The organism is Mesorhizobium sp. B3-1-9 (assembly GCF_006439595.1).
GTDB lineage: Bacteria > Pseudomonadota > Alphaproteobacteria > Rhizobiales > Rhizobiaceae > Mesorhizobium.
This window is the reverse complement of sequence record NZ_VFTJ01000008.1, coordinates 1-227,279: the sequence shown is the minus strand read 5'-3', so window position 1 is coordinate 227,279 and position 227,279 is coordinate 1. Positions and strand designations below refer to the sequence as shown.

216 protein-coding genes and 2 pseudogenes (1 of these 218 running past the window's edge) are annotated in these 227,279 nt (G+C 63.4%); 113 read left to right on the top strand and 105 right to left on the bottom strand.

What is annotated here, in order from left to right; genetic code table 11:
• Nucleotides 1-212, bottom strand: the beginning of a protein-coding gene (locus FJW07_RS17190; RefSeq protein ID WP_140857731.1) for a M24 family metallopeptidase. The gene continues 970 nt to the left of window position 1, outside the view; only the first 212 of its 1,182 coding nucleotides appear in the window; the start codon lies at nt 210-212; the stop codon falls past the left edge of the window.
• 231 nt (nt 213-443) lie between these two features.
• Between FJW07_RS17190 and ehuB the strand changes: the two genes are divergently transcribed.
• Genes ehuB through FJW07_RS17165 form a run of 5 tightly spaced genes read left to right on the top strand, consistent with a single transcriptional unit; the run spans nt 444 to nt 4,271 of the window.
• Nucleotides 444-1,307 carry an ectoine/hydroxyectoine ABC transporter substrate-binding protein EhuB gene (gene ehuB / locus FJW07_RS17185; RefSeq protein ID WP_246680788.1) on the top strand — a complete coding sequence of 288 codons (864 nt, stop codon included), beginning with the start codon at nt 444-446 and terminating at the stop codon, nt 1,305-1,307.
• Between the two features lie 57 nt (nt 1,308-1,364).
• On the top strand, nt 1,365-2,093 hold the full coding sequence (gene ehuC / locus FJW07_RS17180; RefSeq protein WP_140857727.1) for an ectoine/hydroxyectoine ABC transporter permease subunit EhuC: 729 nt from the start codon (nt 1,365-1,367) through the stop codon (nt 2,091-2,093).
• Nucleotides 2,090-2,749 (top strand): ectoine/hydroxyectoine ABC transporter permease subunit EhuD, encoded by a 660-nt coding sequence (ehuD, locus tag FJW07_RS17175; protein ID WP_140640513.1) that lies wholly within the window; start codon nt 2,090-2,092, stop codon nt 2,747-2,749. The genes ehuC and ehuD overlap by 4 nt, the downstream gene beginning before the upstream one ends.
• Nucleotides 2,746-3,525 (top strand): ectoine/hydroxyectoine ABC transporter ATP-binding protein EhuA, encoded by a 780-nt coding sequence (ehuA, locus tag FJW07_RS17170; RefSeq protein ID WP_140640511.1) that lies wholly within the window; start codon nt 2,746-2,748, stop codon nt 3,523-3,525. Before ehuD ends, ehuA begins: the two co-directional genes overlap by 4 nt.
• Entirely contained in the window at nt 3,522-4,271 is a 750-nt protein-coding gene (locus FJW07_RS17165) for a GntR family transcriptional regulator (protein WP_140857725.1), read from the top strand. The genes ehuA and FJW07_RS17165 overlap by 4 nt, the downstream gene beginning before the upstream one ends.
• Before the next feature lie 267 nt (nt 4,272-4,538).
• Here FJW07_RS17165 and FJW07_RS32075 read toward each other — a convergent pair.
• Nucleotides 4,539-4,647 (bottom strand): annotated as a pseudogene (locus FJW07_RS32075) (hydroxyproline-2-epimerase); the annotation flags it as partial.
• A 318-nt stretch (nt 4,648-4,965) separates the two neighbouring features.
• On the opposite strand from FJW07_RS32075, the gene FJW07_RS17155 reads away from it, so the two are divergent.
• The 4 genes from FJW07_RS17155 to FJW07_RS17140 all read left to right on the top strand — a co-directional run bounded on the left by FJW07_RS17155 (nt 4,966) and on the right by FJW07_RS17140 (nt 9,510).
• Nucleotides 4,966-5,733 carry an SDR family NAD(P)-dependent oxidoreductase gene (locus tag FJW07_RS17155; RefSeq protein ID WP_140652708.1) on the top strand — a complete coding sequence of 256 codons (768 nt, stop codon included), beginning with the start codon at nt 4,966-4,968 and terminating at the stop codon, nt 5,731-5,733.
• Between the two features lie 61 nt (nt 5,734-5,794).
• Nucleotides 5,795-6,865, top strand: coding sequence for a sugar ABC transporter substrate-binding protein (locus FJW07_RS17150; protein WP_140652710.1), 1,071 nt, complete (start codon nt 5,795-5,797; stop codon nt 6,863-6,865).
• Nucleotides 6,866-6,940: 75 nt separating this feature from the next.
• Nucleotides 6,941-8,479 carry a sugar ABC transporter ATP-binding protein gene (locus FJW07_RS17145; RefSeq protein ID WP_140652712.1) on the top strand — a complete coding sequence of 513 codons (1,539 nt, stop codon included), beginning with the start codon at nt 6,941-6,943 and terminating at the stop codon, nt 8,477-8,479.
• Nucleotides 8,476-9,510, top strand: a complete 1,035-nt coding sequence (locus tag FJW07_RS17140) for an ABC transporter permease (RefSeq protein WP_140652714.1) — start codon at nt 8,476-8,478, stop codon at nt 9,508-9,510. Before FJW07_RS17145 ends, FJW07_RS17140 begins: the two co-directional genes overlap by 4 nt.
• Nucleotides 9,511-9,597: 87 nt before the next feature.
• Here FJW07_RS17140 and FJW07_RS17135 read toward each other — a convergent pair whose 3' ends face one another.
• Complete coding sequence (locus tag FJW07_RS17135) at nt 9,598-10,659, bottom strand: LacI family DNA-binding transcriptional regulator (RefSeq protein ID WP_140640499.1); 1,062 nt, start codon at nt 10,657-10,659, stop codon at nt 9,598-9,600.
• Nucleotides 10,660-10,889: 230 nt separating this feature from the next.
• On the opposite strand from FJW07_RS17135, the gene FJW07_RS17130 reads away from it, so the two are divergent.
• Nucleotides 10,890-11,921, top strand: coding sequence for a mandelate racemase/muconate lactonizing enzyme family protein (locus FJW07_RS17130; RefSeq protein WP_246680787.1), 1,032 nt, complete (start codon nt 10,890-10,892; stop codon nt 11,919-11,921).
• Between the two features lie 95 nt (nt 11,922-12,016).
• Here FJW07_RS17130 and FJW07_RS17125 read toward each other — a convergent pair whose 3' ends face one another.
• The 6 genes from FJW07_RS17125 to FJW07_RS17100 all read right to left on the bottom strand — a co-directional run bounded on the left by FJW07_RS17125 (nt 12,017) and on the right by FJW07_RS17100 (nt 18,625).
• Nucleotides 12,017-13,513: a sugar ABC transporter ATP-binding protein gene (locus tag FJW07_RS17125; protein ID WP_140857721.1), complete on the bottom strand. Its 1,497-nt coding sequence runs from the start codon at nt 13,511-13,513 to the stop codon at nt 12,017-12,019.
• Complete coding sequence (locus tag FJW07_RS17120) at nt 13,510-14,562, bottom strand: ABC transporter permease (protein WP_140640493.1); 1,053 nt, start codon at nt 14,560-14,562, stop codon at nt 13,510-13,512. Before FJW07_RS17120 ends, FJW07_RS17125 begins: the two co-directional genes overlap by 4 nt.
• A gap of 99 nt (nt 14,563-14,661) precedes the next feature.
• The gene (locus FJW07_RS17115; RefSeq protein ID WP_181175572.1) at nt 14,662-15,639 is read right to left on the bottom strand and encodes a sugar ABC transporter substrate-binding protein; all 978 of its coding nucleotides are present in this window, start codon (nt 15,637-15,639) and stop codon (nt 14,662-14,664) included.
• A 191-nt stretch (nt 15,640-15,830) separates the two neighbouring features.
• Entirely contained in the window at nt 15,831-16,970 is a 1,140-nt protein-coding gene (locus FJW07_RS17110; protein WP_140857719.1) for a mandelate racemase/muconate lactonizing enzyme family protein, read from the bottom strand.
• 13 nt (nt 16,971-16,983) lie between these two features.
• A complete protein-coding gene (locus FJW07_RS17105) occupies nt 16,984-17,862 on the bottom strand; it encodes an SMP-30/gluconolactonase/LRE family protein (protein ID WP_181167040.1) in 879 nt (292 codons plus the stop codon).
• 13 nt (nt 17,863-17,875) lie between these two features.
• Nucleotides 17,876-18,625, bottom strand: coding sequence for an SDR family oxidoreductase (locus FJW07_RS17100; protein WP_140652723.1), 750 nt, complete (start codon nt 18,623-18,625; stop codon nt 17,876-17,878).
• 399 nt (nt 18,626-19,024) lie between these two features.
• On the opposite strand from FJW07_RS17100, the gene FJW07_RS17095 reads away from it, so the two are divergent.
• From FJW07_RS17095 to FJW07_RS17065, 7 genes are read left to right on the top strand one after another with little or no spacing between them, the layout of a single operon-like run.
• On the top strand, nt 19,025-20,107 hold the full coding sequence (locus FJW07_RS17095; protein ID WP_281405337.1) for a tartrate dehydrogenase: 1,083 nt from the start codon (nt 19,025-19,027) through the stop codon (nt 20,105-20,107).
• Nucleotides 20,100-20,969 carry an amidohydrolase family protein gene (locus FJW07_RS17090; protein ID WP_181182662.1) on the top strand — a complete coding sequence of 290 codons (870 nt, stop codon included), beginning with the start codon at nt 20,100-20,102 and terminating at the stop codon, nt 20,967-20,969. Before FJW07_RS17095 ends, FJW07_RS17090 begins: the two co-directional genes overlap by 8 nt.
• A gap of 7 nt (nt 20,970-20,976) precedes the next feature.
• Nucleotides 20,977-21,456: a VOC family protein gene (locus FJW07_RS17085; RefSeq protein ID WP_181182661.1), complete on the top strand. Its 480-nt coding sequence runs from the start codon at nt 20,977-20,979 to the stop codon at nt 21,454-21,456.
• Complete coding sequence (locus FJW07_RS17080) at nt 21,453-21,785, top strand: EthD domain-containing protein (protein ID WP_140857713.1); 333 nt, start codon at nt 21,453-21,455, stop codon at nt 21,783-21,785. Before FJW07_RS17085 ends, FJW07_RS17080 begins: the two co-directional genes overlap by 4 nt.
• Before the next feature lie 11 nt (nt 21,786-21,796).
• Nucleotides 21,797-22,564 (top strand): SDR family NAD(P)-dependent oxidoreductase, encoded by a 768-nt coding sequence (locus FJW07_RS17075; protein WP_181167037.1) that lies wholly within the window; start codon nt 21,797-21,799, stop codon nt 22,562-22,564.
• 45 nt (nt 22,565-22,609) lie between these two features.
• A complete protein-coding gene (locus FJW07_RS17070; protein WP_140652730.1) occupies nt 22,610-23,386 on the top strand; it encodes an SDR family oxidoreductase in 777 nt (258 codons plus the stop codon).
• A complete protein-coding gene (locus FJW07_RS17065; protein ID WP_140857709.1) occupies nt 23,383-24,909 on the top strand; it encodes a class I adenylate-forming enzyme family protein in 1,527 nt (508 codons plus the stop codon). Before FJW07_RS17070 ends, FJW07_RS17065 begins: the two co-directional genes overlap by 4 nt.
• Before the next feature lie 22 nt (nt 24,910-24,931).
• Here FJW07_RS17065 and FJW07_RS17060 read toward each other — a convergent pair whose 3' ends face one another.
• The 4 genes from FJW07_RS17060 to ugpC form a co-directional block, all read right to left on the bottom strand.
• Nucleotides 24,932-26,113 (bottom strand): CoA transferase, encoded by a 1,182-nt coding sequence (locus tag FJW07_RS17060; RefSeq protein WP_140857707.1) that lies wholly within the window; start codon nt 26,111-26,113, stop codon nt 24,932-24,934.
• Between the two features lie 60 nt (nt 26,114-26,173).
• Nucleotides 26,174-26,701 carry a MaoC family dehydratase gene (locus tag FJW07_RS17055; protein WP_140784298.1) on the bottom strand — a complete coding sequence of 176 codons (528 nt, stop codon included), beginning with the start codon at nt 26,699-26,701 and terminating at the stop codon, nt 26,174-26,176.
• 1 nt (nt 26,702) lies between these two features.
• A complete protein-coding gene (locus FJW07_RS17050) occupies nt 26,703-26,939 on the bottom strand; it encodes a biotin/lipoyl-containing protein (RefSeq protein WP_140640466.1) in 237 nt (78 codons plus the stop codon).
• Nucleotides 26,940-27,075: 136 nt separating this feature from the next.
• Complete coding sequence (gene ugpC / locus FJW07_RS17045; protein ID WP_140857705.1) at nt 27,076-28,242, bottom strand: sn-glycerol-3-phosphate ABC transporter ATP-binding protein UgpC; 1,167 nt, start codon at nt 28,240-28,242, stop codon at nt 27,076-27,078.
• Nucleotides 28,243-28,494: 252 nt separating this feature from the next.
• Here ugpC and FJW07_RS17040 point away from each other — a divergent pair, with 252 nt between their 5' ends.
• The 7 genes from FJW07_RS17040 to FJW07_RS17010 all read left to right on the top strand — a co-directional run bounded on the left by FJW07_RS17040 (nt 28,495) and on the right by FJW07_RS17010 (nt 35,468).
• Nucleotides 28,495-29,628, top strand: coding sequence for an enolase C-terminal domain-like protein (locus tag FJW07_RS17040; protein WP_140640462.1), 1,134 nt, complete (start codon nt 28,495-28,497; stop codon nt 29,626-29,628).
• A 28-nt stretch (nt 29,629-29,656) separates the two neighbouring features.
• On the top strand, nt 29,657-30,457 hold the full coding sequence (locus tag FJW07_RS17035) for an SDR family oxidoreductase (protein WP_140640460.1): 801 nt from the start codon (nt 29,657-29,659) through the stop codon (nt 30,455-30,457).
• 39 nt (nt 30,458-30,496) lie between these two features.
• A complete protein-coding gene (locus tag FJW07_RS17030; protein WP_140652742.1) occupies nt 30,497-30,970 on the top strand; it encodes a VOC family protein in 474 nt (157 codons plus the stop codon).
• Nucleotides 30,971-31,066: 96 nt separating this feature from the next.
• A complete protein-coding gene (locus tag FJW07_RS17025; protein ID WP_140784302.1) occupies nt 31,067-32,074 on the top strand; it encodes a transketolase C-terminal domain-containing protein in 1,008 nt (335 codons plus the stop codon).
• Entirely contained in the window at nt 32,071-33,105 is a 1,035-nt protein-coding gene (locus FJW07_RS17020; protein ID WP_140640454.1) for a thiamine pyrophosphate-dependent dehydrogenase E1 component subunit alpha, read from the top strand. The genes FJW07_RS17025 and FJW07_RS17020 overlap by 4 nt, the downstream gene beginning before the upstream one ends.
• 138 nt (nt 33,106-33,243) lie before the next feature.
• Nucleotides 33,244-34,254 carry a MaoC family dehydratase gene (locus FJW07_RS17015; protein WP_140857703.1) on the top strand — a complete coding sequence of 337 codons (1,011 nt, stop codon included), beginning with the start codon at nt 33,244-33,246 and terminating at the stop codon, nt 34,252-34,254.
• The gene (locus FJW07_RS17010; RefSeq protein ID WP_140857701.1) at nt 34,251-35,468 is read left to right on the top strand and encodes a CoA transferase; all 1,218 of its coding nucleotides are present in this window, start codon (nt 34,251-34,253) and stop codon (nt 35,466-35,468) included. The genes FJW07_RS17015 and FJW07_RS17010 overlap by 4 nt, the downstream gene beginning before the upstream one ends.
• Before the next feature lie 10 nt (nt 35,469-35,478).
• Here the strand turns inward: FJW07_RS17010 and FJW07_RS17005 are convergent, their stop codons facing one another.
• A complete protein-coding gene (locus FJW07_RS17005) occupies nt 35,479-36,516 on the bottom strand; it encodes a LacI family DNA-binding transcriptional regulator (RefSeq protein ID WP_181182660.1) in 1,038 nt (345 codons plus the stop codon).
• Complete coding sequence (locus FJW07_RS17000) at nt 36,513-37,385, bottom strand: SDR family oxidoreductase (protein WP_210239887.1); 873 nt, start codon at nt 37,383-37,385, stop codon at nt 36,513-36,515. Before FJW07_RS17000 ends, FJW07_RS17005 begins: the two co-directional genes overlap by 4 nt.
• Nucleotides 37,386-37,591: 206 nt before the next feature.
• Between FJW07_RS17000 and FJW07_RS16995 the strand changes: the two genes are divergently transcribed.
• The 5 genes from FJW07_RS16995 to FJW07_RS16975 are packed head-to-tail and all read left to right on the top strand — an operon-like array spanning nt 37,592 to nt 42,534.
• Nucleotides 37,592-39,028, top strand: a complete 1,437-nt coding sequence (locus tag FJW07_RS16995) for an extracellular solute-binding protein (protein WP_140652753.1) — start codon at nt 37,592-37,594, stop codon at nt 39,026-39,028.
• Between the two features lie 32 nt (nt 39,029-39,060).
• A complete protein-coding gene (locus FJW07_RS16990; RefSeq protein WP_140710464.1) occupies nt 39,061-39,978 on the top strand; it encodes a sugar ABC transporter permease in 918 nt (305 codons plus the stop codon).
• The gene (locus tag FJW07_RS16985) at nt 39,975-40,808 is read left to right on the top strand and encodes a carbohydrate ABC transporter permease (RefSeq protein WP_140640440.1); all 834 of its coding nucleotides are present in this window, start codon (nt 39,975-39,977) and stop codon (nt 40,806-40,808) included. The genes FJW07_RS16990 and FJW07_RS16985 overlap by 4 nt, the downstream gene beginning before the upstream one ends.
• Entirely contained in the window at nt 40,805-41,707 is a 903-nt protein-coding gene (locus FJW07_RS16980; RefSeq protein WP_140857697.1) for an SMP-30/gluconolactonase/LRE family protein, read from the top strand. The genes FJW07_RS16985 and FJW07_RS16980 overlap by 4 nt, the downstream gene beginning before the upstream one ends.
• Nucleotides 41,704-42,534: an SDR family oxidoreductase gene (locus FJW07_RS16975; RefSeq protein ID WP_140784309.1), complete on the top strand. Its 831-nt coding sequence runs from the start codon at nt 41,704-41,706 to the stop codon at nt 42,532-42,534. The genes FJW07_RS16980 and FJW07_RS16975 overlap by 4 nt, the downstream gene beginning before the upstream one ends.
• 311 nt (nt 42,535-42,845) lie before the next feature.
• On the opposite strand, the gene FJW07_RS16970 is transcribed toward FJW07_RS16975, so the two are convergent.
• A complete protein-coding gene (locus FJW07_RS16970) occupies nt 42,846-43,802 on the bottom strand; it encodes a LysR family transcriptional regulator (RefSeq protein WP_140857695.1) in 957 nt (318 codons plus the stop codon).
• A gap of 171 nt (nt 43,803-43,973) precedes the next feature.
• Between FJW07_RS16970 and FJW07_RS16965 the strand changes: the two genes are divergently transcribed.
• The 10 genes from FJW07_RS16965 to FJW07_RS16920 all read left to right on the top strand — a co-directional run bounded on the left by FJW07_RS16965 (nt 43,974) and on the right by FJW07_RS16920 (nt 56,894).
• On the top strand, nt 43,974-44,723 hold the full coding sequence (locus tag FJW07_RS16965) for an SDR family NAD(P)-dependent oxidoreductase (protein ID WP_140652761.1): 750 nt from the start codon (nt 43,974-43,976) through the stop codon (nt 44,721-44,723).
• Between the two features lie 39 nt (nt 44,724-44,762).
• Nucleotides 44,763-45,212, top strand: coding sequence for a VOC family protein (locus FJW07_RS16960; RefSeq protein WP_140652762.1), 450 nt, complete (start codon nt 44,763-44,765; stop codon nt 45,210-45,212).
• A 413-nt stretch (nt 45,213-45,625) separates the two neighbouring features.
• Entirely contained in the window at nt 45,626-47,734 is a 2,109-nt protein-coding gene (locus tag FJW07_RS16955) for a dehydrogenase E1 component subunit alpha/beta (RefSeq protein WP_246680783.1), read from the top strand.
• A gap of 32 nt (nt 47,735-47,766) precedes the next feature.
• Nucleotides 47,767-49,089, top strand: a complete 1,323-nt coding sequence (locus FJW07_RS16950; RefSeq protein ID WP_140857693.1) for a pyruvate dehydrogenase complex dihydrolipoamide acetyltransferase — start codon at nt 47,767-47,769, stop codon at nt 49,087-49,089.
• A gap of 39 nt (nt 49,090-49,128) precedes the next feature.
• Complete coding sequence (locus FJW07_RS16945; RefSeq protein ID WP_140652766.1) at nt 49,129-50,163, top strand: ABC transporter permease; 1,035 nt, start codon at nt 49,129-49,131, stop codon at nt 50,161-50,163.
• 59 nt (nt 50,164-50,222) lie between these two features.
• Nucleotides 50,223-51,251: a sugar ABC transporter substrate-binding protein gene (locus tag FJW07_RS16940; protein ID WP_140652768.1), complete on the top strand. Its 1,029-nt coding sequence runs from the start codon at nt 50,223-50,225 to the stop codon at nt 51,249-51,251.
• Nucleotides 51,252-51,318: 67 nt separating this feature from the next.
• Nucleotides 51,319-53,451, top strand: a complete 2,133-nt coding sequence (locus tag FJW07_RS16935; RefSeq protein WP_246680782.1) for an SMP-30/gluconolactonase/LRE family protein — start codon at nt 51,319-51,321, stop codon at nt 53,449-53,451.
• Between the two features lie 28 nt (nt 53,452-53,479).
• On the top strand, nt 53,480-54,595 hold the full coding sequence (locus FJW07_RS16930; protein ID WP_140857691.1) for an SMP-30/gluconolactonase/LRE family protein: 1,116 nt from the start codon (nt 53,480-53,482) through the stop codon (nt 54,593-54,595).
• Nucleotides 54,592-56,109 (top strand): sugar ABC transporter ATP-binding protein, encoded by a 1,518-nt coding sequence (locus tag FJW07_RS16925; RefSeq protein WP_140857689.1) that lies wholly within the window; start codon nt 54,592-54,594, stop codon nt 56,107-56,109. Before FJW07_RS16930 ends, FJW07_RS16925 begins: the two co-directional genes overlap by 4 nt.
• 8 nt (nt 56,110-56,117) lie before the next feature.
• Nucleotides 56,118-56,894: a glucose 1-dehydrogenase gene (locus tag FJW07_RS16920; protein WP_140652774.1), complete on the top strand. Its 777-nt coding sequence runs from the start codon at nt 56,118-56,120 to the stop codon at nt 56,892-56,894.
• 145 nt (nt 56,895-57,039) lie between these two features.
• On the opposite strand, the gene FJW07_RS31765 is transcribed toward FJW07_RS16920, so the two are convergent.
• From FJW07_RS31765 to FJW07_RS16905, 4 genes are read right to left on the bottom strand one after another with little or no spacing between them, the layout of a single operon-like run.
• Nucleotides 57,040-57,213: a hypothetical protein gene (locus FJW07_RS31765; RefSeq protein WP_181167035.1), complete on the bottom strand. Its 174-nt coding sequence runs from the start codon at nt 57,211-57,213 to the stop codon at nt 57,040-57,042.
• A gap of 31 nt (nt 57,214-57,244) precedes the next feature.
• Nucleotides 57,245-58,372 carry a WD40 repeat domain-containing protein gene (locus tag FJW07_RS16915; RefSeq protein WP_140857687.1) on the bottom strand — a complete coding sequence of 376 codons (1,128 nt, stop codon included), beginning with the start codon at nt 58,370-58,372 and terminating at the stop codon, nt 57,245-57,247.
• Complete coding sequence (locus FJW07_RS16910) at nt 58,369-58,710, bottom strand: hypothetical protein (protein WP_140652779.1); 342 nt, start codon at nt 58,708-58,710, stop codon at nt 58,369-58,371. The genes FJW07_RS16915 and FJW07_RS16910 overlap by 4 nt, the downstream gene beginning before the upstream one ends.
• A complete protein-coding gene (locus FJW07_RS16905; RefSeq protein ID WP_140857685.1) occupies nt 58,710-59,165 on the bottom strand; it encodes a hypothetical protein in 456 nt (151 codons plus the stop codon). Before FJW07_RS16905 ends, FJW07_RS16910 begins: the two co-directional genes overlap by 1 nt.
• Nucleotides 59,166-59,741: 576 nt before the next feature.
• On the opposite strand from FJW07_RS16905, the gene FJW07_RS16900 reads away from it, so the two are divergent.
• The 9 genes from FJW07_RS16900 (at nt 59,742) to FJW07_RS31760 (ending at nt 69,038) form a co-directional block, all read left to right on the top strand.
• Nucleotides 59,742-61,415 carry an aromatic/alkene/methane monooxygenase hydroxylase/oxygenase subunit alpha gene (locus FJW07_RS16900; protein ID WP_210239885.1) on the top strand — a complete coding sequence of 558 codons (1,674 nt, stop codon included), beginning with the start codon at nt 59,742-59,744 and terminating at the stop codon, nt 61,413-61,415.
• Between the two features lie 102 nt (nt 61,416-61,517).
• Nucleotides 61,518-62,576 (top strand): 2Fe-2S iron-sulfur cluster binding domain-containing protein, encoded by a 1,059-nt coding sequence (locus tag FJW07_RS16895; RefSeq protein ID WP_140710482.1) that lies wholly within the window; start codon nt 61,518-61,520, stop codon nt 62,574-62,576.
• 52 nt (nt 62,577-62,628) lie between these two features.
• Nucleotides 62,629-63,687: an aromatic/alkene monooxygenase hydroxylase subunit beta gene (locus FJW07_RS16890; RefSeq protein ID WP_140652784.1), complete on the top strand. Its 1,059-nt coding sequence runs from the start codon at nt 62,629-62,631 to the stop codon at nt 63,685-63,687.
• 17 nt (nt 63,688-63,704) lie between these two features.
• Nucleotides 63,705-64,073: an MmoB/DmpM family protein gene (locus FJW07_RS16885; protein ID WP_140535648.1), complete on the top strand. Its 369-nt coding sequence runs from the start codon at nt 63,705-63,707 to the stop codon at nt 64,071-64,073.
• A gap of 93 nt (nt 64,074-64,166) precedes the next feature.
• A complete protein-coding gene (locus FJW07_RS16880; RefSeq protein ID WP_140857681.1) occupies nt 64,167-65,189 on the top strand; it encodes an amidohydrolase family protein in 1,023 nt (340 codons plus the stop codon).
• A 5-nt stretch (nt 65,190-65,194) separates the two neighbouring features.
• The gene (locus FJW07_RS16875; protein WP_140640418.1) at nt 65,195-65,992 is read left to right on the top strand and encodes an iron-sulfur cluster assembly protein; all 798 of its coding nucleotides are present in this window, start codon (nt 65,195-65,197) and stop codon (nt 65,990-65,992) included.
• Nucleotides 65,993-66,170: 178 nt separating this feature from the next.
• Entirely contained in the window at nt 66,171-67,802 is a 1,632-nt protein-coding gene (locus FJW07_RS16870) for a molecular chaperone GroEL (RefSeq protein ID WP_140857679.1), read from the top strand.
• Between the two features lie 30 nt (nt 67,803-67,832).
• Nucleotides 67,833-68,876 carry an NAD(P)-dependent alcohol dehydrogenase gene (locus FJW07_RS16865; RefSeq protein ID WP_140857677.1) on the top strand — a complete coding sequence of 348 codons (1,044 nt, stop codon included), beginning with the start codon at nt 67,833-67,835 and terminating at the stop codon, nt 68,874-68,876.
• Nucleotides 68,877-68,897: 21 nt separating this feature from the next.
• A complete protein-coding gene (locus tag FJW07_RS31760) occupies nt 68,898-69,038 on the top strand; it encodes a hypothetical protein (RefSeq protein ID WP_181182659.1) in 141 nt (46 codons plus the stop codon).
• A gap of 81 nt (nt 69,039-69,119) precedes the next feature.
• Here the strand turns inward: FJW07_RS31760 and FJW07_RS16860 are convergent, their stop codons facing one another.
• The 7 genes from FJW07_RS16860 to FJW07_RS16830 form a co-directional block, all read right to left on the bottom strand.
• On the bottom strand, nt 69,120-71,198 hold the full coding sequence (locus tag FJW07_RS16860) for a sigma-54-dependent Fis family transcriptional regulator (RefSeq protein WP_140857675.1): 2,079 nt from the start codon (nt 71,196-71,198) through the stop codon (nt 69,120-69,122).
• 97 nt (nt 71,199-71,295) lie between these two features.
• A complete protein-coding gene (locus FJW07_RS16855) occupies nt 71,296-71,871 on the bottom strand; it encodes a hypothetical protein (protein WP_246680781.1) in 576 nt (191 codons plus the stop codon).
• A 132-nt stretch (nt 71,872-72,003) separates the two neighbouring features.
• A complete protein-coding gene (locus tag FJW07_RS16850) occupies nt 72,004-72,840 on the bottom strand; it encodes a MaoC family dehydratase N-terminal domain-containing protein (protein WP_140857673.1) in 837 nt (278 codons plus the stop codon).
• A gap of 12 nt (nt 72,841-72,852) precedes the next feature.
• On the bottom strand, nt 72,853-73,983 hold the full coding sequence (locus FJW07_RS16845) for a CaiB/BaiF CoA-transferase family protein (protein ID WP_140857671.1): 1,131 nt from the start codon (nt 73,981-73,983) through the stop codon (nt 72,853-72,855).
• Entirely contained in the window at nt 73,976-74,716 is a 741-nt protein-coding gene (locus FJW07_RS16840) for an NAD(P)H-dependent oxidoreductase (protein WP_140857669.1), read from the bottom strand. The genes FJW07_RS16845 and FJW07_RS16840 overlap by 8 nt, the downstream gene beginning before the upstream one ends.
• A gap of 11 nt (nt 74,717-74,727) precedes the next feature.
• Nucleotides 74,728-75,876 carry an acyl-CoA dehydrogenase family protein gene (locus FJW07_RS16835; RefSeq protein WP_140857667.1) on the bottom strand — a complete coding sequence of 383 codons (1,149 nt, stop codon included), beginning with the start codon at nt 75,874-75,876 and terminating at the stop codon, nt 74,728-74,730.
• A gap of 103 nt (nt 75,877-75,979) precedes the next feature.
• Nucleotides 75,980-76,915 carry a LysR substrate-binding domain-containing protein gene (locus FJW07_RS16830; protein WP_140857665.1) on the bottom strand — a complete coding sequence of 312 codons (936 nt, stop codon included), beginning with the start codon at nt 76,913-76,915 and terminating at the stop codon, nt 75,980-75,982.
• A gap of 101 nt (nt 76,916-77,016) precedes the next feature.
• Between FJW07_RS16830 and FJW07_RS16825 the strand changes: the two genes are divergently transcribed.
• The 5 genes from FJW07_RS16825 to FJW07_RS16805 are packed head-to-tail and all read left to right on the top strand — an operon-like array spanning nt 77,017 to nt 80,959.
• A complete protein-coding gene (locus tag FJW07_RS16825) occupies nt 77,017-77,592 on the top strand; it encodes a thiamine pyrophosphate-binding protein (RefSeq protein WP_140857663.1) in 576 nt (191 codons plus the stop codon).
• 5 nt (nt 77,593-77,597) lie between these two features.
• A complete protein-coding gene (locus FJW07_RS16820; RefSeq protein WP_140857661.1) occupies nt 77,598-78,185 on the top strand; it encodes a thiamine pyrophosphate-dependent enzyme in 588 nt (195 codons plus the stop codon).
• 8 nt (nt 78,186-78,193) lie between these two features.
• On the top strand, nt 78,194-79,672 hold the full coding sequence (locus FJW07_RS16815) for an aldehyde dehydrogenase (protein WP_140857659.1): 1,479 nt from the start codon (nt 78,194-78,196) through the stop codon (nt 79,670-79,672).
• A gap of 53 nt (nt 79,673-79,725) precedes the next feature.
• On the top strand, nt 79,726-80,505 hold the full coding sequence (locus FJW07_RS16810) for an SDR family oxidoreductase (RefSeq protein WP_140784328.1): 780 nt from the start codon (nt 79,726-79,728) through the stop codon (nt 80,503-80,505).
• A 4-nt stretch (nt 80,506-80,509) separates the two neighbouring features.
• On the top strand, nt 80,510-80,959 hold the full coding sequence (locus FJW07_RS16805; RefSeq protein WP_140857657.1) for a VOC family protein: 450 nt from the start codon (nt 80,510-80,512) through the stop codon (nt 80,957-80,959).
• 51 nt (nt 80,960-81,010) lie between these two features.
• On the opposite strand, the gene FJW07_RS16800 is transcribed toward FJW07_RS16805, so the two are convergent.
• Both FJW07_RS16800 and FJW07_RS16795 read right to left on the bottom strand, forming a co-directional pair.
• On the bottom strand, nt 81,011-81,664 hold the full coding sequence (locus FJW07_RS16800; protein WP_140677668.1) for a GntR family transcriptional regulator: 654 nt from the start codon (nt 81,662-81,664) through the stop codon (nt 81,011-81,013).
• A 110-nt stretch (nt 81,665-81,774) separates the two neighbouring features.
• The gene (locus FJW07_RS16795; protein ID WP_140857655.1) at nt 81,775-82,953 is read right to left on the bottom strand and encodes an FAD-binding oxidoreductase; all 1,179 of its coding nucleotides are present in this window, start codon (nt 82,951-82,953) and stop codon (nt 81,775-81,777) included.
• Between the two features lie 196 nt (nt 82,954-83,149).
• Here FJW07_RS16795 and FJW07_RS16790 point away from each other — a divergent pair, with 196 nt between their 5' ends.
• The 5 genes from FJW07_RS16790 to FJW07_RS16770 are packed head-to-tail and all read left to right on the top strand — an operon-like array spanning nt 83,150 to nt 87,375.
• Nucleotides 83,150-84,352 carry a pyridoxal phosphate-dependent aminotransferase gene (locus FJW07_RS16790; RefSeq protein WP_140857653.1) on the top strand — a complete coding sequence of 401 codons (1,203 nt, stop codon included), beginning with the start codon at nt 83,150-83,152 and terminating at the stop codon, nt 84,350-84,352.
• A gap of 6 nt (nt 84,353-84,358) precedes the next feature.
• Entirely contained in the window at nt 84,359-84,808 is a 450-nt protein-coding gene (locus tag FJW07_RS16785; protein ID WP_140784331.1) for a biotin/lipoyl-containing protein, read from the top strand.
• A 5-nt stretch (nt 84,809-84,813) separates the two neighbouring features.
• Nucleotides 84,814-86,181 carry an acetyl-CoA carboxylase biotin carboxylase subunit gene (gene accC / locus FJW07_RS16780; RefSeq protein WP_140857651.1) on the top strand — a complete coding sequence of 456 codons (1,368 nt, stop codon included), beginning with the start codon at nt 84,814-84,816 and terminating at the stop codon, nt 86,179-86,181.
• A complete protein-coding gene (locus FJW07_RS16775) occupies nt 86,178-86,573 on the top strand; it encodes a biotin attachment protein (protein WP_140707883.1) in 396 nt (131 codons plus the stop codon). The genes accC and FJW07_RS16775 overlap by 4 nt, the downstream gene beginning before the upstream one ends.
• A gap of 22 nt (nt 86,574-86,595) precedes the next feature.
• Nucleotides 86,596-87,375: a 5-oxoprolinase subunit PxpA gene (locus FJW07_RS16770; RefSeq protein ID WP_140857649.1), complete on the top strand. Its 780-nt coding sequence runs from the start codon at nt 86,596-86,598 to the stop codon at nt 87,373-87,375.
• Between the two features lie 50 nt (nt 87,376-87,425).
• On the opposite strand, the gene FJW07_RS16765 is transcribed toward FJW07_RS16770, so the two are convergent.
• The 5 genes from FJW07_RS16765 to FJW07_RS16745 form a co-directional block, all read right to left on the bottom strand.
• The gene (locus tag FJW07_RS16765; protein WP_140857647.1) at nt 87,426-88,460 is read right to left on the bottom strand and encodes an Ldh family oxidoreductase; all 1,035 of its coding nucleotides are present in this window, start codon (nt 88,458-88,460) and stop codon (nt 87,426-87,428) included.
• A gap of 41 nt (nt 88,461-88,501) precedes the next feature.
• A complete protein-coding gene (locus FJW07_RS16760) occupies nt 88,502-89,674 on the bottom strand; it encodes an epoxide hydrolase family protein (RefSeq protein ID WP_348640184.1) in 1,173 nt (390 codons plus the stop codon).
• Nucleotides 89,675-89,743: 69 nt separating this feature from the next.
• Nucleotides 89,744-90,724 carry a biotin-dependent carboxyltransferase family protein gene (locus tag FJW07_RS16755; protein WP_140857645.1) on the bottom strand — a complete coding sequence of 327 codons (981 nt, stop codon included), beginning with the start codon at nt 90,722-90,724 and terminating at the stop codon, nt 89,744-89,746.
• Nucleotides 90,721-91,386 (bottom strand): 5-oxoprolinase subunit PxpB, encoded by a 666-nt coding sequence (gene pxpB, locus FJW07_RS16750; protein ID WP_140857643.1) that lies wholly within the window; start codon nt 91,384-91,386, stop codon nt 90,721-90,723. Before pxpB ends, FJW07_RS16755 begins: the two co-directional genes overlap by 4 nt.
• A gap of 6 nt (nt 91,387-91,392) precedes the next feature.
• The gene (locus tag FJW07_RS16745) at nt 91,393-92,169 is read right to left on the bottom strand and encodes an SDR family oxidoreductase (protein WP_181175498.1); all 777 of its coding nucleotides are present in this window, start codon (nt 92,167-92,169) and stop codon (nt 91,393-91,395) included.
• Nucleotides 92,170-92,380: 211 nt separating this feature from the next.
• Between FJW07_RS16745 and FJW07_RS16740 the strand changes: the two genes are divergently transcribed.
• The 6 genes from FJW07_RS16740 to FJW07_RS16715 all read left to right on the top strand — a co-directional run bounded on the left by FJW07_RS16740 (nt 92,381) and on the right by FJW07_RS16715 (nt 97,805).
• Complete coding sequence (locus tag FJW07_RS16740; RefSeq protein ID WP_140857641.1) at nt 92,381-93,016, top strand: RraA family protein; 636 nt, start codon at nt 92,381-92,383, stop codon at nt 93,014-93,016.
• 182 nt (nt 93,017-93,198) lie between these two features.
• Nucleotides 93,199-94,308, top strand: coding sequence for a branched-chain amino acid ABC transporter substrate-binding protein (locus FJW07_RS16735; protein WP_246680779.1), 1,110 nt, complete (start codon nt 93,199-93,201; stop codon nt 94,306-94,308).
• 131 nt (nt 94,309-94,439) lie between these two features.
• Entirely contained in the window at nt 94,440-95,351 is a 912-nt protein-coding gene (locus FJW07_RS16730; RefSeq protein ID WP_140707867.1) for a branched-chain amino acid ABC transporter permease, read from the top strand.
• A 20-nt stretch (nt 95,352-95,371) separates the two neighbouring features.
• On the top strand, nt 95,372-96,310 hold the full coding sequence (locus FJW07_RS16725) for a branched-chain amino acid ABC transporter permease (RefSeq protein ID WP_246680778.1): 939 nt from the start codon (nt 95,372-95,374) through the stop codon (nt 96,308-96,310).
• Nucleotides 96,311-96,312: 2 nt separating this feature from the next.
• Nucleotides 96,313-97,077: an ABC transporter ATP-binding protein gene (locus FJW07_RS16720; protein WP_140857637.1), complete on the top strand. Its 765-nt coding sequence runs from the start codon at nt 96,313-96,315 to the stop codon at nt 97,075-97,077.
• Nucleotides 97,077-97,805 carry an ABC transporter ATP-binding protein gene (locus FJW07_RS16715; RefSeq protein ID WP_140857635.1) on the top strand — a complete coding sequence of 243 codons (729 nt, stop codon included), beginning with the start codon at nt 97,077-97,079 and terminating at the stop codon, nt 97,803-97,805. The genes FJW07_RS16720 and FJW07_RS16715 overlap by 1 nt, the downstream gene beginning before the upstream one ends.
• Before the next feature lie 24 nt (nt 97,806-97,829).
• On the opposite strand, the gene FJW07_RS16710 is transcribed toward FJW07_RS16715, so the two are convergent.
• Nucleotides 97,830-98,705, bottom strand: a complete 876-nt coding sequence (locus tag FJW07_RS16710) for an SMP-30/gluconolactonase/LRE family protein (protein WP_140857633.1) — start codon at nt 98,703-98,705, stop codon at nt 97,830-97,832.
• Between the two features lie 138 nt (nt 98,706-98,843).
• Here FJW07_RS16710 and FJW07_RS16705 point away from each other — a divergent pair, with 138 nt between their 5' ends.
• Nucleotides 98,844-99,626 (top strand): GntR family transcriptional regulator, encoded by a 783-nt coding sequence (locus FJW07_RS16705; protein ID WP_140707857.1) that lies wholly within the window; start codon nt 98,844-98,846, stop codon nt 99,624-99,626.
• A gap of 18 nt (nt 99,627-99,644) precedes the next feature.
• On the opposite strand, the gene FJW07_RS16700 is transcribed toward FJW07_RS16705, so the two are convergent.
• The 3 genes from FJW07_RS16700 to FJW07_RS16690 form a co-directional block, all read right to left on the bottom strand.
• Nucleotides 99,645-100,466, bottom strand: coding sequence for an SDR family oxidoreductase (locus FJW07_RS16700; RefSeq protein ID WP_140857631.1), 822 nt, complete (start codon nt 100,464-100,466; stop codon nt 99,645-99,647).
• 30 nt (nt 100,467-100,496) lie between these two features.
• Nucleotides 100,497-101,801, bottom strand: coding sequence for an amino acid deaminase (locus FJW07_RS16695; protein WP_140857629.1), 1,305 nt, complete (start codon nt 101,799-101,801; stop codon nt 100,497-100,499).
• A 164-nt stretch (nt 101,802-101,965) separates the two neighbouring features.
• Entirely contained in the window at nt 101,966-102,676 is a 711-nt protein-coding gene (locus FJW07_RS16690; protein ID WP_181182658.1) for a LuxR C-terminal-related transcriptional regulator, read from the bottom strand.
• Between the two features lie 234 nt (nt 102,677-102,910).
• Between FJW07_RS16690 and FJW07_RS16685 the strand changes: the two genes are divergently transcribed.
• The 4 genes from FJW07_RS16685 (at nt 102,911) to FJW07_RS16670 (ending at nt 107,060) form a co-directional block, all read left to right on the top strand.
• Nucleotides 102,911-103,999, top strand: coding sequence for a DUF3445 domain-containing protein (locus FJW07_RS16685; protein ID WP_226892189.1), 1,089 nt, complete (start codon nt 102,911-102,913; stop codon nt 103,997-103,999).
• Nucleotides 103,996-104,586, top strand: a complete 591-nt coding sequence (locus FJW07_RS16680) for a dimethylamine monooxygenase subunit DmmA family protein (RefSeq protein ID WP_140784223.1) — start codon at nt 103,996-103,998, stop codon at nt 104,584-104,586. Before FJW07_RS16685 ends, FJW07_RS16680 begins: the two co-directional genes overlap by 4 nt.
• The gene (locus tag FJW07_RS16675) at nt 104,586-105,557 is read left to right on the top strand and encodes a PDR/VanB family oxidoreductase (RefSeq protein WP_140707847.1); all 972 of its coding nucleotides are present in this window, start codon (nt 104,586-104,588) and stop codon (nt 105,555-105,557) included. The genes FJW07_RS16680 and FJW07_RS16675 overlap by 1 nt, the downstream gene beginning before the upstream one ends.
• A gap of 234 nt (nt 105,558-105,791) precedes the next feature.
• Nucleotides 105,792-107,060 carry a four-carbon acid sugar kinase family protein gene (locus FJW07_RS16670; RefSeq protein WP_140857627.1) on the top strand — a complete coding sequence of 423 codons (1,269 nt, stop codon included), beginning with the start codon at nt 105,792-105,794 and terminating at the stop codon, nt 107,058-107,060.
• A 27-nt stretch (nt 107,061-107,087) separates the two neighbouring features.
• Here FJW07_RS16670 and FJW07_RS32370 read toward each other — a convergent pair.
• From FJW07_RS32370 to FJW07_RS16645, 5 genes and pseudogenes are all read right to left on the bottom strand, one after another.
• A pseudogene (locus FJW07_RS32370) lies at nt 107,088-107,945 on the bottom strand (DMT family transporter); the annotation flags it as partial.
• A gap of 132 nt (nt 107,946-108,077) precedes the next feature.
• Complete coding sequence (locus tag FJW07_RS16660) at nt 108,078-109,457, bottom strand: aminotransferase (protein WP_140784220.1); 1,380 nt, start codon at nt 109,455-109,457, stop codon at nt 108,078-108,080.
• A 229-nt stretch (nt 109,458-109,686) separates the two neighbouring features.
• The gene (locus tag FJW07_RS16655; protein ID WP_140707839.1) at nt 109,687-110,847 is read right to left on the bottom strand and encodes an acyl-CoA dehydrogenase family protein; all 1,161 of its coding nucleotides are present in this window, start codon (nt 110,845-110,847) and stop codon (nt 109,687-109,689) included.
• 111 nt (nt 110,848-110,958) lie between these two features.
• Complete coding sequence (locus FJW07_RS16650; RefSeq protein WP_140857623.1) at nt 110,959-112,221, bottom strand: acetoin dehydrogenase dihydrolipoyllysine-residue acetyltransferase subunit; 1,263 nt, start codon at nt 112,219-112,221, stop codon at nt 110,959-110,961.
• Nucleotides 112,222-112,225: 4 nt separating this feature from the next.
• Nucleotides 112,226-113,083, bottom strand: a complete 858-nt coding sequence (locus tag FJW07_RS16645) for an IclR family transcriptional regulator (RefSeq protein ID WP_140784217.1) — start codon at nt 113,081-113,083, stop codon at nt 112,226-112,228.
• Nucleotides 113,084-113,292: 209 nt separating this feature from the next.
• On the opposite strand from FJW07_RS16645, the gene FJW07_RS16640 reads away from it, so the two are divergent.
• The 8 genes from FJW07_RS16640 to FJW07_RS16605 all read left to right on the top strand — a co-directional run bounded on the left by FJW07_RS16640 (nt 113,293) and on the right by FJW07_RS16605 (nt 122,011).
• On the top strand, nt 113,293-114,306 hold the full coding sequence (locus FJW07_RS16640) for an ABC transporter permease (RefSeq protein ID WP_140784216.1): 1,014 nt from the start codon (nt 113,293-113,295) through the stop codon (nt 114,304-114,306).
• Between the two features lie 10 nt (nt 114,307-114,316).
• Nucleotides 114,317-115,165 carry an ABC transporter permease gene (locus FJW07_RS16635; protein WP_140857621.1) on the top strand — a complete coding sequence of 283 codons (849 nt, stop codon included), beginning with the start codon at nt 114,317-114,319 and terminating at the stop codon, nt 115,163-115,165.
• Complete coding sequence (locus tag FJW07_RS16630; protein ID WP_140857619.1) at nt 115,162-116,214, top strand: ABC transporter ATP-binding protein; 1,053 nt, start codon at nt 115,162-115,164, stop codon at nt 116,212-116,214. Before FJW07_RS16635 ends, FJW07_RS16630 begins: the two co-directional genes overlap by 4 nt.
• Nucleotides 116,207-117,241 (top strand): oligopeptide/dipeptide ABC transporter ATP-binding protein, encoded by a 1,035-nt coding sequence (locus FJW07_RS16625; RefSeq protein WP_140857617.1) that lies wholly within the window; start codon nt 116,207-116,209, stop codon nt 117,239-117,241. The genes FJW07_RS16630 and FJW07_RS16625 overlap by 8 nt, the downstream gene beginning before the upstream one ends.
• 38 nt (nt 117,242-117,279) lie before the next feature.
• Nucleotides 117,280-118,533: a CaiB/BaiF CoA-transferase family protein gene (locus FJW07_RS16620; protein ID WP_140828199.1), complete on the top strand. Its 1,254-nt coding sequence runs from the start codon at nt 117,280-117,282 to the stop codon at nt 118,531-118,533.
• 248 nt (nt 118,534-118,781) lie between these two features.
• On the top strand, nt 118,782-120,089 hold the full coding sequence (locus FJW07_RS16615) for an LLM class flavin-dependent oxidoreductase (RefSeq protein WP_140857615.1): 1,308 nt from the start codon (nt 118,782-118,784) through the stop codon (nt 120,087-120,089).
• Between the two features lie 58 nt (nt 120,090-120,147).
• On the top strand, nt 120,148-121,032 hold the full coding sequence (locus FJW07_RS16610) for a transketolase (RefSeq protein WP_140857613.1): 885 nt from the start codon (nt 120,148-120,150) through the stop codon (nt 121,030-121,032).
• 1 nt (nt 121,033) lies between these two features.
• Nucleotides 121,034-122,011: a transketolase C-terminal domain-containing protein gene (locus FJW07_RS16605; protein WP_140857611.1), complete on the top strand. Its 978-nt coding sequence runs from the start codon at nt 121,034-121,036 to the stop codon at nt 122,009-122,011.
• Between the two features lie 64 nt (nt 122,012-122,075).
• Here the strand turns inward: FJW07_RS16605 and FJW07_RS16600 are convergent, their stop codons facing one another.
• The 3 genes from FJW07_RS16600 to FJW07_RS16590 all read right to left on the bottom strand — a co-directional run bounded on the left by FJW07_RS16600 (nt 122,076) and on the right by FJW07_RS16590 (nt 123,833).
• Nucleotides 122,076-122,678 carry a DsbA family protein gene (locus tag FJW07_RS16600; protein WP_181182657.1) on the bottom strand — a complete coding sequence of 201 codons (603 nt, stop codon included), beginning with the start codon at nt 122,676-122,678 and terminating at the stop codon, nt 122,076-122,078.
• Between the two features lie 137 nt (nt 122,679-122,815).
• A complete protein-coding gene (locus FJW07_RS16595; protein WP_140857607.1) occupies nt 122,816-123,154 on the bottom strand; it encodes a hypothetical protein in 339 nt (112 codons plus the stop codon).
• A 166-nt stretch (nt 123,155-123,320) separates the two neighbouring features.
• On the bottom strand, nt 123,321-123,833 hold the full coding sequence (locus FJW07_RS16590) for a flavin reductase family protein (protein ID WP_140828209.1): 513 nt from the start codon (nt 123,831-123,833) through the stop codon (nt 123,321-123,323).
• Between the two features lie 280 nt (nt 123,834-124,113).
• Here FJW07_RS16590 and FJW07_RS16585 point away from each other — a divergent pair, with 280 nt between their 5' ends.
• Nucleotides 124,114-125,082, top strand: a complete 969-nt coding sequence (locus FJW07_RS16585; protein WP_140828211.1) for a LysR substrate-binding domain-containing protein — start codon at nt 124,114-124,116, stop codon at nt 125,080-125,082.
• Between the two features lie 162 nt (nt 125,083-125,244).
• Nucleotides 125,245-125,922: a TetR/AcrR family transcriptional regulator gene (locus FJW07_RS16580; RefSeq protein ID WP_140857605.1), complete on the top strand. Its 678-nt coding sequence runs from the start codon at nt 125,245-125,247 to the stop codon at nt 125,920-125,922.
• Between the two features lie 108 nt (nt 125,923-126,030).
• Here FJW07_RS16580 and FJW07_RS16575 read toward each other — a convergent pair whose 3' ends face one another.
• The gene (locus FJW07_RS16575) at nt 126,031-127,347 is read right to left on the bottom strand and encodes an LLM class flavin-dependent oxidoreductase (RefSeq protein WP_140857603.1); all 1,317 of its coding nucleotides are present in this window, start codon (nt 127,345-127,347) and stop codon (nt 126,031-126,033) included.
• Nucleotides 127,348-127,523: 176 nt separating this feature from the next.
• On the opposite strand from FJW07_RS16575, the gene FJW07_RS16570 reads away from it, so the two are divergent.
• The 3 genes from FJW07_RS16570 to FJW07_RS16560 all read left to right on the top strand — a co-directional run bounded on the left by FJW07_RS16570 (nt 127,524) and on the right by FJW07_RS16560 (nt 130,470).
• Nucleotides 127,524-128,420, top strand: a complete 897-nt coding sequence (locus FJW07_RS16570) for a shikimate dehydrogenase (protein ID WP_140707805.1) — start codon at nt 127,524-127,526, stop codon at nt 128,418-128,420.
• A 62-nt stretch (nt 128,421-128,482) separates the two neighbouring features.
• Nucleotides 128,483-129,820 carry a 3-oxo-tetronate kinase gene (otnK, locus tag FJW07_RS16565; protein ID WP_140784206.1) on the top strand — a complete coding sequence of 446 codons (1,338 nt, stop codon included), beginning with the start codon at nt 128,483-128,485 and terminating at the stop codon, nt 129,818-129,820.
• A complete protein-coding gene (locus tag FJW07_RS16560) occupies nt 129,817-130,470 on the top strand; it encodes a class II aldolase/adducin family protein (RefSeq protein WP_181182655.1) in 654 nt (217 codons plus the stop codon). The genes otnK (FJW07_RS16565) and FJW07_RS16560 overlap by 4 nt, the downstream gene beginning before the upstream one ends.
• 51 nt (nt 130,471-130,521) lie before the next feature.
• On the opposite strand, the gene FJW07_RS16555 is transcribed toward FJW07_RS16560, so the two are convergent.
• The 4 genes from FJW07_RS16555 to FJW07_RS16540 form a co-directional block, all read right to left on the bottom strand.
• Nucleotides 130,522-131,640: an ABC transporter ATP-binding protein gene (locus tag FJW07_RS16555; protein ID WP_140784205.1), complete on the bottom strand. Its 1,119-nt coding sequence runs from the start codon at nt 131,638-131,640 to the stop codon at nt 130,522-130,524.
• A gap of 10 nt (nt 131,641-131,650) precedes the next feature.
• On the bottom strand, nt 131,651-132,235 hold the full coding sequence (locus tag FJW07_RS32070) for an ABC transporter permease subunit (protein ID WP_246680792.1): 585 nt from the start codon (nt 132,233-132,235) through the stop codon (nt 131,651-131,653).
• A 218-nt stretch (nt 132,236-132,453) separates the two neighbouring features.
• A complete protein-coding gene (locus FJW07_RS32065) occupies nt 132,454-133,293 on the bottom strand; it encodes an ABC transporter permease (RefSeq protein ID WP_140784203.1) in 840 nt (279 codons plus the stop codon).
• A gap of 187 nt (nt 133,294-133,480) precedes the next feature.
• On the bottom strand, nt 133,481-134,539 hold the full coding sequence (locus FJW07_RS16540) for an ABC transporter substrate-binding protein (protein ID WP_140784202.1): 1,059 nt from the start codon (nt 134,537-134,539) through the stop codon (nt 133,481-133,483).
• A 293-nt stretch (nt 134,540-134,832) separates the two neighbouring features.
• Between FJW07_RS16540 and FJW07_RS16535 the strand changes: the two genes are divergently transcribed.
• Nucleotides 134,833-136,116, top strand: coding sequence for an aminotransferase class III-fold pyridoxal phosphate-dependent enzyme (locus tag FJW07_RS16535; RefSeq protein WP_140784201.1), 1,284 nt, complete (start codon nt 134,833-134,835; stop codon nt 136,114-136,116).
• 104 nt (nt 136,117-136,220) lie between these two features.
• Nucleotides 136,221-136,814: a malonic semialdehyde reductase gene (locus FJW07_RS16530; protein WP_140707793.1), complete on the top strand. Its 594-nt coding sequence runs from the start codon at nt 136,221-136,223 to the stop codon at nt 136,812-136,814.
• Between the two features lie 109 nt (nt 136,815-136,923).
• Here FJW07_RS16530 and FJW07_RS16525 read toward each other — a convergent pair whose 3' ends face one another.
• The 15 genes from FJW07_RS16525 to otnK (FJW07_RS16455) all read right to left on the bottom strand — a co-directional run bounded on the left by FJW07_RS16525 (nt 136,924) and on the right by otnK (FJW07_RS16455) (nt 155,591).
• A complete protein-coding gene (locus tag FJW07_RS16525) occupies nt 136,924-137,883 on the bottom strand; it encodes an aminotransferase class IV (protein WP_140784200.1) in 960 nt (319 codons plus the stop codon).
• A 226-nt stretch (nt 137,884-138,109) separates the two neighbouring features.
• Complete coding sequence (locus FJW07_RS16520; RefSeq protein WP_226892237.1) at nt 138,110-139,660, bottom strand: ABC transporter substrate-binding protein; 1,551 nt, start codon at nt 139,658-139,660, stop codon at nt 138,110-138,112.
• A gap of 88 nt (nt 139,661-139,748) precedes the next feature.
• Nucleotides 139,749-141,926, bottom strand: coding sequence for an alpha-ketoacid dehydrogenase subunit alpha/beta (locus FJW07_RS16515; protein WP_181182653.1), 2,178 nt, complete (start codon nt 141,924-141,926; stop codon nt 139,749-139,751).
• 21 nt (nt 141,927-141,947) lie between these two features.
• Nucleotides 141,948-143,483, bottom strand: a complete 1,536-nt coding sequence (locus FJW07_RS16510) for a 3-hydroxyacyl-CoA dehydrogenase (RefSeq protein ID WP_281405336.1) — start codon at nt 143,481-143,483, stop codon at nt 141,948-141,950.
• A 1-nt stretch (nt 143,484) separates the two neighbouring features.
• The gene (locus tag FJW07_RS16505) at nt 143,485-144,276 is read right to left on the bottom strand and encodes an enoyl-CoA hydratase-related protein (RefSeq protein WP_140784199.1); all 792 of its coding nucleotides are present in this window, start codon (nt 144,274-144,276) and stop codon (nt 143,485-143,487) included.
• Nucleotides 144,277-144,605: 329 nt separating this feature from the next.
• Entirely contained in the window at nt 144,606-146,273 is a 1,668-nt protein-coding gene (locus FJW07_RS16500; protein ID WP_140857601.1) for a N,N-dimethylformamidase beta subunit family domain-containing protein, read from the bottom strand.
• 37 nt (nt 146,274-146,310) lie between these two features.
• Nucleotides 146,311-147,156: an SMP-30/gluconolactonase/LRE family protein gene (locus FJW07_RS16495; RefSeq protein ID WP_140784197.1), complete on the bottom strand. Its 846-nt coding sequence runs from the start codon at nt 147,154-147,156 to the stop codon at nt 146,311-146,313.
• Nucleotides 147,157-147,182: 26 nt separating this feature from the next.
• A complete protein-coding gene (locus FJW07_RS16490; protein WP_246680777.1) occupies nt 147,183-148,202 on the bottom strand; it encodes an ABC transporter ATP-binding protein in 1,020 nt (339 codons plus the stop codon).
• A 2-nt stretch (nt 148,203-148,204) separates the two neighbouring features.
• Complete coding sequence (locus FJW07_RS16485) at nt 148,205-149,191, bottom strand: ABC transporter ATP-binding protein (RefSeq protein WP_140707781.1); 987 nt, start codon at nt 149,189-149,191, stop codon at nt 148,205-148,207.
• A complete protein-coding gene (locus FJW07_RS16480; protein ID WP_140707779.1) occupies nt 149,188-150,024 on the bottom strand; it encodes an ABC transporter permease in 837 nt (278 codons plus the stop codon). The genes FJW07_RS16485 and FJW07_RS16480 overlap by 4 nt, the downstream gene beginning before the upstream one ends.
• Nucleotides 150,021-151,034 (bottom strand): ABC transporter permease, encoded by a 1,014-nt coding sequence (locus FJW07_RS16475; RefSeq protein WP_140784196.1) that lies wholly within the window; start codon nt 151,032-151,034, stop codon nt 150,021-150,023. Before FJW07_RS16475 ends, FJW07_RS16480 begins: the two co-directional genes overlap by 4 nt.
• Before the next feature lie 30 nt (nt 151,035-151,064).
• Entirely contained in the window at nt 151,065-152,570 is a 1,506-nt protein-coding gene (locus FJW07_RS16470) for an ABC transporter substrate-binding protein (RefSeq protein WP_246680776.1), read from the bottom strand.
• Nucleotides 152,571-152,816: 246 nt separating this feature from the next.
• Nucleotides 152,817-153,527 carry a GntR family transcriptional regulator gene (locus FJW07_RS16465; protein ID WP_140857597.1) on the bottom strand — a complete coding sequence of 237 codons (711 nt, stop codon included), beginning with the start codon at nt 153,525-153,527 and terminating at the stop codon, nt 152,817-152,819.
• 136 nt (nt 153,528-153,663) lie between these two features.
• Complete coding sequence (locus FJW07_RS16460; RefSeq protein ID WP_140707773.1) at nt 153,664-154,308, bottom strand: class II aldolase/adducin family protein; 645 nt, start codon at nt 154,306-154,308, stop codon at nt 153,664-153,666.
• A 5-nt stretch (nt 154,309-154,313) separates the two neighbouring features.
• The gene (gene otnK, locus FJW07_RS16455) at nt 154,314-155,591 is read right to left on the bottom strand and encodes a 3-oxo-tetronate kinase (protein WP_140857595.1); all 1,278 of its coding nucleotides are present in this window, start codon (nt 155,589-155,591) and stop codon (nt 154,314-154,316) included.
• Between the two features lie 109 nt (nt 155,592-155,700).
• Between otnK (FJW07_RS16455) and FJW07_RS16450 the strand changes: the two genes are divergently transcribed.
• A complete protein-coding gene (locus FJW07_RS16450; RefSeq protein WP_210239883.1) occupies nt 155,701-156,933 on the top strand; it encodes an aminotransferase class III-fold pyridoxal phosphate-dependent enzyme in 1,233 nt (410 codons plus the stop codon).
• 6 nt (nt 156,934-156,939) lie between these two features.
• On the opposite strand, the gene FJW07_RS16445 is transcribed toward FJW07_RS16450, so the two are convergent.
• The 3 genes from FJW07_RS16445 to FJW07_RS16435 all read right to left on the bottom strand — a co-directional run bounded on the left by FJW07_RS16445 (nt 156,940) and on the right by FJW07_RS16435 (nt 159,683).
• Nucleotides 156,940-157,617, bottom strand: a complete 678-nt coding sequence (locus FJW07_RS16445; RefSeq protein WP_140707769.1) for a GntR family transcriptional regulator — start codon at nt 157,615-157,617, stop codon at nt 156,940-156,942.
• 204 nt (nt 157,618-157,821) lie between these two features.
• Nucleotides 157,822-158,799 carry a transketolase C-terminal domain-containing protein gene (locus tag FJW07_RS16440; protein WP_140707767.1) on the bottom strand — a complete coding sequence of 326 codons (978 nt, stop codon included), beginning with the start codon at nt 158,797-158,799 and terminating at the stop codon, nt 157,822-157,824.
• Entirely contained in the window at nt 158,796-159,683 is an 888-nt protein-coding gene (locus tag FJW07_RS16435) for a transketolase (protein ID WP_140857593.1), read from the bottom strand. The genes FJW07_RS16440 and FJW07_RS16435 overlap by 4 nt, the downstream gene beginning before the upstream one ends.
• Before the next feature lie 104 nt (nt 159,684-159,787).
• Here FJW07_RS16435 and FJW07_RS16430 point away from each other — a divergent pair, with 104 nt between their 5' ends.
• Nucleotides 159,788-161,155, top strand: coding sequence for an aminotransferase (locus tag FJW07_RS16430; RefSeq protein ID WP_140857591.1), 1,368 nt, complete (start codon nt 159,788-159,790; stop codon nt 161,153-161,155).
• Nucleotides 161,156-161,197: 42 nt separating this feature from the next.
• Nucleotides 161,198-162,631, top strand: coding sequence for an NAD-dependent succinate-semialdehyde dehydrogenase (locus FJW07_RS16425; RefSeq protein WP_140857589.1), 1,434 nt, complete (start codon nt 161,198-161,200; stop codon nt 162,629-162,631).
• Between the two features lie 15 nt (nt 162,632-162,646).
• Here FJW07_RS16425 and FJW07_RS16420 read toward each other — a convergent pair whose 3' ends face one another.
• Both FJW07_RS16420 and FJW07_RS16415 read right to left on the bottom strand, forming a co-directional pair.
• The gene (locus tag FJW07_RS16420; RefSeq protein WP_140857587.1) at nt 162,647-163,327 is read right to left on the bottom strand and encodes a GntR family transcriptional regulator; all 681 of its coding nucleotides are present in this window, start codon (nt 163,325-163,327) and stop codon (nt 162,647-162,649) included.
• 81 nt (nt 163,328-163,408) lie between these two features.
• On the bottom strand, nt 163,409-163,939 hold the full coding sequence (locus FJW07_RS16415) for a VOC family protein (RefSeq protein ID WP_140857585.1): 531 nt from the start codon (nt 163,937-163,939) through the stop codon (nt 163,409-163,411).
• 157 nt (nt 163,940-164,096) lie between these two features.
• On the opposite strand from FJW07_RS16415, the gene FJW07_RS16410 reads away from it, so the two are divergent.
• Nucleotides 164,097-165,017 (top strand): aminotransferase class IV, encoded by a 921-nt coding sequence (locus tag FJW07_RS16410; RefSeq protein ID WP_140857583.1) that lies wholly within the window; start codon nt 164,097-164,099, stop codon nt 165,015-165,017.
• Nucleotides 165,014-165,781 carry an SDR family NAD(P)-dependent oxidoreductase gene (locus FJW07_RS16405; protein ID WP_140857581.1) on the top strand — a complete coding sequence of 256 codons (768 nt, stop codon included), beginning with the start codon at nt 165,014-165,016 and terminating at the stop codon, nt 165,779-165,781. The genes FJW07_RS16410 and FJW07_RS16405 overlap by 4 nt, the downstream gene beginning before the upstream one ends.
• A gap of 3 nt (nt 165,782-165,784) precedes the next feature.
• On the opposite strand, the gene FJW07_RS16400 is transcribed toward FJW07_RS16405, so the two are convergent.
• From FJW07_RS16400 to FJW07_RS16390, 3 genes are all read right to left on the bottom strand, one after another.
• Nucleotides 165,785-167,971, bottom strand: a complete 2,187-nt coding sequence (locus tag FJW07_RS16400) for an alpha-ketoacid dehydrogenase subunit alpha/beta (RefSeq protein WP_140857579.1) — start codon at nt 167,969-167,971, stop codon at nt 165,785-165,787.
• A gap of 183 nt (nt 167,972-168,154) precedes the next feature.
• Nucleotides 168,155-169,276, bottom strand: coding sequence for an NAD(P)/FAD-dependent oxidoreductase (locus FJW07_RS16395; RefSeq protein ID WP_140857577.1), 1,122 nt, complete (start codon nt 169,274-169,276; stop codon nt 168,155-168,157).
• A 2-nt stretch (nt 169,277-169,278) separates the two neighbouring features.
• A complete protein-coding gene (locus FJW07_RS16390; protein WP_140857575.1) occupies nt 169,279-169,968 on the bottom strand; it encodes a GntR family transcriptional regulator in 690 nt (229 codons plus the stop codon).
• Between the two features lie 162 nt (nt 169,969-170,130).
• Between FJW07_RS16390 and FJW07_RS16385 the strand changes: the two genes are divergently transcribed.
• The 8 genes from FJW07_RS16385 (at nt 170,131) to FJW07_RS16350 (ending at nt 181,454) form a co-directional block, all read left to right on the top strand.
• Nucleotides 170,131-171,507, top strand: coding sequence for an aspartate aminotransferase family protein (locus FJW07_RS16385; protein ID WP_140857573.1), 1,377 nt, complete (start codon nt 170,131-170,133; stop codon nt 171,505-171,507).
• A 255-nt stretch (nt 171,508-171,762) separates the two neighbouring features.
• On the top strand, nt 171,763-172,821 hold the full coding sequence (torT, locus tag FJW07_RS16380) for a TMAO reductase system periplasmic protein TorT (RefSeq protein ID WP_140707744.1): 1,059 nt from the start codon (nt 171,763-171,765) through the stop codon (nt 172,819-172,821).
• A 109-nt stretch (nt 172,822-172,930) separates the two neighbouring features.
• Nucleotides 172,931-174,418, top strand: a complete 1,488-nt coding sequence (locus FJW07_RS16375) for a sugar ABC transporter ATP-binding protein (protein ID WP_140857571.1) — start codon at nt 172,931-172,933, stop codon at nt 174,416-174,418.
• On the top strand, nt 174,415-175,440 hold the full coding sequence (locus FJW07_RS16370; RefSeq protein WP_140857569.1) for an ABC transporter permease: 1,026 nt from the start codon (nt 174,415-174,417) through the stop codon (nt 175,438-175,440). Before FJW07_RS16375 ends, FJW07_RS16370 begins: the two co-directional genes overlap by 4 nt.
• Nucleotides 175,437-176,426: an ABC transporter permease gene (locus tag FJW07_RS16365; RefSeq protein WP_226892192.1), complete on the top strand. Its 990-nt coding sequence runs from the start codon at nt 175,437-175,439 to the stop codon at nt 176,424-176,426. Before FJW07_RS16370 ends, FJW07_RS16365 begins: the two co-directional genes overlap by 4 nt.
• A 26-nt stretch (nt 176,427-176,452) precedes the next feature.
• Nucleotides 176,453-178,513, top strand: a complete 2,061-nt coding sequence (locus tag FJW07_RS16360) for a hydantoinase/oxoprolinase family protein (RefSeq protein WP_140857567.1) — start codon at nt 176,453-176,455, stop codon at nt 178,511-178,513.
• A gap of 26 nt (nt 178,514-178,539) precedes the next feature.
• On the top strand, nt 178,540-180,333 hold the full coding sequence (locus tag FJW07_RS16355) for a hydantoinase B/oxoprolinase family protein (RefSeq protein WP_140707738.1): 1,794 nt from the start codon (nt 178,540-178,542) through the stop codon (nt 180,331-180,333).
• Nucleotides 180,334-180,542: 209 nt separating this feature from the next.
• Nucleotides 180,543-181,454: a DMT family transporter gene (locus FJW07_RS16350; RefSeq protein ID WP_140857565.1), complete on the top strand. Its 912-nt coding sequence runs from the start codon at nt 180,543-180,545 to the stop codon at nt 181,452-181,454.
• Between the two features lie 32 nt (nt 181,455-181,486).
• On the opposite strand, the gene FJW07_RS16345 is transcribed toward FJW07_RS16350, so the two are convergent.
• From FJW07_RS16345 to FJW07_RS16330, 4 genes are read right to left on the bottom strand one after another with little or no spacing between them, the layout of a single operon-like run.
• On the bottom strand, nt 181,487-182,188 hold the full coding sequence (locus FJW07_RS16345) for an RraA family protein (RefSeq protein ID WP_140857563.1): 702 nt from the start codon (nt 182,186-182,188) through the stop codon (nt 181,487-181,489).
• Nucleotides 182,188-183,303, bottom strand: coding sequence for a mannonate dehydratase (locus FJW07_RS16340; protein ID WP_140857561.1), 1,116 nt, complete (start codon nt 183,301-183,303; stop codon nt 182,188-182,190). The genes FJW07_RS16345 and FJW07_RS16340 overlap by 1 nt, the downstream gene beginning before the upstream one ends.
• Nucleotides 183,304-183,305: 2 nt before the next feature.
• A complete protein-coding gene (locus tag FJW07_RS16335) occupies nt 183,306-184,091 on the bottom strand; it encodes an SDR family oxidoreductase (protein ID WP_140857559.1) in 786 nt (261 codons plus the stop codon).
• A 17-nt stretch (nt 184,092-184,108) separates the two neighbouring features.
• On the bottom strand, nt 184,109-184,843 hold the full coding sequence (locus tag FJW07_RS16330) for an FCD domain-containing protein (protein ID WP_181182652.1): 735 nt from the start codon (nt 184,841-184,843) through the stop codon (nt 184,109-184,111).
• A 186-nt stretch (nt 184,844-185,029) separates the two neighbouring features.
• Between FJW07_RS16330 and uxuA the strand changes: the two genes are divergently transcribed.
• The 12 genes from uxuA (at nt 185,030) to FJW07_RS16270 (ending at nt 198,663) form a co-directional block, all read left to right on the top strand.
• On the top strand, nt 185,030-186,214 hold the full coding sequence (gene uxuA / locus FJW07_RS16325) for a mannonate dehydratase (protein ID WP_140857558.1): 1,185 nt from the start codon (nt 185,030-185,032) through the stop codon (nt 186,212-186,214).
• A gap of 99 nt (nt 186,215-186,313) precedes the next feature.
• Nucleotides 186,314-187,456 carry an extracellular solute-binding protein gene (locus FJW07_RS16320; protein WP_140857556.1) on the top strand — a complete coding sequence of 381 codons (1,143 nt, stop codon included), beginning with the start codon at nt 186,314-186,316 and terminating at the stop codon, nt 187,454-187,456.
• The gene (locus FJW07_RS16315) at nt 187,456-188,307 is read left to right on the top strand and encodes an IclR family transcriptional regulator (RefSeq protein ID WP_140652839.1); all 852 of its coding nucleotides are present in this window, start codon (nt 187,456-187,458) and stop codon (nt 188,305-188,307) included. The genes FJW07_RS16320 and FJW07_RS16315 overlap by 1 nt, the downstream gene beginning before the upstream one ends.
• 26 nt (nt 188,308-188,333) lie before the next feature.
• The gene (locus FJW07_RS16310; protein ID WP_140640355.1) at nt 188,334-189,365 is read left to right on the top strand and encodes a sugar ABC transporter substrate-binding protein; all 1,032 of its coding nucleotides are present in this window, start codon (nt 188,334-188,336) and stop codon (nt 189,363-189,365) included.
• A gap of 224 nt (nt 189,366-189,589) precedes the next feature.
• A complete protein-coding gene (locus FJW07_RS16305; RefSeq protein ID WP_140857554.1) occupies nt 189,590-190,573 on the top strand; it encodes an ABC transporter permease in 984 nt (327 codons plus the stop codon).
• The gene (locus FJW07_RS16300; protein ID WP_140857552.1) at nt 190,563-192,095 is read left to right on the top strand and encodes a sugar ABC transporter ATP-binding protein; all 1,533 of its coding nucleotides are present in this window, start codon (nt 190,563-190,565) and stop codon (nt 192,093-192,095) included. Before FJW07_RS16305 ends, FJW07_RS16300 begins: the two co-directional genes overlap by 11 nt.
• Nucleotides 192,096-192,158: 63 nt before the next feature.
• The gene (locus FJW07_RS16295; protein ID WP_140857550.1) at nt 192,159-193,154 is read left to right on the top strand and encodes an ABC transporter permease; all 996 of its coding nucleotides are present in this window, start codon (nt 192,159-192,161) and stop codon (nt 193,152-193,154) included.
• Between the two features lies 1 nt (nt 193,155).
• A complete protein-coding gene (locus FJW07_RS16290) occupies nt 193,156-193,941 on the top strand; it encodes an SDR family oxidoreductase (RefSeq protein WP_140857549.1) in 786 nt (261 codons plus the stop codon).
• 19 nt (nt 193,942-193,960) lie between these two features.
• Complete coding sequence (locus tag FJW07_RS16285; RefSeq protein WP_140652851.1) at nt 193,961-195,166, top strand: CaiB/BaiF CoA-transferase family protein; 1,206 nt, start codon at nt 193,961-193,963, stop codon at nt 195,164-195,166.
• A 2-nt stretch (nt 195,167-195,168) separates the two neighbouring features.
• Nucleotides 195,169-195,951 (top strand): enoyl-CoA hydratase/isomerase family protein, encoded by a 783-nt coding sequence (locus FJW07_RS16280; RefSeq protein ID WP_140857547.1) that lies wholly within the window; start codon nt 195,169-195,171, stop codon nt 195,949-195,951.
• A complete protein-coding gene (locus FJW07_RS16275; protein WP_181182651.1) occupies nt 195,948-197,804 on the top strand; it encodes a CoA-transferase in 1,857 nt (618 codons plus the stop codon). The genes FJW07_RS16280 and FJW07_RS16275 overlap by 4 nt, the downstream gene beginning before the upstream one ends.
• 10 nt (nt 197,805-197,814) lie before the next feature.
• Nucleotides 197,815-198,663: an SMP-30/gluconolactonase/LRE family protein gene (locus FJW07_RS16270; protein ID WP_140857546.1), complete on the top strand. Its 849-nt coding sequence runs from the start codon at nt 197,815-197,817 to the stop codon at nt 198,661-198,663.
• Nucleotides 198,664-198,752: 89 nt separating this feature from the next.
• Here the strand turns inward: FJW07_RS16270 and pqqE are convergent, their stop codons facing one another.
• From pqqE to FJW07_RS16230, 8 genes are all read right to left on the bottom strand, one after another.
• The gene (gene pqqE, locus FJW07_RS16265) at nt 198,753-199,865 is read right to left on the bottom strand and encodes a pyrroloquinoline quinone biosynthesis protein PqqE (protein ID WP_140857544.1); all 1,113 of its coding nucleotides are present in this window, start codon (nt 199,863-199,865) and stop codon (nt 198,753-198,755) included.
• Nucleotides 199,862-200,158: a pyrroloquinoline quinone biosynthesis peptide chaperone PqqD gene (gene pqqD, locus FJW07_RS16260; RefSeq protein WP_140652859.1), complete on the bottom strand. Its 297-nt coding sequence runs from the start codon at nt 200,156-200,158 to the stop codon at nt 199,862-199,864. The genes pqqE and pqqD overlap by 4 nt, the downstream gene beginning before the upstream one ends.
• Nucleotides 200,155-200,913, bottom strand: coding sequence for a pyrroloquinoline-quinone synthase PqqC (gene pqqC, locus FJW07_RS16255; protein WP_140857542.1), 759 nt, complete (start codon nt 200,911-200,913; stop codon nt 200,155-200,157). The genes pqqD and pqqC overlap by 4 nt, the downstream gene beginning before the upstream one ends.
• Nucleotides 200,910-201,848, bottom strand: coding sequence for a pyrroloquinoline quinone biosynthesis protein PqqB (gene pqqB, locus FJW07_RS16250; RefSeq protein ID WP_140857810.1), 939 nt, complete (start codon nt 201,846-201,848; stop codon nt 200,910-200,912). The genes pqqC and pqqB overlap by 4 nt, the downstream gene beginning before the upstream one ends.
• Nucleotides 201,849-201,981: 133 nt before the next feature.
• Nucleotides 201,982-202,116 (bottom strand): hypothetical protein, encoded by a 135-nt coding sequence (locus FJW07_RS32280; RefSeq protein ID WP_264296173.1) that lies wholly within the window; start codon nt 202,114-202,116, stop codon nt 201,982-201,984.
• A gap of 150 nt (nt 202,117-202,266) precedes the next feature.
• Nucleotides 202,267-203,169 carry a substrate-binding domain-containing protein gene (locus FJW07_RS16240; RefSeq protein WP_140707703.1) on the bottom strand — a complete coding sequence of 301 codons (903 nt, stop codon included), beginning with the start codon at nt 203,167-203,169 and terminating at the stop codon, nt 202,267-202,269.
• Complete coding sequence (locus FJW07_RS16235) at nt 203,141-203,665, bottom strand: c-type cytochrome, methanol metabolism-related (RefSeq protein WP_140640331.1); 525 nt, start codon at nt 203,663-203,665, stop codon at nt 203,141-203,143. Before FJW07_RS16235 ends, FJW07_RS16240 begins: the two co-directional genes overlap by 29 nt.
• Nucleotides 203,666-203,824: 159 nt before the next feature.
• Complete coding sequence (locus FJW07_RS16230) at nt 203,825-205,726, bottom strand: methanol/ethanol family PQQ-dependent dehydrogenase (protein ID WP_140857540.1); 1,902 nt, start codon at nt 205,724-205,726, stop codon at nt 203,825-203,827.
• Between the two features lie 696 nt (nt 205,727-206,422).
• Here FJW07_RS16230 and FJW07_RS16225 point away from each other — a divergent pair.
• Nucleotides 206,423-206,776 (top strand): hypothetical protein, encoded by a 354-nt coding sequence (locus FJW07_RS16225; RefSeq protein ID WP_140640327.1) that lies wholly within the window; start codon nt 206,423-206,425, stop codon nt 206,774-206,776.
• Nucleotides 206,777-206,832: 56 nt separating this feature from the next.
• On the opposite strand, the gene FJW07_RS16220 is transcribed toward FJW07_RS16225, so the two are convergent.
• The 3 genes from FJW07_RS16220 to FJW07_RS16210 form a co-directional block, all read right to left on the bottom strand.
• Nucleotides 206,833-207,573, bottom strand: coding sequence for an ATP-binding cassette domain-containing protein (locus FJW07_RS16220; protein ID WP_140640833.1), 741 nt, complete (start codon nt 207,571-207,573; stop codon nt 206,833-206,835).
• Entirely contained in the window at nt 207,542-208,288 is a 747-nt protein-coding gene (locus FJW07_RS16215; RefSeq protein WP_140640831.1) for an ABC transporter permease, read from the bottom strand. Before FJW07_RS16215 ends, FJW07_RS16220 begins: the two co-directional genes overlap by 32 nt.
• Before the next feature lie 77 nt (nt 208,289-208,365).
• Nucleotides 208,366-209,358 (bottom strand): ABC transporter substrate-binding protein, encoded by a 993-nt coding sequence (locus FJW07_RS16210; protein ID WP_140857538.1) that lies wholly within the window; start codon nt 209,356-209,358, stop codon nt 208,366-208,368.
• Nucleotides 209,359-209,894: 536 nt separating this feature from the next.
• Here FJW07_RS16210 and FJW07_RS16200 point away from each other — a divergent pair.
• Complete coding sequence (locus tag FJW07_RS16200; RefSeq protein WP_140640321.1) at nt 209,895-210,275, top strand: cytochrome c family protein; 381 nt, start codon at nt 209,895-209,897, stop codon at nt 210,273-210,275.
• A 42-nt stretch (nt 210,276-210,317) separates the two neighbouring features.
• Here the strand turns inward: FJW07_RS16200 and gph are convergent, their stop codons facing one another.
• Genes gph through FJW07_RS16150 form a run of 10 tightly spaced genes read right to left on the bottom strand, consistent with a single transcriptional unit; the run spans nt 210,318 to nt 220,198 of the window.
• A complete protein-coding gene (gene gph, locus FJW07_RS16195; protein WP_140857537.1) occupies nt 210,318-211,016 on the bottom strand; it encodes a phosphoglycolate phosphatase in 699 nt (232 codons plus the stop codon).
• A complete protein-coding gene (locus FJW07_RS16190) occupies nt 211,013-211,570 on the bottom strand; it encodes a thioredoxin family protein (protein ID WP_140857535.1) in 558 nt (185 codons plus the stop codon). The genes gph and FJW07_RS16190 overlap by 4 nt, the downstream gene beginning before the upstream one ends.
• 19 nt (nt 211,571-211,589) lie before the next feature.
• Nucleotides 211,590-212,276 (bottom strand): ribulose-phosphate 3-epimerase, encoded by a 687-nt coding sequence (gene rpe, locus FJW07_RS16185; RefSeq protein ID WP_140677572.1) that lies wholly within the window; start codon nt 212,274-212,276, stop codon nt 211,590-211,592.
• The gene (gene cbbX / locus FJW07_RS16180; RefSeq protein ID WP_140784155.1) at nt 212,273-213,211 is read right to left on the bottom strand and encodes a CbbX protein; all 939 of its coding nucleotides are present in this window, start codon (nt 213,209-213,211) and stop codon (nt 212,273-212,275) included. The genes rpe and cbbX overlap by 4 nt, the downstream gene beginning before the upstream one ends.
• Nucleotides 213,212-213,235: 24 nt before the next feature.
• The gene (locus tag FJW07_RS16175; RefSeq protein WP_140784154.1) at nt 213,236-213,655 is read right to left on the bottom strand and encodes a ribulose bisphosphate carboxylase small subunit; all 420 of its coding nucleotides are present in this window, start codon (nt 213,653-213,655) and stop codon (nt 213,236-213,238) included.
• Nucleotides 213,656-213,666: 11 nt separating this feature from the next.
• Nucleotides 213,667-215,127 carry a form I ribulose bisphosphate carboxylase large subunit gene (locus FJW07_RS16170; protein ID WP_140857533.1) on the bottom strand — a complete coding sequence of 487 codons (1,461 nt, stop codon included), beginning with the start codon at nt 215,125-215,127 and terminating at the stop codon, nt 213,667-213,669.
• A gap of 35 nt (nt 215,128-215,162) precedes the next feature.
• Nucleotides 215,163-216,242 (bottom strand): class II fructose-bisphosphate aldolase, encoded by a 1,080-nt coding sequence (fba, locus tag FJW07_RS16165; RefSeq protein ID WP_140784152.1) that lies wholly within the window; start codon nt 216,240-216,242, stop codon nt 215,163-215,165.
• Nucleotides 216,243-216,253: 11 nt separating this feature from the next.
• Complete coding sequence (gene tkt / locus FJW07_RS16160) at nt 216,254-218,257, bottom strand: transketolase (RefSeq protein ID WP_140857531.1); 2,004 nt, start codon at nt 218,255-218,257, stop codon at nt 216,254-216,256.
• A gap of 10 nt (nt 218,258-218,267) precedes the next feature.
• Nucleotides 218,268-219,140: a phosphoribulokinase gene (locus tag FJW07_RS16155; protein ID WP_140784150.1), complete on the bottom strand. Its 873-nt coding sequence runs from the start codon at nt 219,138-219,140 to the stop codon at nt 218,268-218,270.
• 8 nt (nt 219,141-219,148) lie between these two features.
• A complete protein-coding gene (locus FJW07_RS16150; protein ID WP_140857529.1) occupies nt 219,149-220,198 on the bottom strand; it encodes a class 1 fructose-bisphosphatase in 1,050 nt (349 codons plus the stop codon).
• A 119-nt stretch (nt 220,199-220,317) separates the two neighbouring features.
• Here FJW07_RS16150 and FJW07_RS16145 point away from each other — a divergent pair, with 119 nt between their 5' ends.
• Both FJW07_RS16145 and FJW07_RS16140 read left to right on the top strand, forming a co-directional pair.
• Nucleotides 220,318-221,307, top strand: coding sequence for a LysR family transcriptional regulator (locus tag FJW07_RS16145; RefSeq protein WP_140652888.1), 990 nt, complete (start codon nt 220,318-220,320; stop codon nt 221,305-221,307).
• Nucleotides 221,308-221,522: 215 nt separating this feature from the next.
• Nucleotides 221,523-221,723: a hypothetical protein gene (locus FJW07_RS16140; protein ID WP_140640301.1), complete on the top strand. Its 201-nt coding sequence runs from the start codon at nt 221,523-221,525 to the stop codon at nt 221,721-221,723.
• Nucleotides 221,724-221,740: 17 nt separating this feature from the next.
• Here FJW07_RS16140 and FJW07_RS16135 read toward each other — a convergent pair whose 3' ends face one another.
• The 6 genes from FJW07_RS16135 to FJW07_RS16110 form a co-directional block, all read right to left on the bottom strand.
• The gene (locus tag FJW07_RS16135; protein ID WP_140640299.1) at nt 221,741-222,367 is read right to left on the bottom strand and encodes a hypothetical protein; all 627 of its coding nucleotides are present in this window, start codon (nt 222,365-222,367) and stop codon (nt 221,741-221,743) included.
• A complete protein-coding gene (locus tag FJW07_RS16130) occupies nt 222,367-223,227 on the bottom strand; it encodes an ABC transporter permease (protein WP_181182021.1) in 861 nt (286 codons plus the stop codon). The genes FJW07_RS16135 and FJW07_RS16130 overlap by 1 nt, the downstream gene beginning before the upstream one ends.
• Before the next feature lie 11 nt (nt 223,228-223,238).
• Complete coding sequence (locus FJW07_RS16125; protein WP_181182649.1) at nt 223,239-224,033, bottom strand: ATP-binding cassette domain-containing protein; 795 nt, start codon at nt 224,031-224,033, stop codon at nt 223,239-223,241.
• A 41-nt stretch (nt 224,034-224,074) separates the two neighbouring features.
• Nucleotides 224,075-224,521 (bottom strand): hypothetical protein, encoded by a 447-nt coding sequence (locus tag FJW07_RS16120; protein ID WP_140857527.1) that lies wholly within the window; start codon nt 224,519-224,521, stop codon nt 224,075-224,077.
• Between the two features lie 32 nt (nt 224,522-224,553).
• On the bottom strand, nt 224,554-225,480 hold the full coding sequence (locus FJW07_RS16115; RefSeq protein WP_181182648.1) for a YVTN family beta-propeller repeat protein: 927 nt from the start codon (nt 225,478-225,480) through the stop codon (nt 224,554-224,556).
• Nucleotides 225,481-225,547: 67 nt separating this feature from the next.
• The gene (locus FJW07_RS16110; protein WP_140857806.1) at nt 225,548-226,795 is read right to left on the bottom strand and encodes an ABC transporter substrate-binding protein; all 1,248 of its coding nucleotides are present in this window, start codon (nt 226,793-226,795) and stop codon (nt 225,548-225,550) included.
• Nucleotides 226,796-227,279: the final 484 nt, after the last annotated feature.

The window sequence follows — 227,279 nt, the reverse complement described above, 5'->3', positions numbered from 1 at the left end:
GCCCTGCCGAACCAGATCGGCCGATCTTCCTCCAGATGGACGAGCACGCACTGCGGCACGTAGAAGGACCACCCATCATAGCCGGTCAGCCAGCACATATTTGCCGGGTCCTGACAGATGATGAGATCGAAGCCAGCCTTTTCCATGCGCCGCTTCACGCCTGTCAGGCGCCGTGCATATTCTGCCTTTGTGAAGCTGGCTGAGCCGCTCAAACCCGTTTCCCCTGACCGCCGCGTCAATTCGAGAAAAATAGCATAATTGTGCACAACTATCGGCTATTCGACCGTACACTCGATCCAAATGCGCGGATTTTTCAGGATTCGTACAGCGTGTCTTGCGATATGTCTAGATCAGTTGTATACGTCTTACATGCTCGCTGCGACGGAGGAGAAACGTCGTCCGAGCCAAGGCAATCGTCAAAAAGAAAAGGGGAATGCATGCTCATGTCACAGATATCTCGCCGCACGGTTGTGAAGGTGGCCGCCGGCTTTGCGCTCGCCGCGACCGCATTCACGGCGTTGCCGGCCCATGCGGAGACGACCCTCGAGCGGGCCAAGAAGGACGGCTACATCCGTGTCGGCTTCGCCAACGAGGCGCCGTTTGGTTTTGCGACGCCCGACGGCAAATTGACCGGTGAAGCGCCTGAGGTTGCCAAGGCGGTGCTTGCCAAGATGGGTATTGCGCAGGTCGACGGCGTGCTGACCGAATTCGGCTCGCTCATCCCAGGCCTGAAGGCCGGGCGCTTCGACATCATCGCCGCCGGCATGTTCATCAATCCGAAGCGGTGTGCCGAGATCAATTTCTCCGAACCGTCCTACGGTATCGGCCAGGCCATGTTGGTGACCAAGGGCAATCCGAAGGGCATAAAGGATTATTCGAGCATCAAGGATAATCCGGACCTCAAGCTCGCCGTGATGGCGGGCGCGGTCGAGGGCGGATACGCCAAGGATGCAGGTGTCGCGGCGGGGCAGATCGTCGCCTTGCCCGACCAGTCCAGTCTCGTCGCCGCCGTCCAGGCAGGGCGCGCCGACGCCGCCGCGCTTACCGCATTGTCGATCGCCGATATGGCCAAGAAGGCCGATGGCGTCGAATCGACCAAGCCCTTCGGCGAGGTTGCCGGCAAGTCGGTGAAGGGGCATGGCGGCTTCGGCTTCCGCAAGGAAGACACCGATCTGCAGGAAGCGTTCGATGCCGAACTGAAGAAATTCATCGGTTCGCCGGAACACATTGCGCTGGTCGAACCGCTCGGCTTCGGCAAGGACTATCTGCCCAACAAGACAACCGCGCAGCTCTGCAAGGGCGAATAAGTTCCCAACTGCTGGGCGGTGTGAGAGCGCCGCCCCCTTTTTTCCTCGGAGAAGCAGATGGGTATCCGCACGCTCGTTGGCATGCTGATCGTCTCGCTGGCCCTGATCGCTGTGCTGGCCACGCAGGCAACATACAGCCTGTTCCTGCCGGGACTGCTGCAGGGCGCCGCCCTGACGATCGAGATCGCAGTCCTAGGCAGCCTACTGGCGGTCGTCATGGGCGTGCTCGCCGCGTTGGCACGCATGTATGGTCCGGCGCCGCTCAGATGGCTGGCGACGGTCTATGTCGAGATCTTTCGTGGCACCTCGGCGCTGGTGCAATTGTTCTGGCTGTTTTTCGTGCTGCCGCAATTCGGCGTCACGCTCGACGCATTTCCCGTTGCCGTGCTCGCGCTTGGCCTGAATGTCGGAGCCTACGGATCCGAGTGCGTGCGCGGCGCCATCCAGTCGGTCGCGCGCGGCCAGTGGGAAGCGGGAACGGCGCTCAACATGAGCCGTGCGCAGATGCTGCGCCGGATCATCCTGCCGCAAGCCTTCATCGCCATGATCCCACCCTGGGGCAATTTGTTCATCGAGCTGCTGAAGTCGACCGCGCTGGTGTCGCTGATCACACTGTCCGACCTCGCCTTCAAGGCGCAGCAGATGAACCAGAACACGTTCAAGACCATTCCGATCTTCACGCTGGTGCTGCTGATGTATCTCGCCATGTCGCTCACCGTTTCCATCGGCATGCGGCTTCTCGAAAGGCGAGCCTCGCTCGGCCTGGCACGAGGAAAGGCAGCATGATCTGGGATTGGAGTTTTGCCCTCGAGATCCTGCCGGTGCTGGCCCGCGCCGCCGTCATCTCCATAGAGGCGACGCTGCTTGGTTTCGCCATCGCGGCCTCGCTCGGCCTGATCCTGGCGGTGATCCGCATCGCCGTGCCGTGGACAGGCTGGACGATCTCGGTGCTGGTCGAACTGATCCGCTCGACGCCACTGCTCATCCAGATCTTCTTTGTTTATTTCGTCTTTCCGAAATTCGGCCTTGTGCTCGACGCGTTCACGGCCGGTGTTCTGGCGATTGGCATCCACTATGCCGCCTACTGCTCGGAGGTCTATCGAGCGGGCTTCGACAATATCCATCGAGGCCAATGGGAAGCCTCGATCGCGCTCAATCTCTCGTCCTGGACGACCTTTCGCGACATCATCATTCCGCAGGCCATCCCGCCGATCGTGCCGGCACTCGGCAACTATCTCGTCGCGCTGTTCAAGGAGACGCCGCTGCTTTCGGCCATCGCCGTGCTGGAACTCATGCAGACAGCCAAGATCATCGGCTCCGAGACATTCCGCTACACCGAACCTATCACACTGGTCGGCCTGTTCTTCCTCGCGATGAGCCTGGTTTCGGCCGCGCTTATTCGTGCCCTTGAACGCCTGCTCAACCGGAGGAACGCGCGATGACGGAACAACCGATGGTCCGCTTCGACAATGTTTCCAAACGCTACGGCGCGTTGACTGTTCTCGACGGCCTGAACCTCGAAATCGCGCGCGGCGAGAAGGTTTCCGTCATCGGTCCGTCCGGTTCCGGCAAGACCACCGTGCTGCGCATGCTGATGACGCTGGAGACCATCAATGACGGCGTCATCTGGGTCGAGGGCGAGCCGCTGACCCATATGCAGCAGAATGGAAAGCTGGTGCCTGCCAACCTTGCTCACATCCGCCGCATCCGGGCGAAGATCGGCATGGTCTTCCAGTCCTTCAATCTGTTTCCGCACATGACGGCGATGGCCAACTGCATCGAGGCGCCGATAACCGTGCTTGGCATGAAGCGGGCCGATGCCGAGGCGAGGGCGGCCGAGCTTCTCGACATGGTCGGGTTGTCACAGAAGAAGGACCACTATCCTTCCCAGCTCTCCGGCGGCCAGCAACAGCGTGTCGCCATCGCCAGGGCGTTGGCGATGCGGCCCAAGATCATGCTGTTCGATGAGGTGACCTCCGCGCTCGACCCGGAACTTGTCGGCGAAGTGCTGCAAGTGATAAGGCAAATCGGCCGCGAGCATGATTTGACGATGCTTATGGTCACGCACCAGATGGGCTTCGCCAAGGAATTTTCCGATCGCGTCTGCTTCTTCTACCAGGGCAAGATATGCGAGCAGGGACCGCCAGGCGAGTTGTTCGGTGCCCCTAAGAACGAGCGGACGCGGCAGTTCCTGCACGCTGTCCTGGAGGCTGGATGACGCTGGAGACGGATGCCTCGGCCACCACCGCGATCGTGGACGCGCCACGACCGCTTTCGGCGCGAGAACGGTTCGAGCGTATCTACCGGATCCTGCGTGATCGCATCTGCCTGCTCGACTACCCGCCGGGAAGCCGGCTCTCCGAGGAAGAACTCGCGCAGGAATTCGAGATCAGCCGCACGCCGGTCCGCCGCGTGCTGGCGCGCCTCGAATCCGAGGGTCTGGTTCAATCCGTCCACGGCGTCGGCACCATAGTCACCGATGTCGATATCGAGGAATTGCAGCAGGTCTATCACCTGCGTCTGGAACTGGCGCTTTTGGTCGGCAAGCTTTCGCCGATCCCGCGGACGGCCGCCGACCTGGACCGGATCCGGGCACTGATTGCACGCTGTGATTCCGATATGCTCAATCCGGATCAGCGGGCTTTCCTGCAACTGAACATGGATTTCTTCTCCGAACTGACCGCCATGACAGGGAACCAGCCCCTGCGCGAGATCAGCGAGAGACTGTATTTCCAGGTGGCGCGTGTCGTCCTGAAGATGATGCCACAACTAGGTTTGGTGGAGGAGTTCACGGCCTTCCGGCGCGAAATGGAGGAGGTCCTGGCCGCGGCGGAGATCGGCGACTGGGAGTCGATCGGACACATCAGGCGTGCGCATATCTCAATGAGCTTTCGACGCATGATGCGGCATGGGGGTCATACCAAGGACACGAACAGCGATCGCTTGGTACGGCAAGAAAAATAGTCCGAGCACTCGCCTGCTCAGGCAATTAACGGTTCTTCCTTTGCCGAAGTTCGAAACGAACCAACTGGCGCCTTGATGAACCTTTTGACTTTCGCCAATTTGAAGTTTGCCAGGTTTTTTCCTAGCCATCCCAATCCCTACCCCTGACGTGCTTCCCTGTTTTGTCCGCGTCGTCCACGTTATCCGACCCGAAGCGGACAACAGCAGGCGCTTTGGTCGCAGGAACTTGGAAGTCGCAATTCTTGGTGCCTGCGCCGGCTTCTACATTCATTGGATCTGAAATCCGCGAGCCGAGGGGTCACGGTCGTCGACGGAGATGGTGTTGTGGCCGATGACCCGTGCTGACACTCGGTTTGATGCCCTTGAACGAGCCGATGTCGGGTTCCGTCCTCGATGCGGCCCTCGATATGAACGTGGGATTTTGGGCAGGCAGGCTTAGCCGTCGAAAAAACGGCAAGCCAAGAAGTCCAATATGACGTTTGAATCGACCCACCAATTGGAAACGATATAAGCTCGACAATTCCTATTTCCATACCACAAACTGCTTTATGTTGTGAGTGTTACGAGCAAATCCTTGTATGCAATATCAACGGTGTCATCGTCCTTGACAGGTGTCGTGGAAACGATATTGTTTTGATGCATCGGCGCGACCAACGGCGCATTTTTGCCGTGATCGGCCGGCGGAGGAGCACTGATGAGGGGCCTCAACGGCAAGATTGCCGCAGTGACGGGCGCAGGTTCCGGCATAGGGCAGGCGGCGGCCAAGCGTCTTGCGGAAGAGGGGTGCAAGGTTGCCATACTCGACTGGAACGAGGAGAGCGCAAGGGCAACCGCGCAGCAGATCGCGCAGGCGGGCGGCGAAGCGCTGCCGCTGAAAGCCGACGTGAGCAACGAATCTCAGGTCGAGGCCGCTTTCAAGGCGATCGTCGCCAGGTTTGGCCGCCTCGACATTCTGGTTTCCAATGCCGGGATATTCTCCGGCGAACGCGACGGCAAAGTCGACGGGCTTTCCAAAGCGGTGTGGGACGAGATCGTTGGAGTCAACCTTACTGGCATGTATCTCAGCTGCAAACACGGCGTCGCCGCGATCAAGGCGACGGCCGGAAAGGGTGCGGTGGTGCTGACCGGATCGCCTACCGGCATGTCGGGCTGCACGCCGGCCAATGTCGCCTACGGCTCCAGCAAGGGAGGAGTGCATGGCCTGTCGCGCGTCATGGCTGTCGATCATGCGCCGGAAGGCATCCGGGTGAATGTGGTTGTTCCCGGTTTCACGTTGACCCCGATCGTACGGGAACTTGTTGCCGACCCTAAAGTCTATGAATGGCAGATACAGAACATCCCATTGAAGCGTGGCGCCGAGCCCGAAGAGATCGCAGGCGCTGTGGCGTTCCTGGCTTCCGACGACGCGTCCTATATGACCGGGTCCTTCATGTTCGTCGATGGCGGCCTGACCGCCATCTGACCCGGCTCCATCAAAAGAAGACGTGCAGACCGATAACGATCAAAAGGGAGGAGCAATTCACATGGCAATCACAAGGTTCAAGACGACTTTGCCGCTCGGCGCGCTGGCGCTGGCGCTCAGCGTGTCAGGCGCATTCGCTGAAGACATCACCATCGGCTTCGTCGCTCATGCGCAGGGCGACCCGTTCGTGCAGCAAATCCAGGATGGCGCGCAGGCCGCCGCCAACGATCTCGGCGTCAAGCTGGTGACAGCGCAACAGGCCGGCGGCGCACCGGAAGGGCAGCTGAAGCTGGTGCAGAATTTCGCCAATTCAGGCGCCCAGGGGATAGCGACGTCGGTGCCTGGCGAATCCATGGCCAAGGGTCTTAACGACACCATCTCGAGCGGCGTGCCGATCGTGCAGTTCAACCTGCTGTCGAAGGCGGTGAACGCACCCTATGTCGGTGAAAAATCGGTCGAGAGCGGCCGCGTTCTCGGTCGCATGGTGCTGGACAAGATCGGCGGCGAAAGCGCCAAGGGAACGGTCATCATCGGCAACTGCTTCCCCGGTTTCCCGGTTCTGGAAAATCGCGCCAAGGGTGTCGAGGAATCGCTCGCCAAAGCCTCCGGCATCAAGGTGCTGGGACCTTTCGATGTCAAAGTTTCGGCGGTCGACAACTACAATCATTGGGAACAGCTCTATAGCGCAAATCCTGACGCTGTGGCCTTGATCGGCCTTTGCGCGCCGGACGTGACCAGCCTCGGCAAGCTCAACGCCGCCAATGGCGACAAGTTCGTGGCCGGCGGCTACGATCTGACGGAACTGAACCTCAAGGCCGTCAAGGAAGGCCACGCTTACGTGACCATCGGCCAAAGCGCCTTCGTGCAGGGCTATCTGCCGGTCGCGCTGCTGGTCAATGCGATCAAGGGCGGCAAGAAACTGGATCCAGGCTTCTACAATGCCGGTTCGCAGATCGTGACCGCCGACAAGGTCGACATGGGCAACGGCCTGACGCCGATCTCTTTCGATGAGGCACAGAAGCTGGCGGCCGATCCGAAAGCGACCGCGGCCTATTACAAGGCCTGGACGCAGACGCTCACGGCCGACATGCTGTCGGCGACGCCGAAGCCGATTTCCGCGGAATCCGAATAAGCACCGCACCATTTGAATGAAAGCGGGGTGGCGGAAGCCGCCCCCGATTCTGTCTGGGTCCCTTGCAAAGCACAGATGTCCGACCGGCCCATCATATCCGTGCACAACCTCGCCAAGCATTATGGCGGCGTCATTGCGCTCGACGATATGAGCCTGGCGGTTGAACGCGGCACCATCCACGCCGTGGTCGGTGAGAACGGCGCCGGCAAGTCGACCCTCATGAAGGTGCTGGCCGGTGTCGTCAGACCGGACAGCGGAACCATAGAACTTGACGGCACCACTGTCGCCATCGACGGACCGAACGCCGCACGCCAGCACGGCATTGGCATGGTGTACCAGGAGCTCAGCCTCTTTCCGGAGCGCTCGGTTCTGGCCAATTTGTTCGTCAACCGCGAGCCGGTGCGCCGCGGCCTCATCTCCAACACGGTTATGGAGGAACGATGCCGGCCGCTTCTTGACGAATTGGGGCTTCATGTCGACGTGAGGGCACCGGTCAACCGTCTGAGCATAGGTGAACGGCAGCTTGTCGAACTGTGCCGGGTGCTCCTTGAAAATCCCCGCCTGCTCATCCTGGACGAACCGAATTCGGCTTTGAACCAGCGCGAGACCGAGAAGCTGTTTGCGGTGCTGAAACGCATCCGCGAGCGCGGCATCACCATGATTTACGTTTCGCACCGGCTGGAAGAGGTTTTTTCAATCTGCGACCGCATCACCATAACCCGCAACGGTCGCGATGTGCTGACCGGGGATCGTTCAGCGCTTACCATTCCAGAAGTCATCGAAGGCATGATCGGACGCCAACGCGAGGCGCTGTTTCCGCCTGCTCTGCCTGCCAGAGCCGGAACTGCGAAAGAGATCGCCGTCAGCGGGCTCGGCGGCGGCAGGCTGCGTCAGATCGATTTCACGGCTCGGTCGGGCGAGGTCGTGGGTTTTGCCGGGCTCGAGGGATCCGGCATTTCAGACCTGTTCGATATCCTGTTTGGACTGCGCAGGGCGCGCAGGGGGGAGGTCCGCTTTCCCGACGGCCGTGGACTTCCAAAAAATCCGACGGATGCGGCCCGCCGCAATGTCTGCCTGGTGCCGGCAGACCGCCGCCGCAACGGTCTGATGCTCGACAAGTCGATCCTGTTCAACATTTCCAACATCGTGGTGGGCGCGCGAGACGACGGCCCGTCGTGGTTCTCGCCAAAAGTCGCCCTGGGCCGCGCTGGCCGCCAGATCGAGGCTTTGCGCATCAAAGGCCGACCGCACGCACTGACGAATTCGCTGTCGGGCGGCAACCAGCAGAAGGTCGTGATCGGGAAGTGGCTGGAGATAGGTCCGCAAGTCTTTCTGCTGGACGATCCGACGCGCGGCGTCGATGTCGGCGCCAAGCGAGAAATATACGGCCTCATCCGTCAGATGTCCGCCGATGGCGGCATCGTGCTGTTCAGCTCGACCGAATTGCCTGAACTCATCGGTCTCTGCGACCGCATCGTGGTTGTCTATCAGGGGCGGTTGGCAGCCATTGTTTCCTCGGGCGACATGGACAGCCGTTCCATCCTCCATCTTGTCAACACGGGCGAGATGCCGGGGAGGATTCGAAATCCGCAGCAAGAAACGAACAGGGCATGACCGAAGCCGACCGCACGGAAACAATCGCTCCACGGCCCCAGGACTTTCCGAAGTGGCGCTTTCGTATGCCGGAGGAGATCGGCGTGATCGTCGCGCTTGCCGTCATGATGGCGGTGATCGGCGTTGCCCGGCCGCGTTTCCTCAATCCGATCAACCTGTTTTCGCTGCTCGGCAACACGACGTTTCTTGGCATGCTGGCGATCGGCATGGTGTTTCTGCTGGCGATCCGGGAGATCGACCTTTCGGTCGGCTGGATGTTCAATTTCTCGGCGGTGATTGCAGCGCTTCTGATGGTCGCGGGGTTCGACCCGTGGCTTGCGGCGCTGGCCGGCATCGTGTTCGGGGCCTGTCTCGGGCTCGTCAACGGTCTGATTGCAGTTACGCTGCGTCTGCCGTCGATCATCGTGACGCTTGGCACCTATTCGATGTTCCAGGGGCTGTCGCTGGTGGTCAACCACGGCAGGGCGATCGTACCGTCCGACCAGAGCAGCAGCTTCTTCTGGGTGATTTCCTATAAATTGTTCGGAGTTCTGCCTGTGGCGGCGCTGGTGTTCGTGCTGCTGGCGATTGCAATGCACGTTGTGCTTCACCGCACGCGTTTCGGCTACCGTGTGCAAGCGGTCGGCAGCAATCCGGAAGCCGCCACGCATGCCGGCATACCGACTGCCCGGGTGCGCCTTCAGACCTTGGTGCTGATGGGCGCGATATGCGGGCTATCGGGCACAATGTATCTCGGCTTTCGCGGCGCCATCGATCCGAATGAAGGCAGCGACTTCGTCCTGGTTGTCATTGCCGCCGTCATCATCGGCGGCACGCCGCTGTCTGGCGGGCACGGCACGATCATCGGCGCGGTGATCGGCATGATGATCATCCAGGTCATCTCGAGCGGGTTGATCTTCTTTGGCATCGATGCGACGTGGAGCACCTTCGTTACCGGAGCGGTGACCGTGCTTGCCGTCTCACTCGACCGATTGATCAAATATCATCGAACGCGACGTGCGGAGCTGCGGCGAGAATCCTTGCACGGTTGAGGGTGCCCGGGCACACGCGATTTTCAATTGGCGTTTCGAGGCTGGCGTCGCTCGGGCAGTTCCTTGGCTGAGTGCCCCATGAACGAATTAATCGCTGACCGGCCGGCAAGAGCCGCCGAGAATGAGGTGCGTCGGAAAAGAAATCCGTTGCGCTGGCCGATCGGCCTGGCCGCCCAGCCGTTCAAGAAGAAGCAGTGCTGCCGTACGTCCTATCTCCTCGACCGGGCGGTCGATAAGCGTGATAGGGCCGGGATAAAGCATGGCCACATCGGAGCGGTCGCATCCGATAAGGGAAATATCGTTCGGCACCGAAACGCCTTGCTGCTGGAGGGCACGCAACACGCCGACCAGGATACGATTGCCTGCCGCTATGATGGCTGTCGGGCGTTCGCGCATCTGGAGCAGGGCAGTGGCTTCGCGGAAACCGAAATCAGCCGACAGGCTTTGCGAACGGATCAGATGCTCAGGCACGGCCAGCCCGCTTTTCTGGAACGCCTCGACGAATCCGCGGACGCGCTCGCGTCCTGGCCTTATGTCCTTGCCCGCCGTGATGATGGCGATGCGGCGATGACCGAGCTCGATCAAATAGCCGGTCGCCTGTCTCAAGCCCGTCGCGTGCTCGGTCAGCACCGCGTCGATCTCCAGCGGTATGTCGCGGTCGAGAAGCACGGAAGGCACGCGCAATTCCTTGAGCCGCTTGATGGTGCGCGGATCCTGTTCGTTGTTGATCGTCAGTATCATGCCGTCCGCGCGGCCGTGCTGGAGCATGTCGATGGCCGCGGCTTCGTCCGATGCCCGTCCGTTGGTGCTCATGAGGTAGAGGGAGAAGCCGCGCTCGCGCATCTGCGAGTCGACCGCCTTGAAACAGCTCGCATGCCACGGATTGGCGATATCATCGATGACGAAGCCCACCGTCATCGTGTTGCGGCGGCGCATGTTCTGCGCGCGTGAATCCGGTTGGAAACCAAGGGAATGGATCGCGGCGCGTACCTTGCCGAGGGTTCCCGGCCGCACGGTATCAGGAGCATTCAGGCTGCGTGAAACGGTTCCGACAGAAACGCCGGAGACACGCGCCACGTCCCGAATTGTCGCCGGCTTGTCGATCCCTTTTCTCACCGAGCCCCCGTCAATACCGGTCGAACCAGACAACCATTTAACTGCCCAGTCTTGTTATAGAACTGCATAGTAGCGCGACGGCGACTTTGACGACAAGCGGGAAGCTCGTGCTTTGCGCTTGACCTCCGAAAGCCAAGCCCTTATTTTTGGAAACGTTTCGAAAAACGAGCGTTTCAATGTCAAGCTCCCTCAAAATAGAACGCATAGAATGCATTCCGCTCTGCATGCCGCTGCCACGTACCTTCAGGGGCAGCAACTATTTCATGACACACCGCTGCACAATCATCACGCGCGTCTTCACCTCCGAGGGAATCATCGGCGAGGTCTACAACGGCGATGAGTTCGAAACCCAGGCGGAAGTTGTCAAGATCATCCTGGATGAGATCCAGCCGCTGTTGGTCGGCAAGGATGCCTTCAATATCGAAGGATGCTGGGAAGCGATGCGCAAGCCGAGCTACAATATCCTGCGCGACCGCAAACTCGCCATGTGCGCGCAGGCCTGCGTCGACAGTGCGTTGTGGGACGCTGTCGGCAAGGCGCTCGACACCCCTCTCTACAAGCTGTGGGGCGGCTATCGCGATGCGTTGCCGGTCATTTGCATCGCCGGATACTATGAGGAAAACAAGACTTTGGCGGATTTCGGCCGCGAGATGGAGCAGATACGCGCCGACGGATACGGCGGCTGCAAGTTCAAGGTGGGCGGACGGACGCCGAAGGAAGACGCCGAGCGCGTGCGCACGGCGCGCCAAGCCGCGGGCGACGATTTCGCGCTTCTTGTGGACGCAAACCAAGGTTGGAGCCTGCGCGACGCGGTTGCGTTTTCGCGTTACGTGTCCGACCTCAACATCCGCTGGTTCGAGGAACCGGTCCGCTGGTACAACGACCGGCTCGACCTCGCTGCGGCGCGTAGCCAGACCGGTATTGCGATTGCGGCCGGGCAAAGCGAGATCAGCCGCGCCGGTTGCCGAGACCTGATGATGGCCGGCGCGATCGACGTCTGCAATTTCGATGCGAGCTGGGGTGGCGGGCCGACCGAATGGCGCCGGGTCGCGGCCTTGGCGTCATGCTTCGCGGTGGAGATGGGGCATCACGAGGAGCCGCAGATTTCCGCGCACCTTCTGGCCTCCATATCCAACGGGACGTATTTGGAAACGTTTCATCCGGATCGCGATCCAATGTTCTATGCACTTGTGGCGAACCGGTCGAAATTCGACAACGGCGTCTACAAAGTGCCGCAGGGCGCCGGTTTCGGGCTTGTCCTCGACCAGAAGACGATCGGCAAATATAGACTCTGAGCCCGTTCAGCTCCTGTCGATGACTGAAATGCAGTCGACGTCACCGATCTTGCTGGTAACTCAAGGCCATAGCATTCGACCGTACGTGACAGCCGTCAGGCCGCTGCTTTTTCCTTGCGCCGCTTCTGTTCAAGCTGCGTGATGTCGGTGGCGAGCGTCTCGACGTGCTCATAGTTGCCCACCCTCAGCGGCTCTGTCAGCATGCCCGCGGCGACGACATAGACAAGGTCGGCTGCTTCATAGACTTCCAATACTTCCGTGCAGAAGATGATGACCGTATTGCCTGCATCGGCATAGTCGCGCAGCAGCCTGTAGATCTCGGCCTTGCTGTGAATATCGACGCCGCGGGTCGGCTCTTCCAGAAGCAACAGTTTCGGGGCACAGTGCAGCGCCTGGGCGATCGCGACTTTCTGCTGGTTGCCGCCGGACAGGGAACGGATGCCTTGCGTCGTCGTGCGGGTCTTGACCAGGAAACGACGCACTGCGTCCCTCGCCATGTCGCGCATCTTGCGCTTCTTCAGCGTGAGGCCGAACCCGGCGATTTCCGGATAGCCCAGCCGCACGAGCAAGTTCTCGCCGACGGAAAAATTGCTGTACAGGCTAAGCTGGCGCGTCGCCGGCACATAGGCGGTGCGATGCCGCAAGGCCGAGGCTGATGCCTCGCCCTCGATCTGCATCGTCCCCGTGCATCGCTCCAGCCCTGCAAACGAGCGGATCAGTTCGCGCGAGCCGGATCCTTCGACGCCCATCAGCGCGATGATCTCGCCGGCCCTGCCTTGCATCGATATGGCTCGGAATGCCTTGGGATGGGTCCAGTCGCGGACCGAAAAAAGCGTTTCGACCGTCGGGGAGCCGCTCGGGCGGCGGGCGGCAACAGCGTCGACAATGGCTGCGTCTGTCACCAACTGCCGCGCGATCGCGTCTTCCGTAAGCGCGTCGCCAGAAAGTATCGCCCTAACCTTGCCGTCGCGCACGATCGCCACCCGGGTGCAATGCTCGACGAGATCGCCCAGACGGTGCGTGACGAGAAGCACGATCCTTCCAGTGCCGGCTAGCGCGCGCATCTCTCCGAAAAGCTGGTCCGACTCGTCTGCCGTCAAGGCGGAATTCGGCTCGTCGAAAAGGAAAACACGTGAATCGCGCGCTACCGCGCGGGCGATCTCGGTGCGTTGCTGGGTGGCCAGGGAACAATCGGCCAGTTGTCGGTCCTTCAGCCGACCGATGCCGAGCGCATCCATCACCTTGGCGTCGGCCGAACCGAGGCGCGGACGCGCGGAATTGGTGCCCTCGCGGCCAACCATGACGTTCTCCGCCACGGTCAGGTTGGGAAAGAGCTGCGGTTCCTGGTGCACGACGGCGACGGCATGCCAGTCAACCGAAGGGGACCATGGCCGGCCATCGAAGGTCAGCTTGCCTGCATCAGGCTTCTCCTCGCCGGCGATGATGCGCACCAGCGTGCTCTTTCCCGCGCCGTTCGGCCCGGCGATGCCAAGCACCTCGCCGGGCAAGATATCGAGATCGATGCCGTCGAGCGCGATCGTGCTGCCGTAGCGCTTGGTAATCCCGCGGATGCTGATGCCTTCTGCGTTCATGCTGCGCGGCTCTTGCGCAACTTGGTCAGGAAAAGGTCGAGCGCGACCGCGCCAATCGTCACCGCGCCGAGGAATATCTGTTGCACATGCGGACCGGGAGAGAGCAGGGCGAGCCCGATCTGAAGCTCTGCCAGCAACAACGCGCCGCCCAGGGTGCCGATGATCGTGCCCTTGCCGCCGCTGAGGCTCGCCCCGCCGATGATGACGGCCGCGAAAACCGGAAATGTCTGCGACAGGCCGATATCGGGCTGGCTGGTCTGGATGAAGGAGAAGTCGAGGACGCCCGCGATAGCCGCAAGGATCGAGCACAGAATGAAGGCAAGGATCTTGTAGCGCCTGACCGGCAGGCGGGCGAGTTTACCCGCCTCGGGATTGCCGCCGATCGCCATCAGCCGGAAGCCGAACAGCGAGCGGTGCAAAAGGAAGCCAACGACAATTGCGATGCCGAGCATCCAGAAGATCTCCACCGACAGGCTGTATTTGCCGACGTTTTGGGTGAGCCCGATGAAGAAGTTCAGTTCGCCCTGGTCGACATTGCCTCCCGGCGGCGGATAATTCGGGTTGAACGTGCCGGTGTTGCTGATCCAGAGCGACAGCCCGTAGAGCAGATTGTAACTGCCCAATGTGACGATGAAGGACGGGATTTTCAAACCCGTCACCATGAACCCGTTGAACAGTCCGACCAGGATGCCGACGCCGATTGCGATCGGGATTGCCAGGTAGACCGAAACACCCCACAGGATCCACACGACCGCCAGCGTGTTTGCCGCCAGCCCATACATCGCGCCGAACGACAGGTCGATTTCGCCGACGACGATGACCAGGGTCAGTCCCATCGCCATGATGGCGACGGAACTCATGGCTCTCAGCACCGAGACGGCGAGATTGGGATTGGCGAAGTTCGGATTGATAAAGACGAAGACGAGCGCGACCACGATAACGGCGGCAAACAGGCCGCCAATACGCAACGCCGCATCGATGGTCGCCTTTCCCGCAGCGGAAAATCCTTGGCGCCGCTCGGCTGGCTGCGTGGTTTCGCCTGAATGCATCCGTACCTCAAAGATTTTGTTGCCGCAGCGGCTGCGATATGACCGTGAGCCAGAATCGGACGGACCGCAAGACGCGGGCCCGTCCTGTCGGTGCGGTCGCTATTTTTGCGACATCGTGGTGTCGAGTTCCTTGCGCGCCTGCTCCACGCCGTCCTTCATCACCGCCTTGAGCGTCTGCGTGTTGGGCAGGATGACGCCATTCTTCAGGAATTGCGCGCAGGCCGGCGCACCGAAAGCGGCCTGATCGGGCCAGCGCTGGTCGAGTTGGGCGACCTGGATGCCTTTCTCGATCGCGTCGAGCTGCCCTTTGGACGAATTCCAGCCAATCGTGAAGACCTTTCCTGTCAGGCCAAGGCTCTCGATCGCACGGTCGGCATGTTCGGCGCCGATGTCGACGTTCTCAATGAACTGAACGTCCGGATTGGCTGTCAGAAACGAGCGGAAGACATCGAATGTCTTGCCCGGCTCATAGCTGGTGTTGAGACCATTGGATGCCGACGTCACGAATTTGGCGTCGGGGATCGCGGCTTTGATGCCGTCCTCAAAACCTTTCATGCGGCCCTGCGCCCAGAATTGCGTCGGGTCGCCGCCGGAAACCGCGAAGACCTTGATGTCGGACTTGTTGTTGTCCTTGATCCACTTCAGCACGGTTTCGGCTGCGGTATGGCCTTCCTTGTCCGGAATCTGGGTGAAGTTGGTGAACTCATGCCCGCGCGACGTAACGCCGGCTGTAAAGACCGGAATGCCTTGATCCATCAGCTTGTTGGTGATGGCCGTCATCGCGTCCGAACTGACGGGCTCGATGCCGATGCAGTCGATCTCGCCAGTTGCAAGCTTGGCCTCGATCTGGCTGACCTGCTGGTTCGGGTCATTCTGCACCGGCGCGATCGCCGAACACTCCATCGGATAGATGTCCTTGCCCATCTTGCAGCCCATGTCGAAGCCCGCTTTGTACTGCGGCGAGAACAACGGAATGCCCGAGGCCTGGTAGGAGAAGACGTAATTGATCGACTCGCCTTTCTTGATCTTCTCGGCGATGCGGTCGGCGAGCTTGAAAGTGCCCCAATCCCGCTTCACTTCGAACGGGGCTCCGTCGACCTTTTCGCCTGTTGACGGGATCTGGCTTTCGCTGGCGTTCTGTGCGAACGCGGTCGCTGCGACTGCCAGAGTCGCGCAGCTTGCCGCTGCAAGCAACATATGACGATATGAAATACCCACTTCTTCCTCCCTGTTCTTGATCTCTTGGCGACGAGGCTGCTTTCGCGTCGCTATACCAACCCCAAGACCTTCTCGCTGCGGTAGCCCTCCACAACGTTTTCAATGACTTCGATGCCGAGCCCGGGACCCGTCGGCGGATAGACCCAGCCATCGACGTGTTCAAAGGGTTTGGTGACGAGATCGTGCTGCATCGGATTGCGCAGCGGTTTGAACTCGAACAGCTTGCACGATGGCGAGTTGAACGAAATGGCGAGGCTGGCCGCCGTCACGATGGCCGATGACCAGGCATGGGCATTGGCCTGGCGGCGGTAGAACTCGCAGCGCTCGGTCACCTTCTTGAAGCCGGTGATGCCTTCGGCCCGGCCGGGATCGACGCCGATCACATCCACCGTTCCGGTCGCGATGACCCGCTCGAACTGCTCCAGCGTCCATTCGCGTTCGCCATAAGCGATACGGGTTGTCGTCTTGGAGCGAAGGTTGGCATAGCCCTCGGGATCCCAGGCGCCGAGCGGTTCCTCGATCCAGGCGAGATTGTATTCCTCCATCGCCTTGGCGCGGCGCACCGCATCGGTGACATCCCATTTGATGTTGATGCCGTTGTCGATCATCAGCATCTTGTCGCCGAGCACCTCGCGCATCGCCTTGACGTATGCCACGTCGCGCTTGTGATCATAGCCGAGGTTGGCGTTGCCGCGCTTGCCGAAGCCCGTCTTCAGCCCCTGCAGTCCCGTCGATACCCATTCGGCCGTCTCTTCGGCCATCTCTTCGATGGATTCGTAATGCGCATGGCAAGAGGCGATCGCCGGCAGCCGCTCGTGGACGCAGCCCCCCAGCAGGTCGAGCACGCTGCGGCCCAGCGCCTTGCCCTTCAGATCCCACAATGCGATGTCGATCGCGGCCGTGGCGTAGGAGGCGATGCCGCCATGATAGCCGTACCACCAGGCCTGCTGCTTGTTCTGCCGCCACAGCGCCTCGGTCTGCACCGGATCCTTGCCGATCAGGTTGGGCGCCATGCCTTCGATGATCGCCTTGGCGGCAAAATTCGCTTCGGGGAATTGGGTAATCGATTCACCCCAGCCGACCTGACCGTCATCGGCGGTAATCTTGGCGAGGCACAAATGCCGCAGCGCGTTGAAGTCGTTGGGTTCCGGGTAGCTGACCGGAATGGCTTCGATCCTGGCGATCTTCATGGTGGGCCGGTCCTTATCCGATCGCGCCGCGGAACAGCGGCATGCCTTCGACGCCGAGGCTTACTTCTATGAGGTTTCCGGTCATCGCGGCGCCGCTCGTATCGAACGGCCCCATGTCGCAGCAGAACAGCTTGCCGCCCTTGCCAAAGCAACAATTGAGGATGGTACCGCCGGTTTCCAGGAACTCGACGTGCCTGCCGTCCCTGGAGAAATGGTCGACGCCACCGGCCGCGACGGCGGTGATCCAGAAATCGCCTTTCTCATCGATCTTCAACCCGTCAGGAATGTGTCCCTCCGGCATTTTGCACAACAGCGACTTGCTGCCGTCGGGTTTGCGGCGAATGACGTTCAACGTGTAAGATTCGACCCAGACGATCGAACCGTCCTTCTCGACAACGATGCCGTTCGGATAGACGTGATCGAGCTCCTCGAGGATCCTGGCGACGCCGTTCTTTTCGATGACCACGATCCGGCCCGGATGCGGCTTGTCGGCCTGGTTCCAATCGCCTGAATCGGTGAAGTAAAGCCTGCCGTCCGGACCGAAGCTCAGGTCGTTCGGGCCGTCGAACTTCTTGCCGTCGGCTTCCGTCACGAGAATTTCGACTTTCCCGTTGGGCAAGGTCTTCTGGATGGACGGCGGTCTGTGCACCGGCGCGACCCACGAACCGACATTCGGGGTCTGCGTCGAATAGACTGCGCCGTCGCTGCCCAGCATGCAGGCGTTCGGGCCGCCGCCGACAAAGGCATATTGCCCTTGCTTGCCGGTCTTCGGGTCCCAGACTCCGATCTCGCTGGCGTAGGTGTTGGCGTAGATGACGCGCCCGTCGTCAAGTTCGTAGGGACCTTCGGGATGCCCGAGCCCCTTGGCCCGGATGACCTGCGGTTTCTTCACGATTCTCCTCCCTTCACCAGGTGACCATTCCGCCGGTGAAATTCACCGCCTGGCCGGTCATGTATGACGCCGCATCCGACAACAGGAACCAAATGAGGCCTGCGCACTCGTCAGCCGTCGCCGCGCGGCCCAGCGGCACGGCGCGGGTGCGAGCGCTCTCCAGTTCCGCGATCTCGGCTTGGCGCAGCTTCGACACGCCTGCCAGCACGTGATCTTGCATCGGCGTGTCGACAATGCCCGGGCAGATCGCATTGACCCTTACAGGTCGCGATGCCAGCGCATAGGCAAAGGAGCGGGTAATGGAGGTAATAGTCGTCTTGGAAGCCGCATAGGCGGCGACCTCGACGGTCGCAGCCAGTTTCGCGGAACTCGAAGACAGGTTGACGATCGCGCCGCCCGGTTTCAGGCGCGGGCCGATCTGCTGGCAGAGGAAAAAAATCGACTCGGCGTTGACGGTCTGAATCCGCCGCCAGTCTTCAAGGCTAACGTCGAAGATCGACTTGATCAAAATAATGCCGTGCGAGTTCACCATGTAGTCGAAACCATCGGCAGCCTCGGCAAGACGGGCGCGGGCATCGGCATCAGACAGGTCGATCGTCAATGTTTTGCATCCGGCGGATTTGACATCGGCGAGCTTTTCTTCGTCGATATCGACAGCAATGACGTCAATGCCTTGTCGCATAAGCCGCAATGCGGCAGCCTTGCCGATGCCGCTGCCGGCTCCGGTCACGACGCCGCGACGATTTCGCGCTGGCGAACCCATTCAGACGTCCTACCTCCCAGCGGCCAACCCGCGGCAGCTTCAAACCACGTCAGGAAGAAGGTGCCGTGCGATATCCCTCGAACTATATTGAAACGTTATCAAGACATGCAAGCAATTTCTGTCCGGCTCTCAAACGCGGGCTCGACGGATCACGTTCGCTTGAGCATATCCCTTTCGGCGATTTCGCCTTGAGCCGACGAAAATAGCCGCAAAATGCAGTATTCAGTCGCGGCTTGGCCAATATTCTGAGACTTTGACGCGCATGCCGGTCGAGAGCGGCGCGCCCCCTTTTCTTCCAAATCGTGCTGCAGGGGACGCTTGCAAAGAGGCTAAGTGGTGACTATGAATTGAAACGATATTTTCCCAAAGAGGCCCGATCGCCGTGGAGAAATGAGGATCATGTCATCGGCCAGAATCGCGGTTATCGAAGGAGACGGCATCGGCAAGGAAGTCGTACCCGAGGGACGTAAGGTCCTTGAAGCAGCGGCGCATGTTTTCGGGCTGGATTTGCGTTTCGAGGCGTTCGACTGGGGTTGCGACCATCACGCCCGCTTCGGGCGGATGATGCCGGAAGCCGGCCTCGACAAGATCGCCGGGCATGATGCGATCTTCCTCGGCGCCATCGGTTGGCCAACCGTGTCCGACGTGGAATCGCTGTGGACGTTGCTGATGCCGATCCGACGCAACTTCCAGCAGTATGTCAATCTGCGGCCCGTGCGGCTGTTCGGCGGCGTGCCGTCGCCGCTGGCACAGCCCGGCGTGATCGACTTCTACATCGTGCGGGAAAACAATGAGGGCGAATACTCTGAGATCGGCGGCCGGATGTTTCCCGGCATGGATCAGGAGATGGTCATCCAAAACACGGTGCTGACCCGCTTCGGCTGCGATCGCGTGATGCGCTTTGCCTTCGACCTCGCCATGAAGCGCAAACGCAGGCTGACCTCCGCAACCAAATCCAACGGCATCATTCACACAATGCCATTTTGGGACGAGAGATTCCGTGCCGTCGCCAAGGATTACCCCGCGGTCGCGACCGAGCAATTTCACATCGACATTCTGGCCGCGCATTTCGTCGGGCGTCCATCGCGCTTCGACGTGGTGGTGGCAAGCAATCTGTTCGGCGATATCCTGTCGGATCTCGGCCCGGCGGTTACCGGAACGATCGGCATTGCACCTTCCGGCAACCTCAATCCGGAGCGCAGGTTTCCATCCATGTTCGAGCCCGTGCACGGCTCAGCGCCTGACATCGCCGGCAGGAACATCGCCAATCCGATTGGCCAGATCTGGTCGGGCGCGATGATGCTGGACCACCTAGGGGCGACCGAGGCCGCTGCTGCCATCGTCTCGGCGATCGAGCGGGTGCTTCTGTCAGGCGAGAACCTGACGCGCGACATGGGTGGCACGGCCTCGACCAGCGCGCTGGGCCAGGCCATAGCCGATGCCGTTTCAGCCCACCCCGCGGAGACGCGTCGCCATGGCTGAACTGCCCTTCGTCGATACGCATTTCCATCTGCACGACATGAAGCACCGGCAGCTTCGCTATGGCTGGCTTGAACCCGACGCGGTTCATGGCTTTCTGGCTGACACCGATCCACTGAAATCGCAGCATTATCTCGTCAAGGACTACATCGCCGAAATCCGCTTTTCCAACGTGCCCAAGGCGGTGCACGTTCAAGCGGCGGTCAATACGCCCGATCCGGTGGTCGAAACTGCCTGGCTGCAGGCTTTTGCCGACCAGACGGGCTATCCGCACGGCATCATCGCGGAATGCCATCTCGCCCGACCCGACGCGGCGAGCGTGCTCGACCAGCATCTGAAGTATCCGAATGTGCGCGGCATTCGCAATTTTGGCGACGGGCACTACCTTGTCGATGCCGCCTGGCGGCGCGGCTTCGCCGAGCTCGGCTCCCGCAATCTGGTTTCCTGCATCGACACGCGGGTCGAACTGGCCGACGACATTCTGGACCTCGCCCGGGCCTTTCCGGACACGCAGATCTGTATCGACCATTGCGCGATTCCGATGGACCGCGATCAGGCGAGCTTCCGGCGTTGGCGCGGCGCAATGGACGTGATGGCGAAGTCATCCAATGTCACCATGAAGATCTCAGGGCTGGGCATGGGCGATCCGCAGTGGACGGTCGAAACCATCCGCCCTTACGTGCTGGGCAGCATCGAGGCGTTCGGCGCGGACAGGGTGGTCTTTGGCACGAACTGGCCGGTCGACCGCATGTTCAGCTCATATCCGGATGTCATAAACGCCTATGCCGAGATCATTTCCGGCTTTCCGAAAATCGAGCAAGCAGCGATGTTTTCCGGTAATGCAGAGCGGCTGTTCAGGATTTGATGGCACGATGAGCCAAACCGCCCATACAATAGAAGCGGTGCACCACATCGGCATGACGGTGGCCAGCCTTGAAACCGCGCTCCGCTTCTGGGAGGCATTTCTGGGCAAGCCCGCGCGCTGGACCACCGTGCTCGACAGGCCTTATCTCAGCCGCGTCGTCGGTTATCCGAACGTCGCCATCAACGCGGCGTTCATCGACCTGCCTGGCGGTGGTGTGATCGAATTGCTCGATTATCAGGTTGCCGGCCGGACGGCGAACGCGGACGCGACCGCCAACCCCGGCAACGTGCATCTTTGCCTGAAAGTCGCCGATGCGCGTTCGACCTGGCAGCGCGCTGTCGATTGCGGCGCGAAGCCGGTCTCGCCGGGTGGTCCAGTGGCGATCGACGGCGGCCCCAACATCGGCGCTCAGGCGGCTTATCTGCGCATTCACGACGGCATTACGCTGGAACTTTTCCAGACACCGAGGAAGGATCGATCCGCATGATCAAGCGCATCAGTTTCCTGCGCCGCAAGGAAGGCATGAGCCAGGAAGATTTCTTCGCTCACTGGACAGGGCCGCATGCCGATATCGTGCGCCAGATGCCGGGCCTGCGCGGGCTTCGCTTCGGCCGCGTGCAAAGCTGGACGCCGGCGGAGGATGCCTGGGACGGCGTCGGCGAGATTTGGTTCGACAGCGTCGAGGACGCGCTGAAAGCCTTCGCCACCGAACCATTCAAGAGCCTCCTCGCCGAAGATCGGAAGAAATTCACCCGCGAAATCCAGGCATGTTTCGTCACCGAGCAGACGGCGGTGCAACCACCGGCAATTGGCTGAAGGACGGCTCCATGGCTTTCAACATCGGTTCCGGGCTTGAAGGCAAAAGCGTCGTTGTCACCGGCGGCAGCGGCGGCATAGGCCGCGAGGTCTGCCTGGCCTTCGCTGCCGCCGGATCACGCGTCGCGGTCGTCGATCTCGATCAGGGCAAGGTCGATGCGGTCGCTGCCGAAATGGAAGCCGGTCCGCATCTTCCGATCGCATGTGACCTGAAGCCGATCGCACATCACAAGACGCTGATAGAAAAGGTCGTGACCGTGTTCGGCGGCATCGACGTCCTGGTCTGCACGGCTGCGGTCCTGATCCGCCGGCCCAGCGTTTTCGACGTGAGCGAGGCGGACTGGGACCTCCAGCATGACGTCAACCTGAAAGCATCCTTCTTCCTGAATCAGGCGGTGGCGCGGGTCATGAAGGATCAGGGAAGGGGCGGCCGCATTATCAATTTCACCTCGCAAGGCTGGCAGAGCGGCGGTTTCGGCGGCTCCGTGGCGTATGCCGCCACCAAAGGCGGCGTCGTGTCGATGACGCGCGGACTGGCGCGGTCGCTCGCCAAGGACAAGATAACCGTAAATGCGGTATCCCCGGGCGCGGCCGACACGGCCATGATGCGCTCCGGAATGGATCAGGCGGCGCTCGACGCGCAAGTCGCCCAGATACCGCTTGGCTACATGGCCGCGCCGTCGGATCTGGCAGGTACGGTGCTGTTCCTGGCCTCAGACCATGCCGGCTACATTACCGGCGCTACCATCAACGTCAGCGGCGGCTGGCTGATGTACTGACGGCGACCGCAAGAAGGCCAGGTCCAGATCAGAGGAGGATGAACCGTGTCAGGATCGCTTTCGGGAAAAGTCGCGGTCGTCACGGGCGCGGGGCGCGGCATCGGCGATGCCATCGCGGGCCGACTGATTGCCGACGGCGCAAAAGTCTTTGCGCTGGACAAAATGCTTCCAGACGAGCCGCGCAGGGGCGTCACTTACATCGAGACGGATGTGACCGATCCGGCCAGTGTGGGCGCTGCGTTCAAGGCCGTCGACGACAAAGCGGGTCAAGTCGACATCCTCGTCAGCAACGCCGGCATCCAGCGTGTCGGCCTGGTCGGCAAGATATCGTTCGCCGACTTCTCTTCGGTGATCGCCACCCACTTGCACGGCCTCTTCCTGTGCGCCTCGGAAGTCGTACCGCGCATGGTCGAGCGCGGCGCCGGCGGGGCGATCGTCAGCATCGCATCCACCGCCGCTTTCGTCGGCCTGCCGGGGCGGGGGCCTTACTGCGCCGCCAAAGCAGGCATTCTCGGACTGACGCGCGCGCTGTCGCTTGAAGTCGCGACCGCGGGCATAAGGGTCAATGCGGTGGCACCCGGCTTCACGCGCACCAAGTTCATAGAGCAAGGTTTGAAGGATGGCTCTTTGCAGGAAGACTGGATGGTGGCCCGTGTACCGATGAAGCGGTTGGCGCGGACCGAGGAGATCGCCGAGGCCGTCCGGTTTCTTGCCGGCGACGAGTCGTCCTACATGACGGGCCAAACGGTCGTGGTTGACGGTGGCTGGATCGTACAAGGTATTCCCGAGGCGCCGACCTGGCTGCAAACGCCAGCCTCATGATGCCGGCAAAGCTAAATCTTGCGGAATATTGCATCGGCCGCGCGGCTGCGACGAGTCCGGGCAAGACCGCGCTTCTTGTCGTAAGCGACGCCGACAGGCCGCAGGATGCTGAGCGTTGGACCTATGCGGCGCTCGATCTTGCCGTGCGCCGGGTGGCGGCAGGTCTTCTGGCGGAAGGTCTTTCGCCCCGCGATCGTATCGTGCTGCGGTTGCCGAACACGAGCGACTATGCCCTGCTGTTTCTTGGCGCGATGGCGGCCGGCCTGGTGCCGGTTCCCATCTCGGCGCAACTCACCGGCAGCGAAACGGCGTTCCTTGTCGGAGATTCCGGCGCTGCGGCGATGGTCGAGACATCGTCGCTGGCCTCCGCAACCGCTCCTTCCGCATGCAAGGTTCTGGATGACGCGGCCTTGATACGACTGAAAAATACAGCGGAGCCGGCTGGCTTTGCCGATACCGACGCCGAAGCACCGGCGTACATGATCTATACGTCGGGAACGTCCAGTCGGCCCAAAGGCGTCGTCCACGCGCACCGCACGGTTCTCGGGCGAAAATCAATGCACATCGACTGGCAAGGCCTTTCGGCATCCGATGTCGTGCTGCATGCCGGCGCCTTCAACTGGAGCTATACGCTCGGTGTCGGGCTCCTCGATCCTTGGGCATGCGGCGCCATGGCAGTGCTCTACAACGGGCCAAACGACATCGCGGTCTGGCCGAAGCTTATCGATGCCGTGGGTGCAACGCTGTTTGCGGCAGTGCCTTCGCTGTATCGCCAGATGCTGAAATATTGCAGCTTGCAGCCAGGATGTCTGCCGATGCTTCGCCACGCGCTTGCCGCCGGCGAAGCGCTGAGCCCGGCGATCCTCCACGGCTGGCACGCCGCCACAGGCAAGCAACTGTATGAGGCTTTCGGGATGAGCGAATGCTCGACCTTCGTGTCCAATCATCCGGGCATGCCTGTCAGGCCGGGCAGTCCCGGCAAGCCGCAAGTCGGACGGCCGATCGCGGTGTTGCCGCTGGACGGCGGCGTGGAGCCCGTTGCTGCCGGCGAGACAGGTTTGCTTGCCATTCACCGCAGCGATCCCGGTCTGATGCTCGGCTATTGGCAGCGGCCCGAAGAGCAGCAGGCTGTGTTTCGCGGTGATTGGTTTGTCGGCGGCGATCTCGCTGCGTTCGATGGCGACGGCTATCTCTGGCATCGCGGGCGTGCCGACGACATCATGAATGCAGGGGGCTATCGCGTGTCGCCGCTGGAGGTCGAGGCCGCGCTGACCGGATGCGCGGGGGTTGCCGAGATTGCGGCGGCTGAGCATCATGTGCGGAGCGACGTTACCGTGATTGCCGTCTTTGTCGTGCGTGACGGAGACAGCAGAACCACAGCCGATGACATCATGGCGATCGCCGAGCGGCGCCTTGCCGCCTATAAACGGCCGAAGCAGGTGTTCTTCGTCCCGAGCTTGCCTCGCAATGCCAATGGGAAGCTCTTGAGGCGCCAGCTTTCATTGGTGGTGGCTGGCGGTTGATCTTCCTGGCATAAGCCAAACATCAGCTTTCGGCTTTGGAGCTGGTGGCTGCAAAGCGGTCGAGCACCGCCTTCGTATCCGCGTCGAATGGACGTCCTGCATGACGCACGCGGCCGGGCGTCTTCGAAAATCCTGCGACGACGTTTTGCATTGCGACGCCGTCAACCTGCGTGATCATGTTGCGGGCGCGATAATGCTCGTCGGCAAAAATATCCTTCATGTCGAGTACCTTGGCGATGGCTGCGTCGACACGGCGGAACTCGCGGATCACTTCTTGCGAGTGTCGCGACGCCACCCAGTCGGCGACGTAGACCTCGAGCGCTTCGCGATTGCGGCTGCGGCCCTGGAATGTCGAGAAGCGGTCGTCGCTGCCCAGACCAACCAGCGCCAGCACCCGTTTGGCGATCGAATCCGCCGAACTGGAAATCGCCACCCAGACGCCATCGGCGCATCGGTAAGTGCCGCGCGGCACCGTGTAGGGAATACCCGAGCCAAGCCGCGGCTGCAGATAGCCCATATGCGCATAAGCCGAGGGCAGCGGACCCATGATCTGGAACATCGAGGTCAGAAGGTTGACGTCGATCGTTTGTCCCTCACCGGTACGCTCGGCGTGGCGCAGCGCGGCCAGCGTGGCGAAGGCGCCGACCAGGGCCGTCACCTCGTCGGTCAGCGCCACCGGCGGCAGCAGCGGCTGGCCGCCTGCCTCACCCAGCAGATTGGAAAATCCGCTCATCGCCTCGGCGATCGTGGCAAAGCCCGGGTGCAAGGCATAAGGCCCGTCCTGGCCGAAGCCGGTCACGCGCAGCACCACCATCTTCGGATTGCGCCGCTGCAATTCGTCCGGGCCGAAACCGAGCGCTTCGAGCTTGCCCGGGCGCATGTTCTCTATCAGCACGTCGGCGCCTTCGAGCAGCGACCAAAGATTGCGCTGTCCGCTCTCGGTTTTGAGATCGAGCGAGACGACCTGCTTGTTGCGGTTCACCAGCTTCCAGAAATACGAATCAGTCTCGTCCGGGCCGGTCCAGCCCATGCGACGGGTCGGATCGCCGGTGGGGCCTTCGACCTTGATCACTTCGGCGCCGTAGTCGGCCAGGTATCGCCCGGCACCCGGTCCGGCGACGACGGTGGCGAGTTCCACGACGCGTATGCCATCAAGAGGCCCGGGCGTCTCGCGCGCCGGTTCGGGATCAGCCTTGTCCGTCATGCGATCGCTCTCCGCCGCCGACACTTCCATGCAAATGCGTTTTGACCCATGCGTTGCGCATCAGGTTTCGGCCGCCGCCGAAGCCGTCCGAGCGCGACCAGCCGGCCGGCCGGCGCGCATCGGCAAAAGCACGGCGCGGGTGAATGTGCAGACCTTTGCCCGGTCCTGGTTGAAGCCATCGGTGCGAACGGTGAGAATGCCTTCGCCGGGGCGGGAGGCGGATGGCCGCGTCTCAAGTATCTCGGTCTGGCCGTAGAGCGTGTCGCCATGGAACAGCGGCTTGAGATGCCGAAGTTCGCTGACGCCGAGATTGGCGATGGCGCGGCCGGAAATGTCGGGCACGCTCATCCCCAGCAGCAGCGAATAGATGTAGGTGCCGACAACGATGTTGCGGCCCTCGGCCATCTCCGTCTCCGCGAAGCGCCGGTCGATATGCAGTGGGCTGGCGGCCATCGTCAAAAGACAGAACAGATGGTTGTCCGCCTCCGTGATGGTCTTGCCCGGCCAATGTTCGAAAACATCGCCGGTCCGGTAGTCGTCGAGATACCCACCGAACCTTTCGTCGCGCGCGGAGTGAATTTTCGCCATTTCAGCCCTCGAGCACCAAAGTCGGCGCGCCGGTCCGGACGTCGTCGCCGACCTTGATCAGGATTTCCGCAACGGTCCCGGCGAACGGGGACGGGATTTCTACCTGGGTCTTGTCGGTCTCCACTACGAACAGGGTCTGGCCTTCGTTGACCTTGGCACCGACCTGGACCTGGATCTCGTTGATCACCACCTCGTCGACCGCGTCGCCGACTTTGGGCATCTTGAGCGTGGAACGCATTATCTGATCTCCATCAAAACATTGCCAAAAGGAGGATTTTCGCCGATCGAAACTTTGCCCCGGAGACGGAAGACGGCGTGCAAACCGCGACCACCGGCCGTAATTCCCAGCAAAATCGGAATGGCTTTCCTCCCTATCACAACGCCTTGCCCGTGCTGCTATCGAAAAGGTGGACCCGCTCGCCGTCGACGACGAGTTCGAGGCTGGTTTCGCGTGCCGGCACGCGGCTGGCTCCGACGCGCAGCACGAGAAGCCGGGCGTCGATACGAACCAACTCCGCCGGATCGACAACCGCGCCGCGGGCGTAGTCGTCGGCTGTCCGGATGATGACCGAGGTGCTTGCGGGCGATACCGCGATGAACGATTCCGGCTCCAGTTGTTCGACCAACTCGACCTTGGCCGGAATGCCGGCACCGCTGCCGGCAGGCTGCCAGGACAAATGCTCGGGCCTGATGCCAAGTATGACGGTGTCGCCGGCCGCGAGCCCAGGTTCTTTCACCTTTGGTCGCACGCTGACCTGCCGATCGCCGATAGATACAACGAGAGCATCGGCTTGCGTCTCGATGACCTTTGCTTCGAGGAAGTTCATGGCAGGGCTGCCGATGAAGCCGGCGACGAATATGTTGGCCGGTGCGTGGTACAGCGCGTGCGGCGTGTCGTATTGTTGCAGCGTTCCGCGCGAGAATACGGCGACGCGGCTGCCGAGCGTCATCGCCTCGACCTGGTCGTGGGTAACGTGGATCGTCGTGACGCCCAGCCTTGTGTGCAGACGCGACAACTCGGCCCGCAATTGCACGCGCAGCTTGGCGTCGAGGTTGGAGAGCGGCTCGTCAAGCAGGAACGCTTCCGGATTGCGGACGATGGCGCGGCCCATGGCGACGCGCTGACGCTGACCGCCTGAGAGCTCGCGCGGCTTGCGGTCGAGCAACTCCGACAGGTCGAGGATGCGGGCGGCTTCGGCAACCCGTTTGTCGATCTCCGACTTCGGCGTCTTGCGCAGTTCCAGCGCGAAAGCGATGTTCTCGCGCACGGTCATCTGGGGGTAAAGCGCATAGTTCTGGAAAACCATCGCGATGTCGCGGTCGCGTGGCGACACGTCGTTCATGGTCTTGCCATTGATGCTGATCTCTCCCGACGTGACCGATTCAAGCCCGGCGATCATTCTCAGCAATGTGGATTTTCCGCAGCCGGAAGGTCCGACGAAGACAACAAATTCGCCGTCGCGTATTTCCAGGTTGACATCCTTCAGGGCCTGCACCGGACCGTAGAGCTTACCAACCTTGCGAAGACCGATCGACCCCATCCAGAAACTCTTCGTCGCCTCAAAATTGGTGCCGCGATCCCGGTTGGGACCGCGCGCCGATGATGCCGAACCGGTACCTGAAACAAAGGCCGAAAAATACCCTTGGACCCGTGAACGGAAGTCGAGACTAGGCAATCGCGAAAACCATGTCAATCGTTTGACTAATGGCAATCAATCGGTTGACCGAGCAAAAATGCGTCGTTATGGTGGCGGCAAATTCCCGGCTCGGCCGGGCCCTTGGGAGGGGATGGAATGCCTAGTCCTTCTACTGTTGTCGACGTCAGCGTAGCCACCATTCAGGCTCAGCTGCCGGCGCCGGTGATTTTCGGCGACTGGGTCATGAAGATGCGCGAATTCGCCACGGTGCGAATACGCACGTCGTCGGGGCACGAGGGGTGGGCGTTCACGCTGACGCGCGACGGCGCCGTCGCCGAGCAGATCCGCAAGAGCATCGCCCCGGTCTATGCCGGCACCGACATCGCCGACCGCGAAGCGACCTTCCGGACCGCGAAGGGACGCACCTACGGTTCGCATAGCGCCGGCGTTGGCCTGCGGGCGCTTTCGATCGTCGACCTGGCCGCCTGGGACGCGGCCGCGAAGATCGCCGACAAGTCGATCGCCGAGTTCCTCGGCGGCAAGGTGAAGCCGATGCCTGCAACCTGCATCATCGGCTATCCGCCCGCGATCATGCCGCCGGACAAGACCGGCGCGCAGGCGGCTGATTTCTATGCCAAAGGATGGCGACGCTTCAAAGCCCCGATGGCGGCTACCTGGGAGCTGTCGGCCGCGCGGCTGCGCGCGGTGCGCAACGCGGCACCCGATGCCTGGCTCGGCACCGATCTTGTCTGGATGTTCAAGACCGTCGACGAGGCAGCCGCCTACGCCGACAGCATCGCCGACATCGACATGGGCTGCATCGAAGACATTTTCCCGCCTGGCAATGCCGGCATGCTCGCGGCGCTCCGCAAGCGCGTTCCCATGCCGATCTGGCAGGGCGATGAACAGGGTGGCTCCTACTACCCGGAAGCCCTGATCATGGCTGGGTCCGTCGATCGCGTCCGCGTCGACCTGACCTGCATGGGGGGTATCACCGGCGGCCGCGCCGTCATCGACGAGTGCCTCGCGGCGGGCGTCGATTTCGGCCCGCACATGTTCCCGCATACCCACAGTCAGGTGTTCAGCGCCTGGGGCTTCGACGACAAGCCGATCGAATGGGGCGTGCCGTGGACAGGGGTGCACCCTTATGACGATGCCCTCGCGCAGCCGCAGATCATGGCAGGCGGACTGATGAAGCCGCTGCCGCAGGGGCCGGGATTCGGCAAGATGATCGACAAGGCGTGGTGCCTGAGCCAGCCGCACCAGGATCCAGACAACATCCTGCAGTAGGAACGCACCGGTACAGGCGAGAGCTGTCATGGCGGACGATGAGATCACAGTACCCGCGAACTATACGGCAGGTCTTTTCGACATTTCCGGCCGCGTCGCCGTCGTCACCGGCGCCGGCAGCGGGCTGGGCGCGGCGATCGCGATCGGTTATGCGCAACTCGGCGTCACTGTCGTGCTCGCCGATATCAACGCCGCGGGAATGGCGGCGACGCTGGCGACGATCACCGAGCAGGGCGGCAAGGCCGTCGCTGCCGAACTCGACGTCACCAAGCGGGATCGCTGCTTCGACCTCGCCAGGAAAGTCAAAGCGGACCATGGCAGCGTCGATATTCTGGTGAACAGCGCCGGCTCCGCCTTCCGCAGTCCAGCCGAGGAGTTTCCGGAGGACAAGTTCAACTTCATCCTCGATCTCAACCTCAAGGGAACCTATTTCTGCTGCCAGGCTTTCGGCAATGTGATGCTGGCGCAGGGCAGGGGCAGCATCATCAACCTCGCCTCGATCGGCTCGTTCAACGCTTATCCCTGGGCCAGCGCCTATCTGGCCTCCAAGGGCGGCGTGCTGCAGATGACCAAGGCACTGGCGCTGGAGTGGCGAGACCGCGGCGTGCGCGTCAACGGCATCGGTCCGACGCTGATGGAATCGCCGCTCACCAAGGCCGCGGCTTCCCGCTCGTCGATCACGGCGGATTTCATCAAGGCGCGCATGCTGCGGCCCCGGCTCGGACTGCCGCGCGAGTTGATCGGAACGGCCGTGTTTCTGGCGAGCGATGCGTCCGAACTCGTCACCGGACACATCGTCATGTGCGACGACGGATATCTAACGGCATGAACACCGAACGCATGGGCCGACCACTGGCCGGAGGCTGACTTGGCAAGGATCACCAAAGCCCATCATACCGGATTCACCGTGCGCTCGCTCGAACGCTCGATCGCCTTCTATCGCGACATACTGGGCTTCGAGCTGGCCTTCCAATGGAACCCGCAGGCCGAATACATCGGCGAGCTTGTCGGCTATCCGAGCGTGGATCTGCACGGCGCCATTCTTCGGCTGCCGGGCACGGATGTATGCCTCGAGCTGCTCGAATACCGCAATATCGAACAGGTCCGGGTCGACATGCGCAACGGCAACATCGGCAATGGCCACATTGCGTTCAACGTCGACGACCTGATGAGCCTTTACGAGGAACTGGTGGCCAAAGGCGTGAAATCGGTCTCCGCCCCGGTCACGCCGACGATCGGTCCGAACAAGGGCGGCAAGGCGGTTTATCTCATCGATCCAGACGGTTTCCGCGTCGAACTGATCCAATCGGCGCAAGCCTTCGGGAGCTACAAGCCGGAGTGATCCCGATCAAATAAAAACGTTTCCAAATTTCGTTGCCTGCGCTAGCTTCGCAAGCCTGCACCAACCATCCGACCTGCGTATTGGGAGAATTTCGCCTTGGCTAAGATATGGGTTCGGCAAGCGGTCCTCAGGGCCCTCGATGATGCGATGACGGAAGATCCGACCGTCATCATGATGGGGGAAGACATTGCGGCCGCGGGCGGCCCGTTCAAGGTGACGGAGGGTCTGCTCGCCGTGCACGGTCCGCAGCGTGTCATCGACACGCCGATCTCGGAAATGGCCTTCATGGGCGCCGCCGTCGGTGCCGCTGTCTGCGGGCTCAAGCCGATCGTCGAGATGATGTTCATCGAATTCATCGGCGTGGCTCTCGACCAATTGACGACGCAGGCGGCGACGATGCGCTATCTTTCGCGCGGCAAACTGACGACGCCGCTGGTGGTGCGCGCTTCGGCCGGCGCCGGGCAGGGTTTTGGCTGCCAGCATTCGCAGATGCTCGACCACTGGTTCCGCGGTACCCCGGGCCTCAAGGTGTGCGTCACCAGCAACGCCCGCACGACCTACGGCTTGCTGCGCTCGGCGATCGAGGATCCGGATCCGGTGGTCGTGCTCGAACCACGCATTCTCTACGCTGAACGCGAGGAATACGAATTCGACAGCAGCTACCGCATCCCGCTCGGCAGGGCCGAGATCGTCAAGGCGGGCAAGGATGCGACGCTGCTCGCCTGCGGGGCGATGGTGCGGGTGGCCAAGGAAGCCGCCGAAAACAGCAGCGCCGACATCGAGGTGATCGATATGCTGACGCTGTGGCCGTGGGACCGCGATACGATCATGGAATCGGTTTCAAGAACCGGTCGTCTGGTGACGCTCGAAGAGGCCACCGCCGGCAACGGCTGGGGCGCCGAAGTGGTGTCTTCCGTCGCTGTCGAGGCCTTCGGTTCGCTGAAGGCGCCGCCGCACCGCATCACCTTGCCCGATGCGCCGGTGCCCTACAGCGGCAAGCTGGAAGCGCGCTTTCTGCCCAGCGCGGCCTACGTCGCCGAGCAGGTGTCCGCCCTGGTGTCGACCAACAAAACGCCAATGCCCTGGTGGAGGAACGCAGCATGACGCTCTCCAATTCCAACTCGCCGCTGGCGCGCCGGGAAGCCCTCGACGACAGGCTGGAGCAGCTTCGCCGGATGATCGAGATCCGCTTCGTCGAGGAACGTATTCAGAAGCTGTTCGCGGAAGGCCACGTGCGCGGCAGCACGCATCTGGCGAGCGGCCAGGAAGGCGTGTCGGTCGGCATCGCACGCTCGATCGACCCCGACGACATCGTCACCTGCACTTATCGCGGCCACGGCCATGCGTTGGCATTGGGCCTAACGCCGGCGGGCGTCATCGGCGAGATCTGCGGCCGCGTCATCGGCTGTGCCGGCGGCGTTGGCGGATCGATGCACCTTGTCGAGCCGGCGATCGGACTGCTGCCCACGGCGGCCATCATCGGCGCCGGCCTGCCGATCGCCTGCGGCGCCGCGCTGGCGGCGCGCGCGCGCGGCACGGACCGCGTCGCGGTCGCCATCTTCGGCGACGGCTCGGCCAATATCGGGGCCTTCCATGAATCGCTGAATTTCGCCGCGATCCAGAAGCTGCCCGTGGTCTTCGTCTGCGAGAACAATCTGTACGGCGAATATACGCGCATCCAGCTGTCGACGCCGGTCGAGGACATCGCGATACGCGCCGCCAGCTACAACATGCCAGGTGTCATCGTCGACGGGCAGGACGCCGACAAGGTAGCGGAAGCGATGGCGACGGCAGTTGCGCGGGCGCGCCGCGGGGAAGGACCTTCGCTGGTCGAGATGAAGACATACCGCTATTCCGGCCATTCCCGCTCGGACCCGGCGACCTACCGGCCGGCCGGCGAACTCGACGCATGGCTGAAGCGCGATCCGATCGACATCTTCGCCGAACGCCTGACCGCCGAGACGCTGCTGGCGGCGGGCGGCCTCGATTCGCTCAAGACCGAAGTGCGCGAGGCTGTCGAAACGGCAACGGCGGAGGTGCTGGATTCGCCGGCGCCGGAACTCGGCGAGATCATGGCGCATGTCGGCGCCTACTCCGCGGGCGGCGATCAGCGCCATCTGTTTTGGTCGAATTGACCTGGCCGTTTTGGTGACGCAGGTCGCTGCAAAGCAGCCTGCGTCGGAAGGAATTTCTGACCGCACGCCGCCGGAGACGATATCCGGCGGCGATTTTATCGACTGCTGGCGCCCTTTGTCGGCGCAGGCCGGAGCAAAATGGGCACGCGTTCCGACATAGGCTTCGACGGCCCGGTTTTCGACGATCTGGCGATCGGCGACCGCTTCGACAGCGCGCCGACGATGCGGCTGACGGAAGGTCTGGCCGCCGTCCACCACGCAATCGTCGGCGGACGCCTGCGGTTGGCCTTCGATGCCAGGCTGTCCGAGGCCGTGACGGGGCAGGCATCGCCGTTTGCCGCGCCGGCTTTCGTGTGGGATATCGCCATAGGGCAATCGACGCTTGTCACCCAACGCGCCGTCGCGAACCTGTTCTATCGTGGTTTGGTGTTCCGCCGCGCACCGGCGATCGGCGACAGCCTGACGACGTCCACGACCGTCATCGGCTTGCGTCCGGCATCCGCAAAACCTGGCCGCCCCCCGCGCGGACTTGTTGCCATGCGCATCGCGACGGTCGATCAGGAGCAGCGTCCGATCCTCGATTTCTGCCGTTGCGCCATGCTGCCCGCGCGCTCGGCCGATGCTGTGGCGGCGCAAGGCCAGACGGAGCTGCCGAAATCCGATTTCACCCAGACGCAACTGCTGGAAGCGGTATCAGGCTGGAATCTTGACGCTTTTCGCGATGCCACACACGGTCCGCATTTTGATGACCTCGAAGCGGGTTCCGTGCACGATCTTGCCGGAGGCGACGTCGTCAGCAGCGCTCCGGAACTGGCCAGGCTGACCATGAATCTGGCGGTCATCCATCACGACCGTATCGCGGCAGGCGGACAGCGTCTGGTCTATGGCGGCCACACGATCGGCATCGCCGCCGCACAAATCACGCGCGTCTTCCCTGGCCTGGTGACCATCCTTGCCTGGCATGACTGCGACCATCTCGGCCCGGTGCATGAGGGCGATACGCTGCATTCGCAGGTCATCGTCGAACGCTGCCAGCCGCTGCCTGGCGGCGGCGGGCTGGCGCATCTTCGCTGCAAGGTCCGGTCGACCGACGGTGCCAGTGAGACGTCGGACGTGCTCGACTGGCGGTTGGTAGGGCTGTTTGCATGACGCGAGCCATCCTGAGCGGCATGTCCGTGGTCGAAGGCTCGGCCTTCGTCGCGGCGCCGCTTGGAGGAATGACGCTGGCGCAGCTTGGCGCCGATGTCATCCGCTATGACCAAATCGGCGGCGGACTGGACTATCGCCGATGGCCGGTAACGGATAGCGGACAAAGCCTGTTCTGGGCCGGCATGAACAAAGGCAAACGCTCGATCCAGATCGACCTGCGTTCCGAGGAAGGGCAGGAGATCGTCGCCGCGCTGATAACCAGGCCCGGCACTGATCAAGGCCTCTATCTTACCAATTTCGCGGCGCGCGGAGCATTGTCCTACGAGGCATTGAAGGCACGGCGGGCCGATCTCATCATGGTCGCCTTGAGCGGCAACGCCGACGGGTCGAGCGAGGTGGACTATACCGTCAATGTCGCCACGGGGTTCCCCGGCATCACAGGTTTGCCTGGGTCTTGCGGCCCCACCAATAGCGTGCTGCCGGCCTGGGATATCGCGATGGGCGAACTCGCCGCCGTTGGTCTGCTTGCCGCCGACAGACACCGCAGCCGCACAGGCGAGGGTTCGCTGGTAAAGCTCGCTTTGTCCGACGTCGCTTTTGCCACCGTCGGACATCTGGGGCGTATCGCGCAGGCCGAACGCGGCGGCAGCGCGGCGAAGGACGGCAATTTCCTGTTTGGCGCGTTCGGGCGCGACTTTGCCACAAACGATGGTCGGAGGGTTATGGTCGTTGCGTTGACGGAACGGCAGTGGAAGTCGCTGGTCCAGGCCACAGGTATCGATGCCAAGGCGCTGGCCGCGGCGACCGGCGCCGATCTTGACAGCGAGGGAGGGCGCTACGCTGCCCGCCATGCCATCGCGGACGCGATAGCGCCGTGGTTCGCGGCGCGTCGTTTCGACGAGGCGACGAAGGACCTGTCAGCCGCGGGGGTCTCCTGGGGGCCATACCAGAGTTTCCAGCAACTCGTCGCCGAAGACCCACGCTGCTCGCCGGCCAATCCGCTGTTCTCACCAGTCGATACGCCAGGCATCGGGACGGTGCTGACGCCCGCGTCGCCGCTCTACTTTTCGGTGGCGGATCGGCTGCCGGCCATGCGTGCGCCGCTGCTCGGGGAACATACCGACGAGATCCTGGCGGGTCTGGGCATCAGTGATGGCGAGATCGGCCGCCTGCACGACCGCGGCGTCGTCGCAGGAGCCGAGCGCCGCCTTTAGGACTTTATCTTTAGGACTTTATCTTTGGCGGCGGTCCAACGGATTCGCGCGTCACCAGTTGCGGCGCAATGTCGATCACGACGTCCTGCGGCTCGCGGCCATGGATCATGGCGTCAAGTTCGACCACGGCGCGGGCGCCCATCTCGCTCAGCGGCGTGACGATGGCAGTCAGCGGCGGCGCGGTGAAGATGGCGTCTTCGCCGTCCAGAGAGACAACCGAAAGGTCACGCGGCACCTGGATGCCGCGTACGCGCGCCGCTGCCAATGCGCCGATGCCGACCAGCATGTTGAAGGCGAAGATGCCGGTCGGCGGCGCCGGCTCGCTCATGATGTGGTGCAAGGCGTCGTAGCCGCCGCGCCGCGACACCGGCGCATTGGCGACGATCGCAGGCCCGAGGCCGGCAGCCTTGCAGGTTTCGACGAAGCCAATATGGCGGCGTCGCGAGGTATCGAGTTCCGGCATCGAACCGATGAAGCCGAGCCTCGTGTGTCCAGCCTCTATGAGCGTGCGCGCCGCCAGCCGGCCTGAGGCATGGTCGTCCACGGTGACGCTTCTGCCGATCGTGGAACGCCGGTTGACGAAGACGTGCGGCACCGGATTGTTCGCGATCGCCTCGATCATTTCGCGGCTCTCGGCCGTCACCGCGATGATCAGGCCATCGATGCGCCGCTCGCTGACCAGTCTCAGATAGGCCGCCGTCGACCGCTGCTCGTCCGCAACCTCGGCGATCAGCATGACATAGCCGGCTTTTTCAGCCTGCCGCATCGCACCGCGCACGGTCTCTGCGTAGACCGGGTTGGTCAGGTCGGGCAGCAGTATGCCGAGAGCGCCCGTGCGCTGGGTGCGCAGATTGCGCGCCAGCGCATGCGGCCGGTAGTTGACGCGCCCTGCCTCGTCCAGGATAGCCTGACGGGTCTGCGCGCGCACGCTGATGCCGCCATTGTTCAGCACTTTGGACACCGTCGAAACGTCAACGCCGACTGCGCGCGCTATATCTTTCAGCGTGGCACGTGCAGACGGAGGCGCAGCTGGTGTCGATGTTTTCACGAGACCTTCCCGTACCTCTCTAGCAGAGCTGCGTCCGGCTCGTAACGATAGCAGCGGGAGGTCAGGCCGCCATCGACCGCGAGAGACTGGCCGGTGACGAAGGAGGCTTCCGACGAGATAAGCCATGACACCGCCGCCGCTATCTCCTCCGGTTCGCCTATGCGTTCCAGCGGATGCTGGATGGACATTTCCCGTTCGGCGCGCGTGCTGTCCGGGCTATCGCGGATAACCCGCTGCACGAGCGATGTGCGCACCGCGCCGGGCGCCACTGCATTGGCTCGAATGCCCACCGGTCCGTATTCGACCGCGATGTAGCGGGTCAGCGCGTCAATGCCGGCCTTGGCGACGTCATAAGCCGCCCACATGTTGAAGGCGGAGCGGCCATGCACCGACGAGACGTTGACGATCGACCCGGCGACGCGGTCTCTCACCCATGTCTGGATCGCTTCCGAAGAGCCCCAGAAATGCGACATCAAATTGACCGCAAAGACTCGCTCGACATCGGCGTCTTTCGGTTCATGCAGATTACCCATCAGAGCGATACCGACATTGTTGACCCAGCCTCGCAGGGGCGCGAGCTTTTCGGCGGCCTCTCGCGCTTTCTTCAGCACGGCACGGTCGGAGGCGTCGCCGCAAAGGCAGCCATGTCCCTTGCCCAGCTTCTTGCCCAGGTCAGATGCCGTTTCAGGGTTGATTTCAAGGCCGACGACGTTCCATCCATCGGCCGCCAGACGAACGGCTATGGCATGGCCGATGCCGTCGCCGGCTCCCGTTACGACAACGCTTCCGAGACTCATCGAGACCTCCCATTGGATCCGGGCGGGCGGCTCGGCTTGTCGACGCGCCATGGGTTTGTTGGTCCGCTTCAAGGGTCGTGCAGGACACACAACTAGAAGCTGCCCCCAACGCCTGTCAAGCGCATGGTTCCGGACCGTGCTCGGTTGCACTACAGCTCTCAATTATCACGCCGAATATGTTTGAGCAATCGATTGACTGTTGGGTTGTTCGGATGCACTGTTGCGTCAAGCCGGATGAATGAAACCGGCGGTGAAGAGAAAACCGGGGAGAGAGAATCATGGATGGAAAACTGGATAACAGGCATCTCGCCAAGGCCAAATCCGGCCATGCCGACGCGGCCGGCCTCACGCGTCGGGATCTGATGCAGCGCGCCGCGATGCTCGGCATCGCCGGCGCCTTCGCCAATTTCGGCTTCCCGGCGCTCGCCGCCGATTTCGACTGGAAAAAGCATGCCGGCACCAAGCTCAGCATCCTGATGACGGGCGACGAGAACGACCACCGGGCGTTGGGCGACATGTTGGACAAATTCAAGGAAGACACCGGCATGGAGCTGGAGATCACGTCTCCGGCGCTGGGCGCGCTGATCGAAAAGACGCTGCAGAACCTGAAGGCCGACCATTCTTCGTTCGAGCTCATCGAATATCTCGGTTTCCTGACCACCCAGCAGGTCGGCGCCGGCTATTACGAGCAGCTCAATTCCTACATCGACGATCCGTCGAAGACCCCTCCGGACTGGGACGTCGCCGACTTCCTGCCGCCGGCCATGTCCAATGTCGGTATTTTCGACATGGCATCCGGGACCGTCGGCAAGGGCAAGGACATCTATGGCATTCCGGGCCTGCATTCCGGCTCGGTCATCTACTTCTACCGCAAGGATCTGTTCGAGGCGGCGGGCCTGAAGCCGGCCACGAACTGGGACGAGTTCAAAGACGCGGCGATAAAGCTCAACAAGGACGATGTCGCCGGCTGTTCCTTCATCGGCGCCAATGATTTCTCGCTCGCCGCCGTCGACTGGTACACGCGCTTCATCACCACGGGCGGCAAGCTGATGAGCGGCAGCCCGAAGGAAAAGAACTTCAAACCGAACGTGAATTCGCCCGAAGGCATCGGCGCGCTGCAAATGCTGATCGATCTTCTGCCCTACGCGCCGAAAAACGTGACGAAATACGGCTTTGCCGAGAACGTCGACGGCTTTTCCACCGGCAAGATCGCGCAGATGATCTTTTGGTCGACCATCGCCGGTCCGATCCTCAACGGCGACAATTCGATGGTGTCGGACAAGACGGGCACCGGTCCAGTGCCGGCCAAACCGGGCGAGACGGCGCGGGCAATTCAGGGCGGCTGGGGCATGGGCATTCCGAAGAACATCGATCCGGCCAAGAAGGATGCTGCCTGGCTCGCGTTGACCTGGATGACCAGCAAGGCGTTCAACAAGTTCGAGGTCGAGAAGTACCAGATCGACGCCAGCCGCACCTCGGCGTTCACCGATCCCGACCTTGTTGCCAAGCTACCCTATCTGCCGGACGCGCTGAAAGCGGCGTCGACGGCGGAGATCATTCCAACCTCGCTGATCCCGGAATTCTTCCAGTTGAACGACATCATGAATGTCGAGTTCAACGCCGCGCTGATCGGCACGCAGGATGCCAAGACCGCCTGCGAAAAGGTCCAGACGCAGTGGGAGGCCATGCTGCGCAAGGCCGGCCATCTCGCCTGATCGGCTCACGATCGTCGGTTTGGAAGTGAGTGATGAGCATTGCTGCGCCGGCGTCGGCGAAATTCGTGTTCGGCACGCGCGACAGGCCGGGGAGGTCGGTATGGCTGCTCCTCGGTCCGTGCATCGCCTATCTCGTCATCTTCAGCATCTATCCGCTGTTCCACAGCCTGCGCCTGTCGCTGACCGACCTCACCGCGGCGACAGGCACCGGCAATTTCGTCGGTCTCGACAATTATCGCGCATTGCTGGTTGATCCGCAGTTCTGGAACGCGGCCTGGAACAGCGCCGTCATGGTGTCCTTGTCGGTGGCGATCCAGGTGGTTCTCGGCGTTGCGCTCGCCATGTTCTTCAACCTCCAGCTGCGCGGGTCGTGGATTGTGCGCGGCATCCTGCTCTTGCCGATGCTGATGACGCCAATCGTCGTCGGCGTCATGTGGCGGGCACTGCTCAATCCCGACTGGGGACTTGTCGATTGGGCCATCAAAGCGGTCGGACTGACGCCGCCCGACTGGCTGGGTACGGTCAGCATGTCGATGGTTACCGTCATCATGGTCGACTGCTGGCAATGGACGCCGTTCGTGTTCATGATCGTCTTCGCCCGACTGCAAGCCCTGCCGCAGGAGGTGTTCGAAGCGGCGCAGGTCGATGGCGCTGGCCCGGTCGTTACCTTCCGCCGCATCACCTTGCCGATGTTGAGGCCGGCGATCGTCTTTGCCGCCGTCTTCCGCGCGGTGGACGCCTTCCGCTCCTTCGATCTGATCTACGGGCTGAGCTATGGCGGTCCAGCGCGCAGCACCACGACGCTGAGTTTCTTTTCGTTCCAGAACGGGTTCCAGTTCCAGAACTACGGCTATGCGGCTGCGGTCGCCTATATGATGCTGATCATCCTCGCCGTCGGCACTACGGTCCTGCTGCAATACGTTCAGCTGCGGCCAGGGAATTCACGATGAAGTTCCGGCCCGGCAGGATCATCGCCTATCTGTTTCTGATCGTGCTTGCGGTCGTCGGCGCAGCACCCTTCCTTTATCTCGTCGTGCTGTCGACCAAGAAACGCATCGAGATCCTGGCGCAGGTGCCGCCGAAGCTGACGTTCACCTGGGTGCAGGCGGCCAAAAACTACAACGAGGTGCTGTTCAGCCAGGGCATGCTGAGCTTTACGTTGAACTCGCTGATCGTGGTCAGCATCGCCACGGCGATCGCGCTTGTCATCGGCACGCCCGCTGCCTACGCGTTTTCGCGGCTGCGCTTCAAGAACAGCGAGCGCCTTGCCAGCACCATTCTATCTATGCGTTTCATGCCGCCAATCGCGGTTGCGATCCCACTTTTCCTGATGGTCAAGGCCGCGGGCCTACAGGACAGCTATCCCGGGCTGATCCTGCCCTACGTCGCCTTCTCGCTGCCGCTTGTGGTTTGGATCATGATCGGCTTCTTCGACGAGATCCCAGGCGAGATCGACGAGGCGGCCCTGATCGACGGCTGCACGCGCGTCAGCGCGCTCTGGTACGTCATGCTGCCGATCGTCAGGCCCGGCCTCGTCACGGCGGCGCTGTTCGGCGCGCTGTTCATCTGGAACGAGTTCCTCGTCGCGCTGTATGTCATTGATTCGCGCGCGTTCCAGACCATCTCGCTCGGCGCCGCGACGCTGGTCAGCGCACAGCGTCCGATCGACTGGAACATCGCCGCAACGGTGGGTGTCGTCACGGTCATTCCGATCCTCATCTTCTCGCTCTTCGTCCAGCGCTACATTGTGCGCGGAATAACCGCCGGAGCTGTCAAATGAACTACGATCTCAAGCCGGAACTCGTGACTTCGGATCTCGGCTGGCCGGAGGGGCCGACCGTGATGCCGGACGGCAGCGTTGTCTTCGTTGAGAGCTACCGCAGCCAGCTGACCCTCGTCGGCGAGGACGGCAAGGCCAGGCAATTCGCCTACGTGACCGGCGCGCCGAATTCATGCGTGCTGGGTTCCGACGGCGCGCTCTACGTTTGCCAGAACGGCGGCACGGTCGGCCCGTGGCGCGCAGCGGAGATGACCTTGCCGTCGATCCAGCGGGTGCGGCCAGGCGGCAAGCCGGAAATCCTGGTGAGCGAAGTCGACGGCGTCAAGATGAATGGGCCGAACGATCTGGTCTTCGGGCCGGATGGCACGCTGGTCTGGACCGATCCGGGGACCTATAATCCGGCCAATCCCGATCCGAGCTACATCTATGCACTGTCGCAGGACGGCAGGGCCAGCGTGAAGGTCGCGTTTCCCGCGCCAACGTTTCCGAACGGGGTCGTCGTCGAGGCCGACGGCTCGATCGTGTGGGATGAATCCTACACCGGCCATGTTCGCCGGCTGAAAACCGACGGAACGATCGAGGATCTCGGCAGGATGCCAGGCAAGAATCCCATTCTCGACGGCATGGCGATCGCCAAGGACGGCTCCCTGCTCGTTACCGACCTCGTTGGCGAAGGGTTTCACGTTTTGGCGCGCGATGGCACACCGAAGGGCTTCGTGCGCACCGGCGGCTGTCCGACCAATCTTGCCTTCGATGGCGAAACGCTTTGGGTAACGGACGCCAGCGTCCTGGCTAGCAGCGCAGAGCCCAATTATGCGGGGCGATTGTGGCGGCTTACATTTCCTGGCGGCGGCGCTCCGACCTACAAGGGCTCGATCGGGATGAAGGCCAAGGCATGAGTGCGCGAGAAGCCTTTCCGGGCCTCTCCTACAAGGGAAAGGTTGCGTTTGTCACCGGCGGCGGCTCCGGGATCGGCCGCGAGACGGCGCTGACGCTCGCCGATCTGGGCGCCGATGTCGCGGTCCTCGATTGGACCGCCGGCGCGGCCGATGCCACGGCCGAGGCTGTGCGGAAGATTGGGCGCAAGGCCGTTGCCTTCAATGGAGATACAGGCGACGAGAAAACGGTTGTGGATGCCTTCGCGGCGACGCGCCAACAACTCGGCGAGATCGACGTTGCGGTTGCCTGTGCCGGGATCCTGGGCGCCGGCGGTCCGGTGTTCGAAACCTCGGTCGAGGATTTCGAGCAGGTAATGGCCGTCAATGTGCGTGGCTCGTTTCTGGTCACGCGCGAGGCCGCAAGCGGCATGCGACAGCGCAAGCGAGGCGCGATCGTGCTGCTGTCCAGCCTGGACGGCCTGCAGGCAGAGCACGGCATGTTTTCGTATTGCACATCCAAGGGCGCGCTGCTCAATTTGGCCCGCGCCGCCGCGCTCGATCTGGCGCGCGACGGTGTAACAGTAAATTGCGTGTGCCCGAGCGTGACGCACACGCCGCTGCTTGCGGGCCGCCTGGCAACACTGCCGAACGGCGACGAGATACTTGCCTCCTATGCAGCGCGCCATCCGCTCGGCCGGGTGCTGACGCCGCGCGATATCGCCTCCGCGATCGCTTTTGTCGCGTCGCCGATCGCCAATGGCATCACCGGGGCTGCGATCCCTGTCGACGCCGGTATCGGCGCGACCTGGGACAACTACCGCGATCCGCCGTGGATCGCTGCTGGCTGAAACGGGCGTCGGGCAATGCGGGAACATTGATGCCTTTGGCCCACGAAAAGGCCAGCAAAATCAATACCCGTGACACATCCTCCGGGCCTACCATTATCTTTGATTCAATTGATGGAAGACCTCGGCCAAAAACGTTTTGGGCTCGTTGTGGGCCGGCGTAAAAACGAATTCTTGAGCGAGCAATTGAGTTTCTCGCCCCAGCGACAAGTTGAATGTGCAGTGACCGAGATTCCACCCGTGACCGACGACACGGCACGTGATTAAGGCTTGATCGAAGTCCGGTTGCGATTGCGACGCCTGCGTTTGCGCGGTCAATCCAGTCCGATGTGCTTCCCGGTGTTTTGAGCCAAGTCCAGGGTTGCGGTTTTCCAAGTTCCGTTGCTCGTCAGGACCTGAGCCTCCTCGGCAATCATTTCTATCAGCTTCTTGGTGGCCGTCGACATGGCGCGCTCTCGCGACACCGCGGTTACCCAACCCCACCGGACATTGCGGATCGGCGCGGCCGATACCTCCTTGCGCACCAGCAGCTCATGGACGCCGCTATAGGGAAGCACGCAGTAACCGGTTCCATATTTGGTCAGGCTGGTCATCAACGAGTTGGTATCGACTTCGAGCTTCGGTTCGGCGACGCGGCCGGCCCTGACCAGGATCTCATCCACGGCGCGCCGCAATCCGTTGGGGAACGGCGTCAGGATGAGGTTGTGGCCCGTCAGGGATTTGGCCGAAACCGGGCGGGACAGGTCGAGCCCTACCTCCAGCGGAGCGATCAGCAACAGGCTCTCGGTCACCAGCGGCATCTTGGTCAGCGTGGTGAAGGATTCGCGATCCGACAACAGCGCCACGTCGGCCCCGTCATTGGCGATGGATTCGCGCACGATCATGGAAGTGTTCTCGGTCACATGCACCGAGACCTGCGGATAGGTTCGGCGAAAGCGGGCCACGACCCGGGACGTGAGCAAACCGCTGAGGGAGTTCGACGCAGCGAGCCGCACCGTGCCCACCGGCTCGTCGGCGGACGACATGATTTCGCTTTTGATGCGGCCGACGTTGGAAAGCAGCACTCGTGTCCGATCGACCAGCCGCTGTCCTGTCTCGGTCAGCACCACGCCGCGCGCCTTGCGCTTGAACAGCTTGGTGCCGAGCTCCTGTTCCAGGAGCCGGATCTGACGGCTCAGCGCCGGTTGCGACACATGCGCCCGCATGGCCGCATGTGTGATGTTCAACGTGTTCGCAACATGCATGAAATATTCGAGCTGCCTGACGTCCATCAGTTTCCTCCCTGCCGTATCGAGCAGAACAAGCCATAACCAAATCTAATGGTTGCAATTTGGCTTTTGTCTTAGTGTTGATATCTCGCACGCGCTACTACTGGCTTTCAAGCACGCCGACACGGATACGACTATTCCGAACGAGCGGCGGGGTGTGCCTGGGGAGGATTCATGGCAGCGCGTTTGAATGGGCAGACCGCCGTGGTGACGGGCGGGTCGCAGGGGCTTGGGCTGGCCATTGCCACCCGGCTTCTCGCCGATGGCGCCAATGTAAGCCTGTGGGACCGAGAGCCGGAATCCTTAGCGCGCGCCGCCGAGACGCTCGCGGCCGCCGATCGTGTCCATACCGCTGTGGTCGACGTTGTTTCCGAGAGCCTGGTCGACCGGGCGCGGGACGCCACGCTGGAGCGTTTCGGCGGCATCTCCATCCTGGTCAACAACGCCGGCATATCGGGACCCCATGCAAATGTCTGGGACCTGTCGCTCGACGAGTGGCAGCGGGTCATCGACGTCAACATGACTGGCGTTTTCCTGTGCTGCCGCTCGGTTGCTCCGCATATGATCGAGGCGAACTATGGCCGCATTATCAACATAGCCTCGGTCGCCGGCAAGGAAGCCAGTCCGTTGATCAGCGCCTACGCCACGTCCAAGGCCGGCGTTATCGGCTTCACCAAGACACTTGGCCGTGAGCTGGCCAATACTAGGGTCACCGTCAACTGTATTACGCCTGCGGCAATCAGGACGGCGATATTCGACCGCTGGCCCGCTGACTATGTCGCATCGTTGCTCGCCAAGATACCGATGGGCCGTTTCGGCCTGCCACAGGAACTCGCGGCCATGGTGGCCTATGTCGCTTCTCCCGAGGCTTCCTTCAGCACCGGCGCCATCTTCGACATGTCTGGCGGGCGCACGGACTACTAAGCCGGGCAAGCAAGGAATAGCAGGGGGAGGGATACGGGCATGCAGCACGCGATAAGCGCGACCAACCACACCAGCTTTACGGTCGAAAGCCTTGACCGGGCGATCGCGCTGTTCCGCGATGGGCTGGGCTTCGAGTTGACCTCGCGCGCCGGTCGCGACCCCGCGTCGATCCAGACCATCACCGGCGTCCCCGGAGCCGAGGTCGAGATAGCTTATCTGTGCCGCCCGGATCATACGGTCGAACTGATCGAATATAGCGGTCCGGCGGACCGCAGGACTGTCGAGGCGAGGCCCTGCGACGTCGGCTTCGCCCACATCGCGTTCGACGTTACCGACCTGGACGGCGTGATAGACCATCTGGCGCCCTACGGCGCGGTGCCGATCTCGCGGCCTTATGTCAACAAGCGCGGCGGGCCCAACGCCGGCGTGCGCGTGTCGTACCTGACGACCCCCGACAAGGTAACCGTCGAGCTTATCGAACGGGTGTAAGCGGTTCGGCCCACGAGCCGCGGTCGGCATATGGTGCCAGTCGGATATCCACGCTCACCGGGGGGTCGCCTACGCTTTTGTCCGGTCGCTTGCGTCGGTCAGCAATCTTCTCTCCACTCTGACAGATAGCAGTCATTCGGCCTCGAGATAGGCCGTATGACCGGCTCTCGATCTGCGCGTGCGCCGCCCTGTCCGCAGGGCAGCGCACGCGCTTTTTGACCATGTCGCCACCCATAACCAAAATGCATTTCTTCCATAGGAACTTTGTGTTTGTTTTGAGATCGGGATCGTGGAAGTCTTCGCTCAAGGCATCCTGCAAAGAGATGCAAAAGGGAAGAACGCCAGCACGCCGGCACCTTGATGTTTCCGCCGCCGACCAGCGCGACGGAGGGGCTGGCAATGGATGGGACAAGATGAAGAATTCCGGTGTGGCCCGAGCGGGCCGGTCGACGCGCGGCGCGGCAAAGATCAGCGGCGGCGCGATCGGTGGCGCCATCCTTGCCAATGGCGGATCCTCTCACCGGCTGGCGACCCGCAACGCGCCCAGGCTTGACGCGGCGGAGTTGAAGCAGCTGCTCAGGACGATGCTGGTGATCCGCGCCTTCGAGACGCGCACCACCGAATTGTTCCAGAGTGGATTGGTGAAGGGCACTGCTCATTCCTCCGTCGGTCAGGAGGCAGTCGCCGCGGGGGCGGGCTACCCGTTGCTGCGCAGCGACTTCATCGCCACCCATCATCGCGGTCACGGACACTGCATCGCCAAGGGCGCCGATGTCTCGCGCATGATGGCCGAACTGCTCGGCCGCAAGGACGGCATTTGCGGCGGTCTCGGCGGATCCATGCATGTCGCCGACATCGGCCTCAACATCATCGGCGCGAACGGCATTGTCGGTGCTTCGATGGGCCTCGGCATTGGCGCTGCGCTGGCTGCCAAGCAGCGCATGTCGACGGATGCCGGTGTCGCGATCTTCGGTGACGGCGGCGCCAACGAAGGCATCTTCCACGAGGCGCTGAACATGGCGGCGATCTGGAAGCTGCCGATCGTCTTCCTGTGCGAGAACAATCAGTACGGCCTGTCGACATCCTTCCTGGAATCGACCGCCGGTGGTTCGATCTCGGCGCGCGCTGCCGGCTACGGCGTGCCCGGCGAAACGATCGACGGCAACGATGTCGTCGCCGTCTATGCTGCGGTCGACGAGGCCATCGCGCGAGCTCGCGCCGGCGAGGGGCCGACCCTGATCGAGGCCATCACCTATCGCCACGGCGATCACTCCATGCGTGCCAACCTGCCCGGCTACCGCGAAGATGAAGAGGTCGAGCGCTGGAAGGCCATGGACCCCATCAACCGCTGTGTTACGATGATGAAGGAGCGCGGCGCGCTCACCGATGCCGAATATGCGGCGCTTGTCGCCGAGACGGATGCGGAGATCGAGCGCGCCGTCGAGTTCGCCAAGAATTCGCCCGAGCCCGATGTCGAAAGCCTGGGGCCGGCCGTGTCCGCTCCTTTCAAATCGGCGGGCGCGGTCGAGCCCGCGCCCGGCACGAGGGAACTCACCTATCTGGAGGCGCTCAAGGAGGCGATGGCGCAGGAGATGGAGCGCGACGAGCGCGTCTTCGTCATCGGCGAGGATGTGGGGCCGATCGGCGGCACGTTCGGCGTGACGCGTGGCCTGTTCCAGCGCTTCGGCAAGGACCGCTTGATGAACACTCCGATCTCCGAGATGGGCATCGCCGGCGCCGCTGTCGGATCGGCCGTCTGCGGGCGCCGCCCGATTGCCGAGATCCAGATATTCGACTTCGTCACATTCATGATGGACATGATCGTCAACCAGGCGGCCAAGCTGCGCTACATGCTTGGCGGTTCCCCGACCGTGCCGGTGGTGTTCCGCGGGCCGCAGGGTGGCGGCATCCGCCTTGCCGCCCAACACTCGCAGTCGCTGGAGGCCTGGTTCGCGCATGTGCCTGGCCTCGTGGTGGTGGCGCCCTCGACCCCCTACGACGCGAAGGGCCTGTTGATCGCGTCGATCCGTGACGACAACCCGGTGATGTTTTTGGAGCACAAGATGCTCTATCTCGGCCAGACGGCGCCCGTGCCCGAAGCGCCCTACGAGATTCCGCTCGGCAAGGCCGATATCAAGCGCGAGGGGACCGACGTCACCGTCATCGCCACGCAGGTCATGGTCGAGCGTGCGTTGCAGGCGGCTGACATGCTGGCGCGCGAGAACATCTCCGTTGAGGTCATCGACCCGCGCACGCTCAGGCCGCTGGACATGGACTGCTTCATCCGCAGCGTGAAGAAGACGCATCGGTGCGTTGTCGTGCACGAGGCCTGGCGTACCGGCGGCCTGGGTGGCGAGATCGCCGCGCAGATCAACGAGCGAGCCTTCGACTGGCTGGATGCTCCGGTGGAGCGGCTCGGCTCGATGGAGGTGCCGATGCCCTACAACGACAAGCTGGAACGGGCGGTCATCCCTAACCAGAACGCCATCGCCGACGCGGTCCGCCGCGTCTGCTACCGCTGAAGCCGGACCGGCACCTGGGGCCCTGAACAGCCATGCCCGTAGACATCCTTATGCCGGCGCTTTCGCCCACCATGGAGAAGGGGAACCTTGTTCAATGGCTGAAGGCAGTCGGCGACCCAGTGCGCGCCGGAGACGTCCTGGTCGAGATCGAGACCGACAAGGCGACCATGGAGGTGGAGGCCGCGGTCGACGGTGTGTTGATCAGCATCACCGTTCCAGCCGGGTCGATCGACGTTCCGATCAACCAGACGATCGGCGCGCTCGCCGCCGAAGGCGAGACCGCTGCGCCGGCACCTGCGGCCGCTGTGGCGGCTCCGGCCGAGTCGTCATTGCCGACGGTCCTGCCCGAAGCGCCTCCTGCTACGAGCGCTCCCAACGGCCAGGACGACGGCCGCGTCTTTGCTTCGCCGATCGCTCGCAGACTCATGGCCGAAGCAGGTATCGAGGCCGCGGACGTCACGGGCACCGGCCCTCATGGACGGATCGTCGAGCGCGACGCCAGGCAGGCAATCGAAGCCCGCGCGGCGAACGCCAAGACTGAGGCATCGGGAAAGCCGGCAGTGGCCGACATTCCAGCCGCGCCGTCCGATGCAATCCCGGCCCAGGCGCCGGCCGAAGCAGATGCGCGGTTAAAGACCCTGTTCGACCCCGGCAGCTTCGAGGAAGTCGCGCACGATTCAATGCGGCTGACCATCGCGCGCCGGCTGTCGGAGGCCAAGCGCACCGTCCCGCATTTCTACCTGACGGCCGATTGCGAGATCGATGCCCTTATGGCCCTGCGCCAGCAGTTCAACGACGCTGCGCCGACGCACCGGGACGGTGCGCGTGGCTACAAGCTTTCGGTCAATGACTTCGTGATCAGGGCGCTGGCGCTGGTCCTCCATCGGGTGCCCGACGCCAACGTCTCATTCACGGAAGGCGCATTGCTGCGCCACCGCCATGCCGACATCGGCGTCGCGGTCGCCATTCCCGGTGGACTGATGACGCCGATCGTTCGCAAGGCCGAGACAAAAACGCTTGCGGTTATATCGAATGAGATAAAGGAACTCGCGGCGCGCGCCAGAACGCGCTCGCTCCGGCCGGATGAATATCAGGGCGGCACCGCCAGCGTTTCCAATCTTGGGATGTATGGCGTGCGTGACTTCGCTGCCATCATCAATCCGCCGCAGGCATCGATCCTCGCGGTAGGCGCGGGTGAGGAGCGGGTGGTCGCAAGGAACGGCAAGCCCGAGGTGCGAACCCTGATGACGGTCACGCTCTCGGTCGATCACAGGGCGATCGACGGCGTGACTGGCGCCGAGTTGCTGTCGGCGTTCAAGGCGCTGATAGAGCAACCGATGACGATGCTGGTTTAGGGATCGACAGGTATTGGACGCTTGACGGGGACAGGGCCGATGGCAGACGCAGTTGCGATAAAGGACAGGGGAGCCGCTGCTGTGAAGAAGATCGAGGGCAAGTCCAGCCTCAGCAATCTGAGCCAGGAAACGCTGGTCTTCGCCACCACGATCGTGATCTTCGCGGCGTGCGCGCTTTTCGTCAATGGCTTCGCGACCCTTCCGAACATCTCCACTCTGGCCCGCAGCGTCTCGGTTTTGGGCATCCTCGGCGTCGGCATGACGGTGGTCGTGATCGGGCGTGGCCTCGATCTGTCGCAGGTTGCGGTGCTGGCAATCTGCGCCGCCTGGTCGCTGAAGCTGATCGGACTGGGCTACGGGCTTGCCGCGGGTATCACCATGGGCCTGGGACTGGCGGTCGCGATCGGCGCCTTCAATGGGTTCGCCATCTCCATCATCGGCATTCCAGCTTTGTTCACCACGCTGGCGTCGGGAACCCTGGTCTATGGCGTCGGGCGATGGCTGATGCTCGACGGCATCATCACCTACGCGCCCGACAATCAGCCGTTCCTGCTCGCGCTCGGACAGGGGGAAGTGCTGGGCATCCCGGTGCCGCTGGCGATCTTCGCGGTTGTCGCGCTGATCGGACATTTCATCCTGTCGCGCACCTCGGCCGGCCGTTTCGTCTATGCGTTCGGCGACAACGCCGAAGCGGCAAGGTTGACCGGCGTCTCGGTGCGCGTGCTGACCATCGGCCAATATGCCTTTTCGGCCGCGGTCGCGTTTCTGGCCGGGCTAGTCACCGCGGGTTCGGTCGCCTCGATCAACACCAACGTGTTCAGCTCCAGCCTGATCTTCGACGTGCTGCTGATCGTCGTGCTGGGCGGAGTGAGCCTCAGCGGCGGTCGCGGCTCCATTGCCAGCGTTCTCGCCGGAACGGCGCTCATCGGCACGCTGCTGAATGCCATGATCCTGCTGGACGTCCAGGGCGACGTCCAGAACATCGTCAAGAGCGTGGTGCTTCTCGGCGCTATTACACTCGATCGCAAGCTGCATCCTCGCGACGAGGAGACGGCCAGGCAGGGAGATCTGTAGAGGCGACGCCTTCCTCGACACGATTCAACAATCAAGGCGCATCATCCCGGGAGGAAAAGATGACGTTGATGAGTAAATGCAGGCGGCTATCGAAGCCGATTGCGCTAATGTTCACCGCCATGCTCGGCATCGCTGCCGTGCCGGCGAATGCCGCCGACGGCGGCGTCCAGTTGAAGGAGCAATACACCAAGGCGATCGAAGGCAAGACCATCGCTTTCCTGCCGATGACCCTGGGCGCGCCGCTGATGGATACCTGGGAATATGTCATCCGCACCGAGGCCGAGCGCAGCAACATGAAGTACTCGGTCAAGGATCCGGCGTGGAACAGCACGGCGCTGGCCCAGGCTTTCGAGGGCGCAATCGCCGACAAGCCGGACGTGATCATCGTCCAGAACCCGAATGTCCAGCTCCTCGTCAAGCAGATCAAGCAGGCGCAGGAAGCAGGCATCTACGTCATTCAGCTTTCGATGATGTCGAACACGCTGAGCGACGGCTATGTCGGCGGCGACTGGATCGAGCAGGCCGAGGTGACCGGCAAGGATATCGTCAAGCAATGCGGCACCGGCAGCGGCAAGTCCGGCAAGGTCGTCATCCTGCAGGGCGAGCTGACATCGGCGCAGAACGTCTACATGACCAATGCGCTGATGAAGGAATTCGGCAGGGATCCGGCGATCCAGGTCGTGTCCAGCCAGGCGACCAACTGGGACGCCACCAAGGCCTATGACATCACCACCGCGGTGCTGCAGCAGCACCCGGACGTATGCGCGATCTTCGGTCCTTACGACGTCATGACGATCGGCGGCGCGCAGGCTGTCAAGAAGGCCGGCCTCAGCGGCAAGGTGATCGTCTACTCGAACGGCGGCGGCTACAAGGAAGGCTGTGACGCGGTGCGCGCCGGACTGATCGATCGCTACATGGATTGGGACGCCTGGAACCAGGGCCGCGAGGTCATGGTCATGGCGAAGAACCTGTTGATGGCCGGTGAACCTCCGGGCTCGCACAGCGTCGCGTCGTTCTCGTCCTATTTCTGGGTGACCAAGGACAATGTCGACCAGGCGCGTTGCACCGATATTCCCAAGAAGAGCTGACCGCTCGCGATAATGACACGGGCGGCCCCGACGGGCCGCCCGAAGGATCCAAGGGAGGAGGGATCGGGTGGCCGACACCAGCTTCAGGGAGACGTTGATCCGTCTCCGTTACAAATGGTCGTTCCAGCAATTCATCGCCGAGCTGTTGCAGAAGCGCTGGATGGAGCCGGTGGTGCCTTTCACCGCCGCCGTGCTCGTGGTGCTGGCGTTCGCGTTCCTCATCCCCGGCTATCTGACGGTGGGCAACATCGTTTCCACCGGCCGCCAATTCGGTGAATTCGGCTTCGTCGCGATCGCGATCGCTGTCGTCATCGTCTCCGGCGGCATCGACCTTTCGGTCGGCTCAATCTTCGCCATGGCCAACTTCATCGCCCTGATGCTGTTCAACATGTACGAAGTGTCCGCGCCGGTCTCCATCCTGATGACGCTGATGGCCGGCGCGCTGATGGGCGCTGTCAACGGTATCCTGATCGGCTATGTAGGCCTCGGCGCCTTCCTGACGACGCTCGTCACCATGCTGATCTTCCGCGCCATCCTTAACCTGCTGATCCTGCGCTATTCCGTCGAGATGGCGATTTCGATGGGCGACAGCCGCATCTGGGACTGGCTGGGCGGCGGCAGCGTGCTCGGCATTCCTGCCAACATCCTGATCCTGGCGCTGGTCGCCATCGTTGGCCATATCTTCCTCAGCCGTGGACGGCCCGGTTGGTACATCGCCGCCATCGGCGCCAACCGCAAGGCAGCCCGGCACGCCGGCATACCGGTGGAGCGGCATCTGTTCCTGACTTATGTGATCTCCGGCGTGCTGACCGCCCTTGGCGGCGTCTTCTACGCGGCGCGTCTCAACAGTCCGAGTTCGGATACCGGCGTCGGCATGGAGGTGCTGGCGCTGACGGCGGTGGTGCTGGGCGGTGTCAATCTCTCAGGCGGCAAGGGGTCGATCGGGCAGTCGCTGATCGGCGCCACGATCGTCCTCGTTCTGATCAACGGCCTAGTGCGCTTTGGCCTGGTCGGCGGCGCCACCTCCGCCTTCCTCGGCTTCATGATGCTGCTTGCCGTCGGCATTGACGTCAAATGGGCGCGCAACCGCAACAAGGCGATCGAGAAGATCTATGTCGTGCCCACCTATTTCAAGCTCGGCAAGCGCCATGACATCGCGCCAGAGAGCAGTTCGCCCTATGCGCTCAACAACCGGCTGCGCGACGCCGAGGCGATCGGCCTGGGCAAGCTCGACGGACCGGAAGACGTGATCTTCGACAGGGAGGGCAAGCTCTACTGCGGCACGCGAGAAGGGTTCATCTGGCGGTTCAGCGGCAAGGACCTGCAGACGCAGGAGGTTTTCGCCCGCACCGGCGGCCGACCGCTCGGCATGGCCTTCGACCGCGACGGGAACCTGATCATCTGCGTGGCCGGCATGGGCGTCTATGGCGTGCGTCCGGACCGTTCAGTCTACAAGCTGACCGATGAGACGACGCGTACCTTCGGCAAGGTAATCGACGACTCCCGCCTGGTGCTGGCCGACGACCTCGACATCGCGCCGGACGGCAAGATCTATTTCAGCGAGGCGACGCTGCGCTACACAGCCCACACCTGGGCCACCGACGCGCTGGAGGGACGCGGCAACGGCCGCATCATCGTCTACGACCCCGCAACCAGGAAAACCAGGACGCTGCTGCAAAACCAGATTTTCCCGAACGGCGTCTGCGTCGCCCATGACGGTCAGTCGGTGCTTTTCGCGCTGACATGGGCATGCCGCATCGAGCGCTACTGGATAGCCGGCCCCAAGGCCGGCAAACTGGAGACATTGATCGCCGACCTGCCCGGCATGCCCGACAACATCAACCGCGCCTCCGATGGCTGCTACTGGCTGGCGCTCGTTGGGCTGCGCACGCCGGCCTACGACCTTGCCATGGAGGATCCGGGTTTCCGGACCCGCATGATCAAGCGCATTCCCAACGACGAATGGCTCTATCCCAACATCAACAATGGCTGCGTGGTGAAGTTCGACGAGCACGGCACCATCCTCGAAACACTGGGCGACATCGGCGGCAAATCCCATCCGTCGGTCACTTCGATGCGCGAGGAGCGCGGCTACCTCTATATCGGCGGGCTTTCCAATGACCGTATCGGCCGCGTCAGGCTGAGCGGGGTCGACGAGGGCTGGAACGGTCCGGCTTCCTACTGGGGCAAGCGGCCATGAGCGCAACCGAGGCACACGGAGAACCCCGATGAGCAGCGTGGTCGTTGACATTCTGAAAGAGCTTCTGTTCCGCAACCGGGACCGCCGCGCCAACCCGGTGCTGGACGGTCCGATGCGGCCGAACTCGGCGCTGGAGGAATGCCCGGTGCTCAGCACCGCCATCACCGAACCCGACGACATCGCCGTGGCGACGGATGGCAGCGCTTATGTGACCGCGGGCCGCAGCGTCTATCGCTTCAACAATGCTGATTTCTCCGATCCGACCGTGGTCGCCGAGTTCGACGGACGGGCTACCGGGGTCGCCGCCCATCCGGCGGGCGGCGTGGCGGTATGCGTGGCCGGGCGGGGCATTGCCCTGGTCGGTGGGCCGGACGAAGGCCGCATGCTGGGCATCGAGGGCCAGGGGGGGTTGAAGTGCCCGACGGCGCTTGTCGTTGGCCCCGAGGGTGACATCTACGTCTGTGACGGTTCGCGCGACAACACGCCTGACCGCTGGGCCTATGACCTCATGCAGAAGCGTCGATCCGGCCGCGTGTTGCGGATCGGCGCCGGCGGCGGGCAGGTCGACGTGATCGCCGCCGGGCTCGGCTACCCGAACGGGATATGCGTGGCGCTCGACGGCTCCTCGCTGATCGTATCCGAAGCCTGGACGCATGACCTGCTCAGACTGCCTCTGGGGCCAGCCGCCGCGAAGCATCGTCCGGTGGCGGTGCAGCAGAACCTGCCCGGCTATCCTGCCCGGATCGTTCCTTATGGGACCGGCTACTGCCTCACCATGTTCGCCTTGCGCACGCAATTGGTCGATTTCGTGCTGACCGAGGATTCCTACCGGCGCAAGATGATCGAGCGGATCGAGCCGGCATTCTGGATCGCGCCAGCGTTGCGATCGGAGGGGCACTACCTGGAACCGGTCCAGGGCGGTGGGCTGAAGAAACACGGCAGCCTTAAGGCGTGGGCGCCGCCGCGCTCTTATGGATTGATCATCTTCCTCGACGATGAGCTCGAGCCGGAATCCAGCCTGCACAGCCGCGTCGGCGGGACGTGTCATGGTATCACCGGCGTGGCGACCAACGGGCCCGAGGTGTTCGTCGCGTCCAAGGGCAATAGCAAGATCATGCAGGTGACCGCGAGGCTGACGCAATGACCACGGAGAACTGCGAAGAGCCGATGCTGCGTGTTCTCAAGGGAACCAAGGTTTACGGCGGGGCGCGGGCCATCAGCGGCGTCGACTTCGATATAGGCCGGGGCGAGATCCATGGACTTGTCGGCGAGAACGGCGCCGGCAAGTCGACGCTGTGCAAGGCGCTGGCAGGAGCAATCTCGCTGTCGTCCGGCGACATCCTGCTCGACGGCCAGAAACAATCCTTCGCCACGCCGGCGGACGCGCTGCGCGCCGGCATCGTCATGGTTTACCAGGAGACCAGCCTGATCCCGACCATGACGGTGGCGCAAAACATCATCCTCGGCCGGGAGAAATATATGACCCGCCTGCGCGGCATGTACATCGCTGCTCAGCAACTGCTTCAGTCGATGAATTTCCATGTCGACCCGACCGCCATGGTGTCCACGCTGGGCGCGGCACAGAAGCAGATGGTCGAGATCGCGCGTGCCGTGCATCACCGGGCGCGCCTGATCATCTTCGACGAGCCGACCGCGACACTGACGCCCGAGGAGAAGCTGCATTTCTTCGATCTGATCCGCCGGCTCAAGGCGGAAGGGGTTGCCATCATCTTCATCTCGCACGCGCTGGAAGAGGCACTGGAACTGACCGATCGGGTCACCGTGCTGCGCGACGGCGAGCGCGTCCATTCCGGCCCGACGACCGAACTCAGCCGCGAAATCCTGGTCAAGCACATGGTCGGACGAGACCTGTCGCAGACCTACTATGCCGATGCCCGCAAGCCGCGGGCGCATGGCACCCGCAAGAAGAAGGTGCTGTCGGTCCAGAACGTCATCATGGGCAAGATGGTCCGCAACATGTCGTTCTCGGTCTATGCCGGCGAGATCACCGGCATCTCCGGCTTGATCGGCTCGGGGCGCACCGAGATCGCCAAGGTCGTCAGCGGTGTCCTGAAGCGCAATTTCATCTATGGCGGCATGATCTACCTGAACGGCAAGCCGATCCGCTATCGCATACCGCGCCAGGCTGTCGCCGACGGCATCGTCTACATCACCGAGGACCGCAAGCTGAACGGCTTCTTCGAGACCATGCGCATCGATGAGAACATCTATCTCGGGCGCATCTCCACGCCGGAAGGCCGAACCGTATTTTTGTCGCGCAAGGAGCAGTCCCGCGTCGGCAACGAATGGGTGCAGCGCATGAAGGTCCGGGCCATCAACAGCCGCGCCAAGATCATCGAACTGTCGGGCGGCAACCAGCAGAAGGTGGTCGTGGCGAAGTCGCTGGTGCAGAACCCAAAGGTCGTGTTCTTCGACGAGCCGACACGCGGCGTCGACGTCGGCGCAATCCAGGAGATCCACGACTTCATCCGCTCGCTGGCGGCACAAGGTATCGCGGTGGTGGTCATCTCCTCCTACCTGCCCGAAATACTCAGCCTTTCCGACCGCATCCTGGTGGCCCGCCAGGGCCGCATCGTCGAGGAATTCTCCTCGGCCGAGGCGACGGAAGAAAAGATCATGTATGCGGCGATCCATTGAGGCCAGGGATGATGACGATCCAGCAACTGTTCTCGCTTGAAGGCAAGGTAGCGCTGATCACCGGCGGCGGACGCGGCATCGGCAAGGAGACGGGGCTGCTTCTTGCCAACGCCGGCGCCGGCGTAGCCGTGCTCGATCGCGACGGCGAAGCCTCGGCCGACGCGACTGCCGCGATCGCCGCGCAGGGAGGCAATGCGCTGGAGCTGGTGGCGGACATCTCAAGCCCGAATCAGGTCTCGCAGGCCTTCGGCGCCGCCGTGGCGCATTTCGGACGGTTGGATATCCTGGTCAACAATGCCGCCCTGGTGCGCCGGACGCCGGCCTTGGAAACCAGCATGGAGGTTTGGCGCGAGGTCATGGAGGTCAATCTCAACGCCGCTTTCAACTGCTCCTGCAGGGCTGCGGAGGAGATGACCAAGGCCGGCGGCGGCGCCATCGTCAACATCGCTTCGATCATGGGCGCCTCCGGCGGGGGCATCTATCCGATCGCCTCCTACCATGCCAGCAAGGGCGGGCTCATCAACCTGACCCGCGGCCTCGCGGTCGAATGGGCGCCACGCGGTATCCGTGTGAATGCCATCGCTCCGACCTGGGTCCGGACGGAGTTCACCAAGGCCTTGCTTGACGACCCGCAGATGTCGAAGACATTGCTGGACCTGATGCCGATGCGCGCTTTCGCCGACACGGCTGATGTGGCGGCGGCGGTTCTGTATCTGGCGTCACCGGCTGCCAAGATCGTCACCGGCCATGTCCTGGCGGTTGACGGTGGCTATCTTGCCCGTTGAGTTCCCGATCACAAACTGTCGATGCTGATCGTTAGCGCGGGCGATTCGAGCTGTGGCACGCTGGCCCCTGCGGGTCCGGGCCCAGCAACATGCGAACAGCTCTGCCATTCTTGAGGGCGCGCCGGGTCAAGAGCGCATCGGCAATTCAATTGGTCTTCAGCGGACCCGCCCGGTTTTCGGCGATCCACCGCGCGGCCAGCACCAGCGCCCCCATGCTGAAATCCTTGCCGTGCTTGGCAACCATCTCTTCCGACAATTTGGCAAGGCGTTCGAAAAAGGCGTCCTTGCTCTTTTCCTCTGCAGTGAGCTCGGTTTGCATTCCATCCTCCTGTTGTCGGGCTTCGCCCTGGCTATTTGAAAAGCATTGCCGGGAAGGTGACGATCGCAGCAGTTCCATCCACCATGCCCACAGCCAAGTGCTGTCCATCGCCGGACCAGGCCAGCGCTGTGATCGCGCTGCCTGAAAATTTCACGACGAGCTCGTCACGCGAGCCGATCTGGGCGACTGTGATGCGGCCGTTGGCGTAGCCGGCGGCGATAAGGCTTCTCACCGGATGCGCCGCCATTGTTTCAACTGGAACAGGTGCCGCACGACCCGTTTCCAGCGCGCCGGAAGCCGCATGCTCAAATGGCGGGACAGCCATTGACCAGCCAGCAATACGGAATGCGCCCGATGCAAACAGCGTGTTCTCTTGCGTGCTCCAGCACACGGTCCGGACCGGCGAAGGAAATCCGCCGACTACGCCCGATCGGCCATCTGCCAGGCGCACAAGGCCAAAACCTCCTGTCTCAAGTCCGCAGGCCAGCCATGAGCCGTCGTAGCTCCAGCGGATGGAAGCCGGGCGTGAGGGAGTGGAAAATTCGTTGATGAGCTCGGGACCGCCGTCGACCGCCCAGATCGACAGCCCGTTGCCGGAATCGAACGCGAGCCACTTCGCGTCCGGCGAGAACGCGATGGCGTGCGTCGATGAGGACGCTGCCTGGCGCAGCCGTACCACTTCATCGTTGGCGCTCGCCAGGAACACATCATGTCCATCGCTGAAGGCCGTCATGGCTTTCGGGGCACCATGGGCGATAGCGAGGATCGGTCCGTCGATCTTGATCGGCGTTGGCGCAATCGCACCGTCGGATGCCAAATGCGTGGCTTCACCCGCACTCGTGCCGACGAGGAAGCCAGAACTGCGATAAGCGACGATCGGGACATCGCCGTCCCCAAGCGATGCGGAGGCGATCAAAGGTGCGGGCGGCTTCTCGCGGGGCCGGATCGTCGTCTGTCCGAGATCGCCGCTGACCCGGATCCTTGCCTCCGGCGGTTCCTGATCCGCCACCTTGCCGATTGCGACGGATCCGTCCACGGATGTGAATGCGATGGCGGAGCCATCGGCGCTGAAGCATACATCGGCAACCGCGGCCGGGCGCCGCCAGCTTCGTGCCAGCAGGTCGAACAGCGCCAGGTTCTGCGTCGTTTGCTGGTTCACGGCTTGTCTCCCCTAATGGCGCTCGTTGCTTCGGCAAGCGCGCGGTCGACATCCGCGACCTTGCCTTCGATTGCCAAGATGCGTTCCTCGCTTTCGATGCATGCCTGCCTCATGGCCTCGGCACTCGCTTCAGCGTCATGCAAATCCCGCACCAGTTCAGCGCCGCCGCCATGCTTCCCGATTTCGAGCTCCAGGCGCAGCACCTCGATCTGGATGCCGGAGAGCTTTTGATTGAGCCGCTGCGCTTCGGCGGTGAGCGCCGAGACTTCGGCGACCAGAGCCAATCGTTGAGCGACCAGCACGGCCAGCCCAGCGTCGTGTCTCTTGCCGCCGCTCATCACTTTTTCTCGGCTGGTTTTTCGAAAGCGGACAGCAATCCCGGCAGGCCGTCTACCTGTTTCTGGAACTGCTTTTCGGCGGTTTCGATATGGCTCTTGAGTTGATCCCATATGTCGACGCGGATCATGGACGTGGTGTCGCCGGTAAGATGCTCGATCTCGGCGATGCGAAACTGGCGCGATAGCGATACCCCGGAAAACACGAAGTCGCGCAACAGGATCGCGTGGCTTTCAACGAACAGATGGATCATCGGATGCGTCTCCGTGGTGACGCCGCCGACGGCAAGCTCGGCCCGGATGAAATCCTGGAAATGGCTTTGCAGACGGTGCTGGCTCTCACCCATGAATCGCATGACGAAAACGAGGTCACTCGGCATCAGCCTGACGAGTTCGGCGGTCACGTCGTCCGGTTGGCTTGGACGGGGAAGGCCGGGGCTGTCATTGTTGCCTGGCATTGTCTTTCTCGGCATTGCCTCCCGCTCGAGATGGTCATCAAATCGAGATCGGTATCAAATAGTGTATGAAATAATCGAAATGAATAGGTGCGGACTATTTTATTCGTACCGCCTTTTCTAAGATTATATATTGCAGTGCACAAAATATCACAAATATTACATATGTAATGTACAGATGTAAAATATCGTTACAATCATCTGGATGTTCGCCGGAGACAGCCACGACGGTCTCCGCCCAGGCGCTGCTCATAGGCCCGATTTTCAAACTGGCACGGCGCTTGCTTTACCTATTTGCATAAGAAGCCCATCACGTTCCGACGCGGTGCCAAAAGAACGAAGGACCGGAGGAAGCCGCAGCACACGCGCTTCGATACGCCCATCGCAAGATGCGACTGGGGTGTCGCAGCGCTCCGCAGTCCACCTCGAGAACCTTTGCCGCGATCCACTTGAATGGCTGGACCCTGTGTCGCGCCTGACGGCGCAACCGTTGTCATGCCGTTCGCAAACTCACCGGCGGCGTTGTGTGCCGTCTCATGCCTGGATCGAGGGATCCATGGCTCAACCTGGTGGAGGCTTATGACGATGTCGTCGTTGACACTTAACAAGATTACCTCGCAGCGCGGTATTTCCGTGGGCGAGGCGACCAAGAAGATTTCCGACCTCGGTTGGAACCCGACCTATGTCCAGGAAGCGATGACGTTTCCGACCGACTACAAGATCGCCAAGGCGCCGCGCGATCCGATGAAGCAGGTGCTGCGCTCCTATTTCCCCATGCAGGAGGAAAAGGACAATCGCGTCTACGGCGCGCTCGACGCCGCTCTTCGCGGCGACATGTTCCGCAATGTCGAGCCGCGCTGGGTGGAGTGGATGAAGCTCTTCCTCGCCATCATTCCCTTCCCGGAGATATCCGCCGCCCGCTCGATGGCGATGGTGGCGCGGCTGGCGCCCGGCGAGGATCTCAGGACCGGCTTCACCATGCAGATGGTCGACGAGTTCCGCCACTCGACCATCCAGATGAATCTGAAGAAATGGTACATGGAAAACTACATCGACCCGGCAGGGTTCGATATCACCGAGGAAGCCTTCGGCAAGTGCTACGCGACCACGATCGGCCGCCAGTTCGGTGAAGGCTTCATCACCGGCGACACGATGACGGCCGCCTGCATGTACCTGACCGTCGTCGCCGAGACGGCGTTCACCAACACGCTCTTCGTCGCCATGCCTTCGGAAGCCGCGCGCAACGGCGACTATGCGCTGCCGACCGTGTTCCTCTCGGTGCAGTCCGACGAGAGCCGCCACATCGGCAACGGTCACTCGCTGCTGATGGCCGCGCTGAAGGAGCCGGAGAACCACCTGCTGCTCGAGCGCGACATGCGCTACGCCTTCTGGCAGAACCACGCCATCGTCGACGCCGCGATCGGCACCTTCATCGAATACGGCACCACCAACCGCGACAAGAACAAGGAGTCCTACGCGGAAATGTGGCACCGCTGGATCTACGAGGACTACTACCGCACCTACATGCTGCCGCTCGAGAAATACGGCATCAAGATCCATCACGACGACGTCCATGCCGCCTGGGAGCGCATCACCAAGAAGAACTACGTCCACAAGGTCGGCCAGTTCTTCGCTGTCGGCTGGCCGGTCAACTTCTGGCGCATCGAGGCGCAGACCGACAAGGACTTCGAGTGGTTCGAGCACAAATACCCAGGCTGGTACGCAGAGTTCGGCGACTTCTGGAAATGGTACGCCAAGCTCAGCCACAAGGGCGAGAAGGTGCTCTTGTTCAACAGCGATGTCGGCTACGTCTATCCGCACCGCTGCTGGTCCTGCCTGGTGCCTTGCCTGATCCGCGAGGACATGGTGGTCGACGAGATCGACGGGCAGCTGCACACCTTCGCCCACGAACTCGACCGCTGGACCGCTGTCGAAGCCTTCGCCGATGAGTATCAGGGCCGTCCGACGCCCGCGATGGGCCGCTTCAGCGGCAAGCGCGAGTGGGAGACGCTCTATGACGGCTGGGATCTCGCCGATGCGATCAAGGATCTCAACTTTGTCCGTTCCGACGGCAAGACACTGATCCCGCAGCCGCACCTGCGCTTCGGCGCCGACGAGCAGTGGACGCTCGACGACGTGCGCGGCAACATCCTCGGATCGCCGCTCAATGCGCTCCGCGGCATGTCGCCGGCCGATCGGGAGAAGCATCTGGCCGAGTATCGGGCAGGCTTCACCATCACGCCCATCAACTGACCATCCGAGCGCGGGGGCCGGGGTTTCCGACCCCCGCGACATTCCAGAGGAAGGCCATCTCCTGTCCTGCGGACGGGCCGGAGAGGAATTGGGAGGTTATCGATGACTGGTGCTCACACGGTGCGCCTGGAGCCGGTCGGCGTCGAGTTCGAGGTCGAACACGGCGAGACGGTCCTGAACGCGGCTTTCCGCCAGGGCATCGCGCTGCCGCATGGCTGCAAGGAAGGGCAATGCTCGGCCTGCAAATGCGTGCTGCTCGAAGGCGAAGTCGACATGCTTAAATACTCGACCTTCGCGCTCAACGACACGGAGAAGGAGAGCGGCCACGTCTTGTTGTGCCGGTCGATCGCCTATTCCGACATGCAGGTCGAGCTCCTCAATTACGACGAGGAGGTTCTGGCGAAATCAATCGCGGTGAAGACGTTCAAGGGCCGGATTTCGAAGTTCGAGCATCTTACCCACGACATCCGCGGCATCGAGATCGAGCTCGGCTCGCCGATAAAATTCTGGGCTGGCCAATATGTCGACATCACGGTCACCACGCAAAAAGGGGAGACGATTACGCGCTCGTTCTCCATGGCAAATACGCCGGACGAAACCCAAAAGCTCTCCTTCATCATCAAGAAATACCCCGAAGGAAAGTTCTCCGGAGAGCTCGATTCCGGAGGTATCCGCGTCGGAGCCGAGGTCAGTGTCGCCGGGCCCTATGGAACCTGCTTCCGGCGGGAAGGACGGCAAGGCCCCCTGATCCTGGTCGGCGCCGGCTCCGGCATGTCGCCGGTATGGTCGATCCTCAACGATCACCTGAAGAGCGGCGAGAAGCGGGACGTCTACTTCTTCTACGGCGCGCGGACCCCTACCGATCTGTTCTATCTCGACAGGATCGCCGAGCTTGCCGGCCGCCACCCGGAGCTGAATTTCATCCCGGTGCTGTCGCATGTGAATGGCGAGGCGTGGGACGGCGAGCGCGGCTTCGTCCACCAGGGCGTCGACGCCAAGCTCAAGCAGCTCGCGGTCGACGGGCAGGGCGACGTCTATGCCTGTGGTCCGCCGCCCATGATCGATGCGCTGCAGCCCGTGCTGTTCATGAACGGCTTCGAGACCGAACGCATCTTCTTCGACCGGTTCACCACATCGTCCAACGCCGTCCCGGCCCATTGAGGCGGGCCGGGGCGACAACATCAGAGCAACTGCAACAAAGGGAGTGAAGACAATGGTAGCAACGTCGAGTTCAGTAGGTTCGGGAGCCGCGGGAGCCGCGATCTTCGCCGATTCGGACAGCCGCAAATATCGGTACTTCGAGCCGAGAGGCCAGCGCGCCACACACTATGAGGATGTCACGGTCGACGTGCAGCCCGACCCCGAGCGCTACCTGATCCAGGACTGGATCATCTCGTTCTCGAACGGCAAGGGCGCCTACATCAAGGACAACACTGCCGCCAGAAGCTCGAACTGGCATGCTTTCCGGGCTCCCGACCAGGAGTGGGAACGCACGCATTACCAGCGCCAGTCGAAGATCGAGACGATGGTGCAGAGCGTCATCACCAATGCCCGCCGCGCCGGCGCGCCGAAGACCTTCGACAAGGTCTGGGCCAAGCTGCTGCAGGCGCATCTCGGAGCTTGGAAGCATGCCGAGTTCGGCCTCGGCACGTCGCTCATGCAGGCGCAGCGCTACGGCTACACGCAGATGATCAACAATGCGACGCTGACCAACTCCTCCTACAAGCTGCGGCTCGCCCAGGACATCACGCTCTATCTCGCCGAGATCGGCATGGACATCGCCGGCTGGGACGACGAGCTCGGCAAGAAGCATTGGCTCGAGGACGGCGTGTGGCAGAGCACCCGCGAGGCGGTCGAGACCATCATGGGCACGACCGACTATCTGGAACAGTACTTCGCCATCAATATCGTGTTCGAGCCGCTGGTCGGCGAGTTGTTCCGCTCCGGTTTCCTGATGCAGGCGGCGGCGGCCAACCACGACTTCATCACGCCGCCGGTGATTTCGGCGGCTGAAGCCGACTACGAGCGCAACCTCGCCAACACCATCGACCTGGCCTACCTGCTCGCCCACGACGAGAAGCATGGCGCGGCAAACAGGAAGCTCTTCCAGGGCTGGGTGAACAAGCATGGCGCGCTTGCCGACAAGGCAGCCGCCGGCCTCCAGCCGATCTGGTCGATGCCGCATTCCAAGCCGGTTTCCTTCACCGACGTTCGCGCCCAATCCGAGGAACGGATCGGCCGGATCCTCGGCGAACTCGGCCTCAAGCGCTGAACAGGGGAGAAAAGATCATGTCAGTAGCAGCACGCGACGCCTCGCAGTCCAACATCTTCAAGTCGATGAAGGACATCACCTTTGAACAGACGATTTCGCACCAGTGCGGCGTCACCATGAACGACTCGGTCGAGGCACGCGCCATCGCCGAATTCATGGGCAAGAAGCCCGGGGTCATCGTCACCTACCAGCCGGCCATGATCCGCATCGACGGCGACGGCAAGCTGATCTTCAAGATGGACGAGATCAGCGAATATCTCGGCCGCGACATGACCGCCGAGATCTTCGAGGTCAACACCTCCACCCACTACGGCCGCATGGTGCGCGTCGACGACAACACCGTGATCCTGTTCGGGAACATGGACGAGGTCTTCGAATACATCTGACCAAGTCCAAGGACCCGGCGCGCCGCTCGGACGCGGCGCGCCGGCCCCCGTCAACACGACGCCCTATCAACATGACGACTGCGGAGGCAAGAAATGTACAGGACACCGGAAGGCAAGGACATCTTCGTGGTCGACGGCCACACCCATTTCTGGGATGGCAGCCCGGAAAACCAGAAGAACATCCACGGCAAGCAGTTCATTGACTGCTTTTATGCCTATCACACGGGCTTGAGCCCGAAGGAACAGCTCTGGGAGAAGGGCAAGTTCGAGAAATACAGCGCCGACGATCTCTACCGCGACCTGTTCATCGACGGCCCGGACGACGTGGCGATCGTCCAGTCGACCTATCTGAAGGATTTCTACAAGAACGGCTTCAACACGATCGAGCGCAATGCCGAGGTCGCCAAGCGCTATCCCGAGCGCTTCATCGTCAACGGCGCCTTCGATCCGCGCGACGGCGAGAAGGCGCTGGAATATATCCACTTCCTCAAGGAGACCTACGACGTCAAGGGCGTGAAGATGTACACGGCCGAATGGAATGGCGCCTCCAAGGGCTGGAAGCTCACCGACCCCGATGCCTACAAATGCTTCGAGCTGTGCGAAAAGCTCGGCATCAAAAACATCCACGTCCACAAAGGCCCCACGATCATCCCGCTCAGCAAGGACGCGTTCGACGTGCATGACGTCGACCATGCGGCGACGGATTTCCAGGGCCTCAACTGGATCATCGAGCATTGCGGGTTGCCGCGCCTCGACGATTTCTGCTGGATCGCGACGCAGGAAACCAATGTCTATGGCGGCCTGGCGGTGGCGCTTCCCTTCATCCATTCGCGCCCGCGCTATTTCGGCGAGGTCATCGGCGAATTGCTGTTCTGGATAGGGCCGGAGAAGATCCTGTTCGGCTCCGACTACGCGATCTGGACGCCCCGCTGGCTTGTCGAGAAATTCTGGGTCTACCAGATCCCGCAGGACATCGCCGCGGAACGCGGTGTGCAACTGACCGACGAGATCAAGGAGAAGATCCTCGGCCTGAACGCCGCGCGTCTCTACGACCTCGACATCGAAGCCAAGAAGAAGGCGCTCGCAAGCTCGCCCTTCAGCATCGCGGCGGAGTAGAAGCCATGGCAACCGCCAGTGTTTCCGACAGCCGCGAGAAGGAACTCTGGCGGCGCCTTGGCGAGGTCAACGACCCGGAACTCGACGAACCCATTACCGAGATGGGCTTTGTCGAGCGGGCCGAGATGAAGGGTGACGGCAGCGTGGAGGTCGATTTCCGCCTGCCGACCTACTGGTGCTCACCCAACTTCGCCTTCCTCATGCTCGACGGCGTGCGCAAGGCGCTCGACCACCTCTCCTGGTCGCCCGCCTATCGTGTCCGGCTGCACGACCACATGTTCGCCGAAGAGGTCAATCGCGGCATCGAGGAAGGCAAGACGTTCGGCGATATATTTGCTGGACTCGCCGGCGATGAGGATATAGGCGCGCTGCGCGAGACCTTCAGCATGAAGGCTTTCAAGCGGCGTCAGGAAGCTGTGCTGCTCGCCCTGAGAAAGCAAGGGCTGACGGATCGCGAGATCCTCGGCATGGACCTTGCCGCGTATGATGTTGCCCGGCTCGGGTCCGGCGACGCGGCAAGGCAGAAGGCGCGATACCGGACAGCGCTTGTCGAGCGCTTTCCGGCGCGAAGGCAGGGCGACCCCGTCTTCCTCACCTGGGAGGGGCGCCAAATCTCGGCCGAGGCCCTCGATGCCCATCTCGCCGAACTGCGCGCCGTGCGCATCAACATGGAGTTCAACGGCGCGCTTTGCCGTGGGCTCAAGCAGGCAAGATACAAGGAGCTGGACGTGATCGACGGCGAGCCGACACTGGTCGACTTCATCATGGATCGCGTGCCGGAGCGAAGCGCGCCGGCCACCTAATGCATGTCGCCCAAAAGTGCGTAGCGGTTTTGGGAGAACGACATGCATCAAACAAAGACTTAGAGCGCGTCGCCTGAATCCGTTTCTGCGCGACGCGCTCTAAGCAGAACCGAAGCAACGGTCTCCCACGCACGAGGCCCCCAACCAACAACCCGCCCGTAAGGCGGAAGGAGGAGTCATGCCCAAAATTATGCTTCACAATTCCGAGGCCCGCCGCGCGCTGGCCCGTGGTGTCTTTCGGCTCGCCGCGGCCGTCGAGCCTACGCTCGGTCCCAAAGGCATGAATGCCATGATCGACCGGCCGATCGGCACGCCGATGGTGACGCGCGACGGCGTCAGCATCGCCTCCGAGATCGAACTGCACGACCGTTTCGAGAACATGGGCGCGCAGGTTGTCCGCGAAGTGTCGATGCAGACCAACGAGGTCGCCGGCGACGGCACCACGACCGCCATCGTGCTCGCCAATGCGCTGATCCAGGGCGGCATCGAGGCGAATGAGCGCGGCGCAAAATCAGTCGACCTGTGCAAAGGCATCGAGCTCGCCGTAACGGCGGTTGTGGATGCCCTCAAGGCATCGGCCAAGCCCGCCAAGGGCAACGGCATTCTCGCCTCCGTCGCCAATATCGCCGCGACCGACGCCAAGCTCGGCGCGTTGGTGGCGGAAGCGCATCAGCGCGTCGGCGCCGAAGGCGTCATCACCACCGACTTCAGCGTCACCACCGAGACCACGCTCGACGTGGTCGAAGGCATGTCCTTCGACCGCGGCTACCTCTCGCATCACATGGTCACGGACCAGGAGAAGATGGAGGCCGTGCTCGAGCGGCCCTTGATCCTGATGACCGATCTCAAGATCAAGGAGCCGCAATCACTCGAGGCCGCGCGCCGCATCGCCGACGAGGCCGGCCGGCCGCTCTTGATCGTGTCCGAGGAAGTGTCGCCGGAAGTCGTCGTCACGCTGCTCGGCAAGCAGGGGCCAGGCAAATACCTCATCGTGCATCCGCCGGAATACGGCCATTGGCGCAAGGCGATGATGGAGGACCTGGCGATCATCACCGGCGGCAGGGTGATAGCCCGCGATCTCGGCGGCCGCTTGGAGGATATCACGGTCGACGATCTCGGAACCGCTGACCGCGTGAAGACGAGTTCGTCATACACTTCGATCATCCGCGGTGGCGGCAACCATGATGCGATCGCCTCGCGGCGTGCGCAGGTGCAGCGGCAATATGAGGCCGCCCCGCCGAACATCGAGCAGGACAAGCTGCGCGAGCGCCTGGCCAAGCTTTCCGGCGGCACCGCGATCCTCTATGCCGGCGGCGTCACGCCGGTCGAGCAGAAGCGGACGATTCAGCTGATCGAGGATTCGCTGAATGCGGTGCGCGCGGCTTCCGAGGAGGGCGTGGTCGCCGGCGGCGGTTCGGCGCTCGCCCAGATCGCGCCGCTGCTCGACAAGGTGGCGACCGGTGTCGATGGCGACATCGCCGAAGGCGTATGCCTGGTCCGCTCTGTGCTGACGCGGCCGCTGTGGCGCATCGCCGCCAATGCCGGCGCCGATCCCGAGGCCGTGGTGACCGAGGTGACGCGCATCAATGGCGGCTACGGCTACAACGCGTCCGCCGGCAGCTACCAGAACATGTTCGAAGCCGGGATCATCGATCCCGTCCGCGTCACCTATACGGCACTCGCCAACGCGGCGTCCGTGGCGACGCTCATCCTGACCACCGAGACATTGATCGGCGATCTCGCCGAGGACGAGGATCCGACGGCCGGGCCGGCGCTCGGCGGCGGCGCGGAAAAGCTTGGCCGCGCCTGAAACAATTCCCGGAACCGAGAGGACACGACGATGAAAGCTGCTAGACTCTACGAATACGATCCGAAAATGAACGTGAAGCTCAAGATCGAGGATGTCGCCGCGCCGACGATTACCGCACCGGATGAGGTGATCGTGCGCGTCGGCGCCGCCGGGCTGTGCCGCACCGACCTCCATATCATCGAAGGGGTGTGGAAGCCGACGATGGACCCCGACGGCAGCCTGCTGCCCTACATCATGGGGCACGAGAATGCCGGCTGGGTCGAGGAGGTCGGCAGCGGCGTCAGGTCGGTCAAGCGCGGCGATGCCGTGATCTGCCATCCGTTCCGCTCTTGCGGCATCTGCCTCAACTGCCGGCACGGCGAGGATATGTACTGTGACAATGGCCAGTTCCCCGGCCTCGGCATGAATGGCGGCTTCGCCGAGTATTTCATCACCAGCGAGCGCTCGCTGATCAAGCTCAACGCCAACGTCACGCCGATCGAGGTGGCGCCGCTGGCCGATGCCGGCATCACCGCCTACCGGGCCGCCAAGCGAGCGACGAAGCTCCTGCGCCCGGGGAGCTACTGCGTCCTGCTCGGCATCGGCGGGCTGGGCCACATCGCGTTGCAGTCGCTGCACGCGATTTCAGGCTGCCGGATCATCGCCGTCGATCGCGAACCGGCGGCGCGCGTGCTGGCCAAGGATCTCGGCGCCGACTTCGTGCTCGATGGCGGGCCGAACGTCGTCGAGGAGGTCAAGGCGATCACCGGCGGCGGCGCCCATGTGGTTATCGACTTCGTCGGTGAACTCGGCGTCGAGAACATCTGCTGGAAGATGGTCCGCAAGGGCGGCCAGTTGTTCGTCGTAGGTTACGGCGGCGCCGTCAATGTGCCGACCGCGCATCTGGTCATCGAGGAGATCAACATCGGCGGCAGCCTGGTCGGCAACTTCACCGAGCTTGTCGAGCTGATGGAGCTTAACGCCGACGGCAAGGTGAAGATGCACTACACCGAGTACAACCTCGCCAGCATCAACACCGCGCTCGACGACTTCAAGAACCGGCGGTTCACCGGCCGCGGCGTCATCGTTCCCTGAGAAAGTCCTGGACCGGATGCCATGTGGAGAAGCGCCGGCGCGGCGGCGCTGTCGCAACTGTGGCTCTATATCGTTGCCCCTTGCCTTGGTGCTGCCGCAGCCGGACTGGCGCTACGCGTCGGCGTGGTCGGTTCCGGCGAACAGGCGCCGCAGCCTGCCTGATCGGCCGCCGATCCATCATTCTCCGTCGACTGAAATCGTCAATCCCATGGCGCGAATGCCATGGGGTTTTTTTGCGGCCGCTCAGACGAACCCGCGTCGGATGCCGTACTGCTCGAGCTTGCGGTAGAGTGTCGGCCGGGAAATGCCGAGCCTAAGGGCGACTTTGCTCAAGTTCCCGCCCTCTGCGGCAAGCGCGTTCCTGATCGCCTGCCGCTCGGCATCCTCGAATGTGCAAACGGGTGCCTCGAGCATGGCCGCGGGAGTATCGCTGTGCATGGTTGTGCCGCTGCCGTGGCCCGTCGTGATTTCCCGGGGGAGATCCCGGACGTCGATGCTGCTGTCGCGCGCCAGAATATGCAGGCGCTCCATCATGTTTTTCAGTTCACGTACGTTGCCCGGCCAGCGGTAGGCAAGCAGCGCGTCGAGCGCTTGGGTTGAAAATTGCAACGGATTGTTGCCTGCCTTGGCAGCAATCTGGCGGTTGAAATGCTCGACCAGCAACAGCACGTCATCGCCACGTTCGCGCAGGGCAGGGACACGGATCGAAACAGCCCCAATGCGGTAGTAGAGATCGCTGCGGAAGCGCCCGGCCGCGACTTCCTGCTTGAGATCGCGGTTGGTCGAGGCGACCAGGCGGACGTCCACCGGCCGCCCCCTGCTGTCGCCGATGCGATGAACCACACGCTCTTCCAGCACGCGCAGCAAGAACGGCTGGATCTCGAGCGGCAACTCACCAATCTCGTCGAGGCTGAGCACGCCACCATTGGCTTGTTCGAAAACGCCTGCCTTGCCGTCACGTGAGGCACCGGTAAAGGCGCCGGCCACGTGGCCGAACAACTCGCTGCCAAACAACTCCCTGGTGATGGCGCCGCAATTCAACGCGACAAACGGATCGGTGTCGCTGCGCTGGCTGCCAGCATGGACAAGCCGGGCAAACAGCTCTTTGCCTACGCCGGTTTCGCCTTCTATCAGCAACGACGTCACACCGCTCGACCGGGCCACGCGGGAAGCGACGTCGACGGCGGCCAGCAGCTTCTCGCTTTCTCCGACGATCATCGACGTCGCAGCCTGCAGCCGCTTGTCCGCCTCGCGGTTGATCGCCGCCACGCCCGAAACGATTGGCGCTGCCGGGAACACCAGGGCCGCCCCACTTAGGTTTCCGTCCAGCTTCAGCGGTGTGATGTGGCAAGATCTCAGATGCGCCGGGAGTGCCTTGGCGAGATCGGCGTCGGAACCGGACGCCGGCAGGTTCATGAGCCAGCGACCGCGGCCCGGCTCCATCGGGCCGTCCGTCATCTCGGCTGTATCGCCATTGGGCACGTTGTTGCAGAAGATCGCTCGGCCACGGTGGTCGACGATCACCAGCCCGTCTTTTCCGCGGTAACCGGGTGCGGAGGAAATGAAGGCTTCGAGCAGGCGGGTGCGCTGCTGCTGCTGCTGCTCGGCCAGCGCCTTTTCAATCTGCCTGGCAGTGGCGGCGACAAGCGCGGTGTTGTGGGGACGGAAGATCGGCGAATAGCCCGACAGGTCGACGACGCCGACGATCTTCCCGTCCAACGGGTCGCGGATCGGTGCGCCGGCGCAGGTCCAGCCTTTGATACCAGCGCAGAAATGCTCGGCCGCGTGGACGAAGATCGGTTCGCCGGTCCACAGCGCGGTGCCTATGCCGTTGGTTCCGACGGCGCCCTCGTTCCATTTGCCGCCGATGGCGAGATGGATGTCCATGCCGTCATGCAGGGTCTTCTTGTCGCCGATGGCTTCGATCAGCACGCCGTCGCTGTCGGCGAGCACGAGCATCGCTCCCGTCCCTTCCAGCAGTGGGCCGAGAGAGGCGAACGGCCGCCGCGCCGCCGAAAGCAACTCGGCGTTGGCGCGGGTCAGATACTCGATCTCGTCGCGATTGCTGTTGAGCGGCGCTTCGACGCCCTGCGCATTTATCCCGCCAGTAGCGCTGCGGAACCAGGAATCGTGGATCAACGAGCGGACCTGGACCGGATCACGCGCGCATTTCGGAGGATCGGACAGGAAATTTTCCCAGGCGCGCATGGTGGCGCGCTCGTCATAGTCGATGGTGTCCAATACCAGCTGTCCGGCGGCCGTCGGCGCACGCGCCGGAAGCGCTCCGGTCTTCATCTGGTTGATATCGATCCCGCGTTTCATTCAGCCATCACAGAACCTTTGGGGCACGGTATTTCTGTATGCTGTTGTGCTGCAGTCTCGCGAGTTAGGACGCCTGATAATCGGTTCGCAAGATGCGTTAGGCGATGCCGAGTTTCAATCCAATGTCGGCGGCAAGCTGTTCTTCGGTGTAGGAGGCCGCGAGCCGCGACCCGTCCAGGCCGGCAAGCGCTTGTGCGATGATTTCGTCGACCGGCGAGAAGTATCCGTTCTGCTTCGTCGCCAGGACGAAGGCCTGCTCGCCATTCCGGTTGCGGACATCGCCGATATGGTGAAGCTGGCGGCTTGTATTCCGGTCCACTGCGATCACCCTGCCATTGAGGGTGACGCGGATGGATGGTTCTGCCTCGGCGGCGACCGGTGAACCACCGCCGACATGGATGATCAGGCCTTCGGCTTCCGGTTTCTGGCGCGGCTTCCTGGATGCTGAATAGCCGCCGCTGCTGATCTGGTCGGCAAGGCGCACAATCGTCGAGCGGTTCTGTTCGATCAGCCGCCTGACCTGAACGTCCTCGCGCCGGAGGCCATCCCGCTTGGAGATGATTTCGACCATGAATCCTCCCAGATTCACTCGCCTTCTTCGTGCCTGGGTCGCATCTTTTTTCTGACCCCATACGACTTCGGTAAGGCTCGCCATTCGTTTATTGGCTAACACAGAAAATCGTGCAGCAGGTAGCAGGCGGCTGCTACAGGTCGCTCCGGACAGTCGACCATTCCGCCATCGATCCTTGCGAACCTTTCCGGCCGTGAGCCCGGTACGAACAGCGGCACGACAGGCGTCATCAACTCACCATTGGGCCGTGGCCTTGACCGTCACATGTCCATCGGATGCCCGCACCTCCATTTCCATCTCGCCCTTTCCACGAGCCGTTCCGCTCAGGAGCAAGGTCTGCGGGCCGATCGCGGGACGCATGCCGCGAAAGGAGAAGCGGCGTGGCGCTTGCCCGGCAATGACCGCGGCGAAGTTCATCAGCAATGTCGCCTGAAGCGGCCCGTGGATGACAAGTCCGGGGTAATGCTCGACATTTGTGGCGTAGGGCGCGTCGTAGTGGATGCGATGCCCGTTGAATGTCAGCGCGGAGTACCGAAAAAGCAGAACCGGATCGACGTCGACGATCCGTTCATGCGATGCGGGCGACCTTGGATCCGGCAGCGTCAGGGGCGCAATGCCAGCTTCCGCAGGGCGATAGACAATGATCTGGTCTTCCTCGACGACAGGGCCGGCGGCATTGGAGATATCGTGACGGACAGTGACGAAGGTAAGCCGGCCGGTGCGCCCTTGTTTTTCCTCGACGACGCCTAGCGTCGAGTGGCGACGGATCGTGTCGCCGCTGCGGATCGGCGCCAGAAAACGGATGTCGCTGCCCGCCCACATGCGGCGCGGAAGCGGCAACGGCGGCAGGAACCCGCCCTTGGCGGCATGTCCGTCCGGGCCCAGTTCACTTGCGTCGGCAATGTCGGGCGTCAGGCACCAGTGCAGGCCGGGCGGGGCCTCGTCGCGGCGCGCCGCGTGAGGGCCAAGCATTGCCTCGAAGCTGGCGACAAGGCGAGGGGTCACGATGTCGTCGACCTCGCGGGTGCGCCCGACCCATTTCTGCAGCGTCGCGCTCGCATCGAGGCTCATTTGACGCTCTCCTCACACCGTGAATTCGGACCGGATCCGATCGGAGTCGGCGCCAAGGGCGGGAACTACAGGGGTTTTGCCGAGGCCTATGGGGCGGCCTGCGGGCATCGGCACGGCGATCCGTTTGCCGTCCGGCAACTCGACCTCCATCCGGCGCAAGGCCCTGTGGCGCGAAAGATCGCGCATCTCGCTGACCCGGCCCCAGGCGATCTGGGCCTCGTCAAGGCGTCGAATGGCTTCCTCGCAGTCGATCGCTGCGAAAAGCGGTTCGATCTCGGCATCCAGCGCGGTGCGATTGGCCACCCGCCAGGCATTGGTGGCGAAGCGTTCGTCGGCAAACAAATCCTGCCTCCGCAGCACCACCTCGCAGAAGCGCTTCCATTCGCTGTTCTGCTGGATAGAGACCACCACGGCGCCATCGCGGCAGGCATAGGGTCGGTAGGGATAGATCGAGGCATGCGCCAGCCCGTAGCGGCCGGTCTCGCGTCCGGCATATTCGTTATGCAGCAGCGGCACCGCCATCCAGTCGGCCATGCCATCAAACATGGCGATCTCGACGATGCGGCCGCGGCCAGTCTTGCCGCGCGCCAGCAGCGCCTCAAGTATCGCCGCGTGCGCGTTCATTCCTGTCGCGATGTCGGCGGCCGACACGCCGATCTTGCAAGGCGTCTCGGCGGTGCCGGTCACCGCGCAGATGCCGCTTTCCGCCTGCACCAGCATGTCGTAGGCGCGCATCGACGCGTAGGGTGTGTCCTGCCCGTAGCCGACGATGTTGACGGCGATCAGCCGGGGAAACTTCCGTGCAATCACATCGCAAGAGAGACCGAGCCTGTCGATCGCGCCCGGTGCGAGGTTCTGCACGAGGACATCCGCCCGGGCGACCATCCGGTGCAACAAAGCGAGGTCTTCCTCAGCCTTGAGGTCGAGCGCCACGCTCTGCTTGCCGCGGTTCAGCCAGACAAAATAGGCCGACATACCTTCGACGGTGGAATCGTAGTGGCGCGCGGTCTCGCCTTCGAGGCGTTCGATCTTCACGACGCGGGCACCGGCATCGGCGAGGCGGACCGTGCATAAGGGAGCGGCGACCGCCTGCTCGATCGAAACGACGAACAGGCCCTCGAGCGGGCGGGCGGCGTCAGACATTACGCTGCACTCCAGAGCGGGCGAGCACGCCGGGCTTGAGCCGCTCGTTCTTGCCGTAATCTTCAGCCGGGTGGAAGAACAGGCGCGGCGTTTCGTCGATGTCCTCGAGCCTTTTGCGATAGGCCTCCAGATAGGCCTTGCGGCCGTCGTCGCCGACGCGGCCAGGCATGTAGGCGACGAAAGGCGGCAGCACATCGAAGCCGGCATAGCGAAGCAGGCCGTTGTGGATCGGCCACAACACCGTGAGGATGTCGCCGTCGATACCGTCGGGCGCATAGGTGTCGGCCGAGGTGCCCGTAGTGGCGGCCACCATGGCGAGCTTCCCCTTGAACATGCCGGTGTCGTATTTGCGGCCCGGCAAATAGGCAAAGCCACGCGCGAAGACCCGGTCGGCCCACCCCTTCAGCATCGCTGGCATTCCGAACCACCAGACGGGAAACTGGAAGATCACGAAGTCCGCCCGTTTCAGCTTTTCGACCTCGGCATTGATGTCACCCGCCAGCCGACCCGTCTCATAGGCGGCGGTCTGCTCGCGCTGCAGGCTGAAGAAATCCGGATCGTTGCGTTCGCCGGTCATGTCGCCTGGCCCGGCGACCGGGCTGAAGTCCATCGCATAAAGGTCGCTGAGCACCACACTGTGGCCAGCCCGCGTCAGGGTCTCGAAGGCGAGGTCCTTCATGGCGCCGTTGAAGGACTTCGGTTCCGGATGTGCATAGACGAGGAGGACGTTCACAGCGACCACTCCTAATAGGAACGCGGCAGTCCGAGGACGTGCTCGGACAGGAACGACAGGATGAGGTTGGTGGAGATCGGCGCCACCTGATAGAGACGCGTCTCGCGGAACTTGCGCTCGACGTCGTATTCCTCGGCGAAGCCGAATCCGCCATGCGTCTGGATGCAGACATTGGCGGCCTCGTTGGAGGCATCCGCCGCCAGCATCTTGGCCATATTCGCCTCGGCGCCGGGGTTCTTGCCGGCCTCGTAAAGAGCCAGCGCCTCGCGCACCATAAGTTCTGCCGCGCGCATGTTGGCGTAGGCTCTGGCGATGGGAAACTGGATGCCCTGGTTCTGGCCGATCGCGCGGCCGAACACATGCCGTTCCTTGGCATAGGCGCTTGCCTTGTCGATGAACCATTTGGCATCGCCGACGCATTCGGAAGCGATCAGGATTCGCTCGGCATTCATGCCGGACAGGATGTAACGGAAGCCCTTGCCCTCTTCGCCGATCAGGTTTTCGGCCGGCACGCGCAAGTCGTCGAAGAAGATCTCGGTGGTGGCATGGTTCATCATCGTGCGGATCGGCCGGATGGTTAGGCCGTTGCCAAGCGCCTGGCCCATGTCGACGATCAAGACGGAAAGTCCGTCGGTCTTCCTCATGCCATCGGTCAGCGGCGCGGTGCGCGCCAGAAGCAGCATCAGATCGGAATATTCGGCGCGGCTGGTCCAGATCTTCTGGCCCTTGACCACGAAATGGTCGCCGTCGAGCCGGGCGGTGGTCTTCAGCGCGCCGGTGTCGGTGCCGCTGGTCGGTTCCGTGACGCCGAATGCCTGTAGGCGCAATTCCCCGGTGGCGATCTTCGGCAAATAGCGCTGCTTCTGTGCCGCCGAGCCGTGGCGAAGCAGCGTGCCCATCGTGTACATCTGCGCATGGCAGGCGCCGCCGTTGCAGCCGGCGCGCTGGATCTCCTCCAGCACGGCAGCGGCGGCCGAAAGCGGCAGGCCGGAGCCGCCATACTCCTCGGGGATCAGGATCGAGAGCCAGCCCGCTTCCGTCAGGGCTTCGACGAATTCGCGGGGGTAGGCCATATCCCTGTCGAGGGCGCGCCAATACTCGCCGGGAAAGCGCGCGCAGAGCTTTGCGACAGCTTCCCGAATGTCCTGATAGTGTTCCATGAATTGCCGGGCCTTTCGTCTCGCTCAGGCGTCCAGTATCACGCCGGCACATCTCGACAGCAACGCAAGGCAGGCATGATCAGCTATGCCGAAATTGAAACCCTTACGGCGCCGAACCGAGAAGCTGGCCGACCCACACGGCCCGCTCGACAAGATCCCGGGCGGTATCTTCTATCGCCTGGCCGGCAAAGCGCGCCAGCCGCGAGGCCGGCCGGTCGGCCGGATAGGCAAGAATGAGGCGGCGCACGGGCACGGGATCGATCAACGGCGCGGCCGTGAGCAGGCCGGCGGCGACATCGGCATGGATGGGCGCGAGCGGCAGGATCGTCCAGCCATGGCCGTTGCGCACGAGGTCCTTCAGCACCGAATAGGTATCCGCCTCGACGCCGACATCGAGCGTGATGCCGGTCTCGGCGGCGCAGCGTTCGACGATGATGCGCAGCCCGTGCTTCACGCTCGGCAGCAACAGTCTTTTCCCGGCGAGCGAGGTGAACGGCATGGCGCGCACGGTCGAGAAGCCGGCGGCGGGCGGGCCGATCAGAAAGAGGTTTTCCAGCAGCAGCGGGCGCGTGCGAAGCGATCTCGCCATGCGCGGATCGTAGAGCACCGCGACGTCTATTTCGCCCCGATGCAGCCAATCGAGCAAATAGCCGGTATAGGCGCTGACAAGCCTGAGCTTCGCCTTGGGATGGGCTTTGCCGAAAGCCGCTGCCAGCGGCAGCGAGATGATGTCGGCCACCGTGGGCGGCAAGCCGATGGCAACCTCGCCTGTGAGCGGCGCATCGGCGGGCGTGGCGGTCGCGCGGATCTCGTCGATCTCGGCGAGGACGCGCACGGCGTGAGCCAGCACCTCCTTGCCTTGTTCGGACAGCACCATGCCGCGCCCATGACGCAGGAACAGGGCAAAGCCCAACTCCTCCTCCAGCATGCGTATCTGGCGGCTCAGCGCCGGCTGCGCGATGTGCAGCCGGTCGGCGGCCTTGCTGAGGCTGCCGAGCTCGGCGACATGGATCAGGGTGCGCAGCTGCGATAGCTCCATAAGCTATCTAATATCATTATATCTGATCACAAGAAATAGACGAAGATTGGATCGGAGAGCTGAAGTAGTCTTATGTCAAATCCAATCCTCGGGGGTCCAAGGTGACGGCGAGCAGCCTACAAGCGAAACACCCGGAGGCGGTTGCCTCTGCGGCTCTTCCGGCGGCATCTGAAACGCAGTGGCCGGATCAGGTCTATGACGCACTCAAGGCCGCCGGCATCAACCAGATGTCCTATGTGCCGGATGCCGGCCATACCACACTGATCCGCCGCTTCGGCGCCGATTCCGAGGTCGTCACCAACGTGCTGACGACGGAGGAGGAGGGCATAGCCATCGCCGCCGGCTCCTGGCTCGGCGGCAAGCGCAGCGTCGTGCTGATGCAATCCTCCGGCGTCGGCAATTGCATCAACATGCTGTCGCTGCCGGTGCAGGCGCGCTTTCCCTTGCTTGTCCTGGTGACGATGCGCGGCGAGTGGGCCGAGTTCAATCCATGGCAGGTGCCAATGGGGCAGGCGACCGAGACTTCACTGAGGGCAATCGGCCTCAGAGTGCTGCGGGCAGAGACCGGCCCCGACCTGGTGGACACCGTGGCGCAGGCGGCCGCGATGGCCTTCGATGCCGACCAGCAGGTCGCCGTGCTCATCGGACAGCGCCTGCTTGGCAAGAAGAAGTGGTGAATGACATGACATTGCCGACGATGGATCGCCGAGTGGCGGTGAAGAGGCTGCTCGACGCGCGCGACGGCGCCCTGGTCGTGACCGGGCTCGGCTCGCCGAGCTATGACGTGCATGCCGCCGGCGACCGGGACGACAATTACTATCTCTGGGGCGCAATGGGCGGCGCGGCATTGGTCGGCCTCGGGCTTGCCCAGGCGCAGCCGCAGCGGCGGGTGATGGTCATCACCGGAGACGGCGAGCAGTTGATGGCCTTCGGATCGCTGGCAACGATTTCGGTGGCGCGCCCTAAAAATCTCGACCTGATCATTCTGGACAACCAGCATTTCGGCGAGACCGGCATGCAATCCAGCCATACCGGCCGCGGCATCGGCTTCGACAAGGTCGCCGCCGCCTGCGGTTTCGCGGAGGTGGCCGAACTGCGTTCGTTGGAGGAGGTCGACGCGCTGTGCGAAAAGCTGCGCCGCCCTGCCGAGGGGCCTCGCTTGTTCGTGCTGAAAATCACCGCGGAGAACTTGCCGCGCTCGCTGCCGCCGCGCGACGCCGTCGCGGTCAAGAACCGCTTTCGCGCCCATCTGGGCTTTGCCACCTGTTGAGGGCCGACATGCCGCTGGTCAGCTTCCAGAACACGGTCGACGGTCGGCTGCAATCGAGCGCCGACACGTTCGAGAGCTATGATCCCTTCACCGGCAGGCCATGGGCACTGATCCCGCGCGGCGGCAAGGCCGAAGTGGATGCAGCCGTGGCCTCCGCCGGTTCGGCTTTCCGGTCGAAGGACTGGGCAGGCATCACGCCGACCGCGCGCGGCAAGCTCCTGGTGCGGGTGTCAGAGCTGATCGCCGAGAACGCTGAGCGCATCGCCGCGATCGAGACCCGCGACAATGGCAAGCTGATCACCGAGATGACGGCGCAGCTGCGCTACATCCCCGAATGGTACCGCTATTTCGGTGGCCTCGCCGACAAGATCGAAGGGTCGGTGTTGCCGATCGACAAGGCCGGCATGTTCGCCTTCACCCGCCACGAGCCGCTCGGCGTCATCGCCGCGATCGTGCCATGGAATTCGCCGCTGCTGCTGCTGACCTGGAAGCTTGCGCCGCTGCTCGCGGCGGGCAACACCGTAGTCATCAAGCCCTCGGAACACGCCTCGGCCTCGACGCTCGAATTCGTAAAGCTGTTCGCGCTGGCCGGCTTTCCGCCGGGTGTCGTCAACACCGTCACCGGCATGCCGCAGGAGGTCGGCGTGCCGCTGGTCTCCCATCCTGACGTTGCCAAGATCGCCTTCACGGGTGGCGAGCCGGGCGGGCTCGCTGTCTACCGCGCAGCCGCGGAGGGGTTGAAGACGGTGACGCTGGAGCTCGGCGGCAAGTCGGCCAACATCGTCTTCGGCGACGCCAATCTGGAAAGCGCTGTCAACGGCGTGATCTCCGGCATTTTCGCGGCCAGCGGCCAGACCTGCATTGCCGGCTCACGCCTGCTCGTCCAGCGCAAGATACACGACCGGTTCGTGGAGGAGGTGATCACGCTGGCGGCCAGCGCAAGAATGGGCAACCCGGCGCTGCCGGAGACACAAATCGGGCCCATCACCACGCAGTCCCAGCGCGACAAGGTGCTTTCCTATCTTGGCATCGCGCGCCGCGAAGGTGCGCTATGTGTGCTGGGCGGCAGCAAGCCCGCCTCGGACGATCTCGCGGAGGGTTGGTTCGTCGAGCCCACCATCTTTACCGGCGTGAACAACTCAATGCGCATCGCGCGCGAAGAAGTGTTCGGGCCAATCCTTTCGGTCATTCCTTTCGATGACGAGGAAGAGGCATTCGCCATTGCCAACGACAGTCCGTACGGGCTGGCGGCGGGACTGTGGACGAGCGACATGGGCAGGGCGCTGCGAGGCGCGGCGGCGATGGAAGCGGGCATGGTCTGGATCAATTCATACCGCGCGGTCTCCTATATGGCGCCCTTCGGCGGCTACAAGAGAAGCGGTATAGGCCGCGAGAGCGGGCAGGGGGCGATCGATGCCTATCTTCAGACCAAGACGGTATGGATAGATACGGCCGGCAAGACCGCCAATCCCTTCGTGATCCGCTAAGATAGACAAGGGCCCCAAGGCAACGGCCCGTTCAGAATGACGAGGGAACCGATATGAGACAAGCAGGAAAGGTGGCGGTCGTCACCGGAGCGGCACGCGGCATCGGGCGCGCATGCGCCGAGCGATTCCTGGCTGAAGGCGCGAAGGTCGTGCTCGGCGATATCGACGCCAGCGAGCTGAAGACATGCGCCGCCGAAATCGGTACTCCCGAGACCGTGCTGGCGCTGGTCACGGACGTCAGCAGGAAGGAACAGGTCGACGCGCTGGTCGCGGCGGCGGTCGCCAAGTTTGGCCGTGTCGACATCATGGTCAACAATGCCGGCATCGCTCCGGTTCAGGACTTTCTCGACATCAGCGAGGCCGACTACGACCGGGTACTCGCCGTCAATTTGAAGGGGGCGTTCATGGGCACGCAGGCGGCCGCTCGCCAGATGATCGCGCAGGGGCAGGGCGGCGTCATCATAAATATGTCTTCGATCAATTCCGGGCTCGCCAATCCCCGGGTCGCGACCTACGCGATCTCTAAGGGCGGCATGAATCAGGTGACCGGCACCGCCGCCGTCGCCTTCGCGCCCTACGGCATCCGCGTGGTCGGTGTCGGCCCGGGCACGATCGCCACGGAGATGGTGATGGACGGCACCTTCATCGATTCCGAGGAAATGCGCCGCGCGATCCTTTCGCGCACGCCGCTTGGACGTCTGGGTACGGCGGCTGAAATCGCCTCCGTGGTCGCTTTCCTCGCCAGTGACGACGCGTCCTACATCACCGGCGAGACCATCTACCCCGATGGCGGGCGCCGCGTGCTCAACTACACCGTCCCGGTCAAGGAGTGAGCCAATGGGCATCTTCGACAAGCTGCATCACGTCTGCATCGTCGTGCATGACATCGACAAGGCGCAGGCCTATTACGACTCCATCGGTATCGGTCCATGGGAAGCCTACCCGCCGCTGGTCGAATATGAGGAACTGCAGGTCCCGAGTCCCAAGGGCTTCATGGCCATGCAGTACCGGATCTGCAATTTGCCGAATGTCCAGTTGCAGCTCTGCCAGCCAAATCACGACCCTTCACCGCAGCGGATCCACCTGGATACGAAAGGCGAGGGCGTCTTCCACATCGGCTTCGAGGTCCGTGACGCGGATGCCGCCGAAAGCGAGGCTGAAGGCGATGGCCTTTCCGTGCTGATGCGCGGGCGCCGGGAAAATCGGACCGGCTTCACCTATTACGACACCGCCGACAAGGCCGGTGTGATCCTGCTGACCCGGGCGACGAATTTGCCCGGCAAATGATGTGCCCGGGGAAGGATTCGCGGGGAATATCCGGCGGGGACGGCTGCTCCGTCAACTGCCCCGCAATTCCTGAAGTCGGTCGACCAGGAATTTGCCGCTGGTGATGATATGCATTTCCAGCAGGCTGACGGCGCGCAGCGTGTCCTTGGCCTCGCACAACTCGATGAGCTGCCAGTGGTCGCGGTCGGATTGCACCTGGATCTCGGTCAGCGTCACCATCATGCGCGTATAGCGTTCCAGCTGCTGGTAGATGCGCCCGACGAGTTCGATCGTCGCCTTGCGGCCGGACGGCGCGTAAAGGGTTGCGTGGAAGTTCCAGTTCAGCTGGTTGGAATATTCGCCGGTCTTGCCCTGCTCCTGGTGCTGTCTGGCACGGTCCCGCGCCAAAGCGAGGTCGGCCTCGCTCATTCTCGGGATGGCAAGGGCGAGCAGCCAGGTCTCGATCCTGGCCCGCAATTCATAAAGCTCGAGGATTTCGTCGAGCGAAATCGAGGAAACCACTGCTCCCTTGTGAGAGACGAGCGTGACGAACCCTTCGGAATGAAGCTGATGCAGCGCCTCGCGCACGGGTATCCGGCTGACGCCGAATTCGGTCGCCAGGTGCTCCTGCCGCAACTGGGCATTTGCCTCGTATTCGCCGACCAGGATCTTCTGCCTGATGGCGTCGGCGACCTGGGTCGATATGGTTTTCTTCTGTACGAGCATGATCAGCCTAGGGCGACGGCGCCTTTGTTCGCGTGCGGCGCTTTTTTGATTGAAGAAACGGACGCATAGCACTGCGTATAGGTTGTTGTCACTCCGAAGGCCCGTCGCCCTCAGTAGACATGTTCCTCGATCGGTTGGTTGTCGGCGATACGCTCGTAGCGGAAGGCCGAGAGATCGATTGAACGGTATTCGCCATAGGCAATGAGGTCGCTCACGCCGGAACCGGTTGCCGCGGCGTGCATCATGCCGTGGCCGCTGAAGCCGGTGGCCAGCACGAAGTTCGAGATCTCCGGATGGAGCCCGATGATGCCGCTGTGGTCAAAGGTGTTGTACTCATAGAGGCCTGCCCAGGCACGCAGCATGCGCAATTGTTCGAAGCCGGGCACGCGATGCGCCAGCGCCGGCCAGATCAGCTCCTCGAACAGATCGTAATCGACCTCCAGCCCGAAATCGTCCGGATCGTTCTCGCGCACGGGTGGAATGCCGCACAGAAAGAGCTGACCTTCCGGCCGCAGCCAGAAGCCGCTGGCGTCGAAGACGAAAGGGCAGTTGTCGATCCGCGCCGGGCTTTCGAAGACGAAGACGCATCGCTTGCTGGGCACGACCGGGAGATCCGTGCCGGCCATCCGTGCAATGCCCGCGCTCCACGGACCGGCCGCGTTGATGACCGTGCCGGCGGAAATCCGTTCGCCATTGTCCAGCACCACGTCGTCGACCTTGCTTCGGGAAGCCATGGTCAGTCCGGTCACGGTCGCGGCACGATAGTCGACCTTCTGGGTGCGTGCCTTGCGGCGGAAAGCCTGCATCAGGCCAGGTCCGTCGAACCAGCCTTCGCAGCCGCGGCCGAATGAGCCGAGCGCCAGGTCTTCCGTATTGAGCCAAGGGAAGCGCCGCGCCAGATCGGCCTGCTCGATCAGCTCGATATCGACACCCATGTCGCGCTGAACGCGGTTCTTGGCACGCTGCGCCTCGGCCCGCTCCGGCGTCGCCAGCACAAGATAGCCAGGCTCGTGAAGTCCGATGTCCGCCGGCTCGTCACCGACCGCAAGTCGAGTGCCCACCTCACGCAGAAAGTCGAGGCTGAATTTCGACATGGCGATATTCGGCTGGGTGCCGAACTGCTGGCGTATGGCGCTGGTCGACAACGAAGAAGAAGAGGCGTTGTAATAGGGGTCCCGCTCGATAACGGCGATACTGCCATCGAAATCCGGATTGGCGGAGAGGAAATAGGCGATCGAGCTGCCGACGACGCCTCCGCCGACGATCACCACATCGTAATTTGCGATCATTCCGGTCGCGTTCCCTTGTCTCAAATGTCGTGGTCGTGGCAAAGATTGGATACTTTTCTCCGCCAACAAGCCCTTTAACGGCACTCATAACCCAGCCTAGTGGCGAGAAAAAGGGGTTTGACGAGAAAATAAGAATACATTATCCAATTTGTACGTCCGCCGCCAGCTGGATCGTGCAGCATCCCAGGAGTGTTCAGTGGGCCTCATCGCTCCCCGTCTTGACGTCATCAAGCCAAGTCCGAGCATGGCGGTTACGGCTCGAGCGATCGACATGCGCGCGGCCGGCATTGACGTCATCAGCCTGAGCGCCGGTGAACCGGATTTTCCGACACCCTTGCATGTCGTCGAGGCGGCCTACGCGGCGATGCGCAGGGGAGAGACTCGCTATACGGCAGTGGATGGAACGGCGGCGCTGAAGAAAGCGGTGGCCGACAAGTTCAGGCGCGAGAACGGCCTCGACTACAGGCCGTCGGAGATTACCGTCGCCGGCGGTGCAAAGCAGATCATCTACAACGCCCTGCTGGCAACGCTGGCGCCGGGCGACGAGGTGATCGTTCCCGCCCCTTACTGGGTTTCCTACACCGACATCGTGCTTCTGGGCGAAGGCAAGCCCGTGGTCGTTTCCTGCGGCGAGGAGCTTGGCTTCAAGCTCACACCGTCCGCTTTGCGGGCAGCCATCACCGGGCGCACGAAATGGCTGCTCGTGAACACCCCGTCCAACCCGACGGGCGCAGTCTATAGCCGTGACGAGCTTGCTGCCTTGGCGGCAGTGCTGCTCGACCATCCGCATGTTCATGTGCTGACCGACGACATCTACGAGCACATTCTGTTCGATGGGCGTCCCTTCCATACGATCGCCGGCGTCGAGCCGCGGCTGAAGGAGCGTACGCTGACGGTCAACGGCGTGTCGAAAGCCTATGCCATGACAGGCTGGCGGATCGGCTATGCCGGCGGGCCGGAACCACTGATCCGCGCCATGGCGACCGTGCAGAGTCAGAGCACGTCAAACCCGTCATCCATCTCGCAGGCCGCGACCATAGCCGCGCTGGACGGCCCGCAGGATTTCCTGCGCCCACGCGCGCTCGAGTTCCAGGCCCGACGCGATCGCGCACTGGAACTGCTGCGGGCAATCCCTGGCCTTACCTGCGAGATACCTGAAGGGGCCTTTTATCTCTATCCCAACTGCTCGGCCCTGATCGGCCGCCGGCGTCCGGACGGCTCCGTTGTCGGCAGCGATGACGATCTTTCGCTTTACCTGCTCGATCAGGCGCGGGTCGCGGTGGTGCAAGGCTCGGCCTACGGCCTGTCGCCGCATTTCCGCATCTCCATAGCCACGTCGATGGACCTGATCGAGAAGGCGATCGGGCGTATCGCCGAGGCGGTCGAAGCCATGCGGTAGCGCGGCATGGATCTGAACCTCGTCCGAGAACTTATCGATGTGGTCTCGCGCTCACCCATTGGCGAGTTGCAGATCGAGCGCGACGGATTTCGCGTCCGCATCGCCAAGCAAGCGTTGCCACCCGCATTGCCGTCCGGGTCTTTGCCGCAACCCGCGCCGGCTTTTGGCGCGCCGGCTGCTTCGGGCGCCAGCCCCGCCGTTGCGACCATTCCGCGGCATTCGATCCGCGCGCCGCTGACGGGCGTGTTCTACCGCTCCGCCGGCGAGGGTGAGCCGCCGCTCGTCTCGGTGGGTGACGTGGTCGAGGAGGGGCAAAAGATCGGTGTCCTCGAAGCCATGAAGACATTCAACGTCGTGGAAGCCGATCGCGCCGGCAGGATTGTCGAGGTCGCATTTGAAGACCATGCCGCCGTGCAGTCCGGCGACGTGCTGTTCGTCCTGGAAGAGGCGGGTTGAGCGCCATGTTCGATACCGTCCTTATCGCCAACCGGGGTGAAATCGCGCTGCGCATCCTGCGCGCTTGCCGCGATCTCGGACTGAAGACGGTAGCGGCTTATTCGGAGGCCGATGCGAGCCTTCGCCACGTGGCGCTGGCTGACAAGGCGATCTGCATCGGGCCGGCAGCTTCGGCCGACAGTTATCTCAATATCGCGGAGATCATCACAGCCGCGCAACTCACCGGCGCGGGCGCGGTCCATCCCGGCTACGGGTTTCTGTCGGAAAATTCGGCCTTCGCCGAGGCAATTGAAAATGCCGGTCTTGTCTTCATCGGGCCGTCCGCGGCCGCGATCCGGACCATGGGCGACAAGGTGGCGGCCAAGCAGGCGATGATCATTGCCGGCGTGCCCTGCGTTCCGGGCTCGGAAGGCGCGTTGCCGCAAGACGAGCAAGTGGTGCGGGTGATCGCCGAAACCATAGGTTATCCGGTCATCGTCAAGGCGGCCGGTGGTGGCGGCGGGCGCGGCATGCGCATCGTGCGCGAGCAAGGCGCGTTGATGGAAGCCGTGGCGCTGGCACGAGAGGAAGCCGGACGAGCCTTCGGCAACCCGCAGGTCTATCTGGAAAAATTCCTCGAACATCCGCGCCATGTCGAGATCCAGATTCTGGCCGACCGGCATGGCGCGGCTGTATGGCTTGGCGAGCGGGACTGCTCCATGCAGCGCCGCCACCAGAAGATCGTTGAGGAAGCGCCGGCGCCCGGCATCGCTCGCGAGGCGATCGCCGGGATCGGCGATCTTTGCGCCCGCGCCTGCCTTGAGATCGGCTATACCGGGGCGGGCACGTTCGAGTTCCTCTACGAGGACGGGCGCTTTTATTTCATCGAGATGAACACCCGCGTGCAGGTGGAGCATCCCGTCACCGAACTCATCACCGGCATCGACATCGTTCGCGAGCAGATCCGGATCGCCCAGGGCGAGCGTCTGTCCTTCAAGCAGGAAGACATCCGCATCCAGGGCCACGCCGTCGAATGCCGCATCAACGCCGAGGACCCTTACAGCTTCCGGCCGCATCCGGGACGGGTCGAGCGCTGGACGCCGCCGGGCGGCCCGGGGATACGGGTCGAGTCGCATCTCTACTCCGGTTACACCGTGCCGTCCCACTACGATTCCCTGGTGGCCAAGCTGCTCGCGCATGGCGCGACGCGAGCCGAAGCGATCCGCAGGATGAAGGGGGCGCTGGCCGAGATGGAGGCGGTTGGCATCGCCACCAACGCGCCGCTGCACGGCATATTGATGGAGGAGCCAGGTTTTGCGGCCGGAGGTTTCGACATCCACCACCTGGAACGCTTGATCGAGGGCGGCCTGCTCGACGGACGAACGCAGCGATGACGGTCGACGAGATCGAGAGACTTGCCGCATGGTGTGCGGCCGCGGGTGTCAGTGAGATCGAACTGGCGGAGGCCGGCTTTTCACTTTGTCTGCGTATCCAGTCAGCCGGTCCCGGGTCCCGCGCGGCGGCGAGCGAGGCGCTGAAGGCCGAGGCGGTCGCGACGACTGTTCGCGCGCCGGGCGTGGGAGTGTTCCGTCTCGTTCATCCGACGACCGGCCATCCGGTCATCGAACGCGGCCAGACGGTCCGTAAGGGCGAGACCGTCGGTATCCTGCAGATCGGCGCATGCCTCAAGGCCGTGGTTTCGCCGGCGGACGGCAAGCTGGGGGTTGGCTTGGCCGAGGACGGCGCGGTCGTCGGCTACGGCACACCGCTCTACGAGTTGCTGTGACATGAATTCTGAGGAAGTCGCCATGACGGGAAGCGGACTTGAAGTCGATATCAATTCGGACATGGGCGAAGGCTTTGGCGCTTACAGGCTGGGCGACGACGCGGCGATCCTCGATATCGTGAGCTCGGCCAATGTCGCCTGCGGTTTCCACGCCGGCGACCCGGAGATCATGGCGGCCACCTTTTCCATGGCGCGGGCGAAGGGCGTTGCCGTCGGCGCGCATCCAAGCTTCGCCGATCTGTGGGGGTTCGGACGGCGCACCATTCCGCATTCGGCGGACGAGATCGAAAGGCTGGTCGCATATCAGATCGGCGCGGCGCAGGCGCTTTCGGTCTATGCCGGACACCCGATCCGTTATGTGAAGGCGCATGGCGCGCTGGGCAATCTGACCCAGACCGATCGCGCGGTCGCCGAAGCCGTCACGCGCGCCGTCAAGGCCGTCGATCCCACCCTGATCTGCCTGGCGATCGCGCTCGGCTTCCAGGACAGAATCGCGCGCGAGGCGGGCCTGACCGTCAAGTCGGAGATCTTCGCCGATCGCGCCTATACGCAGGAGGGGTTTCTTGTCTCGCGCAAGCTGGAGGGCGCCGTCATCCACGACGCCGGGAAGGCAGCGGAGCGAGTCGTGCGCATGGTCGGGCAGGGCGCGATCGAGACGATTTCCGGCCAATTGCTGAAGACATCGATCGACTCGATCTGCGTCCATAGCGATACCCCGGCGGCCGTTGCCATAGCCGCCCGCGTGCGGGCTGGCCTTGAGGCGAGCGGGGTCAAGGTGAAGGCGTTCGCTGCAACGCCCTAAGGGGTCGGCTGCGTCCGGGCTCATGGCTCACAGCGCCCGCGCCGGTCGTTTCAGACGGCATCGAGTCCCCGTTCTAGGAAACGATCGAGTTGATCCATCTCCTGAGGCGTGAGGCTGATGCCGTCGCGTTTCGACTTCTCACGAGCTAGGAACCGCCTCTGCGAAGGCAGGCGCGCGCCCTGGCCGAGGATCGCCTCGAACAACGCTTCTGCTCGGGAGAAAGGACTTCCGGGGCGGCCAGCGGCGAAAGCTTCCGGCGACAGGGCGATGACCAGTTCGCCATGCTTCGGATAGAGCGTCGTCGTGCCAAGCAGATCGAGGGCCTCGCGGCTCGTCAGGTCGCCAAGCATGGCACCGGCGAGCAGCTCGATCATGGTGCCGATGGCCGAGCCCTTATGCCCGCCGAAGGAAAGCATCGCGCCGGCAAGCGCCGCTTCGGGGTCGGTCGTCGGCCTGCCGTCCGAATCGATCGCCCAGCCTTCCGGCAATTGTTTCCCGGCACGACGATGGAGCTCGATTTCGCCACGCGCCGCGACTGAAGTTGCAAAGTCGAAGACATAAGGCGGATGCCCCTGGCGCGGCCAGCCGAAGGCGAAGGGATTGGTGCCAAGCAAGGGGCTTGAGCCTCCCGTCGGCGCGACCGTCGCGTAGCTTGGACACATGGCGAGGCCGGCAAGACCGGCTCCGGCCAGTGCCTCGACCTCGACCCAGAGGGCCGAAAAATGAACCGCGTTGTTGATCGCCAGCGCCGCGATGCCGGTTGTGTGCGCGCGCTCGACCAGGACAGGCAGGCCCAGTTCGAAGGCGGGATTGGCGAAGCCGCCTCTCGCGTCCACTTTCACGATTGCCGGCGCGTCCGGCGGCAGCAATTCAGGCACCGCCTTCGGCTCGGCCTTTCCGGCCTTGACGGTGCGCAGCGCGCCTTCGATGCGATAGATGCCGTGCGACTTGCAGGCGTCGCGCTCCCCGGCGACGATGGCGCGCGTGATGGCGCCGGCTTGGGCGGGGTTAAGTCCGGCCTTGCTGAAAATCGCCTCGACGCGCTCATGCACGGCTTCGATAGTGAGGGCTGTTGTGCTGCTCATTCTGGCCTTCGGGATTTGCCTGCGGAGCATGCGCCCGCAGGTCAGGAAAATTGCAGCTCGCTCGCGAAGGCTCTCAGATCCTGCGCGAGCAGGCCGGGTTGCTCGAAGGCTGCAAAATGCCCGCCGCACGGCATTGTTGTCCACCGGCGCACATTACGAAAAACCCGTTCGACCCAGCTTCTTGGCGGCATCGGCAATTCCTTCGGAAACAGCGCTACCGCGAGCGGGACCTCGATCTCCGTACCATGCGGGAATGCCAACGGCCAAGCGCGAGTCTCCCAATAGAGACGCATGGAGGAGGCAACGGTTCGCGTGAACCAGTAGAGCGAGATATTGGCGAGGACTTCGTCGCGAGAAAATGCGGCGTTGTCCAGATTGCCGTCGCAGTCGCTCCAGTCGCGGAACTTTTCGATCATCCATGCCGCCAGTCCCACGGGCGAATCGGTGAGCCCATAGGCAAGGGTCTGGGGGCGGGTTCCCTGAATGTGGCTGTAGGCGCCGTGAAGATCCGCCCACCGGGCTTTCTCACCCAGGAAGATGCGCTCTTCCGCGGTGAGGTCGCCGCCGGAACCAGGGTCATGCGAGGGCGAATACGAGCCGGGAATGAAATTCAGATGCACGCCGGCGAGATTGCCGGGATGAGCGTGCGCCAGGATCGTCGACACGCTGGCGCCGAGATCACCGCCCTGCGCCAGATAGCGCTCATAGCCCAGGCGGCTCATCAGTTCCGCCCAAAGATCGGCGACGGCAAACAGGTTGAGGCCGGCCTTGGTCGGGCGGCTCGAAAAGCCGTATCCGGGGATCGAAGGGATCACGACGTTGAATGCGTCCTGCTCTCTCCCGCCATTGGCAAGCGGATCGGATAGGAACGGCAAAATCCTGATGAATTCGCAAAAACTGCCCGGCCAGCCATGAGTGAGAATGATCGCTCTGGCGGTTGGAACTGCGGCGCGGACATGGATGAAATGAATGGTCTGGCCGCCGATTTCCGTCAGGTAGTGAGGAAGCTTGTTCCAGGCGTCTTCCTGCCTGCGCCAGTCGAAGCCCGAGCGCCAGTGCTCGAGAAGTCGCCGCAACTCCTCACGCTCGGTTCCCTGGGCCCAGCCGATACCCTCCAGTTGGTCCGGCTCGCGCCAGCTTGCGATGCGTCGCATCAGGTCGTCGATTTCGGCCTGGGCAATCCGGATCGTGAGGGGGCGGATATCCATGGACATGTTCGCTCGGCGCTATGGGTTTGAAACGAAAATCGCTGTCGTTGCGGCTTTTTTGGTCGCAACCGGCCGTCACGCCGGTCGAGGGCAGCCCGGCCTGATGTTTCGCGCGCCCGCAACCGCGTCAAGCTGCTGCCTGGCAATACGCAGTGCTTGGGTCGCCGCTTCGATCGAGACTGGCACAAAACGCAAGCGCGCGCCGACCGGCGCTTGCGCGAGCCGCCACAGATCAGCTTCGATCACGGTTGCGATCTTCGGGTAGCCGCCGCATGTGTTGGCATCGGCCAGCTGGACGATCGGCTGGCCGGATGGCGGCACTTGAACGGTACCCGGCACGATGCCATGCGAAAGCAATTCCAGGGGTGAGGTTAGCGAGAGCGTTTCTCCGGACAAGCGATAGCCCATGCGGTTGGCTTCGCTGGTGATCTTCCATTCGCTGCTGGTGAAGGCCGCCTGCGCCTGCGCCGTGAAAGCGTCGAACTCGGCGGCGGGAAGCACCCTCAGTTCGATCGCAGAGTCGGTAGCGTTGCCGGTGATTTGCCGTTCTTCCAGTGCCACGCCAAGGCCTGCTGAGGGAAGCGGGCACACCGCGCTGTTGAACTGGAGCCGGTCGCCGCGCGCAAGGCCGCGCCCGGCAAGCCCGCCGAAACCACCTTTCACATCCGTCGCGCGCGAGCCCATGACGGATGGCAGGTCGAGCCCGCCGGCGAAGGCGATATAAGAACGCGCGCCTGCGCGAGGCGCTTCCACCAGAAGCGTCTCGCCCGCGCGGATAGTGGTTGCCCACCAGGGCGGATACCGCCGATCATCGATATGGATCGGGCAGTCGGCTCCGGTGATGGCCAACGCGGTGTCGACATGTGCCTTGAGCCGGAACGGATAGAGCGCGATCTCCAGCCCCGCGGCCGATCGGTCATTGCCCAGCATGAAATTGGCGATCGCCAGCGCCTGGCTGTCCATGGCGCCGCCATGGCTGATCCCGAGCGCTAGATAGCCTGGGCGGCCGAGGTCTTGGACAGTGTTCGGAAGACCGGTGGACAGGATTTCGATCATTGCTCTATGCCCGCAATCTCGAATTGGACCTTGTCTCCAGGCCTCAGCAGCACCGGCGATTGCGCCTGAATATCGAAGAGCCTGACGTCGGTGTGGCCGATAATGTGCCACCCCGACGGCGCGGTCATCGGCATGATGCCTGCCTGCGCGCCGCCGATGATGACGGCGCCTTCGGCCACTTTCAGGCGGGGGTTCTTGCGCCGTGGCCAGCTGAGCCGCGGGTCGAGACCGGACAAATAAGGAAAGCCCGGCATGGCCCCGATAGCGGCTACGGAATAGGTCGCGGCCGCGTGACGATCGACTGTCTCTTCCAGCGACAATGCGCAATGCGCGGCCCAGCCAGCGAGGTCTTCGCCGCGCGAGCCGCCGTAATGCACGGGAATCCTGTGCAAGCTGCCGGCGGCCGCTTGTGGATCGGTGCCGGCCCAAAGTGATTGCAGTTGTTCGCCGACACGCGATGCATCCGTGACGAGCGGGTCGAACAGCACCAGCAGGTTGTTCATGCCGGGGACCGTCTCGCGCACGCCGTCGAGGCCTCGTGCAGCTTCCGCCACGGCCCAAACCAACTCTTGAGTGGCGTCGTCGAACCTTGCCTGCGCGCCATCGAGGAGCAGCGCGCCTGATCCCGCAAGGCTGATGCGCGGCGCTGGCCCAATGGTCATGAACGGTCAGTCCTTCACCGGCACGGTGTAGTTCAGGATCAGGCGGCCGCCATCTGGATAAATAGTCTGGCCCACGATGTAGGAGGCATCGTCGCTGGCCAGGAACGAAGCAACGCTGGCGATCTCCGACGGCTCGCCGCAGCGCCCGCTCGGCGTTCGCGACAGGATGGTCTGCCGCTGCGCCTCGCTGGCCATGACCGAGCTCCTGACCATGTCGGTCATGATCGTTCCCGGTCCGATGGCGTTGACGCGGATGTTGTGCGGGATGAGCCCGACCGCCATCACCGCCGTCAGCTGCTTGATGCCGCCCTTTGACACCGCGTAGGCGACGGAATTGGGAATGGCCAGGATGGCATTGATCGACGACATGTTGATGATCGAGCCGCCGCGCCTTTGAGCGATCATGGCTCGTGCCGCCGCCTGACCGAGAAGGAACGGCGCCTTGAGATTGACGCGCTGAACCCAATCGAAGGCTTCCTCGGGGAAGTCGACGAAATCATCGAGGTGGATCACACCGGCATTGTTGATCAAGACGTCGACTCCGCCAAAGGCGTCGGTAGCCTCGGCGATGACGCCGGCCGCCATGTCCGCCGTGCACGCGGAAAGATCCGCTTCGAGCCAGACGGCGCGCTCGCCGAGACGTTGCGCATGCTCGCGGCCGCGGTCGGCCTTCACATCCACTAGCACGACATTGGCGCCGTCGGCATGAAAGCGCTCTGCGCAGGCGAGGCCCAGGCCTTGCGCCGCCCCGGTGATGATCACGACTTTGCCTGCATGCTTCACAGCCGATTCCCTTTTTTTGATGCCAATGAGGATATGTTATCCAATCTATTCGTCAAGCGCGAGCCAATGGCAAGCCCGGCGTGGCTGGTCGAACGCGGCTCCAGGCGCGGAATTGCGGGGGGGATCGGCTTTTTCGGACAAGCCCAAGTAGCCGGTTGACTTTGCTCTTCAAAGGATGATTGGATAATATATTCACAATTGGAGGACAAAAATGGCAGGCCGGCAGCGGGAAGGTGAACTGATCGATGCGTTCCGCGTCTTTGCCACGCCGTTGATCAGCGACAATCTTGCCCGGGTGCCCGGCGCCGTCGGGTTGCGACCATTCCACAAGATCAGCGGCATCATGGTGGGGCGGGCGCTGACAGTGAGGACGCGCCCCGGCGATAACCAGTTCATCCACCGCGCGCTCGACCTGGTACAGCCGGGCGCTGTCATTGTCGTCGATGGCGGCGGCTACGAAGGACGGGCACTCGTCGGCGAGATCATGACAAGCCTCGCTGCCTCACGCGGCGCCGCCGGCGTCGTCATCGACGGAGCCATCCGCGATGCCGGCGCCATCGGCCGCAATTCATTTCCCTGCTTCGCGCGATCGGCCATCCACCTCGGCCCCTACAAGGACGGTCCCGGGGCGATCAATGTTCCGGTTTCGGTGGGCGGAATGGTCGTCGGTCCTGGCGACATCGTCGTGGGCGACGAGGACGGCGTCGTGGCGTTTCCGCTCGAGGGCGCCACGGCCTTGCTGGCAGCCGTCAAGGCGCAGGAAGCGCGCGAAGCCGACATCATGCAGAGCATCAAGGAGAACCGCTACCAGGGTGCCTATGCCCAGGCTTCGGCCAGCAGCCATTGAGTTGCAGAGCTTGACGCCAGGGGCTCGATCGCAGGCCGGCTGGCGATTGCAAACATTGCAGCTCCGCCTCTGAAGGAGGAGCGCAACCTGGCCGATCCGCCCAGAGCGGCTCGGCGACAATCAAGCAGAAAGCATTCCGGGCCACGACCCGGATGCGCCAACAGGGGAAAATGGAGAGAATGATGGTTGTTTCCTTCAAGAGGCTTGCCTGCGCCACCGCCCTTGCCGGGCTGGCCATGACCGCAGCCGCTGCCGCTGCCGACATCAAGATCGGCATCGTCGCGCCGATGACAGGCCAGTTGGCCAGCGAAGGGCAGGACATGGAAAACGCGGTGAAGATGGCGATCGATGCCGCCAATGCCAAGGGCGGCATCAACGGCGACAAGATCACCACAACCACTGCCGACGACGCCTGCGATCCGCAGCAGGCGGTCACCGCCGGCAGCAAGCTGATATCGGAAGGCGTGACGGCAATCGTCGGCGGCTACTGCTCGGGCGCCGTGTTGCCGACGTTGAAGATCTACGGCGATGCCGGCGTTCCGTTCGTCATCATCGGCGCGAATTCGACCAAGCTGGTCGCCGCCAATCAGGGCAACGCCTTCCTCGCCAACTCGACCGGCGACATGCAGGCGACCACCGCCGTCGAACTCTTCAAGAAGAACGGCTACAAGAAGATCGCCGTCATCGACGAAGGCGACGCCTATTCCTCCGACCTGGCAAAGCTCACCGCCGAAGCCTTCAAGAACGCGGGTGGCGAGATCGCCGCCAAGGAAACCACCACCGCCGGCGAGCAGGACTATTCGGCGGTCGTCACCAAGGTCAAATCAAGCGGCGCGGATGCCGTCTTCTGGACCGCCTATCATGCCGGCGGCGCGCTTCTCACCAAGCAGCTTCGGCAGGCAGGCTTCCAGGGCGGCATCGTTCTCGGCGACGGCAACAATTCGCCGGAATATCTGGAGATCGCCGGCTCGGCCGGCGAGGGCGTGTTTCTGCTGTCCCCGCCAACCGTCGATCTCCTCTCCGGCGCTGCCGATTTCAAGGCCAAGTACAAGGAGACCTATGGCCGCGACGCCGGCGCCTACGCGGCCCTTTCCCATGACGTCGGCGACCTGATCGTAGACGCCATCGCACGGGCAAAATCTGCCGACCAGAAGGCAATCATCGAGGCGCTGAAAGCAAGCGACTTCAAGGGTCTGGCCGGCGAAATCAAGTTCACCGACAAGAACACCCTGCAGACGTCGAATTTCCGCCCGGTCGTCGCCAAGGGCGGCAAGTGGATCGCCGCCGAGTAACCGACGAAACATGCTGATGCCGGGGCGGCCTTTTTGCCGGCCTCGGCATCATTCCTGTTTTTGCGGCTGTGTGGCGGGCGATCGATGCTTCGCCAAGGCTCGACCTTTTCAATCCCAGCACCGGAGCATCAATGACGCTCGACCTAGTCATTCAGCAACTGGTGAACGGCCTGATTGTCGGCTCGTTCTACGCCCTGATCGCGCTCGGCTACAGCATGGTCTTCGGCGTCATCAAGCTCCTGAATTTCGCCCATGGCGATATCTATATGAGCGGCGCCTTCGTCGGCCTCATCGTGTTTTCCTTCGTCGGCGTGTGGGTCGGCAATGGCTGGGCGGGCGTCGTCTGCGCCTTGCTGGTTTCGATGCTGGCCGTAGGGTTGCTCGGCGTCGTCATCGAGCGCTTCGCCTACCGGCCGATGCGCAACGCGCCGCGCCTGTCGATCCTGATCACCGCGCTCGGCGCCTCGATGGTGCTGAATGGCACCGCGCTTGCGCTGACCGGCGGGCGGCATTTCGCATTCAGCACCGACCTCGGTTTTGCGGGCCTGGACGTTTCGGCTGTGCACATCACCTACACACAGATCGTGCTTGTCGCCGCCTCGATCCTGCTGATGGCTGGCATGCAGGCCTTTGTCTCGCGCACCATGTACGGCAAGGCGATGCGCGCCGTGTCGATCGACATGGGGGCCAGCCGCCTGATGGGCATCGATGTCGATCGGGTGATCGCGCTGACCTTCTTCATGGGATCGGCACTCGCGGCTGGCGGCGGCGTCATGGCGGGCGCCTACTATGGCAGCGTCCATTTCTTCATGGGCTTCATCATGGGGCTCAAAGCGTTCACCGCGGCCGTCATCGGCGGCATCGGCAGTGTGCCGGGCGCCATGCTTGGCGGCTTGCTGCTCGGCCTTCTCGAGGCCTACGGGTCATCCTTGCCCTTCGTCGGATCGGAATGGCGCGACGTCTTCGTGTTCGGCGCGCTGATCCTGTTCCTGGTCTTCAAGCCGACGGGCCTGCTCGGACGCTCGGTTGTGGAGCGGGTGTGATGAGCGACGGAGCCAGGACCTTGCCCGCCGCCGCGCAGCCGCCATTGGTGCGGCGCTCGCATTTGCTGCCGGCTCTCGCCGCGCTTGGCTGCGCGCTGGTGCTGCCGCACTTCGCCAATGCCTATGTGACTGAGGTGGCAACCACAGCGTTGCTCTATGTCGTGTTGTGCCTCGGTCTCAACATCGTCGTCGGCTATGCGGGCCTGCTTGACCTCGGCTACGCGGCCTTCTTTGCTGTCGGCGCCTATACGACCGGCATCCTGACCTCGGAATTCGGCTTCAACTTCTGGCTCACGATTCCCGTCGCCATGGCGGCTGCCTGTCTGGCCGGTGTCATCATCGGCGCGCCGACCTTGAGGCTGCGCAGCGACTATCTGGCGATCGTGACCCTGGGCTTCGGCGAAATCGTGCGCATCATTGCCCGCAACCTCGATATCACCGGCGGCGCCAGCGGCCTCGTCGGTATCGAGCGGCCGGAGATACTGGGCTTCAAGCTGATGCAGGTGCAGCACTTCTACTATGCGTTCCTGACGCTCGCGCTGCTTGCCGTTTTCGTCTGCCTGAGCGTCGAGCGGTCGCGCATGGGGCGTGCCTGGTTCTATGTCCGTTATGACGAGGACGCCGCCGCAGGTATCGGCATCAATCGCGTGTCGGCCAAGTTGCAAGCCTATATGATGGGGGCCGTGATCGCGTCGGTGGCCGGGTGTCTCTACGCCGCGAAGATGACCGCGATTTCGCCGGAAAGCTTTACCTTCAACCAGTCGCTTCTGATCCTTTTAGGCGTCGTCCTGGGCGGCATGGGCCGCATCCCCGGTGTCGTCCTGGGTGCGATTCTCGTGGCCCTGCTGCCGGAGGTGCTGCGCGGAGCGGGCACCTATCGTCCGCTGGTCACGGCTGAGGCGCTGCTGGCAATCATGCTCTTCAGGCCGAACGGCCTGTGGCCGGACAAGCGGGGTTGACCATGGCCTTGCTGGAAGTCCGCGATCTGCGCCTCAGCTTCGGAGGGCTGAAGGTCCTGCAGGATATTTCGTTCTCGGTGGAGAAGGGCGCCATCAACAGCCTCATCGGGCCGAATGGCGCGGGCAAGACGTCCCTCTTCAATTGCCTGACCGGCTTCTACAAACCAAAGGGTGGGTCGATCCGACTGGCCGGCCGGCCGATCACGGGCTTGCCGCCGCACCGCATCACAGCGCTCGGCCTTGCCCGCACTTTCCAGAATATCCGCTTGTTCAAGGAGATGTCGGTTCTGGAAAATGCCATGTCCGGCCAGCATTGCCGCAGCCGCCACGGCATCGTCTCGGCAATCCTTCACCTGCCGTCGCAACGGCGGGAAGAGAATATGATACGCGCGGCGGGAATGCGCTGGCTCGACTTCGTCGGCATCGCTGAACATGCGCATCGTCTGGCCGGCGGGCTCTCCTACGGCGACCAGCGACGGCTTGAACTTGCAAGAGCCTTGGCCTCGGCGCCCGAGATCATCCTGCTCGATGAGCCCGCTGCCGGGCTGAACGAGCGCGAGAAGCTCGATCTCGTGCATTTGATCCGCCGCATTCGCGACGAGACCGGCGTCACCGTGCTTTTGATCGAGCACGATATGGGCCTTGTCATGCAGGTGTCGGAAAAGATTGTAGTCTTCGACTATGGCCAGAAGATCGCCGATGGCGCGCCGGAGGCCGTGCGCGCCGATCCGAAAGTCATCGAAGCCTATCTCGGCACGGAGGATTGATGGACACGGATATTGTCCTTGCGGCCGACCGGATCGTCACGCGCTACGGCAGCATCGAGGCGCTTCATGGCGTCAGCCTCTCGATAAGGCGCGGCCAGATCGTGGCACTGCTCGGCGCGAACGGCGCCGGCAAAAGCACGACATTGCGAACGCTATCCGGTCTCATTGCTGCGTCCTCGGGAAGCGTCCGATTCCTGGGTGAGGACATAACCAGGGTCCCGGCCCACCGGTTGCCCCACCGAGGTCTTGTTCACGTTCCCGAGGGACGGCGCATTTTCGGCGACATGACGATCCGGGAGAATCTCGACCTGGGTTCGTTCACGCTGAGCGACGACGCAGAGCGGCGACGGCGGCTGGACCATGTGTTCGAACTCTTCCCGATCCTGGCGCGTAGGCACAATGGCGACGCAAGGAACCTGTCCGGCGGCGAGCAGCAGATGCTGGCGATCGGAAGAGCTCTCATGGCGGCCCCACAGATGCTGCTGCTCGACGAGCCTTCAATGGGGCTGGCGCCACAGCTGATCAAGGAAGTCATGAACATCGTGCAGCGCCTCAATCGTGAGGGCGTGACGATCCTTCTGGTGGAGCAGAACAGCAAAGTCGCATTGAAGTTCGCGGACTACGGCTACGTTCTAAAGGGCGGACGTATAGTGCTTGAAGGGCGGGGAAGCGATCTTGCGGACAATGACGCCGTCGTCAGCGCCTACCTGGGCGGTGTCGCGGCCTGAAAGCTGACCGCTCTGCGCATCCTCTCAGCCGAAAACGCCCGTCGGAATTCCGGCGACGTCCGTCTTCACGGAGAGCAGCGTTCCCATCTGATGTCTGCCCGGGCGGTCCGTGCGGAGTGATGTGATGAAGAGTGTCTTAAGGTCGCTGCCGCCGAAACAGGGCATGGTCGGCGCCGGCGTCGGCAGCGAGAATATGCCGGCGATCCGGCCGTCCGGGGCGAATTTGGTGATCCGGCCGGCCGTCACGCCCGCAACCCAGTAGTGCCCTTCCGCATCGATCGCCGCACCGTCCGGCAAGCCGTCGCTTTCCGTGAATGTCGCGAACCGTCGTCCTCCGGAGAGGCTCCCGCTATCCGGGTCGAAGTCGTAGGCCTGCACATAGGCTCCGCGCGAATCCGCGTGATACATGGTCCTGCCGTCGGGGCTCCAGGCCAGCCCGTTCGACACCTCCAGCCCGCTCGATATCCGCGTGCATTCCCCGGTCGGCGTCACTCGGTAGAGCGCGGCGGTCGGCGCGCGGGGCTGGCTGTCATGCATCGAGCCGACCCAGAAACATCCGTCCGGGCCGACCTTCCCGTCGTTCAGCCGGTTCATCTCCATATCGGGCTCCGGGTGGACCAGGAACTCCAGCGTCCGCGACCCAGGATCGAAAAGATGGACGCCGGTGCGAAGCGCAACCACCAGCCGGCCGCCGGCGGCCAGTCCGATGCTGCCGACGGCGCAGGGCATCGGGTAGGTTGTCAGATGGTTCGTCTGGGGATCGAGCGCGTAGATGCAGGGCGCCAGGATATCGACGAACCAGAGCAGGCGGCGACCGGCATCCCAGACCGGGCTCTCGCCAATGGCCAGGTCGAGATCGATGCGTCGCTCGATGGGTTCTTCGAAGTCGATCGGTCGCATCTCGTCGATATTCTCCCGCCCGAGTGCTCTTCAGCTCTTACGATTCCATGATTTTGATATAGCAAAACAGGCAATCGGGTCGAGGTTGTTTTGTCGCTGTGTGGATTTTGAAATAGTATATGCCAGAATAGCACGCGAATGAGCGCCCGGACGATCACCGTCGCGAACAACCAGCAAGGCACCATGACCACCCAACCGGACGAACAGGAAGCCGACGACGGCCTCGCGCTCAATCGGGACAGTCTCTCGGAAAGGATCTATGGCCGGCTGCGCCTGGCCTTGATGACGGGGCAGTACGAACCAGGCTCCAGGTTGAACATTCGAAAACTGGCGTTGATGTATCAGACGTCGCCGACGCCTGTGCGGGAGGCTATCGGCCAGCTCGTTCGCGAAGGCGCGCTCGAGCTGAAGCTGGGCTACCAGGCCCGGGTGCCGGTCATCTCCATTCCCAGATACATCAACATTCGCGAGACCCGCGCCCCGCTCGAACGGCTCGCGGCGGAATTGAGCGCCGTCAACATCACCGCGGATGACATTCGCAGGCTGGAGGATCTGCACCGGGCTTTCGTCGAGGCGGAGGCCGCCGAACAGTGGAAAGCCGCTCTTTCGGCGAACCAGGAATTCCATTTCACGATCTACCGGGCTTCGAACAACGACGTCCTGGTTCGGGTCATCGAGAATCTCTGGCTGCTCGCCGGCCCCTTCGTGACCCACCAATATCCCAGCATCCGTCAGGCTTGGTCGGACGTGCACCCGCATCTGCTGATCATCGATGCCCTTTCCCGCCGATCTCCGTCGGAAGCGGGCGAACTGGTGGTGAGAGACCTGCGGGAGGGCTCCTACCGCATTCTCGAGCAGCTCAAGCTGACCGAGGCGAACTCCAGGAAAAGACTGACGTCGCGCCTTCGGTCGAAGGGCTGAGCCGGTCCGCCGAGGCTTTCAGGCGGATGTTCCGGCGCGGCGGGCCTTGAGCTTTTCCGCGCCGATGGCCGCGTTGTGCTCGTACATCTTCGCCAGCGCGCGCGGTTTTACGCCGATCTGGCGCACGAAGGCGCCGCGCTCAGGCGGAATGTAAACCTCGGCCGGCTTCTTCGCGACGGCGTCGAGAATGGTCCGCGCGACATGCTCGGCGGCGACCGGATTGCCGGCGAAGGCAAGCGCCATGGCGTCGTCCTCAGCTTCCTGCTCCAGCATGGGTGTTTCGGTCGCCGTCGGATAGACGATCGTGAAGCGGACGGGACTGTGACGTTCCTCGATAGCCAGGGCATGGTGGAAGGCCCGCAGCGCGTGCTTTGCCGCGGCGTAGCTCGCTATGCCGGGGAAGGGCAGGAAGGCGACCATGCTGGCGACCGTCATCAGATGGCCGGAACCCTGCGCCTTGAAGCGCGGCAACGCGGCCAGCATGCCGATGGCCGCGCCCATGAAATTGGTGTCGAGCGTGTGCCTGTGCTTCTCGATCGGCACATCGGCCGCAAAGCCGGTATGGACGATGGCCGCATTGTTGATCAGGACGTCCAGCCGACCGTGTTCCGCCCAGACCCGATCGAGCACCGCGTTCCAATTTTCCTCCGAACGGATATCGAGGCGGCTCGCGGATGCATTTGCGCCGACCTCGTCGGCCGCGGCGCGGGCTCCAGCTTCGTTGATGTCGGCCAGGATCACCTTGTGGCCGGCGCTGGCGGCAAGCTTTGCCGTTGCCGCTCCGATGCCGCTCGCGGCGCCGGTAACCAGTATGATCCTGGAGCTTTCTTTCCTGCTCATCGCGATGCCTTTGTTCCAGTGCCGGCGTTTTCAGAAATAGGTCCGGATCGATCCGGTGACCCGGTAGGACGGATCGACAAGGTGGATGACCCGCCATTTGTCGAAAGTCAGGCATGGGTGCGAGATGCCGAAGCCGATCAGGTCGCCGACCCGCAGCGGCGAACTGGCCGGCAGCGAAAGGTGGCAGTGCTGGTCGTTCAGCCTGGTCACCACATACCCCGCCGGCACCGGCTGAGGCGCCGTCATGCCGCCATCCGGCCGGTACCAGCTCAGCGCCACCGGCAGGTCGTCATAGGAGATATCCCGCTTGCCGAAGCCGACGATTGCCTTTTCGGCTTCAGGCCGCGACTGCACGTAGGCCCACACCTCGAGCGCGGGTTCCAGACCGCCATGCGAGTCGGCGAGCGTGCTGTTGCGCTCCCGCATCGCGTCCATGGCGCGAACGTAGAGCACCGAATCGTGCGTGATGTAGCAGCCCGAGCGCAGCAGGATCCGCGTCTTTCGGTCGAGCCTGGCCGCAGACAGCCGCGTGGCGACAACGTCGAAGAAGGACGATCCTCCCGCCGAAAGCAGCACCGTGCCTTCGGCGAACAACTGCTGCGAAGCGCATCTTTCGGCAAGCTCGACCATCGTGCCGAGCAGGCTTTCCACCTGCGCCAGGGTTTCAGTGTTCGACGAGCCTCGAATGAGCCCCTCGAAGCCTTCGATGCCGGCGAGCGCCAGGGTGCCTGACGCATGCACCGCCCGCGCCAATGTCATGGCCTGCTCGACCGTGCGGCATCCGGTCCGTCCGCCGACATAGCCGAGCTCGACCAGGACTTTCATGGGACGGCCAAGGGTCGCTGCCCTGGCGGCAGAAGCCAGGGCTTCGACATTCGACAGGTCGTCCACCAGGCAGAAGAACTCGAACGCCGGATCATTCGCCAGTTCGCGCATGACATAGTCGATCGCGCTTTTGCCGATCAGCTGATTGGCGAAGAAGATCCGCGAATATCCGAAGGCGCGCGCGACCTGGAGCTGATGCGCCGTCGCGACGGTGATGGCCCAGGCGCCGTCATCGAGCTGCATGTCGAAAAGTGCCGGGCACATCGTCGTCTTGCCGTGAGGGGCAAGAGCCATGCCGCTGTCTTCGAGAAAGGATTTCATCCATTCGCGGTTATGGCGGAGCGCATCCTGTTTGATGACGGCCGCCGGGAGCGGAATGTCTTCCCGCAGCAGGCTCCATCGCTGGTCCGCGACGGCTTCAATCGTAACCTCCGAGATCGTTCCCGGCACGCCTTTGTCGAGCGGGCTGAGAGACGGATGGGCGGCCTTCGCCGTTGCCGAAACTGTCATGTCGTCGATCCGGAAGTTGATTTTGATATATCGTATTGCAAAATTGCCAAGCGTTGCAAGTGGCGTTGAAGGGCCTCTACAGCCTTAGCCATAGGCAACAGGTCGACGCTTCGGTCAGGGTGGAGACAATCTTGGCGGCGGCCGACGCCCGCTGATCGCAGCGATTATCCAGTTATTTCGGCTTTGCGCATTTCGGCGACGAGCGAAGTGCGGTTCCCGACATCGAGCTTTGCGAACAGGCTCCGCAGATGGGTCTTCACCGTGGGCAGGGAAATCGCCAGTTCTTCGCCGATCTCCTGGTTGGTCAGGCCCTTGCCGACCAGGTCGGCGATCTCGAGTTCCCGCTTCGACAACAGGAATTCCCTTGCGAGCCTTCTTCTGGCCCGATCGCGCATCACCCTTGGATGCAGCGCAAGGCTGGCCTCGACATAGCGCTGCATGCTCTGGGCCAGCTTCCAGGTTTCCGCCGAGACGCAATCCTGGTCATCCCTGGCCACAAGTCCTAGCCCGGCAACCGCGCGGCCTTCATGCCAGAAAACCATCTCCAATGCGTCCTTGATCCCGCTGAGCGCCATATACGGCCGGTACAAATCGAGGGCCTCGCTTTCGCAGCATGCGCGCTGCAAGGTCTGGGTGCGCGCCTGCCGGCTGATCATCCGCACAGGACTGCACGGGTCATGTGCATAGAAGCTGGATTGGTAGATGTTGAGCCGATCGAGATCGACAGCCCTGCAGGCCGCTATCTGCATGCGCATCCTCTCGTCGATCCAGTAGAAGATCGAAGAAGGTATGTGCGTCGCGTCCATGGCGAACTGAAGCAGTTCGACGATCGGCCTGGTCTCCTCGCCGTCCAAGACAAATTGGGTCGCGCTCATTCTGCGCCTCGACTGCATCCGGTTTCCAAGCCGCAAGATTGCGTTCGATCGAAGGTCAAATCAACATCTTCCGTCGCGATCGCGTGCTTGAGGAAAATCATCCTTTCGGACGATGGACCTGGTGAACCTCCTCAATGCCAAGATGGGGCATTCCCGAGCGGCGGTATGCCGTGCCCGGGACTCAACCCTTCCGCCGGAAAACGACCTGCGCCGATCGAGGCCATGCGGGGAGAGATGAATTTGTCCATCGCGCCGCCAAGTGGCGACCTTGCGCCCCACGTCTTTCGCGGCGACATGACGTTCCGCAACTCGGACGCCGGCATTCTGCGCTTTCCCTTTCCCCTGGACACCGACCGTTTCGAGATGAAGGGGGTGGGTATCGAGCCGCAGGATCGAAACGGGCCGACCGCGGCCTACAGGTCGCTCTTCGATGTCGATGAGCACTACCTGGACGAGGTTGCCGAACGGGCATTCGTGCTCGATCGCGACCGCTCGCGCTATCACATCATGCCCCACATGGAAGAGGCGCAGTGGGAAGCGACGGACTACATCATGCGCGCTTTGGCGCGGGATTTTCCGGCGTATTTCTCCTATCGGCGGGAGGACAGGAACTGCCGGTGGGAGAACCGCCTGCTGGGAGAGCGGCGGGATTTCGTCTTTGGCCGCGCCGAAACGCTTCCCTGCGAGGCGTTCGAATACATCACCCGCCAGGCCCAGGGCGATTTCGTGCTCATGGATCAGCGGCAGGGCACGCTGTGGCTGGACGGCGGCATGGTGACCGCCTCATACGGCTGGTCGTTTGATTTCATCCTGGGAATGAACTGGCATGACTGGCATGGAACGCTGGTCGGAGCGGCGGCGGAGAGCCGAGTCATCGACCAGGCGTTGCGGATGACGATGATGCTGTCTGCCGAGGCGCCGCAAAGGCGGGTTACCTGGGTGCACGCCGTGCGGCCGCGTCTCGACAAGTCGCTGGAGAACAAGATCGTCTGGCAGCACGACATCGATGGCGTCACGGCAGAGACGGTGCCCGACGACATCTTCGTGCGCAGCGAATTCCAGCAGCTCTATCGCCTGCCGCGCAGCAATGCGATCATCTTTGTCCTGCGCAACTATCTGCTGTCGTTGCGCGACGTGGCGCGGGTGCCGAAATGGGCAGCGCGTCTGCACCGCGTGCTGCGCGACCTCGATCCCGGGCTTGCGCGGTTTTCCAACATCCACTTCCGGCACGAATGCGTCGACTGGCTTGCGCGGTTCGACGACGGGCGACCGCTTTCGCCAGGCGCCGGCCCCGACACCGACCGGCTGGAGCCACGCCCTTGACCATCGGTACCGACAGTTCGTCGAAGCCTGCCTACGGCACGCTGACCTGGGGAGCCGCGCAGCAGCACGTCATGGTTTCGGACGAGGCGGGCCTAATCGCTGTCGAGCGTCTCCTCGCGACGCCATGTCCTGGCGGCGCCGGGTCCATACGCATTCACATGCTGGGGCGTGAGGACCGGATCGCGCCCTCGTTGAAGGCATCAACAGCCGGCATTGAACTGCACGCCGCTGAACCGGATTTTTCCGATGCGCTCTCGGCTCGAATGGATGCCATGCCGGCGGCGGGCAGGCTCTATGTCGCGGGTTGTGAACCCTTCCTCTCCCTCGTGCGCCGGCTGGCGCGGGACCGGGGCCTTGCCGCCGACATTCTGCTTGCGGAACTGGTTGGCGCTGGCGCGCGGCGGGCTCAATGCGCACATTGCAAGACGGTGTATGACGGCATTGCCCACCGGGCCTTCGACTGCGCTTGCTGCAAGGTGACATTGGTCGTGCGGGATCACTACTCGCGGCGTATAGGCGCCTATCAGGCCGTCGTCCTCTATCCCTCGGATCCCAACATGCCCGCCTTGCGGCGAGAGCCTCTGTGATGGATCCCGCCGACAAGGGATTCCTGAAGCTGAGGCTGGCCGGTATCGAGACCGTCGCCGGGGGTGTGAAGAGCTTTTTCCTCGAGCATCCACGGGGGCTCGATCTACCGGCTTTTTCGCCCGGGTCCCATCTTGTGCTGCTGCTCGACACCGGTGGGCGCATCCGCCGCAATGCTTACTCGCTGACCGGCGATCCCGATGATCGCGGCCGCTACGCGATCTCGGTGCTGCGGCAGCCCGACGGGCGCGGCGGCTCGCGGTTCCTCCATGAAGGCCTTCGCGTCGGCGACGAATTGACCGTTCGCCGGCCGTTGAACTTCTTCCCGGTGGATCGGCTGGCACGGCGCCATCTGCTGATTGCAAGCGGCATCGGGATCACGCCGTTTCTGAGCATGGCGCGCGAGCTCGATCGCGTGCGTGCGGACTTCGAACTGCATTATTCGGTCCGCTCGGCCGAGGACGCGCCCTTCGTCGCGACGCTTCGCGCCCGCTATGGTCCGAAGGTGCATGTTCACGACAGCGCCGCGGGAACGCGCCTCGATATTTCCGGTCTGCTGGCTGGCCAGCAGGCAGGCACCCATGCCTATGTCTGCGGATCGCCGAGGATGATGGACGCGGCGATCGAGGCAACTGGCGCCGTGGGCTGGCCCCCGTCATGTTTTCACGCGGAACGGTTCAAGGCGGCGGTGGGAGGCGTACCGTTCTCGGTGGTGCTGCCCGAGAAGGAAGAGCGCGTCATCGAGGTTTCCTCCGACCAGTCGATGCTCGAAGCGCTGGAGGATGCAGGCGTCGAAATCGATTCCATGTGCCGCGTCGGAGCTTGCGGCAAATGCCGGCTGAAGGTGCAAGGCTGCACCGGCAGGATCGTCCACAACGACCACGTTCTGGATGCAACGGAGCGGGCCGAAGGAACCGCCATGATGCCTTGCGTCTCGAGGGTGATGGGCGGCCAGGTGACGGTCCAGGCATGACCCATGCACCGGCGATGCCGGGTGAGGTCACGGATCGCAACATTCTCGGGGCTATCCGCAGCTTCTCGGCGGCGTTCAAAAGTGCGAAAAAAATCGACTAAAACGCTCCGCACCGTAGCAAACCAAGGCGATATATCCTATCAGAGGCTAGCATTGAATAACGGCCCAAGAAGGCGCAATCCGGCCGCGGGTGGAGGAAATCAATGACGGCGCTCGGGAGGAGCTAGCGGTCGCATGAGTGTCAGGTTAGCCGTCATTGCCGACGATTTCACCGGCGGTCTGTTCGTTGCCAGCAACCTCGAAAAGATCGGCATTCCCGCCCTTTATGTCTGCGATCCGGATATCCTGCCGTCGATCGGCGATCAGGATGTCGTGGTGATCGCCACGCGCCTGCGCTTCATGCCGCCAGCCGAGGCGGTAGCCATGCTGGATTCCTTGACGACGGCTCTGGACGCCATCGGCACCGAGCATGTTTTCTACAAATACTGCTCCACCTTCGATTCCACCGACGAAGGCAATATCGGTCCCTGCGCCGACTTCCTGGTCAAGAAGTACGACCAGCCGCGCCTGATCTTCGGCCCTGGCTATCCCGACCTTAGCACCTACGTGCATGAAGGCTACATGTTCTACAAGGATCGCCTGATCTCGGAATCGATCAAGCGCTTCGATCCGATCACGCCGATGAACGACCCGGACATGGCGAGGGTGCTGCAGCGCCAGACCGCCGAGAAGGTCGGGCTGCTGCCGCATCGTGTCCTGCATCGCGGCTCGGCCTTCGCGCATGACTATGTGCGGGACCAGCAGGACAAGGGCGTGCGCTACTTCCTCATGGACTGCGTCGACAATGACGACGTGGCGCTTGGCGCGGCAATCTTCCGGCGCGACCGTATCACCAGCGGTGCCGATGCCTTGGCGATCGAACTGGCCTCGCAGTGGGAAAAAGAAGGCGTCCGGCGCGCTCCGCAAGACCGGCCGAGGCCGATCCGCGGGCAGGGCGGGGAGGCGGTTCTGGTGGGAAGCTGCAGCGAAGTCACGCTGCGGCAGCGCGATCACTTCGCGCTTTCCAACCCGGTTCTCGACATCGACATCCGCGAGGCCGAGGGCGATATCCTGACCGAGAGATCCCTGGAGTGGGCGCAGACGCCGCTCGATGCGGGACGAGCGATCGGATTTTCGGTCGCCGGCGATCCGGATGCCGTCACACGGGCGCAGTCGATGTTCGGCGTGATGGGGGCGGCGCGCAAGGCCGAAGCGATCCTGGCCGGCATCGCCAGGGGATTGGCGGACAGGGGGGTTCGCAAGTTCGTCGTGTCGGGAGGCGAATCCTCCGGCGCGATCGTCCAGGCGCTGGGCATTCAGAGCATGCAGGTGCTTCCCTTCGACGAGCTCGGCGCCGGCTCCTGCGTCTCGCATGACGACAGGCGTATTTCGCTGTTCCTTAAGCCAGGAAAGATCGGCACCGAGGACGTGTTTTCCGCGGCGCTGGACAAGATGAGGGCGTGAGCGAAGGTCGCTATCGACCAGCGTTCCTCAGCGTATGCCGGGCGGGTTTGCGGGTTTGATCCGGCGTATGCGCTCGCGCAGGACCGTCAGCAGGCCTGCGCTGGCGATGATCCCCACTCCGATCACCGCCAACAGATCGGGATATTCGTGGAAGATGATGATGCCGAAGAGCATGGCCCAGCCAAGCTGCGAATAGGCGACCGGCGCAATCTGGGTCGCGTTCCCGTAGCGCGCCGCGCTCACGAACGCCCACTGGCCGAGCCCCACGCACAGGCCCGACAGCGCCATCAGCACCAGATCCTGCAGGGCAGGCGCTGTGAAGCCGTGAAGCACCATGCCGATGCCATTGACCGAGACGAGGTAGAGGAACAGCATCCCCAGGATGCTCGTCTTCTTGGCGGCGGAGCCGAGGCCTCGCATGATTATGATCGACGTGCCGGTCGAAAGCCCTGCCACCATCGCGCCGAAATGTCCGAGCTGAAACGCCTGGAAGCCAGGCTTGACCGCCAGCAGGACGCCCACAAATCCGAGCAGCACGGCGAACCATCGCCATTGCCCGACGTGTTCCTTCAGGATCAGGACGGACATGACGGTCACGAAGAATGGGGCAAGGAAGATAAGCGAGTAGGCGTCAACAAGCGGGATTGTCGTGAAGGCATAGATCGCGCAAAGGCTGGACAGCACGCCGCATATGGCGCGCAAATGAATGGGCCATGGCCGGCTCATTTTCCAGAACTCGACCCAACGCTCGTTCTCGTGGCGCGTGGCCAGGAGGACTATCGAAGCGAAGGCGTTCTCGAAGAACCCGATCTCGAAAACGCTCAAAGGCCCGTGCAGGGCTTTGGTGAAAGCGTCGGAAGTCGAGAAGCACGCATAGGCCGCGAAGGCGCAGACATAGACGTTGGTGAAGGGAGATTGCCGGCTGGCATCGGCTGCGCCTGCGTTTTTCGTTGTTTGCCGGCCGTCGCTGTGACGGCCGGAGTGCGGGAGCTGTCGGCGCGCCTCGCTCCCGTTTTCTCAGATCGACTTTGCCTGGATGGCCTTCTCGGTTTCCCTCAGAGCCTTCTCCATCTTGGAGCCGATCTCCTCCACGTCACGCTCGTCAATGATCAAAGGCGGGCAGAAGCCGACGGTGTCGCGCATCGCGCGAACCACAAGGCCGTGCTCATAGGCGCTGGCGGCAAGGCGGGCGCCAACCTGGCGCGCCGGCGCGAAAGGCGAGCCGGTTGCCGGGTCTTCGACGAGCTCGACCCCATACATGAGCCCGACGCCGCGAAGGTTCCCGACGATGGGCGAGTCCTTCGTCATCTCGGCGAGCGTCTGATGGAGAAGCGCGCCCATCTTGCGGACATGGGCGACGATACCGAGCTCTTCGTAGATCGCGATCGTTTCCGCCGCGACGGCCGCGCCGACGGGGTGAGCCGCGTTGGTGAAGCCGTGGCCGAACGAAGTGCCGCCTTCATTGTAGCGCTCGACCGCTTCGAGGATCTTCGGCGACACGATCACGGCCGCGAGCGGGAAATAGGAAGAGGTGATGCCCTTGGCGAGCGACATCATGTCTGGCGCCATGCCGACCGTCTCGCGCCCGAACCAGTTGCCGGTGCGGCCGAACCCGCAGACGACCTCGTCGTCGAGGCACAGGATATCGTATTTCGCCAGGATCTTCTGGACGGCCTCGAAATAGCCCTCGGGCGGCGGGATGATGCCGCCGCCGGCAATGACCGGCTCGGCTATGAAGGCGGCGATCGTATCCGGGCCTTCCCGCAGGATCATGCGCTCGAGCTCGCCTGCCAGGCGGGCGACGAAGTCCGCCTGGCTTTCGCCCGGCAGCTTGACCCGATAGGTGTTGGGGCAAAGCGTATGGATGAAGCCCGGGAGCGGAAGTCCGAACTCCCTGTGCATCATCTCCAGCCCGCACATGGATCCCGCCACGATGGTCGATCCGTGGAAGGCGCGGTCACGCGCGATGACCTTGCGCTTGGTCGGCTTGCCGCGCGAGGCATGGTAGAGCCAGGCCAGCTTCACCATGGTTTCGTTGGCTTCGGAACCCGAGGTCACGAAGAAGGCCTTGCCGCCCGGCATGCCGGTCAGGTCGACCAGCTTCTTGCTCAGCGTCGCCGCCTTCGGGTTCGTGCGTCCGTAGAAGCTATGGTAGTAGCCGAGCTCTTCGTATTGTTTGGCGGCCGCACGCCCCAAGCGCTCGTTGTTGAAACCCAGCGACGCGCACCAGAGTCCCGCCATGGCGTCGATGTAGCGTTTGCCGTTTTCGTCGATGACATGCGCGCCGTCGCCCTTGACGACGATGTAAGCGCCCTCGCGCGACAGGGCCTGCGGATTGGTCTGGGAATGCAGATGGTAGGCGAGGTCGGTCGCGTTGATTTCGGAATGCGCGTTCACGGCGGGCTCGTCGGTTGATTGTGGAAATTAGGAACCGATGATAATGAAAAAAATTCGATTATCAACGATCAGGTTAGGTGCACAGGGCGTCATTCGTAGAAGCCAGCACAGCGGCTTTGTCCGCGCCGGCTAGATCAGGTGACGTTTCGTTGAATCGTCACCCTGATCTAACTCCTTTTTGGAGCATGATCTTTTCCAAAAACCGGTTCCCACTTTTCGGGATCATGCTCTAAGCCGCGGCGGCAGCTTCCTTCATCATGTTCCTCGCGATCAGGATCTGCTGGATCTGGGTCGTCCCCTCGTAGATGCGGAACAGGCGGACATCGCGGTAGGCCCGTTCGATGCCGTACTCTTCCATGTATCCGGCGCCGCCATGGATCTGCACCGCCCGGTCCGCGACGCGGCCGACCATTTCGCTGGCAAACATCTTGCAGCAGGCGGCCTCGGTGGAGACATTTTCGCCGCGATCCTTCGACCGCGCCGTTTCGAGCACCATGCAGCGGGCGGCATAGGCTTCGGCCCGGCTGTCCGCCAGCATCGCCTGTATCAGCTGGAACTCGGCGATCGGCTGCCCGAACTGCTTGCGCTGCATGGCATAGGTCAGGCTGTCGTGGATGAGCCGTTCGGCCATGCCGACGCAGAAGGCCGAAATATGCAGCCGCCCCCTGTCCAGAACTTTCATCGCGGTCCGGAAGCCTTGGCCTTCCTTGCCGCCCAGGACGGCTGTGGCCGGCACGCGGCAATCCTCGAAAATCACGTCGCAGGTGTGCGAGCCGGCCTGTCCCATCTTCTTGTCGATCTTGCCGAATGACAGGCCCGGCGCGCCCCGTTCGACGAGGAATGCCGTAACCGCGCCGCCGGGTTTTTGACCGGCCTCGGCCCGGGCAAAGACCGTGAAGAGATCCGCATAGGGCGCGTTGGTGATGAAGCGCTTGGTGCCGTCGAGCACGTACTCGTCGCCGTCGCGGCGGGCGGTCGTGCGCAGCGAACCAGCGTCGGATCCGGCTTCCGGTTCGGTGAGCGCGAAGGAGCTGATCAACTCTCCCGTCGCCAGTCTCGGCAGGTAGGACGACTTCTGGGCGTCCGTGCCGTCCATCACAAGGCCCTGGGAGCCGATGCCGTTGTTGGTGCCGAACACCGACCTGAATGCCGGAGACGTATGTCCAAGCTCGAAGGTGATGCGGACCTCTTCCTCCATGTCGAGACCGAGGCCGCCATACTCTTGCGGTATCGATAGACCGAACAGCCCGAGCTCGCGCATCTCCTGCTTGATCTCGGTTGGCATCCTGTCCGTGCGGGCAATTTCGGCTTCGCGCGGGACCAGGCGTTCCCTCACGAAGCGCCGCACCGTGTCGCGCAGCTGTTCGAAGAGGTCTGCTTCAAGGGCCATCGGTCGTCTCACAATTGTCGTTTCAGCATCGCTCGGCGCGCGCCATGTCGTCTCGGTCCGCGGGAGCCCGGGCCTCTCTCGTCTTAAGCTTCGTCGTCCCGAGGAGATCGCTCAACGGTCGGAGCGACCCAGAACCAGCATCTCGTTGACGATTGAAAGCGTGAGCTCCGGCTGCTCCAGATACGGCATGTGACCGCATTGCTGGAAAGCGTGGAGGCCGACGCGGCCGGGAAGCGAATGGCAATGGGCAAACGGAATGATCCTGTCTTGCATGCCGAAGATGATGCGGACCGGGATACGCAGCCGTTCCAGGTCGGGCCGGATCGAGAAGGTCTGCGTGCCATCGCAGAAATAGCGCTCCGCCAGGCCGGCCAGCGCGCCGGACAATTCGTCGTCCTTGCGCTGATCCACCACGCTGCGCACGAAGGCTTCGGAGATCAGGCCGGGATCGAACACCAGTTCGTGCAGCCAGGGCAGGATGCTGGAAGGCTGCCTAGCCGCGACGAAGCCCTTGATGAACTGATGACGGATTTCCGGGCCGAGCCCCGCCGGCGAAATCAGCAGCAGCGCATTGATCCGGACGAACCCGCGGCTGGCGAGTCTCGCGGCCACCGCGGCACCAAAGGAATGGGCGATGAAAGTCGCCTCATCGATGCCTTCGGCTGCCATGCGCTGCTCGACCATGGCGCAGATCGCGTCGAGATCCGCCGGAACTGTCGTCGGCGATCGTCCGTGGCCAGGCAGATCGACAGCCAGCATGCGCGCCCTTGGCCGTCCGGCGGCCAGCAGGCCGCGCCAGGCATTGTGGTCAGACGCAAAGCCATGCAGGGCGACGAGCGTGCCGGGACCGTCCTTCTGCAACCACACGGCATTGAGGGGCGAATCGCCTGCAACCGGAGACGGTCTCGGGGCTGCCGCCGGCAGCTGAATGACGTCACGCTTCTGAATGCGTCCCTTCGGTCCGGAGCCGCGGACGCTGCGCAGGTCGATCTGCTGCTGCTCGGCGATGCGTCTGGCCAGCGGCGTGGCTATGATGCGGGCGGACGAGCTCTGCTGCGCCGGTTGGCTCTTGCCATTGGCGCCAACGGCCATCGGCGCCGCTTTGGCGATCGGTTTGCCTGCGGCTTCGGGCTGCTCGCCGCTTTGCAGGATATGGGCGACGACTTCGCCGACCTGGACGTCTTCGCCGGCATTGCGGACATACGAGACAACTCCGGATGCCGGGGCCTCGACCTCGACCGCCGCCTTGTCGTTGTCGATCTCGAAAAGAGCCTCGCCCTGGCTCACCGTCGCGCCATCTTCCTTCAGCCAGCGCGAAATCGTGCCGGCGTCCGTCTCCAGGCTGACCTTCGGAAAGATAACGGCAGTCGCCATGACATTATCCTTCGTTGCCGGCCAGCGTCGCCGCGGTTGGTTGGCCCATCGCCGGCGGCACGGCGCCGATCAGCCGGCTCTGAAGTTCCGCGAGCAGCGATTTGAGCTTGGGGACATAAACCGAGAGGCAGGCCTCGACGGGCGCGAGGTCCTTGATGCCGCCGCACGTGATGGCGACCAGTTGGGAACCGTCGGTTGGTCTGAAAGGCACGCCCACGGCATTTATGTAGCTGTACCAGTCTCCGAACGATGACACGAAACCATGCTTGGCGTAGCTTTCAAGCCCGCTGTCGACGGCACGCTGGATCTTGTCCTTCGTGTTGGGGTTTGTCTCGAGCAACTGGCGGACAACCCGGTCGCGCAGCGTCTCCTCCATGGCGGCCAGATAGGCCAGCCCCATCGAGGTCTGCCATATCGGCAGCCGCGAGCCGACGTTCAGCCTGAGCGTCACGGGCGTTTCCGGCCTGCAGTTGGCGACATAGACCATCTCCAGCCCGTCCCGCATGCCCATGGCCACCGCGACGCCGGTTTCGAAGGCGAGCGCCTGCATGAGCGGCTTGGCCATGTAGATCACCGCGCTGCTGCTGAGCCCCGAGTAGCCGAGCGATACGGTGGAGGGCCCGATGCTGTATCGGCCGAGCAAAGGGTCGTAGACCAGGTAGCCAAGCCCGACCAAAGTGTAGGTCAGGCGCGATATGGTGGCCTTCGGCAGGCCTGTCCGCTCGATCAGTTCCTGGTTGCCGAGCGTGACGTCCGCGGGCGTGAAGGCGCGCAATATCTGCAGTCCGCGCACAAGGGCCGAGGCGTGTTGACCCAGTTCTTCATCCGAGGGCGCGACGATCGGCTTGTTGCGTTTTCTCATGCTGCCTCCCAACAGCGCGAAAGGACTCTGCCGGCCCATGGGACCATCAGGGGCCCCACTGTGTCAGGCGCGCCAGGCGCGTCCAACAAGCTGCGCATGAAATTTGGAACTTAATTTCATTTCTATTGACTGGTGTTTTCAGCCTTGTCAATATCGCGTCACATTCACTCGATGGGGCAGGTGCGGACCGCGATGCCAAGAGACGGCCGATGCTGAACTATATCCTACGACGCAGCATCGCGATGCCTTTCATTCTGCTGGGCATTGTCACGATGGCGTTCCTGTTGACTGCCATAACCAAGGGCGATCCTCTTACCGCCGTCGTCAGCGAACAGCAGATGAACAATCCGGAGATCGTGGCTGCCGCGCGGCAGCGCTGGGGGCTCGATCGTCCCTTGCCGGAGCGCTACCTGATCTATGTCGGCAATCTGCTGAAGGGCGACATGGGAACGTCCTTCGTCACGCGCCGTCCGGTGTCGGCCGATCTCGTGGCGCGGCTGCCGGCAACGTTCGAGCTCGTCATCGCCGCGATGATCATCGGCAGCGTCATAGGCATCGTGTTCGGCCTCCTCGCGGCCTACTATCGCGACACCGCTGTCGACCAGGGCGCACGCATATTCTCGCTGTTCGGTTCTTCCGTCCCGATCTTCTGGCTGGGCCTTGCACTGCTTTTCCTGCTGTCGGTCAAATATCAGATACTGCCCGGGCCGGGCCGCATAGATCCCAGGCTTTCGCCGCCGCCCGTGGTCACCGGTTTCATGACCATCGATACCCTGCTCGCCGGGGATTTTGCCGCCTTCAAGGATGCGCTCGCCCATCTTGTGCTGCCGTCGGTGGTTCTCGGCTGGACCGTGGCAGGGACGATCTCGCGCCTCGTGCGCGCCAACATGCTGGAGGTGATGGAGCGCGAGTTCATCCTCACCGCACGGGCCAAGGGAGCCGGCGAGATGCGCGTGGTGCTGCGCCATGCCTTCCGCAACATCTTGGTGCCGGTGCTGACGGTGATCAGCTACTCGTTTGCCTATCTCATCACGGGCGCGGTGCTCACGGAGGCGGTCTTTGCCTGGCCGGGAATGGGCAGCTACGCCGTGACAGCGGCGCGTTCGCTTGATTTCCCGGCGATCATCGGCGTCACCATAGTCGGCGGCGTGATGTTCCTCATCACCAACCTGCTCACGGATATCGCCTATGTCCTGGCCAATCCGCGCGTGCGCCTGAACTGAGGGAAAGCCAGTGTCTTCGGTTCAAGCCTCATCATCGGCGCGCCTTCACCTTCCCGAATGGGCTTCGCCCGCTTTTCTGGTCGGCGGTGTCGTCGTTTTCTTCTGGTTCGTGGCTACCCTGTTTCCGACATGGCTCGCGCCCTACGATCCGCTCAAGCTCGCGGGCCGGCGGTTGCAGGCGCCGAATGCGAGCTATCTGCTCGGAACAGACGCCCTTGGCCGCGACGTGCTTTCGCGCACGATCCATGGCGCGCAGCATTCGCTGCCGATAGCGCTTCTGGTCGTGGTCAGCGCCGTGGTGATCGGGTCGGCCGCAGGCGCGATTTCCGGTTACCGGGGCGGCATTATCGGCGCCGCCATCATGCGGCTCGTCGACATCACCCTTTCCTTCCCTCCGATCCTGCTGGCTATGGCCGTCGCGGCCTCGCTCGGACCGGGGCTGGGCAACGCGGCGATCGCGATGGTGGTCGTTTGGTGGCCGGTCTATGCCCGCCTGATGCGCGCCCAGGTGCTCGAGGTGCGCGAGCGCGAGCATGTCGAGGCCGCGGTCGCGGCCGGGGCGGGCCATTTCCGCATCCTCACCAAGCATATCCTGCCGCTTTGCTGGACGCCCATTCTCGTCAGCGCGACGATGGACCTCGGCCAGGTGATCCTTCTCGCGGCGTCGCTCTCCTTCATCGGCCTCGGCGCCACGCCTCCCACACCCGAATGGGGAGCGATGATCTCGGACGGAGCGACGTTCTTCTACAGCTGGTGGATCGCATTCGGGCCGGGCATGGCCATCCTGACGGTGGTGCTGGGCTTCAACTTCATAGGTGACGGCCTGCGCGACTATTTTGACCCGAGGTCGTCCAAATGAGCGCGGCCGAGATCAACCAAGATGCCGCCGGCCAACCATTGCTGCGCATCCGCGACCTCAAGGTCGGCTTCGCGTCGCGGGACCGCGTCCTGCCCGCGGTGCGCGGCCTCAGCATCGAACTGTTCAAGGGAGAGGTCCTGGGCATCGTTGGGGAATCCGGGTCAGGCAAATCGCTCGGCATGCTCGCCTCGCTCGGTCTGCAGGCGCGCAACGCGGTCGTCAGCGGCTCCGTCGTCTTCAAGGGGCTGGAACTCGTGGGGCGTCCGCCCCGGGATATGCGCGCGCTGCGCGGGGCCCAGATCAGCATGATCTTCCAGGACCCGCTTTCGTCGCTCAATCCGGTGATGACCGTGGGCGGCCAGATCCGCGAGGCGCTTCTTCTCCACAACAGGGGCATGAGCAAGACGAAGGCGACCGAGCGCGTGCTCGAGCTTTTGCAGCTTGTCGCCATCCCGCAGCCGGACCGGCGGATCAATCAGTATCCGCACGAGTTCTCCGGCGGCATGCGCCAGCGTGTCATGATTGCCATGGCGGTTGCCAACAATCCCGAATTGCTGGTTGCCGACGAGCCGACGACGGCGCTCGACGTCACCGTGCAGGCCCAGATCATGCGCATGCTGCGCGAGCTCAAGGAAAAGCTCGGGCTCGCGCTGATCCTGATCACGCATGACCTCGGCGTCGTCGCCGGGCACGCGGACCGGGTCGCGGTCATCTATGCCGGACTGGTGGTCGAGGAAGCCGAGGTGCGAGAACTCTTCGCCAATCCCCGTCATCCCTACACGCGCGGCTTGATCGATTCGATCCCGAAGCTGACGGCCTCGAAGGAAAAGCTCTACTCGATCCCCGGCGCGCCGCCCATGCTTGGCGCGCTGCCTGAAGGCTGCGCCTTCCATCCGCGTTGCAGCTTTGCCCAGGATATCTGTCGCAAGACTGCACCTCCTGTCATCGAGCTTGGCCGGCACCGAGCGGCTTGTCACTTCGCAGAGAGCCTGCCGTCTTGGAGCGATGCCGGTCGCACGGCGCCGGCGGAAGAGCGCGCAAATGTCTGAAACGTCAAGCAGCATCCAGGCCGCGTCGGACGCGGGCTTTGCCCTGTCGGTGCGCAATCTGTCCAAGACATTCCCGATCATGGGCGGCACCGTGGTCCGTCGGGAAGTCGCGCAACTGAAGGCTGTCACCGACATCTCTTTCGACCTGAAATCCGGCGAGACACTGGGCCTGGTCGGCGAATCCGGCTGCGGCAAGTCCACGCTTGGCCGATGCCTGCTGCGCCTGATCGAGCCGACGTCCGGCAGCGTGAGCGTCAACGGCGTCGACGTCATCTCGCTCGGCCCGCAACAGATGCGCAGGATGCGCCGCCATCTGCAACTGGTTTTCCAGGATCCGTACGGCTCGCTGCATCCGCGCATGCGCATCGAGGAAAGCATCGCGGAGCCGCTGCGCATATCGACGATGAACCGCGCGCAAAGGCGCGAGCGTGTGCTGGAGATGCTCGACCTGGTCAGCCTCAGCGCCGCGCATGGTCGGCGTTATCCGCACCAATTGTCGGGCGGCCAGCGTCAGCGTGTCGTGATCGCGCGCGCGCTCGCGTTGAAGCCGGAAGTGCTCATCCTGGACGAGCCGGTCTCGGCGCTCGACGTGTCGGTCCAGGCGGGCGTGCTCAACCTTCTCCAGGAGATACAGGAGAAGATGCGCACGGCCTATGTCTTCATCGCCCATGACCTGTCGGTGGTGCGCCACATCTCCCACAAGGTCGCGGTGATGTATCTCGGCCGCTTCGTCGAAGTGGCGCCGGCGGAGAAGCTCTACGGCAGGCCGCTTCATCCCTATTCTCAAGCCCTGATGTCGGCGGTGCCGGTCGCCGATCCGGATATCGAGCGCAGCCGCAAGCAGATACTGCTGAGGGGCGACGTGCCCAGTCCGATCAACCCGCCATCGGGTTGCCCCTTCCGGACTCGCTGTTTCAAGGCACAGGATAAATGCGCCGAGGTGCCGCCGCCGCTCGTCGAGATCGAGCCCGGGCATCACGCGGCGTGTCATTTCCCGGGTCCGGCGGATATCGGGCTCGCCGCCTGAGCGGCGGAAATTCCAGCAGAGCAAGAAAGCGAGAACCCATGTCGGAATCCATTAGGCCCGCGGGTGAAGCCGCATCCCGTTTGCCGCTGGCAGGCATCAAGGTGCTGGACCTTTCCCGTGTGCTGGCCGGCCCCTGGGCGACGATGACGCTGGCGGATCTCGGCGCCGAGGTCTGGAAGATCGAGAACATCGACGGTGGGGACGACACGCGTGCCTGGTCGGTGCCGAGCTACAAGGGCGTCAGCACCTATTACCTGTGCGCCAATCGCGGCAAGTCCAGCATCGCGGTCGACATCAAGCATCCCAAGGGTCATGAGATCATCCATCGCCTGGCAGCGAAAGCCGACGTGGTCATAGAGAATTTCCGGGCCGGCACGGTTCAGCGGCTGAAGATCGACTACGAGACGCTGAAGGTTTTCAACCCTGGCATCATCTATTGTTCGATTTCCGGCTATGGGCAGACCGGTCCCGAATGGGACCGACCCGGCTACGATTTCGTCGTCCAGGCCGAAAGCGGCCTGATGTCGATCACCGGCCCCGTCAACGGCGAGCCCCAGCGCATCGGCGTTGCGATGACCGACATCATCGCAGGCATGGTTTCGGTGCAATCGGTGTTGGCCGCGCTTTATCAGCGTCGGGAGACCGGCCAGGGGCAGTATATCGACATATCGCTGCTGGAATGCGCGTTGAACACTTTGATCAATGTCGGCAGCGGCTACCTCAACGCCGGCGTCATTCCGCGCCGCTACGGCAATGCGCATCCGACGGTGGTGCCCTACCAGATATGCGAATGCTCGGACGGCAACTTCGCGCTGGCCGTGGGCAACGACAAGCAATTCACCGCCCTGTGCGAGAAGGTCGTCGGCCTGCCCGAGCTCGCCCGGGATCCGCTCTACAAGACGGCCGCGGCGCGTGCGCTGAACCGCGAAAGCCTGCTTGCCCAGTTGAGCCAGTCGTTTCGCGCGAACACGCGTCACCATTGGATGGAAGCCTGCCTGCGGCACGGCGTTCCCGCAGGCGAGGTCAAGTCCGTGCCGGAGGCCTTCGAAAGCCCGACGGTGAAAGCACGTGATGTCGTGCAGACCTTGCACAACCAGCATATCGGACCGGTCTCGCTGGTCAGGCCGGCTCAGGGTCTCGTCGCGCAGCGAGACGCAGATTACAAGGCGCCGCCCATGCTTGGCGAGGATACGACCGCAGTGCTGTCGGAGGCGCTCGGCTATGCTCCCGAGGAAGTCGAAAGCCTCATCAGACAGGGCGTCGTGCGCCAGTATTCACCTGCCGCCGCCTGACGGCGCAATGCGAGCGCCATCCCCGGCGCCTGGCATAACGAAAGGTTATCCTGCCTAAAGGTTTTTGCCAGTGTACGGCGTAGCGGCGGAGTGCAAGAAGCAGACGTAAATCGGCGGTCTTGTCGTGGGTTCGACGAAAATATGCGCAAGGCGACGACGCGCCCCTGATGCATAAGAGTTTCTTTCGCAGCGAAGGCTCGCCGGGCACTTCCCTCGAGCCCGCGACGCGCGGATTTTGGATGAGTTCAATGGGACGTCAGCTGCACTTCGTAGGCTATTGCACGATCGGGCCGTCGTGGCACAACAACGGAAGCTGGCGTCACGACGAAAGCGACGGGACCGATTTCCTCGAGCCTGGACGTTACGAGAACATCGCCCGCATCCTGGAGGCCGGAAAATTCGACGGACTGTTCTTCGTCGACGTCCAGACGCTCTACGACACCTATGGCGGCGTCTTCGATCCCTGCATCAAGTACGGCGGGCATATGTGCATGCTCGACCCGATGCAGATGCTGACGGCGATGGCGCGAGTGACCAACCACATCGGCCTGTCGGCGACGATGTCGACGTCGCTCTACCATCCGTTCCACATTGCCCGCGCCTTTGCGTCGCTCGACCATATCAGCGGCGGCAGGGCTGCCTGGAACATCGTGACGTCGGCGACGGATCGCGAAGCGCAGAATTACGGCATGGACCGGCTGCTGGACAAGGCGCAGCGCTACGATCATGCCGACGAGGTGGTCGAGGCCTGCACGGCGCTCTGGAACAGCTGGGGGCCCGATGCGCTGGTGCTTGACCGACAGGCCGGCATTTTCGGCGATCCCTCGAAGGTTCGCTACGCCAACTACGCCGGCAAATATGTGAAGACGCGCGGCCCGTTGATGACGCCGCATTCGCCGCAGGGCAGCCCCGTGCTGATGCAGGCGGGGTCGTCGGCGCGGGGACGCCAGTTCGCCGCGCGCTGGGCCGAAATCGTCTTCACGCTGCAAAACAACAAGGCCGACATGCAGGCCTTCTATCGCGATATCAAGGATCGCGTCGCCAATGCCGGGCGCGACCCTTCGCACTGCGCCATCCTGCCGGCGACGGACATCGTCATCGGCGAGACGGAATCGATCGCGCGCGAGCGCGCCGACTATATCGATTCCCTCGCCAATGCCGAGCTTGGCCTTTCCGAGATGTCGAACCACATCGGCGTCGACCTTTCCGGCTTTCCGATTGACCAGCCGCTGAACGAGATGGAGATCACGCAGGGCGCACGCGGGGTGTTCGACATCATCATGAGCGGCGGCAAGGGCAAGACGCTGCACGATGCCGGCCACCAATACGCGACCACGCAGATGTCGCCGCAACTGGTCGGCACGCCGATGATGATTGCCGATCACATCCACGAGCTGTTCGAGGCCGAAGCCTGCGACGGCTTTGTCATCTGCCCGTCCATCACGCCGGGATCGTTCTACCAGTTCGTCAAGTCGGTGGTGCCCGAGCTTCAGCGCCGCGGCATTTACCGCCGGGATTATTCAGGCAGGACGTTCCGGGAAAATCTGCGCTCCTGACGGAGTCGCGGCGGGGCTCATGGCGCCAGGGAAGCATGAATTTTGATCGAGGGATGATATGAGCGGTTCTTCTGGAGGCACGGTACGAAGCAACAGCTTCGAGCCTACGCCGGACGTGGTGGCGATGCTGAAGGAGCGCGCCCGCTTCGTGCGGCTGGAGACGATCCGGCTGATCGAGATCGCCAAGACCGGCCACTACACGTCGGTGTTCTCGGCTGCGGAAATATTCGCCGCGCTCTATTACGACGTCATGCGGCTGCGTCATGGCGATCCGAAATGGGCCGGCCGCGACCGCTTCACCATCGGCAAGGGGCACGCGGCGGTTGGCCTGTTCCCGATCTACGCCGATCTCGGCTTCTTCCCGAAGGAGTGGCTCGATCAATATACGCGCCTCGGCAGCCCGCTTGGCGATCACCCCGACATGAGGAAGGTGCCCGGCGTCGACTTTTCGTCCGGCTCGATCGGCCATGCGCTGTCGAATGCGCTGGGCATGGTGCTGGCGCAGCGCTGGACCGGCGAGAAGGACTACCGGGTCTTCTGCATGATGGGCGATGGCGAGATGCAGGAAGGGCAGGTGTGGGAGGCCGCCATCAACGCCGCCCAGCATCGGGCCCGCAATCTCATCGCCATCGTCGACCGCAACGGCTACCAACTGGACGGCCGCGTCGACGATCTGATGAACATCGAGCCGCTCGACGAGAAGTGGCGCGCCTTCGGCTGGGAAGTCCATGAGGTCGATGGCCATGACGTGGCGAAGGTGACGGAGCTGCTGCGCCGGGTGCGGGCCGACGACGAGCGCACCAAGCCCTGTATGATCATCGCCAGGACCAGCAAGGGCAGGGGCGTTTCCTACATGGAAACCGAGCCGGGCTGGCACCTGGGTTACCTCGACCCGTCCGATGCCGAAAAGGCCATCGGCGAGATCAACGCACTGGATGCTTGAAATGAACGGTCCGCTGTCTCCCAATTCCTGGCAATATCGCGGCCTCAATGCCGTCAACCCAGGCCTAGACCATCTGTCCAACGGACTGATCGACCTGGTGAAGGCAGGCCATAACGTCATGGCCGGATCGGCCGACCTTCAATATTCGAACGGCCTGAACCGCTTCGCCGCTGCCTACCCCGACCGCTACGTCTCCTTCGGCATATCGGAGCAGAATATGGTCAGCACCGCCGCGGGCATCGCGACCTGCGGCGTGATGCCCTTCGTGGCGACCTTTGCTTCCTTCCTTGCCCTGCTTGCCTGCGAACAGATCAGGATGGACGTCGCCTATTCCGCGCAGCCGGTCCGGCTCGTCGGCCATCACACGGGCATCTCGCTCGGCTTCTACGGCACGTCGCACCATGCCACGGAAGACATCGCCATCATGCGCTCGATCGCCGACATCGCGGTGGTGTCGCCGGCGGACGGTCCGCAACTGGAAGCGGCGATCCGCGCCTCCGCCGATTACGACAAGCCGATCTACTTCCGCATCGGCCGCGGCCGCGATCCCGTCGTCTATCAAGGCACGCCGACGTTCACGTTCGGCAAGGCGCATGAGCATTTCAAGGGCGAGGACCTGACCATCATCGCCTGCGGGATGGCCGTGCACGGCGCGCTCGAGGCCGCCAAGACGATGAATGCAGGCGGGCACTCCGTCGGCGTGATCGACATGGCGTGCATCAAGCCTCTCGACCGGGAAGCCATTCTCGACGCGGCATCCCGCTCGAAGAAGATCATGACAGTCGAGGAGCACAATGTCATGGGCGGACTTGGCGGTGCGGTCGCCGAAGTGCTCGCCGACGAGGGAATGGGCGTAAAGCTCAAGCGTCACGGCATCTACGACGAATACAGCCTGATCGCGCCGCCCACTCATCTCTACGCTCATTACAAGCTCGATGCCGCAGGCATTCGCAGCGTCGCCGAAGCCTTCATCGCCTGAGCCAAGAGCCCGACGGAGGCCGCCGCGCCAACTGGCCGGCGGCCTCTCGCGAATGGGGCGGATCCTACTTGCCGCCCGAGGCCTTCTTTCTGCGGCGTGCTTCCGCCACCGCTTCCTGCAACTGGGCGTGGCTGAGGCCGCCGAAGACGATGAAGGACTCCACCAGCCAGGAGGGTGTGCCTTGCAAGCCGATCGTATCGGCCTGCAGCGCGTTTCGGGCGAGCAACTTGTCGATGTCGGCCTTATGCGCCGCTGCGTCCCTGTTCAACCTCGACATGTCGATACCGGCCCCGGCCACGACGACCGTGACTTCCTTATTGTGCTGGAAGCGTTTGGGCGACGACATGAGCGCGTCGTGCGCGGCCTCGTACTTCTCCTGCCATTTGGCCGCGAGCGCCATGCGGGCCGCATATTCGGACACCGGACCGAACACTGGCCAGTCTTTGTAGACGACCCGCACCTTGCGGTCGCTCGCAAGGAGCTTCTTCAATTCCGGGTGGCTCTTGCGGCAATAGGGGCAGTTATAGTCCATGAACTCCGCGATCGTGATGTCGGCATTCTTGGCGCCGACGAGCGGCATGTCGGGATCGTTGAGGACCTGTCCAGGTGTCAGTCCTTCCTGGGCGCGAGCCGGCAGGAAACGCAGGAGCGTCGCGGCTGCAGCCAAGTTAGAGGCGCCGAGCAGGAGACGCCGGCGGCTGATGGGAATTTCGTTCAGCATGAAATGACCTTTGAGGCGGCATCGCCACCCTTCACATGGGATGAAAGAAGCGCGCCGGCGGCACCCGCCAACGCGCACCGGATTCAGGCGGTGAAGAAAGGTCGGGGCGGTTTCGGTTCCGCCTCGCGGAAGATGGACTTCGTCGCGGGGAGACTCATCGCGGGATTGCAATGCCTGGAGGTTTGCGCCTCGCCGCCGGTCAAGTCTTGCGGCAGGCCGATCTGAAGAAAGCAGGGTACACCCGACGTTCGCACTGTGCGATAGCAGGGCTTGAAGGTCGAACGCTCCATCGTGGCCGCCGATGAAACGAGGGTGATGACGGGCCGCGACAGCGACGAGGCCAACGCCCAGGATGGCCACATGCCGGAGGCGATCGCCACCAGCAGGAACCCCAACGCGATCATGGATGCATAAAGCCGCATGGCATCATCCTAGCCCAAGCCTCCCGAAAGTGGGAACCGGTTTTGGGAGACATGCTTTGGACCAGGAAAGGCTTCGATCGTCCGGCGGGGTAAAGACCTGAGCTGGATGCGAGCCCTGCTTCGCGCCACGAATCCAGGGGAGAAGCTGACCAGGAGAGCATGTCGCTCAGGCGGGCCGCGCCTTATGGAACGATCGCTTGAAATGGATCAGCGGCTCACCGCCGAAATGCTCCATGTCGCGGACATCGCCGATCATGATCTCATGGTCGCCACTCGCAATGATGCTGTTCACATCGCAGTTGATGCAGGAAACCGCGCCATCGATCATCGGCAAGCCGGTGTCGGAGAGCCGATGGCCGACGGAAGCGAACTTGTCGGCGGCCTTGCTAGCGAACAGCATGCAGATGTCGCGCTGCTCACTGCTGAGGAAATTGATGCAGAAGCGCCGCTTCTCTTTCAGCACCGGCAGCGTGTTGGAGGTCTTGTCGACCGAGATCAGGAACTGCATGGGCTCCAGTGAGAGCGCGATGACGGCGCTCATGGTCAAGCCATGCAAGGTTCCGTCGCCGGCCGCCGTCGTGACGACCGCCACGCCGGATGGCCAATGGCTGGACACGGTCTTGAACAGATCGCGGCCGACCGGCACAGCGGCAGGCGGGATGACGACGGGAGCATTCATGTTCGGTGCGTCCTATGATCACGCTTTTGGTATTGCGAGCATGCCGAAGGGGGATGGTTGCGTAAACGCGCAAAATTCTTGGTGTCCCATAACAAATCCTTTTGTCAGCGATCATCGGACGAAAGTCGTGTCGAGATCTAAGCCACTGAAATTATTGCAATGAGCCGCCGGTGCGGGTTTAGCGAGGTTATCGATCAGATCGGAAAAGATACGAGTAAAAAGGGGCAGTCTGCTTACGCGCCGACTTGCGGATGGCGTCCGATTGGCATTAAAATTCGTTATGTCATTGCTGCGCAAAAGCATCCCCTCCCTGGTGTCGCTGATCTCCTTCGAGGCAGCCGCGCGGCTGATGAGCTTCACCAAGGCCGCGGACGAATTGAACATCACGCAGGCGGCCATCAGCCGGCAGATTCGCGAGCTGGAAAACTTTCTCCAGATTCCTCTTTTCGAAAGAGGGCACCGGTCGATCGAGCTCACGCCCGCGGGCGCCATGCTCAATGCATCGCTGCCGGTGCATCTGACGGCTATAGCGTCTCTCGCGGACCGAGTGAGGGAGCTGCGCGATCCGCAGGCGATCGTCGTCGGCACGACCCATGCTTTCGGCACCTACTGGCTGGCGCCGCGGCTTGCCGAATTCAGCAGTCTCCATCCCGATGTGGATCTGCGGCTGGCAGTGAATGATGAACTCGTCGACATTTCAAAACAGCGGATCGACATGACGGTCCGTTTCGGCGGAGGCTCGTGGTCGTCGATGTCCGCCAGGTTCCTGGTCGGTTGCGAGGTGACGCCCGTCTGCCACCCTTCCTATTGGGACAAGCGCAAGCGTCCGACCCGACCGGCCGATCTCCTGGGCGAGAAACTGCTCGACATCGAGGGACGGTCCGTGCAGGGCGGCGGATGGAGCGACTGGTTTCATGCCCATGCCATCGACGTCACGAAAGGCAAGCACCAGATCACGGTCAACAACTTCTCGGTCCTCATGCAGGCGGCGCTGAGCGGCCAGGGCATCGCGCTCGGAGGCAGCCCTCTGATCGACGATCTCTTCTCGAGCGGGGTTCTGGTGCCGGCGCTCGACATCGCCCCCTACAGGGTGCGGGGTTCCGACTATTATGTCGTGGAGCCGGCCGGACAACTGCGCAAGCAAAGTTGCGAAATGTTCTGCGCCTGGCTTTACGACAGGATGCGCCGGGATGCGGCGATGACGAACAACGAGCATCTTCTGGCTGAAATTCATCCGCCGGCTCCATGAAATCCAGTCTGTCGAGACATCTTCACTCACCGAAAACTGCTGCTTCGGCGGCCGCGCGACGAATGGCGAAGACTGGCTTGATTGCCTGAAATCTTTGGTGTCTTGACCTTCGGGCGTGTTTCTTCTTGTGTCGGACTCAAGGCTCCGCAATTCGAGGTGACGATGAGCAACAATGTCGAGGAAAAGGCCGCCGCGGACCGGCAGCCGAAGCGCATTGTCGCCCGACGCCCGCAGCGCAAACCCGGCCAGTTGCGCTTCCGCAAGCTGCTCGATGCCCTGGACGAATTGCTTGCGACCAGCAACGTGCAGGACATCGGCCTGTATCAGATCGCCGCCAAGGCGAAGGTACCGAACGCGTCGGTCTATCATTTCTTTCCGAGCACCGAGGCCGCGCTGCTTGCTCTGGCCGAGGTGCATCACAACGCGTTGCTGGAGCTGTCGAAGCTGCCGCTGGAGGTTCGGCCGGCGCGTTGGCAGGACCTGTTCCGGCTGAAGGTGACCAGCGCGGCTCAATATCACAACAACCATCCGGCCGCGTTGCGATTGTTCCTGGGCGCCAATATCAGCCTGGAAGTCAAGACCGCCGACATATCGCAGTTGCACCGCCTCGTTGACGGCCGGTCGCAGCTTCTGTCCTACTATTTTCATATGCCTTCGGTCCCGGATTGGGAGCGCCGGCTTGCTACATATTTCTCGATGATAGACGGCGTCTTTTCGCTGTCATACAGCGAGCATGGCTATATCCGCGACGACTACATCGCGGAAGCGCATCTGGCGGGCGTTGCCTATCTGCGCTGCTATCTTCCGGAAATTCTCATGCCGAGGGAACAGAGCGAATAGCGGTTGCGCCACGGGCAATTTCGGGGCTTCCCCTCCGGAGCGTGTAAAAGCGTGGCGGCCCGGCAAATTTGAAAGCCGAGCCGCCTGATAGACGCCGGATTGCCGCGATCAGTTCTGCAGGTTTTCGCGGAACGTGGCGTACTGGTACTCCTTGCGGAACACTCCGCGACGCTGCAGTTCCGGAACCACCGTCTTGACGAACTGGACATAGGTTCCCGGGCTGATCGACGGGCAGATCATGAAGCCGTCGCAGCATTCCGCTTCGAAGAAATCCTGCAGGTGGTCGGCAATCTGTTTCGGCGTGCCGATGAGCTGCGGCGTCATCTGGCTGGTCGCCCAGGCCTTGCCGGCCTGGCCCAGCGTCAGCCCATCCTTCTTGGTTCCCTGCAGCATCACGTCGAGTATGCCGCGGCAACCCTGCGTCAGCTCGAGATCCTCGAGCGGCTTGTCGAGGGGCTCCTTCGACATGTCGACGCCGAGGGCATTGGAGATCTCGGCGACGCCGAGCGTGGGGCTTGCGTATTCATTGATGGCCGCGGCGCGCTCCCTGGCGATCGATTCCGTGTCACCGAGCACGATGTCGACGGCAGGCACGATGGCGCACTCATTCGGCTTGCGCCCGCTGGCGACGACGCGGTCCTTGATGTCGCGGTAGAAGGCCTGCATGTGCTCCTTGGAGTTCTGCAGCGTGAAGATGACCTCGGCCCAGCGGCCGGCGAACTCGCGGCCGCGAGGCGAGGAGCCGGCCTGCATGATGACTGGCTTGACCTGCGGCGAGCGTGGCACCGTCAGCGGGCCGCTGGTGCGCACATACTGGCCTTCATAGTTGGCGTAGTGAACCTTGTCGGCGTCGGCGAAGATGTTGTTCTCGCGATCGCCGACGAGCGCTCCCGGCTCCCAGCTCTGCCAGAGCTTGTTACAGGCTTCCAGCACCTCATCGGCCATGTCGTAGCGTTTGTTCTTGTCCATCAGCGCATCCATGCCGAAATTCTTGGCCTCGCGCTCCATCGCCGAGGTGACCACGTTCCAGCCGGACCGGCCCTTGCTGATATGGTCGAGCGAGGCGAAGGCGCGCGCGATGTGGAAGGGGTGGTAGAATGTCGTCGACATGGTCGAGGCAAGTCCGATGCGCGAGGTGACGCGGGCCATGGCGGCCAGAAGCTGCATCGGGTCCATCATGCATTGCTGACCGCCTTCCTTCAGGTTGGTGCGGTAGCCGCCGGCGTAGGAATCGAACAGCATCAGGAAGTCGACGAAGAACAGCCCGTCGAATTTGCCGTGCTCCAGGACACGGGCGATCTCCTCGTAACGGACAGGATCGAGCATATCCAGGCCGTCGCTTTCCGGGTGCCGCCAGCTGCCGTAGTGATGCCAGGTCGGCCCCGCCAGCACATAGCCTATCAGGTGCATTTGCCGCTTCGACATGGGTGGGAATCCTCCGCGTGGCCGGGACAGTCATGGTATGAGTGAGTGCTAGAATTACAGAGAAACTTATTCATTATCAACAGGCATTCTGGGCGAAACGACGGTGCCGGCGATCGCGGTGGGCGACTGCCGAAGTCTCACCAAAACTGCTTGAATTTCATGAAAAATGGGCGCAAATGCTGCCGATATGGATCTCATTCCGGATTGGCAGCCATAAAGTCATTAGTCGATATTTATCATACTATTTGAACCGAGGACCACGGGAGGGACTTATGGATGCGCGCCGCATAACCGGGCATACGAAAATCATGCTGCTGATGGCGGATCCGGTCTCGCATGTGGTCGGCACGGAAGCCATCACCGCCTTCATGCGCGCCGCCGGCCATGACTTCGTTTGCGTACCTGTTCATGTGGGCGCGCGGGATCTGGCCACCGCCATCCAGGCGCTGCGCGGATTTCAAAACTGCGTCGGATCAGGCGTCACCATCCCGCACAAGATCTCCGTTCTGCCGCTGCTCGACGAACTCACGCCTCGCGCCCGGACGATCGGCAGCGTCAACTACATCCGGCGCGATGCGGATGGAAAGCTGACCGGAGACAATGTCGACGGCAGCGGTTTCGTGCGCGGCGCCACGGAGGCCGGCATTCAGCCTGCAGGACTTCGTGTGCTTCTGCTCGGCGCCGGCGGTGCCGGGCGCAGCCTGGCTTTTGCGTTGGCCGAGGCGGGCGTGGCGGAACTGGTCGTTTCAAACCGCGACCATGCCAGGGCCGTTGGGCTCGTCGATGCGGTTTCCGCCGCCTATCCGGGGGCGTCGGTTCGAACAGGTGAGGCCGACGCCACCGGCTTCGACATGGTCGTCAACGCGACTTCGCTGGGGATGATCGGCAAGGAGGATGGAGATCCCGTGGATTTCGCGACGCTATCCGCGGATATGATCGTTGCCGACATCGTCATGAAGCCGGAAAAGACCAGGCTCCTGCAGGCGGCCGAAGCCAAGGGTTGCCGCTTGCTGGTCGGTCGCCAGATGATGGACGGTCAATTGGCCCTGGCTCGGGCATTTCTGGGTCTTTGACATATGGCGTATACGACCGCCCACGGCTTCAAGCCTGGACGGGACTTCAAGGGAATGAATCAATGACAGAACGAAAGCGTCCGCTGCTGTTCGGCGCGATCGCCGATGACTTGACCGGCGGGTCCGAACTGGCGGCCATGCTGGTGGCGCGGGGCGTGCCGACGAGTTTCGCGACCAGCATCGAGGCGGACATCCCTTCCGCCTCGCTCGCGCATGTGATCGCGCTGAAAACGCGCGTGATACCGGCGCAGGATGCGGTCGATCTCGTTCTGCGGGCAGCGCGGCGGCTACAGTCGGCTGGCTGTGATCAGATTTTTTTCAAATACTGCGCGACCTTCGATTCCACGCCGGCCGGAAACATCGGTCCGTGCGCCGAGGCGCTGGCGGATCTGCTCGACGCGAAAATGGTCCTGTTTTGTCCGGCTCTCTGCGAGACCCAGCGAACGGTGTTTCAGGGCTATATGTTCGGCGGCTCGCAGATCCTGGCGGAGTCTCCCAAGCGGTTCGACCCGCTGACGCCGATGACGGATTCGAACATCGTCCGCGTCCTTGCGGCGCAAAGCCGGAGCCGGGTCGGGCTCGTTGCGCACCCGGTTGTCGATCGCGGCGCGGAGGCCATCGTCAAGCATTGCGAGAATTTGATCGGGGAGGGCGTTCGCTTTGCCGTCGCCGACACGATCTATGAGCGCGATCTGGCTTCGATCGCGGAGGCCGCGGCGCCCATGCCTTTGCTGACCGGGAATGCGTCGGTGGCGGCGCATCTCCCGACGTCATGGCGGCGCGGCGGCAAGCTTGCCAGCCCCGAGGCTGCCGCGTTGCCGGGCGTCGAAGGGCCTGCCGTCGTGCTTGCCGGCAGCGTGGCGCCGCGCACCGCCGAGCAGCTTGCGCATTTCGGCCGGCAGAATGAAGTCGTCACGATCGATCTCGGCCGCGTCATGGAAGGCGAAGATCTGCTTGCTTCGGCTTTGGCGTCGGCCGATCGAGCGATCGGCGCGGGGCAGGCGATTGCCATCGCCACGATGGCGCCGCAGGAGGAAGTCGAACGGCTGCAGGGCAAATATGGACGCGATGTGGTGGCGCGCGCGGCGGAGGATTTCCTCACCGGTCTCGCGCAACGCCTGATCTTTGAACGCGGCGTCCGTCGGCTCGTCATCGCCGGCGGCGAAACTGCTGGCGCCATCGTCCCCAAACTGCCCATCACCCGCTTCATCGTCGGGCCATATCAGGGCCTGGGCACCGGACGCATGGTGGCCGAAATGCCGTTTCCCGTCGCGCTGATGCTGAAGTCCGGCAAGCTCGGCGGGCTGGACGTCTTTTCGGCGGTGCTCGACGAAATGCGCCGGCCCGTAAGGATCGCACCCTATCTCGAACAATGGCCGCCACAGGCGAAAATCCAATGACCGATCAATCAGCAGCCATGCGTCAATCTCTGGTCGATGCCGTGCGCGCCATCGCGTCGAAAGGCTTGAACAGCGGAACCTCTGGGAACGTCAGCCTGCGCTTCGGGGTCGGCGGCATGCTGATAACGCCGACGGGCATCCCGCCCGAAAAGCTCGACCAGGCCGCGATGGTCGAGATGACGCTCGACGGCGGCTGGAACGGCGAGATCCGTCCGTCGAGCGAATGGAACATGCATGCGGCGATCTACAAGGCGTGCCCTCAGGCCCAGGCCGTCGTGCATGCCCATCCGGATCACTGCGTGGCGCTGTCCTGCCTGCGGCAGGGCCTTCCGCCATTCCACTACATGATCGCGTCGTTCGGCGGCGACGATGTTCCATGTTCCGACTACGCGCCGTTCGGCACGGCAGAATTGGCGGAGGTGGTGGTACGGGCGCTGCCGGAACGAAACACCTGCCTGATCGCCAATCACGGCATGATCGCCTACGGGCCGGATCTCGCTACGGCGGTCGCGCGCACCGAAAAGCTGGAGACGCTGGCCAGGCAGTACATGCTTGCCTCGATGCTCGGGCGCCCGGTCATGCTGACGGACGACGAGCTGAGCGTGGTCAAGAACCGGTACAAGACCTACGGCCAGCAGAAACCGAAGTAAAAGCGCAACTGGCCGGAGCCAATTTGCCGTTTAGCCGACGAACGCTTGCGGCTACTCCGCGAGGATGGTCATGTCATCGGCCGACCAGCCGATGTCGACGGCACTTCCGGTTTGGAAGACCTCGGTATTGCCCTGCGGCAGCACGCGCACTTTGAGCGTGGAGCCGGTGCCGTTCAGCTCGATCCGGTAGCGGATGCTGCCCGGCGTGTAGAGGCTCTCGCGCACGATGCCGGTGTAGGTGTTGTCCAGGCCTTGCGCTTTCGGGCCGACGGTAACGCGTTCGGGCCGGATGCAGGCGAAACGGCCGGGACCTGCGTCCTCGTCCGTGCGGATAATTGCCCGGGTGCCATCCTCCAGGACGATCTGGCAAGGCTGACCGGCCTGCTTCCCGGACACCGATTTGACGGGGAAGATCGAAGCTTCGCCGAGGAACTCGGCGACGAAGCGGCTGTTCGGCTGTTCATAGAGCGCGCGCGGGCTGCCGATCTGCGTCATGGCGCCGTCGCGCATGATGGCGATGCGGTCGGCCAGGAATGCCGCTTCCTGCTGGTCATGGGTGACATAGATGACGGTCGCGCCCAATTCCTGCTGGAAGCGTTTGATCTCTTCCTGCATCTCGTCGCGAAGGTTCTTGTCCAGCGCGCCGAGCGGCTCATCCATGAGCAGGATTGACGGATGATAGATCGATGCCCGGGCCAGCGCGATGCGCTGTTGCTGCCCGCCCGAGAGTTCCGACGGCTTGCGCGACGCGAATGCTTCAAGCCGCACCATGGCAAGGCTCTCGCGCACGCGCCTTGCGATCTCGTCCTTCGCCACACCGCGGATCTTCAGCGGATAGGCGACATTCTGGGCGACCGACAGATGCGGAAACAGCGCATAGTTCTGGAACACCATGCCGATGTTGCGCCGGTAGATCGGTTCGGGAACGATGTCGCGCCCGTCGACCACGATCTGCCCTTCGGTCGGGTCGATATAGCCCGCGATCATGCCGAGCAGTGTCGACTTGCCGGAGCCGCTCGGTCCGATGATGGCGAAGAAGTCGCCGGAATCGATCTCGACGGACGTGGGGACGACGGCCTCGAAATTGTTGTAGTGCTTGCAAAGATTTCGAATGGAGACTGCGGCGCCCCCTGCGGCACGGTTCTGACCTGTCGCGGATCGACTTGGCATCTGCAGCATCCTAGTTGTCCTTGCCGAGACGGGGCAACAAAGTTGCCGCGAGAATGAGTAGGCTTGTTACGGCGAGAATGACGCTGGCCGCGGCAGCGATTTCGGGAGTGACCTGGAAGTTGAGCTGTTCCCAAAGAAGCAAAGGCAATGTCCGCGTCGATGGGCTGCTCAGGAAGAGCGCCAGCACCAGTTCGTCGAGCGATGCCGCGAACGCGAAGATGAAACCCGCGATCACGGCCGGCCTGATCATCGGGAAGGTGATCAGCCGGAACGTCTGGAAGGAATTGGCGCCGAGCGTCATCGAGGCGATCTCGATCCGGTTCGAATAGGATGCAAGCGCGCCGCAGACAGTGATGAACGGAAAGGGCAGGCCGATGACGGCATGCGCCAGGATCACAGCCCATAGCGTGCCTTGAAGTCCTAGCCACACGCTGATCGGGAAAAGCCCGATAGCCAGAACGATCTGCGGCAATATCGCGGGCGCGACGGAAAGCGCGCTGACGATGGTGGAGCCAGGCACGCTCGCGCGAACGACCGCCAATGCCGTCGAAATCCCGGCGATCGTCGCCAGTGCCGCGGCCGCCGCTCCGATCATCATGCTGTTCAGGATGGCGGAGCGGTAATCGTCGTTGCCGATGAACTGCTGGTACCAGCGCAGCGAAAAGTCCGTCGGCGGAAACGACAGGTACGACTTGCTCTGGAAGGATACGGCGACGACGACCAGGATGGGCACCAGGAAACCAATGAGCATGGCCCCGACGAGGCCGTTCAGGAGACGGCTCCAAGCGGCCCAAAGCTTCTTCTCGGAGACGTTCATGCGAACACTCCCGCCTGTGCCTTGCCCTTGCGGCGGGAAGCCAGTTGGCTGAACCGCAGCAGCGCGAAGATGATGATGGTGAGGAGAAGCACAATGATCGCCAGCGCCGAGGCGAGCGGCCAATCCAGCAGCCTGTTGGCCTGTTCGCTGATCAGCATCGAAACCACCGTCAGGTCTCCGCCCAGAAGCGACGGCGTGACAAAGAAACCCAGCGAGGTGACGAAGACGATCGTGCAGCCCACCGCCACGTTGGGCATGGAAAGCGGCAGGGTGACGGCGAGGAACTGGCGCCATGGATTGGCTCCGAGCACCGCCGCCGCGCGCGGAAGGTTGGGGTCTATGGCGCGCAGGCCATTGAGGATGGGCACGACGATGAACGGCACCATGATGTAGGTCATGGCGATCATCAGCCCCAGGCCGTTGTCGATGAAGCGGATCGGATCCTCGATAAGGCCGATGCCGACCAGGATGGAGTTGACCGGGCCCTTGCGGCCGAGAAGGATCATCCAGGCAAAGGAGCGGATCACCGTACTCGCCCAGAAGGGCAGGAAGATCAGGAATATGCCGATGGTGGCCCATCGGCCCCTGAGCCGCGCCAGCACATAGGCTATCGGGTAGCCGATCAGCAGCGAAAAGATCGTCACCATCGCCGCGACATAGAAGGTGTTGTAGAGGACAGTCCTGATGCCCTGGTCGGTCACGACCTTCGCGTATTCCGCTCCGATCCCTTGCTGGCCGCTGAAACTCTCCGTCCCGATCACCGCCATCGGCGCGAGGAAGAAGGGCGTCAGCAGCAAGGCGACGGGAAGGTAGAGCAGGAAGCTGCGGTGCTTCATGACGTCAACATATCCTCACATGCGGATCCGGGCGTGTTGGACGGCGCAACCACTTCAACAGATTGTCAGGCTCTCGCACAAGCGGCGCTGGCGGCGTCGAATTGGCGAGCAGTGTCGAATTGGCACGAAAGACGGGACTGCGCGGGTAACGAGTCGCCCGCGCAGTCCCGTCCCGGGAGGGGCCCGCTTATTTCGTCACGACCCAGGTGTTGAAGCGGTCGTAGATCTTGGTGCCGTTCTCGAGCCAGTAATCGCCATCAATCGCGACCGAAAGCTTACGGTTTTCCGGCGAGCTCGGCATGCGCGCGCGCTCCTCCGGCGATAGGATGTCGAACGCCTTGTCGTTCGTCGGTCCATAGGGGATCAGCTTGGAGAAGGCGGCTTGGACTTCCGGGTCCATGCAATGCGCGATGAACTTCATCGCGGTGTCGCGGTTGCGGCCACCCTTCGGCAGGCTCCAGATGCCGGGCGTGTGCAGCGAGTAGTCGAACGTATAATCGATCGGGCCGCCCTGCTGCTTGACCGGGTCGACACGGCCGTTCCAGCACATGCCGAAATCGGCGTCGCCATTGGCGAGAAGCTGGGCGCTCTGCGCGCCGGACGTCCACCAGGTGATGGACGAACGGATGCCGTCGAGCATGGCGAAGGCGCGGTCGATATCCAGCGGATAGAGCTTGTCCAGAGTCTGGCCGGCGCCCAGCGCCGCCACTTCCATGGTCTGCGCGGCGTTCTTCCAGAGTGTCCTGCGACCCTTGATCTTCGGATCGAAGAATTCCTGCCAGTTCTTCGGGCGGCCGTCCTTGGAATCGGTGTTCCAGCTAAGGACGCAGCCGGCGATGTAGCACGACGTCCAGTATTTGCTGGCGGCGCCAGCGATGAGCCCTTCCTTCGGAACGACGCTGTAGTCGATCTCGTCGAGGAGGCCGGCAACGGCCAGCGGCGCGGCTTCCGAGGAATCCGTATCCGTGACGTCGATGTCGACTGCGCCGGCCTCGACCATCGCCTTCAGGCGGGCGCCTTCCATGTAAGGGGCGCTGATGATCTTGATGCCGGTTTTCTTCTCGAAGGTATTGAAACATGCGGCCTTGAACGCATCGCCCAGCGCGCCGCCGCCATTGGCGACGGAGAGCGACGTCGGCGCTGCCCGGCCGATCGCCGGCATTGCAAGAAATGATGCCGCGGCGGCCGTACCGGCGCCCAGCTTCAGCACGCTGCGTCTGCTCAGACCATTCTTGGTAGTGTTCATGGATTCCCCTTTGGATTTTTGATTTCCGGTTTCGGTGACGCCGCGTCTTTAGCCGACCGGCCGAGCTCGGAGCCCCCAGGCAAGGCTGGCTTCTCCGACGATCGATCCTGCCATCAGCTTTTCTCCTCGGACGCTCGGCGCAGCGAGCCGGTCCGCGGTGGCGGCGAATGCGTCCGCATTGCCCGGCTCCCGGGTTTTGTAGCGGAAAAGCAGCCGGCAATCCATCGGATTCATCATTGATAGCAGATATTTTTCTTGCTATAGGCTGCATCGCAAATAGGGAAATCACATCAATGACTTGGTCTAACCGTCGGAATTCAGAGCTGCTGGAACGCGCCCGCCGCGTCATACCGGGTGGTATGTATGGCCATGAATCTACAGCGCTTTTGCCTTCCGACTTCCCGCAGTTCTTCAGCCGCGCCAGCGGCGCGAGGCTGTGGGATGTCGATGGCAATGAATATATCGACTATCTGAGCGCTTATGGGCCTAATCTATTTGGCTATGGAAATGCCGACGTCGAGGCCGCCGCGCGCCGGCAGGCCGAACTCGGCGACACTATGACCGGACCGTCGCACCTGATGGTCGAACTGGCCGAAGCGATGGTCTCGATGGTCTCCCATGCCGATTGGGCGATGTTCTGCAAGAACGGCAGCGACGCCACGTCCATGGCGATGACGATCGCGCGCGCCTATTCCAAACGCCGCAAGATCCTGGTGGCGACCGGCGCGTATCACGGCTCCCAGCCCTGGTGCACGCCGAACCGCACCGGCATCGTCGATGACGAGCGGCGCCAGATCATCGCCTACGAGTACAACAACATCGAAAGCCTCGAGGCCGCGGTGCGGTCGGCCGACGGCGACGTCGCCGGCATTTTCGCCACGCCGTTCAAGCACGAGGTCTTTGCCGATCAGTTGATCCCCTCCGAAGCGTTCGCCAAGGCCGCGCGCAAGATTTGCGATGCCGTCGACGCGCCGCTCATCGTCGACGACGTCCGCGCCGGTTTCAGGCTGGCGCGGGACTGCTCGTGGTCAATCCTGGGAGTGGAACCCGACATCAGCTGCTGGGGCAAGGCCATTGCCAACGGCCATCCGATCTCGGCGATGATGGGGTCGCAGCGTTTCTACGCCGCCGCTCGTTCCATCTTCGCCACCGGCTCCTTCTGGTTCTCCGCCGTTCCGATGGCGGCCGGCGTCGAGACGCTGCGGCTGATCCGCGAAACCAAGTATCTGGAACATACCGTGGAGTTGGGCGACAAGTTGCGTGCGGGCCTCGATGAGCAGGCCGCCGCCTTTGGCTTCTCGTTGCGCCAGACCGGTCCGTCGCAGATGCCGCAGATCCTGCTCCATGACGATCCGGACATGCGCCTCGGCTATGCCTGGGTGACGAACGCCCTCAAGCATGGCGTCTATTTCCATCCGTATCACAACATGTTCCTGAACGCGGCCATGACGGCGGCCGACATCGAGCAGACGTTGAAGGCGAGCGAGCAGGCCTTCGCGGAGCTCAAGGCCGAGCGCACGCGAATTCCTGCAAACGAGAATCCGCTCGTCCTGGCAAGGCTCAAAGTCGCTCGCTGAAGACGGACCTTGCGGCGGTCCGCCGGATACGGAGCGCCGTATCTTCGGGGGAATATCACCGAATCGTCAGGCACCCTGGTCGCATGAGACGGGGGCCTGAATTCATGCCCAAGGACGCGCGGATCGCAATGAACGACTACAGCATTTTCACGGAAGCCCGCACACATAACAAGTGGACGGACAGGCCGGTCTCCGACGATACGCTGAGGCAGCTCTACGACCTCTTGAAGATGGCGCCGACTTCGGCGAATTGCTCTCCCGGCAGGTTCGTCTTTGTCAGGTCGCCCGAAGCCAAGGAAAAACTCCGGCCGGCCCTAAGCAGCGGCAATTCTGCCAAGACCATGGCGGCGCCGGTCACCGCGATCGTTGCTTATGACGAAGCCTTCTACGACCGATTGCCGGAGCTCTTCCCACATACGGACGCGCGCTCCTGGTTCACGTCGAGCCCCGATATCGCGCATGAGACCGCCTTTCGCAACGGCACCCTCCAGGGCGGTTACCTCATCCTCGCCGCCCGCATGCTGGGGCTCGATGCCGGACCGATGTCCGGTTTCAAGAACCATCTCGTCGACGAGGCCTTCTTCGCGGGAACGACCTGGAAGAGCAACTTCCTGGTCAATCTGGGCTATGGCGATCCGGCAGGCCTGTTTCCGCGGTTGCCCCGGCTTGCCTTTGAAAATGCATGCCGGATCGCTTGAACAGGCAATCCTGGAAATGCGAAAGGCTGCGGCCCTCATGGTCCGCAGCCTTTTTCGTCCGAGCGGCCCGCTGTCCGCCGTTCGAGCTGAGGCGGCTGTCCGTCGGCTTTCAATAATTGATGGCGAAGCTGCGCATCGGATCGTAATGAGCTTCCCAATAAGCCTTCCAGATTGTTTTGCTGATCGGACCGACTTCTCCGCTGCCTACCGGCACCCCGTCCAATTTGGTGATCGGCATGACGCCGCCGGCCGTGGTGACGAACAACAGTTCATCGCAATTATAGGCGGCGCTCACCGGGACGTCCTCGACATGGCACTCGACGCCATGCGCCTTGGCGACTTCCAGCACGGTCTTGCGCGTCACGCCTTCCAGCACGCCACGCTTCGGTGTCCGCAGCACGCCGTCCTTGATGATGCAGACGTTGAAGCCGGAACCTTCGGTCAGATTGCCGTCCCCGTCCGTCAGGATCGGGTAGTTGGCGCCGCGATCACGCGCCTCCAGCATGCCGCGCACGAAATCGCCCCACTGCAGGTTCTTCACAGTCGGGTCGATGGCGCCTGGCGGCACGCGACGAACGTCGCGTGCGATGACGGCCGAGCCGCCGGTCTTCTGAAGTTCTTCCCCCATCACCCACAAGAAGGGCTGCACCATGAGGTAGAGGTTGTTCTCGATTTCATCGGGGCTGTACTGGCGGATGAATTTCAGGCCGCGCGTCACGATCATGCACACATAAGCGTCCCGAATGCCGCTCCTTGCCGCCATCTCCACCAGCTTCTGCCGGATGCCGTGGCGGTCGAGCGAGCTGCGCAGCCGCAACTGCTTCAGGCTGCGCTCGAAACGGTCGAGATGATCATCGAGCCGGAAGAAGCGGCCATCCCAGATCGAGGGTACATCATAGGTCAGATCGGAATGGAGGAATCCCTGGTCGAGAATAGGGATGCGGGCTTCGTGGATCGGATAAAGCTCACCCTCGACATAGGCCACCCCCTTCGCGAACGGATTGTCGCTGGCCTCGAGTTCGGCAACGCGATTGCGGTAGGCGTCGAAAATGAAGTCGGTATATGCCACGGGGCAGCCTCCACGTTAGTCGATTTTTATCGACTAACCAAAAATGCGATCAAGACATTGATTTGTCAACGAGATTCGAGCGGCAATTCACTGCTATGATTGTGCTAGGATAGCAATTGCGGTGGCCAGGACAGGCGCCCCCACCACTGCGGCAATCCAGGAATCTGGTCGAATGGACTGTATCCGCGAGGGCTCCTCAAAGGCCTCGCGGATACAGGGATGTCGCTCAGTCGTCGAGCGTGATCTCGTAGAGCGGAACGTTTGAGCTCGGTGAATTGCGAACCCCGTGGACCTTGCTGCCATAGGCCAGGATCGTGTTCGGGCTGATCATCGGAATGATGACGTTCTGCGCTTTGATCTTCTCGCCGATATCGAAATAGATTTTCTCCGCCTTTTCGGGCGCTGATTTGAGCGCTTCCGCCAGCATCGTCTTTGAGTCAGGAAGGACGAAGGAGGGGTCGGTGGCGGCACCCGCGCGCTTGGCCCAGGGTGTATCCGGGGCAAGGCCGAAGTAGTTCACATACTGGGAGGTGCCGTAGAAGTCGGGCGCGAAGAAGACGAAGGTGATCGGAATGTGATCCTTCGTCGCCGCCTCGCGCCAGTTCGGGAACTCGACGGGCTTGAGCTCCAGCTTGATGTTCACCGCCGCCAGATCCTGCTGGATCTTCTGCATGGCCAGGGTGAAATCGACGCCGTAGACGTTGAGCTTCGGATAGGTCGCCTCTAGCGTGAAGCCGTCGGCGTGCCCTGCCTTGGCCAGCAATTCCTTTGCCTTGTCGGGGCTGTATTCCGGGATCGAGTGCCCGGCCCCGCCCGGGAAGTCCAGAGGGAAGGGCACCGAGATCAGCCGGCCATTGCCTTCGCCCAGCGTGAAGTCGACAAGCGATTTGCGGTCGACGGCGAGCGAGATGGCTTCACGGATATCGGCCGTGATCGGGAACGGGTTGGCGACCGCGCCTGGGCTGATGGCGAGGTAGACGAAGTTGTTGGACGGAGCCGACTCCGTCTTCACGTTCGGACCGGTGAGCGTCTTGGCCGTTTCCGGATCGATGTTCATGGCGACGTCGGCCTGGCCGCTCTGCAGAAGCTGGGCCTGAGCCACGGCATCGCCGACCTGACGGATGACGATCTCGTCGACCTTCGCCGGCTCGCGCCAGTATTTCTCGTTCCGCTTCAGCCTGAGCTCGGCCCCCGGCTGGTAGGATTCGAGCACGAACGGACCGGCGCCGGCCGAGTGCGCGAGGAACCACGGTTCGGCCTGGTCCGACTGCGCGGCGTCGGCCGCTGCCGTGGCCTTGCCCTCCGACTGGGCGACGTCGCTGTTGATGACGCCAAAATAGCTCGCCGCCAGCACGTTCAGCAGTTCGGAATTGGGCTCGGCGGTCTTGACCACTACGGTCTCGGCGTCGGGAGTCTCGATCGACGAGATGCTGGCGGCGAGGTCGGACGGGCTGCCCTTGATGTTCTTCAGGCGCTCCCACGACCATTTCACGTCCTTCGCCTCGACCTTGGAGCCGTCGGAGAAAGTCGCTTTGGAATTGAGCTTGAAGGTGAAGACCGTCTGGTCGTCGTTGACCGTCCAGCTCTCGGCGATGACCGGAACCAGCTTGTTGTCCTTGTCCAGCGCCAGCAGCCCGTCATAGACGGCCGCATTGTAGATCATGCAGGTGTCGCACCAGCTCCTGTCGATATCGAGCGAATTGACGTCCATGTCGCGGGCGATGACCAGCGTCTTGGCCTCCGCCGGCATTGCCGTGGCGGCCAGGCCGCCAAGCATCGTCGCCGCCGCAAGGCTCTTCCAGTGTCTAGAAATACGGTTGAAGTTCCCCAGTCTCATTATCATGCTCCTTCTGGCATTTTTCAGTTCAGGCACTTTGGGCAATCAACTCCATCGCCTGGCGCAGTCTCTCGGCGGATCCCAGCGCGGCCTTGTTTAAAACGGCCGAAACGACAGGCGCCGAAAGGCTGCCGGTGACGTGGAGTATTTCGTGGTCGAGATCGTCGAAGGCGCGCGCCTGGATCTCGGCGATCCAGTGGCGGCCAAGCGAAAGGCCGCTCGCGACCTGTTCGACGATGATGACCCGGTTTGTCTTGGCTACGGACGACAGCACGAGAGCCCAGTCGGTCGAGAGTTGGCCGATGCTGCGCATGTCGATGATTTCGGCGTCGACGCCGGTTTCCTCCGCGACCTTCACGGCGGTGGGAACCATGACGGATGTCGCGAGAACCGTGCAGGCGCCGCCAGGCTGGACGATCTTGGCCTTGCCGAACGGGATGCAGTAGTCGCGCTCGTCGCGCGGAACCAGGCTTTCGCGCTGATAGAACTCGACATGTTCGATGATCGCGACGGGGTCGTTGGTCTTCAGCGCCGTGTTCAGCAATCCGACATAATCGAACGCCGTCGTCGGCGAGACCACGTGCCAGCCGGGGAACATCCTGAACAGCGCCGCCGGGTCGCTCGAATGCTGCGAGCCGTAGCCGGTGTGCGGGGAAACGCGCACCCGCATGATGAGCGGCACGGGAAATCCATCGCCGAACATGTGCCTCACCTTGGCGATGCCATTGGCGATCTGATCGGCCGCCACGAAGCAGAAATCGCCGAACATGATTTCGACGATGGGCCGCAACCCGCGCAGCGCAGCGCCAAGCGCCACGCCGGTGAAGCCGTTCTCGGCGATCGGCATGGCCAGCACGCGACCGGGAAACTGCTCGAGGGCGGACCGGGTAAAGCCGCTCACCCCGCCACGCAAGCGATGGACGTCCTCGCCGAGCACGATGATGGTCGGGTCGGCGGCCATCGCCGCGCCCAGCGCTTCGCCGGCAGCGGTGACGAACCGCGCCTTCACCAATTGGTCGGGCGCAAAATCTTCGATCTCGCGATATTTTAGCCCTTCGGCTTCGGCGGGCGGCGCCAGGATGCCGGTGTCGACGGACCGCGCGGCGGGCCAGAGGCCGTCCGGGATGCGAAGCTGGTTGCTGCCTGGCGCCGTTTCGGTCAAACGGCTGGCGGCCGACTGGACGACCGTCGTCACGCGCTCATCGATCAGGGCCAGCGCGGCGCTGTCGAGAATCCCCAGTTTGCCGAGGCGCGCCTCCGCCAGGCGAAGCGGATCGCGCTTCAGCCATTCCTGCTCTTCTTCCTTGCCGCGATAGCCAAACTCGCTTCCGGCCTTGCTGCCGCTCTGATGGAAGTATCGGTAGCATTTCGCTTCGATGACCACCGGGCCGCGCCCCGCGCGGATCGTCTCGACGGCGTCGGACATCGCGCGATGCACCGCGACCACATCCATGCCGTCGCATTCGATGCCGGTGAAGCCGAGCATCGGACCGCGCGAGCCGATCCGAGGTTCGGCCGTCACGTCGTCGATATGCGTGGACACGGCGTAGAGATTGTTTTCGACGAAGAAGATGACGGGCAGCTTGTAGGCGGCCGCGATGTTCATCGATTCATAGGTTGCGCCCTGCAGCGAGGCGCCGTCGCCGAAGAAAGCGACCGAGATCCCGTCCCTGCCGAGGATGTCGTCGGCAAGCGCGTATCCGACGGCATGCGGAATGTTGCCGCCGACGATGGCGCTGGTGCCGGCCACGCCGGACTCCGCGTGGCGCATATGCATCGAGCCGCCGCGGCCTCCGCAATAGCCCGGCGAGAGACCCATGATTTCGGCCATGAAGCGGTGCACGGCGTCATCCATCGGCGGCGTGAAGTCCTGGCTCAGTATGTCGAAATCCGGCTCGGTCTGCGCGTTGACCAGCTTGGTCAGCACCTGGTGATGCGCGCGGTGCGTGCCGTTGATCTGATCGCAGGCGCGCAGCATCGAAACGGCTCCCACGGCCGCCGCCTCCTGGCCGATGCTGGCATGGGCAGGGCCATGGATGAGGCCGGCCTTCTCCAGGTCGAGGATCTTTTCCTCGAAGCGCCGGATCAGCTTCATCTGGGCGTAGAGGCGAACCAGCTCTTGCGCGGGCAGGCTCGACCAGTCGGACTCGTCCGCTTCGATCCGGTACCACGGCGCCGAAGGCTTCAACTCATGCTTTTGGACCAACTCAACTCCTCCCCGGCATGCTTATTCTTCCAGCGCCAATCCCAATTCCGCGCGCCGGCGCAGCCATAGGCTTGCGCGGTAGCGAGGGTCCCGGGTGCGCTCATGCACCGTATCCAGGATGCGCAGAATGCGGGCAGGGCCGAGCTTGTTGCCCCATTCCAGCGGTCCGTGCGGGTAGCCGAGCCCCAGCCGCACGGCGGCGTCTACGTCCGCTGCCGATGCGATCTTCTGCTCAACGATCTCGCAGCCGATATTGACGATCATCGCCACGACGCGCTGGCAGACCGCGCCGCAGCTGTCGTTCACCAGCGTCGCCTTGCGGCCGGTGCTTTGGACAAGCGCGACAGCCGCGCTCCTGGCTTTTTCCGATGTCGCCGCAGACGCGACCAGCGTGACATGCCGACCCAGACCGAAATAGGAATCGTACCCGACGCATAGAGATGGGGACAAGCCGAGGCGGATCGCCGCGCCGGCGACATCCTCACCCTCCAGTCCCACGAGGATGAGATCATCCTGCTTGGGCGTCCGATCCTCGGGACTCAGGACCGTGGCGCCGGTCGACGCGACCAGCTTCTGCATATCGCCCGCGTCATTGTCGGCGAGCACGGCGACACGCTTCGGAAGTGCCGCGGTCTCGGCGGCCTGCGCGGTCTCAAGCGGCATCGCTTGCCGGTTGGCGTCGTAGCTGTAGAAGCCGCGTCCCGTCTTGCGGCCAAGCAGGCCTGCCGCCACGCGCTGCGCGGCGATCACGGAAGGACGGTAGCGCGGGTCCTGGTAGAACTGGGTGTAGATGCTTTCCATCACCGGGTGCGAAACGTCGAGGCCGGTCAGGTCCATCAGCTCGAACGGCCCCATCTTGAAGCCGGCCGCATCGCGCAGGATCGCGTCGATCTCGCCGATCGAGGCCACGCCTTCGCGCAGCATCGCCAGGGCCTCCGTGCCGAAGGCGCGTCCGGCGTGGTTGACGATGAAGCCGGGGGTGTCGGCGGCGACGACGGGACGATGGCCGAAGCGGGCGGCAAGGTCGACCAGCGCGCGCTCCACCTCGGGCGATGTGTGAGCGCCGGAGATGACCTCGACCAGTTTCATCACCGGCACGGGATTGAAGAAATGGTAGCCGGCGACCCGCTGCGGCCGTTTCGCCGCCGCCGCGATCGCCGTCACCGAGAGGGAAGAGGTGTTGGTCGCGATGATCGCGTCGGGCCCGACGATCTCCTCCAACGCCTTGAAGAGCTGACGTTTGGGCTCGATACGTTCGACGATGGCCTCCACGACCAGATCGGCGTCAGCCAGGCGGTGGAGGGTTTCGACAGGCGCGATGCGGGCAAGCAGTTTCTCGACGGCGTCCGGGCTGATTTTGCCTGCCTGCGCCCTGGCGCGCTGGCGCGACGCGATCTGCTCGACGGCGGCAGCTGCCTTGCCGGCCGCTTCATCGACGATCAGCACGTCAATGCCCGCCGCCGCCAGAACTTCCGCTATGCCGCAGCCCATCACTCCGGCGCCCACGACACCGGCTTTTTCGATCCGACTTGTTGAGACCCCTCCCGCGTCCGCCAAGTCAGCGCCCCTTGAACGAGGGCTTACGCTTGTCGATGAAGGCGCCAATGCCTTCCCGCTTGTCGGCGGTATCGAAAAGCAGTTGGAAGGCTTTGCGTTCCAGCCTCAACGCCGTCTCCAGCGGAGCGTCCTCGCCGTTGACGACGGCTTCCTTGATCTGCTCCACGGCCAGCGGCGGGAGACGGCTGATCTTCTGGGCGATCTGCAACGCCTGCTGCAAGGCCTGGCCCTCATCCGTGAGGGTACTGACGAGGCCGGCACGCTCGGCATCCTCGGCCGAAAACATGTCGCCGGTGAGAACGAGCATCAGCGTCTTGTATTTGCCGATCGCCCGCAGCAGCCGCTGGGTGCCGCCGGCGCCCGGCATCAAGCCAAGCTTGACCTCGGACTGCCCGAACGTGGCTGTGCGTGCGGCAACAATGATATCGGCGTGCATGGCAAGTTCGCAGCCGCCACCGAGCGCGAAGCCTTCGACCGCGGCAATGACCGGCTTCGGACATCTGGCGATCACATCCCAATAGCGGTGGGTGCGTTGCAGAAGCATATCGGCCGAGCCGAGTTTTTCGAAGGCCTTGATGTCGGCGCCCGCCACGAAGTTGCCGCCGCGCCCCGCAATCACGATCGCCCGGACTTCCGGATCCTCCGAAAAGCCGGCTACCGCGGTGGCCAGCTTCTCCCGCACTTCCAGATTGAGAGCATTGCGCGCTTCGGGACGATTGATTTCGACCAGCCCCACATTCTCGACAGGGCGGCTCTCGATGACAACGAGAGATTGATCGTTCGTGGAGCTCATTCGTGCCGCGTAATCAGCGAGTGGAATTTAATTTCATATCTGCGCGACTATAGTCAGCAGCCACGAAGGCCGCAAGGGTATTGTTCGTTGCGGCCGGCGCGATCTGGGGTGGTTTCGCGGGCGGGGCCGGTTTGTCGGCACGGCATTTTCCTCGCGTTCCGAGGCGCTTTCAGGTCCTTGGTCCAGGTCGTCGGTCCGTTACCCGAAATGTTTGAGTGTCCGTGCTTGTGGGAGCGCGGTGGCAGGACAAACAGGCAAGCAGAGTGGCGGAGCCAGGCCTGCGTTCCGATGATCGTTCGCCGATCAAACGACAAGCCCGCCGCGCAATTTCATGCGTTGGTAAAACGGTCGAGCACGTTGCGGGTGATCTGCTCGGTGAAGCGGTCGCCGCGCTTGAGGCCCATCACCCACTCGCAAGTCGCGGCGGTCAGCACTTCGCCTTTGCCGCGCGTCATGTGCACCATCATGCCGGCGCCGTGTTTATAGCGGGCAAGCCCTTCCGGCGTCACCTCGCCGGTGACGCATTTCACCAGGCCCTCATGGTCGCTGCTGCGGACATAGTAACGGAAGCCTTCGCCGTCCGGCTCGTCCTCGGCAAGCACCGCCGGCGCCATGGCGAGGATTTGGATCGTTTCCGGCTGACCGTCGACCGGGACAGGATAGGGGAGGCCATGCCTGAATGTGTAGTCGAGGCCGTCGACCTCGTAGGCGAAGATGCGCTCCTTGTCGCCGAAGATATCGGCATAGTGAAGCCCGGTGCGGGCAAACACCCAGTGCTCGGGACGGTAGACGGTGAAGCCCTTCTGGCCGTGCGGCGCGAAGCCGCCCCAGGACGCGTAGAGCCCATGCAATCCGTTGACGCCGACCGTCGAGGCGCCCGGCCAGGCAACGTCCTTGTCTTCCCATGCTGTCGACAGCAGATGCGCCTTATCGGTGCCGGCGACCGGGTCGTTGTTGATGGCGTTGAACTTGTGGCAGATCTGGCGCTTGCCGCCGTCCTCCAGGCGGATCTGCCAGAGGAAGTTGGCGCCGAAGCGCGCAAGCCTGCCGCCGCGTTCGACATAGGCTTCGACCGCCAGCCGCATCTCGCGGGTCCAGTATTCGTCATGACCGACAATGGTCACGCACGGATAGGCGTCGAGCAGCTCCGGCCTGTAGTGAAGGTCGGTCTGCGTGATCATGTCGAGCTCGTAGCCTTCCTTCTCCGCCCACAGCACGAAGTGGCGGTCGAACTGCGCCCAGCCGGCGGCGGCGTAATACTGGCCGAAGCCGTTGGCATAGGCCCATTCCTTCATCGGATAGCGCGGCGCGTCACCGAATTCCGGCAGCGGGTCGGCGCAGATGCGCGGCGCGCCAGGCGGCAGCCAGACGACGCCGCGGGTCCACGGGCGCTCGAGCGAAAGCACGGGCGAGGGCTGGTCCTTGCCCGGACCGGCAACACCGAAATAGTGGTTGGCGCCGCCGAAATCATTGTAGGCGGTCCAGGTGCCGGTCGGCAGGATCATTAGGATCTTGGCGCGGCGCGTCGCCGCTGTCGGACGCACGACGAAGAAATGGTGCTGGACGAACTTGCCGCCATTGGCGCGGGTGCAGGTCGAGACGACCCGGTAGAAGCCCGAGCGCAGATCGGCCGGCAGCCGCCAGCGGTGGCTGACGGGCCAGCCGCAGCCGGAGCGATATGCATCCGCCGGCGTCGGCGCGAAGACACCAGCGATGTCCTCGACCTTGCGGACGGTTTCCGGCCGATAGCCGTCGCGGTAGATCTCCAGCGTCCAATGCGGCGCGGTAGTCGAGGAATGGAAGACCACCTCGTCGCCCGGGTCATAGGACATCGTGTCCGTGTAGGTATAGACCTCGGGCAGGGCAGGGTCGCCGCGCGGCGCTTCGTACCAGGGGTTGGAGTGCCAATGCTCGTCGGCGGACATGGCCCAGGCTTTGCGTGGGCGGATGTTGACGGGGCCGAGTTCGGGCGGAACGAAATTGTCTTCACGGGACATTGGCTAGCTCACTCAGATCATCTGCAGGGAAGGTCGGTTAAAGCGTGTACGAGACGAGCTCGCCGGGCAGGCCGCGCGTCACCCAGAGCCGGCCGTCATGGACGCAGCAATTGGTCGGGTCGCCGCCCTCGCCGCAATCGATCATCTCGACCAGCCGTCCAGTGGTGTCGAGGATCGCGACCCGGTCGCCGGTGCTGCCGGTGACGTAGAGCAGGCCTTCATGGAAGACCATGCCGTCCGGATTGAAGCGGTCGTCGAAACGAACCCATTCGGTCATCGCGCCGACGCTGCCGTCATTCCAGTCGAAGCGCAGCAGACGATGCTCCATGGTGATGCCGACGATCAGCGAATCGTCGGGATGGAAGACAAGCCCGTTGGGAAAGCCGGTCATCTTGGCCAGGGCACGGACCTTCCGGTCCCGTCCCGCCGCAAGCAGCTGTCCGCCATGGTAGGCCGCGTCGTCGGCGCCCAGAACCTCCCAGTTCTGCGGATCGGTGAAGACGATCCCGCCTTCCGGCGTGAAGATCAAATCGTTTGGCCGCGAAGGCTTTGCGCCGGGCAGCTGGTCGGCGAAGTTTTCCCAGCGGCCGTCGAGCTCCAGGCGCTGGATGCAGCCGGGGATCAGCGGCGCGGCGAAATGCAGCTTCTCCAACGATTCCGGTGCAAGCCCGCCATTGTTGCAGATATAGAGCGCGCCGTCGGGGCCGAGCCGCATACCGTTCGGCGCGCCGGGAAGCGTGGCCAGCTCGCGCACGGCACCGTCCTTGAAGGCGCGGACCTTGGCGTGCAGCAGGTCGACGAAGGCGATCGAACCGTCCGGAAGCGCCACCGGTCCCTCCGGAAAGCCCAGGCCTGTCACGTGGATTTCCTTCGACCGTTTCATTGCTCCTCCCTCCCTTCGGTGTGCTTCTAACTGGCGGCGGCTAGCCCGCGTCGCGCTCGCACAACCTCGGCCCCAGCGCGCGCCGTCTCTTCGGGCGCGAGGTGGCAGGCCACCATCTGGCCGGTGCCGGGCATGGCGCGCAATGGCGGCACTTGTTCCCGGCAAATGTCGCGCGCCAGATGGCAACGCGGGTGGAACCGGCAACCGGATGGCACGTCGGCAGGATTGGGCGGATCGCCGGTGAGTATGATGCGCTTCCAGCCGACCTGGCGGCGCGCGGCAAGCGTCGGCGCGGCCGACAACAGCGCCTGCGTGTAAGGATGCAGCGGCCGCCGCATGATCTCGTCGGCCGTTCCTTGCTCGATGATGGTGCCGAGATACATCACAGCGATGCGGTCGGCGACATGGCCGATGACGTCGAGGTCATGCGAGATGATCAGGTAGGAGATGCCGCGCTTGCGCTGGATCTGCAGCATCAGGTTGACGATCTGCGCCTGGATCGACGGATCGAGCGCGGAAGTCGGCTCGTCGGCGACGATGATTTCCGGTTCGAGCGCCAGCGCCCTTGCAATAGCGATGCGCTGCAACTGGCCGCCGGAAAACTGGCCGGGCAGTTTTTGGATATCGATGTTCTCCAATCCGACGAAGGAGAGAAGCTCGCGGATGCGCCCCTCGAGCCCGGTGCCCAGCTTGACGCCATGCGTGTCGAACGGCTCGCGCATCACTTCGGCAATGGTCATGCGCGCGTTGAGCGAAGCGAGCGGATCCTGGAACACGGCTTGCAACCGGCGACGTATCGGCAGCATGCGCCGGCTGGCGAACCCGGTCACGTCGACGCCGTCGAAGCGCACGCGCCCATCCGTCACGTCGACCAGCTTGAGCGCCAGCCGGGCGAGAGTGGACTTGCCGCATCCGCTCTCGCCCACCAGCCCCAACGTCTCTCCCTTGCCCACGGTGAGCGAAACACCGGCCACCGCCTGCACGCCATGGCCGCCGCGGCGCTGCGAGAAGGTTTTCGAGACGGCATCAAGTTCGAGAAGCGCCATGGTCAGCTCCTCGCGATTTCAAGAGGCTTGGCTGCCTCGATCGGATGATGGCAGGCCAGCTCCACGGCGCCGAATTTGCGCCGCGGCGGCTCGACGGCCTTGCAGTCGTCTTGCGCGCGCGGGCAGCGCGGATGGAAGCGGCAGCCGGACGGGAAGGCGCCCAGCCCGGGCGCGCCGCCCACGATGGCGTTGAGATCCTGCTTGGCCGGCGTCTGCGAAATCATGGCGCTGGTCATCAGTGCCGCCGTGTAAGGATGCGAGGGCTGCAGCATGATGGAATCGGCCGGCCCGACCTCGGCGATACGGCCGGCATAGAGCACGAGGATGCGGTCGGCTACTTCGGCGACGACACCCATGTCGTGGGTGATCAGGATGATCGTCAGCGCCAGCTCGCGCTTCAGTTCGGCAAGCAGCTCAAGCATCTGCGCCTTGATGGTGACGTCGAGCGCCGTCGTCGGCTCGTCGGCGATCAGCAGGCTCGGGCCGGCCGCCAGAGCCATCGCGATCATGGCGCGCTGCCGCATGCCGCCGCTGATCTCGTGCGGATAGGCGGAGGCGACGCGGCGCGGGTCGGGAATGCGTACGCGCTCCAGCATTTCCACGGCGCGCTTGCTTGCCTCGGCGCGGCCGGCAAGGCCGTGCGCGACGAGGGTTTCCGCAATCTGGTCGCCGACCGGCCAGACCGGGTTCAGCGAGCTCAGCGGATCCTGATAGATCAGGCCGATCTCCGGGCCGCGCAGCTTGCGCAATTCGGCGTCGGGCCGCTTCAGCATTTCGCGATCCTTGAAGCGGATCGAGCCGGAGACGAAGGCGGTGGGCGGCTGCAATCCGGCGATCGACATGCCGGTCAGCGACTTGCCCGAGCCGGACTCGCCGATGATGACGAAGGTCTCGCCGTCGGCGACGTCGAAGGAAATGCCATCCACAGCGACGAGGTTCTGGCCCTCGCGCTGGAAACCGATTGCGAAGTCGCGGACCGAAAGGATCATGCGGCCCGCCTCGACGCGAGCGCGTCGCCGATCAGCGAGAAGGCGGTGGCGGTCAGCATGATCATGGTGCCGGGAAAGACCAGATACCACCAGGCCGAGCCGAAATAGGGGCGCGAGTCGCGGATCAGCAAACCCCATTCCGGCGTCGGCGAATTGGCGCCGAGACCGAGGAAGGAAAGGGCGGTGACGGCGACCAGCGCGTAGCCGATGTCGGTGGTGACGCGCACATTCACCTCCTGGACGACGAAAGGGATGATGTGGCGGCGCAGGATGGTCATCTCCGACACGCCGAGCGCGCGGGCGGCCTCGACATGCGGCCGCTCGCGCAGGCGCAGCACCTCGCCGCGCACCAGCCGCGCATAACCCGGCCACCAGATGATGGCGAGCGACAGCGCCACGCTGTCGAGGCCGCGTCCGATCGAGGCGGCGACGGCGAGCGCCAGCACCAGCGCCGGGAAGCCGAAGAACAGGTCGACGATGCGCATCATCAGGTTGTCGATGCCCTGGCGCGCCATGCCGGAGACCGCGCCGTAGATCACGCCGAACAAGGCGGAGGCAAAGACGATGGCGATCGCCACGCCGAGCGAATAGCGGGTGCCGTAGACGATACGCGAGAAGACATCGCGGCCACCCTCGTCAGTGCCGAAGATGTGCGTGAGGCTCGGCGGCTTCAGCCGGTCGGTCATGGCGAGCGCGATCGGGTCGTGCGGCGCGATCAGGCCGGGCAGAAGCGTAAAGGCCGCCAGGATCGCCAGCACCAGCAGCGCGAGCGGCAGCAGCACGCCTTTCGGCCTCGCGATGGTCCGGCGCGTAGGCTGTGTGGAAACGCTCATGAGCCGACACTCTGCACACGCGGATCGATCACCGGATAGAGCAGATCCATCACCAGGTTGATGATCACGAAGCCGGCCGTCGAGACGATCGCCAGCGCAATCACTGGCGAATAGTCGAAGACCTGGAACGACTGGTAGGCGTAGAGGCCGATGCCGGGCCAGTCGAAGATGACCTCGACCAGGATCACCCAGCTGATCATGTAGCCGAACTGCATGGTGGTCGCCGTCAGGATCGGCGACAGCGCATTGCGCAAGATGTGCTTGAACAGGATGCGATTGGGCGACAGGCCCTTGCCGCGCGCCGTGCGCACATAGAGCCGGCTTTGCTCCTGGATGAGGGCGGCGCGCGATAGCCGGGTGCCGACCGCAAGCAGGTTGACGACGATGGTCGCGGCGGGAAGCGCCAGGTGTTTCAGGCTGGCGAGAAAGGCCGAGAGGCTGCCGGCCAGCAGGGAATCGATGAGCAGGAAGCCGCTGACCACGGGCGGCGCCGTCTCGCGGATCGGGAAGCGCGCGCCGAGCGGCAGCCAATGCAATTTGTAGAAGAAGAGGAACTGCAGCGTCATGCCGAGCCAGAACACCGGGATGCCGGTGCCGATCATGGTGATGAGGCGGATCGCGCCGTCCACCGCGCCGCCGGGGCGGCGGGCCGCGAGCACCGCCAGCGAGAAGCTGATCGCCAAGTAGAGGACGAAGCTGACGATCAGGAGCTCCAGCGTGGTCGGCAGGTACTGCTTGAGGTCGGTGCTGACGCTGCGGCGTGTGCGGATCGACTCGCCGAGGTCACCCTTGGCGAGGCCGATCATATAGGTGGCGAATTGTTCCGGCAGCGGGCGGTCGAGACCGTGCTCGACGCGGATGCGCTGCACGGTCTCTTCGGAGGCGTTCTGGCCGGCCAGGAAGGCGGCGGGGTCGGCCGGGACGACACGACTGAGGAAGAAGGTTATGACCGCGACGGCGATGAGGACGACAAGACCCCAGACCAGACGCTTGAACAGGAAGGCGATCACAACCGTGCTGTCCGCATGCTCACCCCGCTGTTACTTGCTGTACATTTCCCAGAAGCGGGCGTTGATGTACTCGGCCGGGTCGATGCGGTAGCCGCCGATCCGGTCAGGTTCGGGCACCACGGTCTTCGGCCGCGCGGTCCAGATGATGTAGTGGGAGTCCACCACTATATCGGCCGCCTGCTTGAGCAGCTTGCCGCGCTCGGTCGGGTCGGCGATGGTCGGCAGCTTCGCCACGAGGTCCTGCAGCGTCTGGTCGAAGAATTTGCCAGAATTGTAGAACCCGCCCTTGAGATAATGCGCCGCGAAGAACTTGGTCGCGTCGGAGGGACTGAGATTGGCGTTGCCGAGCACGAAGCAGTTGCTCTTGTCGGATTTGATGGCGGTGATCGCCTCGACGAAGGGCTGCTCCTCGATCTCGACAGTGACGCCAAGCTGCTGGGCCGAGGATTGGAGAACGGTCGCGGCGAAGCGGAATTCCGGGAAGCCGGCGGGGACCGAGCATTTCATCTTGGCATTGGCAAGACCCGATTTGACAAGCGCTGCCTTGGCGCCGTCGAGATCGGTCTTGATCTCGGCCTCCTCCTTTTCCGGGCTGCCGGGGAACCAGGAGGGCACCGGGCCGCGGCCGACTTCGGCCTTGCCCTGGAAAGACTGCACCATGGCGTTGTAGTCGAAGGCCTTGACCAGCGCTTCGCGGAAATCCTTGTTGTTGGTCGGCGCCAGATCCATGTTGAGATAGATAGCCGGCCACGCCCATAGATTGTTGCCTTCGACCAGATGGAAGCCGCTGCTGGTGCCGATGCGCAGCGCCTCGTCGAGCGGCACGAAATTGGCGAGGTCGAACTCGCCGCCTTCGAGGCCGCGGGCGCGGTTGGCGCCGTCGGTGACGAAACGGTCGAGCACGCGGTCGAAGGGCTTTTCCGGGAACTTGCCCCACCATTTGTCGTTGCGCTTCAGCTCGATCTGGGTGCCGCGCGTCCAGGACACGAATTCGTAGGGGCCGGTGCCGTTGGCGTTCTCGTTGAACCAGGCTTGGCCGAGGTCGTCCTTGTGCTTGGCGATGTCCTCGTCGGACAGCATTTCGATGCGGCTGAGGTTGGACGCGAGGAAGACGGTCGGCGCCTTGGTCTCGATCTTGACGGTCTTGGGGTCGACCACGGTGACGCTGGCGATGTCGTCGACCAGGTAGGACTGCCCCTGGCCGATCTTCAGCAACCGGTCGAGCGTCGCCTTGACGTCGTTGGCGTCAAAGGCGGTGCCGTCGTGGAAGGTGACGCGGTCGCGCAGCTTGAAGGTCCAGACCTTGCCGTCCTGCTGCCATTCCGTCGCCAGCGCCGGCAGCAATTTGGACGGATCGGAGAGGTCGAAGTCGACCAGGCGATCGTAGATATTGCGGGTGACCGTGAGCTCCCAGTTCACGTTGGCCTTGGCCGGGTCGATGGTGCTCGGCTCGCCGGCATCGGCATAGACGAAGGTGGACGCGTCGTCGGCGAATGCCGAGTAGGAGACGCCGCCCATCAAAAGGCCGAGGGCCATTCCCAAAATCCCATAGCGAAGCTTCATTGTTCTCCCCTTATTTTTGACTTCTGGAAATAGAATATATCATATATGATGAAGGCCGCAAGCGCGCATGATGACGTTTCCGCGCCGCGTGGCGAGCGGTGAAATCGAGGATTGACGCAAGCGCTGAGGCACGGCGGAAAGGCTCGGTCCTCACGGCCAATCCGGAGATTTTCCTTGGATGAAGCGACGCCTGGATGTGGGTTTTCTTGAGAGTGCCGCCTAACGCGGCGACCGCCGCGAGGGCTCGTCTTCGGCGTTTTCCTTGCTCTCGATACCGGCGAGATGCTCGATGAATTTGCGGCCGCCCTCGATCAGGTCCTGTTCGAAGGCGCGGCGGAGCGCCGCCTCGTCCTTGGCGCGCAAGGCAGCGATCACGTTGACATGCTGGTGCTGGCCTTCATAGGTCGGGTGGCCATGCGGATAGAGCAGGCTGAGCAACGGGCCGGCCTGGATCCACAGCCTCTCGATCATCTCGATGAGATGCGGCATTTCCGATTTGCGATGGACCGCGAAATGGAAGTCGTAGTTGTACTGAAGCGCGGCCGCGTAATCCTTGGTGCGCTCAGCCTCGATCAGCTTGTGATGGATATCTTCGAGGGTTTTCAGGAACGGCTCGTCGATATGCGGCATCGCCTTGGCGGCGGCATAGGGTTCGAGCACCAGCCGGATGTCGCGAAGCTCCAGATATTCCTTGAGGCTGATCCGCCGCACGCGGATATAGTAACCCGGCTTCATCTCGAGCGCGCCGTCCTTGACGAGTTGGAAGATAGCCTCGCGCACAGGCGTCTCGCTGGTGCCGAGTTGCTGGGCCAGGTCGCGGATCTTCAGCCGGTCGCCGGGATGAAGCCGCGCCGACATCAACTCCTGGCGAAGACGCAGGTAGATCTGCGAAGACAGGCTCGTCGCCTGAATCTCAGGCAGGTTCTGCATTTTCAGCGGACTCGCTTTTGCATCTGGCCGACTGTCCTCATGACCATACAGCACCAGGCATGTCCATATCGCGTCCCCGGCAGCGTTCGAAAATCCGGTCCATAACGAGGCTCATCGCTCCTTGCGGCCACGCTCGTTAGCCGGGCAGCAAACCCGTCCCATAATTGCCGTAACGCTCGCCGACACGCAGCATTTCTTCTTCCGGGAGTAGCACCGGCTCGCCGCCTTGCAGCGCCATCAGGTACTGGCGCGCCAGGGTTTCGAGCTTCACCGTGGTCTGGAAGGCAGCTTCCAGCGTCTTGCCGATGGCGATCATGCCGTGATTGGCGAGCAGGCAGGCCGTGCGATCCTTGAGCGCCTCGACCGCCGATGTTCCGAGATCGACCGTGCCAAAGGTGGCGTAGCGGGCGCAGCGCACATCGGCGCCGCCGAAGGCCGCGACCATATAATGGAACGACGGCAGCGGCTTGCGCAGGCAAGCCAGCGCCACGCAGGCATCGGCATGGGTATGGATCACCGCGTTGGCGGCCCGATAGGCGTCGAGGATCGCGGCATGCATGTGCCATTCGCTCGACGGAATGCCGCCAATCGCACCGCCGTCGGCTTCGACGCGGACAAGCCTGGACGGCGTCAGATTGGCGCTGTTTGCCCCGGTAGGCGTGATCAGCATGCCGCCGGCAATCCGGCAGCTCACATTGCCGCTGTTGCCGTGATTGAAGCCCTCGTCCTGCAGACGCTTCACTGTGTCGACTATCGCCTGGCGCGGTGTGTCTTCGTCCATCGTCGTCAGTGCTCCGGATGCCGCATGGATTCCAGCGTCGGCAGGAACATGTCCACAGGGCCAAGCTTTCCCGATTTGAGGCTGAGGGCGACGATCTCGCCATCTTCCGTTGTCGCCCGCGCAATGCCAGGACCCTGGTAGGCGCCAACCCTCAAGCGATCTATTCCAAGCTGCTCGACGACCGTCCCTGACGTCTCGCCGCCCGCAACGAGGAAGCGCCGCACGGCGCGCTTGCGCAGTTCCACAGAGAGCCTGCCAAGAATAGCCTCGGCGAGGCTTGCTGCGCCTTCGCGCCCATGTCTTGCCTGTGCGGTGCCAACCTGCTCCGGGCCGGCGGAGGTGGCGATCGCGATCGGGCCGGCTTCGAGATGTGTGCCTGCCCAAGCGAGCGCCTCCGCAACCGCCGCATCGACGTTTCCGACCGAAGCGATGTCGATGCGATGCACCGGCCTTGCCTGCTCGAACGCAGCGAGCTGCTCCAGCGTTCGTTCCGCGCAACTGCCCGCCAGCACGACGCCCGGGCTTTCCACCGCCGGCAGCGGTCGCTTCGGCGGCGCGTGGTCCAGCCAGCCGCGCTCGCGCCAGAGCGCGGGATAGTGGCGCATGACCGGCGCATTGCCGGTCATCAGCGGCCAATCGACGGTGAGCGCCGCGACCGCGGCAAGATCTTCCGCATAGATTGCGTCCATGACGACGTGCCGGATGCCTTGGGCGGCCAGTTGGTCGACATAGGCGCGCCGGGTGGAAGGCTCGGCCCGGACGACATTGTGCGGCAACAGCCCGACGGCGAGTTTCGACTGCCGCTGCAGCACGCGAACGAGATTGGGGTCGGTCATCGGGGTCAGCGGATCGAACCGTTTGGGCGATTCCGAAACGAGCTGCGCGCCGACGAACAGATGGCCTTGGAAGACGCTGCGCGCGAGATCGCCGGAACTCGGGCAGAAGCCGGTGTGGGTGGCCCGCGTCAAGGCAAGCAGACTGTCGGCCACCGGACCGATATTGCCATCATCGGTAGAATCGAAGGTGGCGCAATATTTGAAGAACAGCCGTCTCGCGCCGATGTCGAGCAGCCGCTGCGCGGCATCTTCCGATTTCCGCACGGCCTCGGCGACCGGAACGACGCGGGTCTTTTGCGCGACGACCACAGCGGGCGAGTTGGCGAAATGCTGGACCAAAGCAGGCCTGGTCACGAATCCGCAGCTGACGCCGAGCGCCACCAGCATCGCGGCTGTCTCCATGCCGCCGGTGAGATCGTCGGCAACGATGCCGATGATGGGCTGCATTTTCTCCGCGTCCCCGAACTATTGTACGCGGATGATACATCATATATCGAATGCTGCAAACAAGTCTTGGCGAGTCGGGCGGCACGGCGCCAGACGGGGGCACCCTTCCATGGACCAACATTCGAAGAGCATCGACGGCGCCTTGCGTGCCCGCGCAAAGCGCGTCATCCCCGGCGGCATGTGGGGGCATCAGAATGCACCGCGCTTGCCGGCCGGCTATCCGCAATATTTCTCCCGAGCGCAAGGGTGCCGTACCTGGGACGCGGACGGGCGCGAGTACATCGATTTCCTCTGCGGCTGGGGGCCGATGATCCTGGGCTATGGCGACGCCGACGTCGAGGCGGCGGCCGACAGGCAGCGGGCGCTTGGCGATGCGATGAACGGGCCGAGCGAGCGGCTTGTCGAATTGGCGGAATTGATAGTCGAGACCGTCCCGCATGCCGATTGGGCGATGTTTTCCAAGAACGGAACCGACGCCACGACGGCTTGCCTCACGATCGCGCGCGCGGGCACCGGGCGCCGCAAGATCATGGTCGCGCGCGGCGCCTATCATGGCGCCATTCCCTGGTGCTCGCCATCGGTCGCAGGCGTTACCGAGGAAGACCGGGCGCATCTTGTCTATTACGACTACAACAACGTCGAGAGCCTCGAGGCCGCGGTCGAGCTGTGCAGGGGTGATCTCGCCGCGATCCTGGTCTCGGCCTTCAAGCACGACCTTGGCAAGCCGCATGAATTGCCGACCGTGGCGTTCGCGCGAAAGGCGCGGGCGCTCGCCGACGGCGCCGACGCAGCGCTGATCGTCGACGACGTCCGCGCCGGCTTCCGCCTAGACATGGGCGGCAGCTGGGAACCGGTCGGCGTGCGCCCGGATATGGCCGCCTGGAGCAAGGCGATCGCCAACGGCCATGCGCTGGCCGCTGTCACCGGCAACGATCGGTTCCGCGAAGGAGCGACACGCATCTTCACCACTGGCTCCTTCTGGACCGCCGGCGTGTCGATGGCGGCGGCGATCGCCACAATCCGGAAGCTGCGCACGGTCGATGCCGTGGCGCATATGCAGGTCATGGGCCAGTGTTTCCGCGACGGCCTCGACGCGCAGGCGAGGAAGCATGGTGTGCCGCTCATGCAGAGTGGACCGGTGCAGATGCCGGTGCTTTTGTTCGAGAACGATGTGGATCGGAAGCTCGGCGACACGTTCTGCCTGGAAGCGCTCGCCCGGGGCGTCTACTTGCATCCCGCACACACGCTGTTCCTGTCGGCTGCCCACCAGCAGGCCGATATCGATCAGGCGCTGTCGGTGACGGACGAGGCTCTGGCGGCGGTCGCGCGGCTGCTGGCCTGACAAGGGTTACGGCGCGACGAAGCCTTCGTGTCCCTGCAGGAAGCGCAGGAAATCCTCGCCGCCCAGGATGAGGTCCTGCTCCATGGCGGCGCGCGCCTTTTCCGAATTCTTCTCGCGCAAGCCCTCTATCACCGTCTCGTGCTGGGCGGCGCCGACATATTTGTGCTCGCCTTCCTTGAAGAAGACGGTCAGCATCGGCCCCATCGAGACCCACAGGCTCTCGATGTGAGCGACCAGCATTTCCATGCCGGAGAGCCGATAGACGGTGAAGTGGAAGTCGCGGTTGTAGCGAAATGAAAGTTCCGGATCGCTGGCTCGGTCCGCCTTTTCGAACACTTTCTGGATGGCGGTCAGCTTATCGATGTCATCCTTCGTCGCATTCTGAGCCGCGAGCCCGGCGGCAAGGCCCTCCAGCGACAGCCTTATGGTGCGGACCTCCATGTAGCGCGCCAGCGTCAGCGCCGGCACGGTGACGAAACGCCCCGAGCGCAGCTCCAGGCCGCGTTCGCTGACCAGCCGCAGGCAGGCTTCGCGGGCAGGGGTGACGCTGGTGCCGAGCTGGTCGGCGAGATCCTGCATCACCAGGCGCTGCCCCGGCCGGAACTGCCCCGCGATCAAGCCTTCGCGAAGGGCGACATAGGCGCGTGCGGAAAGGTTGCCTTGCTCGAGCGGCTGAATGTTCACGGCAAAGGTCTCCTCGGCATTGTTGTTTGGCGTCTTCTGCCGGCAGTGATTCTACAGGATATAACCAATAGACGCTTTTTCCTTCACTGTATTGTGGAGCCTGCTAGAGCAGGATGACGTTACGTTGAATCGTCATCCTGCTCAGCTGTTTGTTGGGAGCATGATCTTTTCCGAAAACCGGTTCCCACTTTTCGGGATCATGCTCTAAGCGAGCAGGGATTGGGCGACGCTTTCGACGCCGGGAGCGTCGAGCTTGTAGTGGCGATAAAGGTGGGTCGGCGGCGCGATCAGGCTGTATTCGTCCTTGATGCCATGCCGCACAAGCCGTGCGCCGCCGCCTTCCTCGGCCAGCACTTCGGCGACGGCGCCACCCAGGCCGCCGAGGATATTGTGTTCCTCAACGGTCAGGATGAAGCGCGACTTGCGCGCCGCTGCCATCACCGCCTCGCGGTCGAGCGGCTTGATCGTGTGCATGTCGATGAGGCCGACGGAATGCCCCTTGGCGTTCAATGCTTCCATCGCCTGTTTGGCCGAGTGCACCGCCATGCCGCAGGCGATGATGGTGAGGTCGTTGCCGATGCCGTGGACCACGGCCTTGCCGAATTCGAATGGCGCATCCTCGGCATAAACGACCGGGTCGTGGCCGCGCGAGATGCGGAAATAGATCGGCTGCGGATGGTTGACGGAAGCGCGCAGCGCCGCGGCGAATTGCGGGCCGTCCGCGGTGGAGACGACGGTGAGGTCGGCAATCGAGCGCATGATCGCGATGTCTTCCGTGGCGTGATGCGAGGTGCCGTAGAAACCGAGCGAGATGCCGGTGTGGTGACCGATCAGGCGAACCGGCTGCGCGCAATAGGCGACGTCCATGCGGATCTGCTCGCAGCAAAGCAACGCCAGGAAAGACGCGAACGTCGCCACATAGGGCATGACGCCGGTCGTCGCCATGCCGGCCGCGGCCGAAACCATGTTCTGCTCGGAAATACCGAATTGCGTAAAGCGCTCGGGAAAGCGCCGGGCAAAGCCTACCAGGCCGTTGGAATGCTGCAGGTCGGCGGTGCCGGCGACGACCGGATGGCCGGCTTCGGCAAGCTCGATCAGCGTGTTGGCCAAAGTGGCAAGCGAAGGCGCGCGCTTGTTCAACTCGCGGTACTGCCAGCTGTCGGGATGCAAGGCCGCGCTCATTCCGCACCTTCGAGGATCATATCGCGGGCACGCGCTTCGTCTTCCGGCGCGAGATAGCCGAGATGCCAGCCGGGTTCGGTTTCCATGTAGTCGATGCCTTTGCCCTTGACCGTTTTGGCGATGACGCAGCAGGGCTTTTCGCGGCCGGTGTCGGCCTTGACCTTGCGCAGCAGGTTGGCGAGCGCGACGACGTCGTGGCCGTCGACCTCATGCACTTCCCAGCCGAAGGCGCGCCACTTCTCATCGAGCGGTTCGACCGTCGCGACGTCGTCGACCTTGCCGTCGAGCTGGTAGCCGTTGCGATCGATGATCGCGACGAGCTTGCCCAACCGGTGGGTGGCGGCGCTGATGGCGGCCTCCCACACCTGCCCTTCCTGCATCTCGCCGTCGCCAAGCAGGACGAAGACGTTGAAGTCCTTTCCGTGGAAGCGGCCGCCCAGCGCCATGCCGACGCCATTGGACAGGGCATGGCCGATCGAACCGGAGCTGAAGTCGACGCCGGGCACCTTGCGCATGTCGGGGTGATCGCCGAGCGGGCTGCCCAGGCGGGTGTAATCGTCGAGCCAGGAGCGGTCGAAGAAGTCGAGATCGGCGAGGATCGGAAACTGGCCGACCGCCGCATGACCCTTGCCCATCAGGAAACGATCGCGTTCCGCCCAGCCCGGCTCGCCGCGGCGCAGCCGCATCGTGTCGTAGTAGAGCGTCGAGAAGATCTCGGCGCAGGAGAAGACCGACGAGTAGTGGCCGACCTTGGCGATCGAAATCAGCCTGATCGTCTCCAGCCGCACGAAGCGCGCGCGCTCGCGCAGGCGGGCAGCCTGTTCGTCCGATATCCCGTCATTGCCGCCGTTGCTCGGCCATCGGCTCGCGCCTGAGGACGCCATGCTCAATCTCCTCCGTTTCCAGTTATCCGACCCTCGACAACTTATAAGTTATAAGATATCTGATTCAGCCGCAAGAACAATCATCGGCTCTTAGGGAACAGGAAATGCTGCACAATTCGGCTCGGGCAATCGACATGAGCCTGCATCTGCATTCGCAGACGGACCCGCGGCGGCACGAGCAGGATGGGCCGCTGATCATCTCGGGCGGCGACGGCGTCTATGTCCGCGATGATGCCGGAAACCGCTATATCGAAGGCATGGCCGGCCTGTGGACGGCGTCGCTCGGTTTCAACGATCAGAGATTGGCCGCCGCTGCGGCTGCCCAATTCGCCAAGCTCGCCAACTACCATACGTTCAACCATCGTTCGAACGAGCCCTGCATCGATCTGGTCGAGCAGCTCGCGGCGGTCTCGCCAATTCCGGACTGCAGGATATTCCTGGCCAATTCGGGCTCCGAAGCCAACGACTCCATGGTCAAGCTTGCCTGGTACTATCAGGCGGCGCGCGGCAAGCCTGAGAAGCGGCGCATCATCAGCCGCAACGGCGCCTTCCATGGCAGTACGGTGATGGGAGCTGTGCTGAGCGGCCTGCCGCACATGCACCGTTCGTTCGGCATGAACACCGCTGACGTCCTTTTTGCCGGCAAGCCGCATTTCTACCGCGAGGCGCGGGACGGGGAGAGCGAGGAGGCGTTCGCCGACCGGCTGATCGCCGAACTGGAGGCGATGATCCTGGCGGCCGGCCCCGAGACGATCGCGGCGATGATCGCCGAGCCGGTGATGGGGGCGGGCGGTGTCGTCGTGCCGCCGCAAGGTTACTTCCCCAAGCTGCGCAAGCTGCTCGACGAGCACGACATCCTGCTTCTGGCCGACGAAGTGGTCTGCGGCTTCGGCAGGACCGGCAATTGGTTCGGCAGCCAGACTTTCGGTTTCAAGCCCGACATGTTCTCGGTCGCCAAGGGTCTGTCCTCGGGCTACCTGCCGATCGCGGCGGTGGTCGTGTTGGACGCGACCTACCAGGCGATCGCGGACGAAGGGCACCGGAACGGCGTCTTTGGGCACGGCTTCACCTATTCAGGCCATCCCGTCGCCTCGGCCGTCGCCGCCGAAGCGTTGCGCATCTATCACGAGATCGATGTCGTCGGCCGTGCCCGGACGCTGGGCGCGCAGATGTTGGAAGCGCTTCGCAACGCGCTTGCCGACCATCCGATGGTCGGCGAGATCCGCGGTGTCGGCCTGCTGGCCGGCATTGAGCTGGTCGCCGACCGGCGCACCAAACAGGGTTTTCCGGCCGAGGCCAGGGTTGGCGCGCAGGTTGAACGCGCTTGCCGGCAACGCGGCATCATCCTGCGCAACATGGGCGACGTGTTGGCGCTCTGCCCGCCTTACATCATCGAGCCGGACCAGATCGACGAACTCGTCCGCGCGCTTTTTCTCGCTATCGAAGACACCAGGGAGAGCCTCTCGCTCTGAGGCTTGGCTGCCATGACAATCACCATCAGACAGGACAAAAGCATGTACCCAGAAGTCGAGCTTTTCATCGACGGCAAGTGGGGACCGGCGGCTGGCGGCAAGACGCTCGAGGTTCGCAATCCCGCCACTGACGAAGTCATCGGCTCGGTTGCGGTGGCTGGCGCCGCCGATCTCGACCGGGCGCTCGCAGCAGCCGAACGCGGCTTCAAGGTCTGGCGCAAGGTCTCGGCCTTCGAGCGCGGCAAGGTGATCCGAGAAGCCGCACGGCTGATGCGCGAGCGTGCCGGCAGGATCGCCGGCCTGCTCAGCCTCGAACAGGGCAAGCCGCTGAGCGAGGCGACGATCGAAGTTCTGGCCTCGGCCGATATCCTTGACTGGTTCGCGGAGGAGGGGCGTCGCACCTATGGGCGCATCGTGCCGGCGAGAGCCAGCAACGTTCATCAACTGGTCGTGCGCGAGCCGGTCGGGCCGGTCGCGGCGTTCACGCCGTGGAACTTCCCGGTGTCGCAGACGATCCGCAAGATCGGCGCCGCGCTCGCCACCGGATGCTCGATCATCGTCAAGCCACCGGAAGAAACGCCTGCCTCGCCCGCCTGCCTCGCCGACGCCTTCAAGGACGCTGGGCTTCCAGACGGCGTGCTTAATCTCGTCTATGGCAACCCGCCGGAGATTTCGAGCTACCTGATCCCGCATCCGGTGATCCGGAAGGTGTCCTTCACAGGCTCCGTCCCCGTCGGCAAGCAACTCGCGGCGCTCGCCGGCCAGCATATGAAGCGCGTAACGATGGAACTCGGGGGGCATGCGCCGGCGATCGTCTTCGACGACGCCGACCTCGACAACGCGGCGGCCCTGCTGGCGGCTGCCAAGTTCCGCAATGGCGGCCAGGTGTGCGTCTCGCCGACGCGTTTCCTTGTCCAGGACAAATCCTACGCGCCGTTCGTCGACAAGCTCGTCGGCCATGCGCGCGCCATCAAGGTCGGCGACGGGCTGACCGACGGCACCCGCATGGGGCCATTGCTCAATGAACGGCGGCTGCAAGCCGTCGAGGCGATGATTTCCGAAGCGGTGGCCGAGGGCGCCAAGCTCGAGACCGGCGGCAAGCGCATCGGCAACAAGGGCGCTTTCTTCGAGCCGACCGTGCTCAGCGACCTGCGCCCCGGGATGCGCATCATGAACGAGGAGCCATTCGGTCCGGTGGCGCTGGCGATGCCGTTCGCGACGTTCGACGAGGCGGTGGCCGAGGCAAACCGGCTGCCCTACGGGCTCGCGGCTTACGCCTTCACCCGTTCGCTGAAGACGGCGACCGTGCTTGGCGCGGAGATCGAGACCGGCATGCTGACGACGAATCATCTCGGCCTGGCGCTGCCGGAAGTGCCCTTCGGCGGCGTGAAGGACAGCGGCTACGGTTCCGAAGGCGGCTCGGAAGCGCTGGAAGCCTATCTCGTCACCAAGTTCATCAGCCAGGCGGGATTCTAGTGGTTCGCGCCTGGGCTAGGCGAACATCTCGGTGTGTTGTTCGAGCTGCAGGCGGGTGCGACGGATGTGGCCGTAGAGGATGAGGCCGGCCTGTTCGCCGTCGCGACGCTTCAGCGCCTCTAGGATCAGTCGATGCTCGTGATGCACCGCCGCCATGCCGCCCTTGCCGACCGATGCGGCGAAAGCGCGGCGGTATTGCTGGGTGGTGTTCCAGAATTTGTGGATCATCTGGACGAGCTGAGGCATCCGCGCGCCCTCGTAGCTCAGGAGATGAAACTCGCGGTCGAGCTGCAGGAACTCGTCGATGCCGTCGGTGGCCTCGATGCGCGAGACGAGGTCTTCCAGGCGCGCAAGCGTTTCGGGCGAAAGGTTGGCGCTGCTTTCGGACAGCGCCAGCGGCTCCAACCGCTCGCGGATCTTGTAGATCTCGATGCATTCGGCGCGGTCGAGCTTGGAAATCCAGGCGCCGCTGTTGGGCACGAGGATGACCAGCCCCTCGCTTTCCAACTGCCTCAGCGCCTCGCGCACCGGAATGCGGCTGATACCGTACTCTTCGGCGAGCTCTTCCTGGCGGACGCGGCTGCCCGGCCGCAGCCGCCCCGACAGGATGGCGTCGCGCAGCGCATCGGTGACGCGGCCGCTGGCCAGGGCGGCGCCGTTGCCCTCGGTTCCGCCGCTTGTGCGTCTGCCGGCCATGATCTCAATTCCCCGCATCATGTCGATCCCGAAGATGTTAGTGCATCGGCGAGCGGGTGGGAATCGGCACGAACCAACCACTCACAGATGAGGGCTGACGGGATGCCAGAGCCGGCGGTCCGTCTCGCGCTCATAGGCCTTGCCCTTGGGAAAGGAGACCAGCTCGAGCTGCATGCCCCAGGGGCTGAGGAAATAGACCCAACTCTGACCGGCGCTCGGCCCCTCGATGCGCACCGTCGGCTCGCCGAGCACACGCACGCCATGCGATCTGAGATAGGCGACAGTCTCGCCGATATCGTCGACATAGAAGGCGAGGTGGTGTCCGCCGACGTCACTGTTGCGGGGCTGGGTGCCGTTCCGGCCGGGGGCGGAATATTCGAAGATTTCGAAGTTGGAGCCGTGACGGCAGCGCAGGAATTTGAGCCGCTTCATCACCGTCCGGGGGTGGACGTTGAGATGGGTTTCCATCCAGTCGCCGTCGGAGTGGAAAGGCCCGAGCTCGTAGAACGGCTCGCAGCCGATCACCTCGACGAAGAAACGGACGGCTTCGTCGAGGTCGGGCACGGTGAAACCGATATGCTCGGTGCCGCGCAGCCCGGGCAGGCCTTTCATGGTATCCGTCGCTTCCATGCTCATGATCGGTACGATGTCTCGCAATTCCTGCGGAAGCGTATCCAATTGATGGTCGTTGGCAAGAGAAATAGCCGTTCTGGCCGAATAAATCGAAGTCATTGTATCCAATACTAGCACCGCTTTGGAGGAGGTTTGCATGAACGACAGGACAGCCTACGATCCCGCATTGGGCATAGCCTTCGTCAACGGAAGCTACGTGCCGCTCGCCGAGGCCACGATCCCGATCACCGACCGGGGTTTCGTCCGGTCCGATTCGACCTACGACGTCACCCATGTCTGGAAGGGCCGCTTCTTCAGGCTCGACGATCATCTCGAGCGCTTCCTGGCTTCGATGCGCGGCCTGCGCATGAGCCTGCCGCTGTCCAAGGCGGAAATGGCCGATATCCTCGTCGAATGCGTGCGCCGCAGCGGACTTCGCGACGCCTATGTGCAGATGACCTGCACACGCGGCGTGCCGCCGGCAGGCACGCGCGATCCGCGGCTTTGCCAGAACCGGTTCTATGCCTTCGCGCAGCCTTTCGTCTGGATCGCCAATGACGAGCAGCGCCGCGACGGGCTGAAGATGGTGGTGAGCTCGGTGCAGCGCATCCCGCCCGAATCGCTCGATCCGCGCATCAAGAATTTCCACTGGCTCGATCTCACCATGGGCATCTTCGAGGCCTACGACAAGGACGCCGTCGTCGCCGTGCTCAACGATGGCAAGGGCAATGTCACCGAAGGCGCGGGCTTCAACGTCTTTTCGGTGAAGGGCAACGTCATCGCGACGCCGGACCGCGGCGTCTTCGAGGGCATGACGCGCCGCACGGTGATCGAGATGGCCGGCGAAGCAGGCGTGACCTGCGAGGTGCGGCCGCTGCCGATCGAGGAACTGCGCGACGCCGACGAGATCTTCATCTCCAGCTCCGCCGGCGGCATTATGCCGGTGACGGTGCTTGACGGCCGCATCTACGGCAACGGCAAGCCCGGACCGATCACCAACCGCATCCACGATCTTTACTGGGCAGCACACAGGGCGGGTCCGCTCTGCACGCCGGTCAGTTACGAGACGGCCGCATGAGCGCGCAAGCACAACGTGTCTTCCTGGTGACCGGCGGCACGCGCGGTATCGGCGCGGCCTGCGTCGAGCGGCTGGCGGCGGATGGCGCGCGGGTCGTCTTCACCGGGCGCGACCGGGCCGCCGCCGATGATGTAGTTGCAGCGGTTCCCCATGCGGTCTTCGCCGCCGGCGACGCGACCAGCGAGGCCGACTGCAAGCGGGCGGTCGATGTCGCGCTGGAACTCGGCTGGGGGTGTATCGCCGGCCTGGTCAACAATGCCGGCGCCGGCGGGCGCGGCGCCTTCGACCGGACGACGCTCGACGACTGGAACAGGACGATGACGGCCAACGCGACCTCGGCATATCTGTTCACGCGTCATGCGCTCGCGGGCCTGCGGGCCGCGCGCGGCGCAGTGGTGACGATCTCGTCGGTGGCCGGCCTGGTCGGCGAGGAAGGGCTTGCGATCTACACCGCCTCCAAGGCAGCGCTGATCGGCCTGACACAAGCGCTGGCGCTCGAATACGGCTCGGAGGTGCGCTTCAACGCTGTCTGCCCGGGTCAGATCGCAACGCAGATGATGGCAAAGACGCTGGCCATTCCGGGCCGGCGCGAGAAGCTGGAAAAGCGCATTCCCGCGGCGCGCCTCGGCACACCGGAAGATGTCGCGGAGGCGGTCGGCTGGCTGCTGTCTCCCGCGGCGGACTTCGTCAACGGTGCGGTGCTCAGCGTCGACGGCGGCGAGACCGCCGGCTTCATGACGCCGCGCGACGATCCGAAGGCTTGACTTTCAGCCAAGCGGCCGACCTTGGTCGGCCATCACCTGGCGCAAGCCGCGCTCGATGTCGGCGGGGCGTGCGCAAGCGGCGCCCTCGAGCACCTTGGAAATGCTCGGCGAGGCTTCGCCGCCATGGACACGCTGGACCGGCTGGTCGAGCCAGTCGAAGCAGCGGTTCTGGATCTCGGCCGCGAGCAGGCCGCCATAGGACGTGCCGCGAGCGCCTTGCTCCACGACAAGCACATTGCCGGTCTTGCGGATCGAGGCTTCGATGGTCTGCCAGTCCAGCCCGGCGCGATCGAGCGAGCGCAGGTCGATGACCTCGGCCTCGACGCCGAGGCGTTCGACCGCCTCGAGCACCGGCCGCACCATGGCGAGGTAGGTGAGGATCGACATGGCCGTGCCCTGGCGCACCACCTTGGCCTTGCCGAGAGGGATGAAATAATCGAGGTCGTCGATCGGCGCCGGTCCGGTCGAATTGTAGAGATCGACATGCTCGATGACGAGCACCGGGTCCTTGCAGCGCAGCGCGCTGTTCATCAGGCCGACATAGTCGAAGGGCGTCGAAGGGGCGACGATGCGCCAGCCGGGCGAGGTGGCGAAGATGCCGGCCGGATCCATGGAGTGCTGCGAACCGTAGCCGGTGCCCATGGCGACCTTGGTGCGCAGCACCAGCGGCACGTCGATATCGCCGCCGAACATGTGGCGCGCCTTGCCGATCTGGTTGAAGACCTGGTCGGCGGCCACCCACATGAAGTCCGGATACATGAACTCAACAACCGGAATATAGCGGCCATCCATGGCGATGCCGCCGCCGAGCCCGGTAAAGGCGGCTTCGCTGATCGGCGTGCCGAGCACCCGGTCGGGGAAGGCGGCGGCAAGGCCGCGCGTCGCGCCATTGGTGCCGCCCTTCAGCCGGTGCACATCCTCGCCCATGACGACGATGCGGTCGTCCGTCGCCATGCGGCGCTGCATGACGTTGGCGACGGCGTCGATGAATTTGGCGCTGCCGTCGATCGCGCCGCCGAAGGTTTCCAATTCCTCGGTGCGCGTCCTCGCGAATTCTGAGAGGTCGCCGCGTATGCCGTGGTCGCGGAAACCTTCGTCGGGCCAGAGCGCGGGCTTGACGCGGTTCTTGCCGTCCACCTGCTGGACGAGTTCGGCGGCGACATCGGCCATCAGCGCAAGCGCGCGTTCGCGCAGAGCGGCAACGCCCGAGCTGCCGATGATCTGACGCTGTTCCATTTCGCTCGCCAGCCGGTCGAGCGGGTCGCGCGCCCGCCAGGCCGCTTCCTCCGCCTTGTCGCGATAGCCGAAGGCGCTGCCGGGCAGAGGACCGTTCTGATGGAAGTAGCGATAGACGTCAGCCTCGATGATGGCCGGCCCGCCGCCGTTGCGCATCAGCTCCATGGCTTCCTTCGTCGCAAGATAGACGGCGAGGGGATCCATGCCGTCGACTTTCCAAGCGGGAATGGCGAAGGCCGATCCGCGTGCCGACAGGCGCGGCTCGGCGGTCGCTTCCTCGACATGGGTCGAGACGGCATAGCGGTTGTTCTCGATGAAGAAGCAGAGCGGCAGCTTCCAGGCGGCGGCGATGTTCATCGTCTCCAGCACCGAGCCGATGTTGACCGCGCCGTCGCCGAAATAGGCAAAGGCGACGTCGCCTTTGCCGGCCCGCTTGTGCGCCCAAGCGGCACCGGCCGCCAGCGGCACGCCGCCTCCGACGATCGCGTTGGTGCCGAGATTGCCGGCCTCGGCCCAGCGCAGATGCATCGAGCCGCCGCGTCCCCGGCAAAAGCCTTGCGCCAGGCCGAGGATCTCGGCGAGCGACCTCTGGGCCAGACCGCGGATTTCCGATGAAAACTCCGCTGCGGGCAAGAGGCCGTCGGGCGCGACATAACGGATCGACTTGGCGAGAAACTGGTGATGCGCGCGATGGGATCCATTGATCTGATCGCCAGCGCGCATCAACGCGGCCGAGCCGACGGCGCCGCCTTCCTGGCCGACCGCGGAATGGGCCGGACCGTGCACCAGGCCCTGGCCGGCGAGCTCCAGCACTTTCTCCTCGAAGGCGCGGATGAGATGGGCCGAAACCAGCATCGATTCCAGCGCGGCCGGATCGGCGTCGTCCCAGTCGGCGCGTGTCGTGCGCAGTTCGCGCCAGGGGGCTGATGGGGCCAATGTTGCGTAGTCGGGCATCAGGACTTCCTGGCGGGCTCGCGGCTGGGTTGAGAAGCGTATTGGATACGATAGAGACGTTTATTGCCTTTTGAAAGGCGAAAATTGCCAAAACAGGTTTGCCATTGGATACAATGAATATGTCAGCTTTCGTCGCGGTAGGCGCGGGTACCGACCGGCCTTGAATGCTGCGCGTCGGCGCCGTCAGTCCGCCTCAGGCGCGAGAATGCGTGTCACATGTTCGGCAATCGCCAGGCTGGAGGTCAGGCCGGGGCTTTCGATGCCGAACAGATTGACCAGCCCGGAGCTCTCATGGGTCGTGGCATCCTGGATGACGAAGTCGCTGTTTTCTTCACCGGGGCCGGAGAGTTTCGGCCGAATGCCGCTATAGGCCGGCTGCAGGCTGTCGTCGGCCAGATCCGGCCAGTATTTGCGGATCGCATCGTAGAAGCGTTTGCCGCGCGCCGGATCGACGCGGTAGTCGAGCGTGTCCGTCCATTCGACGTCGGGCCCGAACCGAGCCGTGCCGCCGAGATCAAGTGTCAGGTGGACGCCAAGCCCGCCCGGTTCAGGCACCGGGTAGACCAGCCGCGAGAAGGGCGCCCGGCCCACCACCGAGAAGTAATTGCCCTTGGCGTAGCGAAGCGTCGGCAAAAACCGCCGGTCGAAGCCTTCGAGCGAGCCCGCCAGCGCAACGGCGCCGAGGCCGGCCGCGTTGACGAGGCGCGACGTGGCGATCTCGAAACCCTCGCCGCTTGCCGTGTCCATCGTCTGGAGCACGATGCGGCCGGCATCGATGCGGCCCGAAACGATGCGCGTGTTGAGCGACAGCATGGCGCCGCGTTCCTCGGCGTCGCCGAGCAAGGCGAGCATGAGCGCGTGGCTGTCGATGATGCCGGTGGAGGGCGATAACAGGGCTTTCGTGCAATGAAGCGCCGGCTCCAGGGCTTGCGCTTCAGCGGCGGAAACGAAGCGCAAATCTTCCACACCGCAGGCTGCGGCGCTGGCCCGGATCGCGGCAAGAACGGGTTCCTGGGCCTCGTCGGTTGCGACGATCAGCTTGCCGGAGCGCCGATGCGGGATCGCGCGTTCCGCGCAGTAGCGGTAGAGCATGTCGCGGCCGGCGACGCAGAGCCGGGCCTTCAGCGATCCTTGCGGATAGTAGATGCCGGCATGGATCACTTCCGAATTGCGCGAGCTCGTCTCGGTGCCGATGGCATCCGCCGCCTCGACGATCAGCGTGTCCAGGCCGCGCGCGGCCATCTTGCGCGCAATCGCCAGACCGACGACGCCGGCACCGGCGACGATGCAGTCGATCTGTTCCATTCTCAGCCTGCCTTGGCCGTGTCGGCGGCGCGCCTGCTGAACAGCCGTTCGAGAATCACGTTTCCGCCCTCGGTGATGTCAGCGATGATCGCATGTTCGGCGGCATCGGCATCCTTCCTTTCGACCGCGGCGAGCACCGCGTGGTGATTGTCGATCATGGTGCGGCCGCCTTCATGATAGGATTCCGCAATCAGGGGACCCATCTGCAGCCATAGCCGGTTCAGGATGCCGCGCAGCACAACCATGTCGCCGATGTCGGCAAGCGCGAAATGGAAGGTCTGGTTGAGCTCCAGCGCTTCCGTCCAATTCCTGTCGGTAATGGCGCTTTCGTTGCGGGCAATCAGATCGCGCAGCCGCTCGACATCCCTGGCTGTCGCCTTGAGCGCGGCCTCGCGCGCGGCGAGGCCTTCGAGCTTCAGCCTGATCTGGCGGATCTCTCGATAGCGTTCCAGCGTGATGATGGGGACGCGCACCTCGCGCGCCGATTTCTGCACCAGCGCCTCGTCTTGGATCAGGCGCAGGATCGCATCCCGCACCGGCGTGACGCTGGTTCCGAGCGACTGGGCGAGGTCGCGGATGGTCAGCCTGGCATCCGGCGCGAAGCGTCCCTTGACCAGCGCCTCGGCGACGCGCGCATAGACGGTCTCGCCGAGATTTTCGCGCTCGAGCGTTTCGAAGCTGAAGCTCGCCATGCCGTTCCCGTCCCATTTTTGGCTGTCGGCCCAAAGGGGCTTGACAGTATATCTTATAAGAAACATGATGCATCAAACAGCATAAAGCAAGAGGGAACTGCGACCCTAGGACGAGGGGAGGCAGGGCAATTCCCGCTTGAACGCCTGCAGACAGGAGCCGTGATGGACGCCAGACCGAATTCCCCCGAAGCCCGCGATATCCGCTATCACCTGCATGGCTATACCAATGCCCGCAAGCATCAGGAGACGGGTCCGCTGGTCATCGAAAAGGGCGATGGCATCTATGTCGAGGACATTGCAGGCAATCGCTACATCGAGGCGATGGCGGGCTTGTGGAGCGTCGCCGTCGGCTTCTCGGAAAAGCGTCTGGTGGATGCTGCGACAAGGCAGATGTCGAAGCTGCCCTTCTATCACGACTTCGGCTCGAAGGCGCATTCGCCGCTGATCGACCTGGCCGAGCAATTGGTGCAGATGGCGCCGGTGCCGATGAGCAAGGCCTATTTCACCAATTCCGGCTCCGAGGCCAACGATACCGCGATCAAGATGATCTGGTACCGGTCGAACGCGCTCGGCCAGCCGGCGCGCAAGAAGATCATCAGCCGCAAGCGCGGCTATCATGGCGTCACCATCGCCTCGGCGAGCCTGACCGGGCTGCCCAACAATCATCTCTCCTTCGACCTGCCGATCGCCAATATCCTGCACACGTCGACGCCGCATCATTGGCGCGACGCCCAGCCCGGCGAGAGCGAGGAGCAGTTCTCCGCGCGGCTCGCCGATGACTTGGAAAGACTCATCCTTGCCGAGGGGCCTGAAACGATCGCCGCCTTCATCGGCGAGCCGATCATGGGCGCCGGCGGCGTCGTTGTTCCGCCCGCCGGCTATTGGGAAAAGATCCAGGCGGTGCTGTCGAAATACGACATCCTGCTGGTGGCCGACGAGGTCATCTGCGGCTTCGGCCGCACCGGCGAGATGTTCGGATCGCAGACATTCGGCATCAAGCCCGACATCATGGTGCTGTCGAAGCAGATTTCCTCCTCCTATCTGCCGATCTCGGCGCTCATCATCAACGACAAGGTGTTCGAGCCGATCGCCGACGAGAGCCACCGCATCGGCACCTTCGGCCACGGCTTCACCGGCGGCGGTCATCCGGTCGCCGCGGCCGTGGCGCTGGAGAACATCAAGCTGATCGAGGAGCGCGACCTCGTCGGCAATGCGCGCACGGTCGGCGCGCATCTGCAGGCGCGGCTCAACAAGCTCGCCTCGCATCCACTGGTGGGCGAAGTGCGCGGCGTCGGTCTCATCGCCGCCGTCGAGCTCGTCGCCGACAAGGCAAGCAAAGCGCCGTGGGGCAAGCCGGCGGCGCTCGGCGCGCTGGTCAACGGCTTTCTGCAGCAGAACGGCGTCATCTCGCGCAATATGGGCGACGCGATCGCCTTCTGTCCGCCGCTGATCATCACCGAAGCGCAGGTCGACGCCTTGGTCGATGCTTTCGAGCGTTCGCTCGACGCCGCCCTGCCGCAGGTTCGGGCGCAGGGCTAAGCCAGCCTATGCAGTCGAAACGCCCTGTCGGGTGAGCGGCCCATCGTGCATTGACACATAAGATATAAGATGTAAGTTGCGGATTGTGTGAGCTGAATAGGCTGAATGGATACATTTACGCGAAATTCAGCGTTTGAAGTTTGAAATGCCAACGAAGAAGTGGCAGATTGGATACAAAACTGGCCGGACTAAACCGGTCGATCGGGCAAACAACTCCAGGCCCTTCAAGGGCAGCTGTTCAAATGGGAGACTGATATGAGTGGATTGAAGAAGTCACTGGCTTTGGCGCTGTCGGCGACGGTGCTGTCGGCCGGAATGGCGCATGCCGCCGACTGGTGGCCGTTCAAGATCGCCTCGGCGAAGGATGGCGACCTCAAGAACGTGGGAGAGATCGAATACAAGCCGCTCGACAAGGCAGAGAAGCCCTGGAAGCTCTGCGTGCTCTTTCCGCATCTGCAGGACAGCTACTGGGTGTCGGTGGACTACGGCATCGTCGAGGAGGCCAAGCGCCTGGGCGTCAAGGTGACGGTGCTGCAGGCGGGTGGATACACCGCGCTGCCGAAGCAGATCTCGCAATATGACGACTGCGTTGCGGCGGGCGCCGACGCCATCCTGATCTCGGCGATCTCGGAAGCCGGCGTGGCAGCCAAGATCAACGAGGGCATGGGCAAGGGCATCGTCAACATCGCCGTCGCCAACCCGATTCTCGAGACGCCGATCACCGCCCGCATCACGCCCGACTTCTACCAGAAGGGCTTTCAGACCGGCGAGTATGTGAAGAAGTTCCTCGGCGACAAGCAGGGCACCGCCGTGGCGTTCCCGGGCCCGCAGGGCAGCGGCTGGGCCGAAACCTACATGAACGGCTTCCGCGACAGCACCAAGACCGGCAACATCAAGCTGGTCGGCGAAATGTTCGGCGAGGCCAGCGTGCCGGCGCAGCTCAAGCTGGTCGAGGATGCGCTGCAGACCCATCCGGACGTCAACGTCATCTGGGGCGGCGCGCCGACGGCGGAAGCCGCGATCGGTGCCGTCGCCGACGCCGGCCTGAGCAACGTGACGATCATGTCCTCCTACGAGAACCAGACCATGCTGAAGGCCGTCAAGGACGGCTCGGTGCTGGGCTTCGCCACCGAGTATCCGGTCATCATGGGACGCATCGGCGTCGACCTCGCGGTTCGCGCGCTGGAAAAGAAGGATCACGAGAAGGTCCTGCTGGTTGCCCCCGGCATCGTTACCAAGGACAATGTCGACAAGATCGACACGACCCAGATCTTCGCGCCGGACAACTGGCGCCCCGAGTTCTCGGTCGAATAGCGTAGCCGCTTACGCGGCCCGCACATCGCGGTTGGATCGCGATCCTCCCGGCCTGGCCGCTTCGTCGGAAGCGGTCAGGCGACTTAGCTCGCCAGCCTTGGGTTTTTGGATGCTGGAAGTTACAGGGTTCACCAAGAGATTCCGCGGCATCGCCGCGCTCGACAATGTCGACTTCTCCCTCAATGAGGGCGAGGTCCACGCGTTGCTTGGCGAAAACGGCGCCGGCAAGTCGACGCTCATCAATCTCATCGCCGGTACCTTCCCGTGGGCGGAAGGCGTCTACCGCATCAATGGCCGCACCATCACCAGCCTGACGCCGCAGGTGGCGCAGGAGATCGGCATCGCCGCCGTTTTCCAGGAATTCAGCCTGGTGCCCGACCTCACAGTGGTCGAGAACATCTTCCTCGGCCGCGAGCAGTCGTCCGGCCTGTTCCTCAAGCGCAAGCAGATGCGCCAGGCGGCAGCGGAGCTGCTGGACAGCCTCGGCTTCCATCTGCCGCTCGACGAGAAGGTCGCCTTCCTGTCGCGGGCGCAAAAACAGATGGTCGAGATCGCCAAGGCGTTGCGCATGCGGCCGAAGGTGCTGATCCTCGACGAGCCCACGGCCTCGCTCACCGATGGCGAGGCGGAAAAGCTCTTCAATGCCGTGGCGCTGCTGAAAGCGCGCGGCGTCGGCATCATCTATGTCTCGCATCGCATGAGCGAGATCCGCAATCTCTCCGACCGCGTCACCGTGCTGCGCGGCGGCAAGAAGATCGGCACGGTTGTCACTGCCGAGATTTCGGACGAGGGCCTGATCGAGATGATGGTCGGCCGTCCGGTCGAGCAGCTGTTTCCGAGGATCGAGCACAAGCCCGGCCCGGCCAGGCTCGAGGTGCGCGATCTTACAACCGAGAAGCGCTCCGTCATCGGCGCGTCATTCATGGCGCGGGCGGGCGAGGTGGTCGGTCTTGCCGGTCTCGTCGGCTGCGGGCGCAGCGAGCTCTGCCGCGCCGTCTTCGGCCTCGAGACCATCGAGGCCGGCTCGATCATGCTGGGCGACAAGGCTGTCGAGCGGCCGACGCCGACGTCGATGCTCGCCGCCAATGTCTGCTATTTTCCGGCCGACCGCGGCTCGGAGGGGTTGGCGCTGGCGCGCTCGGCGCGCGAGAACGCAACCATGAGCTCGCTCGACCTGCCGGAACTGTCGTCCGGGCCGGTGCTGAAATTCTGGCGCGAGAACGAGACGATCAAGACGCCGCTCGCCAATCTTGCGCTGAGACCCATAGCGCCCGAGCGCAAGGCGTCGGCCTTCTCCGGCGGCAACCAGCAGAAGCTGATGCTGGCGCGCGGGCTGATGAAACCGTTCGACGTCTACCTGTTCGACGAGCCGACCGTCGGCATCGACGTCGGGGCCAAGGCCGATGTCTACAACCTCATCAAATCGCTGGTCGAGGCCGGCGCCTCGGTCGTGGTCTCGACATCCGAATTGCCGGAGCTGATCAATCTCGCGTCGCGGGTCTATGTCATGCATGAAGGCAAGGTGGTCGCCGAGCTTGCCCAGCACGAGCTCAGCGAAGCCCAGGTCCTGTCCCACTATTTCGGAGGGCGCGCATGAGCTCGGAAACGGCGACCATCACCGTTGCCAACGCGCCATCGCATCGCGCCAGCCGGCTCGACCGCTTCCTCATGCAGGGCGGCATCGTCATCACCTTCCTGGTCGTGGCGGTGGTCGCGACCGCGCTGATCGAGCCGCGCTTCCTCAACCGGCTCAACCTGCTCAACGTCATGCGCAATTTTGCGCTGCTGCTCATTCCGTCGCTGGCGCAGATGCTGGTGATGACGGCCGGCGGCTTCGACCTCTCCGTCGGCGCGGTGGTGGCGGCGACCTCGGTGGTGACGGCTGCCGTGATGCTAGTCGGCAGCGGCTATTTCCCAGGCATGGAGCTGGTCGTCATCCTTGCCTCGCTGGTCATCGCGCTCGGCGCCGGCGCGCTTGTCGGGCTGGTCAATGCCGGGCTTGTGGCGACCTTCTCGCTCTCGCCCTTCATGGTGACGCTGGCGATGATGTCGGTGCTGATGGGCATCGCGCTCTATTTCACGCAAGGCATCCCGATCTACGGCGTGGCCGACTCCTTCATCGCCAATGTCGGACGCGGCCAGTTCCTGGGCCTGCCGATCGTGCTCTGGGTCGGGTTGGCGGTGCTTGCCGCCTGCATCGTCATGCAGCGCTTCACCGCGCTCGGCCGCCATATCTATGCGGTCGGCAGCGACCAGCGCTCGGCGCGCTTGTCAGGTGTCGCCACCGGCCGCACGCTGATGGCGGCCTATATGCTTGCCGGCCTGCTCGCCGCGCTCACCGGCTTCCTGATGACGTCGAGGCTCGGCTCCGGCCAGTCGACGATCGGCGGAACCCTGGCGCTCGAAACCATTGCTGCCGCCGTCATCGGCGGCGTCTCGCTGCGCGGCGGCGTCGGCCGCGCAGAACTGGTGGCGCTCGCAGCGCTGTTCCTGTCGGTCATCGCCAACGCGATGAACCTGGTGCAGGTCGACAGCAAGTACCAGACGCTGGTGCTCGGCGCCGTCTTGATCATAGCCTTGGCCATCGAACGGCTTCTGCTGAGGAAGCGGCAGTCATGAGCATGGAGGCCAAGACACAACCGATGGCTCAGAGCTCCGGCCTTTCGCTGAAAGAGATCTTGCGCGCGGCGCGCCTGCCGATCGCCATTGTCGTTGTCCTCATCCTGTTCGGCCTGGTCGAGCCGCGTGTTCTGTCCCTCGGCAATTTCCGCAACATCGCGCTGCAGGCGAGCTATCTTGCGATCTTCGCCATGGCGCAGACCATGGTGCTTCTGACGCGCGGCTTCGATCTTTCGCTCGGCTACACCGTCTCGCTGGTCAGCGTCGCCGCCTCGATGGCGATGGTGGCAATGGGCGGCGGCGATGTCTCGATCCTCTACGGCGTCGGCGCCGCGGTGCTGATCGCCGGTGCGATCGGCCTCGCCAACGGCGTTCTGATCGCCGGCATCGGCATCAACCCGCTGGTGACGACGCTCGGCATGGCCAACATGGTGCTGGCCTTCGCCTCGACGATCAGCGGCGGCTTCCCCGTTACCGGCCTGCCGAAGAGCCTCACCGCCGAATTCGCGCAGGGATCGCCGCTCTCGATTCCGATGCCGATCTGGATTGCCGCCCTGGTGTTCGTGCTCTTGTTCCTCGTGCTCAAGGCGACGCGCTTCGGCCGCAGCCTCTACATCATCGGCGCCAATCCAAGGGCGGCGGTCGCGGCGGGCATTCGCACCGTGCCGGTGCTGGTGCTGGCCTACACGCTATGCGCGCTGCTTGCCGCGCTCGGCGCGCTTCTGCTCACCGCGCGCACCGGCTCGGGTGAGCCCAATCTCGGCGGCAATCTCACATTGGAGGCGATCGCGGCCGCCGTGGTCGGCGGCGTGCGCCTCTCCGGCGGGGAGGGCGGCGTGGGCGCGGCCGTGCTCGGCGCGCTGTTCGTCACCGTGCTCTCCAACGGCATGAACCTCGTCCAGATCGACGGCTATCTGCAACAGATCTGCTTGGGCGTCATCATCATCGTCAGCCTGATCGTTAATCGCGACGAAGCCAGGCGCTGATACTCCAACCTCTTCGGGAAGCTCGTATGGCCTATCAAGTTTGCATCGATATCGGCGGCACCTTCACCGACTGCCTTGTCTCGAACAGCAAGGGCGAGATCGCCATCTTCAAGTCGCCGACGACGCCCGGCGAATTCGAAAAAGGCTTCATCAACGTGCTGCATGTCGCGGCTGAGGGCTACGGCCTGAGCGGCGCCGACTTCATGAAGCAGATCGACCTCGTCGTGCACGGCTCGACCGTGTCGACCAACGCGCTGGTCGAGCGCAAGACGGTCAAGGTCGGCCTCATCCTGACCACCGGTCACCAGGACATACTGGTTTTGCGCGAAGGTCCGCGCAAAGGCGCTTTCCAGTGGCGGCTGAACTATCCCGATCCCTATGTGCCGCGCCATCTCACCAAGACCGTCGCCGGCCGTATCGATGCCCGCGGTCGCGAGCTCGCGCCGCTTTCGCTGGATGACGTCCGCAAGGCCGCCGCCGAGTTTCGCGGTCTCGGCGTCGAGGCGATCGCCGTCGGCCTGCTGTGGTCGGTGGTCAATCCGGCGCATGAGCTCGCCGTGCGCGAGATCCTGAACCAGGAGCTGCCCGGCATCCCGGTGACGCTCAGCCATGAGATCAACCCGATGCCGCGCGAGTACAAGCGCATCATCGCGGCCGCGATCGATGCTTCCATCAACCCGATCGTGCGCACCTATATCGAGAAGCTGAAGACGGCGCTCGACGAGGAAGGTTTCGAGGGCGAATTGCTGCTTGCCAACTGCGTCGGCGGCATGATGCCTTTGGCCGACATGATCCGGAAGCCGATCTACAGCGTCATGTCCGGTCCGACGCTGGCGCCGATGGCGGCGCTGGCATTGTCCGACGAGCCCGACATCATCGTCGGCGACATGGGCGGCACCACCTTCGACGTCTCGGCGCTGCGCGACCACCAGATCATCGTCACGCCGGACAGCATGATCCATGACGATTCGCTCGGCATTCCCAAGGTCGACGTGCGCTCGGTCGGCGCCGGCGGCGGCTCGATCGCCTTCGTCGACGAAGGCGGCCTGCTGCAGGTCGGTCCGCGCAGCGCGGGCGCCCGGCCGGGTCCTGCCTGCTACGGCCAGGGCGGCACCGAGCCGACAGTGACCGACGCCAATGTCGTGCTCGGCATCGTCGATCCGGATTATTTCCTCGGCGGCAAGATGCAGCTGAAGCGCGAGCTGGCGGAGGCGGCGGTCGACAAGATCGCGACGCGGCTTGGCGTGTCGCGGCAGGAGGCGGCCTACGCGATCTACACCACCAGCAATCACAACATGGTGGCGGCGATCGAAGAGATCACGGTGCGCGAGGGCATCAATCCGCGCGACTCCTTCTTCGTTTGCGGCGGCGGCGCCACCGCCATCCACATCGCCGAGATGGCCGATATCCTCGGCTTGAAGCGCTACATGGTGCCGCGCTTCATGGCCGGCCTCAGCGCTTTCGGCGGCCTGATCTCCGACATCCGCTCCGAAGAGAGCGCGGTGCTGCTCACCTCCGATGCCGACTTCAACGTCGCCGGCGTCAACGATGCGCTGAAGCGGCTGAAGCAGGCTGGCAACTACTTCCTCGCCGAAGCCGGCGTCGCGGTGGAGAATCGTCAGTTCGAGTTCTCCTTCCTCGGCCGTTACGAATACCAGTCCTTCGAGATCGAGGTCCCGTTCGAGGCAAAGGACGGCATGGTGTCCGAGGGCGATCTGCCGGGTCTAGTCGAAGCCTTCCACAAGATGCATGAGCGCATCTATTCGATCCGCGCCGACAATGACGTCGTCGAGTTCACGGCCTGGAAGCTGCGCGCCATCGGCAAGCGCTCCGGCCAAGACATCTGGCAGAAGAACACGCTGCCCGACCAGGTCGGCGCCATCGACCGGAAGGCCAAGCGCGGGATCTACCAGCAAGAGAGCGGGCGTGTCGAAACGGTGCCGGTCTACGAACTTGCGCAGTTGCGCGCGGGTGCGCAGGTTGCCGGCCCCTGCCTGGTCGAGGCCGAGACCTTCACCGCCTATCTCAAGGACCAGCACCAGGGCCAGATCGACCGTTACGGCAATCTCGTCGTGAACATCGCCTAGTCAAATCTACACAAGGGAACGATCCTATGGACTCCATCAACAGGCTCGAACTCGACGTCGCGGAACGGCGGGTCGACCCCTTTCTGATGTCGGTGCTGAAAAGCCGCTTCGAGGCGATCGTGCGCGAGATGACGCTGGTCGTCATGCGCGCCAGCCGCTCGGCCGTGATCAAGAACGCGCGCGACTTCTCCTGCGCCATCCTGACCTACGATCATCGGCTGGTCTCGGTCGAAGACGCGCTGCCGATCCACGTCATGTCTATGGACATGGCGACGCGGCCGCTGACCGACCTGTTCGACGACATCACGCAGGGCGACATCTTCCTCAACAACTGCCCCTACACCGGCGGCACCCATCACGCCGACCTGATCATGGCGATGCCGGTGTTCTTCGACGGCGAGCCGCTGTTCTGGGTCGTGGCGCTGTCGCACCACGCCGATACCGGCGCGCCGGTGCCGTCGACCTATCTCCCTTTCGCCAAGAACATCTTCGAGGAGGGGATGCATTTCCCTTGCGTGCGCGTCGCGCAGAACTACGAGGAGAAGAAGGACATCCTGCGCATCGGCACGATGCGCAACCGCGTGCCGGACATGTGGCTGGGCGACGTGCGCGCGCAGATCGGCGCCTGCCGCACCGGCGAGCGCCGCATCGGCGAATTGTTCGCGCGCTACGGCCGCGACACCATCCTCGGCTTCGTCGAAGACTGGTTCGACTACGGTGCGCGCTGCGCCAAGGCGGCGATCGCCAAGCTGCCGGCCGGCAGCTACAGCTACGAGACGCGCCATGACCCGGTGCCCGGCGTCGCCGACGAAGGCATTCCGGTCAGGGTGACGATCAATGTCGATCCGGAAAAGGGCGAGATCGTCGTCGACGTGCGCGACAACATCGACAATGTGCCGGGCGGGCTCAACCTGTCGGAAAACACCGCAACAGGCTCCTGCCGGATCGGCGTTTTCAACAATCTCGACGAGAGCATTCCGCACAATGAGGGCGCGAAGTCGCAGATCAAGGTGCTGCTGCGCGAGGGAAGCGTCGTCGGCAAGCCGAAATATCCGGTCGGCACTTCGGTCGCCACCACCAACGTCAACGACCGCCTGATGATTGCCGGCAACTGCGTCTTTTCGCGCATGGGCGCGCCTTACGGCCAGGCCGAGAGCGGCTCGCACCTGCCGGCCGGCGTCGGCGTCATCTCCGGCGAGGATCCGTTCAAGCACGGCAAGTCCTATGTCAACCAGGTCTTCGTCGGCTATGCCGGCGGCGGCGCCCGCCATGGCTTCGATGGCTGGCTGACCTATTGCGGCCCGGCCAATGCCGGCCTCATTCAGCTCGACTCGGTCGAGGTCGACGAATCGATGTATCCGATCGTCATCGAGCGCCGTGGCGTGCTGCCTGGATCGCAGGGTTTCGGCGAGTTCGAGGGCGCGCCGGCGACCGGCGGCGTCTTCTATCCGCTCGACCACGACATGACGATCGTCTACGCCGCCGACGGCACCAGCTTCCCGCCGCGCGGCGTGCTGGGGGGCGGCGACGGCAAGGAGAGCGAGACGATCAAGCTTCGGGCCGACGAGAAGATCGTGTTGCCGGCCTTCAGCGAAGAGACGATCGAGAATGGCGCCCGTATCGAGTTCACCGCCTGCGGCGGCGGCGGTTACGGCGACCCGCTGAGGCGCGATCCGAAGCGTGTCGCGGCAACCGTCAATCGCGGCTGGCTGAGCCGCGAGGATGCCGAGACGGTCTACAAGGTGGTTCTGGTCGATGCCGACGAGCCTGGCCTGCTCAAGGTCGACGAAGCCCGTACAGCCGCCCTCAGAACCGTTTGACTCCGATAGAGCGTTTCACCGTTTCACGGAAACGGCGAACCGCTCTATCCCTTTGTTTTTACGCAATTCCGGACGGAAGGTTACGGCGAAGACGCCGAACTTAACCGCTCACACTTTTCCTGGAATTGCTTAGGCGCGGAACTGGTCTGCGAGAGACCTCGAATTCCGGGCCGGTGGTTGGAGAGGGAGCGCCTGCCCGGCGGTGTGCGATGCATGACGACCGACCCGTGCCGAGCCGCGGCCTGCCACCGATAGACGCTGCTCTTCTGCTCCTGGCAGCAGCGATCTATGGCGGCATCTTTCCGATCAACCGGCTGGCCGCCGAGACGCAATGGCCGCCTGTGGGTTTCGCCTTTGCCCAATCGCTTGCGGCAGGCGTGATCCTGGCTCTGGCGGCGGTAGCCGCCGGCGGTCGGTTCGCCGTCACCATCGGGCAGATGCGCACGTACCTGATCATGGGCGGCCTGGTGGTTGGCCTGCCGATCGGCATACTGGTGTCGGCCGCTCCGCATGTCGACGCCTCGGTGCTCACTCTGGTGCTTTGCCTATCTCCCATATTCACCCTCGCCATCGGCGCGCTGGCGGGCCTTGATCGCTTCGATTGGCGCACTTTCGCCGGCATGATGCTCGGAGTGGCCGGCGTGGCTGTCCTCGCGCTGCCCGGTGTAGGCGTTGTCGGCTCGGACGGCATCGTTTGGTTTCTGGTGGCCCTCATTGCCCCGGTCATGTTCGCTGCCGCCAACAATTGCGCCAAATGGCTGCGCCCCGAAGGTGCGTCCTCCGTAATGATGGCGGCCGGAACGTTGCTGGGAGGGGCCGTCGTTGCCGGCGTTGTCATGCTTGCGCTCGGCGGTGCGGCGTTGCCGTCCGAGTGGACGGGCAGGACCGCGATGCCGCTCGTCCTGGCGACGGCGATCAATGCCGTCTTCTTCGTCCTGTTCTTCGTATTGGTCGCTCGCATCGGGCCGACGCGCTTTTCGGTCTTCAACTATCTGGCCATGGCCGCCGGCATCCTCTGGAGTCTGGCCGTCTTCGACGAACGACCGGCCGCCTCGTTCTGGGTGGCCCTGTTCCTGATGCTTGCAGCCATGTACCTGGTGCTGTCGCGCAAGCTCGACTGACCATCTGGTTACCCCTGGTCGGCCACGGCCTTTCACATGATGCCGAAGGTCTTGTAAGCATCCACCGCGCTCATTCCCTCGCGGATCGCCTTGGCCACGCGTTTTTCTCCGCGGACTTTTTCGAGGGCCAGGCGCACCACCTCTTCCTCGGCTTCAGCGGGGACAACAAGGACACCTTCCTTGTCGCCGAACAGCAGCGTTCCCGGCTCTATGCGCACGCCGCCGATTTCGAGCGCGCAGCGATAGTCGACGACCTTGCCGCGCACGCCCTGGTCCTGCGCGTAATAACCGGTGCAGAAGCAGGGAAATCCCAGCGCCTTGATGCCATCCGTGTCGCGGGCGAAACCGTCGACCAGCGCGCCGCGTGCGCCAAGGATCTTCGCACGCGTCGACATCAACTCGCCCCACAACGCGTAGCGGGGCGAGGCGCCGCTGGCGACGTAGATCTCGCCGGGCTTCAAATCGTCGAGCGCTTCGAACATCAGCCCGAACGGCTTGCTCATCAACGGGTTGTGCGTCGATCCGTTGGACGGGAAGATATCGGTCTCGAGCACGGGCATGGCCCTGCCAAGCAATCGCGTGCTTTCGTCAACGGGCTTGAATACCGGCGGCAGGAATTGATGCTGCAGCCCCAGCGTGTCCATCACGTCGCCGACCACCGCGACGAAGAGCTCCTTCTCGAACAGGCGATACATTTCGCCGTCGTCGGCATAGAGGCGCGTCGATCTGGTCATCAGGCTTGCATCCGGATGTTGGTGGATTGAATGGTCCGCGAAGGTCCCAGCGCTGCGGCATTCTGCACCAGCGCGCGCATGTAGCCGAGCGCAAAGGCCTTTCCCGCGTGCCAGGGCGCGTCGCAGGACATTTCCGGCGTGTGGTCGGGGATGATGACGCCCTCATAGTTTTCGTCGCGCAGGATGCGGACGATCTCGGCCATGTCGATGTCGCCGTCGTCGACGAAGGTCTCGTGATAGTTCGGCACCTTGCCGCGCACGTTGCGGAAATGGATATAGCCGATGCGCTTGCGTCGGGCGAAGCGCCGGACATGCCCGTAAATCTCGTCGGCGCCCGGCATTTCCTGCAGCGAGCCGAGACAGAGCTCCAGCCCGTTGGATGGTGAGTCGACGATGTCCATCAGCCGGTCGTATTTCTCCGGCCGGTTGACGAGCCGCGCCGCGCCCCGCAGCGCTTCGGCCGGCGGATCGTCCGGATGCGCGGCGAGCACCACGCCGGCTTCCTCGGCTACCGGAACGACTTCCCGCAGGAAGGCGCCGAGCCGCTGCCAGAGCTCATCGCTGCTCACCGTCACCGGCGCGGCGGCCGGCCGGCCGGCGCGGTAGCGCATGTTCCAGACCACGCCGTCGGGGAGGGGCAAATCGGGGTCGATGGCCGCAAGGTCGAGCCCGACCGACATAGCCTCGCCGCGCGCGAAGGGCCCGCGCGACCAGCCCCAGACACCGGCGATGGAGAAGTTGTAGCCGATGCACGGGATGCCGGCGCGGCCGGCATCCTGGATAAGCCGCTTCAGCCCTTCGATCTGCTTCGCCCTGTCGGGACCATCGAGCAAAATGTCGGACCAGAAGCGCGGCGAGAAATTCTCGATCGCGGCGATTTCCAGCCCGTTGTCGCGCACGGTCCTGACCAGGCCGGCGAAGTCCTCGTAGTTCCACAGCGCATCGGTGGAGCAATCGCCCCAGCCTTCCGTCTCGCTGCCGGCCGACAGCGAAGGATCGCGCCCGCGAAAATAGTTGGTGAGGTGGGCAACGATGTGGGTGGCGCCCGCCTGGCGGGCGAAGCGGAAATTGCCCGGAGTCAGCGACTCCCGGTAAAGGCCAAGTCCGATCTTCATGGTCATTTCACGCCAATGCCAGCGGTCAGGCCGCCATCTATTTTGTAGTCCGCGCCGGTGCAGAAGCCGGCCTTGGAAGAACACAGAAAGGCGATGATCTCCGCCACTTCCTCGGGCTCGCCGATGCGGCCGAGCGGATGGGCCGCGCCGAAGCGCCTGTAGGCTTCCTCGACGTCGGCATCGCTGCCGTTTTCGCCACGCGCTGCTTTCTCGAGGATCGGCGTGCGAATCGAGCCGGGGCTGACCGAATTGACCCGGATGCCGGCGGCCGCATAGTCGAGCGCCAGCGAACGCGTCAGCGTGTGGATGGCGCCCTTGGTGGTGGCATAGGCGGCGACGTTCTGCTGGCAGGCGAAACCCTGCACCGAGGCGACGTTGACGATAGCGCCGCCGCCGCGCTTGATCATTTCCGGGATGCCGAAATGGGCGGTCAGATAGATCGAGCCGACATTGACCGTCATCGCCTTGTTCCAGGTTTCCCAGTCGGTCGTCGTGGCGGTTCCATAGGGATGGACCGCCGCTGAATTGACGATCACGTCGAGGCCGCCGAAGCGCTCGACGCCGACAGCGACGGCGTCGCGGACCTGGTCTTGCACGGAGACGTCGGTGTCCACGACCAGCGTGCCGGCCCCTGAACTTCCCAGCTCCGCTCGCATCGCGGCATTGGCCAAGCGGTCGATGCCGCAGGCGACGATCGCGGCGCCGCCGGCGGCAAGGCGCCTGGCGGTCGCGAGACCGATCCCGGTCGTCCCTGTCACCAGCGCGACCTTGCCTTCAAAATCCTTCATTGCGGGAACTCCTTCATTCACGTGTCGGAAGCCGGCTCTTCCGGCAGGAATCGCAGGGCGAAATCGAGATGGCGGCTCATCAGATAGGCGTAAGCCAGCCTGTCGCGCGCGCGTAGCGCGGCTATGATCTCGCCATGCGCAGCACGGGTGTCGGCCAACACCGGGCGCATTTCCTTGCCGATGGTCATGATCCGCAGGATCACGGGCGACAGGAAGGAATACATGTCGGTGAGCATGCGGTTGTCCGCCAGCCCGATCAGCGCCCTGTGGAAATTGAAATCGTTCTCGGCGGCTTCCTCGATCGAGCGGCTGTCGACGATCCGGGCATTGATCTCGTCGAGCGCCTCGATCTGCTCGCTCGTGGCATTGAGCACGATGTGGTCGCCGATGCCGACCTCGATGATGCGCCTGAAACCCTGGATGTCGGCAAAGGACGAGCGCGAAACATCCATGTGGGCGGCGAAGAAATTCTGGATGGCGATGCTCTGCCCGTCGGCGAGCACCGCGCCGACGCGCGGTTTGGGCTCGATCAGTCCATAGGTGCGGATGGTGCGCAACGCCTCGCGCACCGTGTTGCGGCTGGCGCCGGTGATCTCGCTGAGCTCGCGTTCCGTCGGCAGCACGTCGCCGACATTGAGCTGTCGCGCGCGAATAAGGTCGAGGATCCGTCCTGCCGCAGTGTCGACCGCGGAGCTGCCGCCAGCGCGGCGGGCAACGACGCTATCGCGCACGGCTTGCGAATTTTCCGGCATAGATCCTCCTAATTGTTGGACCAACATATCGTATGATTTGAGGAAAACAACCGGGCTTGGGATTGATGTTGGCGAATTTTACGGGCTTTCCCGAGAGAATCGGCCATTCGTGAGCGCCAAATTTTAATTTGACTCCCGTTGTGGTCCAACAATAAGTTGCCGACTTCTCACGGAGGAAAGCGGCAAATGGAACAAACCTGGCGCTGGTATGGTCCGGACGACCCGGTGACACTCGATCATATCAAGCAGGCGGGGGCGACGGGCGTGGTCTCGGCCCTGCACGACATCTATGACGGACGCGTCTGGCCCATGGAGAACATCCTCGAGCGCAAGCGCATCATCGAGGCGGCGGGGCTGGCCTGGTCGGTCGTCGAGAGCATACCGGTCCACAACTCGATCAAGATCGGTTCGCCGGAGCGGCTCCGCTATGTCGGCTTCTACAAGGACACGATCCGTGCGCTGGCGAAGGCCGGCATCGCGACGATCTGTTACAATTTCATGCCCGTGGTCGACTGGACCCGTACGGATCTGGCTTACCGCCTGCCGACGGCAGGTTATGCGCTACGTTTCGACGCGATCGATTTCGCCGCCTACGACCTGTTCGTGCTGAAGCGCCGGAATGCCGAGGCCGGCTACACGCCTGCCCGCATCGCCGAGGCGGAAGCGCGGCTGAAGGAGCTTAGCGACGAGAAAATAGACAGGATCGAGCGCAACCTCATCGCCGGCCTGCCCGCCACCGAGCGCGCCTACAACCGCGACAGCTTTCGCGAGGCCTTGGCCGACTACGATGCGATCGGGCCGAAGGAATTGCGCGAGAACCTGGCTTGGTTCCTGCGCGAGATCATTCCGGTGGCCGAACAGGAAGGGGTGCGCATGTGCATCCATCCCGACGATCCGCCATTCTCGCTCTACGGCCTGCCGCGCATCGTCTCGACCGCCGAGGATGCGCGCTTCATCCTCAATGCCGTCGACAGCCCGGCCAATGGCCTGACCTTCTGCACCGGCTCCTACGGCACGCGCGCCGACAACGACATCGTCGCCATGGTCAAGGAGTTCGCCAGCCGCATCCATTTCGTCCATCTACGCAACGTCACCATCGAGGATGACGGCTCTTTCCACGAGGCCGAGCACCTCGAGGGCGGCACCGACATGGCGCATGTCATCCTCGCGCTGATGCAGGAGGAGGCGCGCCGTCGCAAGGAAGGCCGCGCCGACTGGCGCATCCCGATGCGTCCGGACCACGGGCACCTCCTCGCCGACGACATCGGCAAGGCCAGGATCAATCCCGGCTACTCGCTGATCGGCCGGCTCAAGGGTCTCGCCGAGTTGCGCGGCATCATGCGGGCCGTCGAGCGGTTCGGGCTGGCTTGAGACGGTTTGCGTATGTGAAAACTATTTGCTCAGGTAAAAATACCTGCTAGTGGTTTGCGGACCGGGCACATGCCCGGTTGCAGGGAGGAATTGCGGGATATGACAAGACTGCGCGGTCTCGCGTGGGATCATCGACGTTGCTGGGGTCCGCTGGATGCCAGTGTCGGGCCGTATCGCGCCGCCAATCCCGGCCTGGAGATCGAATGGGACCGGCGCAGCCTCTATGAATTCGGCGAGGGCGCGCTCGGCCCCGTGCTCTCGGCCTACGATCTGGTGGTGTTCGACCATCCCTTCATCGGCGACATCGCGCAGGACGAGCTGATGGTGCCGTTCGACGCTTATCTGTCGGCGGAGCAGGTCCGCTTCTTCGAGCAGGATTCCGTCGGTCCGTCCTGGCGGTCCTACGAGAAGAGCGGGCGCCAATGGGCATTGCCGATCGATGCCGCCTGCCACGTCGCCTCGTATCGCCCGGACCTGCTGGAACGCTACGCACCGGTGCCCCGCACGCATGAAGAGGTGGTCGCGCTCGGCCGGCTGGCGCGCAAGGAAGGGAAATGGCTCGGCCTGCCTTTCGTGCCGACGGACGCCATGTGCCTGCTGTTGACGCTTGGCGACGCACAGGAGGACGGCGAGCAATTCATCGCGACGGACATGGTCGAGCAGGTCGTCGGGCAATTGCGCGAGCTTGCGGCGCTGTCGCATCCGAACTCGTCCGGTTGGAATCCGATCCGCTGCTACGACCACATGGTCGCGCATGACGACGTTGTCTATGTGCCGTTCGCCTTCGGCTACGTGAACTATGCCGCGAAGACCGACAGGCCGTATCTGCGCTTTGCCGACGTGCCGACCCCGCGATCGGCCGGCGCCCTGCTCGGCGGCGCCGGCATCGGCGTCAGCGCCCAGTCGAAGCACAAGCAGCAGGCGATCGACTACGCGCTGTTCCTATGCTCGCCCGACTATCAGCGCGGCGACTATGTGAAGTCGGGTGGACAGCCGGGATCGCTGGCAGCCTGGAAGGACGCCGAAGTCAATCGTCTCTCCGCCGATTTCTTCTCCTCGACGCTGCGCACGATCAGCTCGTCCTATCTGCGTCCGACACATCCAGGCTTCATCGCCTTCTTCCGCGAATGCGCGCCGCGCGCGGCCGCGGCCATAGCCGGCGACATCGGCGCTGCGGAGCTCGCCGACCACGTGAACCGCCTCTATCGCGAAACCAGGCAGCCGGAACGGAGCATTGCGTGATGGCTGCCGGTATTGCCGAAACGCTCGAGGAAAGCGAAAGCGGCCGCAACGGATATCGCGTGCCGGCGGTGGAGAAGGCGCTCGACGTGCTGGAGTTCATGGCCTCCAGCGCCGATGCGATGACCCAGACCGAGATTGCGACCGGCCTTGGCAGGTCCATCCACGAAATCTACCGCATCCTGCTTTTGCTGGAGAAGCGCGGCTACATCTTCCGCACGCAATCGGACCGCTTCCGGCTGTCGCTGAAACTGTTCGAGCTGGCGCATATGCATCCGCCGGTGAACAGGCTCGTCGAATCCGCGCTGCCGGCGATGCGCGAATTGACCGCCAATGCCGACCAGAGCTGCCACCTTGTGGTGCGTGAAGGGCAGAACGCGCTGGTGGTGCTGCAGATCGATTCACCGCTGCCGATGCGCTATTCGGTTGCGCTCGGATCGCATTTCCCGATCCTGGAAACCAGTTCCGGCGCGGTGCTGCTCGCCCACTCGAACCGGGCCGAGCGCGACCGCATCGTCGAGCGCATCGTCGCCGCCGGCGAAGGCCAGGGAACGCGCGGGGAAATCGAGGCACGGCTGAACGAGGTGGCCAGGCTCGGCTACGAGATGCGCGCGTCGCTGGCCGTCGAGGGCTGCACCAACATCTCCATGCCCGTGCGCGACCATGTCGGCGCCGTCATCGCCGCGCTTACGGTCCCGCTGCTGCCGCAGAAAGCAGCACGTTTCGACCGTCAGACCGTCTTCGAACGAACCCGGACAGCCGCCGAGAAGATATCGGCCGCGCTCGGTTGGGGCGAAGCCAACAGCTCTTCACGTGCCGACCCGGAACGGCGGGATTACCCGTTCAGCGACTGAGACAAACGAAAACCTGGGAGAGAAAAATGCACTGGTCCAAATCAATCCTGCTCGCATCCGCGGCCATGCTGGCCATTGGCGCGGCGGCGGCGCATGCCGAGAACATGCCCAAGCACATCGGCTACGTCACCAACTACGCCACGCATGAGTGGTACCAGAACGTCATCAAGGGCATGAAAGCGCATGGCAAGGAACTGGGAATCGAGGTCGAGGTGCAGGACGCCAATCTCGACATAGCCAAGCAGGTCGCCGCGGCCGAAGACTTCATCGCCAAGGGCGTCGACGTGCTGATCATCACCCCGGTGAATGAGGAAGGCGTGGTGCCGCTGCTGCGTCAGGCCAAGGCCGCCAACATCCCGGTGGTGCTCGAGGGAAACCCGGTCAAGGGCATGACCACGATGGTCGCCATCTGCGACTACGACACCGGCTATTTCTCGGGCGTCGAGGCCGGCAAATATGCCAAGGAAAAGCTCGGCGGCGTCGCCAAGGTGATGAATGTCGGCCTGCCGTTGCTGTCGGCGACGGTGCTGCGTTCGCAAGGCTTCATGGACGGGCTGAAGACCATCGTCCCCGACGCGGTCATGGTCCACGACCTTGACGGCGGCGGTAATCCGGACCGCGCGCTTGAAGTGTCGTCGGCCGCACTCGCCAAGAATTCCGACATCAACATCATCTACGGCATCAACGATTCGTCCTCGCTGGGCGGCCTGCAGGCATGGAAGGCTGCCGGCAAGTCGCAGGACGGCCTGCTGACGGTCGGCACCGGCGGCGAAGGACTTGCCTTCATCAACGCCATGCAGAACGAGCCGTCCTACCGCATCGAGGCCGCCATGTTCCCGGAAAAGGAAGGCTTCACGACCATCGACGCGGCGGTCAAGCTGTTCAACAACGAGCAGGTGCCGGAGCACATCGTCAGCCCGACCGCGCCGATGACTGGCGACGAGTGGAAGAAATACTATGATTATGACGGCACGACCCGCACCATCAAATGGGATGCCGTCAATGCGCTCCAGCCGCCGGCAAAGTGCATGAAGACCTCGGCCGACCTGAAGAAATAGGTCGATCGACACGGTCCTTCCCGCGTCGCGGGAAGGACCACCAGCCAGGCGCCGACGGCCAGCGAAAACACGGCGCCGGCGCCTGACCTTAGAGCCGGATGATTTCAGGTCTGTTCGACCTGAAATCTGAATCCGTCTCTAAATCCGAGAGATAGAGCATGATGTCGTCCGAAAACCGCTTCACACTTTTCGGCATCATGCTCTAGCGACGGGAACGGACTGATATGAGCGAGCTTACACACGCTTCCGCGCAGAAGCGTTTCATCGGCGGCCAGCTTCTCGGCAGCAGCCAGCTGGTGCTGGGCGCCATCCTGGCGGTGCTTTGCATCGCCATATCGATCGTGGCGCCGCAGTTCTATTCGGAGGCCAACATCATCGCCATCCTGCGCCAATGCGCGCTGGTGCTGATCGTCGCTTCGGGCATGACCATGCTCATCATCACGGCGGAGGTCGACCTGTCGGTCGGCGCCTCGCTTGCCTTTGTCGGCTGCATCGGCATGGCGGTGCTCAATTCCACCCATAGCCTCGCGCTCGGCATGCTGGCGGCACTCGCCTTTGCCGGCGGCGTCGGCCTGTTCAACGGGCTCGTCGTCACCAGGCTCAGGGTGAATTCGCTGATCGCCACCATCGGCACCATGATGATGCTGCAGGGCGGCGTCTATCTGTTCACGCGCGAGGCGGTGCAGAACCACAATCAACTGGCAAGCTTCACCGATCTCGGCGCCGGCTATGTCGGCGCCGTGCCGGTTCCCGTCATCCTGGCGGCGCTGATCTTCCTTGTTGCCTATGTGACGCTGCGCTTCACCACGCTCGGCCGCTATCTCTACGCGGTCGGCGCCAATGAAAAGGCGGTGCGCCTCTCCGGCCTGCGTTCGGAACGGCTCAAGCTGCTTGCCTTCGTCGTCACCGGCCTGTGCGTCGGCGTTGCCGGCATGATCCTGTCGTCATTGATGAATGCCGGCCAGCCGACCGCCGGGCGCGGCTTCGAGCTGACGGTGATCGCCGCCGTCATTCTCGGCGGCACCAGCCTGCTCGGCGGCCGCGGCTCGCTGTTCGGCACGCTGCTCGGCGTGCTGGTGCTGAAGGTGATCGACAACGGCATCATCATCCTCGGCTGGAACCAGGACCTGCAGATGGTGGTGCCGGGCATCGTCATCATCCTGGCGACCTATCTCGACATCATCCGGAACAAAGCCAATGTCCGTTGATTTCCTTCATCCCGGCGAAGGCGCGGCCATCGACACGAATGTGTCGGCGCTGGAGATGCGCGGCATCGGCAAGCGGTTTCCGGGCGTGGTGGCGCTGGACAATGTCGACTTCACCCTGGAGCCCGGCAAGATCCATGCCCTGATGGGTGAGAACGGCGCCGGCAAGTCGACGCTGATCAAGATCATGGCAGGCGTCTACGGCAAGGATGCCGGCACGGTCCGCATGCGCGGACGCGAGGTCGACATCAAGTCGCCGCGCGACAGCCTGAAGGAAGGCATCAAGGTCGTCTTCCAGGAGATCGCGTTGATCTCCGAATTCACCGTCGCGGAGAACATCTTCCTCGAAGGCTATCCGACCGGCAGGACCGGCTCGATCGACTGGAAGAAGATCCGCGCGGACTCGGCGGCGCTGTTCAATCGCATCGGCTTCAACGTCGATCCAGCGGCGCGGACGGGATCGCTGCCGGTGAGCCAGCAGCAGATGGTCGAGATCGCCCGCGCGCTCGCCCACGAGGCGCGTGTGGTGGTGATGGACGAACCGACATCCTCGCTGACGCCGAACGAAGTCTCGCTGCTGTTCACCGTCATCCGCCGCCTGGCATCGCTCGGCATCGCTGTGGTCTATGTCAGCCACAAGCTCGACGAGGTGTTCGAGATCGCCGACACGGTGACGGTGCTGCGCGATGGACGCCACATCTCCACCAAGCCGATCGGCGAGCACACCAACGACACGCTGATCCAGGACATGATCGGCCGCCGCATCGACAACCTCTTTCCCCGTCAGCGCGGCGTGGCGGGCAGCAAGGTGGCGCTCTCCGTCGAGAAGCTCAGCACGGCGAAGAAGCTCATCGACGTGTCATTCGAGGCGCGCGCCGGCGAGGTGCTCGGTTTCTTTGGATTGATGGGCGCCGGCCGGACCGAGCTCGCCAAGGCGATCGTCGGCTACGATCCGATCATTTCGGGCACCATCGCGGTCGACGGTCAGCGCCTCGCGCCGCACGACACGCGCACCGGCGTGCGGCTCGGCATCGGCCTGCTCACCGAAGACCGCAAGAGCGAAGGCCTGATGGGCGAGCTACCCGTCTACCAGAATGCCAGCCTCGCCTCGCTCGGCGCGTTCGCCCGCCTGGGCTTCGTCGACAAGGCGAAAGAGCATCAGGCGGTGCAAGACTATGTCGACCGCTTCCGCATCAAGACGCCCAGCCTGTTCCAGCAGATCAAGAATCTGTCGGGCGGCAACCAGCAGAAGGTGCTGATCTCGCGCTGGCTGATGCGCGGCCTGAAGGTCATCGTCGTCGACGAGCCGACACGCGGCATCGATGTCGGCGCCAAGTCGGAAATCTTCGCGCTGATCGACCGGCTCGCCGGCGAGGGCCTGGCGGTCGTCATGATGACGTCGGAGATGCCGGAGCTGCTCGGCCTCGCCGACCGCATCGCGGTGATGTGCGAGGGCCGCCTGACCGCGGTCATGCCGCGCGAGGAAGCCACGCAGGAGAAGATCCTCAATGCGGCGATCGGATAGAACCATGGCGCATCGCCGCAGCACTTCTTGCGATACGCGCCATTCCCTTGGAGGAGGCAAGCGATGAGCCTGGCAAGCACGGCTTCCGCAAAAGACCGGCCATCCATGCTGGCGCGGCTCTTTGCCCGGCAGGAACTGGCGCTGCTCGTCTGCCTGATCCTGGTGCTGGCGTTCTTTTCCGCGACGGTCGAGAATTTCTTCTCCGTGCGCAACATGACCAACGTGCTGGGCCAGGCCTCGCTGGCGCTCACCGCCGGCATCGGCTGCGCCATCGTCTTCATATCCGGCGAGGTCGATATCTCGATCGGCTCGCTGCTGGCGACCATCGCGCTGCCGCTGATCATCATCATGAACGATACCAATTCGCTGTTGCTCGGCGTCGGCGGAGCGCTGCTGTTCGGCCTGATCATCGGTATGGTGAACGGCTATCTCGTCGCCTATGCCGGCATCAACTCGCTGATCGTAACGCTCGGCACGATGTTCATCATGCGCGGCGGCGTCTATCTCTACACCGGCCAGCGCGCGATTCCCGACGACGCCAGCCTCGACAGCTTCATCGCGCTGTCCGACGGGCGTCTGTTCAACATCATCCCATATTCGGCGGTGATCGCCATCGTGCTCCTCGCCGCCTTCGGCTACATGATGCAGCACCGGCCGTTCGGGCGGCAGATCTATGCCGTCGGCGGCAACCAGGAGGTCGCGCGGCTGGCAGGCTACGATGTACGGCGCGTCAAGTTCATCTGTTTCATCATCAGCGCGCTGCTGGCGACGGTCGCCGGCATCATCCTGGCGGCACGTGTCGGCTCGGCGCAGCATACGGCGGGGCTCAACTTCGAATTCCAGGTCGTTGCCGCGACGGTTCTCGGCGGCGTGAGCCTTGCCGGCGGCATCGGCAGCCTGACAGGGATGGCGCTCGGCGTGCTGATCCTGCAATTCCTGTCGAACGGCCTGCGCGGGCTCGGGCTGCCGACCGAATGGCAGCTTGTCATCACCGGCATGATCATCATTGCCGCGGTCGCCTTCGACGAAGCGAAGCGCCGGCGCGCGAATGGAGGCTGACATGGCTCGTCTTGAAGGAAAAACAGCAGTCATCACGGGTGCTGCCGACGGCATCGGCCACGCGATCGCCGAGGCGATGGCGCGGGAAGGGGCGCATGTCTTCCTCGGCGACATCGCCGACGAGGCCGGCGAGGCGTTCGCCGCGGCACTTCGCGCGGCCGGCCGCCGCGCCGACTATGTCCATTGCGACGTCTCCCAGGAGGCCGATATCGCCGGCCTGATCGACAGCGGGGTGAAGGAGACCGGACATCTCGACATCCTGGTCAACAATGCCGCGATCGCCATAGGCGGCATGCCGGTGCACGAGATGACCGACGAGCAATGGCACCGGCTGATCGCGGTCAACCTGACCAGCGTGTTCCGCGGTTGCAAATACACGCTGCCGCACATGATCGCGCAGAAGTCGGGATCGATCATCAACATGGCCTCGGCACAGGGCCATATCGGCCTCGACGGCTGGACCGCCTATGCCGGCGCAAAGGGCGCGGTGATGGCGATGACGCGCCAGATGGCGGTGGAGTTCGGCCCGATGAACATCCGCGTCAATTCGATCTCACCCGGCACCATCAACACGCCGATGAACGACAGGCTGATCAAGGAGATCGGCGGCAATCTCGCCAAGGCCTGGGTCAAGATGCATCCGCTCGGCCGCATCGGCGAGCCTTCCGAAGTGGCCGAGGCCGCCGTCTATCTCGCCTCCGATGCGGCCGGCTTCACCACCGGCACCGACCTGCGCGTCGATGGCGGGCTGACGGCGGCACCCCGCTACGTTCCCGAACTGCTTTGAAAACGAAACGAGACATGAAATGAACAAGGCCCTCGAAGGCGTCCGTATCCTCGATTTCAGCCATCTGCTGCAGGGGCCGTTCGCCACGCAGCTGCTGGGCGACATGGGCGCCGACGTCATCAAGATCGAGCGCGCCGGCGCCGGCGACATGTTCCGCGGCATGACCTTCTTCGCCAAATGGGTCGGGGGCTCCGAGAGCCCGAACTTCCTCGCCTGGAACCGCAACAAGCGCTCGATCGCGCTCAACCTGAAAAGCCGCAAGGTGCACGCCATCATCATGGAGATGGCCCGGACCGCGGATGTCGTGGTGCAGAACTTCCGCCCCGGCGTGCTGGCCAAGCTCGGCTACGGTTACGAGGACTTCAAGGCCGTCAATCCGCGCATCATCTACTGCTCGGGCTCGGGCTATGGCGAGGAGGGGCCTTACGTCGAGCGCCCGGGGCAGGACATGCTGATCCAGGGGCTTGCCGGGCTGATCGCCAATACGGGCCGCGGCGACCAGGCGCCGGTTCCGGCAGGCGCCGGCCTCGCCGACCAGATCGGCGCCATGAACATGGTCTACGGCATCCTGTCGGCGCTCTATTATCGCGAGAAGACCGGCAAGGGCCAGAAGATCGAGGTCAATCTGCTGGCCGGCCTGCTGGCGCATCTCAACCAGGAATATGTCGCCGTGCTCAATCTCGGCGAGGATTTCGTGCGGCCGAATTCCGGCATCGGCCATCCCGGCATGCAGGCGCCGTTCGGCATCTACGAGACCAGGGATGGCGGCTATGTGTCGATCGCCATGAGCCCGTTCAAGACGCTCTACGAAGTGCTGGAGGCGCCGCAACTCGCCGTCTACGACGATCTCAAGACGCTGTTCGACAAGCGCGACGAGGTGTTCGAGAAGGTCAATGCCGAGACGAAGAAATTCGCCACGCAGGACCTGTTGGCGCGGCTACTGGCAGCCGACATCTGGTGCGCCGAGGTGAAGGACATTCGTCGCGCGGCGGAAGACCCGCAGGTCACGCATATGGGCATGATCACCAGCTACGATCATCCGCGCGGCGGCAAGGTGAAGGTGGTGGCGCCAGCCGTCAAGATGAGCGAGACGCCCGCGACCATCGAGCGACCGGCGCCGTTGGTCGGCCAGCATGGCCGCGAGATCCTGGCCGAGTTCGGTCTGTCGAAGGACGAGATCGCTGCACTCGAAGCGTCGGGCGACATGACCGTGGACGCGGTCTGAGGATGGGCGCCTACCAGACACTCACGGTCGAAACCCAGGGCCGGGTCGCGGTCGTCACCTTCCGCCGCGCCGACCAGCTCAACGCCATGAACCGGATCATGCAAGGCGAGATCACGGAGGCGTTCGAGGCTCTCTCCTCCGACCCCGGCGTCGGCGCGATCGTGGTGACCGGCGAGGGGCGCGGCTTCATGGCCGGCGCCGACATCAAGGAATACGCCGCCCAGACGGCGGCAGAGTTCGATACGTTCCAGGCTGCCGGGACGCGCATGTATGCGGCGATCGAGAACAACCGCAAGCCGGTGATCGCGGCGGTCAACGGCTTCGCGCTGGGCGGCGGCATGGAGCTGGTGCTGTGCTGCGACATCGTGATCGCCAACCAGTTCGCGAAACTCGGCCTGCCGGAAATCAAGCTCGGCCTGATCCCCGGCGGTGGCGGCACGCAACGCAGCGTCGCCAAGCTCGGCCGCAACCGCGCCAATCTTCTGCTGATGACCGGCGCCATCGTGCCGGCCTCCGAATTCGTGAGCGCCGGCCTGGTCAACGAGATCGTCGATGTCGAAAGGCTGATGCCGCGCGCGCTGGAACTGGCCGGGACGATCGCCGCCGAGCCCGCCGCCGCGATCGAAGGCCTGAAGGCCCTGACGGCCCATGCCGTGTCCGGCGATCTGGCCGATGGCCTCGCCATGGAGCGCAACATATTGGGCGGCCTCTACCGCAGCGAGATCGGCCAGCGGCGCGTCAAGGAGTTCGCCGAGAGGAGCGCCGTGAAGAAGGCCGGCTCATGAGTGGCGACGACAATCGCGGCCTCGGCTGGGCGCATGGCGCGCTGACCGTGCAGCGGCTCGGCGCCGTGACAGATCGCAGGTCAGTTTCCCTGGTCAAGCCGAACCGGCCCCGCTTCACCGATATCGAGGGGCTGGCGGCGATGGTCGGCCACGGCGACGCTTTCGGCGTCGGCGGCCACCACTTCGCCCGGCTGCCGATCGCGTTGCTGCGCGCGATCGCCGGGTCCGGCGTGAAAGATTTGCGCTATGTCTCCTGGGCCGGCGGGCTGCCGCTCGAGCTGCTGCTCGAGGCGGGCGCGGTGGCGGAAATCGAGCTGTGCTTTTCCAGCCTCGACATCTTCGGGCTGCCGCCGAGGTTCCGCGCGGCGGCCGAGAACGGCGCGATCCCCGTCCGCGACTTGACGGCTCTGGCCATGATCCAGGCGCTGCGGGCGGCACAGCAGAACCTGCCGTCGATGCCGTTCCAGTTGCCTCAGGGCTCCGACATGCTGGCGCGCGTGCCGGGCGCGATCGCCAGGCCTGATCCGCTTGCTGGGACCGATACGGGGTTCGTCCCGCCGCTCAGGCTCGATACGTTTATCGTCCATGCCCAACGCGCCGACGAAAGCGGCAATGTCGAGATCAGCGGGCCGCGGGCGCTGGACTTCGCTATGGCGGGCGCGGCGCGCAAGGTGCTGGTCACGGTCGAGGAAATCGTCCCGGTCGGGGCGCTGCGGCGGGACGGCCGTCAGAGCATCTTCACTCGCAATCAGGTTTCGGCCATAGCGCTCGCGCCGGGCGGGGCCTATCCGGCCTCGTGCCTGCCATTCTACGTCACCGACTATCAGGCCTTGTCGGAGGCGTTCGCGGCGAATGACGCAGCTTTGTCAGACAAGCTCGGCCTGCCTGCTGACGGCGTGCCGGAGCGGCTTCAAAAAGCGGCCAAGGTCACCGCCGAAACGGTCCTCGCGATGCCGGTGCCCGCACAGGGGAACGGGAAGGCAACCGTCGACGAGATCATTGCCGCGCGGATCGCCCTCGAGCTCGACAATGAGAGCTTCGCCAGCGCCGGCGCGGTCTCGCCGCTCGCCAATGTTGCCTACCGGCTGGCCAAGGCGACGCACGCGCCGGACATGATCATCGCAACGATGAGCTGCGGCCATCTCGACATCGCACCGAGTCCGATGATGCTGTCATTGATCGAAAGCCTCGATTGCGAGACAGCCGTGGCTCATGCCGGCGGCGACGACACCTATTCGGCCTACTATCAGGCGGGCGCGGTGACGCATGAGATCGTCGGCGCGGCACAGGTCGACCGGCGCGGCCGCGTTAACACCATCGCGCTCAGCAAGCGGAGTGGCGGCCTCATCCGGCTGCCAGGGCAGGGCGGCATGGCCGACGTCGCCAACATGCATCGCGACTATCTGCTCTACGTCCCGCGTCATTCGGTCCAATCGCTGGTGGACGCGGTCGAGATCGCAAGTTCCGCCCGCGGACTGCTGACGCCGGCCGAACGCGAGCCGATGGGCTATCGGACAGGCAAGGCGCTGGTTTTCACCGATCTCTGCATCTTCCGGCTCGACCAGACATCGCGGGAATTGACCGTCGTCGAAACCATGCCAGGCGTTACCCAGCAGCAGGTCCGTGACGCCACCGGGTTCGAAGTGACATTCGATGCCGATTGCCGCGAGGTGCCGGTGCCCTCCAGCGATACGCTCGCCGTGTTGCGAAACCGCATCGACCCGCTTGGCCTGCGTCGTCTGGAATTCGTCAGCGCCAAGGAGCGTGGCGCTCTGATCGCCGAAATCCTCGCGGCCGATCGCGCGATGGTCGAGCGCTGCATCGCCGCGCGGACGTCGTCCGCCGCAAGCTGAGGAGCGTTCCATGGCAAAGCCGTTGCTCGAGATGTCGGCCGCCCGTGTCTTCTTCGACGGCATCTTCACCAATCCACGCGTCGCGCATCCGGAGGGCGTGGCAGTCCATCGCGACGGATCGATCTGGTGCGGCACCGAAACCGGCGATCTGCTGAGGCTGGCGGCCGACGGCGGCTCGGTCGAGCGCATGGGCGGCACCGACGGTTTTCTGCTCGGCATTGCCTTCGACCGTGCCGGCAACTGCTTTGCCTGCGATCTCAGGCATGCCGCGATCTTCCGCTGGGATTCCGTGACAGGTCGCATGGAGCGCTTCGCTTCGTCCGGTATCCGCGTGCCCAACTATCCGATCGTCGACGAGGCGAGAGGCTGGCTCTTCGTTTCGGACAGCGTCGGCCAGGACAATCGCTCGGGTATCTTCCGTTACGATCTCAGGACGGGCGAGGGCGGCCTGTGGTTTCAGGAGCCCATGTCGTTCGCCAATGGCATGGCCATGGCGCCGGATGGCAACGGCCTCTACGTGGTGGAAAGCAACGCGTCTTGCGTCAGCTTTGTGCCGATCCTTGGCGACGGCAGTGCAGGGGCCAGTGAGGTCGTGGTCGAAGGCGTGCGCAACGTTCCCGATGGTGTGGCCTTCGCTCGCGACGGCTCGCTGCTGATCTCATGCTACGAGCCGAGCCGCATCTATCGCTGGCGAAAGCAGCAAGGTCTCGAAGTGCTGATCGAGGATCCGGCGGCGACAACGCTGGCGCATCCCACCAACATCGCCTTCAAGGGCGACAAGCTCTACACCGCAAATCTTGGCCGCTGGCACATCACCGAGATTGATCTCGCAGCGATTCCGGGCTTGAGCGGCGCTTAAATTAGACCGGCAAAAGATACACGGCGCCGCCGCGAAGGGCGAGGGGTATCCTTCGGGCCATCATCGGCAGGCAGGCTTAAGCGCGCGTGTCAGGTCGGGTTGTGGCCGATCCGCCGGAAAATGAAGCTTTCATTTTCCTCCGGCGCTGCCTCTGCCTGCGCAGCGTCGGTCAGTATCGCCATTCGATTGTGGATCGGCGACTTGACGCACGCCGGATCCGTTGCGGTGGCATCGCCGGCAATCGCCATCGCCTGACACCTGCAGCCGCCCCAATCGATCTCGCGGCGCTCGCAGCTTCGGCACGGCTCGTGCATCCAGCCGGTGCCGCGGAAGGCGTTGAAGGCCGGTGAATCGGTCCAGATCTCGGCGAGCCTGCGGTCTCCGAAGCGCTCGAAGCGCAGCGAGGGAATCGTCTGGGCGGCATGGCACGGCAACACGGTGCCGTCGGGAGCCACCATGAAGGCGTCGCGCGCCCAGCCGCCCATGCACGGCTTGGGATAGATGGCGAAATAATCCGGGGTGACGAAATCGATGGTCATGATGCCGGCAAGCCTTTCGCGCGCCGCCGCGACGATGTCCGCCTGGCGGTTGACCGCTGCCAGGTCGGGCATCAGCCTGTCGCGGTTGGCGAGCGCCCAACCGGCATATTGGACATTGGCGATCTCGAGCCGCTCGGCATCCAAGGAGAGGGCGAGATCGATGAATTCCGCCACTTCCTCGATGTTGTGCCGGTGGACCGGCGCATTGATGGTGAGGGGCAGTCCGGCCGCGCGGGCGCGGTGCGCCGTCTCCAGCTTTTTCTCGTGGCTGCCCCGGTAGTTGCCGATACGGTCGGTTGTCACTGGTCGGGCGCCCTGGAAGCTCAGTTGCAGGTGGTCGAGACCGGCTTCGGCAAAGGCCTCGATGCGGCCCTCGGCGATGCCGACGCCGGCGGTGATGAGATTGGTGTAGACGCCACGCGCCGAAAGCCCGGCAATCAATTGCTCGAGGTCGCGGCGCAGGGTCGGCTCGCCGCCGGAAAGATGCACCTGCAGCACGCCGAGATCGGCGGCCTGCGAGAAGAGATCGAGCCAGGTCTGCGTGTCGAGCTCGCGATTGGCCTTCAGCAATTCGAGCGGATTGGAGCAATAGGGGCACTGCAACGGGCAGCGATGCGTCAGTTCCGCCAGCATGCCGATCGGAGGCAGAATGGGCTCGCTCATAGCTTCACCAAAAGCTTGTCCGACCATTCCTGCAGGAAGGCGATGACGTCGGCCGCCACGTCCTCCGGGCCTGCGTCATAATCGGCCGCAAGACCGGCGATGATGCTGTCGACGGTGGACTGGCCGTCGCAGCGGCGCAGTATGTCGAGGCTGATCTCGTTCGGCCAGAATACCTTCTCCGGCGAAAGCACGGCGAAGGCCTGCCGCACGGGATCGTACTGGATGCGCACATGCTTGGGCAGCGATGGCGCAGACCGCAACGACACAATGGCTCTTTCGCGCAGCGCCGTCATAAGGCCTCCTCCGGGCGGAAGGCGCCGGGCGGGATGTTTCCCGGCGCGCCGTAGGCATGCTGGAGAGCATCGAGCATGGCCCAGAGTATATCGCATTTGAACACCAGCGCATCGATCGCCTGCTGCTGGCGTTCGGGCGTGTCGGCGTGGGCGAGCACGTAGGCGAGGGCGAAGTCGGCGTCGCGCGATGCCTGTTCGGGACGCCGGCTGAAATAGGCCAGCGTATCCTCGGTGATGTAATCGTATTTCGCGAGCATCGCCGGCACCCGCTCGCCGATGATGCGCGGCGAGAACATCTCGGTCAGCGACGACGCGACCGCCTCGAGCAGCGTCCGGTTCGTGCAGAACGACAGGTAGGCGCCGACGGCGAAGCGGGTCGCCGGCAGCGCCAGCCTTTCGCTTTTGACCGCTTCGGCATCGAGCCCGAGCGAGTTCGCCAGATGCAGCCAGCGCGCGATGCCGCCGCTCCAGCCGTCCTCGCCGTCATGGTCCTCGATGCGTTTGCGCCAGGCGGCGCGAAACGCCGGATCCTCGGCATGTGCCAGGATCATGGCGTCCTTGCGCGGAATGACCGCCTGGTAGCAATATCGGTTCAGCGCCCAGGCCTGCATTTCGGCTTTCGACAGCGCGCCGCCGGTCATTCTGTGATGGAAAGGATGGCGGTTGTGATAGCGCTCGTCACCGACCTGCCGCAGCACAGCCTCGAGCTCGCTCTTGGACAGGCCGCCTCTGGCCGCGTCGCGGAAATCGCTCAAAATTCCATCTCCATGCCATCGCTGGCGATTTCCCAGCCAGCCGTCCTGACCGCCGCGTGTTCGGCGGAATTCTCGTCCAGAACAGGATTGGTGTTGTTGATATGGATGAAGATACGGCGAGCGATCTTCACATCGGCCAAGCCGGCAATCGAACCCGCTTGTCCGGACATTGCGATGTGCCCCATGCGCGCGCCGGTTTTCTGGCCGACACGCGCCGCGATCATCTCGTCGTCCGTGTAGACGGTGCCGTCGAACAGAAGGCAGCCGGCATTGGCCAGGCGCGCGCACAGCGCGGCATCGATGCGCGCGCAGCCCGGAATGTAGAAAACGGCGCCGCTGCCGTCGGCCCCGCTGATACGGACCCCGATCGTGTCGCCCGTGTCGGAGCTGAAGTCGGCATCGGAATCGCCTCCTTGCTCGAGATAGAGCGCGACCTTCCCGGGCACCGGAAAGCTGCCGACGACAACGCCGGTCGGATGGCCGTCCGCGTCGCGGATTGCCATTTCCTCCGTTGGCGCCAGGAGACGCCGCGGCACGATCACCGGATCGAGGACATTGAAGATCGAATTCGCCTCCAGCGTCGCCAGCACCTGTGCCGTCGCATAAATCGCGAAGGGCTGTCGTTCACGCAGGCTGAGCAGGCCGGCGATATGGTCCACGTCGGCATTGGTCAGCACCACCGCGCGGATAGGCGTCGAGCGCAACGGTGCGTCGGCCGCGGGCTGCAGCTCGGGCGCGTGCGCAATCTGCTGGCGGATGTCGGGCGATGCGTTGAAGAGAACCCAACCCGTCCCGTCCGCCGATGCGGCAATGGATGATTGGGTTCGCGAATGCACGCCGGACATCCCGCTGCGAGCCGCGCGGCTCAGGCGGTGATTGCAGTTCCATTGCGGAAAGCCGCCTCCGGCCGCCGATCCGATGATCTTCACGCGCATGGCAAATGCGTGCTCCGCGGCCAGTCTGGCCGGCTTGTCGGCGTTAGACAGCTTTGTATCCGCGTTGTTTCCCGCTGCAAAGCGTGCGGCGGGGGTGCATGCCCCTGCTGCCAGGGACATGCACCCTTGCGGCCTACTTCCTGGGAGGAATTTCAGCAGGCAGATACCGCGAAATTTCGAAGCCCGCAGCAACCTGGCACATGGTCGGTTTCTTCCAGCTCTTCTTCATCGCATTCTCCTCTTCTGCCAGCCCGAAGGGGCCGGTCATGTCGTTGGCGCCATTGCGGGCGGGTGCAATGGCTCGTCCATCACTTCACAAATGGACAAATGAAACACCGGGTTCTCAAACAACTAAAGAAAACTATCTGCCTCGAAGATCGGTTCCTTCCCTCCATCGCCGTTTTCGCGCCGATCGCGTTCACCCCGGCGCCGCCGTGATCGGGTTGTCATGTTCGTCGATCAGCGGCACGTTGTAGTCGAGCAGGAGCTTGTTGATCTCCGCCTGGTTCTCGCGGATCACCTTGTTGAGCATACGCTTCCATTCCTGGTCGGATGGACGCACGCCCATGGTGATGCGGTAGGACATGCGTGAACCGGTCTTTTCCTTGACCAGCGGAACGATCGTGACATTCGCGCCGAGCTGCCTTGCGTAGTAGCCTGCCATCGGCCCCCACAGGATCGCCGCGTCGATCTTGCCGGCAAGCATGTCCTTGAGTACGACTTCTCCCATCGACGGGGTGACGCGCGTATCGACGGCCAGCGGGTAGATCTTCGCCGTTCGCAAGAGCTTGTTGGCGGCCATGTTGGCGGTCGGCGGCGTGCGTTCGACGACGCCGATCCTCTTACCGGCGAGTTTCGGATCCTCGATCGTCTCGACACCCTCGAGGTCATCGCCCTTCGGGTGCACAAGCACGTAGGAGGAGCGATAGTAGGCGTTGGTGTTCTGCACCAGCTCGTCGCCCTGGGCATAGCCCATGATGATGTCGCATCGGTTGGCGGCAAGCGTGTTGCGCACGAAGCCCATGACAGTCGGAAACCATGTGTAGGCGACCGACTTCCGCCCTGTCTTCCTGGCGACCAGCTCGGCCAGCTTGTTTTCGAATCCCTGACCGTTCTGGTCGGTGAAGGGCATGTTCGAAGGATCGGCGCAGACGCGCAGGATGTCGGGGTCGACCAGCTCTCCCGCTGCGCCAAGGCCGGCGCCTTGCGCCCAGGCGGCCGATGGCAGCAAGGCGAGCGCGCCGAGCAGGGGCAGAACGAAACGTGGCTTCGATGCAACCCGGCCTGTCACGTCATCCCCCCATGCAGGATTTTTCGGCATCCTTGGCCGCCTGGGGTTTGTCCTCGTGCTTGGGCGGCCTGCCGCGCGGCGCGGCGCCGTCGGCGCGGGCGCGCAGATAGACGTAGAGGTCATCCAGGTAGCAATAGACGTTCTTGTTGTCGCCAAAGGCCGGCATGACATTCTCCTTGCCGTTGGCGGTGTTCTTGCGGCCCTGGGCGACGATCGAGAGGAAGGTAGGGTAGTCGATTGTCTTAAGGCTGTTCGCCAGGGCCGGGGCATAGGTCGAACCCATCCCGTCCTGTCCGTGGCAGACATGGCAGTCCGAGTGATAGCGGCGATAGCCGCTGAAGGTGTACCAATCCACGGTTCCGTTCTCGATCTTGTAGGTTGGATTTCCATCCGCATCCAAATATTTGCCGCCCTCGTCCTTCACCGCCTTGGCTTTGTCGGCGCTGTCCTCGGCCTGCGCTGAAGTCGGGCCGGCCAAAGGCAGAAGGGTCAGGGCGAGAACGGAAACTGCGATGCGGATGGACATTCAGACACTTCCTTATTTTGCCAAGGACGAAGGGTTGCCGTCGCGAAGCGGCGTTGACCGGTGTTCGGGTGTGCTGCAGATCGAGAGCCCGGCCGTTGCCTGCGGAATGATCCGGGCTCTCGATCTTTCAGCCTTCGGTCTTAAGGTTTTCCCGGGATATCAATCCGGAAGACCGAAGACGGTGAGCTGGCCGCCCAGCGTCGTGTAGTCGGCGAGTGCCGCGTAGCCACCGACCGCTCCGAGACCGGCCGTTCCAACGACCGCGGCCTGATCGCCCTGCGCGCGGCCCTGATCGACGGCGCCATGCCAAGCGGCGGCGTTGTCGGGTGACAGCAGTCCGCCGGCGAGGCCGATACCTGCCCATCCGCCGACACCGGACAGAACGGCGATGTACTGCTTGCCGTCATGCTCGAAGGGCGTGACGTTGCCGATGATGCCGGACGGGGTCTTGAACTTGTAAAGTTCCTTGCCGTGCTCATCGACTGCCTTGATGTAGCCTTCGAGCGTCCCGTAGAAGATGACGTCGCCAGCGGTCGCCAGAGCGCCCGACCACACCGAGAACTGCTCGGGCTTCGACCAGACGATCTCACCCTTGGCGGCATCCCAGGCAATGAAGTTGCCCATGTTGCCGTCACCGCCAGGCGCCGGATACATCGACACCGTGGCGCCCACATAAGGCTGGCCGGCCGTGTAGCTCACCTTATACGGCTCATAGTCCATGCAGACGTGGTTGGTCGGCACATAGAACAGCCCGGTCTTCGGCGAGTAGGCGGCCGGCTGCTGGTCCTTGGTTCCAAGCGCTGCCGGGCAGATACCCGTCGAGTTGGTGTCTTCGCCGTTCTGCTGCGTCGAATATTTCGCCACGACCTGCGGGCGGCCGTATTCCTTGCTGTTGGGGTCCATATTGACTTCGGTCGCCCAGTTAACCGCCGGGTCGTACTTCTTGGCGACGAGAAGTTCGCCGTTGGCGCGATCCATGGTGTAGGCGAAGCCGTTGCGGTCGAAATGCACCAGCACATCGTGCTTTTTGCCTTTGACCTCCATGCCGTCGACGAGAATCATCTCGTTGATGCCGTCAAAGTCCCATTCGTCATGCGGGGTCATCTGGTAGACCCATTTGGCCACGCCGGTGTCGGCATCGCGGGCGAAGATGGTCATCGACCAGCGATTGTCTCCGGGGCGCTGGACCGGGTTCCAGGTCGAGGGATTGCCGGTGCCGTAGTAGACGAGGTTCAGCTTGGGATCATAGGAATACCATCCCCAGGTCGTGCCGCCGCCCGTCTTCCACTGCTCGCCTTCCCAGGTATTCGTGCCGGAGTCCTTTCCCACCGGCTTGCCGAGCTGCGTGGTCTTCTCTGGATCGAGCAAGGTGTCCGCATCCGGACCTTCCGAATAAGCCTTCCAGGCGAGCTTGCCGTCCTTCAGATTGTAGGCGGCCAGCCAGCCGCGGACGCCGAATTCCGCGCCGGATACGCCGACGAGGACCTTGTCCTTGATGACCACCGGCGCCGATGTGCCGGATTCGCCCTTGCCGCCGTCGGTCTGTTCGCCGTTCTTGACCGACCACACGACCTTGCCGGTCTTGGCATCGAGCGCAACGACGGTGGTGTCGGCCTGGTTGAGAATGATCTTGCCGTCTCCGTAGGCGACGCCGCGATTGACCGTGTCGCAGCACATGATCGGAATGACGTTGGTGTCTTGCTTGGGTTCGTACTTCCAGAGGATCTTCCCGTCATTGTCGAGATCGAGGGCGAAGACGGTGTTCGGGAACGGTGTGTGAACATACATGACGTTGCCGATGATCAGCGGTCCGCCCTCGTGGCCGCGCAGCACGCCGGTCGAGAAGGTCCATTTGACCTGCAGGTTCTTCACGTTTTCCTTGGTGATCTGCTTGAGCTTGGTATACCGGGTGTTGGCGTAGTCGCCAGTCTGCATCACCCAGTCTTTCGGATTTTCGGCCATCTTCACGAGGTCTTCGTTGGCTGACGCTGTATAGAGTGCGCTTAACGACAGTAGCGCGGCGGTTGTTGCGATGTAGGTGGCTTGAGTAAGTGCGCGCATCAAATTCCTCCCATGTTGACAACAAGAAATCGGCAATCAAGCTCGCAAGAGCTTGTTCAGGCGATTGGTATTGGGAAGTATTTCCGGCAGCTGTCACGACCTAAACTGCAAGTAGCAGAGGAACTTTCCTATCCTCTACCAAATCAGCCTAGCCTGCACCCGCCCGGTTGGCCTACGAAAGACTGCCGCCGCTCCCTTGTTACAGCGATGTCCTTGAAGCCGGAAACAGGGTAAGGCTATGTCATTGCAAAATGTCAGGCAAGGAAAAACCCCCGCCTGAATTGTGCGCTGCAGCATTTATCTAGTGCGATGCAATATAAAATTTAGAGAAAAAAGACATTCAAAATTTCACCATGGTTAGAAGTTTAAAATCGAATGATTTCATATGCAATATCTAATATGATCGTATTATAGGCGTGATAAACTTCTAAGTATATTTCTAAATATTCTTGTGCCTCGTTTCGCTCGATATCTCTGGTTGTCCGCATTGATCTGGTTATGAAAAAATACTCGCTAAGATGGGCGCTGGGACGAGCCGTGAAGCTGCTTTGGAGAGCTGCCGTCGGTGGGAAAGGCATTCCTCCTTTGGTCCTATACCGGGGCGGTGAGAACTTGACCGGGCTTGCGGCATGCCGCCAACTGGGCACGATGGTGCTGCCTCGCTGCAGCGCGCGCGGGCAATCGGAGGAATTTCTCATGGTCAGATATGTTGGATTTTCGATCCTTCCGCTCCTCTTTTCGCCGGCAATGGTCCTTGCAAACCCGGCCGGCGCCGCGGGGGACTACCCGACGGCGACGATTGTCGACTACGTGCTCGGCTGCATGCAGACCAACGGCCAGACGCGTCAGGCGCTGGAGAGTTGTTCATGCTCGATCGACGTCATCGCCTCGATCCTCCCTTACGACCATTATGAGAGGGCCGAGACCTTCAAGAGCCTGTCCCTGACGACAGGCGAGAATGCAGGTCTGTTCCGCGAAAGCGCGCCGGCGAAAGCCGCGCGGACGGAGCTGAAGCAGGCGCAGGCCGAAGCCGACGTGCGTTGCTTCTGAAGCATCCGGGAAAGTCCGCAGTGGTTTTCCGTCCGGAACTGCATGGACCGGGGCGGTCAGGCCACGCCCGGAAATTTCTGATGGAACGATCGCAAAAGGCCGTTCGTCGCCTCGGGGCCGCGGTGTTGCCGGGGGAGCCCTATGTCGAAAACGCCGAGTACGTGCGAGGGCCTCGGCGCAAGCACGATGATGCGGTCCGCCAGCGTCAGCGCCTCGGTCAGGTTGTGTGTCACCATCAGGGCGGTCGTGGGCCTGGCCGACCAGACGTCGAGAAGCAGGCGCCGGAGTTGCCCGGCGGTCCGTCCGTCGAGCGAGACGAAGGGCTCGTCGAGGAACAGCACCGCCGGCTCGGTCGCGAAGGCGCGCGCAAGCGCCGCCCTTCGCGCAAGGCCTAGCGAAAGCTCCGCCGGATAGAGCGAGCGCATGCCGGCGAGACCGAGCGTGTCGAACAGCGCGTCAAGATTTTTCGCGCGCAGGTCTTTCGGCAGCGCCAGCCTGACATTCTGTTCCACCGTGCGCCAGGGCAGCAGGGTGGGTTCCTGGAACACGGCGGCTATGCGGTTCGAGCCGCCTTCGGGCAGCTGGAAAGAACCGGAGAACTGCCTGTCGATCCCAAGCAGAATGCGCAGCGTCGTGGTCTTGCCGCAGCCCGATGGCCCGAGCAGGCAGGCGAATTCGCCTTGTTGGACCTCGAAGGAAAGGTTCTTCAGCGCCATGACCGAGACGCCCTGCGCGGACCTGAAGGTTTTTTCGGCGATGTCGACCCTAAGCGGAGCGGCGGCGCCAACGGGTTGCATGTCGTTCAACGGGCTGCACCAGAAGAAGTTCGATCACGAGCATCACCGCCACGAATGCCAGCGTGTAGGCAAGAATGGCGGCGACGTCGAAAAGCTGGAAATAGAGGTGGATCTGAAAGCCCACGCCGTTGGAGCGGCCGAGCAGTTCGACCACCAGAACGATCTTCCAGATGAGAGCGATACCGGAGCGCGAGGCCGCGGCCAGATAGGGCTGCAATTGCGGCAGCAGGATATGGCGAAGGCGGTCGAGGGGACCGAAGCGGTAGACGGCCGCCATTTCGGCGTAACTCGGGTCCAGCGCCCTGGCGCCCTCGCGCATGGTCACCACGACATTCGGGATCTTGTTCACGGCGACCGCGCCTATCGCCGCCGCCTCGTTGAGGCCGAACCAGATATAGGCCAGCACGATGACCACCAGCGCGGGGATGTTGAGGAACAGGATGACCCAGGGGTTGAAGAACCGGTCCGCGCGGCGGTAGCTGCCGAGGAGGATGCCGATCGCCGATCCGACGATCATCGCGACGAGATACGCCGCGGCGACCCGGCCCAGCGTTGCGCCGAGGTGGTAGAAAAGGTCGCCGCTCGCCGCCTCTCTCAGCAGCACCTGCCAGACCTCACCTGGTCCCGGAAAGGCGGGACTCGGCCAGGTATTCGCCGCCAGGCTCCACAGCAGGCCAAGCCCGAGCAAGGAGACTGTCACCGTCAGCGCGGGCATCAGCGTCGCAGCGGAGCCGGAACGGCTGGAGATGCCGGCCGCTTCGCCGAGCGTGCGATCGCCACCGTCTCTTGCGGTCATTGCGGCGGCTCCCGCCAGAATGTGCCGGGCGCCATCTCCGGCGCGCTGCCGACCAGCTTTTCGCCGCCGATTCGGGCCAGCACCCGATAGAGCCTGCCGGCATCGACCGCCTCCTCGGCGACCGGCCGCCTGGGGATGCCCTCGCGGTAGCGTTCGCGCAGCTTGGCCAGCTCCTTGCCGTCCGCGCGGATGACCGGCGCGAGGCGCAGCCACTCTTCGTCGGACCTTGCCAGCAGATCCTTGGCCTGCGCGGAAGCCTTGAGGAAGCCGCGGGCGGCTTGCGGATTGTCGTTGGCCCATTTGTCGTGGAAGACATAGCCAAGCGCGGATACCGGACCCGATGCTCCGAGCGCCATCTGCGCGTCGCCGGCGCCGATCAGCCGACGAAAGCCGTCGGCCTCGAGCCTGGCGCAGAAGTGCCAGAAATTGAGCGCCGCATCGAGCTCGCCCTGAATGGCCTTTTGCGAAATCAGCGGCGGCGCGCCAAAGACGACATCGCTGACCGCCGGCAGGTCGATGCCGTGATCGCGCCTGGCCAGCGCCTGTATCAGCAGCCAGCTCTTGTCGATGGCTCCGCCGGCGACGCCGATCTTCTTTCCCTTGAGGTCTGCGATCGTGCGGATCGGCGATGCGTCCTTCACCATGATCGCCCCGACGGCGGTCGAATAGGGGGCCAATGTGACGTCGCCGCCCTCCGAGCGCTGGCGCGAGACCCACAGCCAATCGGTCACGATCATGTCGATCGCGCCCGCCAGCATCGCCACATTGGTCGCATCCTCCCCGGCGAAATTGATGACGTCCAGATCGATCCCGTTGGCGGCGTCGAACTTGTGCTGCTTCAGCGTATCAAGCTCCCAGCTCACCGTGCCGAACTTCAGCACGCCGATGCGAAGCTTGGACGCGGCGGAGGCGGCAACGGCGTGTGAGCCGAGAACCGCCGCCGTTCCAAGAGCCGCCAGACGGAGCGCTTCCCGCCGCGAAATCATGATGCGTCCTCCCGGGACTGCAACAAACCAGGGGCGCCGGTCAGATTGCCCGGTCCTTCGTCGGGAAAGCGCATTTCCAGCGCCTGACCTTCAAGGCCGGGTGTTCCTGCGACCATTTCGCGATTTCGCTGGGCGCCAGCATCATGCATTGGAACAGGGAGCCGCGACTTTCAAAATAGAGATGCTCGTCTCGGCAATCGCCGGGATTGGCACTCAGGCAAACCGTCAATATGAGGTCGACCATATTCATTCAGCACCTCTTGCGCGCGCGAAGACGCCCGCTCTGGCGAAATGCCGCCGCCCATTGCCAAGGCAAATCTCAGCCTGGATGAAACCAGCCTGACCGGTGTCCCGAGGTGCCCTTGGGAATCCAGAACGGCCTGAAGCTACGCGCTCGCCCCAGGACCGTCAACAAAGTCGAAAGTACAGGATAGGCTCTCTCGGGTGCGGCAGTCTGGACCTTCGTATGATTGACTTCCGCCATCCGCCGGTTAGCTTTTTGCTCGTGCCGGGGATTTGACGATTAATGAGGAATTGCCATGCGCGCTATCGCATTTTTCGCCGCCATATTCCTGGTTACTTTTATTACGGACCAATCCTACGCGCAGGATGCGGCGGCAGGCGAGAAGGTCTTCACCAAATGCAAGGTCTGCCACGTCGCGGACAAGGACCAAAACAAGGTCGGTCCGTCGTTGAACGGCGTCATCGGCCGCACGGCCGGCACGCATCCGGGATTCAGCTATTCCCAGGCCATGGTCGCGGCCGGAAAGTCCGGCGTCAAATGGGACGAGCCGACGCTGACGACCTATCTCCATGATCCAAAGGCCATGGTGAAAGGCACGAAGATGGCGTTTGCCGGCCTCAAGGACGACAAGGACGTGGCCAACGTCATCGCCTATCTCAAGCAATTCTCGAAGTGACGGCCTAGAGCGGTTCAGCGTTGATAGAATCGCCGAGCCGCTCTACGCGGCGTCACGCAGCCTCCGCATGGCGGAAGGCAGATCGAGCAAGCTGTCGCATACGAGGTCCGCGCCCAGCTCCTCGACGGGGACATGGGTGTAGCCGCCGCGCAGCAGAACGACCGGCATGCCGGCCGCGCGCGCGGCGCCGACGTCGCTGATGCTGTCTCCAACCATCAGCGCCTCGTATGGTTCGACGCCAAGCTGGTCGAGCGCCAGAAGCAGAGCGTCAGGCGCCGGTTTCAGGTTTGTCACCGCATCTCCGCCGACGATCGCGCCGAGATATTCCGTCAAGTGGAAATGCAGCAGGATTTCGCGCGTCGCCAATTGCGGCTTGTTGGTGGCAACGCCCATGGCCGTTCCGTTCAGATGGAAGTGGGTGAGAACTTCCCTGACGCCAGGCATCAGCTTCGTCAGCCCGGTCAGATGTCTGCGGTAGATCGGCGCCATGTCGCGATTGGCTTCCTCGAGAACGCTGCCGGCAAGCGGCGACCCCAAGGCGGCGAAAGCCCGCTCGACCAATTTCATGACACCGCCGCCGATCATCGCCCTGACCCGATCCACGCTGAGCGGCGGCAGATCGCGGCCGGCCAGCAGCTCGTTCACAGCCGCCGCGATGTCGGGCGCCGAATCGATCAGCGTGCCGTCGAGATCGAACAGGATCGCCCTTGGCGACCCAAACGGCTTGCTTGCGTCTTTCATGCGGCTTCCTTCCATTTGATCGAGCAGCCGATCGAAGCGATCTGGTCGCGCGGACCGTTACCCGTTCGGGCAACCTGCTTCATCGCCTCCAGCAGATCGCGTCTCAGCCCAGGCTGTCCGGCCTCGCGTCGCGATGCATCCAGCCGGCCACGATATTGCAGCGTCAGTTCGCCGTTGAGGCCGAAGAAATCCGGGGTGCACACGGCGCCATAGGCGCGCGCCACCGCCTGCGACTCGTCATGGAGATACGGGAAGGTGAAGGCGTTCGCCCTGGCGAAGAGCTTCATGTTGTCGAAGCCATCGTCAGGATAGGCGTCGGCATCGTTGGCGTTGACCGCAACAAAGCCGATACCCTCGGCCTTGAGGTCGTTGGCGTCGCGCACGATGCGCGAAATCACCGCCTTCACATAGGGGCAGTGATTGCAGATGAAGGCGACGACCAGCCCGTTGGGTCCGGCCTGGCCTAAGATCGAATGCGATCTGCCGTCGATGCCGGGCAAGACGGCGTCGACGCCTTGCCAGCCGAAATCGCAGACCGGTGGGATTGCCGCCATGTCATCCTCCGCAGGTGGTTCATGCGGCTCGCCGGACCGCTCCGTCGGCCGCCTGTCTGATCGCGCCGATATTGGCGCGATAGGCGGCCTCGGCGCCACCCTTGAAAACGGCGGAGCCGGCGACAAGCACATTGGCGCCGGCCGCGGTAACAAGGGGAGCCGTCTCGGGCGTGACGCCGCCGTCGATCTCGATGTCGATCGGACGCTGGCCGACGAGCGCCTTGACACGCCTGACCTTGTCGATGACCGCCGAAATGAAGGCCTGACCGCCGAAACCCGGATTGACGGTCATCAAAAGCACTAGGTCGAGCCGGTCGAGGACATATTCGATGACGCTTTCCGGCGTCGACGGGTTGAGCGACACGCCGGCCTTCTTGCCGAGGTTCCTGATCGCCTGCAGCGAGCGGTCGAGATGCGGCCCGGCCTCGGCGTGCACCGTGATGATGTCGCAACCGGCGTCGGCGAAGGCGGCGAGATAGGGATCGGCCGGCGCGATCATCAGATGACAGTCGAAGATCTTGTCGGTTCGGTTGCGGATCGCCTTGATCACCGGCGGGCCGAAGGTGATGTTGGGCACGAAATGTCCGTCCATCACGTCGAGATGGATCCAGTCGGCGCCCGCCCGCGCGACCGCTTCGACCTCGTCGCCGAGCCGCGAGAAATCCGACGACAGAACGGAAGGGGCGATGATGGTCTTTGCGGTCATTTGCCTTCTCCTTCCCCGGCGGGCAGCGTGAAGACACGGCTGGCGGTGATGTCCTCGGCGGAGATCGTCGACAGCGCCTTGGCGTCGAGCGGTCCCTTGGCGCTCTCGAACAGGCGATTGGCCTGCCGCAGCCGTGTCCGGTCGAGCGCGTTGCGGATCGAGCGGGCATTGGCGAAATGCGGTTGTGCGCGGCGGCGCGCGATGTAGTCGGCCATTGCGGCGGTTGCCTCGGTGTCGAACAGGTAGTTTTGCTTTTCGAGCATTTGTTCCGCGATCCTAAGAAGCTCGTCGTCGGAATAATCGGGAAAGTCGATGTGGTGGGCAACGCGTGAACGGAATCCCGGATTGCTTTCGAAGAAGCGATCCATGCGCTGCGCATAGCCGGCGAGGACGACGACGAGATCGTCGCGCTGGTTCTCCATCACCTGCAGCAGGATCTCGATCGCTTCCTGGCCGTAATCCCGTTCGTTCTCAGGGCGATAGAGATAATAGGCCTCGTCGATGAACAGCACGCCGCCCATTGCCTTCTTCAGGATCTCCTTGGTCTTGGGGGCCGTATGGCCGATATACTGGCCGACCAGATCGTCGCGGGTAACCGAAACCAGATGGCCCTTGCGGATATAGCCCAGGCGATGCAGCAGGTCGGCCATGCGCAGCGCGACGGTCGTCTTGCCGGTGCCCGGATTGCCGGTGAAGCTCATATGCAGCGTCGGCGTTTCGTGCGCGAGGCCCATGCGGCGGCGGGCCCGCTCGACCAGCAGGAGCGCCGCCGTCTCGCGGATGCGTCGCTTGACCGGGGCGAGCCCGATCAGATCGCGGTCGAGCTCGGCCAGGACGTCCTTGACGCCGGACGTTTCGAATTCCTCGCGCAGATCGATCGCCGCCGGGGCGGCGGCTTGCGGCACTTGCGTTTCGGCTAAGGCTGGCGCCGGCATGGTATTTTCCTCCTGTCGCGATGATTAGCCGTATCTCGCCCCGGCCGGCCTGTCGGCGGCGTAGGGCCTGGTGGTGTAGCGGATCATGCGGCCCGCGGTTTCCTGCCTGTCGAGCCGGTAGCCGGGTTCCTCGTCCGGGCGGTTCACGATGAAGGAGAGCTTCACCGATTCCCAGCCCTGCGAGGAATCGAAGGCGACGACGCGGATATAGCGATCGCCATAGAGCTTGCGGCATGCGTTGAGCTCCATCATCAGCGCCGCCGCGTCCGGATTGTCGAACATCGGGTGGCCCCACATGTCCCAATAGGTGTTGCGCGGGTGCGGGTCGTCGGTGAACTCGAGGCTGACGGCCCATTTGTTGTCGATGCAATACTGCACCTGCGCGCGGATCTGATCGTCGGTCAGGTCGGGCAGGAAGGAAAAGGCCCCTTGGGTTATGCGCATTGTCTGTCTCCTTATTCGGCGGCTGTTGCCACCGGAACGAAGTCCGGCGTGTCGGTCGAGGCGTAGTTGAATGTCACGTCCTTCCAGACGTCGAGAGCCTGCCGCAGAGGCAGGCATGAGCGGGCGGCGCGCTCGAGGATCTCAGGCCCTTCCCGCAGGTAGTCGCGACCCTCGTTGCGGGCGAGGATCATCGCTTCGAGAGCTACCCTGTTGGCGGTGGCGCCGGCCGCGATCCCCATCGGATGGCCGATCGTGCCGCCGCCGAACTGGAGCACGACATCCTCGCCGAGCAGGTCGATGAGCTGATGCATCTGGCCGGCATGGATGCCGCCCGACGCCACCGGCATCAGCTTGTTGAGCGAGGCCCAGTGCTGGTCGAAGAAGATGCCGTTCTCCAGCCGCATCGGGTTATGGTCCTCGCGGCAGATGTCGTAGTAGCCCCTTGTCGTCGCCGGATCGCCTTCCAGCTTGCCGACGACGGTGCCGGCATGGATGTGATCGACGCCGGCAAGCCGCATCCATTTGGCGATGACGCGGAAGGAAACGCCGTGCGACTTCTGCCGCGTGTAGGTCGAGTGCCCGGCGCGATGCAGGTGCAGAATCATGTCGTTCCTGCGCGCCCACTTCGCCATCGACTGGATCGCCGTGTAGCCGATCACGAGGTCGATCATGACGATGTTGGAGCCGAGCTCCCTGGCGAAGTCGGCCCGTTCGTACATGTCCTCCATGGTGGCCGCGGTGACGTTGAGATAGGTCCCCTTGATCTCGCCGGTCTCGGCCTGCGCCTTGTTGACCGCCTCCATGCAGTAGAGGAACCGCTCACGCCAATGCATGAAGGGCTGCGAGTTGATGTTTTCGTCGTCCTTGGTGAAATCGAGCCCGCCTTTCAGCGCCTCGTAGACGACACGGCCGTAATTGCGGCCGGAAAGGCCGAGCTTCGGCTTGACGGTGGCGCCGAGCAGCGGGCGGCCGAACTTGTCGAGGCGCTCGCGCTCGACGACGATGCCGGTCGCCGGACCCTGGAAGGTCTTCACATAGGCGACGGGAAAACGCATGTCCTCCAGCCGCAATGCCTTCAACGGCTTGAAGCCGAAGACGTTGCCGATGATCGATGCCGAAAGATTGGCGATCGAACCCGGCTCGAACAGGTCGAGATCGTAGGCGATATAGGCGAAGTACTGTCCGGGCGCGTTCGGCACGGGGTCGACCCGATAAGCCTTGGCGCGATATTTTTCGCTCGCCGTCAGCCGGTCCGTCCAGACCACAGTCCAGGTTGCGGTCGAGGATTCGCCGGCGACTGCCGCGGCGGCCTCAATCGGGTCGACGCCGTCCTGCGGCGTGATCCTGAACACCGAGATTATGTCGGTGTCCTTGGGCTCGTAGTCGGGCTCCCAATAGCCCATCTTCTTGTATTCCATCACACCGGATCTGTAGCGGTCCTTGCCGGTCACGGTCTCGGATTTGTTGGACATGAGTCTGGTCCTTTCCTTGCTTGGCGGACCGCCGCTCAGGCGGCTTTCGCGGTTGCGATCTGCGGGTCGAGCTTTCCCGCGGCGTAGCGTTTGGCCATCTCGTCCATGGCGACGACCTTGATCTTCGAGGCGTTGCCCGCGGTGCCGAAGCGTTCGAAGCGATCGCGGCAGAGGTCGCGCAAGGCGTCCATGGCGGGCTTCAGGAATTTTCGCGGATCGAATTCACGCGGATCCTGCGTCGCGACGCGGCGGAACTGCCCGGCCATGGCCATGCGGCAATCGGTGTCGATGTTGACCTTGCGCACGCCGTAGCGGATGCCGCGCTCGATCTCCTCGACCGGAACGCCGAAGGTCTGGGGCATCTCGCCGCCGTACTTGTTAATAATGTCCTGCAGCTCCTGCGGCACGGAGGACGAACCGTGCATGACCAGATGCGTGTTCGGCAGCTTCTCGTGGATCGCCTCGATCACCTGCATGGCCAGGATGTCGCCGTCCGGCTTGCGCGTGAACTTGTAGGCGCCGTGGGAAGTGCCGCAGGCGATGGCGAGCGCGTCGACGCGGGTGGCGGTCACGAAGTCGACCGCCTGATCGGGATCGGTCAGGAGCTGATCGTGCGACAGCGCGCCCTCCGCTCCGTGACCGTCCTCCGCTTCGCCCTGGCCGGTTTCCAGCGAGCCGAGCACGCCGAGCTCGCCTTCGACGGAAGCGCCGACCCAATGCGCCATGCGCGCGACGCGTTCGGTGATGGCGACGTTGTAGTCGTAGCTCGCCGGGGTCTTGGCGTCCGCCATCAACGACCCGTCCATCATCACCGAGGTGAAGCCGTGGCGGATCGCCGAAAGGCAGGTGGCTTCGTTGTTGCCGTGATCCTGATGGATGCACAGCGGAATGGCCGGATGGATCTCGGTCAACGCCTCCATCATCCTGGACAGCATGATGTCGTTGGCATAGGAGCGGGCGCCGCGCGAAGCCTGGATGATCACCGGCGCGTCGCAGGCCCTGGCCGCCTCCATGATGGCGAGGCCCTGTTCCATGTTGTTGATGTTGAATGCCGGCACGCCGTAACCGTGCTCGGCGGCATGGTCGAGGAGCTGGCGAAGGGTGATGCGGGCCATTGTCGGTCCTCCTAGATGATGAGTTTCAGCGCCGCCGCGGCGACGGCTTCGGGTGTGATGCCGAAATGCCGATACAGGTCAGGGGCGGGGGCACTGGCGCCGAAGCCGGTCATGCCGACAAAAGCGCCTGTGTCGCCGATCCAGCGGTCCCAGCCGAGACGGGCGGCCGCCTCGATGGCGACGCGCGGCGCCGAGCCGAGGACGGACTTGCGGTAGTCGGCTTCCTGTTCCTCGAACAATTCCCAGCACGGCATCGAGACGACCGCGGCGGCGACGCCGTGCTGGGTTTCCAGCCGTTCGGCGGCGGCAACGGCGATCTCGACCTCCGAGCCGGTGGCGATCAGCGTCACGGCGCGATGCGCGGATGGCTCGCGCAAGACGTAAGCGCCGCGGCCGGACCGGTTCCCGTGGCCATGTACCTGGCGCAGCGTCGGCAGGTTCTGGCGCGAGAGCGCGAGCACGCTTGGCCGCTTCCCGCTCTTCAGCGCCAGTTCCCAGCACTCCGCCGTTTCGATGATGTCGGCCGGGCGGAAGACATTGAGGTTCGGCGTGGCCCGCAGCATCGCCAGGTGCTCGACGGGCTGATGGGTCGGTCCGTCCTCGCCGAGGCCGATGGAATCGTGCGTCATCACATAGACGACGCGCTGGCTCATGAGCGCCGAGAGCCGCATCGCGCCGCGAGCATAGTCGGCGAAGCACAGGAAAGTGCCGCCATAAGGTATGAACCCGCCATGCAGGGCGATGCCGTTCATGGCCGCGGCCATGCCGTGCTCGCGAATGCCGTAATGAATATAGCGGCCTGCATAGTCGCCCGGCGCTATGCGATCCATGCCTTTGGTGATCGTCAGGTTCGAATGGGTCAGATCGGCGGAGCCGCCGACTGTCAGCTCGGTTGCGCCGTTGATCGCGGCGAGCGCCATTTCGGAGGCCTTGCGCGTTGCGACCTTGGTCGCCTTCTCGAGATGCTCCGCGCGGAAGGCGTTCAGCGCTTCGAAGACCGCATCGGGCAGCTTGCCGGAAAGCGCGCGCTCGAAGTCTTCGCGGCGCGCCGAGGCGGCAAGCCGCCGCTCCCAGGCGCGCCGCGCCGCCTGGCCGCGTTCGGCGATCTCGCGCCAAGCCGAAAGGATGCCGTGCGGCACCTCGAACGGCGCGTGGGCCCAGCCGATGTTTTCGCGCGTCGCGGCGATCTCCGCATCGCCCAGCGGCGCGCCATGCGTCTTTTCCGAACCCCCAAGATTGGGCGCGCCCTTGCCGATCACCGTACGGCAGGCGATCAGGGATGGCCGATCCGAATGCTGTGCTGCCTCGATCGCCGTGGCGACGGCTTCCATGTCATGGCCGTCCACCGACTGCACATGCCATCCGGCGGCTTTGAACCGGGCCGGCTGATCCATCGATGTCGACAGCGAGGTCGGTCCGTCGATGGAGATCGCGTTGTCGTCCCAAAGCACGATCAGGCGGGAGAGCTTCAGGTGACCCGCGAGGTCGATCGCCTCGTGGCTGATGCCTTCCTGCAGGCAGCCGTCGCCGGCGATCACATAGGTGTAGTGGTCGACGAGATCGGCGCCGTGGCGGGCCGCAAGCATGCGCTCGGCCAGCGCTATGCCGACAGCGGTCGAAATGCCTTGCCCGAGAGGACCGGTGGTCGTCTCGATACCAAGCGCGTGGCCATGCTCCGGATGCCCGGCGGTACGGCTGCCCAACTGACGGAACCGTTGCAACTCCTCGATCGGCATGTCCTGGTAGCCGAGCAGGTAATGCAGCGCATATTGCAGCATCGAGCCGTGCCCGGCCGAAAGCACGAAGCGGTCGCGATCAGGCCAATCCGGCGCCGCCGGGTCGATGGCGATGAAGCGGCTGAACAACACCGTCGCGACATCGGCCATGCCCATCGGCATGCCCGGATGTCCGGAACTGGCCTTCTGCACGCTGTCCATGGCCAGCGCGCGGATGGCGTTCGCCATGTCGCGCTCGGACACGGCGGCGGTGGGCTTCAATGCTGCCAGGCTGGTCATGGCATCCTCCTCACGACACACGTTTCTTGCGTTCGATCAATTGCAGGATGAGCGGCGTCAGGATCAGCTGCATGGCAAGGTCGAGCTTGTTGCCCGGCACCACTATGGAATTCGGCCGCGACATGAAGGAGTCGTGGATCATTGAAAGCAGGTAAGGGAAATCGATGCCGCGGGGATTGGCGAAGCGGATCACCAGCATCGATTCGTCGGGGGTCGGGATCCAGCGCGCGATGAACGGGTTCGACGTGTCGACGATCGGCACGCGCTGGAAATTGATCGCGGTTTGCGAGAATTGCGGGACGATGTAGCGGACATAGTCCGGCATGCGGCGCAGGATCACGTCCATCACCGCCTCGGTGGAATAGCCGCGCGTGGCGCGGTCGCGATGGATCTTCTGGATCCATTCGAGATTTATGACCGGCACCACGCCGATCTTGAGGTCCGCATGCCTGGCCAGATTGATCTTTTCGGTGACGACGCAGCCATGCAGGCCTTCGTAGAAGAGCAGGTCGCTCGGCGCGAATTCACGCCATTCGGTGAAATGGCCGGGCGGCGTGCCGTACTGCTTCTCCTCATCCTCGTCATGGATGTAGGTGCGGGTCTTCCCGCTCCCCCGGCGGCCATATTCCTCGAAAACCTCCTCGAGGATATCGAGCTCGTTCGCCTCGGCATGGAAGTGGGTGAAGTTCGGGTTGCCTGCCTTTTCCTGCTTGGCGACCTCCACCTTCATCGCGGCGCGATCGTAGCGATGAAAGGCGTCGCCTTCGATGAAGGCAGCCTCGATGTTCTCGCGCCGGAAGATCATCTCGAAGATGCGCTTGACCGAGGTCGTGCCCGCGCCCGACGATCCGGTGATAGTGATGATGGGGTGCTTCGCCGACATGGTTCCGCTCAGGCCCTGAAGAGTCCGCGGCGGCTGAACAGCGGCGCACGCTCGCCGATGGCGCTGGGTTCGGTGTGGTAGCGGGCGATCCGCGCGACTTCCCGCGCGGATCCGAAGACCACGGGTACGCGCTGGTGCAGGCTCTCGGGTTCGATTTCCAGGATGCGGGTGATCGCATCGGTCGCGGCACCGGCAGCCTGTTCGATCAGATAGGCAATCGGATTGGCCTCATAGACCAGCCGGAGCCGTCCCTGGCTGTAACCCCGGCGTTGGTCGCCGGGATACAGAAACACGCCGCCGCGCATCAATATGCGGTAGCATTCGGCAACCAACGAGGCGATCCAGCGCATGTTGAAATCCTTCTCCCGTGGGCCTTCGGTGCCTTCCAGGCAGTCATCGACATAAAGGCGCACGGCCTCGTCCCAGTGGCGGTAGTTGGCGGCGTTGATGGCGAACTCCTGGGTCCGCTCCGGAATGATCCGGCTTTCGTAGGCCTGGACGAAGGTGCCTAGCCTGGTCGAATGCACGAAGACGTGCGTGCCGCTGCCGAGCGACAGAACGAGCGCCAACTGCGGCCCGTAGATAAAGAAGCCGGCGCCCAGCATGTTCGCGCCTGCCTGCAAAAAGGAGGCGGCCGGATCGGCGTCCGGCGCGCCAGTTGCAGGGAGGAGCGAGAAAATCGTTCCGACCGACACGTTGGTGTCGATGTTGGAGGAGCCGTCCAGCGGGTCGATGGCGACGGCGAGGGGGGCTTGCCTGTCGAGCAGGACCGGCTGCTCCAGCTCCTCGGAGGCATAGAGCGCGACCGGGGCGCGACGCATGGCGTCAAGGAAGATATCGTCGGCGAAGATGTCGAGATCCTTCTGGACATCGCCGTCGGCATTGGCGCCGCGGGTCCCGGCAAAAGCGGCGCCGAGCGCTCCTTGGTTGATGGCATTGCGGACCTTGGTAGCCGCCTGCGTGAACTGACGGACGGTGGCGACGACCGCGGATCGGCGTTCGTCCGGCTGATCGCCGAGATAGGAGTTCAGAAAAGCGTCGAGCGTTGCCGCTGGCATCGTAACCTCCCGGTCCGGCGTATTTCCCAGGCGCCGGATGGAGAGATGAAATCAAACGGCCCAAGATAAGTAAAATTCAATAACTTTACCTTGGCACTAAAAATAATTTAGTATGCTGCATGAGGACTCTCACGCTCAAGCAATTCAAGACCGTCCAGGCCATCGTCAGCCACGGGAAAATCGTGAGCGCGGCCAAGGTGTTAGGCCTCTCTCCTCCAGCGGTTACGATCCAGTTGCGACAAGTGGAGGAGGAGTTCCAGCTGGCCTTGTTCGACCGGACGTCGGACGGCATGCGTCCTACTACCGCAGGGCTGGCCTTCGTCGAGGCGGCGCAGGCCATCGAGGAGCGGCTGCGCATGCTTGAAGACGAGATGGACGCCATCAAGGGCGTGCGCGCCGGCAGCCTGAGGCTCGGCGTCGTCTCCACCGCCAAATATTTCGCGCCGCGGCTGATGGCCGGCTTCATGAAGGAACATCCCGACATCGACATGCGGCTTGCCATCGGCAATAGAGCCGAAACGATCGACAGGCTGAAGAATCACGACATCGACATCGCGCTGATGGGCCGTCCACCCAAGGAAGTTTCGGTGCGCGCTTCGGTCTTCGGCGACCATCCGCTGGTCATCATCGCGCCGCCCGAACACAAACTGGTTTCGGCACGCGACATTTCCAAGGAAAGGATCGCCGAGGAGCATTTCCTGATCCGCGAGCCAGGCTCGGGCACGCGCATCTCGCTGGAGATATTCCTGAGCGACGTGCCTGGCCGGATCGACGATCTCGGCGTCGAGATGGGGTCGAACGAGACGATCAAGCAGGCGGTGATGGCAGGTCTCGGCATTGCCTTCATCTCCGCCCACACCATCGCCGCGGAAACGGAAGCCGGTCGGCTCGTCATTCTCGATGTGGCCGGGATGCCGATCCGCCGGCAATGGTTTTCGGTGATGCGCACCGATCACGTGATCTCGCCCGCGATGGCGACCTTCAACGATTTCCTGATGCGCAAGGGCGCGACTTACCTGCCCCTGTTCGGCAAACTGTATCCACATGCCGAAGCGGATGAAGCAGCGCAGACACGGCAAGCGAGAACGCCTGCAAGGCGGCCCAAGTGAAACGCCTGACATATCGGCTGTCGGGGATCGTGCGAAAAGGTTGGGGAAGGGCGTGAGCAATGGGTCATCGCCATGGTGGTCGGCAGGCCTGCATGGCATATTGCTAATGGAAGGGGTAGGGCAGCAATTCACACAAGGCGGAAGTGCAGCCAAACCTGCAGGCAAATCGCCATGCGTCCCGGCGTGGGGTTCGGGATTTCGAAGGGGAAGGGGCAATGCTTTATACAATCGTGATGATGGTCTGCATGACGACCGTGCCGCAGACCTGTGAGCAACGCGAGGAAATGGCGGACGGCCTGGCCATGAATCCCGGAGTGGCCTTCATGCAGGCACAGCCGCTGGTCGCGCATTGGCTGGACACACATCCCGGCTATTTCGTGCAGCGCTGGCGCGTGCTGCCCGGCCGGAGCAGCTAGAGCAATTCCAGGAAGAGTTATTTCTTCGCGGCAAGCGTCTCCGAGACGGTCTTGGCCAGCTGGTAAAGCCGCTGCTCGATTATCGTCGGCACGTCGCAGACGTAGGTCAGTGATTGCGCGCGCTCCGTGAAGATCCGCGTCGCGAAATTCAGCTGGTCGGTCCGCCGCTCGACCTCGTCCTGATCCGCGCCGGGCTTTGCTCGCAACGCATCGACGTCGGACGCTTGCTTGCGCAAGTCGGCGGCCATTTCGAGCTGCCTGTGGGCATAACGGGAAATGCCGGAAATGACGTGCGAACGTTCGGCGTCCATGTGGTCGAACATGCCCTGCACGAGCATCGCCATTTTCGGCGCAAGCTGCTCGGCCGGAAGCGATGCCGCAAAATCCCTGATTTTCTTCTGAGCGTCGCCGAGCGGCAGCCGCCGCGCCGAGACGTCCTCGACAAGGGCGGAGACCGATGAGTCGTTTGACCAGTCCTTGGCCGACGGCGGAAGGTCCGGCCCGTTCCAGACCTGGCCGAGCGACAATTGCGGCACCTTGCGCTGGACGCAGGGCCAGCCCGGATCGGCGGTCGCCGCCCCGGCATTCGCGCCCGGCGCTAGCATGGCGACCACAACCAGGCTGCGAGCAAGCATTCCCGTCATCAGGCATTTCCTCCCGTATCCTGCTTGCGGGTCATCAGGCCGCGCGAGGGGTCGTAGGCGATGATGGCTCCGGCCAGAAACAGCAGCGTGCATCCGGCGACGACGCCCAGCGACACCCAATCGATCTGACCGTAAAAGGCGAAGCGGATGAGTTCGACCGCGTAGGTGAACGGATTGACGATGCAGATCTTGTAGAGGAGAGGGCTGGCTTCCTGGATGCGCCACAACGGATACAAGGCGGGTGAGGCGAAATAGCCAGGGAATATGACGAAGTTCATGATGCCGGCAAAGTTTTCGAGTTGCTTGATCACCGAGGATAAAAGCATCCCGAGGGCGCAAAGCATCATGCCCGACAGAAACAGCGCCGGCAGCACGAACAGGTAGCCAAGGGGCGGCGCCTTGACGCCCCAGAACCAGGCCACGATCAGGAACGCGTAGACCTGCGCGATCGATACGGCGACGCCGGCGAGCATTTTGGACACCAACAGAAACCAGCGCGGAAACGGGCTGACAAGCAGGGTGCGCATATTGCCCATCTCGCGGTCGTAGACCATCGACAGCGAAGACTGCATGCCTGAGAACAGAAGGATCATGCCGCACAGGCCGGGCGTGATGTAGACCTCGTAAAGGACGTAGGTTTTATAGGGCGGTATGATCGAGACGCCGAGCACCTGGCGAAAGCCGGCGGCGAAGATGAACAGCCAGACGAGCGGCCTGACCAGCGAGGAGATGAAGCGCTCCCGTTGATGCAGGAAACGCAAGCACTCGCGCAGGACGATGCCCTTGAGGCAGACGAGATAGTGGCGCGGACCGAACGCGTCCGACCTCACCGGCGTGACGGAGGCGACCTTTTGCGGCATCGCGGACGTGCTCATGGCGAAATCTCCGCAATGCCGGTCGTCTCGCTGCGGTTGAGCTTCGAGAAGGCGTCGCGGATCGAACCGACGCCGCTGGCCTGGATGAGATCAGACACCGTGCCGCTGGCGACAAGGTTGCCCTGTCGCAGCACGACGGCATGGTCGCTGTCGGCGACTTCGTCAATCAGGTGCGTGGCCCACAGAACGCCGATGCCTTCGGTTTCGACGAGCCTGCGGATGGTGGCCAGGATGCCGGCGCGCGACTGGACGTCGAGACCGACTGTCGCCTCGTCGAGCAGCAGCAGGGAGGGGCGGTGGAGCAGCGCCCTGGCGATTTCGATCCGTCGCATCTGGCCGCCGGAGAGAGAACGGGCCTTGTCATGCTCGCGGCCCTGCATGTCGACCGTTTCGAGCAGGGCGGCGATGCGCTGCCGGGCCTCGCCGCCGCCGATACCGTGCAGCGAGGCGTGGTAGGAGAGGTTCTGGTACACGCTGAGATCGAGGTCGAGCGTACGTGCCTGGAACACGATGCCGACACATCTGAGCGCTTCGCCGGAAGCGCGGCGGATGTCATGGCCGAAGATGCGGATCGATCCATGGCGGGTGTCGTAAAGGTGGCTGATCAGCGAGAACAAGGTCGTCTTGCCCGCCCCGTTGAGGCCGAGCAGCACCGTGAAGGTCGCCGGGGCGATCGAGAAGGACACGTTGTTCAGCGCCCGTTTGGGACCGTAGGAATGGCTGACGCCGACGACGTCGAGCGCCGCCACCTCATTTCCCGACCCGCCTGTCCGTACATGCTGCACGCCCATCACCCTGTTCTCATGTGCGCCCGGTCCTCATTTGCCGGTTTTCATTTGATTGTGATCTTGCCCTTCAGGCCCTTGTCGGCAAGGTCGGCGACGGACCACGTGTATTCGCCGGGGCGCACGGTGTGGAACTGAACCAATATGGTTCCCGCATCGTCGAATTCGAGCCAGGCCGGTGCGCCGGCCATGTGCACCTCGAGATCGTTTATGACGATCTGGTCAATCCAGACGTTGCGCCAGAGATCGGTCATGAACTTGTATTCGAAGCCGCCGTGAGATGTGATCTTCCAGCGATAGCCTTGGCCGGCGACCAGTTCGAAATCCGTCCGATTGACGTCGTAGCTGGATTTGTCCGAGCCCAGGACAAGCTCGGGGAGGTTCTTGCTGGATCGCGTCACCTTCGGGGCATCATCGTCGTCGGCACTGGCCGCGAGCGGGGCAACCGCCAGTCCGACAAGAACGGCGAAGGCAATCATGCGACTGGTCTTCATGGAACGAACTTCCTGGCTTGCCTGGGACATCGCTAGTTCGGCGATATGGCCACGCCCCAGGGCTGCTGGCCGACGGTGAGCGACTGGACCGGTTCATCGGTCGTCGTGTCGATGAAGGTGATGTCGTTCGAGTTGCCGTTCGTGGTGATCAGCGTCTTCTGGTCGGGGGTGAAGGCGAGATGCCAGACGCGCTGGCCGACGAGGATGTATTTTTCCACTTCGTAGGTTTCGGTGTTGATCACCGCGACATGGTTTGCCGGGCCGAGCGCGACATAGGCCTTCTTGCCGTCGGCGGTTATGGCGATGCCGACGGGCTGGATGGTCTCGGCCCGCAATCCGTTGATCGCGAACTGGATTTTCTTCACCACCTGGCGCTTGGCGTTGTCGATGACGCTTACCGTGCCGCCGACCTCGGCGCTGACCCAGATCTGAGAGCCGTCGGGCTTGAATTCGGCGAAGCGCGGGCGTGTATCGACCAGGACGTTGTCGGTCACCTCATGGCTTTGCGTGTCGATGAAATGGGCCATGCTGGTGGTTTCGGAGGTGTTGACCATGGTCTTGCCGTCGGGGCTGACGCCCATGCCTTCCGGCTCGACGCCGACCGGGATCTCCGAGAGCACCGCCTTGCTCGCGACGTCTACGACGGTAACCAGATTGTCGTCCTCGTTGGCGATGTAGAGGGTCTTGCCGTCGGGCGAGAGCACGAACAATTCAGGATCGGGCCCGGAGGGCAGGTCGCCCACGATTTGAAGGCTCGACGTATCGATGATCTGGACCGTGTCGTCGTCGCTGGCGCACAGATAGACGAACTTGCCGTCGGGCGAAATCGTGATGCCGCGCGGCCGCTGCCCGACATCGACGGTCTTGATCACCTTCATCGTCGCCGTGTCGACGACGGTCATGGTGTTGTCCTTCTCGTTGGAGACATAGGCCGTATAGGCCGATGCCGGACCGGCCATGAGGCCGGTCGCGAGAAAGGCGAGTGCACAAGCTCGTCCTTGCACCGATTTTCCTCCCGATTGCTTTTTACTTAAGGGCGCATTTCGTCTCCGGCTGGTCGACGCCGAGCGTGTCTAGCTCGGAAACCTGATGGAGGTAGCCCTCCTGCGGCGAGGTCGAGACGACCGACTTGGCGTCGCTGAGCAGGATCGGCTGGCGCAACTGAAGGTTCCATTTGCGGAAGGTCAGCTTCTGGCCCTTGAAGGCGGCGACCGAGAAATCGTCCGAGCGGATATAGTCGCTGATCTTTTTCGGATCGTCGCCATTGGTGCGCGTGGTGGCTTCGCCGACGGCCCGCACGGCCGTCCAGGCCAACATGTCTTTGGACAACATTCGCCGGCCCGTCGTCCTCAGGAACCGGCTTTGCATCTGGATGCCGCCCCACTGCTCACTCGCGGGATGCCATGACGAGGCGACAAGCCCGGCCGTGCCCGCGACCGGGCGCGGCGTCCAGGTGCGGTAGGGCACATAGGTTCCGAATACCTCGCTCTCGTCGGCGACCAGCACCACGTCGTGCTCCGGCAGGTCCTGCGTGAACACGGAAATCTGCTGCTGGATCTGCGTGGCGCCGGTGTCGGTGCGCCTGGCGGTGCCGGAGTCCTTGAACTCCTTCTCCGCCACGATCTGGCCACCAAAACGGGCAGCCGCGCGGCGCAACGCATCGGCGTAGAGATGGTCCTGCTCATGCGAGCCGTAGAGCAGCACCCAGTTCGGCCATTTCTTCACCATGAGATATTGCGCCAGCGCGTCGGCCAGCATGCTGCGCGTCGGCGCGATGTGGAAGACGTTTATGCGGCAGTCCTCCTCGCGCAGGCTGTCGTCGGTGGCGCCGATGTTGAAGATCAGCACGCCCTTGTCGCGCGCGATGTCGGCGATGGACAGCAATTGCCTGGCCGAGAGGTCCGCTACCACATAGCGGTCGCCCTTGACGATCAGGTCGTCGAATGCCTGAACCACATCGGCGTCCGGCTTTATTTCGGTGATGTCGAGGCTGAATTTCTGGCCGAGGAACGTTCCTGTCGTATTGTTGTCGCCGATCGCCACCTTGGCGCCGGCAACACCCTCGTCCCTTGGCGGCAGGTCGAGCAGGGAAAGCGTCAGCTGCGGCGCGTATGCCCGCAAATAGCCTATCTTGATTTCGGTGATCTTCTTTTCAGGCTTGGCCGTTGCGGCCGGTTGCTTGCTCGCTTCCTGAGCCGGCGCACCGGAAATGTTGGCGGCCAGGAAAAGAAAGCACAAAAAGGTCGTGAGAGTGCTCGGCACCGCGCTCGTCATCGATAACATTACCCACTCTCGTGCCGGGTCCAATCCTATCGGACCGGCGCCAAGCCAAGGTGCCCGCGGAAAACTTAGCGGACGTGTTGGATTTATCAAACCTTGTAAGCTGACCTGCCACTTCTGCTTTAGTCCTATTCGCCGCCGGCAAGGCGGCCGGCGATCAAGTGGATCGCGGCATGCCGAACTGCGCGGAAAGTTCCCGGTCGATCCTCGAGATCAAGCAACGCGTCTATCGGGTGGCCACCTCGAAACAGGTGAAGGGTGGGGGGACCTTGGTAGAATAGACTTATGAGGTAGACCGTTCGATTATTGCTAGCTCACTACGGCTTGGAAACGGTATTTTTGTTGTCTGGCGGACGTCACGTCCGCCGGAACATGAAGTTTTTCGACTGCCTTGGGAGGAGTGCCTCATGAAAACGCGTGCCGCCGTTGCCGTTGCCGCCGGAAAGCCGCTTGAGATCATGGAGGTGGACCTCGAAGG

Coding starts and splice junctions, on each gene's coding strand:
- ehuB (WP_246680788.1), top strand. CDS start 444: ATGTCACAGATATCTCGCCGCACGGTTGTGAAGGTGGCCGCCGGCTTT.
- ehuC (WP_140857727.1), top strand. CDS start 1,365: ATGGGTATCCGCACGCTCGTTGGCATGCTGATCGTCTCGCTGGCCCTG.
- ehuD (WP_140640513.1), top strand. CDS start 2,090: ATGATCTGGGATTGGAGTTTTGCCCTCGAGATCCTGCCGGTGCTGGCC.
- ehuA (WP_140640511.1), top strand. CDS start 2,746: ATGACGGAACAACCGATGGTCCGCTTCGACAATGTTTCCAAACGCTAC.
- FJW07_RS17165 (WP_140857725.1), top strand. CDS start 3,522: ATGACGCTGGAGACGGATGCCTCGGCCACCACCGCGATCGTGGACGCG.
- FJW07_RS17155 (WP_140652708.1), top strand. CDS start 4,966: ATGAGGGGCCTCAACGGCAAGATTGCCGCAGTGACGGGCGCAGGTTCC.
- FJW07_RS17150 (WP_140652710.1), top strand. CDS start 5,795: ATGGCAATCACAAGGTTCAAGACGACTTTGCCGCTCGGCGCGCTGGCG.
- FJW07_RS17145 (WP_140652712.1), top strand. CDS start 6,941: ATGTCCGACCGGCCCATCATATCCGTGCACAACCTCGCCAAGCATTAT.
- FJW07_RS17140 (WP_140652714.1), top strand. CDS start 8,476: ATGACCGAAGCCGACCGCACGGAAACAATCGCTCCACGGCCCCAGGAC.
- FJW07_RS17130 (WP_246680787.1), top strand. CDS start 10,890: ATGACACACCGCTGCACAATCATCACGCGCGTCTTCACCTCCGAGGGA.
- FJW07_RS17125 (WP_140857721.1), bottom strand. CDS start 13,513: ATGAACGCAGAAGGCATCAGCATCCGCGGGATTACCAAGCGCTACGGC.
- FJW07_RS17120 (WP_140640493.1), bottom strand. CDS start 14,562: ATGCATTCAGGCGAAACCACGCAGCCAGCCGAGCGGCGCCAAGGATTT.
- FJW07_RS17110 (WP_140857719.1), bottom strand. CDS start 16,970: ATGAAGATCGCCAGGATCGAAGCCATTCCGGTCAGCTACCCGGAACCC.
- FJW07_RS17100 (WP_140652723.1), bottom strand. CDS start 18,625: ATGGGTTCGCCAGCGCGAAATCGTCGCGGCGTCGTGACCGGAGCCGGC.
- FJW07_RS17095 (WP_281405337.1), top strand. CDS start 19,025: ATGTCATCGGCCAGAATCGCGGTTATCGAAGGAGACGGCATCGGCAAG.
- FJW07_RS17090 (WP_181182662.1), top strand. CDS start 20,100: ATGGCTGAACTGCCCTTCGTCGATACGCATTTCCATCTGCACGACATG.
- FJW07_RS17085 (WP_181182661.1), top strand. CDS start 20,977: ATGAGCCAAACCGCCCATACAATAGAAGCGGTGCACCACATCGGCATG.
- FJW07_RS17080 (WP_140857713.1), top strand. CDS start 21,453: ATGATCAAGCGCATCAGTTTCCTGCGCCGCAAGGAAGGCATGAGCCAG.
- FJW07_RS17075 (WP_181167037.1), top strand. CDS start 21,797: ATGGCTTTCAACATCGGTTCCGGGCTTGAAGGCAAAAGCGTCGTTGTC.
- FJW07_RS17065 (WP_140857709.1), top strand. CDS start 23,383: ATGATGCCGGCAAAGCTAAATCTTGCGGAATATTGCATCGGCCGCGCG.
- FJW07_RS17060 (WP_140857707.1), bottom strand. CDS start 26,113: ATGACGGACAAGGCTGATCCCGAACCGGCGCGCGAGACGCCCGGGCCT.
- FJW07_RS17055 (WP_140784298.1), bottom strand. CDS start 26,701: ATGGCGAAAATTCACTCCGCGCGCGACGAAAGGTTCGGTGGGTATCTC.
- FJW07_RS17050 (WP_140640466.1), bottom strand. CDS start 26,939: ATGCGTTCCACGCTCAAGATGCCCAAAGTCGGCGACGCGGTCGACGAG.
- ugpC (WP_140857705.1), bottom strand. CDS start 28,242: ATGGGGTCGATCGGTCTTCGCAAGGTTGGTAAGCTCTACGGTCCGGTG.
- FJW07_RS17040 (WP_140640462.1), top strand. CDS start 28,495: ATGCCTAGTCCTTCTACTGTTGTCGACGTCAGCGTAGCCACCATTCAG.
- FJW07_RS17035 (WP_140640460.1), top strand. CDS start 29,657: ATGGCGGACGATGAGATCACAGTACCCGCGAACTATACGGCAGGTCTT.
- FJW07_RS17020 (WP_140640454.1), top strand. CDS start 32,071: ATGACGCTCTCCAATTCCAACTCGCCGCTGGCGCGCCGGGAAGCCCTC.
- FJW07_RS17015 (WP_140857703.1), top strand. CDS start 33,244: ATGGGCACGCGTTCCGACATAGGCTTCGACGGCCCGGTTTTCGACGAT.
- FJW07_RS17010 (WP_140857701.1), top strand. CDS start 34,251: ATGACGCGAGCCATCCTGAGCGGCATGTCCGTGGTCGAAGGCTCGGCC.
- FJW07_RS16995 (WP_140652753.1), top strand. CDS start 37,592: ATGGATGGAAAACTGGATAACAGGCATCTCGCCAAGGCCAAATCCGGC.
- FJW07_RS16990 (WP_140710464.1), top strand. CDS start 39,061: ATGAGCATTGCTGCGCCGGCGTCGGCGAAATTCGTGTTCGGCACGCGC.
- FJW07_RS16985 (WP_140640440.1), top strand. CDS start 39,975: ATGAAGTTCCGGCCCGGCAGGATCATCGCCTATCTGTTTCTGATCGTG.
- FJW07_RS16980 (WP_140857697.1), top strand. CDS start 40,805: ATGAACTACGATCTCAAGCCGGAACTCGTGACTTCGGATCTCGGCTGG.
- FJW07_RS16975 (WP_140784309.1), top strand. CDS start 41,704: ATGAGTGCGCGAGAAGCCTTTCCGGGCCTCTCCTACAAGGGAAAGGTT.
- FJW07_RS16970 (WP_140857695.1), bottom strand. CDS start 43,802: ATGGACGTCAGGCAGCTCGAATATTTCATGCATGTTGCGAACACGTTG.
- FJW07_RS16965 (WP_140652761.1), top strand. CDS start 43,974: ATGGCAGCGCGTTTGAATGGGCAGACCGCCGTGGTGACGGGCGGGTCG.
- FJW07_RS16960 (WP_140652762.1), top strand. CDS start 44,763: ATGCAGCACGCGATAAGCGCGACCAACCACACCAGCTTTACGGTCGAA.
- FJW07_RS16955 (WP_246680783.1), top strand. CDS start 45,626: ATGAAGAATTCCGGTGTGGCCCGAGCGGGCCGGTCGACGCGCGGCGCG.
- FJW07_RS16950 (WP_140857693.1), top strand. CDS start 47,767: ATGCCCGTAGACATCCTTATGCCGGCGCTTTCGCCCACCATGGAGAAG.
- FJW07_RS16945 (WP_140652766.1), top strand. CDS start 49,129: ATGGCAGACGCAGTTGCGATAAAGGACAGGGGAGCCGCTGCTGTGAAG.
- FJW07_RS16940 (WP_140652768.1), top strand. CDS start 50,223: ATGACGTTGATGAGTAAATGCAGGCGGCTATCGAAGCCGATTGCGCTA.
- FJW07_RS16930 (WP_140857691.1), top strand. CDS start 53,480: ATGAGCAGCGTGGTCGTTGACATTCTGAAAGAGCTTCTGTTCCGCAAC.
- FJW07_RS16925 (WP_140857689.1), top strand. CDS start 54,592: ATGACCACGGAGAACTGCGAAGAGCCGATGCTGCGTGTTCTCAAGGGA.
- FJW07_RS16920 (WP_140652774.1), top strand. CDS start 56,118: ATGATGACGATCCAGCAACTGTTCTCGCTTGAAGGCAAGGTAGCGCTG.
- FJW07_RS31765 (WP_181167035.1), bottom strand. CDS start 57,213: ATGCAAACCGAGCTCACTGCAGAGGAAAAGAGCAAGGACGCCTTTTTC.
- FJW07_RS16910 (WP_140652779.1), bottom strand. CDS start 58,710: ATGAGCGGCGGCAAGAGACACGACGCTGGGCTGGCCGTGCTGGTCGCT.
- FJW07_RS16905 (WP_140857685.1), bottom strand. CDS start 59,165: ATGCCAGGCAACAATGACAGCCCCGGCCTTCCCCGTCCAAGCCAACCG.
- FJW07_RS16900 (WP_210239885.1), top strand. CDS start 59,742: ATGACGATGTCGTCGTTGACACTTAACAAGATTACCTCGCAGCGCGGT.
- FJW07_RS16895 (WP_140710482.1), top strand. CDS start 61,518: ATGACTGGTGCTCACACGGTGCGCCTGGAGCCGGTCGGCGTCGAGTTC.
- FJW07_RS16890 (WP_140652784.1), top strand. CDS start 62,629: ATGGTAGCAACGTCGAGTTCAGTAGGTTCGGGAGCCGCGGGAGCCGCG.
- FJW07_RS16885 (WP_140535648.1), top strand. CDS start 63,705: ATGTCAGTAGCAGCACGCGACGCCTCGCAGTCCAACATCTTCAAGTCG.
- FJW07_RS16880 (WP_140857681.1), top strand. CDS start 64,167: ATGTACAGGACACCGGAAGGCAAGGACATCTTCGTGGTCGACGGCCAC.
- FJW07_RS16875 (WP_140640418.1), top strand. CDS start 65,195: ATGGCAACCGCCAGTGTTTCCGACAGCCGCGAGAAGGAACTCTGGCGG.
- FJW07_RS16870 (WP_140857679.1), top strand. CDS start 66,171: ATGCCCAAAATTATGCTTCACAATTCCGAGGCCCGCCGCGCGCTGGCC.
- FJW07_RS16865 (WP_140857677.1), top strand. CDS start 67,833: ATGAAAGCTGCTAGACTCTACGAATACGATCCGAAAATGAACGTGAAG.
- FJW07_RS31760 (WP_181182659.1), top strand. CDS start 68,898: ATGTGGAGAAGCGCCGGCGCGGCGGCGCTGTCGCAACTGTGGCTCTAT.
- FJW07_RS16860 (WP_140857675.1), bottom strand. CDS start 71,198: ATGAAACGCGGGATCGATATCAACCAGATGAAGACCGGAGCGCTTCCG.
- FJW07_RS16850 (WP_140857673.1), bottom strand. CDS start 72,840: ATGAGCCTCGATGCGAGCGCGACGCTGCAGAAATGGGTCGGGCGCACC.
- FJW07_RS16845 (WP_140857671.1), bottom strand. CDS start 73,983: ATGTCTGACGCCGCCCGCCCGCTCGAGGGCCTGTTCGTCGTTTCGATC.
- FJW07_RS16835 (WP_140857667.1), bottom strand. CDS start 75,876: ATGGAACACTATCAGGACATTCGGGAAGCTGTCGCAAAGCTCTGCGCG.
- FJW07_RS16830 (WP_140857665.1), bottom strand. CDS start 76,915: ATGGAGCTATCGCAGCTGCGCACCCTGATCCATGTCGCCGAGCTCGGC.
- FJW07_RS16820 (WP_140857661.1), top strand. CDS start 77,598: ATGACATTGCCGACGATGGATCGCCGAGTGGCGGTGAAGAGGCTGCTC.
- FJW07_RS16815 (WP_140857659.1), top strand. CDS start 78,194: ATGCCGCTGGTCAGCTTCCAGAACACGGTCGACGGTCGGCTGCAATCG.
- FJW07_RS16810 (WP_140784328.1), top strand. CDS start 79,726: ATGAGACAAGCAGGAAAGGTGGCGGTCGTCACCGGAGCGGCACGCGGC.
- FJW07_RS16805 (WP_140857657.1), top strand. CDS start 80,510: ATGGGCATCTTCGACAAGCTGCATCACGTCTGCATCGTCGTGCATGAC.
- FJW07_RS16800 (WP_140677668.1), bottom strand. CDS start 81,664: ATGCTCGTACAGAAGAAAACCATATCGACCCAGGTCGCCGACGCCATC.
- FJW07_RS16795 (WP_140857655.1), bottom strand. CDS start 82,953: ATGATCGCAAATTACGATGTGGTGATCGTCGGCGGAGGCGTCGTCGGC.
- FJW07_RS16785 (WP_140784331.1), top strand. CDS start 84,359: ATGGATCTGAACCTCGTCCGAGAACTTATCGATGTGGTCTCGCGCTCA.
- accC (WP_140857651.1), top strand. CDS start 84,814: ATGTTCGATACCGTCCTTATCGCCAACCGGGGTGAAATCGCGCTGCGC.
- FJW07_RS16775 (WP_140707883.1), top strand. CDS start 86,178: ATGACGGTCGACGAGATCGAGAGACTTGCCGCATGGTGTGCGGCCGCG.
- FJW07_RS16770 (WP_140857649.1), top strand. CDS start 86,596: ATGACGGGAAGCGGACTTGAAGTCGATATCAATTCGGACATGGGCGAA.
- FJW07_RS16765 (WP_140857647.1), bottom strand. CDS start 88,460: ATGAGCAGCACAACAGCCCTCACTATCGAAGCCGTGCATGAGCGCGTC.
- FJW07_RS16760 (WP_348640184.1), bottom strand. CDS start 89,674: ATGTCCATGGATATCCGCCCCCTCACGATCCGGATTGCCCAGGCCGAA.
- FJW07_RS16755 (WP_140857645.1), bottom strand. CDS start 90,724: ATGATCGAAATCCTGTCCACCGGTCTTCCGAACACTGTCCAAGACCTC.
- pxpB (WP_140857643.1), bottom strand. CDS start 91,386: ATGACCATTGGGCCAGCGCCGCGCATCAGCCTTGCGGGATCAGGCGCG.
- FJW07_RS16740 (WP_140857641.1), top strand. CDS start 92,381: ATGGCAGGCCGGCAGCGGGAAGGTGAACTGATCGATGCGTTCCGCGTC.
- FJW07_RS16735 (WP_246680779.1), top strand. CDS start 93,199: ATGGTTGTTTCCTTCAAGAGGCTTGCCTGCGCCACCGCCCTTGCCGGG.
- FJW07_RS16730 (WP_140707867.1), top strand. CDS start 94,440: ATGACGCTCGACCTAGTCATTCAGCAACTGGTGAACGGCCTGATTGTC.
- FJW07_RS16720 (WP_140857637.1), top strand. CDS start 96,313: ATGGCCTTGCTGGAAGTCCGCGATCTGCGCCTCAGCTTCGGAGGGCTG.
- FJW07_RS16715 (WP_140857635.1), top strand. CDS start 97,077: ATGGACACGGATATTGTCCTTGCGGCCGACCGGATCGTCACGCGCTAC.
- FJW07_RS16710 (WP_140857633.1), bottom strand. CDS start 98,705: ATGCGACCGATCGACTTCGAAGAACCCATCGAGCGACGCATCGATCTC.
- FJW07_RS16705 (WP_140707857.1), top strand. CDS start 98,844: ATGAGCGCCCGGACGATCACCGTCGCGAACAACCAGCAAGGCACCATG.
- FJW07_RS16700 (WP_140857631.1), bottom strand. CDS start 100,466: ATGAGCAGGAAAGAAAGCTCCAGGATCATACTGGTTACCGGCGCCGCG.
- FJW07_RS16695 (WP_140857629.1), bottom strand. CDS start 101,801: ATGACAGTTTCGGCAACGGCGAAGGCCGCCCATCCGTCTCTCAGCCCG.
- FJW07_RS16690 (WP_181182658.1), bottom strand. CDS start 102,676: ATGAGCGCGACCCAATTTGTCTTGGACGGCGAGGAGACCAGGCCGATC.
- FJW07_RS16685 (WP_226892189.1), top strand. CDS start 102,911: ATGAATTTGTCCATCGCGCCGCCAAGTGGCGACCTTGCGCCCCACGTC.
- FJW07_RS16675 (WP_140707847.1), top strand. CDS start 104,586: ATGGATCCCGCCGACAAGGGATTCCTGAAGCTGAGGCTGGCCGGTATC.
- FJW07_RS16670 (WP_140857627.1), top strand. CDS start 105,792: ATGAGTGTCAGGTTAGCCGTCATTGCCGACGATTTCACCGGCGGTCTG.
- FJW07_RS16655 (WP_140707839.1), bottom strand. CDS start 110,847: ATGGCCCTTGAAGCAGACCTCTTCGAACAGCTGCGCGACACGGTGCGG.
- FJW07_RS16650 (WP_140857623.1), bottom strand. CDS start 112,221: ATGGCGACTGCCGTTATCTTTCCGAAGGTCAGCCTGGAGACGGACGCC.
- FJW07_RS16645 (WP_140784217.1), bottom strand. CDS start 113,083: ATGAGAAAACGCAACAAGCCGATCGTCGCGCCCTCGGATGAAGAACTG.
- FJW07_RS16640 (WP_140784216.1), top strand. CDS start 113,293: ATGCTGAACTATATCCTACGACGCAGCATCGCGATGCCTTTCATTCTG.
- FJW07_RS16630 (WP_140857619.1), top strand. CDS start 115,162: ATGAGCGCGGCCGAGATCAACCAAGATGCCGCCGGCCAACCATTGCTG.
- FJW07_RS16625 (WP_140857617.1), top strand. CDS start 116,207: ATGTCTGAAACGTCAAGCAGCATCCAGGCCGCGTCGGACGCGGGCTTT.
- FJW07_RS16620 (WP_140828199.1), top strand. CDS start 117,280: ATGTCGGAATCCATTAGGCCCGCGGGTGAAGCCGCATCCCGTTTGCCG.
- FJW07_RS16615 (WP_140857615.1), top strand. CDS start 118,782: ATGGGACGTCAGCTGCACTTCGTAGGCTATTGCACGATCGGGCCGTCG.
- FJW07_RS16610 (WP_140857613.1), top strand. CDS start 120,148: ATGAGCGGTTCTTCTGGAGGCACGGTACGAAGCAACAGCTTCGAGCCT.
- FJW07_RS16605 (WP_140857611.1), top strand. CDS start 121,034: ATGAACGGTCCGCTGTCTCCCAATTCCTGGCAATATCGCGGCCTCAAT.
- FJW07_RS16595 (WP_140857607.1), bottom strand. CDS start 123,154: ATGCGGCTTTATGCATCCATGATCGCGTTGGGGTTCCTGCTGGTGGCG.
- FJW07_RS16590 (WP_140828209.1), bottom strand. CDS start 123,833: ATGAATGCTCCCGTCGTCATCCCGCCTGCCGCTGTGCCGGTCGGCCGC.
- FJW07_RS16585 (WP_140828211.1), top strand. CDS start 124,114: ATGTCATTGCTGCGCAAAAGCATCCCCTCCCTGGTGTCGCTGATCTCC.
- FJW07_RS16580 (WP_140857605.1), top strand. CDS start 125,245: ATGAGCAACAATGTCGAGGAAAAGGCCGCCGCGGACCGGCAGCCGAAG.
- FJW07_RS16575 (WP_140857603.1), bottom strand. CDS start 127,347: ATGTCGAAGCGGCAAATGCACCTGATAGGCTATGTGCTGGCGGGGCCG.
- FJW07_RS16570 (WP_140707805.1), top strand. CDS start 127,524: ATGCTGCCGATATGGATCTCATTCCGGATTGGCAGCCATAAAGTCATT.
- otnK (WP_140784206.1), top strand. CDS start 128,483: ATGACAGAACGAAAGCGTCCGCTGCTGTTCGGCGCGATCGCCGATGAC.
- FJW07_RS16560 (WP_181182655.1), top strand. CDS start 129,817: ATGACCGATCAATCAGCAGCCATGCGTCAATCTCTGGTCGATGCCGTG.
- FJW07_RS16555 (WP_140784205.1), bottom strand. CDS start 131,640: ATGCCAAGTCGATCCGCGACAGGTCAGAACCGTGCCGCAGGGGGCGCC.
- FJW07_RS32070 (WP_246680792.1), bottom strand. CDS start 132,235: ATGATCGGAGCGGCGGCCGCGGCACTGGCGACGATCGCCGGGATTTCG.
- FJW07_RS32065 (WP_140784203.1), bottom strand. CDS start 133,293: ATGAAGCACCGCAGCTTCCTGCTCTACCTTCCCGTCGCCTTGCTGCTG.
- FJW07_RS16540 (WP_140784202.1), bottom strand. CDS start 134,539: ATGAACACTACCAAGAATGGTCTGAGCAGACGCAGCGTGCTGAAGCTG.
- FJW07_RS16535 (WP_140784201.1), top strand. CDS start 134,833: ATGACTTGGTCTAACCGTCGGAATTCAGAGCTGCTGGAACGCGCCCGC.
- FJW07_RS16530 (WP_140707793.1), top strand. CDS start 136,221: ATGCCCAAGGACGCGCGGATCGCAATGAACGACTACAGCATTTTCACG.
- FJW07_RS16520 (WP_226892237.1), bottom strand. CDS start 139,660: ATGCTTGGCGGCCTGGCCGCCACGGCAATGCCGGCGGAGGCCAAGACG.
- FJW07_RS16505 (WP_140784199.1), bottom strand. CDS start 144,276: ATGAGCTCCACGAACGATCAATCTCTCGTTGTCATCGAGAGCCGCCCT.
- FJW07_RS16500 (WP_140857601.1), bottom strand. CDS start 146,273: ATGTCCCGTGAAGACAATTTCGTTCCGCCCGAACTCGGCCCCGTCAAC.
- FJW07_RS16495 (WP_140784197.1), bottom strand. CDS start 147,156: ATGAAACGGTCGAAGGAAATCCACGTGACAGGCCTGGGCTTTCCGGAG.
- FJW07_RS16490 (WP_246680777.1), bottom strand. CDS start 148,202: ATGGCGCTTCTCGAACTTGATGCCGTCTCGAAAACCTTCTCGCAGCGC.
- FJW07_RS16485 (WP_140707781.1), bottom strand. CDS start 149,191: ATGATCCTTTCGGTCCGCGACTTCGCAATCGGTTTCCAGCGCGAGGGC.
- FJW07_RS16480 (WP_140707779.1), bottom strand. CDS start 150,024: ATGAGCGTTTCCACACAGCCTACGCGCCGGACCATCGCGAGGCCGAAA.
- FJW07_RS16470 (WP_246680776.1), bottom strand. CDS start 152,570: ATGGCCCTCGGCCTTTTGATGGGCGGCGTCTCCTACTCGGCATTCGCC.
- FJW07_RS16465 (WP_140857597.1), bottom strand. CDS start 153,527: ATGCAGAACCTGCCTGAGATTCAGGCGACGAGCCTGTCTTCGCAGATC.
- FJW07_RS16460 (WP_140707773.1), bottom strand. CDS start 154,308: ATGGACGAAGACACACCGCGCCAGGCGATAGTCGACACAGTGAAGCGT.
- otnK (WP_140857595.1), bottom strand. CDS start 155,591: ATGCAGCCCATCATCGGCATCGTTGCCGACGATCTCACCGGCGGCATG.
- FJW07_RS16450 (WP_210239883.1), top strand. CDS start 155,701: ATGGACCAACATTCGAAGAGCATCGACGGCGCCTTGCGTGCCCGCGCA.
- FJW07_RS16440 (WP_140707767.1), bottom strand. CDS start 158,799: ATGAGCGCGGCCTTGCATCCCGACAGCTGGCAGTACCGCGAGTTGAAC.
- FJW07_RS16435 (WP_140857593.1), bottom strand. CDS start 159,683: ATGGCGTCCTCAGGCGCGAGCCGATGGCCGAGCAACGGCGGCAATGAC.
- FJW07_RS16430 (WP_140857591.1), top strand. CDS start 159,788: ATGCTGCACAATTCGGCTCGGGCAATCGACATGAGCCTGCATCTGCAT.
- FJW07_RS16425 (WP_140857589.1), top strand. CDS start 161,198: ATGTACCCAGAAGTCGAGCTTTTCATCGACGGCAAGTGGGGACCGGCG.
- FJW07_RS16420 (WP_140857587.1), bottom strand. CDS start 163,327: ATGGCCGGCAGACGCACAAGCGGCGGAACCGAGGGCAACGGCGCCGCC.
- FJW07_RS16415 (WP_140857585.1), bottom strand. CDS start 163,939: ATGAAAGGCCTGCCCGGGCTGCGCGGCACCGAGCATATCGGTTTCACC.
- FJW07_RS16410 (WP_140857583.1), top strand. CDS start 164,097: ATGAACGACAGGACAGCCTACGATCCCGCATTGGGCATAGCCTTCGTC.
- FJW07_RS16405 (WP_140857581.1), top strand. CDS start 165,014: ATGAGCGCGCAAGCACAACGTGTCTTCCTGGTGACCGGCGGCACGCGC.
- FJW07_RS16400 (WP_140857579.1), bottom strand. CDS start 167,971: ATGCCCGACTACGCAACATTGGCCCCATCAGCCCCCTGGCGCGAACTG.
- FJW07_RS16395 (WP_140857577.1), bottom strand. CDS start 169,276: ATGGAACAGATCGACTGCATCGTCGCCGGTGCCGGCGTCGTCGGTCTG.
- FJW07_RS16390 (WP_140857575.1), bottom strand. CDS start 169,968: ATGGCGAGCTTCAGCTTCGAAACGCTCGAGCGCGAAAATCTCGGCGAG.
- FJW07_RS16385 (WP_140857573.1), top strand. CDS start 170,131: ATGGACGCCAGACCGAATTCCCCCGAAGCCCGCGATATCCGCTATCAC.
- torT (WP_140707744.1), top strand. CDS start 171,763: ATGAGTGGATTGAAGAAGTCACTGGCTTTGGCGCTGTCGGCGACGGTG.
- FJW07_RS16375 (WP_140857571.1), top strand. CDS start 172,931: ATGCTGGAAGTTACAGGGTTCACCAAGAGATTCCGCGGCATCGCCGCG.
- FJW07_RS16370 (WP_140857569.1), top strand. CDS start 174,415: ATGAGCTCGGAAACGGCGACCATCACCGTTGCCAACGCGCCATCGCAT.
- FJW07_RS16365 (WP_226892192.1), top strand. CDS start 175,437: ATGAGCATGGAGGCCAAGACACAACCGATGGCTCAGAGCTCCGGCCTT.
- FJW07_RS16360 (WP_140857567.1), top strand. CDS start 176,453: ATGGCCTATCAAGTTTGCATCGATATCGGCGGCACCTTCACCGACTGC.
- FJW07_RS16355 (WP_140707738.1), top strand. CDS start 178,540: ATGGACTCCATCAACAGGCTCGAACTCGACGTCGCGGAACGGCGGGTC.
- FJW07_RS16350 (WP_140857565.1), top strand. CDS start 180,543: ATGCATGACGACCGACCCGTGCCGAGCCGCGGCCTGCCACCGATAGAC.
- FJW07_RS16345 (WP_140857563.1), bottom strand. CDS start 182,188: ATGACCAGATCGACGCGCCTCTATGCCGACGACGGCGAAATGTATCGC.
- FJW07_RS16340 (WP_140857561.1), bottom strand. CDS start 183,303: ATGAAGATCGGACTTGGCCTTTACCGGGAGTCGCTGACTCCGGGCAAT.
- FJW07_RS16335 (WP_140857559.1), bottom strand. CDS start 184,091: ATGAAGGATTTTGAAGGCAAGGTCGCGCTGGTGACAGGGACGACCGGG.
- FJW07_RS16330 (WP_181182652.1), bottom strand. CDS start 184,843: ATGCCGGAAAATTCGCAAGCCGTGCGCGATAGCGTCGTTGCCCGCCGC.
- uxuA (WP_140857558.1), top strand. CDS start 185,030: ATGGAACAAACCTGGCGCTGGTATGGTCCGGACGACCCGGTGACACTC.
- FJW07_RS16320 (WP_140857556.1), top strand. CDS start 186,314: ATGACAAGACTGCGCGGTCTCGCGTGGGATCATCGACGTTGCTGGGGT.
- FJW07_RS16315 (WP_140652839.1), top strand. CDS start 187,456: ATGGCTGCCGGTATTGCCGAAACGCTCGAGGAAAGCGAAAGCGGCCGC.
- FJW07_RS16310 (WP_140640355.1), top strand. CDS start 188,334: ATGCACTGGTCCAAATCAATCCTGCTCGCATCCGCGGCCATGCTGGCC.
- FJW07_RS16305 (WP_140857554.1), top strand. CDS start 189,590: ATGAGCGAGCTTACACACGCTTCCGCGCAGAAGCGTTTCATCGGCGGC.
- FJW07_RS16300 (WP_140857552.1), top strand. CDS start 190,563: ATGTCCGTTGATTTCCTTCATCCCGGCGAAGGCGCGGCCATCGACACG.
- FJW07_RS16295 (WP_140857550.1), top strand. CDS start 192,159: ATGAGCCTGGCAAGCACGGCTTCCGCAAAAGACCGGCCATCCATGCTG.
- FJW07_RS16290 (WP_140857549.1), top strand. CDS start 193,156: ATGGCTCGTCTTGAAGGAAAAACAGCAGTCATCACGGGTGCTGCCGAC.
- FJW07_RS16285 (WP_140652851.1), top strand. CDS start 193,961: ATGAACAAGGCCCTCGAAGGCGTCCGTATCCTCGATTTCAGCCATCTG.
- FJW07_RS16280 (WP_140857547.1), top strand. CDS start 195,169: ATGGGCGCCTACCAGACACTCACGGTCGAAACCCAGGGCCGGGTCGCG.
- FJW07_RS16275 (WP_181182651.1), top strand. CDS start 195,948: ATGAGTGGCGACGACAATCGCGGCCTCGGCTGGGCGCATGGCGCGCTG.
- FJW07_RS16270 (WP_140857546.1), top strand. CDS start 197,815: ATGGCAAAGCCGTTGCTCGAGATGTCGGCCGCCCGTGTCTTCTTCGAC.
- pqqE (WP_140857544.1), bottom strand. CDS start 199,865: ATGAGCGAGCCCATTCTGCCTCCGATCGGCATGCTGGCGGAACTGACG.
- pqqD (WP_140652859.1), bottom strand. CDS start 200,158: ATGACGGCGCTGCGCGAAAGAGCCATTGTGTCGTTGCGGTCTGCGCCA.
- pqqB (WP_140857810.1), bottom strand. CDS start 201,848: ATGCGCGTGAAGATCATCGGATCGGCGGCCGGAGGCGGCTTTCCGCAA.
- FJW07_RS32280 (WP_264296173.1), bottom strand. CDS start 202,116: ATGACCGGCCCCTTCGGGCTGGCAGAAGAGGAGAATGCGATGAAGAAG.
- FJW07_RS16240 (WP_140707703.1), bottom strand. CDS start 203,169: ATGCCGAAAAATCCTGCATGGGGGGATGACGTGACAGGCCGGGTTGCA.
- FJW07_RS16235 (WP_140640331.1), bottom strand. CDS start 203,665: ATGTCCATCCGCATCGCAGTTTCCGTTCTCGCCCTGACCCTTCTGCCT.
- FJW07_RS16230 (WP_140857540.1), bottom strand. CDS start 205,726: ATGCGCGCACTTACTCAAGCCACCTACATCGCAACAACCGCCGCGCTA.
- FJW07_RS16225 (WP_140640327.1), top strand. CDS start 206,423: ATGGTCAGATATGTTGGATTTTCGATCCTTCCGCTCCTCTTTTCGCCG.
- FJW07_RS16220 (WP_140640833.1), bottom strand. CDS start 207,573: ATGCAACCCGTTGGCGCCGCCGCTCCGCTTAGGGTCGACATCGCCGAA.
- FJW07_RS16215 (WP_140640831.1), bottom strand. CDS start 208,288: ATGCCCGCGCTGACGGTGACAGTCTCCTTGCTCGGGCTTGGCCTGCTG.
- FJW07_RS16200 (WP_140640321.1), top strand. CDS start 209,895: ATGCGCGCTATCGCATTTTTCGCCGCCATATTCCTGGTTACTTTTATT.
- gph (WP_140857537.1), bottom strand. CDS start 211,016: ATGAAAGACGCAAGCAAGCCGTTTGGGTCGCCAAGGGCGATCCTGTTC.
- FJW07_RS16190 (WP_140857535.1), bottom strand. CDS start 211,570: ATGGCGGCAATCCCACCGGTCTGCGATTTCGGCTGGCAAGGCGTCGAC.
- rpe (WP_140677572.1), bottom strand. CDS start 212,276: ATGACCGCAAAGACCATCATCGCCCCTTCCGTTCTGTCGTCGGATTTC.
- cbbX (WP_140784155.1), bottom strand. CDS start 213,211: ATGCCGGCGCCAGCCTTAGCCGAAACGCAAGTGCCGCAAGCCGCCGCC.
- FJW07_RS16175 (WP_140784154.1), bottom strand. CDS start 213,655: ATGCGCATAACCCAAGGGGCCTTTTCCTTCCTGCCCGACCTGACCGAC.
- FJW07_RS16170 (WP_140857533.1), bottom strand. CDS start 215,127: ATGTCCAACAAATCCGAGACCGTGACCGGCAAGGACCGCTACAGATCC.
- fba (WP_140784152.1), bottom strand. CDS start 216,242: ATGGCCCGCATCACCCTTCGCCAGCTCCTCGACCATGCCGCCGAGCAC.
- tkt (WP_140857531.1), bottom strand. CDS start 218,257: ATGACCAGCCTGGCAGCATTGAAGCCCACCGCCGCCGTGTCCGAGCGC.
- FJW07_RS16155 (WP_140784150.1), bottom strand. CDS start 219,140: ATGTCGGCGAAGCACCCCATCATCACTATCACCGGATCGTCGGGCGCG.
- FJW07_RS16150 (WP_140857529.1), bottom strand. CDS start 220,198: ATGCCAGCGGCAACGCTCGACGCTTTTCTGAACTCCTATCTCGGCGAT.
- FJW07_RS16145 (WP_140652888.1), top strand. CDS start 220,318: ATGAGGACTCTCACGCTCAAGCAATTCAAGACCGTCCAGGCCATCGTC.
- FJW07_RS16140 (WP_140640301.1), top strand. CDS start 221,523: ATGCTTTATACAATCGTGATGATGGTCTGCATGACGACCGTGCCGCAG.
- FJW07_RS16135 (WP_140640299.1), bottom strand. CDS start 222,367: ATGACGGGAATGCTTGCTCGCAGCCTGGTTGTGGTCGCCATGCTAGCG.
- FJW07_RS16130 (WP_181182021.1), bottom strand. CDS start 223,227: ATGCCGCAAAAGGTCGCCTCCGTCACGCCGGTGAGGTCGGACGCGTTC.
- FJW07_RS16125 (WP_181182649.1), bottom strand. CDS start 224,033: ATGGGCGTGCAGCATGTACGGACAGGCGGGTCGGGAAATGAGGTGGCG.
- FJW07_RS16120 (WP_140857527.1), bottom strand. CDS start 224,521: ATGAAGACCAGTCGCATGATTGCCTTCGCCGTTCTTGTCGGACTGGCG.
- FJW07_RS16115 (WP_181182648.1), bottom strand. CDS start 225,480: ATGGCCGGTCCGGCATCGGCCTATACGGCCTATGTCTCCAACGAGAAG.
- FJW07_RS16110 (WP_140857806.1), bottom strand. CDS start 226,795: ATGACGAGCGCGGTGCCGAGCACTCTCACGACCTTTTTGTGCTTTCTT.